This is a genomic window from Pseudomonas sp. c313 (assembly GCF_055407145.1).
Genome location: NZ_JBUZRD010000003.1, coordinates 680,834 through 864,518, shown reverse-complemented (window position 1 = coordinate 864,518; position 183,685 = coordinate 680,834). Strand labels below are relative to the sequence as shown.

The following is a 183,685-nucleotide window of genomic DNA, read 5'->3' as shown; positions in this document are numbered from 1 at the left end:
CTACAACTGGATACGGCCTCATCAATTTAATGGCGGGCTAACGCCGGCTCAGGCCGAGAAAAAACTTAACGTCGTGTCCGGGATTAGTTGACCACTACAATCCTCTGCTTCGACAAGGATGACCAGCCGATGGGTTACATGCTGCGATAATGATCCTGAGTACCGCGGCGCAGTGCTAGAACAGTCTCCTTAGCAATCAATCCTACATAGGGGGCATACCCAAATGCCGATCAGTTAAGCGAAATCCATGTGGGGGCGAGCTTGCTCACTCCCACAGATTTAGTACTTTTACTGACAGGCATTAGGGAATACCCCCACCTATTGACTTCACTTCAGTGTTTATTTTTGGGCAAAGTACAAATCGTGCTCATGAAGCTTCGCAGACGTGGCTTATGCCAGTTGTCAGCTGCGAACATGGCCGGCAAGACCACTCGGCCGCGTCGGCGTGTCTTGGCGCCCTTTACCTGGACGTCCCGCACCCCCGCCCCGAGCGTCAGCTTTTGCCCTGGGGTCAGCCGTGGTTTTTCAGATACGCCTTCATTCCTTCGTCTGCCTCAGCCCGGTAGGTGGAAACCTTGCTCAAGTCGGCTTCCGCCAACGCCGATTTCAGCGCTTCGACGTCTAGATTCCGACAATAAGCCGGCGTGCCAGGGTGCTGGCGCCAGGAATCGGAAAGATCGCCTGCATCGATCCCGTCAAAACCGATCTGATCGACCAGCTGGATAACGCGGCGCCTCTCATCGATGTCGTCACCCGCGACGGAAAGGGCTATCCGCTCCTCAGCCCCAGCCGCCGCAGTTTCGGCGACCAGACTCGCAGCGACGATGTTGTTGAACGCCTTGACCACGCGATGTCCGATGACGTTCGATACCCATACGCTGTCGGGAACGCCACCTTCGATCTCCACAATCAGGCCGTCGCGCGCCGGGTAATAGTTTCCGGTGTCGATGACGACGGCCTTCGATTTAGATAGGACGTCGATCGGCAGATTGGGGACTGCCGCCTGCGGAACGGTGATCACAACGATATCCTGTGCACCTGCAGCTTCCTCGGCGGTTACTGCCTTCGCACCCGTCTTGGCTGCGATTTCCGCAAGCGAGGAAGGTCCGCGCGAGTTCGCGATGGAGACGCTATGCCCGCGCGAGACGAAGTGGCGAGCCAAGGCGCTGCCGATGTTACCAGTTCCAATGATGCCAATTTTCATGAATTAAGCCTCACTAATCCTATGTCTTGCACCGATTCTAGAGCGCTGATGTGATAATAGTAAGTACCCACCAAAAGGTGGGTAACACACTATTGAGAAAGAAATGGAACGGGACTGGAATTGCGGTGATCCGCAAAGTCGTCGGGGTTGGGCTGAGGCAACGACCGAGACTCTTCGCGTGCTGGAGGGGAAGTGGAAGATCATCATCCTGTGCCAGCTTTTCGCCGCGAAGGGAGCGCTTAGGTTTTCGGATATAGAGAAGCTGATCGAAGGGCTCAATCAGAAGATGCTGATTCAACAGCTCAAGCAGCTAGAGAAGGACGGCATCGTGCTGCGGACGGTGTACCCGCAAGTGCCCCCTAAAGTGGAGTACCAGCTCACGGATATCGGCCACGCACTCGGGCCATCAATACAGGCTTTGATAGAATGGACCGAAATGAGACGCGACCACGCCTGAGCGCAACCGTGCTTCGGAGCACTCACACGCCTAAGCATCCGGCGCTCTCGACTGTCGAGGCGTGATCGCCGGACGCTTACGGTGCCCTACCCAGCAGTAGGATGCATTAGACAGAAGACCAGCTTCAGCATTTCCCAAGAAAGCCTTTACATCCAATCCACTCACAAGGCCAGTCCCGACAACAGCAATCAGCGCTTGCTCCAGTGCAACTTCGCGATCACTAATCATTACATTACCTTGATCCAGCTCCATCCCAAGCTATGCACTAATACGTCTCTCACACACAATGAGCAATTACCCCCCTGTCGCATTCGATCACCTACGGCGCAGCAAACACAATGTCGACTCTTCACAGAGTCAACGCGCAGACACTCTGGAGCGAACAGATCGACGGCATTGATCTCGGGGATGCGCTCCAGGCTCGGTCCGGCAAACTGGCGCAGGATGGTGGTCTCGTATAGAGACTATTCCATCGCTGGATCGCTGTAACCGAACCAGTTCTGCATCAGATGAACGCGCAGCATCGCCATCAGCGGATACGCCGGACGACCACCATCACCCTTCAGGTAACCCGCGCCACTTGCGCAGGAGGATCCACCATGAAAAACAGCGTGATTGGAATGGACATTACGAAGCTGGTGTTCCAACTGCACACCGTTAATCGGAGCAGCGGAGCCATCAAGCGCATCAAACTACGGCGTGCGGAAGTCCTGCCGTTCTTTGCGAACTATCCGACCAGCTTGGTGGCCATAGAAGCCTGCGGCAGTTAGACCATGAGGTGCGCTTACTGGCCCCGCGCTCGGTTCGGCCCTTTGTGCTCCGAAACAAGACCGATGCGGCTGACGCCCAAGCCATCTGGACAGCCGTGCAGCAGCCTGGTGCATGCACGGCCGCGATCAAGCATCCTGATCAACAGGCGATCCTCTCGTTGCATCGTCTTCGCGCCCAACTGCTGAATTTTCTCATCATGCAAAGCAATGCGTTGCGCGGTTTGTTCTATGAGTTCGGCATAGTTTTGCCAGAGGGTTACGCCACGCTGGTCAAGGATATGCCGGATGCTTTTGTGCAAGCCGAGAACCAGGTGCCCGAGCTGCTGCTAGAGAGTCTGCGTGAGCAGTGGCAACGCGTGCTCAGGCTGCCCTACACCAGCGCCCATCTGGAGGGCGCCCAGTCAGAAAAGATCATCCCTTCGTGGCACAGCGTCCAGGAAACACCAGAGGCAATCCTCGAGATTCGCCGCATTCTCCATCAACATCTACTCGAGAAGAACGCACCATGAAGCGCTCGCATCCAATACTGCGGCTGGCGGCGAGACTGATACTCTGCCCGGCCTTCCTACTAGTCACTGCCTGGGGAGCTCTCGCCCTGCTCTTCCGGCTGGACTTGCCAGCCCCTATGGGTAATGCCCTGATCGTATTCTGGTGCGTACTCGGCTGCGGCCTACTGGCTCTATTGTGGCTACGCCCGCCGTTGTGGGCGCTAACCGGTCAGGTGCTAGCATTCGCCACCCTACTGAGCTGGTGGCATACCCTACAACCTTCCAACTTGCGCACCTGGGCCGACGACGTTGCACACATGACCCAAGGCCAAGTGATCGACGAACGCTTGCAGCTGGATAATGTGCGTAATTTCCGCTGGCGCAGCGACCAGGACTATGACATCAGTTGGGAACGTCGGGACTATGACTTGCGCCATCTTCAATCCGTCGACCTGCTGACCTCTTATTGGGGTATGCCGGCCATTGCCCACATCCTAGTCTCCTTCGGATTTGAGGATGGTCGGCAACTAGTCTTCACAGTGGAGACCCGCAAGGAAAAAGGCGAGACATACTCAATGCTTGGTGGCTTCTTCAAGGAATACGAGCTCAGCATCGTGGCTGCCGACGAGCTGGATGCTGTACGGGTACGGACCAACGTGCGTGACGAAGACATCTACCTGTACCGCATCGACATGCCTCAGCCAGTCATGCGTGAGCTCTTGCTGACCTACGTGAAACAGGCTAATACCCTGGTAGAGCGACCACGCTTCTACAACACTCTGACTGCCAACTGCACGACCATCGTATTCGACATGGCCCAAAGCATCATTGGCGGACTACCCGTCGATCAGCGCCTACTATTAACGGGTTACCTACCAGGCTATGTGCATGATGTCGGCGGCCTACAGAAAGGGTATAGCCTGGGCGAATTGCGCAACCGAGGACGTATCACCGAACGTGCTAAACAGGCGGATGACGCACCTGACTTCTCCCTGAGGATCCGTCAGGGTGTGCCGGTTGGATAATAGCAACCAAGACCCATAACAATTGATGACTGAAAACCCAGCCAGCCGGACCACAACCTGACCCACAAGCTTAAGGAGGCACTGGAACCGGCTCGGAGTGCTTGCGCTGGGGCACATCGTAGTTAATCGTCCGGGCCAGCCTAACGCTGACAGAACAGGGCTAATGGTCTTTCAAAACGTCGCCTTGACCTGTAACCCTACCGCCAACGCATTACCCCTTTTCGTGCCAAAGAACGCACCAGGCTCAATGTAGTACTGCAGGTCGGGACGCAGCAGCAGCCAGGGTGTGACTTGAGCGCCATAGTTGAGCTCCAGCATCTGCTCTGCATTGTCCAGGCCCGCGACCATGTTGTATTCGCCCGGGTTGCTTGCAGCCGCTTCCTGCACCTCTCGCGTGCGCGAGTTAAGCACTGCACGGCCATAGCCAAACGAGATGGAGTCTTTCGGGCGACTCGCAAAAGGCTTTTGCTTGACCAGTCCTACCGAATACCAGCGGCGCATCGGCGAGGTTGCTGCATTGCTGGTGGCCGCCTGACCAAAGAGGCGCAGCACGCTTTCAGGGTCTTGCTCATCTTTCCAGATTGCCTGGTCCATTAGCACATAGGCGCCTGTGCGGTTGCTGCTTTTTTCCGTGCTGCCAATTTTGGGAGCATCGGAGGTGTCGTAGTACCAACCCACCTTGTACTGGCCATCAAGAAAATCGTCGCTATTGAAGATCGCCTCCAGGGGCAAAATTGCACCGGTGGTGCCGTTGCTGGGCATGGAGAAGGCTTTGGAGGAGCGCATGTTGTACTCCGGGTTGACCTGGAATACAGCCGTTTGCAGCGTCAATGATGGGTTGACGTTGTAGCGCAACTCACCCCCCCAATGTGCCGTCGGATAGTTGCCCCAGCCACTGCCGCTGCCCATGGTCAATGGATGCGCACAGAAGCCGGCGCTGACAAAGTTGGCCAGGATTGGCATGCCGCCAAAGTCGGTGCCCATTACCATAAAGCCGACCTTGGTCGACAGGTCTGGCGAGAACAGATTGCGTTGATAGCTGAACTCGGTCAGGCGGGTGTACTGGCCACCGTAGTTCTCCTGCGCTGAAAGGCGATTGCCGAGCAAGTCTTCCGTGGCGCTGTGACCGCGACGATCATTGACGATGATCTGCATTACCCCCGCATCAGGCGTGTCCAGCAGTTTGCTCAGATCTAACTGGGCGCCGATGCGAATTTGTTGGGCGTAGCGAGTGCCGCGTTTGATCCCACCGTGCAGGTTGGAAATGGTTTCAGAACTGTAGTCCCCCGTGAGCTTGACCCCCGCGTCGGCCAGTTTCTGGCGTTCGCCCCCCCAGTCGCCGGTGAGTGTCGAACGACTCATCAGATCGGAGGCGTCAGCCTGTGCTGAGGACAGAGGCAAGATGCATAGCGACAGACCGCTGCACAGGCTGCTGGTCAGCAGTGCGCGGAAAGAAAAAGACATCCCAGATGTGCTCCGTTTCAAAGATGTGGGTGCTGCAAAAATAATCCCCGTAAACGGAGATTATTTTTCAACAACGTCAGCCGAGGAGTTACTTGCTAACGCTGTCGGGCAGCGCGTAGGCGATGATGTAGTCGCCCACATCCGGCGAATGGCTCATGCCACCGGCGGAGATGACCACGTACTGTTTGCCTGTGGCGGGTGACTTATAGATCAACGGAGCCGCCACTGCGCCAACCGGCAGGCGCGCTTTCCACACCTCTTTACCTGTTGCCGAATCGAGCGCCCGCAGGTAGTAGTCCTGGGTACCGGCGAAGAACACCAGGCCGGACGCGGTTGAGGTTGGGCCGCCGAGTGTCGGCATACCCAGAGGGATCGGCATCTTCGTCTTGATACCCAGAGGCCCGGTGTCCTGGACGGTTCCCAGTGGAACCTGCCAGACCAACTTCTGCGTGTTCAGATCGATAGCGCTCATGCTGCCGAAAGGCGGGTTGTTGCATGGCACGCCCAGCGGCGACTGCAGAATGTCGATTCTGATCCCACCATAGATACCGGCAACTTGCGGACGAATTGTGCCCATGAAGCCTGGCACTTCATCAGTCGAAACTTTGAATTTCTTGGTGTTCTCCTTGGTAACCAAGGACATTCGCAGCGGCACACGCATGTCATTGACGAACATCATGCCGGTGTTTTCGTCGATGGAAATGCCGCCCCAGTTCATGCCACCCAACAAGCCAGGCCATTCGATGTATGGCTTTTCAGTTGGCGGCGTGAAGGGTCCAACGTAGACCGAGTCCTTGAACATGATTCGGCAATAGAGTTGGTCGAAGGTACTCACACCCCACATGGACTTTTCAGTCAGGGGCTCGGCACCAATGACCGGCATGCCAACCGAGTACGGCTGCGTAGGCGAGAGGTGCTCGCCTTCTGCCGCCGGCGAGGTGGGTACCGGGCGCTCCTGAACTTCGGTAACCGGCTTGCCGGTACGCCGGTCCAGCACAAAGATATGACCCGTTTTGGTGGTCTGGATCAGGACCGGGGTTTTCTCGCCCTGGGCGTTCTTCATGTCATAAAGAACAGGCTGCGAAGGCAGATCATAGTCCCACACATCGTGGTGAACGATCTGGTAAACCCATTTGGCCTTACCTGTCGAAGCGTCGACGGCGACGACTGCCGAGCCGTACTTTTCCTTGGCCTGGTTACGATCACCACCCCAATAGTCGGGTGGACCGTTGCCGGTAGGCAGATAGACCAGGTTCAACGCTTTATCGTAGGTAGGAATCGTCCATACGTTCGGCGTTTCGAGCGAGAACTGATGATCGGCGGCGGCAGCATCCGTGTGCTCAGGCGCGCCTACATCCCAGGCCCACACCAACGCACCTGTGAGCACGTCGAAGGCCCGGACAGCACCAGAAGGCTCGTTTGCGACAATATCGCGTACCCAGCCACCCACGACAGTCAGGTGGCCCATGACCACCGGCAGCGAGGTTGGGTGATAGCGCTTGCTGTTCTCTGTCGGGCCCATGCCTCTCTTGAGGTCGACATAACCGTTGTCACCAAAGCTTGGACACAGTTCGCCGGTATGGGCATCGAGCGCTAACAAACGAGCATCCACCGACGACACCAGAATGCGCTGACGGCATTGCTGGTCATTGCTGTACGAGGCTTTGACCTCGGCCGTGAGACTGTCGTCCTTGTCGATATCGTAGTAACCGACGCCGCGACAGGTCACGTGCTCTTCACTTTTGGCATGCGGATCGAACTTCCAGATCGGCTTGCCTGTATCACCATCGAGCGCAGTAATCAGGTTTTCCGGGGTGCAGGAGTACAGAACACTGCCAATTTGCAGTGGGGTGTTTTCGTCCACACCCGCGCCCGCGCCAGTGGTTCTGCGACCTGTTCTGTAAGTCCAGGCAACCTGCAGCTCATTGACGTTTGCCGGAGTGATTTGCGTGTAGGGTGCAAACCGGGTGCCCGACGCATTACGGCCAAAGAACTCCCAGTTTTCCGGGGCCGATTGGGACGCCTTGGAAGCAGGCGCAGCCGTCGTTGCCACTGGGTTGGAGATGGCACCATGCGGAAAAAACGCCGCAACAAATGTCGCGATCAGTCCCAGGAACACGGCAAAACCAAAACGATTAGCCAAACGCTGCGTGCGCAAGGAAGTACCAGCAAGCGCTGCACTTACCCACAGACTAAGCGTGAGGATAACGGCCGGAACGACCAGGCGCGGAAGCAGTTGCCAATAACTGAACTGGCGCACTTCGTAAAAAGCCCAGACACACGTTGCCAGGAATATAACCACAGAAAGTGCAAGGCCAAGTCGCTTGCGAAGTAGATAAAGTGCAGCCAACAGCAAATAAGCCAGGCCTGCTATCAAGTAATAACTTGATCCGCCCAAGGCAAGCAATTTGATCCCGCCGTAGATCAATGCAAGCGCCACGATAAAAGCCAGCAAGGAAAACAGCACCCTTGCGACGTCACTGATTGAGCGTCTTCCCGTGTGGGAAAGATTGTCGTCCGTCATATGTAAATATGCCTATTGGTGAATAAAGAACGGCTCCCAAAGAAGGTGAGCAAATCGGCCGAATGATTGGACCGCCCTGTATTTGGCTACGCGTGGTTAGTTCAAAGTCCCTATGCACTACCCTGCCGAAGCAAGTAAGCACGGAAGATCAGTGGTGCCGAGTGTCGCCAATACGTTTTTGGTCCGCAGGTACTGCCGTTTTTAGCCGCAACCCGGCAGTTTGAAAGCGAAGCGCCACCGAGTTCATTGTGCAATGATAGCGCCAGCGAAACCTGTATCAGTTAGTGCTGTGCAGAAGCGGCAGAATGCTGGGGGGTAGTTTATCGCGATGTTTTTTTCGGATATGCCCAAAAGTTTGTAAAACAACTTTGACAAAACAGTAACAATCGAAAGCTATTTTCAACCACCAAATGCACGATCGATATTTTTGCAGAATTGATACTCGGGCTTGCACCTCACTTGGGCATCAGTCTGGCCGATCTTTACATCGTTCGAGGACGATCTCGAAGAACGTATTGAGGATACGTTGTAAGCGCTACGCGCGCAGGCAGACGAAGGTTTCAGTGAAGCGGACTTCACAACGGCTGATTGGCAACGCCCGTACTGAGAGATCAAAACTAAGCTCCGTAGCCGACTCCACACCTAAATCAATCTCGAAGGCAACCGTCTCACGCGCCGCTTCGCGCCCTTCCACTTCGGTTACTTTGCGAATACACAGACCAGTTCGCGCCGCCTGCTCCAGGGTCTAGCGGGTGACCAGACCCTGTTCACGCAGTACCAAGTGTATATCTGCCAGATCGCTAAGACGTATCAACCCACATCCGCTCCTTGGCTTTATTGCTGCAGGACGGTGTCTTCATACTCAGCGCAGCAGCTACGTGGCTCAAATCAGTTGCTTGATGGTTTCTATCTGCTGAACCGATTGCATTACTTCCCCAGCTTTGGGAACCAGTGGAGATACGTCAGTGAGCGGGATGCCGGTTGTAAACCGTCGATGCCAGCTGAGTCTGACAGTAACTACTAGACGGCGCCGTGGGTGCGCTGGTCATTTCGAACACGCTGAGACAGCCTGTCAATGTATCGAGCGTGCCCGACAGAGCGATCACTTGGGACCCTGCGGTAGCGGCGACCAAGGTAACGGACTGCAGGGGGAGGTCGGCAGATGAAGCATGTAAATCCGTGAACCCGGTGATTTCATGAGTACCGGATTGCGCAACAATGCTGCCGAAAACTAAGCCAAGCCGACTGTCGCGAACCGCATCCACCCGCAACGTGAGACTGCTGCCAGCAGCCAACCACCGACCCACGAGGGCATTTTCCGCTGTTTCGTGGTGGCGATTGAGCAACTGATCGAACGCTGGGGCTGGCACTCGTTTATACGTCAGTTTATCGAGGTAGGTTCCCACCCCTGCCACGCTGGGAAAATCGCTTGAGGCCACCAGAGCGTGCGCCAACACCATGACTTCCTCTCCATTTTGATAGCTGATCTGGCCGCACAAGGCAGAACCCCAATGCCAGCTTGGGTCTGGGAGTGCATCATCGATGGCGTGCCAGCAAATAGACAAGGCCAGCGGTTGGCCTAGCGAGGGTGTCGCGGCACATCCGACCTGTATGCCGAGCACTTCATAAGTACCTGTTGAGCCAGTCGACGACTGATAGGTGCCCCTTAGCCGGTCATCCTCATTCACTAACGTCATGATCGAGCCGTATTCGTTTACCCAGGTGCCTGCAGCAGACATGCATTTCTCCTTGAATGTGGGAGGGTCGCTACCGCTGGCAGCGACCCGGAAAGATTGCCCTGAGCACAATCAATGCAGCGGTTTACCCTCGGTCTCAGGGATCAACAGCGCCAGTAAGACACTTGCCAGCATGAAGCCGTTTATCAGCGTGGTAGTCATGTTGAAGGAGGTGCCGAGGGCCACCATCACCCCGATCAGGCTTGGCGCCAGGATGTTGGCCAGCCGCTGAGAGAACACCGCCCAGCTGTAGCCCAGCAGTCGCAGGCGGGTGGGATACAGCTCTCCGATCCAGGTGTCCCACACCCCCCAGGCGCCCATGCTGAAAAACGCCAGCGCAAAATTGCTGATATAGAGCATTTCCAGCGTCTGGGCATTGGCGAAGCCATACCCCGCCAGCACCGCAGCACCGATGAAAGACACCACGACCTTTTTGCGACCTAGGCGGCTGGTGAGAAAGGACGCCACCATGTAGCCGGGGATCATGCACAGCGCCGAGAACGCAATGAATCCATAGCTTTGCGGCAAGCTCAACCCGCGCTGCTGGAGCAACGTCGGCAACCAGGTCTGCAGCCCCCAGTAACCCCAGGCAAAGGTGAAGTTGACCGCGATTTGCAGCAGGCTGACTTTGCCCATGCCCCCAGCGAATATTTCTCGGTGCGTGCCCCGCAACGTTTTTTCGACCGCCAGCTCGTATCCCTTGGGCAACTGGATCGCCCCTCGACTGAGCCTGGCGATGACCGCGCGCGCCTCGGCCTGGCGGCCCACCGAAGCCAGCCAGTAAGGCGACTCTGGCACCCAGTAGGCGACTGCAATGGCCCACAAGCTGCCCAATGAACTGACGGCAATGATGGTGCGCCAACCCAGCGGCATCAGCCACACCGTTGCGCCCAAGGCCAGTAGCACACCAATCGGCCAACCTGAGGCCAGGTACACCGTACAGGCGCCGCGTACTTTGACAGGCAATAGCTCTTCGAAATGCGCAAAGGTCACCACCAGCATCCCGACGGCGGCCACCCCACTGAGTAACCGCAGCAGATAGAACACCGCATAATTGGGGGCAAAGGCGCTGATCAGGGAAATGACTCCATACGCCAGCATGCTCAAGATAATCGAACGCTTGCGCCCCAGTCGCTCGGAGAGCTTGCCCCATACCAGCGAGCCAACCAGCATGCCGACAAAAATGGCGCCGATGAGGTTTCCGATCGCCAGTGAGTCAAGTTGAAAATCCTTGCCGATCAAAGGCGCTGTGTAGACGATGATCATCATCTCCCAGGCTTCAATGGCGAACACAAAGAACAATCCCAGGCAGCTTTTCAGGTGCTCCCGGGTCAGCGGGAAATTCTCGAACACCTGGCCGACGGTCAATCCCCGTTGAGGGTTTACCTCGTTAGTGGTCGTGGAGTCTGTAGCAGTAGCTGACGATAGTTGGCTCATGAACGGTCATCCTAGAAAGCGGCAGAGCCGGCAGTTGGCCAAGCTCTGCTCGCGGTAGTGGATCAGGCCTTGACGCGATTGCCGATGGGCACTGGGCCCTGGAACAAACCGAACGCTTTGATCTCGGCTTCCGGCGGCGGCTCGCAGCTGCCCACCCGACTCGGTGTCCAGCCAAATCGACGCTTCATCCCCGCCAGCGACTCAGCCACCTTGAACGCGGCTACCACTGGATCGATGACCGGGACGCCGATCTCGGCTTGCACCTGTTCGAAAAAGCCAAACTCGATAGTGCAACCCAGAATGATGGCTTCTGCGCCGTCTTCTTCCACCGCACGCCTGGCCTGCTCGATGATGCGTCGTCGGGTCAGCGCGTGATCACGCTGAAACTCATCAACTCCCATCCCTAGCGCACGCATCGACGCCAGCCGGTCACCGGCACCACAGGCCCGAACACGCGCGCTCATCTGCTCGATCCACTTGTTGCGACCGACGATGATCGAATAACGATTGGCCAGGTTAGCTGCCACCTGCAGGCTCGCTTGGCAGGGGCCAACCACAACGGTTTGTCCGGAGATTTCGCGGGCGTCATCCAGGACCGGATCGTAGAAACAACCCAGTACCAAGGCATCAATGTTTTGCTCGGCACAGTCGCGCGCGATACGCACGCTGCGTTCATAGATCAAGGCTTCGTAGCTGCGGTACTCCAGGTGCGTGGGACTTGGGTGCATATCGAGGGAGATCACCTCGACCTGGGTCGAGGGTTGCTTGATCGAGCGCAGCAATTGCGCGATAGGTTCATCGAACGCGGCGCTGCCGATAGGGTTCAGCCAGCGTACGGAAACCGCTACGTCCTGCGGCTCGGCAGAGGTCAAGAAGTTGCTCATATCTTCGATTCCTTCAGGGGCTAGAAGCTCTTGACCAATGCCATGGTCAACGAGTTGGAGTACGGCAGGTTGTCGGTGTGGTAGTAGTCAAAGTTCAGGTTGGCGGAGACAAACACCCCCTGCTTGGACCAGCCGGTGTACGTCATGGAAGGGCCGATCTTGCCCTCTCGCGACTCCTCAAAATCTGAGGCCGTGCGATTGTTGATGTTGTAGACGTGGTGCACGCCAAGCCATAGCTTGTCGGTCACCAGATAGCCCGCGGCGATATCCCCCAGCCACACGCTCACACCGCCGCGCAGGTGCTTGGGATCACCCTCCCCCATGTCGGTGGTGTTGCGATTTTTCTCGGCGTAGTAGATGCCGACCGGGGTGAAGGTCACGCCGAATTTTCCGATCTGCAGATAGTTGGCAATGCTGAAGCTATAGGCATAACGGTTGTAGCCGGCGCCGTATCCCTGGGTGTCATGATTGCCGTTAGGGAACTCGATCATCAGAGTGGGGCTGGTCCAGAACGTCACATAATCCGGCGATCCCCAAGGTGCGGTGGGCTCTACGATGTTGTAGTAGTACTCGATGCCGATGTTGGGCGCGGCAATGTCCCAGCCACTCTTGCCGCCGCCCGCGTCGGTGTCGGTGTAGCCGGGTATGGCGCCCACCCAGAACTCCCACTGGTCCCTTTGAGTGCCGGTCAGCCCGGTCTCGGTAAAGTAAGCCAGCACGGTGTTGGAGGAGACGCGAACATCGCCTTCGGCGGTGCGGTTAACCACCGGGAAGGATTCAAGCGCCCAGGAGCCGGGGACGCCTGGTTGGGCGAAACCGATGAACTGATCGGCCTGCACGGATGTGACCAGCCCCAACGTCAGGCCGAGCGGAACCAGCGCGCTTGAGCACGACAAATTGCGAAGTTTCATCACTTTTCCTCTTGTTGTAGTTCTAGTAATGGGGCGGCCGCGAGGGCCGCCTTCACTCACGACATGGCGGTTTCGATATCGTCCGCCTGCTTGGGCGTTTGCGGTCCAAGTACCCTGGCCGAGCTTGCACCGACCGTCACCACGTCTTCGACGCGCATGCCGCCAAAATTGCTATAGGCCTTGAAGCGTTCAAAACAGATGAGCCCTGCGTGGCGCTTTTCTGCTTGCCATTGCTCGATCAGGCCCGGGATAAAGTAAATCCCGGGCTCCACCGTCAGGACCATGCCCGCTTGCAAGCGCTTGCCCATGCGCAGGTTGCCCAGACCGAAAAGAGGGCTACGCGTTATCTCCCTGTCGTAACCCACGCGGTCTTCGCCCAATGCTTCCATGTCATGGACATCCAGGCCCAGTTGATGCCCCAACCCATGGGGGAAACACAGGGCGTAGGCGCCGGACTCGACAACCTGCGCTGCATCGCCTTGGAAGAATCCCAACTCGGTCATGCCCTCGACCATGCGCAGTGCTGCAAGCCGATGCACCTCTGCAAATGCCAGCCCCGGTCGTATCGCCGCAATGGCTTCTTCCTGAACCTGTACCAGCAGCGTGTACAACTCGCGCTGGTGTGCGAGAAACCGTCCACCCACCGGCAGCGTGCGGGTCACGTCGCTGGCGTAGCCCTGCACACTGGATGCCCCGGCATCGTTGACCACCAGGTCGCCGACTTCCAGGCGGTTGCCATACTCAAGGTTGTGCAGAATCTCCCCACGCCGACTGAACACTGGCTGGTAGGCTTCCTGCAATCCATGACGCCCCAGCACACCACGCATTGCCGCGACGACATCTCGCTCCAGCACACCCGGACGGGTCGCTTTCATTGCCGCCAGATGCATTTCATTGGCGACCACCAGGGCTTGCTCGATCTGCTCGATCTCGCCGGCATCCTTGATCTCGCGTAGCGCCACCGCCGCCGCGATCAATGCTGGGGATGCGTTGTCAATGACGTTTTCGGCCGGTAGCTCAAGCAGCCGTGCTAGCAACAGGGTGGTGTCAGCACGGTAAGGCGGCAGGTAATGAACCTTGCGTCCTTGCTTGAGTGCCTTGGCGATCACCGCCTGCAACTGCGCTGCGGGCTGCAAGGTGGTGCAACCCGCCGCTGCACATTGCTGCGCAAGGGGGATGCGATTGCCGACCCAGATGCTGTCGTCAAGGCTGATCTCGTCGGCAAATACGCTTTCACCGCCGTCATCAAGGTCAATTAGTGCATTGAGCCCCGGACTGCTGACGCCAAAAAAGTAAGAAAAGCTGCTGTCCTGGCGAAACGGATAGACGTTATGAGCGAAGTTGATCGGCGCATCGAGGTTGCCGGGCAGCAGTACAAGGCCGCCCGCCAACCGCTCGCGTAATGCTTGCCGACGCTCAATGTAGGTTTTGTTCGAGAACATGGTTCAGGTCTCCTGGCGCACGCCTGTTCAAACCCGCACGCCGTAAACGGCATTGGCAGTCTCGGCGCTGAGGTAACCGTTCTTCAGATCCTCGATAACTGCCTCGCGGCAACGCAATGCAGGATCACCATAGCCCCCGCCTGCCCCGGTGCGGACGCGCACGATGTCACCGGCGTTCAACATCACCCCGCTGGCCATTGCGTGACGCTCGCTGCCGCCGTCTTTACGGATCACTTCGATATAGTTTGGCGAGCCGTCGGCGCCCCCCTCGAGTCCCCAAGGGGTGACGACGGAACGGGTGTAACCACAGGTGAGGAAAGTCCCGTTTGAACGTACCCTGTAATCGATGCGTATACCCTGGCCGCCACGGTATTGACCGTAGCCTCCTGGTTCGTCGTTGAGCGCCATGCACTCGACATACAAGCCATAGCGCGCTTCGCAGACTTCGACTGGACAGTTATAGGTTTCGCCGTGCAGGCCCGAATAGACCGCGTTGTTGCCATCACGCCCCTGCTCTGCGCCCCAGCCGCCGATCTCGGGTTCGACCAGGGTGAACATGCGTCCGGTGTCGGGGTGTACGCCGCCAATGATGGTTGCGCAGACCGAAGCGAAATTGCCCGCCGGCAACCGATCAGGCATCTGCTGGGCCAGGCAGCGCAAGATCAAATCATGCACCCGGATCAGGTTCTCGAAGTAGAAACCTTCGGCCGCGGGGGCCTGGGCATCGAACAGTGTGCCTGCTAGGGTCAACACCTGCAGAGGGCGGAATGTACCGCCGTTCGTCACGCCCTGCGGTGCCGTCACCGCCTTGAAGGCCATCTGCGCCGCAACTACGGTGCCGTCGCGACTCAGGTTGGTAGGGCCAAGCGCCTGTGCCGGATTGTCACGCAGGTCGACGATCATCTGCGTCTGAGTAATCTCTACCACCACCTTGAATACCTGGCCGTCGTCCTGGATTTCTTCCATGCTGAAGCGACCACGTGGTGCGTCCTGCAACGCCCTGAGCGAGACCTTTTCGCCCAGCGTCATGAAGTCTTCGACCGCAGAGATGAACAACTGCGCGCCGTACTTTTTGCTCAACTCGACAATCCGCGCGGCACCACCACGGGCTGCGGCGATGGCCGCCCACAAGTCACCTTCCATAAAGTCCGGCATGCGCGTGTTGGCTCGCAGAATCTGCAGGACCGATCGGATAGGCTTGCCTTTTCCAATCAGTTTGACCGACGCGAGGCGCAAGCCCTCCTGGAAAATGTCCGTCGCCTCGGTGGACAGCGACCCCGGCACCATGCCGCCGACATCGTTCCAGTGCGCGATGTTCGCAGTCCAGGCGATGATTTGGCCGTCGATGAATACCGGCATTGCCAGGACCACATCGTTCAGGTGCGTCACCCCACCGCTATGTGGATCGTTGGTGATAAATATGTCTCCGTCCTCGATATCACCTGGTTGAGCGTGTTCTACGAGGATTTGCCGCACCGCCTTGTCGAGCACCCCGACGAAAGCCGGAATGCCAGCGCCGGAACTGGCGATATTGCCATGGGCGTCGGTGATGCCGGTGCCCATGTCGAGCACTTCATAGATCACCGGGCTCATGGCGGCCTTGCGCATTGCCGCAAACATCTCATCGGCAATCGCCTGGAGCGAGTTCTGGATGATTTCCAAGGTAAAAATATCAACGCTGCTCATCGCCCTGCTCCTTTACTGGCCAATTGTGATGTGGATGTTGCCGAGCTGATCTACGCGCACACGGTTACGTGGGTGCACGACAATCGTGGTCCCCGCATCCTCGATCACTGCCGGTCCGTCAAAGGTCATGCCCGGCTCCAATTTGGCGTTGTCATAGATGCACGCTTCGTGGCGGCCTTCCAATGCGTAATCCACCAGGCGTCGGCCTTTGAGGGCGGCTGTCAGCGTTGCCCCGGTTACCGGCATTTCACCCAGGTCGAGCTTGCCGATCTGAGCCACGGCGACGACATGAAAGCCGACAATTTCCAACGGCGCATCGAGGCGGTAGCTGTAGTGCTGCTCGTACAACGCATGGAATCGCCCGGAAATTGCTTCCCAGTGATCTACAACACATTCGTTAGCCAGCAGCGGCACTTCGACCGAATGCTCCTGATTCTGGTAACGCAGTTTGCAGTGAGCCGTGAGCTCGACTTGATGCGAATCAACCGCTGGGTCTTCAAATTCTTCACGCGCAGTCAACAGCAACTGGTCAAGGAAGCCTTGGGCTTCGGCCAGCGCACCTTCGCGGTCACAGTCAAAGAAGCGATTGACGAACATGTCCCGGCGCAAATCCGACATGGTCATGCCCCAAGCAGAGAAAACCGGAGCACCTCGCGGGATGATTACCTTCTTCACACCCAGTTCCTGGCCAAGCGCCACAGCGTGCATGGCACCTCCGCCACCAAATGCGATCAGGGTGAATTCGCGTGGGTCATAGCCGCGGTTGAGGGAAACCAGTTTCAGGGCATTGACCATGTTGTCGTTGGCGATACGTACGATGCCACGGGCGATCTCGACGCTCGATAAACCCAGCTCTGCGCCCAGTAAACCGAGCGCACGCTCCACCGCTGGCATATCGGCTTGCAGCTCACCACCACAGAAGTAGTCCTTGTTGATCCGGCCCAGCACCAGGTTGGCGTCGGTGGTGGTAGCGCATGTGCCGCCATTGCCATAAGCGGCCGGACCGGGCTGCGCGCCCGCCGATTGCGGGCCGACGTGCAGCTTGTCGAATTCGTCGACCCAGGCGATCGAACCACCGCCGTTGCCGATTTCCACCAGGTCCACCACTGGCACCATGATCGGATAACCGGCGCTGATTCGATCGCGCTCGATCCAATAGTCGGTTTTGATGGTTACCTGGCCATCGCGGATCAGCGAGCACTTGGCCGTTGTGCCGCCGATGTCCAAGGCGAGCAAGTTGGGTTCATCAATCAACCGGCCCAATTCGGCGGCGGCCCAAAAACCACTGGCAGGACCGGACTCGACCATGGTGATCGGTGTTTCACGGGCGTGCGCTACCGTGTCGACGCCGCAGTTCGATTGCATGACGTAGAGCGGAGCCTTGTAGCCCCCTGCTCGCAGCCCACGTTCAAGGTCACTCAAGTAGCGCGCGGCAATGGGCTGCACGTAGGCCGACAACACCGTTGTGCTGGTGCGCTCATACTCTCGCCATTCGCGGGTAATCTGGTGCGAAGCCACGACCGAAACTTCGGGCCACAGGCGCTGCACTTCAGCCAGGACCGCCAGTTCATGGGCAGGGTTGGCATAAGAATGCAGAAGACACACCGCGATCGCCTCAACTTCTTCTCGGCGCAAGTCTTCGAGCAGCAGGGCAAGCCCGCTCAAATCCAGTGGCTCACGTTCCTGCCCATCACAATGCATGCGACCGGCAATTTCGCGACGCAGGTGACGCGGGACAAAAGGCTGGGGTTTTACCCATTTGAGATTGAAAAAATCCGGGCGGTTGGCGCGGGCGATCTCGAGGATGTCGCGAAAGCCTTGGGTGGTGATCAAGGCGGTGCGAACACCGCGACGCTCGGTCAAGGCGTTGATGACGACGGTGGTGCCATGGGCAAGGAAGTCCACCTCATCCAGGCGAACATCCGCCTTGTCCAGCACATTGAGAATGCCCTGTTCGAAATTGGGCGGCGTTGTGTCTGATTTTACCGTGCGGATCGTTTGCCGGCCACTGACCGAATCTGTCTCGAAATAGACCAGGTCGGTAAAGGTTCCCCCGACGTCGGTCGCTACGCGCACGGTCTTGCCGTTCATACCCACAGTACATCTCCTAGCATGATTGTTTATATTGGCAACAGGAGTCTGAAATCCCTTGCCGTTCAGGCAATGAATCGCTGTTGCAATCGATGCTAAGAACCCGTTGGGCAGACTTCAACGCTGCCGGTGGGTAGGCACGAGACGGGTAGCGAGGTTACCTACCCAAATGGGTAGGACGGTCACGCGCGGGGGTCGAGCAGTCCTTCACGCAGGGCGGTGCTGATGGCCGCGGAACGGTTCTCGACCTCAAGTTTGCGAAAAATCTGCTTGAGGTGAAACTTCACGGTGTTTTCAGAAATGTCCAATGCCAACGCGATGGCCTTGTTTGACTGACCGCCAGCCAACAACGTCAACAGCTGCATCTCCTTGGCGCTGATATGAGCTCGTGGACGTACAGGATGCGCCCGCCAACCGCGTAACCGGGTGATCACCGAGGACATGCCGGGGAATACGTCGGGTAACACATCGAGCATAGGCAGCAACGCCGGTCCCACCTCCAGCAGCAGTCCCATCAAGCCTTGGCCTACAACCGGTAAAAGCGTGCCGCTCACCTCTTCGGCGTCCAGCTCGCCACGGACTTTGTAACGGGCCAGCATCGCCATAATGCGTAAACGCCAAACCGGCAAAATCAGGCCCTTTTGCAGCAACGCTTCAATGTCACGCTCCAGGCGAGCAAGGGCAGCCGCCGAGGCACCGCTGGCCAACAATAGCCGTGCGAGGGCCAAACCGACTGCCTCGCGATTACGCCAGTCCAATTCGTCGGCAGGCAGGGTGTCGAATCGATGAAGCTGCAGTTCCTGGCGGGCCTGGGAAACCAGGCCCGATTGCGCCAACAAGTCGATCCGCCATGCATGAACCAGGCGTGTTAGCCGATCAAGCTGCCTGTCATTAGCGATTCGGGCGATTTTCTCCAGTTCGGCCAGTGCCGGTTGTACACCCAGTGCGCGCAAGGCTGTACGCCAGGAGACTTCCGCGGTAGCGGCAAACACGTCGAGCCAGCCATCGGTATGCTCGAGCGAGTCCCAGCCTTCGCGGATCAAAGGTTGCACCTCAGCCCATGCACCTTGCCAATAGAGGTGTTGAGCCTTGAAACAGCCCACCACAGCCTTGAGCGAGCTTTCGCTGCCAAAGTTCTCCTGCGCCATGCACAAGGCTTCGTCGATCAGCACCCCGGCGCCTGATACCTCCCCTGTCAGCGATAAGGCTTGCGCTTCATGAATAAGGCAATAGTTCTCACCCAGGGGACTTGCCACCATCCGCATCTGCAACCTCGCCGCACGGGCCACACGCAAGGCTTCGGGCAGGTTGGGATACGCCAGGCAACTCATCGCCCGCACACATTGCAAGGTCGCCAGGGCCAAAGCACTTCCGGCCCAGTCTGCGCCGCTCAGCGCCCCCTGTTCATTATCGAACTGATCGAAATAGGCCTGGGTCAACCCCTGGATCACGGCGAAATCACGTTCCAGACGCTCATCACCGCGCACTGCAACCTTGGCCAGACGCAACAGCTCGGTCGACAGTGCCCGGTTACCCAACTTGGCGTGAAGATATGCCTGCATCAACAACAGATCCGGCTCGCTGCTACGCGCTTGCTCGTCGAACTGTTGCAACAGGCTTTGCGCGTAACTGATGCCTTTGCGCAACACCAGCTCCCAGCCCCCGGCGCGCACCACCAGGTTTACCGCCAACACGGTATCTTTAGCACGCAACGCATGGGAGACCGCCAGTACCCAGTCGGTTTGCACTGCCAGCCAATGCGCAGCGGCCTGGTGAATGCGCTGGGACCGTGGAATATCCAGACGAGGACGCAGGAAGTCGGCCAGCAGCATGTGATATCGGAACCAACTGCGATGGGAATCCAATGGCACCAGCAACGCGTCGAATGCCGATAGTTGCGCCAGCAACTGTGCACTGTCCTCGCGCCCCCGCACTACATCGGCCAGTTCAGCGTTGAAGCGCTCCAGCAAGGACGTTTCCAGCAGAAAGGCGCGACATTCTTCAGATAGGTTCTCGAAGATTTGCTCCGTCAAATACTCTGCGACGTCAGCAACACGACCGGAGAACGACTGCAGGCCAAACAGCGAGCCATTGGTACCCGCAAGCCAATGGTGCGCCAACTGCACAGCTACCGCCCAGCCTTCAGTCTTCTCGTGCAGACTTGCCAATGCTGGTTCGCCAAGATGCACGCCAAAAATCTGTGCCGCCTCAGCGGGTGACAGCATGAGATCACTGGCCCCAAGTTCATGAACCAGACCTTGCGACTTGAGTCGGGCCAAGGGCCAGGCGGGGCGCATACGGCTCGCGACAACAAGATGCAGCCATTGACTGCCCCGTTCGAGCAACGTCAACACCACCTCATCGACCGCACTGTTGGACGCGCGATGATAATCATCCATCATCAGCGTCACTCGGCGTCCATCGCTCGCAAGTAGTTGCAATAACGCCGTCACCGTACGCTGCGGCCGAACATCTAGCGTCTGAGATTGCGCCAGCGCTGCCAGGCCACCGACATCCAGCCCTGCCGCTTGCAGCGCGCAGATTAGATAAGCAAGAAAACGGTTTACCTCGGCATCGGCTTCGTCGAACGACAACCACGCCGTCGGCGAGGCAGCGTGCTCTTGCAGCAGGCGAACCCGCCATTGCGCTAACAAGGTCGTCTTGCCGAAGCCCGCAGCAGAGACGACAAGCGTTAAAGGTTTGTGCTGGTTGCGCTGTAACGCAGCCAGTAATTCCTTACGAGGCACCGCCTCCAGCTGGGCTTGGGGCGGCGCAACCTTACCCATCCACATCCAGGCACTGGGGAACTCTGAATCGTCCATACTGCAAAAGCCGAGTCGAATATGACTGTGAAGATGTTGAATGCCCCAAACAAAGTCAAGAGACACCAAGACTTTGTTACGCCTCTGCCCGTTGTTGTTTGCGCAGACTGTGCACACGATAATCGCGCGACAGCCAGCCGTAGAAGTGGGGGAACACGAACAAGGTACCGACCAGAATTCAACAGCCGTTCTCCTGCTTTATTGCTGAATTCAACGGCGTAAAAAAGGCCATCTACACCGATGACGATCGGTTGCTCTGCTCACGTAATTACAAGGTTCTTTAACACTCGGAATCCAGGAACTGATGTTCAGACAACTTCACCCTCGACGAGGACGCTTCAGTTGTCCCATCCGTAGGCATCGAGCTCCTTCGGGCCTCAAGCGCAAGTGCTGGACATCTTTCACACGATACTTCACCATCTTGTGAATATGGCGCCGAATGGCTCGATCACTTCTCAGTGATACGACCGATACCGCACGCATCACGGTATCGCTCCTTGTCGTGGTTGCAACTGTGCATGTAGCCTTGGCCGTGCGTGATCTCACTCCACAACTTGCCTACCTAAATGGCCTTGTAGACATCTCCGCGTACCTCATTACCGTTGAAGAAGAACGCCGCATAGATGTGGTATGCCACGATCATCGCCCTGCTCCACCGCATAGATAACCAAGGAGGTGATCAAACATAGGGTTACGCTCATGCTGAGCAGTCAACCGGTCAAGATCATCGAAGACTTGTTCAACTCGCAGCCTGACCTGAACCGTTGGGTAGTAATACAGATCGAGCGATTATCCTCTGCTGGTATCGAAGCCCCGCAGGCGATCCCCATAAGACTTCGTAGCCGCCTTACAGAGGTAGCTAGCGCGATGGAACAACGCAGGTAATTCGTCCTCATCACCAGGACGGGCATACCGGTCTATTCGGTATTCAGGATTCTCCGGGATATGGACCAGCCCCCTTACGTGATCCACTGACAGACCCAGAGCACTCGCCCACGCTTCCTCCATGCGACTGATATTGTTGGCCCTCTCAGAGCGTAGGCGTCCCACCGTGTAGTAGGCATCCCGGTTGAGCAGAATAAGCAGGTGGTAGTGCGGCCTCCCTCCCTGACCGACCTCCCTAGCCCAAACATAGCGAACCTTGCAGTCACGGGCGTAATGATTCCGCTCACGTGCCTTGTCTCGGTTGTGCTCGATCTTGGCGTTGAAGGAGGCGGTGAACCTACTGATGACCTGATTCGTACAAGCATGGATAGGGAGATCAATACCCTCGGGCAGCCTAAGATCCACCCTGAAGGCCAGCATCCGCGGGTACTGAGCTAGTGCCATGCCTATGGTACGTTTTAACCGGGAAAGGTACTCCCTAACGAAAGGTCCCTTATCGCCCATCACGGGCTGACCTTCAAAGGTGTCGCTGTAGTGCAGGTGGAGGTTGGTGTTGCCGGGATGACGAAGAGGGTAGTGGCGGGGGGTGCTAGGATTGCTATTCATGTTATGACGCCTCAGTTGGTGAGTTCCATAACCTGAGCCTGTTGTTTATTTTTTTACCGTTACTTCGTACCTGCCCCCTACCCTCTTCAGGATGTGCTTGTCGATGCTGCAATGAATCTGCCCACGAACCCTATGGGTAGTAAGTATCAGTAAAAGCATACTACCCGCACCGCGAATGGCTCTCTCGGCCACACCGGGATTGTGGGAGGAGTTTTCAAAGTTACACCGTGAATTTCTTCAGGGCGTCTACTCTGGAGATAAACCATCGATCTGCGCCCTTGATAGCCATCAACCCGAATTCCGACCTCCCAACGATCCGAGCAATAAGGAGAAACATTACTCGGTCTGCTGGGGACGTCCGATGAGGGGTTCTGCCCTATCCAGCATAAGCGCCATGACCGGCTTCCAACCGGTCATGGCGCACAGGGTCGTTTTTAGCTGGCCATGCTCAAGCGGGCAGACCGAACTGAAACGGTCTCAGCTAAATCCCGCTCCTCGATCCGTGCCAAGATCCAATCGTCTATTTCGCTCTCAACCCAGCCGACGCAGCGTTCGCCGAGTGAGACCGGTTGAGGGAAGGTACCTTCTGCGATGTATTTGTAGATGGTCGACCGGGCAAGACCTGTCGAATCGATGACTTGTTTCAGGCGGATGATTCGCATGAGTGGGCTCCTCTGCTTGGCTCAGAGGAATGGCGGGGTTAGTAAAAAATGACTTACCCCTTCACCAGCCGTCTCGCGGGAGACGAGGCCAGCCCACAGAATTGTCGATTCTGCAGCGACATCTCTGCCTCGGTTTCCCAGGCTTGAGGCTCAACCACGCGATGCCTTGCTTCCCGAAGGACCATGCACTCAGGAGCGCCCAGCGGGGGCGGCTGCAGCACCAGTGTAATGACTTGATAACCCGCGTTCGCCGATGCCGGCAGGATGCTCAGGCATCCTGGTTCAAACCCGAGCCAAGTCACCTGATCAAACCTCACCTTGAACTCCCGGGCTATATCAAACACCAGACGGCAAAAATGCTCTACCACCGCCCCCAACTCGGAGTTCGTTTGCCCTTCTTCGAGTGCCGATGGTTTGCGCAGCGCCGCAGCGATATTTGCCAACAGCCAGCCAGCGTCAATTGGGTGAACACGATCAAGGTCAAGCCAATGCCGAGAAAGCAGATCAGAGGCATGGCGCAACAGCATGTGCTGAAGCAGCTCGAAAACTTCGATTTTTTGCCCTGCTAGAAATCGAATTACCGCGCCGGGTGTTTCAGACTGAGTTTCACCGTGTCTACTTCCGTGGGCCTGCATATCCCGCCGAAGAATTTCCCCGTGATCAATGCGCTTGCCATCCCAGTCCCTGGTCACATGCACCATTACCGCAGTACTGCTTTTCACAGCGAACATCGAATGATTCAGATTGAGGTAATACGTACTGCTGATCTTCCCACCGCTAAACACCGAACTGGATAATCCCGGCACCCACCGACGGACCAAACCCAAGGCGACTAATCGCTGAAGTCGATATCTTAGGCTGTCGGGATCGAGCCCGGTGGTACGGCGTAAAGCGACGTTACCAACCCCTAGTACCATGCCAAAGCGGTCCGCATGCGCCAGCAAAACACCCAGCAACAAACGATTGCAGGCACTCAATTGACCGCGAGCACCACGGGGCGCAGGCTTACCCAGCCTAGTAAGGGCCGCCCTCTCCTTCCGCCCCTCCTGAGGTTCTCCTAACCTCTCCGTCACCATTGCGACTCCAGAGAAGAGCCGCTGCAGGTGTTGGGAGTGGAGCCCGTATGGGCATTGATTGGCCCTCAGCGCAGCGATCGTTCCCGCTGCAAGCAGGTAACTAATTGTCGGCCGGCCACGTCCGGCCACTTGCGACAACCGACACACTAGACCGACTGACACGAGTTCAGCGAGAGCGGCACTGACCAGCGTTTCAGAAAGCTGAAGCTGTTTAGCTAGCACCTTGCCGCTGTAGACAGTGTGCTCGTTGGAATCCTGAAGAACAGCGTATGCCATCGCCTCCAGGAGAAAACGCGCCTCCGCACCACAGGTGGCCAACGCCTCGATCATTCCCTGGATATGCAGAGCCAAACCGAAATCTCCCTTAATTAAATATCTGTTTCTACACCTGTAAAATAACTTAATCAAATACTTCATACAAACGCATAACGTTACGGTAACGCCATGCATCGCTATTGAAAAGGTCTTTAAGTCACAGTACAAAAGACATTTAGGAGGAGAGAAAACCAATGGAAAAAGCAGCTAAGAATGACCTTAAGTGGCTGCACCGGGATGAATGGGCATGGGCCGAACGCTACCTCCAGGAACGCGCTAACAGTCTTGGTTCCAGCGCAGCGTTCATACCTCGACGCAGAAATCCGGAATATAGCGGAACAGTCGAGCTCATCCGTTTTTTTGAGCAGCATGCCGCCGGGCTCAAGCTAGTCGAACGCATGAAAAATGCCCTACGACAGCGCAGGTACCGGTCACCGAGCAATGGCAAACAGGCCTGTACCTTTTCCTTACCCAACTCCACCGTTAAGAAGCTCCGTCTTCTGGCTGCCGCTCCCGGCCAGACAGAAACATCAATCGTGACCGAACTCATTGATGACCTGCACAGCTTCACCCAGGAACAGCAGAGGAAAGCTAAACAACTGAAGGAAGCCGCACAAAGTGAGCAGAAAGCGGCCAAGCAAACGAACGCCATGCTCAAACGCCAACTGGACGAGGCGATAAAGCACCTAGAACGCCATGTGGAGCTGCTAGTGATGTGGGAATCGTCGATGGAAACCAATCACCCCCCTTTCAATGGCGACGAGGCTGATGCACGTCGAGAGGTCGAAAAGCGGATGAAGGGGGTGAAGAGATCGCTCAACTTCATTGCGTTTGAGCATGACGTTGTTAGCGAAAGGTTGATTTGAGCGCAAGCAGAGACGCGTGACGAAAAACTACCTGCCAATTGAACCACGGAAGAAAATCCCACACGTCGCAATAATGGGTGACGCCTACGGCGGAAAGCAGGACAGAGTTCACAGAGCGAAAATCACCGAAATCCAGATGGGGGAACAAATGTGGGAACAAAATACAGCGAGCACAAAAAAGCCCCGTAAAACGGGGCCTTTAGGTTTAAATTTGGCGGTGAAGGAGAGATTCGAACTCTCGATACAATTTCTTGTATACACACTTTCCAGGCGTGCTCCTTAAGCCACTCGGACACTTCACCGTATCTCGTCAAACTCATTCAGTCTGTCGAGGCGCGCTAATGTAGTCGAAAGCTTTTCTGATGGCAAAGGTTTTTTTCAGAATTTTCATGCGCTTAGACGGTTATACCGTTCCAGGCGTATTAGGCACCGTACTCACCAAGGCGATTGTGCCATTCTCAGGCACAGACAACGCTGCCTAGAGTCGCTGCTGCGCCCTGCCGAAGGCTGCTCGCGGGCGGGCATGGGGGAAAACGCTGACTGGCCAGTCAGTCACAGCGCTTTACCAGGGCGAGCGCGGTGAGTAACGTCTGCTGCCTGCACTTCTATTACATGTATTACAAAGGAATCGCGTCATGAGTGAGTTGATTGCCTACCACCTCGAAGACGGTATCGCGACCCTGACCTTGAGCAACGGCAAGGTCAATGCCATTTCACCTGCAGTGGTCAGTGCCTTTAATGAAGCGCTGGATCAGGCCGAGAAAGATCGGGCAGTGGTGATCATCACGGGCCAGCCGGGAATTCTGTCGGGTGGTTACGATTTAAAAGTGATGACTGCCGGCCCCAAGGAGGCGGTCAGCCTGGTGACGTCGGGCTCGACCCTGGCTCGTCGCCTGTTGTCGCACCCTTTCCCGGTGATTATCGCTTGCCCTGGGCACGCGGTGGCCAAGGGCGCATTTCTGTTGTTGTCGGCGGATTATCGGATTGGTGTGGAAGGGCCGTTCAGCATTGGCCTGAATGAAGTGATGATCGGCATGACCATGCACCATGCCGGGATCGAGTTGGCGCGCGATCGCCTGCGCAAATCGGCGTTTCATCGCTCGGTGATCAATGCCGAGATGTTCAACCCGCAAGACGCTTTGAGTGCCGGCTTCCTCGACAAGGTGGTGGCGCCCGAAGAACTGCAGGCGGCGGCGTTGGAAGCGGCGCGTCAGTTGAAAAAAATCAATATGAACGCCCACAAGCACACCAAGCTGAAAGTGCGCAAGGCGCTGCTGGAAGCGCTGGATAGCGCGATTATTCAAGATCAGGAGCACTTGGGTTAAGTCGACAACCCATGCATTACTAGAAGCCCGACCTTGAGTCGGGCTTTTTCTTACACTCGACTCTGAAAAGAGCCGCAACCGCTCTAAACAGTGTCTGTCACCGAATGTTGAAACATGCGCTTAAACATCGCCCATCTCCTACCTCTACAGGGGTAATTGCCGAATACAGTGCACGTCCGTACACTGCGCCACCTTTTGTCCCAATGGGCCGTGTCGATGCTTTACTTTGTACGCATGTTATTGATGAGCCTGCATTTTATCGTTGCGGGCGTGCTGGGCGTGCTGCTGGGAATTTGCCGGCCGTTCAACCCGGACAATAGCCGTCTTTGTGCACGCCTTTATGCGTTGCCTGCGATGTGGATTTTGCGCTTGCGGGTCAAGGCCCAGGTTGACTCGCTGCGGGACAAACCCAACAGCTGCGTGATCATCGCCAACCATCAGTCCAACTATGATTTGTTCGTGTTCGGTAACGTGGTGCCCTACCGCACCGTGTGTATCGGCAAGAAGAGCTTGAAATGGGTGCCGCTGTTCGGGCAGTTGTTCTGGCTGGCGGGCAATGTGTTGATTGATCGGAGCAATGCCCTCAAGGCGCGGCGTTCGATGCTCACCACCACCCATACGTTGCAGCACGAAGACACCTCGATATGGGTGTTCCCGGAAGGTACGCGCAACCTCGGCGAAACCCTGCTGGCGTTCAAGAAAGGTGCGTTCCAGATGGCGATTGCCGCTGGCGTGCCCATTGTGCCGGTGTGCGTCAGTACCTATGTGAAGCAGATGAAGCTCAATCGCTGGGACAGTGGTGATGTGCTGATTCGTTCATTGCCGCCCATTCCTACGGCCGGACTGACGATAGATGACATGCCCCGGCTGATGGAGGAATGTCGGGCGCAGATGGTGGTGTGTATTGCAGCAATGGATCAACAGCTGCAAACAACCTGACCCCGCTGGCGTCCCGTTCAAGCTAAGCTGCCCGCAGCCATCCAAATAAAGAAGCGATCAGCACTATGGGTAGAGTTGTTGCCGCCGCCGTCTACAGCGCCGGGAAGAAAGTCACTAACATCACCCTCGACGAAGGCGCTGCCTGGGCCGCCAAGCCTGACCATTTTGTCTGGATTGGCCTCGAAGAGCCCAACGCCCAGGAGTTGGCCAATCTGCAACGCCAGTTCAACCTGCATGAACTGGCCATCGAAGATGCCCTGGAAAAACACAGCCGGCCCAAGCTGGAAACCTTCGGCGATGCGCTGTTTATCGTGACCTACTCGCCAGTTCGCCATGAAGGCAAGCTGGAGTTTATCGAAACCCATATCTTTGCCGGCAACGGGTACATCATCACTGCCCGCAATGGCCACTCGGCGTCCTACGGTTACGTGCGCCAACGCTGTGAGGCGCGTCCATTGTTGCTGGAGCACGGGGAAGACTTCGTACTCTACGCGCTGCTGGATTTTGTCACCGAGAACTACCAGCCAGTCAGCGAAGCAATTCATGCCGAAATTGATGAACTGGAGCGCAACGTGCTGTGCAATTCCCTGAGTGAGCGGGATGTCCAGCATCTCCACGGGCTGCGCCGCGATGTGCTGCGACTACGCCGCTATGTGGCGCCGATGGTGGAGATCAGTGAGGAACTGCAGAAGCTGAGCTTTCCGTTTATCGACAAGAACATGCGCCCGTATTTTCGCGATGTGCAAATTCACGTCACGCGGCAGATGGAAGACCTGGCAACCCTGCGGGATATCGCCAGCCAGACCATTGAGATCGGGGTATTGCTGGAAGCCTCACGCCAGAGCGTGGTGCAGCGCAAGTTTGCCGCCTGGGCGGCGATCCTGGCGTTCCCCACGGCGGTGGCCGGGATCTATGGGATGAACTTCCAGAACATGCCGGAACTGCAATGGCACTACGGTTATTTTGGCGTGTTGGGGTTTATCGCGACGGGTTGCATCGGGTTGTGGGTAAGCTTCAAGCGTTCGGGGTGGTTGTAAGTCACCCCGCAGACTTATTGATCAGGCAACCTGCGGTTTGTGCGCAACAAACCGCATCATCCACTCCGCCACGGTCACGCCGTGGTGGTCATGCTCCAGGCTGGCCATACCTTTCTGATAGACCTGTTCGCCCAAGTGTAGCTGGCGGATATCCAACAGTGCCCGCGAGTAATCGTGGATAAACTCAGGATGGCCCTGGAAGCACAACACCTGGTCATTGATGTGATAGGCGGCAAACGGACAGAAATCACTGGACGCGATTACCGTGGCGTTTTCCGGTAGCGCCGTGACCTGATCCTGGTGGCTGATCAACAGTGTCAGTTCTTCCACCACCGGACTCATCCACGGAGCCTTGGCAGCCAGTTTGTAGTTGTGAATACCCACGCCCCAACCCTGGGTCGCCCGCTCGCTCTTGCCGCCCAGCAGCAGCGCCAGCAGTTGATGCCCGAAGCAGATACCCAGCAATTTGTCGCCACGTTCATAGCGCTTCAGCAGGTACGTCCTGAGGGTTTCGATCCACGGATCGGTGGCAAAAGAGTCGGCCTTGCTGCCCGTCACCAGGTACGCATCGAATACCTGATCATCGGCCGGATAATCGCCCTGCATTACGTTGTAGACGGTGAACTCAGCGGCAATCGGCTGCTGGGAGAACAGGCGCTGAAACATCTGCCCGTAACCTTGATATTGATCGACCAGTTCCGGACGCAGGATATCGGTTTCCAGAATGCAGACGCGTAGCGACATAAAAAATACCTGACACGGTGATGGGAATAATGCACACGCAAGAAGCCTGCCTTGAAATACCCCAGCAAGGCAAGCCCTAGCCTATGTCACTTTACCTCGCTGCAGTCAGAACGTCGCACCCTGCGCCGCTTTTTCCAGCAACAAGGCCGGCGGCGAAAACCGCTCGCCATATTGCTCGGCCAGGTAACGCGCCCGCGCAACAAAGTCGTTCAGGCCATATTGATTAATGAACTGTAATGCCCCGCCACTCCAGGCCGCAAAACCAATACCAAAAATCGAACCGACGTTGGCATCGGCAGTGGACATCAACACGCCCTCCTCCACACACCGCACTGTTTCGATGGCCTGGATAAACAGCAGTCGGTCCCGTACATCCTGGGGCGAAATCTGCTGGCTGGGTTTCTCAAAACGACTTTTCAGCTCCGGCCACAAATGTTTTTGCCCTCCGCTGGGGTATTCGTAGAAACCGCCGCCGGCTGCCTTGCCAGGCCGTTTGTATTCATTGAGCAACAGATCAATCACGGCGAACGCCGGATGCTGCGGCATTGCTTTACCTTCGGCCTGCAGGTCCTTGGCCGTCTGCTGACGGATATGGCTCATCAGGCTGAGGGAAACTTCGTCGGAGATCGCCAGCGGGCCAACGGGCATGCCGGCCTTGCGCGCCTCAGTCTCGATCATCGGCGCGGCCACGCCTTCACCGAGCATGGTGATGCCTTCGTTAGTGAAGGTGCCAAACACACGCGAGGTAAAGAAGCCGCGACTGTCGTTGACCACGATCGGGGTTTTCTTGATCTGCAGTACGAAATCGAAACCTCGGGCCAGGGTTTCGTCGCTGGTATTGGCGCCCTTGATGATCTCCACCAGGGGCATTTTTTCCACCGGGCTGAAGAAGTGCAAACCGATGAACTTGCTCTGGTCCGGCACCGCTTTGGCCAAGCCACCGATGGGCAAGGTAGACGTATTTGAGGCGATCACCGCGTCGGCACCGACAACGCGTTGCGCGGCGGCCGAGACCTTGGCCTTGAGGTCTCGGTCTTCAAATACCGCTTCAATGACCAGGTCGCAGCCGGCAAGGTCGGCATCGAGCTCTGCAGGATGAATCCGCGCCAGCGTGCTTTCTCGCTGCTCGGCCGTCAGTTGCCCACGGCTGACCTTCTTGTCCAGCAGTGCTGCAGAATGAGCCTTGCCCTTCTCTGCTGCAGCCAGGGTGACGTCTTTAAGCACCACCTCGATCCCGGCACAAGCACTGGCGTAGGCGATCCCCGCGCCCATCATCCCGGCGCCGAGTATGCCGACCTTGCGTGTGACGTATGGAGCGAAGCCTTGTGGTCGCGAACCGCCAGCGTTGATTTCATTGAGCTGGAACCAGAAGGTGCCGATCATGTTTTTCGCCACCTGGCCAGTGGTCAGCTCCGTGAAGTAGCGGGTCTCGATCAACTGCGCGGTGTCGAAATCAACCTGGGCGCCTTCCACGGCGGCGCAGAGAATTTTCTCCGGAGCCGGGAAACAACCATTGGTTTTGCTGCGCAGAATCGACGGGGCGATGGCGAGCATTTGCGCGACTTTCGGGTTAGATGGCGTACCGCCGGGGATCTGGTAGCCGCTGACATCCCAACGCTGTTTGGCCGTCGGGTTGGCGAGTATCCAGGCCCGGGACTTGGCCAGCAACTCGTCGAGATCCGTCGCCAGCTCGTCGATCAATCCAGCTTGCAAGGCCTGTTGCGGCGTGACTTTTTTGCCCTCCAGCAAGTAGGGCAAAGCTTTCTCCAAGCCCAGCATCCGCACCATCCGCACCACTGCGCCACCGCCCGGCAGCAGGCCGAGGGTGACTTCCGGCAAGCCGATCTGCACCGACTTGTGGTCCAGCGCTACGCGGTGCTGGCACGCCAGGCAAATCTCCCAGCCACCGCCAAGGGCCGCGCCGTTAATGGCCGCCACCACCGGTTTACCAAGGGTTTCCAGGGTGCGCAGTTGCGCCTTCAATCCCAGGACCATGTCGTAGAAGGCCTTGGCGTGGGACTTTTCGACCTTGATCAACTCATTGAGGTCGCCGCCGGCGAAAAAGGTCTTTTTTGCCGAGGTGATGATCACTCCGGCAATCGAATCCTTTTCCGCTTCCAGGCGCGCGACGGTGGCGGCCATGGCGTCGCGGTACACCGCATTCATGGTGTTGGCACTCTGGCCCGGCATGTCCATGGTCAGCACCACAATCTGGTCCTGGCCTTTTTCGTAACGAATGGCATCGGTCATGACAAATTCCTTAGGCTCAGAGGCGTTCGATAATGGTGGCGATACCCATGCCGCCGCCCACGCACAGGGTGGCCAGACCATAACGCTGCTGGCGCACCTCCAGTTCGTCGAGCAGGGTGCCGAGGATCGCGCAACCCGTCGCGCCCAGAGGATGGCCCATGGCGATGGAGCCGCCGTTAACGTTGACCCGCGCGGCGTCGATGCCCATGTCTTTGATGAACTTGAGCACCACCGAGGCAAAGGCTTCGTTGACCTCAAAGAGGTCGATGTCTTCAACCCGCAAGCCGGCCTTGGCCAGGGCTTTGCGGGTGGCAGGCGCTGGGCCGGTGAGCATGATGGTCGGATCGGTGCTGGTCACCGCCGTGGCGACGATTCGCGCTCGTGGTTGTAGACCCAATTCGCGACCCTTGGCTTCGGAACCGATTAGCATCAACGCAGCACCGTCAACGATTCCGGAGCTGTTGCCCGGTGTGTGCACATGGTTGATGCGTTCCACATGGCTGTAGACCCGCAACGCGGTGGCGTCGAAACCCATCTGGCCCATCATTTCGAAACTGGGCTTGAGCTTGCCCAGGCCCTCCAGGGTGGAGTCGGCGCGGATGAACTCGTCCTGATCCAGCAGCACGATGCCGTTTTGGTCCTGCACCGCGATCAGCGATTTTTTGAATGACCCGTCCGAACGCGCCCTCGCCGCTTTCTGCTGGGAGTGCAAGGCAAAGCCGTCGACATCCTCACGGCTGAAGCCTTCCAGGGTCGCTATCAGATCAGCACCGATGCCTTGAGGCGTGAAGTGGCTGTGCAAGTTGGTTTGCGGGTCCAGCACCCAGGCGCCACCGTCGCTGCCCATGGGCACACGAGACATGGACTCAACGCCGCCGACCACCACCAGGTCTTCAAAACCGGAGCGCACTTTCATCGCCCCGAGGTTGACCGCTTCCAGTCCGGACGCACAAAAACGGTTGATCTGCACACCTGCGACGCTGACGTCCCAGTCAGCCACCAGCGCGGCGGTCTTGGCGATGTCCGCGCCCTGGTCCCCCACCGGAGTGACGCAGCCGAGGACGATGTCATCCACCTGCCGAGTGTCGAGGCCTGTGCGCTGCTGCAGCGCCGCCAGCAGCCCGGCCACCAGGTTCACCGGTTTGACGCTGTGTAAGGCGCCATCGGCCTTGCCTTTGCCCCGGGGCGTGCGTATCGCATCAAAGATCAAAGCTTGGGTCATGACGTCCTCGAACCGCTGTGCAATGAAGCTCTCAAAGACGAGAGCCGACCGTGCTCTTACCTTAGGCGCAGAAGCGCTGTATTCAATGACCGAAGCGCTCATTGACCTTGACGCGCATGCTCAGACGAACGGTAGGAGGCTAATGGAAACCCCTGATTAATCGTTTTAGCTGTCTAGCCAAGGGGCTGCCGCCGAGCTGGCAATATGCCTCATGCATTTTTAGAGGATTTTCATATCGATTGATATTAAAGGGATCTAAGCCACGGACAACGAGGGCTCTAAGGTTGAATTTGTAGGAGCTTTAAGAGGTGGCTGCCGGGTTTTGCTGGGGCACCTGTAAAAAAAGCGACATGTTCGACCTTCATAGTGAAATGTACCGGCACGCATTTGACGCTCAGGAATAACAACAAAAGGCAGTCAGCCATGTTCAAACAATCGAAAGTACGTCAGGCGGGACTCATTCTTTTCGCCACCACTCTGATTCTGATTTTGCCCAATCTGACCAAGATTATTGGGTGACTGATTCATTCTCCACCTGTGCCAATACAGCACCAGGCATGCAGCCTTTGGCAGCACCTACCGGGAAATTGCGTACAGCTGTCCCGTCGTAGGGGCTGTCTTTTTGCGTACTGATTGTTTGTGGTTTTCCGGTATCGTTAGCCACGGTTTCGGCCTTGATAAGTCAGGCCGGTTAACAGTGAGCTATCGCGGGCCAGCCCTTGAAATACATCATCGCCTTCTTGACCCTGCTGCTGGCCTTGCCTGCCTCTGCTGCGCAGTTGACCATCGAGTTGGATCACACCAGCAAAACCTGGCAAACCGCTGATTTGCTCAAACACCCGGCTGCGCAAACGGTACAGATCGCCGATGACGTTTCCTACAAGCGCGCCATGACCTATCGTGCGGTTCCGCTGGCAGTTTTGCTTGCAGGTGTACAACCTGAAAACCATCTGCAGGCAGTGGCCCTCGACGGCTTTGCCGCGGAGCTGACGGCGGCTCCCCTGCTTGAAAAAACCGGCAGCCGGGCCTGGCTGGCGGTGGAAGATCCAGCTCACCCGTGGCCGCCGCTAGCAGCTGACAAACCTGGCGCCGGACCGTTTTATCTGGTCTGGACTAACCCGCAAGCGGGCCATATCAGCCCCGAGCAATGGCCGTTTCAGATCTCTGGAATCAAACAGCTGAAGACGGTTGCCGAACGTTTCCCGGCGTTGTTGCCAGATCCCAAGCTGGCGGCGGATGACCCGATCAACCGGGGGTTTGCGCTATTTCAAAAAAACTGCCTGGCCTGCCATCGGCTCAATGGTGCCGGGGATGCCCATGTCGGGCCAGACCTGAATATCCCCTACAGCCCGACCGAGTACTTCAGCGGTAATTTCCTTAAGCGCTACATTCGTGATCCACAGAGCATGAGGCATTGGCCCCAGGCGAAGATGCCGGCGTTTGCGGCCAGTGTGTTGCCAGACAGCGAGCTGGATTTGCTGGTGGGGTATTTGAAGCATATGGCAGGCCGTAAGCAGCAGCCTTGAGGTGACTGGAAAGACCTTATCGCAGGAACCGCCGTAGCAGTTGCCAAGCTTTAGCGAGGCTACGTCGGCCGCACCACCGCCACCAGATCAGCCCCCAACACCAGGTCGCTCCCGACGCTGCCTCGCTAAAGCTCGACAGCTTCTACGAAAAATAGCGGGGCTGCGCGATGTGTAAATACCTAGGCTCATTGCAAACAAACCTGCGATAGCGGGCTAAATCCTACTGCTGCTGCACCGAAACCATCGGCATTGGCGCCACAAACACCTTGGCATGCATCTGTTCATGGCCTCCGCCGCGCCGCATGCCGCGTACCGGGCAGGCATCCAGGTAATCCAACCCCACCGCCAGCTTCAAATGCCGCTCCGGCCGAGCCAATTGGTTGGTCACGTCGAAGCTGTACCAGGCGTCATCCAGCCAGGCTTCGGCCCAGGCGTGACTGGCCAGGTGTTCGCTGTCTTCGCTGTACAAATATCCCGACACATACCGCGCAGGAACCCCCAGGCTGCGAGCGCAGGCCAGGAAGGCGTGGGTGTGGTCCTGGCAAACTCCCGCACGACCGGCGAAGGCCTGGGCGGCACAGGTGTCGACTTCAGTGGCGCCCGGCGAGTAGGTCATGTACTGGTTGAGAGCATGCATCAGGTCGATCAAAGCACTGCGATCCCGACGCTTTTGGCACTGCTTTTCGGCAAAGCTGCGCAGCGCTTCGTCAGGTTCCGTCAAGCGGGTGCAACGCAGGAACGGAAATGCCGACTGGCTCTCATGCTCGGCCTCGCGTAACTCGTCGATATCCACCTGGCCACGGGCGCCGATGATGATGGCTTCGTGGGGCTCATCCAGGGTCAGTACATGCAGGATATTGCCGAACGGGTCCAATTGCGCCCGCACCGGGCGCGGCAGGTCCAGTTGCCAGCTGAGTACATGCTGGCGCTCGCTGTCGTGGGGCGTCAGGCGCAGGTACTGGATGCTGGCGCGTACCTGGTCTTCGTAGTGGTAGGTAGTTTCGTGGCTGATGGAGAGTCTCATGCCGCCTCCAGGTAGGAACTGTGAATAGCGTTACCCAACTGGCGCACCAGCGGGATGAAGTCGGTCAGCCAGGCGTGCAGGCCTTCCTCCAGGATTTCGTCGATCGCAGTAAAGCGCAGGCGTGCGTCCATCTCGGCGGCCAAGCGCTGGGCCGGACGACCGTTGATACCCGGCAGGCTGGCGAGGACCTGATCGATCTCCTCGCTGCAAGCCCGTAGCGAACGCGGAACGTCGGCCCGCAACAGCAGCAACTCAGCCACCTGCCGGGCACCCGGCGCATCGCGGTAAATCTCGGTGTAGGCCTCGAACGACGACAAGGCCCGCAGCAGCGCGCTCCACTGGTAGTAGGCGTGGGCGGTGCCATCGATGACGACTTCGGCCTGATCGCCGGCCATTTCATAACGGGCGTCCAGCAAGCGCAGGGTGTTGTCAGCCCGTTCGATAAAGGTGCCCAGGCGAATAAAACGAAAAGCGTCGTTACGCATGATGGTGCCGTAGGTGGCACCGCGAAACAGGTGGGAACGCTCCTTGACCCACTCGCAGAAACGGCTCATGCCATAGCGGCTCAAGCCCTGCTGGGCAATACCGCGAATCTCCAGCCAGGTGGCGTTAATGTTTTCCCACATGTCAGCGGTGATTCGCCCACGCACGGCATGGGCGCTGGCCCGGGCGGCACCGAGACAGCTGTAGATACTCGCCGGGTTCGCGGCATCCAGGGCAAAAAAGTGCAGCAGGCGCTCGGCATGCAGTTCGCCGTGACGCTCGCGATAATCGTCCAGGGTGCCGGTGATCAACAGCGGCATCGCCAGTTCGTGCAAGCCATCGCCGCGCCCATCCTGGGGCATCAGCGACAGCGAATAACTGACATCAAGCATCCGCGCGAGGTTTTCCGCGCGCTCCAGATAGCGTGACATCCAATACAAATCCGAGGCAGTTCGACTCAACATGGCATCAATCCTCAACCACCCAGGTGTCTTTGGTGCCGCCGCCCTGGGACGAGTTGACTACCAGCGAGCCTTCACGCAGCGCCACACGGGTTAGGCCGCCAGGTACCACGCGGGTTTCCTTGCCAGACAGCACGAACGGACGCAGGTCGATATGCCGGGGCGCAATGCCGTTTTCGACAAAGGTCGGGCAGGTGGACAGGCACAAGGTCGGCTGGGCGATATAAGCGTGGGGTTTAGCCTTGATCCGCGCGCGGAAGGCTTCGATCTCTGCAGCGCTGGAGGTCGGGCCTACCAGCATGCCGTAGCCGCCGGAGCCTTGGGTTTCCTTGACTACCAGCTCAGGCAGGTTGGCCAGCACGTAGGACAATTCATCAGGTTTACGGCACTGGAAGGTCGGAACATTCTTCAGGATCGGCTCTTCATCCAAATAGAAACGGATCATGTCGGTAACAAAGGGGTACACCGACTTGTCATCCGCCACCCCAGTACCAATGGCGTTGGCCAGCACCACATTGCCCGAGCGGTAGGCCGCCAGCAGGCCCGGTACGCCGAGCATGGAGTCAGGGTTGAAAGCCAGGGGGTCGAGAAAGGCGTCGTCGAGACGGCGATAGATCACGTCCACGGCTTTCGGCCCGTCGGTGGTGCGCATGAAAACACGGTCATCACGCACAAACAGATCGGCGCCTTCCACCAACTCGACGCCCATTTCCCGTGCCAGGAATGCATGTTCGAAGAACGCACTATTGAAGCGTCCCGGTGTGAGCACCACAACACTGGGGTTATCCAGCGGGCTGGAGCTTTTAAGGGTGTCGAGCAACAGGTTTGGATAATGATCTATCGGGGCAATACGCTGGGCGGCGAACAGTTCAGGGAACAGGCGCATCATCATCTTGCGGTCTTCGAGCATGTAGCTGACGCCGCTGGGGGTGCGCAGGTTGTCTTCGAGAACGTAGTAGGTGCCGTCGCCATCCCGTACCAGGTCGACCCCGGAGATGTGGGAATAGATATCGCGGTGCAGGTCCAGGCCTTGCATCGCCAACTGATATTGCTCGTTGGCCAGCACTTGTTCGGCGGGAATAATCCCGGCCTTGATGATCCGTTGTTCGTGGTACAGGTCGGCGAGAAACATGTTCAGCGCCTTGACCCGCTGGATGCAGCCGCGCTCGACAATCCGCCATTCACTGGCAGGAATGCTGCGGGGAATGGTATCGAAGGGAATCAGGCGCTCGGTGCCCTGCTCGTCACCGTACAGGGTGAAGGTGATTCCGGCGCGGTGAAACAGCAGATCGGCTTCGCGCCGGCGCTGGGCCAGCAGCTCCGTCGGGGTTTCGGCCAACCAGCGGGCGAATTCGCGGTAATGGGGGCGAACCAGCCCTGCCCCGTCGTACATCTCATCATAATAAGTGCGGATCATGCCGAACTCCTTGTCACCCGGACGCAAGGGACCATAGCAAGACCCGTACCAGCGGCATAAACACTTAAATATCAATCAGTTGGGTATGGATATTAGTCACGCCGCACCGTTCCGGTGCAGCAAATGATCCAGCGTCGCCCGCCGTGCCTCATTGCGAAGCGAGCTTTGCCTATCACCAGCATAGCCAGAGTTGATTTCACTGCCTGATAAACACTGGGGATAATCGCCCCCACACGCTGAACAGGACACGTCCTACAGCTTCACCCATTGCCTCGCCGGTAACTTGGTACCTCATGTACCGACCGGTTCCCCTTCATGTCCGGTCTTCCCTTTTGGCCACCCTGCCCGGGTGGCCTTTTTTTGTGCAGGATATTTCCGAGAATGGCTCGAGGGTTTTCCGGGAGCCGAAACAAAATCGGCCGACCCAAAGGTCAGCCGATACGCTGTGTTGTTCATAAGCTACATGGGCAACCCACGGACCTCCTGTTTCACGCCCCATCCTTCGATGATCCCGCCCAAGGGCTCGACCACCGCCTCAAAGTCTTGCTCAAAGTCTCCTATGCCGTCGTAGGTCGCGAACATTACTTTGCTCAGTTCCAGGTACCCGGCACCGTCATCCCGCACGCTGACCTGGGCATTGAGGGATTCCCCACGAAATCGACCCGCAGCCCTGCGCGCATGTTCCTCATCCGGGAAAATGGCGTAGAACTCGATGGGGTGGAAACGTGAAAAATCAAAGCCGCCCTCTTTCATGCGGCGCAACACGTTGGTGCTGATGTCTTCTTGATAAGCTGTGCTCATGAAACGTCCTCCTCAAACCGATGGATAGACTTTCCGTGCTTCCCACAACCCGCACTCGAACGGCGCGGGTGATACGGCAATGGTTTCACCGCTGGGAGATAAGCATGTAGCTGACAAGACCAGACCTTAGCGATTCATTCGCTGATCTCCCTTGCAGAGTAGCGCGAAGCTATCACCTCCACCAGAGGGTCGTGTGTGATGTACAGGGAATGTTCAGGCAGCAGGGGTAATGCTGAGGATTTGAATACTGTTCTGGGTTTTCAGGCTTTTGACCGTTGGCTCGTTGGTGCGGCCTTCCAGGTCATTGAGATCCAGTTCAGCAGCCACCGGCAGCAATTTGGCACGGATCATCCGTGCAGCCTCTTCGGTACTGGGTTTCTGTTCGCAGTCGAACAGTTCCACGGATTGATCGCCATGATCATCAACGAAGGTAATTTGCCACTTTTGCATCAGTGCCTCCTCGATAAAACCCATGGATGGGTTTACAGACATCTGGACCTTGAGGGTTTGGCAATCGTTCCACTCAAGCAGGAGGCACCTGATCGGCCGCGCTTACTTTTCGGCGCTGTCTTTGAGGGCTTTCAAGGTGTTGAACGGCGCGTCCACCACGAACTTGTTGGCCAGCCACGACGGCACGCTGCCGCCTGGCTCGGTGTGGACCTGGTAGGTTACTTCGGTCTGGTCGGCGCCTTTAGGCACCAGCTTCCAGAAGCCTTCGACCTGGGCCACACGCACATAACCCTTCTCTTCCGGGAGGTAGGTAGGCACTTCCAGCAGCTTGCGGGTCACGCTACCGTCTGCCTCCTGGGTGGTGGTGATCTGCAAGATCGAGTCACGGTCAGTTACCGGGAACGGTGCCTTGAACTGCGTGTAGGTCCAGCTCTTGTCGCCTTCCTGCTTGAGCAGTTTTTGCGACTTGCATTCGTGGATCCACTTACAGGCCCCTACCGCGTCTTCCTGCAAGGCCTGCACCTTGGCCAATGGCGCCTTGATCACGGTCACACCACGATAAGCCTTGTACTTGGACCCGGCCACCTCACTCAAGGACACCTTGATACCGTCTTCATCCTTGGCAGTCTGCCAATCTTCGGCCTGGGCAGTGGCAGCAAACAAAACAGTAAAACCGCACAACACAGCCAGTCGTTTCAGCGAACCCATTGTTGTATTCCTTATTGTTTAAGTTGCGACATTGAAATGCCCACTAAGCCGCCGTCATCTGCTCCCACCAGCCAATCAGTCTGATTGCATCTTCCTGGCTGCTGCCACAGACCTCCAGATCCGCCTGAAACGCACTGCACACCGCAGGCCGCTCTGGCTGGCCGAACAATTGGCACAACTGTTCGACAGACAGATGCAGGCAGCGTTCGCCCGCAGGTTTGCCGTGGGGCATCCCCGGTAACGGTGAGCTGATGGAGGGGGCAATGCAGCAAGCGCCACAGCCTTCACGGCATTTCATGACAAGCGGTCCTCGACGGCAAAGTGTTGATGGCCGGGCTAGAGTACGCCCTTAAACAGCCGTTTTAAAATGGTCCAACAGGGGTTTTTCGCACAAAACAAAAGTGACTGACCAGTCTGCGACAGAAGATCAGCGATTCGCGTCACCTTGGCGGGAATAGTTTATTGCTTGAACTCGAAGTCCAGCGCCGCACCTTCCACGTCCCGGCGCTCTTCGTTACGCAGCTGTAGCATCATTTCATTGCTCAGCAGGCGGCCGTTGATCTGGAACGCGCTGTTGTCGACAGGTTTCTCACCAAACATCGGCGGGAGCAGCGGCACGCTTTTCGGCTGTGGCAAGGTGCCAAGGGGCTGCAGGCGCCTGACCATGTCCTGCGGCAAGCGCAAGTCCAGATGGGCTGGCGGCAGTTTAGTCTGGGCCACTTCGTGGGCCGACTTGGATTTGCTGGCGACCGGTGCACGTTTCTTCACGGCAGCAGCTTTTTTGGGCTGGACTGTTTTTTTCGCGGGCACAGGCTTTGGTTCGGCATTCGCTGCCACAACAGGCTCACTGACGGGAGCAGCCAGCACCGGCGCGGCGTTACACAGACTCAGCAGGCAGATCAACAACGCGGCAGGAAAAGTAGGATTCATATCGCCAACAGCTTTAACGGCAGAGGGCCATATGCTCGCTTGTTGAGTGCAGCATGACAAGCGTGGTGATTAGCCTGGGGCCCTTTGCGCGGTTCAAAAACCGCTCGCCGCCTCCTGGCACAGCTGGTTCGCCAGCATTCCCAGGGTCATCAATGCCCGTTCAGCCTCGCGATTCCACGGCGTACCGCAATTGAGGCGGATACAGTGGTTGAACTGTTCCGTATTACTGAAAATAAGCCCCGGTGCAATGCTGATGCCCTGTTGCAGCGCACGCACGTGCAGTTCCTGAGTATTGACCCGCCCAGGCAAACTGACCCACAGGATAAATCCGCCGCTCGGACGACTCATCTGCGTACCCTCGGGGAAATACTGCTGCACCGCCAGTTGAAAGGCACTGAGGTTCTTGCGGTATTCCTGACGAATGTAGCGCAGATGACGGTCGTAACCGCCGTTCTCCAGGTACGCCGCCGCGCCCATCTGGGTGACGCTGCACGCCGAATGGGTGCTGAACATTTGCAACCGTTGGATTTCCTGCTGGTACTTGCCGGCGATCATCCAGCCGATGCGTATGCCGGGGGACAGGGTCTTGGAGAAACTGGAACAGTAGATCACTCGGTCCAGGCGATCGTAGGCTTTCAGGGCCTTGGTGCGGCCCAGCTCAAACATCAACTCGCCATAGATATCGTCTTCGACAACCTGGATATCGAAGTCCGAGGCCAGGCGCAGCAACTGCTTCTGCCGCTCTTCCGGCATGGTACCGCCCAAGGGATTGCTCAGGCGCGTGGTCAGCACCAAGGCCTTGATCGACCATTGGTTGGCCGCCAGTTGCAGAGCTTCCAGGCTCATGCCGGTGGCCGGGTCGCTAGGGATCTCGATGACCTTGAGCCCCAGCAAGTCCGCCAGTTGCAGCAAGCCGTAATAGGTCGGCGACTCGGTGGCAATCAGGTCACCGGGCCGCGTCAGCACCCGCAGGGACATCTGCAGGGCATCAACGCAGCCGTGGGTGATCACCACCTCGGAAGGATCGACCACTACGCCGGCATCACGCATACGGATCGCCACTTGTCGGCGCAACGGTTCAAAACCAGGGCTGAACATGTAGCTGAAGGCCCGCGGGCTCTGAAAGCGTGTGACCTTAGCCAGTTGCTGGTGCAGCGCCCGTACTGGCAGGTAATCGACACTTGGCACGGCCGCGCCCAACGGGAACACGCCTTCGCGACGTGACTCCACCAGCACTTGCTGGATGATGCTGCTACGGGTGACTAACCCAGGACGCTCAACCCGAGCGATGTCCGGCGTTGGCGCAGTGAGGGCCGGGGTCTGGTGCACGTAATACCCGGATTGCGGCCGTGCACGGATCAAGCCCTGGTCTTCCAGGTTGGCGTAGGCCTGCAACACGGTGGCATGGCTGACGTTGAGCTGGGAGCTCATCTTGCGTACCGACGGCACGCGCTCACCCGGTTGATAGACACCACGTCGGATATCCTCAGCAAGTTGCTGAGCGATACGTTGGTAAAGCAGGAGGTTGGTCATGACGCAGCACTCAATTTCACGGGTATTTTATTTTTGTGTGAAACATACCGGCACAGTTTAGAAGTGTACGGGGACAGTTGCGAGAATAGTCGAGCGCAGGCGCCAGTGATAGAAAAAACTGTATGGGTTGCGAACTGAATCTCAGGCATGAAAAGCCCGATCAGGGATCGGGTTTCAAGTTGCCCATCAAAACTGTAGGAGCGAGCTCGCGCCTACAACGGATCTTCAACTACGGGCAGCGCCGAGTTGGCCTTTTTCATCGGAGAAGACGATTTCAACGCGACGGTTCTGCGCACGGCCACGCTCCGAGGCGTTCACTTCGACCGGATACTGGTCGCCATAGCCTTCCACCTGGACCCGTTTTTCATCGACCCCCAGGTCTACCAGCACATCGGCCACCGCCTGGGCACGATCCCGGGACAGCTTGAGGTTTTCATGCTCGCCACCGGTACTGTCGGTGTAGCCCTCGATCCGCACCACGCGCTTGGGATTGAGTTGCAGGAACTGGACGATTTTCAGCACGGTGCGGTTCGCCGAGTTTTTCAGTTCCGCTTCACCGGTGTCGAACAGCACATCACCGAGGGTCATCACCAGCCCGCGATCGGTCTGGGTGGTGGCCAGGCTGACGATCTGCTCCTCCAGCCACTTGCCCTGCTGCTGCACGCTGAGCAGCTTGGCCTCGCGCAAGGCCAGTTGCAGGCGCTGGCGCTCCAGTTCGAGCTTGGCACCACGCTCTTCGTTGAGTACCTGCTCGGTATGTTCCCGGGCAATCGCGCTGTAGCGCTGGCTCAGGTAAGCGTAATGCACCACGTCGGCACCGCTGCCCCAATAGGTGGACAAACGGTCAGCACGGGCCAGAGACTCACCGGCACGAATCACGTCCTTGGGGGCGATGCGCAGCACGTTGGTGTCCTCCTTGACCTTCTGAAAGTCATTACCGGCCTGTTGCAGGACAACCTCACTGCTGGGATGGCTGGCACACCCGCCCAGCGCCGCGCTGCCCAGCAGCAGCACACAGCAACCACGAATCATCAGGTTCATTGGGCGTCTCCCAGCTGTTTGCGCAGGCGGGTGATGCGCGTGTTGAGCACATCCAACTCCTCCTGGCTCTTCTGGGTCAGCACCTGCGCTTCTGCCAGACGGGCGTCCAACTCGGCCTGTTCAGCCTGCATACGGGCATCCTTGAAGGATTCATCAGCCATTTCGGCCTTCGCCTGGGCGAACTTGCCCTCGGCCAGTTTCAACTCAGGCACGTCATCGGCGACGGCACCTACGGCAGTGGCTTGTTCCAGGGCTTGCTGGGTCAGACGCATTTGTTCATTCGGCGCAGGATCTGCGGCACATCCCGCCAGGGCTACAACGGCGAGGGCCGCGAAAAGAGGTCGAATATTCACTAAAAATCCCTACTTTGTTGGGGTTCCGACGGGTTGCCGCAATTGCGCCTTCCAGCGCTCAAGATTGCGCTGCAGAGCGGCCTCCGTCAGACCGGACGCGGGCAATTCTGTCATCTTTTTGGCGAGCTGTCCGCGTAACCACGGATCATTGCAGGCCGAGTTGTGGGAAATGGCGAGGAACAGACCGGGCTGATCGATGGGCGGTTCCCAGGCAACCAGGTCTTTGCTCATGCCCAGAGTCTGGGCCATGGCCATGCCGGAGTAGCGCCCCGCGATCACGTAGTCGACCTCTCCCAGCAGCAGTTTCTGAAAGGCCGGGGTCAGGGTTGGCGTGCGCTGCAGGGTCAATTGTTCACCGGCGAAGTTTTCAAAGTCGCGAGTCAGTCGCGCCTTTTCCGAGACCGCTCCCTTGTGGCCGTGCAGGTCCGTCGCCTGGTTGTAGGCCTGGGGCGAACCCGCGCGAGTCCAGACCAGATAGTCGGTTTGCGCCAGCGCCGGGTGGATGTAGTCCAGGCTTTCCAGCTCGCTGACGGTCAACGACGCATCGGCAAGGATATCCATACGCCCGCTGCGCACTTCATCCAGCGCCGCAGAGCGCTTGCCGCCATACAGCAGGTCGATTTTCACGCCCAGGTCCTTGGCCACTTGCTGCAGCACGTCGGCGGTAGCGCCGATCAAGTGCGTAGGGTCCTGGGGGTCACGCCACAGGTAGGGCGGCGCATCCGGGCTGCCGGTTACCACCAGGCGATCGCATTTGCCGGCGGCAAGGGACAGGGTCGGCACCAGCGACAGGCCCAGCAGTACAGTCCAGCGACGCAGTTCCATGGCATGGTTCTCCGATCAAAAAATCGCGCTCATAAAAAAACCCGGTCAAAAGACCGGGCTCTTTATAAGTGAAGCAGCTGGATTAGACCAGCTTCGAAAGCTCTGGTACGGCTTCGAACAAATCCGCCACCAGGCCGTAATCAGCCACCTGGAAGATCGGTGCTTCTTCGTCCTTGTTGATCGCGACGATCACTTTGGAGTCCTTCATACCGGCCAGGTGCTGGATCGCGCCGGAGATACCGACGGCAATGTACAGCTGTGGCGCAACGATCTTGCCGGTCTGGCCGACCTGCATATCGTTGGGTACGAAGCCTGCATCGACGGCAGCGCGGGAAGCGCCGACCGCAGCGCCCAGCTTGTCGGCCAGGGCGTACAGGTGCTTGAAGTTGTCACCGTTCTGCATGCCGCGACCGCCGGAAACGACGATCTTGGCAGCGGTCAGTTCCGGACGATCCGACTTGGCCAGCTCTTCGCCAACGAAGCTGGAAGTGCCAGCATCGTGGACAGCAGCAACAGCTTCAATCGCAGCCGAACCACCTTCGCCAGCAACCGGATCAAAACCGGTGGCACGCACAGTGATGACTTTTACCGATGCAGTGGACTGCACGGTGGCAATGGCGCTACCGGCATAGATCGGACGCTTGAAGGTGTCGGCGCTTTCAACCGAAATGATCTCGGAGATCTGGTCAACGTCCAGCTGCGCAGCAACACGCGGCAGGATGTTTTTGCCGTTGGAAGTAGCTGCCGCGAGAATGTGGCTGTAGCCAGTCCCCAGCTCTGCTACCAGCGGCGCAACGTTTTCCGACAGTTGGTGAGCGTAGGCAGCGTTGTCAGCTACCAGCACTTTGCTCACACCCGCGATTTTTGCAGCGGCTTCAGCGACGGCACCGACGTTCTGGCCAGCGACCAGCACGTGGATATCACCACCGATTTTCGCAGCGGCAGCCACGGTGTTCAGCGTGGCCGGAGCCAGTACTTTGCTGTCGTGTTCAGCGATTACCAAGATAGTCATTTTTAGATTACCTTCGCTTCGTTTTTCAGTTTCTCGACCAGTTCAGCCACCGACTTGACCTTGATACCCGCGCTGCGTGCAGCCGGCGCTTCGACTTTCACGGTCTTGTAGGTGGAGGCGGTGGAAACGCCCAAAGCGTCCGGAGTCAGCACTTCGAGAGGCTTCTTCTTGGCTTTCATGATGTTTGGCAGGGACGCGTAGCGCGGCTCGTTCAAACGCAGGTCAGTGGTGATGATGGCCGGCAGTTTCAGGGAAACTGTCTGCGCGCCGCCGTCGACTTCGCGAGTCACGGCAACGCTGTCGCCGCTGACTTCGACTTTCGAGGCGAAGGTGCCCTGGCCGTAACCGGTCAGTGCAGCCAGCATCTGGCCAGTCTGGTTGTTGTCGCTGTCGATGGCCTGTTTGCCAAGGATCACCAGCTGTGGCTGTTCCTTGTCGACAACGGCTTTCAACAACTTGGCAACGGCCAGGGAGGTCAGCTCTTCAGCAGACTCAACGAGGATGGCACGATCGGCACCCAGCGCGAGGGCGGTACGCAACTGCTCTTGAGCAGTGGTCGGACCGATGGAGACGACGACGATTTCAGTCACAACACCTTTCTCTTTCAGGCGTATGGCTTCTTCAACTGCAATTTCGCAGAAAGGGTTCATCGACATCTTGACGTTAGCGAGGTCGACGCCGGAGTTGTCCGCTTTGACGCGAACCTTGACGTTGTAGTCGACCACTCGTTTGACAGCTACAAGAACCTTCATGGTTTCCTCGTTACTCTCCGGTGAAAAGAAAGCCGCCCGGACAAACCTGGCGGTAGATGCTCAACGGCGCACAAGGGCACCTCTAAAAACGTAGACCGTCATGACAGGTAACGTTGCACGTTGGCAATAATAAAGACCGTTCGTCAGGGGTGACCGGCAAGTCATTCATTGTCACTGCGTGTAAACTGCGCGCCGTCAGATACCTGCGCGTCACCTTGCATGGCCTTCGCCCTATTTTTGGAGGTGGCCTTGAAACCTGCGGTCCGCCTACGGGAAGCGCAAAACCGACCGTATATTGACCGGAACGCCTATTCCGGTCAATACGGCAAAATGGTCAGTTATAAGCCGCGCTTCTTTGATTTATGTGGGTTGCGGACGATTCAAACAAACGTTTGTATTGGACGCTGGAGGTGGTGTAGATATAATGCGCCGCTTAGAGAGAGCGGTGTGTGATCCATTGTTACCTTTGCGCCGAAGATCACGAAATATGGGCCCCGGAAAACGATGGATGGGACACCCAACCTCCACATTAGAAAAAAAACTGTAGAGCCTTGAGTAGGAGATAGCCTGTGGAACGCGAATACATGGAATTCGACGTGGTCATTGTCGGCGCTGGCCCGGCAGGCCTGTCTGCCGCCTGCCGTCTGAAGCAGAAGGCCGCCGAAGCCGGTAAGGAAATCAGCGTCTGCGTGGTCGAAAAAGGCTCCGAAGTCGGCGCTCACATCCTGTCCGGTGCCGTGTTTGAACCACGGGCGCTGAACGAATTGTTCCCGGACTGGAAAGAATTGGGCGCCCCGCTCAATACCCCGGTGGTGCGCGATGACATTTATGTCCTGCGCTCCAGCGAAACCGCTACCAAGGTCCCTGACTTCTTTGTGCCCAAGACCATGCACAACGAAGGCAACTACATTATTTCCCTGGGCAACCTGTGCCGCTGGCTGGCTCAGCAAGCCGAAAACCTGGGCGTGGAAATCTACCCAGGCTTCGCCGCCCAGGAAGCGCTGTTCGACGAGAATGGCGTGGTGCGCGGGATCATCACCGGCGACCTGGGTGTCGACCGCGAAGGCAACCCGAAAGAAGGCCTCTATACCCCAGGTATGGAACTGCGTGGCAAGTACACGCTGTTCGCCGAAGGCTGCCGCGGGCATATTGGCAAGCAACTGATCCAGCGCTTCAACCTGGACAGTGACGCCGACGCCCAGCACTACGGCATCGGCCTGAAGGAAATCTGGGAAATCGACCCGGCCAAACATCAGCCAGGCCTGGTGGTACACACCGCCGGCTGGCCGCTGGACATCATGAGCAATGAGAACACCGGTGGCTCATTCCTCTATCACCTGGAAAACAACCAGGTGGTCGTCGGCCTGATCGTCGATCTTTCCTACAGCAACACCTTCCTGTCGCCGTTCGACGAGTTCCAGCGCCTCAAGCATCACCCGGTGCTCAAGCAGTACCTGGAAGGCGGCAAGCGCATCAGTTACGGCGCTCGGGCCTTGTCCAAGGGTGGCATCAATTCGTTGCCGAAGATGGTGTTCAAGGGTGGTGCGCTGATCGGCTGTGACCTGGGCACCATGAACGTGGCCAAGATCAAGGGCAGCCACACCGCCATGAAGTCCGGCATGCTCGCGGCGGATGCCGTGGCAGAGCAACTGCTTGTAGGTTCCGAAGGTGCGGACGAGCTGATCGGTTACGTCGACAGCTTCAAGAAAAGCTGGCTCTTTGATGAACTGTTCGCCACCCGTAACTTCGGCCCGGCGATGCACAAGTTCGGCCCGATCATCGGCGCCGGCTTCAACTGGTTCGACCAGAACATTCTCGGTGGCAAAATACCGTTCACCCTGCACGACACCAAGCCGGACTACGCCTGCCTCAAGCTGGCCAAAGACAGCAAACAGATCGACTACCCGAAACCCGACGGCAAGCTGAGCTTCGACAAACTCAGCTCGGTATTCATCTCCGGTACCAACCACGAAGAAGAACAGCCGTGCCACTTGAAGTTGAAAGACCCAAGCATCCCGATCGGCACCAACCTGCCGCTCTATGATGAACCGGCCCAGCGTTACTGCCCGGCGGGCGTGTATGAAGTGATCACCCAAGAAGACGGCGAGAAGCGCTTCCAGATCAACGCTCAGAACTGCGTGCACTGCAAGACCTGTGACATCAAGGACCCTTCGCAGAACATCACCTGGGTCACGCCGGAAGGTGCTGGCGGGCCGACTTACCCGAATATGTAAGCCTGCTGCTTGAACATCAAGGCTCCCGAAATGGGGGCCTTTTTTGTGGCCTCATTGTTCGTAGCGGTCTAGGTTTATGCCGCCCGCTCGTCCCCTGGGCTGCGCTCGAAGTAGCGCTTATATTCCCGGCTGAACTGCGACGTACTCTGATACCCCACGCTATGGGCGGCCTGCGCCACGCCCATGCCCTCCACCAACAGCAATTGCTGGGCCTTGAGCAAGCGCAGGCGCTTGAGGTACTGCACCGGCGACAACAGCGTGCAGCGCTTGAAATGTTCGTGAAACGTCGACGCGCTCATATGCGCATAACCGGCCAGGGTCTCGATATTGAGCGGCTCGGCGTAATGGGCATGCAGGTGATTCAGCGAGGTCGCCACCCGGGCAAACTGCCCCTGTTGTTCTACCAGCGCTCGCAGCACATCGGCCTGGGGCCCGCGCAAGGCTGTGAACAACAATTCACGCACCCGTGCCGGCCCCATGATCCGGCTCTCCAGCGGATCGTGCAGGCACTGCAACAGCCGCTCGACGCAGCCACGCATGGCGTCATCGAGCACCACCGAACTCATCGACTCAAGTGTCTGCGCTGCTGCTGGCGGCCCAGGCCTGATGCCCATGGCCATCACTAACTCCCCCAGCACCACTCGGTCAATGCCGACGGTCACCCCCAACAACGGCGCATTGGGCAGGGCAAAGGTCTCGCACTCGAAAGGCACCGGCATCGCCTGGATCAGGTAATGCCCGGCGCCATACTCCAGGGTGCGCGGGCCCAGGTACGCGACTTTGCTGCCCTGGGCGACAATCATCAGGCTCGGCTCATAAATCTGCGGCCCTCGCGCCACGTCGCAACTGGCGCGCAATACCTGCACACCCGGCAAGTTCGTGGGGCAGAAACCGTCGCGGGGGGTCAGGGGCTCAATCAGGGCAACCAGCGCGGCATTGGCGTCGAGGTGAAGGGTCAGCATAAAAGCAGTTCTCGGAAGTTCATGGACCTGTGCAGGGCTACAAACTGCAAGTGGCAAGAGAGCGCGCAGTTTATCGCTTGCAGCTTGTAACTTGCTGCTTTTAGCTGCTCCTCCGGAGCTTTAGGCATGAGACTCGGAGCAATCGCCATGGCCGTCCCAAGGCCCGGCGCGGAAAATGGGCCACCTCACTTGTCACTGTTTTTGCGAGGTTTCTCCATGTACACCGCCATCGGTTACGCCGCCCAGTCAGCCACCACTCCCCTCGCCCCGATGCCCTTCGAACGCCGCAGCCCACGCGCCGATGACGTGGCCATCAAAATCCTCTACTGCGGCGTCTGCCACTCAGACATCCACCAGGCGCGCAACGAATGGGGCATCGCCGTGTACCCGCTGATGCCGGGCCACGAGATCGTCGGCAAGGTTACCGCCGTCGGCGCCAGCGTCACCGCTCATAAAGTCGGCGACCTGGTGGGCGTTGGCTGCATGGTTGACTCGTGCCGCCATTGCGACGCCTGCAAATCGGACCTGGAGCAATACTGCCTCGAAGGCCCGACCATGACCTACGCCACCCCGGACCGCGTGGATGGCAGCAACACCATGGGCGGCTACTCCGACAGCATCGTGGTCAGCGAGCATTTTGTGGTGAAGATCCCTGCCAAGCTTGACCTGGCCAGCGCCGCGCCAATCCTCTGCGCCGGCATCACCACCTACTCGCCGCTCAAGCACTATGGCGTGAAGGCCGGTGACAAGGTCGGGATTCTCGGCATGGGCGGCCTGGGTCATATGGGCATCAAGTTCGCCAAGGCCATGGGCGCCGAAGTGACGCTGTTCACCCGCTCCGCCAGCAAGGCGGCAGAAGGCCGTCGCCAGGGCGCCGATCACGTGATCGTGTCCACCGATGCCGAACAAATGAAAGCTGCGGCCGGGCATTTCGATTTCCTGTTGGACACCATTCCAGTGCAACACGACCTCAACCCCTACCTCGATACTTTGCGCTTTGACGGCGTGCATATTCTGGTGGGACTGATCGAACCGGTAGAGCCGCCAGTCCACGCAGCCAAACTGGTGTTGGGCCGTAAGGTCCTGGCCGGCTCGTTGATCGGTGGCATTGCCGAAACCCAGGAAGTCCTGGATTTCTGCGCCGAGCACGGCATCACTTGCGACATCGAAATGCTCGACATCCGCCAGATCAACGAAGCCTACACCCGCATGATCGCCGGTGATGTGAAGTACCGCTTCGTCATCGACATGGCGACCTTGAAGGCCTGATCAGGCCTTCGCGCCCAACTCCGCGGACAGCCGAGCTGCAACCTGTTTCACCACGGGGATCAGCTCGGCCATTTTTTCCAGCGGCATGTAGGGCACGGTACTGGCGATGCTGATGCCGGCGACAATTCGCCGGCTGGCATCGCGCACTGGTGCCGCGACGCAACGGATCGACGGTTCGTTGTCTTCCAGATCGAACGCATAATCGCCCACCACGTATTCCTGCATACGCTGCTCAAACTGCGCCCATGACTGTTCCGGGTGCTGCGGCCACTGCATATTCTTCCCACCCACTGGCAAGCTGACCTGATACAGGCGCTGCCACTCTTCCACACTGTCGTCCAGCAGCAAGGCCTTGCCGATCCCGGTGCGCGCCAGCGGCATGCGATGGCCAACCCGCGAGCGCATTTCCGGACCGTTGCGGCCGGGATTCTTGTGCAGGTAGAGCACGTCGTCAAATTCGCGGATCGCCAGGTGGATGGTGTCGCCGGTCAACGCCGACAACTCGTCCAGGTAGGGAACTGCCAGGGTTACCAAAGGCAGTTCTTCACGGGCCTGGAAACCCAGCTCGATCAGTTTCGGACCAAGCAGGTAGCCGACTTGCGGCACTACGCGCAGGTAGCGCTCTTCCACCAGGCAGCTGGCCAGGCGGTGGGTGGTGCTGCGGGTGGTGCCGATGCGCCGGGCGATTTCCTTGAGATCCCGCGCGCCAGCCGCCACCGCTTGCACCACGCCCAGGCCACGCAGCAGGGTCTGGGTGCCGGTGGGGGCAGCGTCTTTGACGGGAATATGGGCGTTTTCCTGCATATCGGGCCTATTGGGAAGTACGAAAACGGCGAACATTATGGGCGGTCACTATTAGTGTGGCGAGGGGGCTTGCCCACTCGCCACAAAAAGCGCTTTTGCCACAGTCTTAATCAACGCTGCTTCATCCGATCACGCCCTGGATATCACCGATAACCAGACGCGCCTGCTGAGCCTGGAAGCAGGCAACAATGGCCTCGCCAATACCTTGCGCGGCACCGGTGATCACCACCATTTTGTTCTTCAGCCGATTGCCGTAGATTGGCTCCGGCACCGTAGGTAACGACAACGGTTGTGCCTGCATCGCTTCACCTGTTTTATTTTTGGTAGTGAGTGCTGATGCAGGGGACTATAAACCCAGAACTTAAAATATCTCAATATATAAATTAACATCCCATATATTGACGAAAAATGTAAAAAACCGGCATCGATAGCCGGTTTTTTAACGACTCAGCCGTGGGCAAACTCGCGCAGTGAGTCCCCCTCCATGCGGTAACGCACCCACTCCTCCTGAGGTTGGGCGCCGATGGATTTGTAGAACTGGATGGCCGGTTCGTTCCAGTCCAGCACGCTCCATTCGAAACGTCCGCAACCGTTGTCACAAGCGATCTTGGCCAGATGGCGCAACAACTTCTTGCCCGCACCACCGCCGCGCTGCTCCGGGTTGATGTACAAGTCTTCCAGGTACAGGCAGTTGCTGCCCAGCCAGGTCGAGTAGCTGAAAAAGAACACGGCAAAACCAATTGGCAACCCGTCCCGCAGACAGATCAGGCCATGGGCGGTGGCGCCTTCGCTGAACAGGCTGCGTTCGATATCCACCACGCTGGCGATCACTTCGTGCCGGGCCTTTTCGTAGTCGGCAAGCTCCGTGATAAAGGCCAGTATCTGTGCGGCATCACTGGGCACGGCGGGGCGAATCTCGATGGTCATGGACAGGCCTTGTGAATGAAGAAAGAACACATACTAAGGCTGTTTTATGAAGGGTTGCAGTGCAATTTCATTCACGACTAACCTTGTATGGCAACGCATAGCCCACAATAGGAAACCCGATGCCCTTCACGCCATTGTCCGACCTCGCCGCCACCCTGCTGCCCCACGCCTTGGAACCGTCGGAAGATGGCGCCCACGACCTGTCGCATTTGCAGCGGGTGTGGCACAACGCGCGGTCGATCCAGGCCGAGGAAGGCGGCGACCTCGAAGTGCTGCTGGCGGCCGTGTTGCTGCACGACTGTGTGGCCGTGGAAAAGAACTCGCCGCTGCGCTCCAAGGCGTCGGCGCTGGCGGCGACCAAGGCTGGGGGAATCCTGCAAAACCTCGGCTGGCAGCCTGCGCGCATCGCTGCCGTGACCCATGCCATCGAGACCCACAGCTTTTCGGCGGGGTTAACGCCTGAGTCCCTGGAAGCCAAAATCGTCCAGGACGCCGACCGCCTCGATTCCCTCGGCATGATCGGCGTCGCCCGCACGTTCTATACCGCCGGGCGCATGGGCAGCGGGCTGTATGACCCAGCTGACCCGACTGCACGCCACCGCGAGTATGACGACAAGCGCTTTTGCCTCGATCACTTCCAGACCAAGCTGCTGCACTTGGCCGATGGTTTTCAAACCGCCACGGGACAACGCTTGGCGCAGCTTCGTCATGCCCGGTTAAAAGGGTTTATGCAGTCGTTTATTGAGGAGATTGGCGAACAATAGGCACACAAATTCTTACAAGCAACGGAGCACCGTTCGTCGCTGCCAAGGCACCAATGGCAACCGGGGGCTGACCAATATCAGGTAAGGACTTTAATGATATGGAGGCTCCACATGAATACTTCCAAATTGACTGCCCTCGCTCTCACTGGCTTGCTGTCTGCCGTTTCCCTCAGCAGCTTTGCCGCATCAAACAACTCCACCGGCCCGACAGACCCTATCGGCAACCCTCCAAGCCCGGCAACCCAAGAGTCCAAGGACTCCATGGGCACCGGCCTTGATACCAACGGTGGCGCCATTAACAACCAGGGCAACGACCCGCGCGCCCAAGGCAACGATGGCAACCGCCAAGGCCTGGGGACCGACGTGGAGAACGGCAAAATGGGGCCGGGCAAAAATGCCACCCCACACGGCGACGACTCCAACCTTCCCGGCGCCCCCAAGCAGCCCTGAGCCATAAGCAGACGAACACTACCCAACCACTCACCCTGAAGAGGTATGCATGAACGTCGATAAAAACCTTGAGAAAGAAGTCCTCACCCGCCTGCTGCACGCCCACCCCAGCGGCCTGGGCAAAGAAGTACTGGACAACTACCGAGGTGAAAAAGTGGTGGCCAGCGCCTTGGCCGCCCTTCAGGACCGTGGGTTGATCAAGGAAGGTCATGTGACCTGTAACGACGCCGGTGAACACGCGTTGAACCTGCCGATCAAGCTCACAGCGTCCGGCGTGGAGGCAGCTCGCAAGCTGGAAGGCGAAGTAAATCAGTAACCCACGTTGTCTGGCCTGGCCCTTCCTCAAGGGCCAGAGGCGTATCGCAATGCCTCGTGCAAGCAAAGCCAAATACACCGCCGAACAGCAGCCCAAGGCCGGTTGAATCTGATCGACTAACACCACAAAACGAACGTGCTTACCCGCGACTCTTTCCTGATAAAGTCATTTTTCAGCTTTGACGACCTCATAGTCCCGCAGTTTATTGGCAATAGTGGTATGGGAAACCCCCAACCGCTTCCCCAACTGCCGGCTACTGGGATGCTCGGAATACAACCGTTCCAACACCGCCTTTTCAAACCGCCCGACAATCTCTTCCAACCCGCCTTCCAGGGAAAAATCCCCCAGCGGCTGGCGCACGCCGTAGTCTGGCAGGCGGATATGTTCGGCCTTGACCGTCCCGCCGTCGCACAGCGAGACCGCCTGGAACAGCACGTTCTCCAACTGCCGCACATTGCCCGGCCAGTGGTAATGGCTGAGCCGATCCATGGCCGCTGGTGCCAGCTTGGGCAGCGGGCAACCAATTTGCCGGCTGGCCTGATCGAGGAAGTGCTCAACCAGCGGCGGCAAACCATCGAGGCATTCACGCAGCGGCGGGATATGCAGCGACAACACATTCAAGCGGTGGTAGAGGTCCTGGCGAAATTCGCCACGGGCACAGAGTTCCGACAAATCCACCTGGGTTGCGCAGATCACCCGCACATCCAGGTACACCTCTTCATCACTGCCTACCCGGCGAAAGCAGCCGTCCTGCAGGAAGCGCAGCAACTTGACCTGCAGCCGCGCGCTCATTTCCCCGACACCATCGAGAAACAACGTGCCGCCCACCGTCAGTTCCAGCAACCCCAGTTTGCCCTCGGCCCGCGCGCCTTCGAACGCGCCGGGGCCGTAGCCAAACAGTTCGGTCTCAGCCATGGACTCCGGCAAGCCGGCGCAGTTGAGGGCCATCAGCGGTGACTGCCCGCGCGGGCTGGCCAGATGGCAGGCACGCGCCAACAGTTCCTTGCCGGTGCCGGTTTCGCCTTCTATTAATAGAGGGGCGTCCAGAGGGGCCATGCGCCGGGCCTCGCGGACCACGGCGGCCATGACTTTCGAGCTTTGGAAAATGCTGTCAAAGCCCCGCAGTTCCTGCTTGCGCACGTTGTAGATACGCTCACCGACCCGGTCGGCGCGGTGCAGGGTCAGCACAGCGCCGGCCATGGCTTCGCTGTCATCGTGTTCCGAGGATTGCAGCGGAGCGATATCGGCGAGGAACACATCGCCCTTGACCTTGACCCGCAAGCCATTGATCCGCGATTTGCTGGAACGCACCAGTTCGGGCAAGTCGAAGTCTTCGGCATAGCGCGACAGCGCAATGCCCGGTACTTCGTCCACCCGCACCCCGAGCAACTGCGCTGCCGCCCGGTTGGCCGCAACGATGGCGCCGCCCATGTCGATGGACAGCACAGGAAATTCCAGCGCCCCCAGCAAGGCATTGAGCTCCATATGCCGACGTTCGCTGGGCATCAGCCCTACCCGCTTGACGCCAAATACCCCGGCAATCGCTTCAAACTGCGGGCGCAGTGCCTGGAACTGCATGTTCACCAAATTTGGGCAATACAGGTAAATGGCATTGCCGTGTTCGCCGCCGACCTCGCCCTTGGCGACGTTGACGCCGTACTCCACCAGCAGGTTGAGGATGTCCCGCAGGATGCCGATACGGTTCTGGCAATGCACTTTGATACGCATGAAAAGGCCCGAATTATTGTTGAAGGGCTGATTGAACTGCGTCTTTTTGCCGCTGGGCGCAGATAGTCGTCAAGATTATGTGACAGCTAGCGACCTTTTCAAACCGTAAAATCGCAATACACAGTGCTCAACGGCAAGACCGTAACGAATACTTTACGAATATCAGTATATTTTCTTACACGCTGCAACGGATGACGGATGGATTCCTGACCCAGGCGGAGTATCAATAGGTTTATCGCAGGACATAACAAGAACGAATGCCTAGCAGGAGAGCCGTATGAAGCAGACGCAGTACGTGGCCCGCGAGCCCGACGCGCAAGGTTTTATCCAGTACCCGCCCGAAGAACATGCGGTGTGGAACACCCTGATCACTCGCCAACTGAAAGTGATCGAAGGCCGTGCCTGCCAGGAATACCTGGACGGCATCGACAAGCTCGGCCTGCCCCACGACCGCATTCCGCAACTGGCGGACATCAACAAGGTGCTGGGGGAAACCACCGGCTGGCAAGTCGCCCGCGTGCCGGCACTGATCCCCTTCCAGACGTTCTTCGAATTGCTCGCCAACAAGCAGTTTCCGGTGGCGACTTTTATTCGTACCCGTGAAGAACTGGATTACCTGCAAGAACCGGATATTTTCCACGAGATCTTCGGACACTGCCCACTGCTGACCAACCCTTGGTTCGCCGAATTTACCCACACCTACGGCAAGCTTGGCCTGGCTGCCACCAAGGAACAGCGGGTGTACCTGGCGCGCCTGTACTGGATGACCATCGAGTTTGGCATGGTGGACACGCCTGAAGGCCGGCGCATCTACGGCGGCGGCATCCTGTCCTCGCCGAAAGAAAGCGTTTACTGCCTGTCGGATGAACCCGAGCATCAAGCCTTCGACCCGCTGGAAGCCATGCGCACGCCCTATCGCATCGACATCCTGCAGCCGCTGTACTTCGTATTGCCCAACCTCAAGCGCCTGTTTGAAGTGGCGCAGGAAGACATCATGGGCATGGTCGAGCGCGGTATGCAGTTGGGCCTACATGCGCCCCTGTTCCCTCCAAAACCGGTCCAACCCAAGCACAAGGCGGCGTGACACGTGCCTTTTGCGGCCAGGTGAGTCTGTTCCCTGGCCCCGCGTTGCTTTAGGGTGACGCCACTGACGACCGTTTTCCAAACACTCGATTTCAGGAATCCCCACATGAACACGTTGAACCAAGCCCACTGCGAAGCCTGCCGCGCCGATGCCCCGCAAGTCAGCGACGAAGAACTGCCGGTACTGATCAAGCAGATCCCCGACTGGAACATCGAAGTACGCGACGGCGTGATGCAGCTGGAAAAGGTCTTCCTGTTCAAGAATTTCAAATTCGCCCTGGCCTTCACCAACGCCGTGGGCGTCATCTCCGAGGCCGAAGGTCACCACCCCGGCCTACTCACTGAATGGGGCAAAGTCACCGTGACCTGGTGGAGCCACTCCATCAAGGGCCTGCACCGCAACGACTTCATCATGGCCGCGCGCACTGACGAAGTGGCCAAGGATGCCGAGGGCCGCAAGTAATGCACTTCACTGCCATTGGCCGAGTGCCTGGGGACCCGATCCTCGGGTTGATGGAGTCCTATGCCAAGGACCCCAGCCCGCAAAAGTTCGACCTGGGCGTGGGCGTCTACAAGGATGCTCAGGGGCTGACGCCGATTCTGCGTTCAGTGAAGCTGGCCGAACAGCGCCTGGTGGACCAGCAAACCACCAAGACCTACATCGGCGGCCATGGCGATGCAGCGTTCGGCAAGCTGATCAATAAGTTGGTGCTGGGCGCCGACTCGCCGCTGCTGCGCGAACGCCGTGCCGGCGCGACCCAGACCCCAGGCGGCACCGGCGCGCTGCGCCTGAGCGCCGACTTTATCGCCCACAGCCTGCCCGGTCGCGGCGTGTGGCTGAGCAACCCGACCTGGCCGATCCACGAAACCATCTTCGCCAAGGCCGGGCTCAAGGTCAGCCACTACCCGTACGTGGGCAGTGACAACCGCCTGGATGTTGCGGCGATGTTGGCTACCTTGGCCAGCGTGCCCAAGGGCGACGTGGTGCTGTTGCACGCCTGCTGTCACAACCCCACCGGTTTCGACCTGTCCCAGGACGACTGGCGCCAGGTGCTGGAGATCGTCCGCGAGCGCGAGCTGCTGCCGCTGATCGACTTTGCCTACCAGGGGTTTGGTGATGGCCTGGAGCAAGACGCGTGGGCCGTGCGCTTGTTCGCTGCCGAGTTACCTGAGCTGCTGATCACCAGTTCCTGCTCAAAGAATTTCGGTTTGTACAGCGACCGTGTCGGCTCGCTGATTGTCTGCGCAGGCGATGCTGAAAAGCTGCTGGATGTGCGCAGCCAACTGGCATTTATTGCCCGCAACCTGTGGTCGACGCCGCCGGATCATGGTGCAGCCGTAGTCGCCACAATCCTGGGTGATGCCGAGCTGAAAGCGCTGTGGAGCGAGGAAGTCGAAGCCATGCGCCTGCGGATCGCGCAATTGCGCTCCGGGCTGGTGGAGGCCTTGGCGCCTCATGGGCTGTCAGAGCGTTTTGCCCATATCGGCGTGCAACGCGGGATGTTTTCCTATACCGGCTTGAGCGCCGATCAGGTGAAAGAACTGCGCGAGAAGCACAGCGTGTATATGGTCAATTCGGGGCGGGCGAACGTTGCCGGAATTGATGAAACGCGCCTGACACTGTTGGCTGACGCGATTGCGGATGTGTGCCACTCCTGAGAGCGGCTCGATTTAGTGTGGCGGGCTGTGTGGCGAGCAGCCAAGCCCACATCTGTTTGCGTCCGGCCATAAAACTGTGATCTACCCCGCCACCATCTCCGCCTTGAGCTGCGCCTCTTTGGCCTGGGCATCGGCCAACCGATACAGCTCGATATGCCCATCCCAGTGCTCGATCAACGCCGTGCAAGACTCCACCCAATCCCCGCAGTTGAGGTAGTCCACCTCCCCTACCTTGCGGATCTCCGCGTGGTGGATATGCCCGCACACCACACCGTGCAACTCGCGCTTGGTCACTTCATGGGCGATGGCTTCTTCGAAGTCGCTGATAAAGCTGACAGCAGTTTTCACCTTGTGCTTGAGGTAGGCCGACAGCGACCAGTAGCCATAACCGTAGCGCGCCCGCCAGTGGTTCAGCCAGCGATTGAGGGTCAGGGTGAATTCGTAGGCGGAGTCACCAAGGAACGCCAGCCAACGGTGGTAACGGGTGATCACGTCAAACTGATCGCCATGGATCACCAGCAAGTGACGACCATCGGCGGTGACGTGCACCGCCTCGTCCACCAACTGGATATTGCCCAGGATCAGCTTGGAATAACGCCGCAGGAATTCATCATGGTTGCCCGTGACGTAGATCACCTCGGTACCGCGCTTGCTCATGGTCAGCAAGCGGCGGATCACGTTGGTATGGGCCTGGGGCCAATACATGCCGCCACGTAGTTTCCAGCCGTCGATGATGTCGCCAACCAGGTACACCCGGTCGGCGTGGTAGCCCTTGAGAAACTGCGACAGGTGCTCGGCCTGGCAATCCCGAGTGCCCAGGTGCACGTCGGAAATCCACAGGGTACGGACCCGTTGCTTACGGCTGGGTTTGGCGAGCTCGGCGCTGGTCATGGGCATACCTCAACGGTGTTTTCGCGAGCTTGCTCCCTGGCGATTAATAGCCCATGACAGTCGTGCGTCAGTCTGATGACAGCGCTCATTGGGCACCCGGCCATGTAAACTGCCTGCCTGCCCAGGAGACTGCGATGAGACCGACACTCACGCTACGCCACTACACCCACGACCTGATTGCCCATAGCCACGACCATGCGCAACTGGTGTTCGCCCTGGCCGGCCGCCTGGATTTCGACGTGGAAGGTGTAAGTGGCGAGATCCGCCCGCAAGGGGTCATGGTCCTGCCATTCTCGGCCCATCACGCCTGCGGCAGTCCCCAAGGCAGTCATTGCCTGGTGCTCGATGTGCCCGACGAACAATGGCTGGTGCAGTCCCTTGGCGATCATGCCGACGCCAGTCGGCGCCTGCTGGACCAGCCGTCACGGGTGGCGCTGGATGCCCGGCAAGGCCAGTTGGTGCAGTGGCTGGCGAGCAGCCCGCTGGATGATCCGCTGATCGCCCAGCAAGGCGCCGTCTTGTTGCTGGCCAGCCTCAATGGCCAGGCGCCAAGCGACAGCCGGCGGCTGCCTTATGCGGCGTTCAATGCCCATATCGACCAACACGCGGCACACCCGCTGCAAGTCGCCGACCTGGCGCGGATGGCCAATCTATCCGTCGCACGGCTGCATGCACGCTTTGTCACCGAGTGCGGGCAAACGCCCATGGACTACATCCGCAGCCGGCGCTTGCAGATGGCCCGTGGACTGTTGCGCGACAGTCACCTACCCATCGGCGAGATTGCCGCGCAGGTCGGCTATGGTTCACAAAGCGCCTTTTCGGCAGCGGTGTTGCGTGAGTTCGGTGAATCCCCCGGCGCCTTGCGACGCCGCTAGTCCTGCGACAAAACCTGCGAGTCCGACGACAGACGCCAAACGCTGTAACCCTCTAGACTGGCCGCCTGTCCGCTCACTGACCAAGGATCACAATGACTCCGCGCACTGCCCTCGGCGCCCTGCATATCGGCGCATTGATGTTTGGCCTCACCGGCGTCTTCGGCAAACTCGCCGCGGCCTCCCCGGCCATTATCGTGTTTGGCCGCGCCGCGTTCGCCGTGATCGCCCTGACAGTGTTCGCCCGTTTTGCCAGCAACACTCCCTGGCAGAAGCTGAAAACCGGCGATTTGCGGCGCCTGCTGCTCAGCGGCTTGTTGCTGGCCGGCCATTGGGTAAGCTTCTTTATTGCCGTGAAAGTGGCTGGTGTGGCGATTGCGACGCTGGGATTTGCCACCTTCCCGGCATTCACGGTGATCCTCGAAGGGCTGATCTTTCGCGAGCGAATCCGCGCCAATGAAATCGTTCTGGTGGTGTTGGTCAGCGTCGGCCTGGTGCTGGTCACGCCGGATTTCGATCTCGCCAGCCAAGCCACCAACGGCTTGATCTGGGCCGTCGGTTCCGGCTTGCTGTTCTCGCTGCTGTCGCTGAACAACCGCGCCAGTGGCCGCATCCCGCCGGTGCAGGCAGCCTTGTGCCAGAACGTCGTCGTGGCGCTGTGCCTATTGCCGGCGGCCGCCCCAGGCCTGACCGAAGTACGTGCCCTGGATTGGTTGTGGATTGGTCTGTTGGGGGTGTTCTGCACCGGCCTGGCCCACAGCCTGTTTGTCGCCAGCCTCGCGGTGCTCAAGGCGCGCACAGCGGCAGTGGTATTCGCCATGGAACCGGTGTACGGCATCACCATGGCCTGGCTGCTGTTTGGTGAAAACCCAACCCTGCGCATGCTGATGGGCGGCGCGCTGATCATCCTTGCCATCGTCGTCTCAGGCCTGATGAGTCGCCCCGAAAAGGCCAAACAGCCCGCTGCGCCGGCCTGATCTATACTTTTCCTATCCGTAACAGTCTGTCGTCGTTCACGGATACAGACTCCTCGACGACAGCCATGGTTCTTTGAAGTTGCTGCATGCGAGTGGTCACTCCATCAACGCTATGCAGGAGTTTCACCATGGACATGTTCATCAGCCTGATGATCCAAATCATCAGCGGCGCCGTCGGCGGCAATCTGGCCGGTTTGAGCAAGCAAGGCCTGGGCACCACGCTCAATACGGTTGTCGGCGGTGTCGGCGGCCTGGTACTGGGTCAGATACTCGCCGCGGTCACGGGAGATCCCGCTGCAGCACCCGGCGGTGCACTGGATATTGCAGCAGTCGGCAGCAACATTGTCGGCGGTGGTGTGGGCGGTTTGATCCTGACGTTTGTGGTCGGTTGGATCAAAAACAAGATGGCGACCAAATAGCCACCTATCGATACAGGCCACTGCCCGCCCATCAGTGACAGTGGCTTCTATTGAGTACGGTCGTTGTGCCCAAGATCCCGTTGCGGATCGATCTGGTCACGCACTCGCTGCTTAAGCACCTTGGCTTCCGGGAAGCCGCCGTCCGCCTTGCGCTCCCAGATTTGCACGCCGTCGCAGGTGATGCGAAACGCGCCACCGGTGGCCGGTTCCAGCGCCACTTTGCCCAGGTCATCGGCAAAGGTACTCAACAGTTCTTGAGCCAGCCACGCCGCGCGCAGCAGCCACTGACATTGCGTGCAATAGGTGATGACAATCTCGGGTTTGGGCGCGGACATGAAATGACTGGCTCCTGAGGTAATGGGATCGGCGGATCGGGTGGCTATAATACCGACCTTTATCGTCCAGCCCCGAGATTGATGATGCGCCGCCTGTTGTCCTGCCTGTTGCTGTGCCTGCTCCCCGTCCTTGTGCAAGCTGTTGAGACACCGCGCCCGAAGATCGGCCTGGTGCTTTCCGGTGGCGCCGCCCGTGGCCTGGCCCACATTGGCGTGCTCAAGGCTCTGGAAGAACAAGGCATCCACATTGATGCCATTGCCGGCACCAGCATGGGCGCGGTGATTGGCGGGCTATATGCCTCAGGCTACAAGATCGACGAGTTGGAAAAGCTGGCGCTGAACATCGACTGGAAGCTGGCACTCTCCGATGCACCACCTCGGGAGGACGTACCGTTCCGGCGCAAGCAGGATGATCGGGATTTCTTGGTCAAACAAAAACTCAGCTTTCGCGACGACGGCAGCCTCGGCCTGCCATTGGGTGTAATCCAGGGCCAGAACCTGGCGCTGCTACTGGAAAGCATGTTCGCCCACAGCAGCAACACTCGGGACTTCGACAAGCTGCCAATTCCGTTTCGGGCGGTCGCGACCGATATCACCAGCGGCGAAAAAGTGGTGTTTCGTAAAGGCCACCTGCCGCAAGTGATCCGCGCCAGCATGTCGATCCCCGCCGTGTTCGCCCCGGTGGAACTGGACGGCCGACTGCTGGTGGACGGCGGCATGACCGACAACATCCCGTTGGATGTGGCGCGGGAGATGGGCGTCGACATCGCCATTGTGGTGGACATCGGCACGCCGCTGCGCACCCGCAAGCAACTGGCGACGGTGGTGGATGTGCTCAACCAGTCCATCACCCTGATGACCCGGCGCAACTCCGAAGAACAACTCAAGGCCCTGCATCCGCGCGATGTGTTGATCCAACCGTCGCTGGCCGCTTATGGCGTGACGGATTTCGGTCGAGCCAAGGACATGATCGACGCCGGCTACCGCGCCACCCGCGCCCTCGACGCACGCCTGTCGAGGCTGCGGCCCGCCGAGTCGGTCGACGCCGAGTTGGTGGCCGCACGCACACCTGGCCAGCGCAACCCAGTGATCACCGCGATCAAGGTGGAGAATGACTCGAAAGTCGGCGACGACGTCATCCGCTACTACATCCGCCAACCCATCGGCGAACGCCTGGACCTGGGCCGCCTGCAAGCGGACATGGGCACCTTGTACGGCCTGGACTACTTCGAGCAGGTGCAATATCGCGTCGTGAAAAAGGGCAAGGAGAATACCTTGGTGATCAGCGCGCGCGGTAAACGCAGCGGCACCGATTACCTGCGCCTGGGCCTCAACCTTTCCGATGACATGCGCGGCGACAGCGCCTTCAACCTCGGCGCCAGCTACCGGATCAACGGCATCAACCGCCTCGGCGCCGAATGGCTGACACGCGTGCAGATTGGTGATCGGCAGGAGTTGTACAGCGAGTTCTATCAGCCGATGGACACCGGCTCGCGCTACTTCGTCGCACCCTATATCAGCGCCGAAGCGCAGAACGTCGAGCTGATTGAAGATAACAATCCGATCTCGGAGTACCGCCTGGAACGTTATGGTTTTGGCCTCAACGTCGGCCGGCAGATCGGCAACAGCGGCGAGATCCGCTTCGGTGTCGGCGAAGCCTGGGGAAAGGCCGATGTGCGCATTGGTGATCGCGACTTGCCGAGCGTCAGCTTCAGTGAGGGCTTCTATGAACTGAAGTACTCCTTCGACTCTCTGGACAACGTCTACTTCCCCCACACGGGCGAAGACATCGGCCTGGCCTTCCGTGAATTCGAACCAGGCCTGGGTTCCGACCAGAGCTATCGCCAGTGGGAGTTCAAGCTGGACAAGGCCATGAGCCACGGGCCAGACACACTGGTTCTAGGCGGTCGTTATGGGCGCACTCTGGACAACTCGGACGTGGTGATTTCCAGCTTCCTGCTGGGCGGTGCGCGGCAGCTGTCGGGCTTTCGCCAGGACGCGATTGCCGGGCAGAACATCAGCCTGATGCGGGCGGTCTATTATCGCCGCCTGACGCCACGTTCGTACCTGCCGCTGGACTTCCCGCTGTACCTGGGCGCGTCCCTGGAACGGGGGCGCGCGTGGAACAACGACAATGAATTCGACAGCGGCTACATCAATGCCGCGAGTATTTTCCTCGGGTTTGATACGCCGCTGGGGCCGTTGAACTTCAGCTATGGATTTAACGATGACAATCAGAAGGCGCTGTATCTGAATCTGGGGCAGACGTTCTGACTTTCTGTGGCGAGAGGCTCGCCACTGGGCTCAGGGTTTTTCCAGATTCGCCAGGATGTGCCCGTGAACTCGCATGCACACCCGCAAATCATCTTCGTCGACACCAGCAAACAGTTCATGACGCAGGGCTGTGGCGATGGTTTCGATTTGCTCAATCAAAGGGCGGGCGGTATCACACAGCACGATGCGTTTGGCCCGACGGTCTTCGAGTACCGCCTGGCGTTGTACCAGGCCCTGGTTTTCCAGGCTGTCGAGCAAGCGAGCCAGGGTCGGCCCTTCAACCCCGACGCTTTGCGCCAGCTCGCGCTGGGTAGGTGCGTCTTCGAAACGGGCCAGGTGCAGCAGCACCAGCCAGCGCGCCTGGGACAGACCTAGGCCAGCCAGACGGCGATCCAGCTCGGCACGCCAACCTCGGGACATCTGCGCCAGCTGCATGCCAAAACGGTGTTGATCAGTTAACGGCATAAAAAACTCATGGATTAGACTAAAAAAAAAGTATTGCTAATTATTAGTCAGCTAAGCATGACCCATGACAGTAGGCAAGGCTTGGTATGTACTGACTCCTTACAATGTCGCAATTGACACATTAAATCTCGAATTCCGACTGCAAAGCGGCCCTGACGCAGTACAAAACACCCTCGGGAACCCGCCCGGTAAACAGCGGTGATATCTCGGAAACGGGTGGCAACTCGCCTTCTCCGTCGAGGAAGGCGTCCTGGATTTCGCCGAGCAAATCTTCCGGCAAATCAAGGGCCTGCTCCAGGGACAGTTGCTGCTTGCCGATGGACTCAGCGAGCAGTGTGTAGACGTTTTTTTCCGAGCATTGCAACTGCCCAGCGATCTGGATCGGGGTCATGCCGGCGCGAGCCAGACTGATCAACTCATGACGAATATCGGCGATTTCTTTCGGCGCTTCGACCTGGCCGCCGAGGACTTCGAGGAACGCCTGGCCATAACGCTCCAGCTTGCGCGCGCCGACGCCACTGACCCTGGCCATTTCCGCTAGGGTGGTGGGTTGTTCGCGGAGCATTTCCAGCAAGGTGGAGTCGGGAAAGATAACGTAAGGCGGCACGCTGTGCTCCTGGGCCAGCTTGCGCCGCAAGGTACGCAGGGCTTCCCACTGCTCGCGCTCCTCGCCACGCACCAATTGGCTGGCCTGGCTGGTGCTGGTTTTCGCGGTGGTTTGTGGCTTGAGGTCGCGGCGCAGCTCCAGGCTGACTTCACCCTTGAGCAGCGGCCGGCAACTGTCGTTCAGACGCAAACCGCCGTAGCCTTCCAGGTCGATATCCACCAGGCCACGGGCGACCATCTGCCGGAACAGCGAGCGCCATTCGCCTTCGGCCCGCGCCTTGCCCACGCCGTACACCGACAGGTGCTGATGGCCAAAACTGCGGACCTTTTCGTTGTCCTTGCCCAGCAACACGTCCACCAGATGGCCGACGCCGTAACGCTGGCCGGTGCGGTAGATGGCCGACAACCCCTGGCGCGCAGGCTCGGTGGCATCCCAGGTCTGCACGCCGTCCACGCAGTTGTCACAGTGACCACAAGGCTTGGGCATGTCTTCGTCGAAATAGGCGAGTACGGTCTGACGGCGGCAGCGGGTTTCTTCGCACAGCGACAACATTGCGTCGAGTTTGTGCTGTTCCAGGCGCTTGTGGCGTTCATCGCCTTCGGAGTTCTGCAGCATCTGCTTGAGCATCACCACGTCTTGCAGGCCATAGACCATCCAGGCATCGGCCGGCAGACCATCACGGCCGGCGCGACCGGTTTCCTGGTAGTACGCCTCAAGGGACTTGGGCAAATCCATATGGGCGACGAAACGCACGTTGGATTTGTCGATACCCATGCCGAAAGCGATGGTGGCGACCATGATCAGGCCTTCCTCGTTGAGGAAGCGCTTCTGGTGGTAGGCGCGCAACTCATTGGGCAAGCCGGCGTGGTACGGCAGCGCGGGGTAACCCTGTTCACAGAGGAACGCGGCCACTTCGTCGACTTTCTTGCGCGACAGGCAATAGACGATGCCTGCGTCGCTACGTCGCTCCGAGAGAAAGGCCAGCAACTGCTTGCGCGGCTGTTCCTTGGGCACAATGCGATAAAAGATGTTGGGCCGGTCGAAGCTGGAAAGGAAACGCTCGGCATCCTGCAAATGCAGGCGCTCGACGATTTCTTCACGGGTGCGCTTGTCGGCGGTGGCGGTCAGGGCGATGCGCGGGACGTTGGGAAACAGTTCCGCCAACTGCCCCAATTGCAGGTATTCGCGACGGAAATCGTGGCCCCATTGAGATACACAGTGGGCTTCGTCGATGGCGAACAGGGCGATTTCCAGGCTCTGCAAGAACGCCAGCATTCGCGGTTGGACCAGGCGTTCGGGGGCCAGGTAAAGCATCTTCACTTCGCCACGCTTGATGCGCACGGCAAGATCACGCTGCTGTTCGGCGCTCAATGTGGAATTCAATGCCGCAGCGGCAACGCCAAGTTCTTCAAGGGTCGCCACCTGATCGTCCATCAAGGCGATCAACGGCGACACCACCACGGCGAGCCCATCGCGCAGCAACGCTGGCACCTGGAAACACAAGGACTTGCCGCCGCCGGTAGGCATCAATACCAGAGCATCACCGCCATTGGCCACGCGCTCAATGATTGCACCCTGGCGGCCACGAAAACTGTCGTAGCCGAAGATGTCCTTGAGGACGCGTTGAGCCTGTTCAAGCATGAAAAACTCCAAATATCGCCGAAATCCCTCTGTACAGGCTGGCCGAAAAAGCGCGTCTCGACGGGAAATAATCCGTAAGCGAACTTTTCCCGCTGCGCCGCTTGGCCTGCAGGGGCATCACAAAACGCGGCAGTATACCCGAGCACCACCCGGCAAAGGGCGACGCTGACGAATAGCGACCCGATTGAAAACCTGGCAAATATGCACAGCGACTGGCCTGGGCGCTCAAGAAGGCCTAGAATTCAGCATCGTTTATTCCCAAGGTAACCCGTCAATGTCCTTCGCTGAGCAACTAACCCGCCTGCAAGCCTTCCTCGATGCCGACGAGCTGCATGACGAGGCGCTGGACTACGTCGCCGCCCACGGCTACCTGACCGCCCTGTCGATCTGCTCCGAAGTGGTTCCCGAACGTGAATGGATCGACGCGCTGTTCTCCGAAGAGCCTCATTACCGTGACGACGCCGAGCGCGCAGAAATCGAAGCCACCCTGCTGGCCCTCAAGGCCCACATCGGCCGTCAACTGGCTTCCGATGAGGAATTCGAGCTGCCATGCGACCTGGACCTGGGCGAAGAACCGGATGATTCCGATCTGCGCGGCTGGTGCATTGGCTTTATGGAAGGTGTGTTCCTGCGCGAAGCCGCCTGGTTCGAAACCGCCGAGGAAGAAGTCAGCGAAATGCTGCTGCCGATCATGGTCGGTTCCGGCCTGTTCGACGATCAGCCTGAGTTCGCTGACATCGCCACCGACGCCAATTTGATGGACGACATGGTCGTTCAAATCCCGGAAGCGCTGACCGCCCTGTACCTGCTGTGCAACGCACCTGACGAAAAACCGGCGATCCTCAAACCTCGCCACCACTGAGTCCGTTGCCCGTGGCCCCCATGGGCAACCGTTCCCTGCTCGTGCGTTACGTTCTGCTGGCCATCGGCTGGCTGAGCGTAGTGCTCGGGGTCATCGGGATTTTCCTGCCGGTCTTGCCGACCACCCCCTTTCTACTGCTGGCTGCCGCCTGCTTCGCCCGAAGTTCACCGCGCTTCTACCAATGGCTGGTGGAGCACCCGCGGCTGGGCCCGTGGGTTCGTGATTACCTGGATGGCAACGGCATTCCGCTCAAGGGCAAGGTATATGCCATTGGGGTGATGTGGCTGAGCATCGGGTTTTCCTGCTATCTGGTGCCACTGCCTTGGGCCCGCGGGTTCATGTTGACCAGTGCGGTGCTGGTGACTCTCTATATCCTGCGACAGAAAACCCTGCCCCGACGCTGATACTCAATTGACAAAGCTTGCACACGACCTTGGTCGACACTGACTAACCCCAGGCATCATGCGAGACTGTCCGTCCTGGGCCTGGAATGCCCGGGTGTTCTTATGTCCGGAGTTCTCATGACGCTGTCCAGCGGGCTGATCGCCGCCGTTGCCCTGGCCTATATGGCCATTATGTTTGCCATTGCCTTCTATGGTGACCGCCGCCGCACGCCGCTGCCACCGCGGGTGCGTGCCTGGGTGTATAGCCTGTCGCTGGCCGTCTATTGCACCAGTTGGACCTTCTTCGGCGCGGTCGGCCAGGCGGCCGAACAGTTGTGGGCGTTTTTACCGATTTACCTGGGTCCGGTGCTGTTGCTGGTGTTGGCACCCTGGGTGCTGCAAAAGATGATATTGATCAGCAAGCAGGAGAACATCACCTCCATCGCCGACTTTATCGCCGCCCGCTATGGCAAGTCCCAGTCCCTGGCGGTGGTGGTGGCACTGATCTGCCTGGTGGGCGTGCTGCCGTACATTGCCCTGCAACTCAAAGGCATCGTGCTGGGAGTGAACCTGCTGATCGGTGCCGGCGCCGATGCCACCGGCACCCGGGCCCAGGACACCGCGCTGATCGTGTCGCTGGTGCTGGCGCTGTTCACCATTGTCTTCGGTACTCGCAACCTCGATGCCACGGAACACCACCGCGGCATGGTGCTGGCGATTGCCTTTGAATCCCTGGTCAAACTGTTCGCGTTCCTCGCTGTTGGCGCCTTTGTTACCTATGGCCTGTATGACGGTTTTGATGATTTGTTCAGCCAGGCAATGCTTGCGCCACGGCTAGAGGAGTACTGGAAAGAGACCATCAACTGGCCGTCGATGGTGGTCCAGACCGGCGTGGCAATGATGGCGATCATCTGCCTGCCCCGACAGTTCCACGTCACCGTGGTGGAAAATATCGACCCTCAGGATTTGCGCCTGGCCAAGTGGGTGTTCCCCGCGTATCTGGTGCTGGCCGCGCTGTTCGTGGTGCCGATTGCCCTGGGTGGGAAAATGCTGCTGCCGGGTTCGGTACTGCCCGACTCCTATGTGATCAGCCTGCCCCTGGCCGAAGCCCATCCGGCCCTGGCGCTGCTGGCCTTTATCGGGGGGGCTTCGGCGGCGACCGGCATGGTGATCGTGGCCAGTGTCGCGCTGTCGACCATGGTCTCCAACGATATGCTGCTGCCATGGTTGCTGCGCCGTACCAACGCCGAACGCCCATTCGAAGCGTTCCGCCACTGGATGCTCTCGGTGCGCCGGGTCAGTATCGTCATCATTCTCCTGCTGGCGTACGTCAGCTACCGCCTGCTGGGCTCCACCGCAAGCCTGGCGACCATCGGCCAGATTGCCTTTGCCGCTGTCACCCAACTGGCGCCAGCGATGCTTGGTGCGCTGTATTGGAAACAGGCCAACCGCCGTGGGGTGTTTGCCGGATTGGCGGCAGGAACATTCCTGTGGTTCTACACCTTAGTACTGCCGATTGCGGCCCACAGCCTGGGTTGGTCACTGAGTATCTTCCCTGGCCTGAGCTGGCTGCATGGCAACCCGCTGGGACTGCCGATCACGCCACTGACCCAAGGCGTGGTGCTGTCCCTGGCCGGTAACTTCACGCTCTTTGCCTGGGTTTCTGTGTTGTCGCGCACACGGGTCTCCGAACACTGGCAGGCAGGCCGATTTATCGGCCAGGAAACCAGTCAGCGCGCCAGTACGCGCTCCATGCTCTCGGTGCAGATCAACGACCTGCTCAGCCTGGCCGCCCGCTTCGTCGGTGAAGAACGGGCGCAACAGAGCTTTATCCGCTTCGCCTATCGCCAAGGCAAAGGCTTCAACCCTAACCAGAACGCTGACAACGACTGGATCGCCCACACCGAGCGGCTGCTGGCCGGTGTGCTGGGCGCCTCCTCGACCCGAGCGGTGGTGAAAGCGGCCATTGAAGGCCGGGAAATGCAGCTTGAAGACGTCGTACGAATCGCCGACGAAGCCTCAGAAGTGCTGCAGTTCAACCGGGCGCTGTTGCAGGGCGCCATTGAAAACATCACCCAAGGCATCAGCGTGGTCGACCAGTCCCTCAAGCTGGTGGCCTGGAACCGTCGTTATCTGGAACTGTTCAATTACCCGGACGGACTGATCAGCGTCGGCCGGCCAATTGCCGACATTATTCGCTACAACGCCGAGCGCGGCCTGTGCGGTCCAGGGGAAGCCGAGGTGCATGTCGCCCGGCGCCTGCATTGGATGCGCCAAGGCCGCGCCCATACCTCGGAGCGTCTGTTCCCCAATGGCCGGGTGATCGAGCTGATTGGCAACCCGATGCCCGGCGGCGGTTTTGTCATGAGTTTCACCGACATCACCGCATTCCGCGAGGCCGAGCAAGCCTTGACCGAGGCCAACGAAGGCCTGGAGCAGCGCGTCACTGAACGCACCCATGAACTGTCGCAACTGAATGTCGCCCTGACCGATGCCAAAGGCGTCGCCGAATCGGCCAACCAGTCGAAAACAAGGTTCCTGGCGGCGGTCAGCCACGACCTGATGCAACCGCTGAACGCGGCACGGTTGTTCTCCGCCGCCCTCTCCCATCAGAACGACGGATTGTCGGGGGAAACCCGGCAACTGGTGCAGCATCTGGACAGCTCGCTGCGCTCGGCCGAAGACCTGATCAGCGACCTGCTGGACATCTCGCGCCTGGAAAACGGCAAGATCAATCCTCAGCGCCACCCCTTTGCCCTCAACGAGCTGTTTGACGCCTTGGGCGCCGAGTTCAAGGCATTGGCCCAGGAACAAAGCCTGGACTTCCGCGTGCGGGGCAGCCGCTTACGCGTCGACAGCGACATCAAGTTGCTGCGACGGGTTTTGCAGAATTTCCTGACCAACGCCTTCCGTTATGCCGATGGCCCGGTGCTGCTGGGGGTGCGGCGGCGCCGGGGAGAACTGTGCCTGGAGGTCTGGGACCGGGGGCCCGGCATCCCGCCAGACAAACAGAAAGTGATCTTCGAAGAGTTCAAGCGCCTGGACAGCCACCAGACCCGTGCCGAAAAGGGCCTGGGCCTTGGGCTGGCGATCGCCGACGGCTTGTGCCGGGTACTTGGCCACCGCTTGCGTGTGCGCTCATGGCCGGGCAAGGGCAGCGTATTCAGCGTCAGTGTGCCCCTGGCCCGGACGCAAACCAGCACACCGGTCCAGGCCGTACTGGAAAATGGCCAACCCATGAGTGGCGCCCAGGTGCTGTGCGTGGATAACGAAGACAGCATCCTCATCGGCATGCGCAGCTTGCTGACTCGCTGGGGTTGCCAGGTCTGGACCGCCCGTGACCAGGCGCAGTGCGTGGCGTTGCTGGCAGAAGGGATGCGACCGCAATTGGCCCTGGTGGATTACCACCTGGACCACGGCGAAACCGGTACTGAGTTGATGGGTTGGCTGCGAGCAGAGCTGGCGGCACCAATACCAGGCGTGGTGATCAGCGCCGATGGGCGCCCAGAGATGGTGGCTGAGGTGCATGCCGCGGGATTGGATTATTTGGCCAAACCGGTCAAGCCTGCGGCGCTTAGGGCGCTACTGAGTCGGCATTTGCCGCTTTAGCCAGGACACGCTGCCACACAAGCCACATATATTGACGGCGCTCTACTCCGGTAACTGCGCCACACCGTCTTCATCGGTCATCGCACGCTCCAGCAGATCGGCCGGCAGGCTTTTACTGGCGCGAGCACCGAGCAGTTTCAGTTGCTCGGTACGACTGACCAGATTCCCGCGCCCATCCGTCAGCTTATTGCGCGCCGCGCTGTAAGCCTTGTCCAACTGCTGCAGGCGATTGCCCACCTCGTCCAGATCCTGGATAAACAACACGAATTTGTCATACAGCCAGCCAGCACGTTCGGCGATTTCCCGGGCGTTCTGGCTTTGCCGTTCCTGTTTCCACAGGCTGTCGATCACCCGCAGGGTCGCCAGTAACGTCGTCGGGCTGACGATGACGATGTTGCGGTCGAAAGCCTCCTGAAACAGGTTCGGCTCAGCCTGCAATGCAGCGGAAAACGCGGCTTCGATGGGCACGAACAGCAGGACAAAGTCCAAGCTGTGCAAGCCCTCCAGACGCTTATAGTCCTTGCCGGCGAGGCCTTTGACGTGGGTGCGCAAGGACAAGACATGCTGCTTGAGAGCGGCCTGGCCAATCACTTCATCGTCAGCGACAACGTACTGCTGATAGGCGGTCAGGCTGACCTTGGAGTCCACCACCACCTGCTTGTCGCCCGGCAACATGATCAGCACATCCGGCTGGAAGCGCTCGCCATCCGGGCCCTTGAGGTTGACCTGGGTCTGGTACTCGCGGCCTTTCTCCAGGCCTGCATGCTCAAGCACCCTTTCAAGAATCAACTCACCCCAGTTGCCCTGGGTTTTCTGGCCCTTGAGAGCGCGGGTCAGGTTGGTCGCTTCATCCGACAGGCGCAGGTTCAACTGCTGCAGGCGCTCAAGTTCCTTGGCCAGGGAAAAGCGTTCCCGTGCCTCGCTCTGATAGCTTTCTTCCACGCGTTTTTCGAAGGACTGAATGCGCTCCTTGAGGGGATCGAGCAGTTGTCCCAGGCGCTGCTGGCTGGTTTCGGCGAACCGCTGCTCGCGCTCGTCGAAGATTTTTCCGGCAAGCTCCGCGAACTGCGCCCGCAGTTCATCCCGCGAACCTTGCAGGTCGCTGAGGCGTTGCTGATGGCTTTCCTGTTGTTCCCGAAGTTCGGCGCGCAGGGCGGCCGACAAGGCATCAAGGCGCCGCAGCTCGACTTCCTTGGCAGAGCGCTCGATATTCCAGGCATGGGCGGCGTCGCGTGCGTTGTCGCGATCAATCTGCAACAACTCGACTTCCCGGCGCACAGCAGCAAGATCCGCCTGCTTGGCGGCATTGGCCTGGCTCAGGTCGCTGATTTCATCGCGACTGGCGTCCAATTGCGCCGCCAACCCTTCCTGGGCTAGTTGCGCGGTGGACAGGCGCTCTTCGAGCAATTCCCAGCCGGCCATTCGCGCACTCAGGCGTCGCTGAATCTGCCAGCACAGCACCAATAAAGGTAACGCAGCAGCAGCGAGACCCAGCGCCACACTGGTCCAGTCAAAAGCCATAGCCACTCCTGCCATCACCATAAAAGAAGAAGGTTAACCAAGCAGGCGCGCCGTGGACAGCTCAGTCTTCGATCTGGCCCAGTTCGCGCTGGGCACGGAGGTCGCCGGCACGAGCGGCCTGACGCAACAGATCGTGACCGATGCGCCGGTCCCGGGCGCTGCCACATTCGCGGCACATCAATTGGCCTAATCGACTTTGCGCGGCAACCACACCTTCACGGGCGGGCTGCTTGAGCAAGCGACCAGCGAAATGCTTGACGTTGGGGCTGTCAGCCAGGCGCGGGTTGTCCAGCAGCCACAAAGCGACCCTCAAGGAAAAACGCTTGGGTGCGGTAACAACAAGAGGGCTGTCGGTAACAGGAGGTGATACTGAGCGAAACTTCATAAAGCACTGTAGGGCAGAACGGAAGGCGCGCCACTCTACTCCTTTTTTCATACGGGTAAAGCTGAAAAAAACCTGCACGCCCGTCCTAGAGCAAGCGCTTGGGACAATCCACAGAAGCTGTGGATAACTCAGTGGACAACCCTCCTTTAATTCCCGCAAAGGCCCATGGAACGGGGGCCGCAGTCAAACTGACGATTTTTTCACCAATAAAAAAAAGCCAGATTTTTCATTGACTTAAATTTTCGTTGCAGGCATTCGAGGGTATTGCCAACCTTATGACTGTGAGGTGACACGCTGCGCAACCAATGTGCACAACTGCCCACCTGATGGTTATATCGCCGCCGCTTTTTAGCCACCCCTCCCCAAAAAACGTTACTGACGTCACACCACCGCCACTTTTCAAACGCTCTTGAGCTCGCCACACTGTTCGGCCTACATGAAAGGCATTCGGCTGGCAGCGACGACGACCGCGCTGATTTATCGAGGGCTTCTAGGGGCTGACTGAAGTATTTTCTCTAACGCGCTTCCTTTTCAGGATTCAATCCGTTATTATCCCCGGCGTTAGTACCAAGCTGAAAGTCAATTCTGGTCGAACAAATCCCCCCGCGACATAACTTTCCTAAAGAAGAGTGACTGTCCATATCGATGGGATCGACCACCTCGATGGTTTCCAGGTATCACTTGTGACGACACTGCCTTTGAATAATGCAAAGGGTGTCGCGAAGTCTCAATACTCTGACCGAACCAACCTGCAGATTGATCAGGATCTTCACCCTGGGCCCAGAACCTTTGCCCCTGTTGTGTTGCCTGCCCTCCTAAGTACCTACCTGCCAGCCCAAGCGCGCCAAACTAATTAGCGCTTCAAACTGGCTGCTTTGTTCCAGTCGGGCTCTTCGTTCGATCAATGGTGATCAACGTCACTGGAACGTTTTAATGTTGCACGGTTTTTAACCGTGTTATTTGTAGGAACACCAATAATATGTCCACTCAAATCCATACTCAGGATGCCATTCGCACCCTCACCAATGCTTTTGCACCAATGAATTGCCTGATCATGGCCGCTCGTAAAGGCTGCTTCAGCTTCACCCTGGTCAACGAACACGGCATCGCTCGTCACAGCGAACGCCTGTACCCCGATCAATACTCCAGCGCAGAACCGCTGCAGGCCGTGATCGAGCGTACCCGTCAGGCACTCATTGCCTGATCGACCCCCGACACTGAAAAACCCGAAACCCTGCCTGCAAAGCAGGGTTTTTTATTGCCTGAAATCCGAGCAATTGAACTTTCGATTAAGTTCAAACAGATATAACGGTTATAACCGAATGATAAAAATATTTTAAAAACAGTCTTTTACGTCGTAAATATGACACTACACTTCAACTCAAGCGGCATGATCCGCTTCCGGCGAGCCTGAGATCCGATTCACCGCTGCCAAGCGCCCCCCTTCTCAGGCCTCGTCGACCACTTCCACGCTTCGAGGGCTTTATGGGTATCGCCGCCAGCGAATTGTGTCGTTATGTGATCCGGCCCACCTTGATTTACCTGGGCCGCCACAGCCAAGCTGCGGAATCCCTGCTGCTGGGCATCGCTGCCAGCCAATCAGCCTTGGGTACCGCCCTGCATGACCGTCGCGGCCATGGCCTGTATCGCATCACCGAACTGCGCCACCGGGCCCTGTGGGACGAATACCTGGCCCTCGACCCAGAACGCGCCAGCCTGGTACGAGGTCTCGCCAGCCAACACGCATTCCTTAGCGGGCCCCAGCTTGAGTTGACGGTCAACCTGCGTTACGCCACTGCCATTGCCTGGCTGCTGGTGGAAAAACATCACCCCGCCCTACCCCCTCCCGACGACGTGCAGGCCATGGCGCGAATCTGGCGAGAAATCTTCCAACCCCAGGGCCGGCTGCGGGATTTTACCCGCGCCTGGCACACCTGTGTTTCACCGCTGAATCAGGTCGCCTGCTGATCGGGCAATTTGCATGATTCGACAAATGTCGCTTATTTTGGTCTGATTGTCCTACAAAACCGCTCTATCTCCTGCGTTTCAGCCTATAGCGCTAACTTGAAAATATTGTTACTTTCCGCAGCGGTGATCACCTCGGAGTTCTAATAATGAAAAAAGTAATGCTCAAGACCACACTTAGCCTCGCCGTTGCCATGGCCTCCTCCCAACTGTTCGCAAGCGGCTTTGCCCTTAACGAACAAAGCGTCAGCGGGATGGGTACCGGTTTTGCGGGTCGCTCTTCATCTGCCGATGATGCAAGCACTGTTTTTGGCAACCCTGCCGGTATGGCTCGCCTTGAAGGCCAGCAAGTCACGGGCGGTGTTGCAGTAATTGATGCCTCTAGCGACATCAGCGATACCAGCGGTCGCTCGCGCGGTAGCAACAAAGGCGACATGGTCCCGTTCACTGCAGTACCGTTCGGTTTCTACACCAATAAACTCAACGATCAGTGGGCTGTCGGTTTCGGTGTCTATGCACCATTTGGCCTGATTACTGACTACGAACGCGGCTTCCAGGGCAAAGCCTTCGGCAGCAAGAGCGAAGTTCAGGTCATCACGTTCCAGCCGACCATCAGCTACGCCTTCAATGACAAGGTTTCCATAGGTTTCGGTCCTACGATCAACCGCATTGCCGGCACCCTGGAATCGGAGCCAAGCCTGCAGGCCTTGGTCCCAGGCAGCGGCGACAACAAAGTCAAGGTCAAGGGCGACGACACCGCTCTGGGCTTCAACGCCGGCGTCCTGGTGCAAGCCACCGACACGACCCGCGTGGGCCTGACCTATCACTCGAAAGTGAAGTACAAGCTCGAAGGCCACACCGATGTGACCCCAGGTGCCGGCGTTCCAGCTACCGTCCTGGCCAACCGCCGCTACGACGCCTCGTTGAAGGTCGACACCCCTGAGTCCTGGGACCTGTCGGTCACCCAAGACCTCAGCGACGTCTGGAAACTCTACGCAGGTGCCACCTGGACCCGCTGGAGCCGCCTGAAAGACATCACCGTAGAGAACGAAGGCGTCACTCGCGCTGGCGGTATCGCTGCCCCCGGCATGGTCGGCACCATCAAGGAAGATCAGAACTGGCACGATACCTGGGCTTACGCCGTGGGTACTTCCTACAAGGTTCACCCTCAGTGGACACTGCGTACCGGCCTGACCTTCGACCAGTCGCCCACCAACAACACTGACCGTTCGCCACGCATCCCTACCGGTGACCGTGTGATTTTCAGCGTGGGCGCTGGCTACGATGTCATGCCGAACATGACCATCGACGTGGCCTACTCCTACCTGAAGGAAGAAAGCGTCAAGGTTGCTCGCAACAACGCCTTGGGCCAGTCCTACAACGCCAAGTATGAAAACAGTGCCAACGGCTTCGGCCTGGGCATGACCTACCGCTTCTGATTCACCGCGGTATGAAAAAGCCCCGCTCTCCTGCAAAGGAGGCGGGGCTTTTTAATGGGCGGCGATCAGGGCTTGGAAGCCAACGCCTGCTCCACCGCCTTGATCAGATCCGGGCTGTCGGGCTTGGTCAGGCTGGAGAAATTGGCAATCACCTTACCCTGGCGATCTACCACGTACTTGTAGAAGTTCCACTTGGGCGCGCTGCTTTGTTGCGCGAGGTTCTTGAACAGGTGCACAGCGTCTGGCCCCTTGACCTTCTGCGGCTCGGTCATGGTGAAGGTCACACCGTAATTGACGTAGCAGACCTTGGCCGTTTCCTCGCCGGTCTTGGCTTCCTGCTTGAAATCATCGGAAGGTACACCAATCACTTCCAGCCCATCGTCCTTATAGCGCTGGTACAACGCCTCAAGGCCTTTGAACTGGGGAGCGAACCCGCAGAAGCTGGCAGTGTTGACGATCACCAGCGGCTTACCGGCAAAGCGCTGGCACAGGTCGATGGACTCCTTGGCGCGCAACTTGGGCAATTGGCCTTCAAGCAACGCCGGGCAATCGGCAGCCATGGCGACACCGCCAAAAGCCGCCATCAGGGCAGGTACTGCAAACCAGCGCATCAGCATGTGGAATGTCCTTGAATAGGTTCAGACACAGAACTTAACAGATCGCCATGCCCAACTGCATCAACGCCAGGCCGCCCTGCTGCCACCCCCACCATGCCAGTAACAGCAGCAGGCCTGCTCCACCTGCCACGAACCAATGCCCTATCGAACTCATGCTGCCTCCATCTGCGCCTGCAATCGGGCCACCGGGCGCTCACGCACCGGCCAGTTCAAGGCAGCGGCGAGCACGCTCAAGACAATCGCCACTTGCCAGATCAAATCGTAGTTGCCGGTTCGATCATAGACCACGCCGCCCAGCCAGCCACCGAGGAACGAACCCAGTTGGTGGAACAGGAACACGATCCCACCCAGCATGGAAAGGTTTCTGACACCGAACAGGGTTGCTACCGTGCCATTAGTCAGCGGTACAGTGGACAGCCACAAGAAGCCCATGGCCATGCCGAACAGGTAGGCACTCATTTCAGTCACCGGCGCCCACAGGAACAGCACGATCACCACAGCCCGCAACAGGTACAAGCCGGTCAACAGCCGCGGCTTGGACATCCGCCCGCCGAGCCAACCGGCCGTGTAGGTGCCGAAGATATTGAACAAGCCAATCAACGCCAACACCGTCGTACCCACGGTGGCCGGCAGATGCTGGTCCACCAGATACGCTGGCAAATGCACACCAATAAATACCACCTGGAAACCGCAGACGAAAAAGCCAAAAGCCAGCAACCAGAAACCGGAATGGGAACAGGCTTCGTGCAGCGCTTCACGTAGTGTCTGCTGGCCTGCCAACACCGGCAGCGGGCGATCCTTGAGCATGGTCACCAGCGGCACAATCAACGCCACCAGAAGGCCCAGCACCAGCAACGCGGCAGACCAGCCGAGCCAACCGATCAAGCCGAGGGTGCCTGGCAACATGGCGAACTGGCCGAAAGAGCCGGCCGCACTGGCAATACCCATGGCCATGCTGCGTTTCTCCGCTGGCACGGCGCGCCCCACCACGCCAAGAATCACCGAGAACGAAGTACCGGAAAGGCCAATCCCGATCAATAAACCGGCACTCAGCGACAGCGACCATGCCGAGTCCGACAAGCCCATGAACACCAGACCCAGGGCATAAAGTACGCCGCCAATCATCACCACTTTTGCCGCACCGAAGCGGTCGGCCACGGCGCCGGTGAAAGGTTGGGCCAGGCCCCAGATCAGATTTTGCAAGGCGATGGCAAAGGCAAAGGTTTCGCGCCCCCAGCCAAATTCTGCACTCATGGGCGCCAGGAATAGGCCAAAGCCATGCCGCACACCCAGGGACAGAGCCAGGATCAGCGCACTCCCGACAAGAATCCAGCCACTGGTACGCCACATCGAGGTCATTTCTTATTCTCCGCTAACGGGTATATACCCGCTTATGATCGAACAAGCTTGCGTTTAAGCAAGTTCGTCCAGCAAGGCCAACAGGGTTTCGCGCTTTTCTGCTCCCAACCGATCAATCAGCTTCTGCTGCGCCGCTTCCCAGGCGGGCAAGGCCGCGGCAAGCCGCTCATTGCCTGCCTCGGTGAGCAACACCAGGCGATTGCGCAGATCATCTCCCTCGACCAATTGCACCAGGCCTTCGCCCTCCAGCACCCGCAGATTGCGCCCCAGGGTGCTGCGATCCAGGCCCATGGCATCGGCCAGGCTGGAAATACTCGGTTGATCAAGACGCTGCAGGTTGCATAGCAAAGAATACTGGGCGACGTTGATCCCGAAGCCGTCGAGAGCGCCGTCGTAATGCCTGCTGACGCCACGAGCGGCGCGACGCAGGTTGGTACATAAACATTGGGAGGCAAGCATGGAGCGTGTATATACCCGCGATTAAGGAAATGCAAGAAACTGTTACAAAGCCAGACCGATCAACACCGCCACTTCCAGCAGTTCCAGCAGGGCACCGGCGGTGTCGCCGGTGGTGCCGCCCAGTCGATTGACCATCAGTTGGCGCAAGCCAATGAAGCAGATGGCCGCCAGTAACACCGCTATCCCACCGCTGAAGCCGCCGATCAAGATACACGCCAGACCACTGAGGATCAGCACCTGTTGGCCGACGATCCGCGGTAAATGATCCGATAACGCCTGGCCCAGTCCTCCGGCCCGCACATAGCGAGTGGTAAGAAAAAGCGCCAACATCGAGCTGCGACCAATCAACGGTGCCAGGAGCAGCGCTGCGCCGTTGTGCTGTTCGATCAGGGCCACCAGCGCAGTAAATTTAAGCAGCAACACCAGGCCCAGGGTAACCACGGCAATCGGCCCGCTGCGAGGGTCTTTCATGATGGTCAGGGTACGCTCGCGGTCACCAAAACCGCCCAGCCAGGCATCAGCGCTGTCGGCCAGGCCGTCCAGGTGCAAGCCGCCGCTGAGCAACACCCACGCCGTCAGCAACAACGCCGCATGTAACAGCAACGGCGCGCCCATCAGTACCGTGTTCAAGCCCCACAGCAACAGCCCGAACAACAGCCCCACCAGCGGATAGAACAGCAGTGAACGCCCCAGTTCCTGCGGCTGCGGCATACCCGGCAAGCGGATCGGTAAGCTGCTGAGAAACTGCAGGGCAATCCAGAATGGCAACATGATCAGGCGCCTTCCCTTAATACACCATCGGCCTCGACCTGCAGGCTGAACAAGCCGCCGTGGCCGACTTCAACATTCAATAGCTGCTCACGGGGCAAGCCTCGGGCCTGGGCCAGCAGCAAGCGCATGACCCCGCCGTGACTGATCAACAGCACTCGTTGGCCGGTATAAGCCTGATGCAAACGCGAGACGGCGCCGCGCACACGGTTGGAAAACTGCTCCACCGGTTCGCCATTGGGCGGGGTGAAACGATAGGGATCAGCCCAGAACAAGCCCAGCGCCTCGGCATCGGTTTCCATCAACGTCACAGCGCTCTGCCCTTCCCAGGCGCCGAAATGCAGCTCTTGCAAATCCTTTTCCAGGGTCACCGGCAGGTTCAGGCGCACACCCAACTCGTCGGCAAAGCGCGCGCAACGTTGCAGCGGCGAGCTGACCAAACGGTCCCACGGCCCCCGCTCGATCACAGCAGCACGCATCTGCTCCCAGCCCTTGGCCGTCAACGCATCGTCCAGGCTGCCGCGCAAGCCGCCGCCCAGTTCGGTTTCACCGTGACGCAGCAAGTCCAGGTGCAAGGTCATGCCGGACGATCCGCTACAGCGGCTTCGGCAAAGGTCGCCATCTGACCGTGCAGCGCGCAAGCCAGGCGCAGCAACGGCACCGCCAACGCAGCGCCACTGCCTTCGCCCAGGCGCAGACCCAGTTCCAGCAGCGGTTCAGCGTTAAGACTTTCCAGCACATGACGATGGCCCGGCTCGGCACCGCGATGGCCGAATAGCAGCCACTCGCGGCACACCGGGTTCAAGCGTGTGGCTACCAGGGCCGCGACGGTGCAGATAAAACCGTCCACCAACACCACGACACCCTCTTGGGCGCAGGCCAGATAAGCACCGACCAACGCGGCAATCTCGAAACCACCCAGGTTGAACAGGGTTTGCAGCGCATCGCCGCGCTGAGCCGCATGCAAGACCAAGGCACGCTCGATCACGGCCACCTTATGGCTGATGCCCTGGGCGTTCAAGCCAGTACCTGGCCCGGTCAAGTCACTCACTCGGCAGCCCAGCAACGCACACGCCAGCGCACTGGCTGCCGTGGTGTTGCCGATACCCATCTCGCCGCCAATGAACAATTGAGCGCCGCCCGCGACAGCCCGGCGCACGCTGTCGCGCCCCGCTTCCAGGGCCAGGCGGCCTTGGGCCTCGGTCATCGCCGGGCCGTTGACGAAGTTGGCGGTGCCCGCGCCGATATTCAGGTGACGCACACCCGGCAGGTTCAACGACGGCGTGACGGTGCCCAGGTCGATTACTTCCAGTTGCGCATCCAACTGACGGGCCAACACGCTGATGGCAGCGCCGCCAGTGACGAAGTTGTGCAGCATCTGCCCGGTGACTTCCTGGGGAAATGCGGAGACTCCTTCGGCAACCACGCCGTGATCGCCGGCAAAGATTGCGACCCACAGGTGGTCGAGGCTCGGTTTGACTTGCCCTTGCAAGCCGGCCAGTTGCACTGCCACTGTTTCCAACTGGCCGAGGGAGCCGGCGGGTTTGGTCAGCTGTTGTTGACGGGCCAGGGCTTGGTCGTGCGCTTGGGCGTCAATAGCCTTACAAGGGTTGAGCCACCAGGTGTCAGTCATAACGCAGTACCTTTCAAAGTCAGGGGCAGGCCGGCGACGGTCAGGACAACACGCTGACAACGCTCGGCCAGGGCTTGATGCAGCCAACCGGCTTCATCGACATAGCGGCGAGTCAATTCGCCCAGCGGCACGACACCCAGTCCGGTCTCGTTGCTGACAAAGATGATTTCACCTGGCAGGAAGGCCAGGATTTGCAGCAGGGCGTCGCGCTCTGAGGCAAGACGTGCGGGGTCTTCGAGCATGAGCAGGTTGGTTAGCCATAGGGTCAGGCAGTCGACCAGCAGGCAGCGGTCGGGGCCGGCGGCTTCCCGTAGGACGCGGGCCAGTTCGATGGGTTCTTCGATCAGGCTCCATTCAGCTGGGCGGCGCTGGCGATGCAGGGTGACGCGCTCGTTCATTTCGCCGTCCAGGGGTTGGCTGGTGGCTATGTAGGTGACCGGGAGCGCGCTATTCGCGGCGAGTTTTTCGGCGAGGCGGCTTTTGCCGGAGCGGGCGCCGCCCAGGATTAGTTGGAGCATGGGGTGGGGCCTCTTTTTTTGATTGTGTGTGTGTATCCGTTGCTGCGGTAACGGCGGCTTGGGGTTTCGCTCTTACAGCGACTCACTTTTGAAAGAGCCCAAAAGTAAGCAAAAGGCTCTTGCCCCACCACTTGGTGCCTCGCTGTGGCTCGGCATGCCTTCACTCCGGCATTGCTCCGTGGGCCGCCGCGATGGGCCATCCTTGGCCCAGCGCGGCTAAACCGGCGTCCTGCCGGTTTACCCACGGAGCAATACCTGCGTTCAGCCATCGTGGTTAACGGGGCACCTAAGATCAAAAGCAAAAGCACGGCGGCCTGGTAGCCGACCTGAGTGGTGAGAAGCAAGAGCGGATCCACTGCCCACTGTAGGAGCAAGCTTGCTCGCGATGGTCGTTAACGATGACACGGGCTTCCTGGATGAATGCGGTGCCTGTGAGCCCATCGCAGGCGAGCCAGCTCGCTCCAGAAAGCGGATTGGCGGGCACTGGCTTTTGATCTGGTTCTTGATCTGCCTGCCCATAAAACCAGAGGCCGAACGCAGGCATTGCTCCGTGGGTAAACCCGGCTCCCACACTGGATCGGTGTACACCCTCAAACCCCACACAACGAACGCAACAATCCTGTATCCAAATGCTGCTCCACCAAATCCGCCAACCGCTCAATATCCCGCTCGCGAAGGGCGTGGTAATCCACCTCCTGCACATCCTCCAACCCCGCCCAGCGCAACAACGCACTGCAAGCGGCCGGAGTCTCAAACAACCCATGCAGATAAGTACCAAGAATCTGCCCGTCGGCACTTTGCGCACCATCCTTACGACCGTCATCCAAAACCACCGCCGGTCGCGACAAGGCACTGCCACTGGTCACACCCGCATGAATCTCATAACCACTGACCTCAGCGTCTTCCAACAGCAACCGCCCGCGAACATTGCGCAGTTGCTTCTCTTCTTCCAGCGTCGTGCTAAACACCAAAAGCCCCAGCCCCTCACTGGAACCGCAGGGCCCTTCCAGCCCCAACGGGTCATGCACCTGCTCGCCAAGCATCTGCAACCCACCGCAAATCCCCAACACCTTGCCGCCATAGCGCAAGTGCCGGCCCAGCGCCACGTCCCAACCATTGGCCCGCAAATAGGCCAAGTCGCTACGTACGCTTTTCGACCCCGGCAAGATAATCAGGTCAGCCGCAGGAATCGCCTGCCCCGGCCCGACAAACTGCAAATCCACCTGGGGATGCAGCCGCAGCGGATCAAAATCCGTGTGGTTGCTGATACGCGGCAATACCGGCACCACTACCTTGAGCACCTGCGCCGCCTTGTCGATCTGACGCTGGTCGATGCCGTCTTCGGCCTCCAGGTGCAAATCCATCACGTAAGGCAGAACACCCACCACCGGCTTGCCGGTGCGTTCTTCCAGCCAGTCCAGTCCCGGTTGCAGCAGCGCGATATCGCCACGAAAACGGTTGATGATGAAACCCTTGACCCGCGCCTGCTCCGAAGGCGACAGCAATTCCAGCGTCCCTACCAAATGAGCAAACACCCCGCCGCGATTGATGTCGGCGATCAACAGCACTGGGCAATCCACCGCTTCGGCAAAGCCCATGTTGGCGATGTCGTTGGCTCGCAGATTGATCTCGGCGGGTGATCCGGCACCTTCCACCATCACCACCGGATACGCCGCGCTCAAGCAGGCATGGGACGCCAACACCGCTTGCATGGCGATGGCCTTGTAATCGTGATAAGCCACCGCATTCATGGTGGTGACGGCCCGGCCATGGATGATGACCTGCGAACCGGTGTCGCTATTGGGTTTGAGCAGCACCGGATTCATATCGGTGTGAGGCGCCAGCTTCGCCGCCTGGGCCTGGACCGCCTGGGCCCGGCCAATCTCGCCGCCCTCGGCAGTCACCGCGCTGTTGAGCGCCATGTTCTGCGGTTTGAACGGCACCACCGCCACGCCCTGGCGCACCAGCCAGCGGCACAAGGCGGTGACCAAGGTACTTTTGCCGGCATCGGACGTGGTGCCCTGCACCATCAAGGTACTCATGATGCTTCCTTGTACGCGGTGAGCGCTTGTTCCAGGCGCAGCCAGTCAGCGTCGGTACCCGGCAGGCCAAAGCGCAGGCTGCTGTCGTGGACAAACAGGCGCAGCAGAATGCCGCGCTGGGCCATGAATTCGTGCAGGTGCTCGGCGCAGTCGGTAATCAACCACTGGAACAGCGCGCAGCCGCCTTGCGGTCGCAGGCCATGACGCTCCAGCAGTTCAAACAGTCGCTGGCTGGCTTCTTCGCAGCGCAGGCGCTGGCGCGTATGGCCGGCGACATCCTTAAGGCACACCTGGCCCAACACCCGCGTCGGCCCGCTGACCGCCCATGGCCCGACTTGTTCAGCAAGCAACTTGAGCAACTTGCGCTCGGCCAGGACAAAGCCCAGTCGAACCCCGGCCAGGCCAAAAAACTTACCGAACGAGCGCAATACGATCAAGCCCACCTGATGGGTCTGGCTCGCCAGGCTTAACTGTGGGGTGTTGTCCATAAAGGCCTCATCCACCACCAGCCAGCCGCCGCGTTGGGCCAGGCGTGCGTGCCAGTCCAGCAGGCGTTGCGGCGTGAGGCTCAGGCCGGTGGGGTTGTTGGGGTTGACCACCACCAGCACGTCAAGGCTGTCGAGGAAGAAGTCCACTTCCTGCTCCAATACTTCACGCACGATATAACCGGCGCGGCGCCAGGCTTCGGCGTGCTCGGCATAGCACGGCGACAGCACGCCGACCTTGCCCGAACGACGCAGACGCGGCAGCAATTGGATTGCGGCCTGGGAGCCGGGCACCGGCAGCACCTGGGCGGCGCCGTAGTACTCGCAGGCGGCCGCCTCCAGGCCATCATCGGTTTCCGGCAGGCGCGCCCAGGCCCGCAGCGGGACCTCGGGGATCGGCCAGGGCCAGGGCGCCAGGCCGCTGGACAGGTCCAGCCAGTCGGCCTCGCTGATGCCGTATTGCATTGCTGCCTTGCGCAGCCGACCACCGTGCTCAAGCATAAAATTCAGCCCCCACACACAGAATCAACAACCATAGCCACACGCCGCGCTGCACCAGTTGCCAGCCCTGGTCGATGGAATCGGCACTCGCCGGCACACCTTCGCCCAATTGCGGACGCTGATGCAGTTCGCCGTGATAAATCGCTGCCCCGCCCAACTCGACACCCAGGGCACCTGCGCCCGCAGCCATCACCGGACCGGCGTTGGGGCTGTCCCAAGTTGGGCCTTGAGTGCGCCAGCACTTGAGCGCCAGCCGAGTTTTGCCCAGTAGCGCGTAGGTCAACGCCACCAACCTTGCAGGAATATAGTTGAGCAGATCGTCGATCTTCGCCGCAGCCCAGCCAAAACGTTCAAAACGTTGGTTGCGATAACCCCACATGGCATCCAGGGTATTGCTCAAGCGATAGAGCACCACGCCGGGCACGCCGGCGATGACAAACCAGAACAGCGCGGCGAACACCGCATCGCTGCCGTTTTCCAATACCGATTCGGTGGCGGCGCGTGCAACTTCGGTGTGGTCCAGCTCGCTGGTTTGGCGGCTGACCAGATAACCGACGCGCTTGCGCGCCTCGTCCAGGTCATCACTGCGCAGGGCCTGGGCCACGGGCGCCACGTGTTCGCCAAGGCTGCGCATACCGAGGGCGCAATACAACGCGAGGATCTCGATCACCCAACCCACATACGGCGCCCACGACAAGGCCGTGGCCAGCAGGGTCAGCGGCACCACCGCGATCACCCAGGCGGTCACGCCATGGCTGCGCCAGCCACGGCCACCCGAGTTGAAACGCTGCTCGATACGCCCGGCGAAATTACCGAATGCCACCAGCGGATGCCAGCGCCTGGGTTCGCCCAGCAGCGCATCCAGCGCCACGGCAGCGACACTCAGCAAGGCCACACTCATTGACTCACTCCCCAATAATTCTCATACAGCATGTCACTCAATGGACGCGGTTCGGTCCAGCCTTCCAGCTGCAACATCGGTGCCGGGTAGAACTCGGTCACCGGGCCCAGGCACAGCACCGCCAGGGGCTTGGCACCCGCCGGCAAACCCAGCAGATCGGCCAGGGCCTGGGGCTCGAACAACGACACCCAGCCCATGCCCAGCCCTTCGACCCGGGACGCCAGCCATAGATTCTGGATCGCGCAGGACAAGGACGCCATGTCCATTTCCGGCAAGGTGCGACGGCCGAAGATATGCCGTTCGCGGTCATCCATCAGCGCGGCCACCAGCACCTCAGCGCACTCGTTGATGCCTTCGACCTTGAGCTTCATAAACTGGTCGGAACGCTCGCCGAGGGCTTCGGCGGTGCGAATACGCTCTTCTTCCACCAGTTGCTGAATCTTGCCCCGCAGGTCGCGGTCGCTGATGCGGATGAAACGCCACGGCTGCATCAGGCCGACGCTGGGCGCCTGGTGGGCGGCTTGCAGCAAACGGTGAAGCAGCTCGGGAGCGACAGTGCCGCCGCTGAAGTGGCGCATGTCGCGGCGTTCGGCGATGGCCCGGTAGACGGCTTCGCGGTCGGCCTGGGGGAAGGTGTTGTCGGTCATGGCCTCATTGCGGGCAAGCCCGCTCCCACATTGGCTTGGGTGTCTGGCACAAATAACGCTGCAATCGCTGTCGGGTTGGACGGGAAATAAAAGTGCACATAAGAGGCGGTCATCCGGCCCTGCCGATAAACCGCCTCGGCGCCGCGTCCGCCGTTGGGGCTCAGGCCCCGGGCAATCGGCTGCCATTGGGTACTGGTCAGGGAATGATGGTAGGTGTGGCCGCGCAGAACGCCTTCGGGCAAATCGACACTTTGCAGCGCCAGGGCGGCCAGGCGCTTTTGCATCACAGCATCGCCCTGAAGCAGTCCGAGTAACTCGGCGCGGGTGCCATCGACATCGGTGAGCGAGTCCAGCAAATACAGCATGCCGCCGCATTCGGCCAACAAGGGCTTGCCGGCGCCATGGTGGGCGCGGATGGCGGTCAGCATCGAAGTGTTTTGCGACAACGCCAGGTGATGCAGTTCCGGATAACCACCGGGCAGGTACAGGCTGTCAGCTTCTGGCAGTTCACAATCATGAATCGGCGAGAAGAAGCGCAACTCGGCGCCCATCGCTCGCAACAAGTCGAGGCTGGCGCCGTAGGTAAAGGCAAAGGCTTCGTCACGGGCAACGGCAATCCGTACACCGGCCAGCAACGGTTCGGCCTCTATCGGCTCAGGCGCGGCGAACTCTACCGGCGGCGGCAGCGCTACCTCGCAACTGCTACCCAACGCTTGCGCGGCGGCATCCAGGCGCAGATCCAGGTCATTCAATTCGCTGGCTTGCACCAGCCCAAGATGACGACTCGGCAGCTCGATACCGGTCTCCCGCGACAATGCGCCGTACCAGCGCAGGCCTTCGGTAAGGCTACCCTCCAGCAACTGCGCATGACGCAGGGTGCCGACGCGATTGGCCAGCACCCCGGCGAACGGCAGATCAGGCTGGTAACGGGCGAGCCCCAAGGCCAAAGCGCCAAAAGTCTGGGCCATCGCCGTGCCGTCGATTACCGCCAGCACCGGCACGCCAAAATGCCGCGCCAGGTCAGCGCTGGACGGCGTGCCGTCGAACAGGCCCATGACGCCTTCGATCAAAATCAGGTCGGCCTCCCCCGCCGCGTCCCACAACAGCCGCCGACTTTCCTGCTCGCCGACCATCCACATGTCCAATTGATAGACCGGCGCACCGCTGGCGCGCTCGTGGATCATCGGGTCGAGAAAGTCCGGGCCGCACTTGAACACGCGGACCTTGCGCCCGAGATTGCGGTGCAAGCGGGCCAGTGCGGCGGTGACGGTGGTTTTGCCCTGGCCTGACGCCGGCGCGGCGATCAAGACTGCAGGGCAGTGACGGGACTGCTTCAAAGTTCAATGCCCTTCTGTGCCTTGATACCGGCCTGGAACGCGTGTTTGAGCACGCCCATTTCAGTAACGGTGTCGGCCATTTCAATCAGTTCCGGCTTGGCGCCGCGGCCGGTGACCAGTACATGCTGCATCGGCGGGCGGGCTTGCAGGTCGCTGAGGACCTGGTCCAGGTCGAGGTAGCCGTGCTTGAGGGCGATGTTCAACTCATCCAGCACCACCAGACCGATGGACGGATCGCGCAGCATTTCCTGGGACACCACCCAGGCGGCTTCGGCCGCGGCGATGTCGCGCTGGCGGTCCTGGGTTTCCCAGGTAAAGCCTTCGCCCATCACATGGAAACGCACTTGCTCGGGGAAGCGGCGGAAAAACAGCTCTTCACCGGTGCTGTTGCGGCCCTTGATAAACTGCACCACACCACACTGCATGCCGTGGCCCATGGCCCGGGCCAGCATGCCAAAGGCTGAACTGCTCTTGCCTTTGCCATTGCCGGTGAGCACCAGCAGCAATCCGCATTCGTTCGGTGAATTGGCAATGCGCTCATCGATCACCGCTTTTTTGCGCAGCATGCGCGCCAGGTGGCGTTCGTCACGATCGGGGGATTCAGTCATGGCAGCTCTCCGTTGGGGCTGGACAAAAACGGCGGGCAGGAAAAGAGAAAGCAAACAGCCAAGCATCGCCCACCGTGATGCTGTTGGATGAATCAGGCCGGTCTCCGGGCTCATGAGTGGCGTTGCGCGCCGAGGGTGCGCCTTCCCATATCGCGGGGCGATACAGTGGCGAAAGCACCGTCTTGACTCATTTACCGTTGCGGGGGCAGCGCCGGGATCGTGGCTTCACTGTGTACAAGTGCGCTCACTCACCGGTTTCCCTGTTTCACTCTGTTGACGCACACGCCACAGAGCACCTGAAACAAGCGGCGAAGGTTAGTGGGTTGGGGGTGGAGCGTCAATTAAAGCTGGCGGCGCACTTGAACCATCGCAGCGCGTCGTGCCTCTATGACTACAGGTATTGAGGAGAAAAATATGCATAAGACCCGACTCGCCTTACTCATCATCGTCGCTGGCACCCTGGCCGCTTGCGGTGATAGTTCCACCTTGCAAGTGTCCGACGGCACCGGCCCCTCGCCCAAGCTGCCGGAGCCGAACAAAACCCTGATCCCCACCGTGAATATCGCCCCGGCGATTGGTTGGCCGGACGGCGTCAAGCCCACTGCGGCGGCCGGCACCCAGGTGGCAGCGTTCGCCGAAGGCCTGGATCACCCGCGCTGGCTGTACGTACTGCCCAATGGTGATGTGCTGGTGGCGGAAACCAACGCACCGCCCAAGCCGGACGATTCCAGGGGCATTCGCGGCTGGGTGATGGGCAAGGTCATGGGCCGAGCCGGCGCTGGCGTGCCGAGCCCGAACCGCATCACCCTGCTGCGGGACGCCGACCACGATGGCGTCGCTGAAACCCGCACGGTGTTCCTGGAAAACCTCAACTCGCCGTTCGGCATGACCCTGGTGGGCAACGACCTGTACGTCGCTGACTCGGACAAGCTGTTGCGCTTCCCCTATCAGTCAGGCGAAACCTCCATCAAGGAGGCTGGCACCAAGGTCGTCGACCTGCCGGGTGGCCCTCTGAACCATCACTGGACCAAAAACGTGGTGGCCAGCAAAGATGGCAACAAGCTGTACGTCAGCGTCGGCTCCAACAGCAACGTCGCGGAAAACGGCCTGGAAGCGGAGCAAGGTCGGGCGGCGATTTGGGAAGTAGACCGCGCCACCGGCCAGCACCGCATCTTCGCATCTGGCCTGCGCAACCCCAACGGCATGGCCTGGGAGCCGCAAAGCGGCAAACTGTGGACGGCGGTCAACGAACGGGATGAAATCGGTAGCGACCTGGTGCCGGACTACATCACCTCGGTCAAGGATGGCGGCTTCTATGGCTGGCCGTTCAGCTACTACGGCCAGCACGTCGATGTGCGCGTGACCCCACAAGACCCAGACCTGGTGGCCAAGGCCATTGCACCGGACTATGCGGTCGGCCCGCACACTGCATCACTGGGCCTGACCTTTGCCGAGGGCAGCAAGTTGCCAGCACCGTTCAGTAACGGCGCGTTTATCGGCCAGCATGGCTCGTGGAATCGCAAGCCTCACAGTGGTTACAAAGTGATCTTTGTACCGTTTGAAGCGGGCAAGCCGAAAGGGCAACCGGTGGATGTACTGACCGGGTTCCTCAACAGCGATGAGAAAGCCATGGGCCGGCCAGTGGGCGTGGTGATCGATCAGCAGGGGGATTTGCTGGTGGCCGATGATGTGGGGAATAAAGTGTGGCGGGTGTCAGCGACTAAATAACCTGCTAACAAGCCTCAAGCTGCAAGTGGCCGTTAGGCGCCTTCTTGCAGCTTATAGCTTGAAGCTTGTAGCTGCTTCTTAGGGATTACGCGCCAGATGTTCCGGCGGCAATACGCGCTTGGCGCTCAGGTAGGCATTCTGCCAATACGCCTTGGATAGCGTGTCCAGCTTCACCGTACCGCCCGTTTGCGGGGCATGCACAAAGCGCCCTTCGCCCACATAGATTCCCGCGTGGCTGACCTGCGAGCCACCATTGGTGGCAAAAAAGAGTAGGTCGCCGGTTTGCAGGGCATCTTCACTCACATCCTGGGCACGCATCACGATCAGTTCGCGGGTGGTGCGTGGCAAGGAGATACCGGCAGCGTCACGGTAGACAAAACCAATCAGGCCGCTGCAATCAAACCCCGAGTCCGGCGTATTGCCGCCCCAGCGATAAGGCGTGCCGACCAGACCCAACGCACGAAAAAGCACGTCTTCGGCAGCCGGAGAAAAGGTTTGGGTGGAATAGTTGAACACCGGCTTGGGCTTGACGGCCACGGGAGGTGGACGACTTGCGCAGGCGCTGAGCAGCGCGGCGCAAATGACAAGAATTAGGCGGGCCGAGGTCGACATGGGCAGAACGATCCTGATCTGGATGCGGCTTTCGTTACCGAAGGCTGAAAACCAGACCGCGCAAGCAAAGCTCGCGCGATCAGTTCACAACAATATCCAAGGATTCTAGCGCTTACACGTCAAACTTCAAGTATCACTTTAACTTTACTTGCGGGAGGTAACGGTAGTCGGGGCCATGGCCAGGGCGCGCTTGGCTTCGATAAAGGTCTTGCTCCAGTAACTATCGCCCAACTTATCGACCCGAACGCCACCGCTACGACGGCTGCTGGAGTGGATAAATTGGTCATCGCCCAGGTAAATACCGGCGTGACTGACGCGACCACGACCATTGGTACTAAAGAAAAGCAGATCACCAGGCTTGAGGTTGTTGCGAGCGACCAACGGTGCATCAACGTTGATCATTTCACGAGTGGAACGCGGCAGCTTCATGCCGGCCTCTTCGCGAAACAGGTAACCGATGAAACCGCTGCAATCGAAACCGGCTTCAGAGGTACCGCCGAAACGGTAACGGGTGCCGACCAAGGACAGACCGCGCTCGAGGATGCTGTCGGCCAGAACTGGAAGCTGATAAGGCTTGCTGTCGGAAAACTCAGCCAGTTCTTTTTCTGTCGCTACTTCTTCTGAATAGACAGCTTCCTGATAAGCAGTGGAAGACTGCGCAGCGACAAATTTTTGTTGATTGTGTTGTTGAGGCTTTTGCTGCTCAGCCACCTGTTGAGGGTGGGTGGCGCAACCAAACAACAGGGTAACGAGTGCGAGAGGCACGAGGGGTGCGAAGCGATTTAGCATGGGCACGACCGTGGCTGGATGTGTAAAGAAGCCGAGACTATGCCTTCTATCATATCGATTTGCAAATTCAATCGTGATCCATGTGACTTCTTGTTTGGGCCATGACATCTAAGCCCTTAAACCCCTACAAGACCCTTTTGCGTGGCCAAACAGGCTAAAACGCAGGATTTCTGGCGCCTGCAAAATGCCAAGAGCCCCTATTTTAAAGGGCTGGCTACCAGCCGAGGGTTTCTTTCAGGAAAGGAATAGTCAGCTTGCGCTGGGCCTGCAAAGAGGCTTGATCGAGGCGTTCGAGCAATTCGAACAGAGCACTCATGCTGCGGGTGCCACGGGTGAGGATAAAGTGCCCGACTTCATCGGTAAGGTGCAGGCCCCGACGGGACGCACGCAATTGCAGGGCGCGCAGCTTGTCTTCATCAGACAGTGGGCGCATCTGGAAAATCAGTGCCAGGGTCAGGCGAGACTTGAGATCCGCCAGCTTCACCGGCAACTCCCGAGGCGAGGTGGACGCAGCAATCAGCAAGCGCCGCCCGCTGTCACGCAAGCGGTTGAACAGATGAAACAGCGCCTCTTCCCAATCCGCCCGCCCCGCAACTGCTTGCAGGTCATCCAGGCAAACCAGTTCGTATTGTTCAAGGTTGTCGAGGATTTCGGTGCCCCGATCTAGTAACTCGGCCAAAGGCAGGTACACCGCCGGTTCGCCCATCTGCTCAAAACGCAGGCAAGCGGCCTGCAACAAGTGGGTACGTCCCACGCCGTCCTTGCCCCAGAGGTAAATCAGGCTTTCGGTCCACCCGGCGTCGGCTTCGCAAAGCCGCTCGACATAGCCGAGTGCAGCGGCATTGGCGCCTGGGTAGTAATTGATAAAGGTAGCGTCGTCACGCAGACGCACACCTAGGGGCAGCTGAATCGGTTTCATGCTGACTGAACGGTTCCAATCGGACCGTTAGTGGCCTCTGTGAAAAGTGTGCAAAGTTTATACCCGTGACGCCGGGTGCACAATGCAGCAGACCACAAGCAAAATCAAAGGTTTGCGTTAACGTGCTGGATTTCATAGAGATTATTTGACGCCACGGCCACTGGCCTGGGGAGCAACTACGACAAACCCGGCACTGAGCCGGGTTTGTGAGGGCGCGCTGAACCTCGACCTTATAGATTGGGCTCGTCGACACCGGTGTAGACATCTGAATCCTTGTACAGGTCGTGCACATGGCGCACCAGTACCATGATCACTGCCGCCACTGGCAATGCCAGCAGGATGCCGGTAAAGCCAAACAGTTCACCGCCCGCCAGGATCGCAAAGATCACCGCCACCGGGTGTAGACCGATCCGATCCCCCACCAGCAATGGCGTCAGCACCATGCCTTCCAGCGCCTGGCCCACCATGAATACCGCGACAATCCCCAGCATCGGGTAGAAGTCACCGCCAAACTGGAACAGCCCGGCCACCAGCGCCGCACCAATGCCAATGACAAACCCCATGTACGGCACAATCGCCGCGAGGCCAGCAATCAGGCCGATCAACAGGCCCAGTTCCAGACCGATTGCCATCAGCCCCGCCGCATAGATAATCCCCAGGGCCAACATCACCAGCAACTGACCACGAACGAACGCGCCGAGCACTTCATGGCACTCTCCTGCCAGGGAGACGATGCGCTCCTCACGGCTACGCGGCAACAGGCTGCGGATCTTCGCCATCATCAGGTCCCAGTCCCGCAGCAGGTAGAACGCCACCACCGGGATCAACACCAGATTGGTCAACCAGCCGATCAGCGCCAGGCTGGAAGCCGTCGCCTGACTGAGGACAATCCCGACAATATCGGTGGTCTGCCCCATGTGCTCGCTGATGGCGGCCTTGACCTTGTCGAATTTCCAGAAGCCATCGGCCAGGCCAAGCTTGGCCTGAGCCCAAGGCATGGCAGTGTGTTGCAGCCAATCGAGCATTTGCGGCGCCAACTCATAGAGGCGAAACAATTGCTTGGCCAACATCGGTACCAGCACCAGCAGCAGCGCCATGACAATCAGGGTGAACAGCGCAAACACCGCCACCACACCCCAGGTGCGCGACAACCCAACCTTTTCCAGGCGATCCACTAAGGGATCGAACAGATAGGCCAGCAGCAGCGCAACCAGGAACGGCGTCAATATCGAATGCAGCAAGAATACAAAAACGCACAGCACGACGATCCCGCCAAGCCACACCCAACGACGCGAATCCGCCATAAACCACTCCATCTGTTAGTTGCTTCTATATAAGGAAGAACAGTTACCAACGAAAACGCAGTTGCGGCGTCGGCTCGACCTGCGGCGCGGGCGCCGGTTGCGCACCTTCGGCCGTCGGCTGCTGGACGGGCGCAGGTGCAGGCACCTCACCGGCCGGCACCTCCTGCAACTTCGCCAGACTCAACTGGGTGCGCAACTGGTCGGCGCTGCCATTGACCCGATAGATGATACGACCGCCATCAACCCGTTGCAGTTGCGCGCCAAACGGCTCCAGCAAGTGCCCCAAGGCAGCGTAGCGCTCCAGGGTCATGCCCTGCACCTCAAGCAGTTGCTCGCTGGTTGCCCCCGCCTTGACTGCAAAGCGCGGCGCCAGGCGCTCACTCACGGCCAACAGCACCGCGTCGGCCAGGGCCGCGGTATCTGCGCCTTGGACGGTGCCCTGCTCGGCTTTATCGCCCAGCCACAAACGCCATTTGGCTTGCCATTGCCCGCCCTCTTCACGGGCATGCACCGCCAGCATGGCATCGGCACCGTAACGTTCCGACGCCGAGCGCAGTGGCGCGGGGTCAGCGCTTTCAAGATTAGGTGCGGTGGCGACGATCTGCTCATCGAGATCGCCCAATGGCAGGCGCAACGGCAAACCTCGATGCTGGGCCGCGCGACGCAATGGCTGTGCAGCGGCCTGGCCGTCACCGACCAGGCTGCTGCCTTCGGTGGAATCACTCAGCCACCAACCAAGGATCGATGGCCGATTGCTGCCCCACAGCGCCAGGCCTGCTTCGCGCAAGGCGCGATCGGTGCTGACCGGGTCGAAATCTACCTGCAGGCTTTCAGGCGGGCCGGCATCGTAGCCGTACTGGCTGATGATTTGTTGCGGGTCCTTGCGGATTGCCGCCAGGCCGGGGCCTTTGGCTGCCTTGGCGTCGCCGGTCAAGCGAATCACCAGGGTTTCCAAGGCACGCTGGGTCGCCTGGGCGCGCTCATCCGGCGTCTGGCTGCTGACAGGTTCGAGTACTTGATAGAGGCCATTGAGGGTTTCGGCATGACTCGCCAGGCTGACCAATGACAAACAGCCTACAAAAAAGAATTTACACAAACGCATGGAAGATTCCCGAACGACAAAAAAGCGGCTGGAATAGACCGCGTGAGCACTGTTAAGCAAGGCTGTGACCACAGCGACCAGCAAAACATTCACAAGATCCTGGTAAGTTTTTGTACCGTCATAACGATAGCCGGTTAAAGGCTATACCTTATATACGGTCAGAAGCCGCATCGATTAGCGTTTTTTTAACCCCATATGCCCCTGCCCGTCGGCCCGAGGATGGCCGCTGCCCCTCAAGCCTGATAAAATCGCGCGCCTTCGCAGACCGTCCATGGCAAGGCATTCTGAAACCATCCGTTTCAGCATTCCCGCCGCATTCGGTCGTTACCCCTGAATCCCCCCTAAAGGCCTGGATCATGAGCAAGCAACCCTCCCTGAGCTACAAGGACGCCGGTGTAGACATCGACGCCGGTGAAGCATTGGTCGAACGCATCAAGAGCGTCGCCAAGCGCACTGCGCGCCCTGAAGTCATGGGTGGCCTGGGCGGTTTTGGCGCCCTCTGCGAAATCCCGGCCGGTTACAAGCAGCCTGTTCTGGTCTCCGGCACCGACGGCGTCGGCACCAAGCTGCGCCTGGCGCTGAACCTGAACAAGCACGACACCATCGGCATCGACCTGGTGGCCATGTGCGTCAACGACCTGGTGGTCTGCGGTGCCGAACCGTTGTTCTTCCTCGACTACTACGCCACCGGCAAGCTCAATGTCGAGACCGCGACCCAAGTCGTGACCGGCATCGGCGCGGGCTGTGAACTGTCCGGTTGCTCACTGGTAGGCGGTGAAACCGCTGAAATGCCGGGCATGTACGAAGGCGAAGACTATGACCTGGCTGGCTTCTGCGTCGGCGTCGTGGAAAAAGCCGAGATCATCGACGGCTCCAAGGTTGCCGCCGGTGACGCCCTGCTGGCCCTGCCATCGTCCGGCCCGCACTCCAACGGCTACTCGCTGATCCGCAAGATCATCGAAGTGTCCGGTGCCGACATCGAAAACATCCAGCTCGACGGCAAACCACTGACCGACCTGCTGATGGCCCCGACCCGCATCTACGTCAAGCCGTTGCTCAAGCTGATCAAGGACACTGGCGCCGTCAAGGCCATGGCCCACATCACCGGTGGCGGCCTGCTGGACAACATCCCGCGCGTACTGCCTAAAGGCGCCCAGGCCATTGTCGACGTGGCCAGCTGGCAACGTCCGGCAGTATTTGACTGGCTGCAAGAGAAAGGCAACGTCAACGAAACCGAAATGCACCGCGTGCTGAACTGCGGCGTCGGCATGGTCATCTGCGTAGCTCAAGAGCACGTTGAAACCGCGCTGAACGTCCTGCGTGAAGCCGGCGAGCAGCCATGGGTCATCGGCCAGATCGCCACGGCTGCCGAAGGCGCAGCCCAGGTGGAACTGAAGAACCTCAAGGCGCACTGATGTCAGCAACCTGTAACGTCGTGGTGCTGCTCTCCGGCACCGGCAGTAACTTGCAGGCTCTGATCGATAGCACGCGCACGGGCGACAGCCCGGCGCGCATCGCTGCGGTGATTTCCAACCGCAGCGACGCCTACGGCCTGCAACGTGCCAGGGACGCAGGGATCGACACCCGCGCCCTGGATCACAAGGCTTTCGAGGGCCGCGAGGCCTTCGATGCGGCCCTGATCGAACTGATCGACACCTTCAACCCCAAGCTTGTGGTACTGGCCGGCTTCATGCGCATTCTCAGCGCTGGTTTCGTGCGGCACTACCAGGGGCGCCTGCTCAATATCCACCCTTCGCTGCTGCCCAAGTACAAAGGCCTGCATACCCACCAGCGCGCCCTCGAAGCCGGCGATACGGAGCATGGTTGCAGCGTGCACTTCGTCACCGAGGAACTCGATGGCGGGCCTCTGGTCGTACAGGCAGTGGTTCCGGTAGAGTCTGCGGACTCTGCGCAGTCACTTGCGCAACGGGTTCACACCCAGGAACACAAGATTTACCCGCTGGCTGTTCGCTGGTTCGCTGAGGGGCGGTTGATTCTTGGTGAACAGGGTGCATTATTGGACGGCCAGTTACTTGCGGCCAGCGGCCACTTGATTCGAACCTAGGAGATTTTATGCGTCGCGCCCTGCTCTTTGCTTTTGCGCTGCTCACCCTGCCTTTGGCGCAGGCGGCAGACCTTCAGCCGTTCTCCGCCAGCTACACCGCCGACTGGAAGCAGTTGCCCATGAGCGGCACCGCTTCGCGAAGCCTGGAGAAAACCGCCAACGGCGCCTGGAAGCTGAGCTTCAAAGCCTCGATGATGATCGCCAGCCTGACCGAAGAAAGCACCTTGACCCTGGACAAGGACACCTTGCTGCCACAGTCCTACCACTTCGAACGTGGTGGCCTGGGCAAAGCCAAGAAAGCCGACCTGGATTTCGACTGGACCACCAAGATGGTCACCGGCACTGACCGCGGCGACGCGGTGAAGATCCCGCTGAACCGTGGCATGGTCGACAAATCCACTTACCAGTTGGCTCTGCAACATGACGTCGCCGCTGGCAAGAAGACCATGAGTTACCAAGTGGTCGATGACGGCGAAGTCGAGACCTATGACTTCCGTGTACTGGGTGAAGAGAAAGTCGAGACCAAGGCCGGCCAGATCGACGCCATCAAGGTCGAGCGCGTGCGTGACCCGACTCAAAGCAAACGCACCACCGTGATGTGGTTTGCCAAGAGCTGGGACTACCTGCTGGTTCGCCTGCAACAGGTTGAAACCGACGGCAAGGAATACAACATCATGTTGTTGGAAGGTACGGTCAACGGCAAGGCTGTGAAAGGCAGCTGATCCACGATCGATTAAAAGAGCCTCGCGAAATGCGGGGCTTTTTTTCGTCTGCAGGATATCGGCAACTCGGCGACCTGACTGCAACATGAAACTTTTGTCATAAAACTCAGCCACCTGCGACGCAATGTCGCGGTTTTCGGGGCCTCGGCGACTGTTCCTATTTCTGTAAAGGTTTGTTGCAAATCCTGGTTATTTACTTAGCAAGCTAACAAAACATATAACAAAGGCCTGCGACGACTTGCCGCAGACCAACCAGCGATTGGAGCAAGCATATGACTGTAAAAGTAACTGAACGCGACGATGCACATATGTCCCACGAAGGTGTAGCCAACGGCATACGTATCTGGGATGTCCATCAGCAAGACTTGCTGGTGGGAATGTTTCACTCCGAGACCGACGCCCATAACTATAAAAGCGAGCTCGAAACTCTGGAGATGAGACACCAGCCGCAAAGCGCCTGAAACTCTGAAATCCGGCGGGCACCCCGGCCCACGCAGCCGCAGTACCCGCAAACACAAACCCCGCCATTAAGCGGGGTTTGTTGTTTTCGGGCCTTATTGGGGCTGCTGCGCAGCCCAACGGGGGCCAAGCCCCCTCGCCACAGTGTTGTTTTTACAGCCTTACCACATCAGATCATCAGGGATCTGGTAGGCGGCGTATGGATCATCCTCATCCGGCACCTGGGTCTCGGTGAGGATGTTGAGCTGAACGATACGCTCCGCAGCCCGCTCCTGGATCTTCAGCGCCGCCTCGCGAGGGATCACTTCGTAACCGCCGCCATGGTGGACAATTGCCAGTGAGCCGTTGCTCAGCTTGTTGCGCATCAAGGTGTTGACCGACAGGCGCTTGACCTTCTTGTCATCGACGAAGTTGTAGTAGTCCTCGGTGGTCAGCTTGGGTAAACGCGAGGTTTCGATCAATTGCTTGACCTGAGCCGTACGGGCCTTGGCCTCGACCTTTTCCTGCTGCTGGCGGTTGAGTTCCTGGTCGCGCTTGACCTTCTCGGCCTGTGCTTCCTGGGCCAGACGCACCTGAGTGTCGTCCGCCTCGGCCTGGCCTTTATGAACCAGACGTTGCTGCTTCTGCTTGTCTTTGCCGACCTGCTTGGCCTGCTTTTGGTTGACCAGCCCTGCTTTGAGCAACTGGTCGCGAAGGGAAATGCTCATGGTGCTTACTCACTTAGGCAACTGCTCAACCGCAGCTGGACACGTTCTTTTCCTGGCGTTTGGCTTCGCCCCATAGGGCGTCCAACTCTTCGAGGGTGCAATCTTCCATGGGACGACGGGTGTCGCGCAATGCCTGTTCGATAAATCGGAAGCGCCTTTCGAATTTGGCGTTGGCAAGCCGCAGGGCGGTTTCCGGGTCGACCTTGAGGTGCCGCGCCAGGTTGACCACCGTGAACAGCAGGTCACCGACCTCGTCGCTAATGGCCGCCGAGTCGTTATCGGCCATGGCTTCCAGCACTTCATCCAGCTCTTCGCGGACCTTATCCACCACCGGCAACGCCTCAGGCCAGTCGAAACCGACCTGCCCGGCGCGCTTCTGCAATTTGGCCGCGCGGGACAACGCCGGCAAGGTTGTTGGCACGTCGTCGAGCAGGGATAACTGCTCCGGGGCGTCAGATTTTTCTGCGCGCTCCTCGGCCTTGATCTCTTCCCAGCGCTGCTTGACCTGCTCTTCGCTCAGTTGCGGGATATCCAGCGGCGCATACAGATCACCCGTCGGGAACACGTGCGGGTGACGACGAATCAGCTTGCGGGTGATGCTGTCGATCACCCCGGCAAATTCGAAGCGCCCTTCTTCCCGTGCCAACTGGCTGTAATACACCACCTGGAACAACAGATCGCCCAGCTCGCCTTGCAAGTGATCAAAGTCGCCGCGCTCAATGGCGTCGGCGACTTCGTAAGCTTCTTCAAGGGTGTGGGGGACGATGGTGGCGTAGGTTTGCTTGATGTCCCACGGGCAACCGTACTGCGGGTCGCGCAGACGGCTCATCAGGTGCAGCAGGTCTTCAAGTGAATACATCGATCAATCTCTGTCCGCTCATGGCGTCCGGTTGCGCCGGGTCTCAATAATGTTCGGCAACTGGGAGATTCGCCCCAGCAACCGCCCCAACGCGTCCATCCCCGGAATCTCGATGGTGAGGGACATCAACGCCGTGTTGTCCTCCTTGTTCGAGCGCGTGTTGACCGCCAGCACGTTGATCCGCTCATTAAGCAGCACTTGCGACACGTCCCTCAGCAGGCCGGAGCGGTCGTAGGCGCGAATGATGATGTCCACCGGGTAGGTCAACACCGGCACCGGGCCCCAACTGACCTGAATGATCCGTTCTGGCTCGCGTCCGCCCAGTTGCAACACCGAGGCGCAGTCCTGACGGTGAATGCTCACCCCGCGGCCCTGGGTGATGTAGCCAACGATGGCATCACCCGGCAACGGCTGGCAGCAGCCGGCCATTTGCGTCAGCAAGTTGCCGACACCCTGGATCTGAATGTCGCCGCGCTTGCCTGGCTTGTAGCCGGTGGCCTTGCGCGGGATCAGTTCCAGCTGTTCGTTGCCACGTTCCGGCTCCACCAGTTGCTGGGCCAGGTTGACCAGTTGCGCCAAGCGCAAATCGCCGGCGCCGAGGGCGGCGAACATATCTTCGGCGAGCTTCATGTTGGCCTTTTCGGCCAGCTTGTCGAAGTCCACCTGGGGCAGGCCCAGGCGACCTAGTTCCCGTTCCAGCAAGGTTTTGCCGGCGGCGACGTTCTGGTCGCGCGCCTGCAACTTGAACCAGTGGACAATCTTCGCCCGCGCCCTGGACGTGGTGATGTAGCCCAGGTTCGGGTTCAGCCAGTCGCGGCTCGGCGTGCCGTGCTTGCTGGTGATGATCTCGACCTGTTCACCGGTCTGCAGGCTGTAGTTGAGCGGCACGATGCGGCCGTTGATCTTGGCGCCACGGCAGTTGTGGCCGATCTCGGTGTGCACGCGGTAGGCGAAGTCCAAGGGCGTGGCGCCCTTGGGCAGGTCGATGGCGTGGCCGTCGGGAGTGAAGATGTAGACCCGGTCGGGCTCGATATCCACCCGCAACTGTTCGACCAGGCCGCCGATATCGCCCAGCTCTTCGTGCCATTCCAGCACTTGGCGCAGCCAGGAGATTTTCTCTTCGTACTGATTGGACCCGGCCTTGACGTCGGTGCCCTTGTAGCGCCAGTGAGCACACACACCCAGCTCTGCCTCTTCGTGCATGGCATGGGTACGAATCTGCACTTCCAACACCTTGCCCTCGGGGCCGATTACCGCCGTATGTAACGAGCGGTAGCCGTTTTCCTTGGGGTTGGCGATGTAGTCGTCGAATTCCTTGGGGATGTGTCGCCACAGGGTGTGGACGATTCCCAGCGCGGTGTAGCAATCGCGCATTTCAGGCACCAGCACCCGCACGGCACGCACGTCATAGATCTGGCTGAACTCCAGACCCTTGCGCTGCATTTTGCGCCAGATGGAATAGATGTGCTTGGCCCGACCGCTGATGTCGGCTTCGACCCCAGTGGCCTGCAATTCCGTGCGCAACTGGCCCATCACATCGGAGATGAAGCGCTCACGGTCGAGCCGCCGCTCATGGAGCAGCGTGGCAATCTGTTTGTATTGATCGGGTTCCAGGTAGCGGAAGGACAAGTCCTCCAGCTCCCATTTGATATGGCCGATGCCCAGGCGGTGAGCCAGGGGCGCGTAGATGTCGAAGACTTCCCGGGCGACGCGGTTGCGTTTTTCGTCATCGGCGGTTTTCACCGCCCGAATCGCGCAGGTACGTTCGGCCAGCTTGATCAGGGCGACACGCACGTCGTCGACCATCGCCACCAGCATCTTGCGCAGGTTTTCCACCTGGCCCTGGGTGCCCAGCACCATGGACTGGCGCGGGCTCAGGCTGGCGCTGATGGCGGCCATGCGCAGCACGCCGTCGATCAGCTTGGCCACGACGGCGCCAAAACGCTGGCTGACCAGCGGCAACTGAATATGCCCTTCGCGTACGCCGCGATAGAGCACCGCAGCGATCAGCGAGTCTTGATCGAGCTTGAGGTCGGCGAGGATCTCGGCGATTTCAAGCCCGGTACGAAAACTTGACGTACCTTCGGACCACAAATTCTTGGCCGCATTGTCTTGCTGTTCAGACTCACGAGCGAACTCGCAGGCTGCTTTCAAGGCTTCACGGTCCAGTGCCGGGTCGACACTGACGGCATGATCCAGCCATGCCTCGAGATTGATACTGCCGTCGGTGTTGATCGGCTGGTGTGCTCTCACCTGTACCATCTTGCTTACCTTCCCTACGACGCGCCTTCAGCGCGTCAAAATCGCTGACCTTTGTAACGCATGCTCCCTGGCAGGTCACGGCCCTGGAGAACGCAGGCCAGTCGGACTAAGCGAGCATCCTAGCTCGCTTCAAATAACGCCATCGCCTCGACATGTGCCGTTTGCGGAAACATATCGAGGATCCCGGCACGTTTTAGCCGGTAGCCTTGCTTGACCAACTCGACCGTGTCCCGCGCCAGCGTGGCTGGATTGCAGGACACATACACCAGGCGATCGGCCCCAAGAGCGGCGAGCTTGCGCACAACCTCCAGGGCACCATCGCGGGGTGGGTCCAAGAGTACCGCAGAAAAGCCTACATTGGCCCATTCTGCGTTAGCCAAGGGCTGGGACAAATCGGCCTGAAAAAACCGCACATTATGCAAATTGTTGCTCACAGCATTGGCAGCAGCGCGCTCAACCATAGCCTGCACGCCCTCCACCGCCACCACTTCCCGAACCTCACGGGCCAGGGGCAAGGCGAAGTTACCCAGGCCGCAAAACAGGTCCAGCACCCGTTCATCGGGCTTTGGCGCCAGCCAATCCAGGGCCTGGGCGACCATCGCCTCGTTAACCCCGGCGTTGACCTGGATAAAGTCCCCCGGCCGGTAAGCCAGTTCCAGATCCCATCGATCCAGGCGATAGCCCAGGGTTTGATCGGGCTCGAACGGTTGTGGCTCACCTTCGCCATGCAGCCACAGTTGCGCTTCATGGAACGTGCAAAACTCTTTCAGTACCACCAGGTCGGCATCCGACAGCGGCGCCATGTGCCGCAACAACACCGCGATGGACGAGCCACTGAACAGCTCAACATGCCCAAGAGCCTGCGGCCTGCTCAAACGCCGAAGCATGTTCGGCAAGCGTTGCATGATCGGCTGCAAGGCCTGTACCAGCACCGGGCAATCGTCGATACCGACGATGTCCTGGCTGGCGGCGGCGCGGAAACCCACTTCAAGTTTTTTGGCCTTGACGTCCCAGCGCACAGCCACCCGCGCACGACGTCGGTAGGCGAATTCCGGCCCGCTCAAAGGGGCGGCCCACTCCTGAGGTTCGACACCGGCCACACGGGACAGTTGCTCAGCGAGCATGCGCTGTTTCAGGGCAAGCTGTTCGTTGTGGGGCAAATGTTGCAGGCTGCAACCGCCGCAACGGCCGGCGTGTACACAAGGGGCTGGCCGACGCAGTTCGCTGGCGGTGAATACCCGCTCGGTGCGGGCCTCGACCACTTTGCCGTGGGCACCCAAGACCCGAGCCTCGACTTCTTCGCCGGCCAAGGCACCGGTCACAAACCAGGTACGGCCTTCAAAGAACACGATGCCACGGCCGTCATTGGCCAGGCGCTCGATGGTCAGGCGTTGCTTTTTGCCCACTGGAATTTGTGGGGCCCGGCTGCCGCCCGTCGGCTGGAAGCGCAGGCCTCTCTCGTGCTTAGCCATCAGTTAGGCACGTCAAAAATTCCGGTCGACAGGTAACGGTCGCCTCGGTCACAGATGATGGCGACGATCACCGCGTTTTCAAGTTCCTGGGACAAGCGCAACATCCCGGCCACGGCACCGCCGGAGGACACGCCGCAGAAGATGCCTTCTTCACGGGCCAGACGACGGGTGGTGTCTTCGGCTTCGCGCTGGGCCATGTCGATGATGCGGTCAACACGGTCGGCGTTGTAGATCTTCGGCAGGTACTCTTCGGGCCAGCGACGAATCCCCGGGATCGCCGCGCCTTCCATCGGTTGCAGGCCAACGATCTGGATCTCGGGATTCTGCTCCTTGAGGTAGCGCGAGGTGCCCATGATGGTACCGGTGGTGCCCATCGAGCTGACGAAGTGAGTGATGCTGCCCTGGGTCTGGCGCCAGATTTCCGGACCCGTGCTGGTGTAGTGCGCTTCAGGATTATCACCGTTGGCGAACTGGTCCAGCACCTGGCCACGGCCTTCGGCCGCCATGCGTTCGGCAAGATCGCGCGCGCCTTCCATGCCTTCTTCCTGAGTCACCAGAATCAACTCGGCACCATAGGCAGTCATCGCTGCCTTGCGCTCGGCGCTGGAGTTGTCGGGCATGATCAGGATCATCTTGTAACCCTTGATTGCCGCGGCCATGGCCAGGGCAATCCCGGTGTTACCGGAGGTGGCTTCGATCAGGGTATCACCGGGCGTGATCTGCCCACGTAACTCGGCGCGGGTAATCATCGACAACGCCGGACGGTCCTTGACCGAACCCGCCGGGTTATTACCCTCAAGCTTGAGCAACAGGGTATTGCTGGTGACGCCCGGCAGACGCTGCAAGCGGACCAGCGGGGTGTTGCCGACGCAATCGGCGATAGTTGGGTACTGCAAGGTCATGACGTATTCGCAATCCAGACTGCGGGGCGCCCATCATACCGGCAAACGCTGGCGGGCCATATCACGCAAAGTGCGGTTGATATAGCTGCAAGCTATAAGCCACAAGCGGCAAGTTGGGATCTTGCCGCTTGAGGCTTGCAGCTGTCGCTAGACCGTATCCACCTTCAACGAATGATCATTCAACATCCCATTGATAATAGTCGCCGTATCCGCCCCGCCCGCAATCACCCCGCCCGCCCCCGGCGTCACACCGTAATGGGTCGCCAGGTTGACCCCGGCCAGGTCGATGGTCTGGCTTGGTGGCGCACCCGCCACAGCACTTATATCGAGGGTGGTCATGCCCCCCACGACCTTGAAGTGCAGGTAGTCATCCAGCGAAGCCGTCGTCGCGTTTTCCCCTTGCAACAATTGCGACAGATCCAGCTTGTCGATACCCAGCACGAAGTCCGTGATGACGTCATGCCCAGTGTTGCCGATGGTGTACTGAAAGGTGTCAGCCCCAGTGCCGCCGGTCAGCGTGTTGTTGCCCGGCCCGCCAATCAGGATGTCATCGCCACCGCCACCGCTGAGGGTGTCGTTGCCCAGCCCGCCAGAGAGCAGGTTGTTACTGCCGTTGCCGATCAGGGTGTCGTTGAAATTGGAACCGATGAGGTTTTCCACCGCCATCAGGGTATCGGTCCCGGCGCCAACAGTGTTTTGCGCCACCAGCAGACCGAGGTCCACGGTCACACCGCCTGTGGCGTGAGCATAGCTGGCCGTGTCAATGCCTGCCCCGCCGTCGAGCAGGTCATTGCCCACTCCGCTGAACAGCAGGTCGTTGCCATTACCACCATGCAGTTGGTTATTGCCGCTGCCTGCGGTCAGCACATCATTGCCGTCACCACCGTTGAGGATATTGTTCCCCGGACCGGCCATCAGAATATCGTCCCCGGCGGTACCGTTGAGGGTATTGCCGTTCTGATAACTGATGCTCACGGCACCGCTGTCGCTGCCGCCGTGGCTGTCGTTGACCGTGTAGTTACCATGGAAGTCCGGCGAGAAGTCCTGGGCGCCGGCGTAGTTGAGTTTCATGGTCAACAGGTAATTCTGCGAACCGTCGACGTTGCTGCCGCTGGTGTTGATGATGTTGGTGATATGGATCTGATAGACGCCATTGGCCGCTGCGGTGATGGTGCCTCCGTCGGCGATGGGGATATAACCACCGCCATTGAGGGAGTACTCCATGGTGATACGACCGCCCGCCACATTGTGGTCCAGGTTGAGGGTTTCACCCTGCTTGAGGCTGACGGTAATCCGGTCTTCGTCATTGGCGTTGGCCGTGGTGACGCTGCCCAGATAGCCGCTGATCGCCAGCGTCGCGATGAGTGTCGCGCTATTGCCAGCGAATGACGACCGCACATCAGGCAGAATCTGGTTGGCGGGAACATTGTTGTGGACGGCAAATGCCTTGCTGCCCGTGCCGGTGAAGTCGGCACCCTTGGCCGCCCAACCGGTGGTGAAGCTGGTGGGCGTGGCCGTCAGCCGGTCATAGTTGGGGTCACTGTCGTTGAGCAGCAGCAACTCGCCGGGCACCACAATGGTGCTGGAGAAAATGTTGGTGATGACATGGTCATCGCCGGCAACCGGCGCCGCATTCGGGTTGACCTTGACCACCAGGCTGGAGTTGACCAGGTCGCCGTCATTGTCGCTCACCACCACTCCGAAGTTTTCAGTGATGCCCGTGTCCGTCAGCTTCGGCGGCGTGTAGCGGAACTCGCCACTGTCCATGTCCACCACCAACGTGCCGCCCTGGCTGGTGGTGATGGTGATGCTGTTGCTCAAGGTGTCGAACGTGCCATGACCGCCTGGCAGGTTGGCGCTCATTGAGCCCTGATTGCCCAGGCCTGCGGGGTCGTAGGTGTAGGTGATGCCATCCACCATGAGGGATTTGATAAAGCCGCCGTCGGCGCCAAAGGTGCCAGCGGTCATCAGGCTGCCGGTGACCGGCGCCCCTTGCACGGTGCCGGCCAATACCGCATCCAGGCCGGCGAGGTTAGTGACCACCACCGAGTTGGTATTGGTATGGGTACTGCCGTCATAGGCCACCGGGTCCAGGTAAATGCCGTTGACACCAGCGCCCAGGCCAATGGCGTAGGACTTGATGCCGTTGGCGTCGAGGAAGGCTTTCCACAGCACCTCTTCGCTCGCGTTGATACCGTCGCCAAACTCCGGATTGACCTGATCGCCAGGGTTGTTCGGGTTGTTGGTATTGGACAGCGTGGGGTTGCCGTCGGAGAAGAAGTACGACAGGTTCTGCGCCCCTGTCAGCTTGCCTCCAGAGGTGAAGGCCGTTTGTGCAGTGCCCAGGGCCGAGTCGTAGTTGGTACCGCCGGTGGCGCTGAGGCCGGTGACGATGCTCTTCGCGGTCGCCACATCCACCCACTGGCTGGTCAACTGCGTAGAGCCGGTGCTGAAGGTGACGATCTGCACCTTCACATCGCCCATCTCGTCGTATTTGGTCAATAGCTCGTTGATCGCCGCCTTGGCCAGGCTCAAACGCGTGCCGCCCGCGCCCGATGCATCATTCATGCTACCGGACACGTCGATGATCAGCAGCAGGTTGGAATCCACCTCGGTGGCCGTGACCGAGCGTTCGCTGGCCACCACCTTGGGTACGTCATCGACGATGCTCACCACGATGTTGCTGGTGACGGTATTGCCCTGGGCGTCGGTGGCCTTGTAGGCGAAGGTGTCGGTCAGCACATTCGGCCCATCGTTGGCGCCGGGCGACGTCTTCGGTGCCGAGGTCAGGGTGTAGGTGTAGGTGCCGTTTGGGTTGAGCAGGATTTGCCCGTAATTGCCCGTGGCGCTGCCCACCAAACTGAAACTCAGCGGGGTGCCGCCGCCAGTCACCGAGTCCACCAAGGTGCCAGTGGCGGTTTCAGCCGTTGAAGTCGGATCGCTGCCGATCACCGTGCCGGGCGCCAGGTCCTGACCGTCCTGATTCAGGTCCAGAGCCTTTTCATAAACAGTGACATCGTGGTCGGGAACTGCCTGCAGGCCGCTGTCGGTCACCTTGATGGTGATGGTGGTGGTGCTTTCATCGCCATCGGCATCGCGCACCGTATAGACGAAGGTGTCGGTGGCACCGAGCGGGCTGACCGAGTTCGGATAGCTGTGGTATACGCCGTTGCCGGCGGCATTCAGGGTCAGGTAACCATAGGCGCCAATGATGTTGGTACCCAGGCCGCCAATGGCCGAGGTAGTGATGTCGCCGCCGGCTCGCACGCCGACTACCGCGCCGGTCAGGGCCATACCATCGGCGCCACCGACATCGTTCAACAGCACATTGCTGGTCACCACGCCTCCCTCGATGACGGTGGCGGTATCGGCGTGAGCGATAGGCAGGTCGTCGACGATATTGACGTCGATGACACCCGATGCGGTGTTGGTATCAGTGTCGGTGGCCGTCACTGTGATCTGTTCGGTGATGCTGTTGGCGCCACTGGCATTGGGATGGGATTCATTGTCGAGCAAGGTGTAGCTGTAGCTGACAACACCGGTGATGGCGTTATAGCCGGTGATGGTCAGGGTGTTGCCATAACCGGTCGGGATCGACTGTGGGAATGTAGCCGCGACGCCGCCACTGACGACGTTGATCCCTCCCACATTCAGGGTTTGCAAACCATCGAGCGCGGTGACAGTAAACGTACCGCTTTGGGTCAACGCCGGAGTATTGGGATTGGTGCCGTCAATGAGGTTTTTTTCGTAGACCGTCAACTCGCCGCCGGTGACATCCAGGCCGGTGATGATGACGGGGTCGTTGTTGTTATGCACCTGCAAGACGAGGTTGGCGGTACTGGTGTCGCCGTCGGCGTCGGTCAGGGTGTAGGCAAAGGTTTCGGTGCCATTGCCGCCGCCGTGCAGGGCAATGAAGTCGGTGTCGGCGGTATCCAGTGTGTAGGTGTAAGTACCGTCGGCGGCCAGTACCAGCGAGCCGTAAGTCCCGGCAAAAGTCCCCGCTGTAACAGGACCGGTGGCGACACGATCAGCACCTTGCACATCGTTGCCGAGCACCGTACCGCTGAGGGTTTGCAAGCTTTCAGACGCAGTGTTGAGGTTGCTGTCATCCACCGCCTTGGGCACATCATCGACGATGGTGACGTCCAGCGAACCAGTGGCGGTGTTGGTATCAGAGTCGGCAGCGGTGACGACGAAGGACTCGCTGATGCTGTTAGCGCCAGCGCCGGTCGGATGGCTGTCGGTACCGTTGAGGGTGTAGCTGTAGCTGATCACGCCCGTGGTCGCGTTGTAGCCCGTGATGGTCAGAGTGTTGCCATAACCGGTCGGGATCGACTGTGGAAAACCAGCCGCTACCCCGCCGCTAACGACGCTGATGCCGCCCACGGTCAAGGTTTGCAAACCGTCCAGCGCGGTGACGGTGAAGGTGCCGCTTTGGGTCAAGGCGGGAGTGTCTGTAGCGCTGCCCAACGGCAGGTTTTTTTCGTAGACGGTGAGTTCGCCGCCGTTCACTTCCAGGCCAGTGAGCACAACCGGATCGTTGTTGTTATGCACTTGCAAGACCAGGTTGGCGGTGCTGGTATCGCCGTCGGCATCGGTCAGGGTGTAGGCAAAGGTTTCGGTGCCGTTGCCGCCGCCGTGCAGGGCAATGAAGTCGGTGTCGGCGGTATCCAGTGTGTAGGTGTAGGTACCGTCGGCGGCCAGTACCAGCGAGCCGTAAGTCCCGGCAAAGGTTCCCGGCGTGACGGGGCCAGAGGCAACTCGATCAGCGCCTTGTACATCGTTGCCGAGTACCGTGCCGCTGAGGGTTTGCAAGCTTTCAGACGCAGTGCTGAGGTTGCTGTCATCGACCGCCTTGGGCACATCATCGACGATGTTAACGTCCAGCGAACCAGTGGCGGTGTTGGTATCAGAGTCGGCAGCGGTGACGACAAAGGACTCGCTGATGCTGTTAGCGCCAGCACCGGTCGGATGGCTGTCGGTACCGTTGAGGGTGTAGCTGTAGCTGATTACGCCCGTGGTCGCGTTGTAGCCCGTGATGGTCAGAGTGTTGCCATAACCGGTCGGGATCGACTGTGGAAATCCAGCCGCCACCCCGCCGCTAACGACGCTGATGCCGCCCACGGTCAGGGTTTGCAAACCGTCCAACGCAGTGACGGTGAAGGTGCCGCTTTGGGTCAAGGCGGGAGTGTCTGTAGCGCTACCCAACGGCAGGTTTTTTTCGTAGACGGTGAGTTCGCCGCCGTTCACTTCCAGGCCAGTGAGCACAACGGGATCGTTGTTGTTATGCACTTGCAAGACCAGGTTGGCGGTGCTGGTATCGCCGTCGGCATCGGTCAGGGTGTAGGCAAAGGTTTCGGTGCCATTGCCGCCGCCATGCAGGGCGATGAAGTCGGTGTCGGCGGTATCCAGTGTGTAGGTGTAAGTACCGTCGGCGGCCAGTACCAGCGAGCCGTAAGTCCCGGCAAAAGTCCCCGGCGTGACGGGGCCAGAGGCAACTCGATCAGCACCTTGCACATCGTTGCCGAGCACCGTACCGCTGAGGGTTTGCAAGCTTTCAGACGCAGTGTTGAGGTTGCTGTCATCCACCGCCTTGGGCACATCATCGACGATGGTGACGTCCAGCGAACCAGTGGCGGTGTTGGTATCAGAGTCGGCAGCGGTGACGACGAAGGACTCGCTGATGCTGTTAGCGCCAGCGCCGGTCGGATGGCTGTCGGTACCGTTTAGGGTGTAGCTGTAGCTGATTACGCCCGTGGTCGCGTTGTAGCCCGTGATGGTCAGAGTGTTGCCATAACCGGTCGGGATCGACTGTGGAAATCCAGCCGCCACCCCGCCGCTAACGACGCTGATGCCGCCCACGGTCAGGGTTTGCAAACCGTCCAGCGCGGTGACGGTGAAGGTGCCGCTTTGGGTCAAGGCGGGAGTGTCTGTAGCGCTGCCCAACGGCAGGTTTTTTTCGTAGACGGTGAGTTCGCCGCCGTTCACTTCCAGGCCAGTGAGCACGACCGGGTCGTTGTTGTTATGCACTTGCAAGACCAGGTTGGCGGTACTGGTATCGCCGTCGGCGTCGGTCAGTGTGTAGGCGAAAGTCTCCGTGCCGTTGCCGCCGCCGTGCAGGGCAATGAAGTCGGTGTCGGCGGTATCCAGTGTGTAGGTGTAAGTACCGTCAGCGGCCAGTACCAGCGAGCCGTAAGTCCCGGCAAAAGTTCCCGGCGTGACGGGGCCAGAGGCAACTCGATCAGCACCTTGCACATCGTTGCCGAGCACCGTACCGCTGAGGGTTTGCAAGCTTTCAGACGCAGTGTTGAGGTTGCTGTCATCCACCGCCTTGGGCACATCATCGACGATGGTGACGTCCAGCGAACCAGTGGCGGTGTTGGTATCAGAGTCGGCAGCGGTGACGACGAAGGACTCGCTGATGCTGTTAGCGCCAGCGCCGGTCGGATGGCTGTCGGTACCGTTGAGGGTGTAGCTGTAGCTGATCACGCCCGTGGTCGCGTTGTAGCCCGTGATGGTCAGAGTGTTGCCATAACCGGTCGGGATCGACTGTGGAAATCCAGCCGCCACCCCGCCGCTAACGACGCTGATGCCGCCCACGGTCAGGGTTTGCAAACCGTCCAGCGCAGTGACGGTGAAGGTGCCGCTTTGGGTCAAGGCGGGAGTGTCTGTAGCGCTACCCAACGGCAGGTTTTTTTCGTAGACGGTGAGTTCGCCGCCGTTCACTTCCAGGCCAGTGAGCACGACCGGATCGTTGTTGTTATGCACTTGCAAGACCAGGTTGGCAGTGCTGGTATCGCCGTCGGCGTCGGTCAGTGTGTAGGCGAAAGTCTCCGTGCCGTTGCCGCCGCCGTGCAGGGCGATGAAATCGGTGTCGGCGGTATCCAGTGTGTAGGTGTAGGTACCGTCGGCGGCCAGTACCAGCGAGCCGTAAGTCCCGGCAAAAGTCCCCGCCGTAACAGGCCCGGCGGCGACACGATCAGCACCTTGCACATCGTTGCCGAGCACGGTGCCGCTCAACGTCAGAAGACTTTCAGATGATGTATTGAGATTGCTGTCATCAACTGCCTGTGGCACATCATCAACCACGCTGATATGCAACGCGCCCGTGGCCGAACTGTCGTTAGTATCCGTGGCGACGACGCTGAAGCTCTCGGCCAGGCTGTTGGTCCCGTCCGCGTTAGGGTGCGCTTCATTGCCGGTCAAGGTGTAGCTGTAGGTGACGACCCCAGTGGCCGCGTTATAGCCGGTAATGGTCAGGGTGTTGCCCAACCCGGTAACGATCGATTGCGGGAAGCCTGCGCTTACGCCGCCAGCGACCACGTTGATGCCACCCACATTGAGACTCTGCAGGCCATCCACCGCCGACACTGTCAGGCCGCCGGTACGGGTCAGTGCCGTGGCGTCAGGGCTGCTGCCATCGGTCAGGTTTTTTTCGTAGAGGGTCAGGTCAGCACCGTTGACGTTGATACCGCCGATCACCACTGGATCATCGTTGTTGTGCACTTGCAGCACCAGGTTGGCGGTGCTGGTATCGCCGTCGGCGTCGGTCAGGGTGTAGGCGAAAGTCTCCGTGCCATTGCCGCCGCCATGCAGGGCAATGAAGTCCGCGTCGCCCGTGTTCAACGTGTAGATGTAGCTGCCGTCAGCCTGCAGGACCAGGGTGCCGTATTCCCCGGCAAACGTACCGCCGACGATCGGGCCGCTGGCGACACGGTCGGCGCCTTGCACGTCGTTGCCCAACACATTGCCAGTGAGGATCAATTGGCTTTCCGAAGCACTGCCTTCGGGGGTGTCGTTGATGGCTCTGGGCACGTCATCGATAACCGTGACATCCAGCAAACCTGTGGCCGAGTCGCCATCGCTGTCGGTGGCGACCACGCTGAACTGTTCGTCCAGGCTGTTGGTACCACCGCCCGCCGAATGGGCCTCATTGCCAGTCAAGGTATAGCTGTAGCTGATCACCCCTGTGGCTGAGTTATACCCGGTGATGCTCAAGGTGTTGCCCAGCCCGGTGGTGATGCTTTGCGGAAAGCCGCTGGCCACGCCGCCGCTGACGACACTGATCCCGCCCACCGTCAGGCTCTGCAAACCATCGGGTGCCGAGACACTGAAGGTGCCGGTTTGCACCAGCGCCGCCGGATTGCTCGCTGAACCCAAGGCCAGGTTGGCCTCGTTGACGGTCACTTCACCGCCTTCGACCGTCAACCCGCTCAATGTCACCGGGTTATCGGGTGGCAGGACCGGTGGCGGCGCAACCACGGAGGTGTCGTTGCCGGTATCGGGCTCTCCCGCGACCTGGAATAGCGGAAACTCGGGAATCCCACCAAAGCCTGCCGTCGGAAAGCCTATGACCGGTTCCACGCGCCCAGCCACCTCCGTCAGCAGCACAAAGGAATGCCCGCCACCCAAGGCGCCAGAAGCGTTGGTACCGGTGGGGCCGGCAGCGGTGGCTTCGCCGGTTTGGGTCGGGTCGGCGCCGGCGGCAATAGCTTTTTGCAGCTGCTGGACATCGGTCAGCATCGCCTCGGTGGGCGTCACGCTGTCGGGCGTGTTGACCTGGGGCGCCTGGCTTGCCAGCAATTGCGGTGACAGGCTCATGCTGCTGTCGCGCCCAAGGGTCAGTTCATGGCCGTTTTGCAAGTGCACCGCCACCGCGCCAGCAGCACCGGTCTGCAGTTGCTCGCCAGCGAACAGGCGGTCGCCTTCGGTCAGGGCACGGCGGCTGCCATCCCCCGCGACGGCAAAGACTTCCCCAACGATCTTGCTGACAACACCGATTAACTTAGCCATGTGCTCTTCTCCATGTCCGACCCAGGTCGGCACATCGGTTACGTGCACAAATGCAGCGGAGTCATGAATCACCAGGCCGGCGACTGGAGGGCTCTCGGCATACCGTAAGCAGTGGCACAAAACTGAATCAAATCAAGCTCAGCCAACACCTGCACATCTGCTAAAAGAACCACCCTAAAAGGCAAGTGACAAAAAACCGTCACTATGAAATTCCTTTTTTTCCTCTCAACCTTCACCCGATTGCATTTGCGATTGAACTTTCCTTGAGCCCGAAAACGCGCCCTAGCGCTTAAAATTCAAGGCCTATGGTTTGAACAATGTATTGCTTCAGGCCGAACGCATAAGTTTTTTTGTGCATAATCATTATGAGAAATTCTTCTTAGCTTGCCCCGCAAATGTTCTTAGCTGTGTTGTTACAAGCCTGAGACGGTTTGACCATTAAAATTCGTCAAATAAATGACGACAAGCTAGCAACACTGACAGCGGGAGATGTACCCCATGCGCGTTTTGACCCCACTCTGCAGCGCGATTCTGATCGCCATGGCCTGCGCCAATACCCAAGCCATGTCGCTGACCCAAGCGATCCAAAGCACTCTGGACAGCCATCCGGAACTGAACGCCAGCCGCAACAACCGGCTCTCGGCCGATGAGGATGTGAAAGTCGCCCGGGGCGGTTTCTACCCCAGCCTCGACCTCAACGCCGCCTATGGCCGCGGCTATAGCGACAACAGCACCACACGGGCGCGAGGGAACAACCACAATACGCAGACCGACAACTACACCCAGTCGGAACTGCGCTTGCGGCAAATGCTCTTTGACGGTTTCAACACCTCCAACGAAGTGCAGCGCACGGGCGCAGTGGTCAATTCCAGAGCCTATTACACCCGTGGCACCGCCGAGAGCCTGGCCTTGCGTACCACCGAGGTGTACCTGGAAGTGCTGAAACGGCGGGAGTTGCTGACCCTGGCAAAAAACAACCTGCAGGCGCACCTGCGGGTCAATGACCAGATCGGCCTGCGCACTCAGCGCGGCATCGGCAGCACCGCCGACAGCGATCAATCCACTGCCCGTCGGGCCCTGGCGGAAAACAACTACCAGACGGCGATGGTCGACCTGCAGGACGCCGAGTCGAATTTCTTCAGCGTTGTCGGTCGTCTGCCCGATGAGCTGGAAGGCCCGGCCTCGATCAAGGGAGAACTGCCCGCTGACATGCTCGGCGCAAGGCAAAGCATGCTAGAAAACAACCCCTACCTGAAATCCGCCCAGGCCGATGTGATGGCTGCCGAAAGTCAGTACGAAGTGGCCAAATCGCCGTTCTACCCGCGCTTCGATGCCGAAGCGGCGGTGGGCGCCAACAACAATGTGCAGGGTGATCTCGGCCACGACAATGAATGGCGGGTCGGCGTGGTGATGAACTACAACCTGTTCCGTGGCGGCAGCGACAAGGCCCGCCTGGCGTCGGACTCCCACAAGATCAACCAGGCCATGGACATCCGCAACAACGCCCTGCGCATGCTCAACGAAAACCTCTCGCTGGCCTGGCATGCGATGGACAACGCGCGCGTGCAGACCCCCACCGCGCGGGAATACGCCGAAACCACCCAACGGGTGCGAGCGGCCTACCAGGATCAGTTCGGCCTTGGCCAACGCACCCTGCTCGACCTGCTGGACAGTGAAAACGAGCTGTACAACGCCAACCGCCGCTACACCGAAGTGCGCTACACCGAAGAGTTCTCCATGTACCGCGTGCTGGCCAACATAGGCGAGTTGCTGAACAAGGAACGCGTGGTGGTGCCGGCCGAAGCCATTGCCCAGTCGGAAGTCAGAAGCGATGCCCACTTGCCTGAAATGAAGTAGCCCTAAGCCGTGGAGCACACCGCCGTGACCCAAATGGAACCGTTGAACACCGGCAGCGACCCGCGCCAGAGCTTTGATGACCCGCTGCTCGACGGTCTGCTGATCCTCTGCAAACTGCACGGCTGCACCGTCAGCCGTTCCAGCCTGAGTGCCGGTTTGCCGTTGGCGCAACAGCGCCTGAGCCTGGAGTTGTTGCCACGGGCTGCGGCGCGGGCCAGTTTGCAAGCGCGGTTACTGCGTCGCGAGTTGGGAGCGATTTCAGCGTTGAACCTGCCGGTCTTGCTGATACTCAAGGACGGCCGCTGCGCCGTCCTCAGACGCTGGAGCGAAGATGACCAGGCGCTGATTTTGCCCAGCGAGGCCGAAGGTGGCGAGCAATGGGTCAGCCGCGAAGAGCTGGCCGAGGCCTACAGCGGCCAGGCCTTGTTCGCCCGCCCCCGTCACGAAATCGAAGACCTGCGCGCGCCCCTGGTGCCTCGGGTTGAAGCCTGGTTTCGCGACACCCTGAAACTGTCCCGCTGGCTCTACAGCGATGCGATTCTCGCCAGTTTTCTGATCAACCTGCTGGGGCTGATGGTGCCGCTGTTCGTCATGCAAACCTACGACCGCGTGGTACCCAACCAGGCGGTCTCGACCTTGTGGGTGCTGGCCATCGGGTTGTTGATCGGCACCGGTTTTGAGTTGGTGCTGCGGGTGGTACGCGCCCATTTACTGGACACTGCCGGCAAGAAGACCGATGTAATTCTTTCCGCTACCTTGTTCGAACGCATCACCGGCATGTCGATGAAGGCCCGACCCGCGACCATCGGCGGCTTCGCCCAGAGCATCCATGACTTCCAGGGCCTGCGGGAATTCCTCACCGCCGTGACCCTCACCAGCCTGATCGACCTGCCCTTCGCCGTGCTGATGCTGGTGGTGATCGGCCTGTTGGGCGGCTGGCTGGTGATCATCCCACTGTGTGCGTTTCCGCTGACCATCCTCTTTGCCCTGATCATCCAGACTCGCCTGCGCGATACCGTGCAAAAAAGCCTGGCCCTGGGGGCTGAACGCCAGGCCCTGTTGATCGAAACCCTCGGTGGCCTGGAAACCCTCAAGGCCTGCAGCGCCGAAAGCGAACGCCAGCACCAGTGGGAAAGTACCCACGGCGCGCTCACCCGCCTCGACAGCCACGCGCGCAATCTGTCGGCGCTGGCAACCAACGGCACGCTATTTATCCAGCAGTTTTCCGGGATGGCGACCATCGTCGCCGGGGTCTACAGCATCATTGCCGGCAACCTCAGCGTCGGTGCGCTGGTGGCGACTTACATGCTCGGCAGCCGGGTATTGGCGCCGCTGGGGCAGATCGCCGGGTTGATCACCCGCTACCAACAGGCACAACTGACCATGCGCAGCACTGACGCGCTGATGTCCTTGCCCCAGGAGCGCGACCCGCACCAGCGCCCGCTGGAGCGCACACAATTGACCGGAGCGCTGGAAGTCAACCAAGTGACCTTCCGCTACGCCGGGCAAAACGCCCCGGCCCTGGCCACTATCAGTTTCAGCCTCAAGGCCGGCGAACGCGTCGGCATCATCGGCCGTAGCGGCTCGGGCAAAAGCACACTCGGGCGACTGGTGATGGGTTTTTATGCGCCCGATGAAGGCCAACTGCTGCTGGACGGCCTCGACCTGCGGCAACTGGATGTGGCCGACCTGCGTCAGCAAGTGGGTTACGTCGCCCATGACCTGCCACTGCTGGCCGGTAGCTTGCGCGATAACCTGACCCTCGGCGCCCGCTACATCAGCGACGCGCGGATGCTCGAAGTCGCCGAATTGACCGGTGTCAGCGAACTGGCCCGCCAACACCCGCAGGGCTTCGACCGCCCGGTGGGCGAGCGCGGCCAGCTGCTTTCCGGCGGCCAGCGCCAGGCAGTGCTGCTGGCGCGGTCGCTGCTGCTCGACCCGCCGATCCTGCTGCTGGACGAGCCCACAAGCGCCATGGACAACAGCAGCGAAGACCTCCTGCGCCAGCGCCTGGAACACTGGATCAAGGGCAAAACCTTGCTACTGGTGACCCACCGCACCTCGATGCTCAGCCTGGTGGATCGTCTGATCGTTCTGGACAACGGCCGGATCGTTGCCGATGGCCCGAAAGAAAGCGTCATCGATGCACTGCGCAAGGGCCGTGTCGGCTCGGCGGCGGTCTAGGAGCCCGACCATGTCAGCGACTACCGATTCACGGGGCTATTTCTCAAGCTTTGGCAAAAGCGCCGAAAGCGAATTCTTGCCCGAAGTGGCCGGCGCCTCGCTGCAGGATTCGCCACGAGGCTCGCGCATCACCGTGTGGCTCACCGCCGCCCTGATTATCAGCGCCCTGGTCTGGGCCAATTTCGCCGTGCTCGATGAAGTAACCATGGGCGAAGGCAAGGCCATCCCATCGAGCAAGGTGCAAGTGATCCAGAATCTGGAGGGCGGTATCGTCACGCAGATTTTCGTGCGCGAAGGACAAATGGTCGACAAGGGCGACACCTTGCTGCAACTGGACGACACGCGTTTTCGTTCCAACAAGGGCGAAAGCGAGGTCGACCGTTTTGCCCTGATCGCCCAGGTCGAACGGCTGTCCGCTGAGGCTGAAGGCCGGGCGTTCAAGCTGTCAGACGAAGTGATCGCCAAGGCGCCGCAAGTGGCCGAGGACGAGCGCTCTTTATATGAACAACGTCAGCGACGCCTGAGCAGCGAACAACGGACGTTGACCGAACAACTGCGGCAGAAAACCCAGGAACTGGCAGAGTTTCGCTCCAAGCAGAGCCAGTTCAGTTCCAGCCTGGCGTTGCTGCAGCAAGAGATGAACATGTCGGCGCCGCTGGTGGGCACCGGCGCGGTGTCGCCGGTGGAAATCCTGCGGCTCAAACGCAGCGCTGTGGAGATTCGTGGCTCATTGAACGCGACCACCCTGGCGATCCCTAGGGCAGAGTCGGCGATCAATGAGATCAAGAGCAAGATCGACGAATCGGTGCAGGGCTTTCGTTCGGACGCGGCCAAGGAACTCAATGAAAAACGCACCGACCTGTCAAAAATCACCGCCACGAGCATCGCCATCGACGACCGAGTCAGCCGCACCACCGTGGTCTCGCCAGTGCATGGGGTGATCAAGCAATTGAAGGTCAACACCATCGGTGGCGTGGTCCAGCCGGGCAGCGACATGGTGGAAATCGTGCCCCTGGAAGACAACCTGCTGATCGAGGCCAAAGTTCGGCCGCAGGATGTGGCGTTCCTGCATCCGGGACAGAAGGCGATGGTCAAGTTCAGTGCCTACGACTACACCATCTACGGTGGGCTGGCGGCGAAGCTGGAGTTGATCAGCGCCGATACGATTACCGATGACAAGGGCAACAGCTTCTATCTGATCCAGGTACGCACCGATAAAAATCATCTGGGCGGGGATGCCAAACCGCTGTTGATCATTCCGGGGATGGTGGCGACGGTGGACATTATTACCGGGGAGAAGAGTGTGCTGGATTACTTGCTCAAGCCAGTGTTGAAGGCCCGGACGGAGGCAATGCGCGAACGGTAGATGTACACCTGACGGAATGCATACCCCCTCGTTCTACTCGCCAACGGGAAGTCCATTGCCGTGGTTCTTACGGAAGACTTCTTCGCCCATCGCCGCAATCTGTCCTTCGATCAACGCTTCAAACGGCTTCAACAACAGCTCAAATGAGGCCGGAGCTTCCAGAACCTGCAACGCCTGCACAATCGCCTCTACCGTCGACAATGCCCCAGGACCCGGCGCCTTGCGCAGCCGATAGCGGGAAACAGCGCCTTCGGCCAACGTCACCCTAGGCAGTGCCGCCAGCAGTGGATTGAGGTGCAGCAACTTGCGCGCCTTGCGCCAGGTGCCGTCGGGGACCACCAGCAACATCGGTTCGTCGGACGCCGTGTAAGACTGCAATGGCTGCGCATCCTCAGCGGGAAACAACAACCGCGCCTGATACCCCGGCGGGTTCAACAGCGCTGGTAAATCGTCAAACACCTCCCCCACCACCAACTGCGCATTCTCCAACCCCAACGCCGCCAGCCGCGCCGTATTCAAGGCATGGTTGACCTCACTGGGATGCTGCAACAGCAACACGCGAGTACGGCTGTCGAGGCTGGGGATCAGCGCGCATAAGCAATGGCTGGCGGGACGCATACAGCGTGGGCATTGGGGTCTGGGCATGGGGATCAGGCCTGGTTGAGCTGGGCTTTAAGCAAATCTCGGAAGGTCTGGATCAGCGGCTCGCGGCTGCGGCCCCGACGCATGATCATCGAGAACGGCGCCTGATAACCGAAGGTCGCCGGCAGTAATACCCGCAAGTCGCCCTTGTCGGCCCAGGCCTGGGCATAGTGTTCCGGCAGGTAGCCGATGTAAGCGCCGGACAGCACCAGAATTAACTGTGCCTCCATACTTTCCACAGTGGCGGCGCTGTGCTTGAAGCCGTGGCGCGCCAGTTCCGCCTGGCTCCAGTAACCACGGCCGACCATGCGCTGCTGGGTGATGACCTGTTCGGGAATGCGCCGCTCGTTGAACAACGGATGGCGGGAGCTGCAATACAGCCAGTGCTGTTCGCGATACAACGGCATATAAATCAACCCGCTCATGCGCGTGGAAAAGGCACCGATGGCCAGGTCCAGGCGATTGTCCTGTACGCCCAACTGCAATTCGTAGGGGCTCATCACCGACAGATGCAAATGCACCGCCGGATGCTCAAGGCTGTAGGCGCCGATCACTTCGGCAAACGGCAGCGCCTTGTCGCTGACGGTGGAATCCAGCACGCCCAGCTTGAGGGTGCCGCGCAGTTCGCCTTTGAGTGCGGCAGCGTATTGTTCGAAGCCTTCCAGCTCGCCCAACAGGCGCAGGGTTTCCTGGTGGAACAACTCGCCCTTGCTGGTCAGGCTGAAACCGCCTCGGCCACGGTGGCACAGCACCAAACCCAACGCGCCTTCCAGTTGGCTCATGTAAGTGCTGATGGCCGACGTCGACAGGTTGAGTTCGTGCTGGGCGCTGGCAAACCCCTGGTGCCGCACGACGCTGACGAAGATGCGCAAGAGTTTTAGGTCGGGCAAGGCGCTGGCCATGAGTTCTCCGCTTAAGAGCGTCCAGGGCGGCATTCCCACGTGGAGCGTGGGAATGATCACTGCGCAGTCTACCTCAGGCTTTAGTTTAGAAAAATATGAACTAAGTATTTGCCCACAGCGATTCTTTCCACCCTCGGCATTTCGCAGAATCGGCCTCTAATAAACAAAATAACGATGAGGCAATCCCGTGGACAAGATTTTCCACCAACCACTGGGCGGCAACGAAATGCCGCGCTTCGCCGGCATCGCCACCATGATGCGTCTTCCCCATCTGCAATCGGCCGAAGGCCTGGACGCTGCCTTTATCGGCGTGCCCCTGGACATCGGCACCTCGCTGCGCCCCGGCACCCGCTTCGGCCCCCGGGAAATTCGCGCCGAGTCGGTGATGATCCGCCCTTACAATATGGCCACCGGTGCCGCGCCGTTCGACTCACTGTCGGTTGCCGACATCGGCGACGTCGCCATTAACACCTTCAACCTGCTGGACGCCGTGCGCATCATCGAAGAAGCCTACGATGAGATCCTTGAGCACAAGGTCATCCCCCTGACCCTGGGCGGCGACCACACCATCACCCTGCCGATCCTGCGGGCGATCCACAAAAAACACGGCAAGGTTGGCTTGGTGCACATCGATGCCCACGCTGACGTCAACGATCATATGTTTGGCGAGAAAATCGCCCACGGCACTACCTTCCGTCGCGCCGTGGAAGAAGGCCTGCTCGATTGCGACCGTGTGGTACAGATCGGCCTGCGGGCCCAGGGCTACACCGCCGAAGACTTCAACTGGAGCCGTAAACAGGGCTTTCGCGTGATCCAGGCCGAGGAATGCTGGCATCACTCCCTCGCGCCCTTGATGGCCGAAGTGCGGGAAAAAATCGGCGGCGGCCCGGTGTACCTCAGCTTTGATATCGACGGCATCGACCCGGCTTGGGCACCTGGCACCGGTACGCCAGAAATTGGCGGGCTGACCACTATCCAGGCCATTGAAATCATCCGTGGCTGCCAGGGCCTCGACCTGGTTGGTTGCGATCTGGTAGAGGTTTCGCCGCCCTACGACACCACCGGCAACACCTCGCTGCTGGGCGCTAACTTGCTGTACGAGATGCTCTGCGTACTGCCCGGCGTGGTCCATCGCTGAGGATCGGCCTGGTGGTAGGTCTGTGTTTATGGGCCGAAAGATCCTCGCAACAAGCGCATGGATGCGCTCGATAAACCGGCGATGCGTCAAGCCGCCTGATAGCCCATAAAAAAGATAATCGGAGACTCTCATCATGGCTTTGGATTTATTCGTCGTACTCATCTACGCCGCCGGAATGCTCGTGCTCGGCTACTACGGCATGCGTCGGGCCAAAACTCACGAAGACTACCTGGTCGCCGGCCGCAACCTCGGCCCGACGCTCTACATGGGCACCATGGCCGCCACCGTGCTGGGTGGCGCGTCCACAGTGGGCACCGTGCGCCTGGGTTATGTCCACGGGATTTCCGGGTTCTGGCTGTGCGCCGCGCTGGGTATGGGGATCATCGCGCTGAACCTGTTCCTGGCCAAACCGTTGCTGAAGCTGAAGATCTTTACCGTCACCCAGGTGCTGGAAAAACGCTATAACCCGATGGCCCGCCAGGCCAGCGCGGTGATCATGCTGGCCTACGCGCTAATGATCGGCGTGACCTCGATCCTGGCCATCGGCACCGTGCTGCAAGTGCTATTCGACCTGCCGTTCTGGATCTCGGTGTTGGTGGGCGGTGGCGTGGTGGTGGTTTATTCGACCATCGGCGGCATGTGGTCGCTAACCCTGACCGACATCGTGCAGTTCGTGATCAAGACCGTCGGTCTGATGTTTATCCTGCTGCCGATCTGCCTGTACCGCGTCGGCGGCTGGGATGAACTGGTGGCCAAGCTGCCGGCATCGAGCTTCAGCTTCACCAGCATCGGCTGGGACACCATCATCACCTACTTCATGATCTACTTCTTCGGCATCCTGATCGGCCAGGACATCTGGCAACGGGTGTTCACTGCTCGTGACGAAAAAGTCGCCAAGTACGCCGGCACCTTCGCTGGCTTCTACTGCATTTTCTACGGCTTGGCCTGTGCGCTGATCGGCATGGCCGCCCATGTGTTGATCCCGGACCTGGACAACGTCAACAACGCCTTTGCCGCGATCGTCAAAGTGTCGTTGCCCGAGGGTATTCGTGGCCTGGTGATCGCCGCCGCATTGGCCGCGATGATGTCCACTGCCAGCGCCGGCTTGCTCGCCGCGTCCACCGTACTGACCGAAGACCTGCTGCCGCGTCTGCGCGGTGGCAAACAGTCGAGCCTGAAGATCAACCGCCTGTTCACAGCGCTGACCGGCATCGCCGTATTGGGTATTGCCCTGGTGGTGAACGACGTGATCAGCGCTCTGACCCTGGCCTACAACCTGTTGGTAGGCGGTATGTTGATTCCGTTGATTGGTGCAATCTACTGGAAGCGGGCGACCACCTCGGGGGCCATTACGTCCATGACGCTAGGCTTTGTCACCGCGTTGGTGTTCATGATCAAGGATGGGTTGGATGCCAATACGCCGATCTATTACAGCCTGGGGGTTGGCCTGGTGAGCTTTGTGTTGGTGAGCTTGCTGTCCCGTCGGCCGGAGGCCGTGGCCGAGGCGGCCTGAGTGCTGCCTTTGCCTTGAGGGGAAAGCCGTATGGGGATTTAAAATAACGAAAAAGCTGACGCTTAACACGATGGGAAATATCCGACCAGGAAATCTCCATAATCAGACGAATACACCGTGGGAGGGAATTTAGGAAGGATTTAGCCCGCGAGCGTGACCTTTAGGGACAGGGAATGCCCCCAAATAACTCACCCGGCAGCGCTCGCCCGATACCAGCAACAATCGTTCGAGCGCTTTTCAGGACTTACCTGCGACGTGGGCGACGCTGCTCATCATCGGTGCGAATTGGCACCGGTTGCAGCGGTGGCTCGATCAAGCCGAGTGCGACGCCGAGGTCGTGCAGCCAGTTTTGCAGTTTCTCTTTCATGGTGCCCCCTTTGAGGGTAGTGCCGAGCGGCTGGAATTCTGTAACCGCTTCCTACAGATAGTAGCCCTAAGTCCTACGTAATGCTCGCCTGAAACCACAACGAACTATTACTGAATTGATCACGATTTTGACTGATCGTTCAAGCAATCGCTCGTGTGCCCTGCAGCGGTACCGTCCTGCTCTCTTATTGCAGGTCAATCCACGCATTGAGATTAGCCCCGAGCATGGCTTTGCGCCACATCAACCACGCACTCGTGGGAAAACCAGGCGGGCCAGCCGCGCCCGATAGGAACAGCTGCGTCGGAAGGTGAACACCAAGCGGCCAGCCACGTCCTGCTGCCCGCGCACTCTCGGATGGTCAGCTCAGCTCAATACGATCCGCGTGAATCACAATGTGCCCTTGCTTGTAGAGCGCCCCAATGGCCTTCTTGAAGTTGCCCTTGCTGACACCGAACAAGCTGCTGATCACCGCCGGGTCGCTTTTGTCGCTAACTGGCAAGGTGCCGTTGTTGTCACGCAACTTGGCAAGGATCTTCGAGTTCAGGCTCGAAGCGGCTTCTTCGCCCACCGGCTGCAGGCTCAGGCTGATGTTACCGTCGGCACGAATCTCCTTGATAAAACCTTTCTCTTCCTTGCCCGGACGCAGGAACTTGAACACTTCGTTCTTGTGAATCAAACCCCAGTGTTTGTTGTTGATGATGGCCTTGAAGCCCATATCGGTCGCTTCGGCTACCAGCAAGTCAACTTCCTGACCGACCTGGTAGTTGGCCGGGGTCTTGTCCAGATAGCGATCAAGACGCGCGGTGGCGGTGATGCGCTTGGTGTGTTTGTCGAGATAGACATGCACGACGCAATATTCACCCGCCGTCATCTGGCGTTTTTCTTCGGAGTACGGCAGCAGCAAGTCTTTGGGTAGGCCCCAATCCAGGAAGACGCCGATACTATTCACTTCAACAACTTTCAGACTGGCAAACTCGCCCACCTGAACTTTCGGTTTTTCCGTGGTGGCGATGAGCTTGTCATCGCTGTCCAGATAAATAAAAACGTTAAGCCAGTCTTCATCTTCACTGGGAATATCTTTGGGGATATACCGATTGGGCAAGAGGATCTCTCCCTCTTGATCACCGTCCAGGTACAAACCAAAGTTAGTGTGTTTAACCACTTGCAAGCTGTTGTAGCGCCCGACTAAAGCCATTTCCAATACCCTCATTGCGTGGGCGGCATTCTACCCGAGTTTAGCGGCGGCGGTGCCGCGTCCAGGCGCGCAACCCCGAAAAATCATGTCCTGAGTGCGGGCGGTCCCGCTCGTCTGATCAACACCCTCGATTTCACCGATGATCCAGGCACGCTTCCTCGAGGGTTCGTAGTTAAAACAGCGAGTTAGGTATTTTTTCAAACGTCAACTTAGCTACTTTCCAACAGCACCGCTTATTTCAGGAGGATATTTGCCAAGCAATTGTCAAGCTTTTCATGTATGATGTTTGACCAAGTTAATTTTCTACAGGTTAGTGGCCGCCATGCGCGTAAAAGCATCCAACAGCAAAGCAAAGCCAGCTCCGGCCGTTGAAACCAGCGAATCGATCAACAACCAAATTGCTGCCTTCCTCAAATCCGGTGGCGAGATCCAGCAGATTGCCAAAGGCGTGAGCGGTCAGACTTTCGGTCCGTCCAAGCAGATTACGCTGGGCAAGAAGTAAGCTTAAAAAAAGCAGCTTGCGCATCACACCTGGTCCCTATGCGCTTTGCCTTCCAAGGCGCTAGGACTAGAGCACGCAACACCCATCTTGATACACCCCTTGCTTAGCTAATCGACGAACGGGCCTCATCGCCAGGCTTTCGCCGGTATGCTTGCACACGTCTAGATCAGGCATTTTCCTGATATTTCCGGTTACTGCTCCTCGCTTTTTACGGAGTGAAGCGTGCTCAAAATATGCATACTCCTGGTCAGCGCCCTGTTGGCTTGCCCCGTTGCCCAAGCGCAGGTCTTCCAGCGTGAATTGGGCGATTTCGACCTCAAGTTAGGCACCAGCCCCAGCCGCAGCATGGCCCAGGGCCTGGTCAAACCCACGTCTGCTGGCAGCGACTCCTTCCATGGCGGACTGGACCTGACCCACGACAGCGGCCTGTACTTCGGCCAATTCTCACCCAGCATGGGCATTTCGCCGACCAGCAACCTGGAAGTCGATTCCTATATGGGTTTCAAGCGCCCTTTCGACCAGACCCTGGGCTATGAATTGGGGATGATTCATTACAGCTACCCCAAGCTAAGCCCCCTCGATAGCCAGGAACTCTACGGAGGTCTCAACTTGCTGGGCAATCGCTTCGGCGCGTCTTTCAGCAACGACCCAGACCGCCGTGACAGCACCTTGTTTGCCGACCTGGGAGGCACTCAGCCCTTCGGCATCGGCGTCAGCATGAAGTACACCACTCACCAGTTGGGCGCCCCGGTTTCATTGGCCGAGGGCGGCTCCATCAGTAACTTCAGCGACTGGTCGGTGAAGCTCTCTCGCCCCTGGATGGGCATTGACCTTGATCTAATCTACAGCGACTCCAGCCTCCGCGGCAGCGATTGCTCGGCCTACTCTGGGCGCAATTCGCAATGTGATGGCCTGTTGACCTTGAAGGCCGAACGATCGTTTTATTGATGGGCTGAACTGTCGCGCCCATGGCGAGTTCAGATGCACTACTCTCGTCTGCGCAAGGACTCGCCCATGCTGCGTCGGTTAAAACTCCTGGTGGTATTGCTGACCCTGAGCCTGGTGCTTGCAGGCTGCAACCGCGTCGGCCTGGCCTACCGCAACCTAGACGTGATCATCCCCTGGACCCTCAACGACTACCTGGACATGAACGCCGGGCAAAAGAGTTGGTTCAACGACAAACTCAAGGAACACTTGGCCTGGCATTGCACCACGCAACTGCCGGGCTACCTGGGCTGGCTGGACCGTTTGCAACAAATGGTCGACAGCAATCAGGTGACCGACGCCGCTCTGCAAACCCGTACCACTGAAGCCAAACAGGCCATTGCCGAGGTCGCGCGCGAAGTCACCCCATCGGCCATCGAGTTGCTGCAAGGATTGGACGACCAGCAGGTCGAGGAAATGAACGAGGCGCTGGCCAAGGACCTGCGCAAGCGCCAGGACGAATACCTGAACCCGTCCCTGGAACAGCAGATCAAGGAGCGCGGCGAGCGCATGAGCAAACGCCTGGATGCATGGCTGGGACCATTAAGCACCAGCCAGCAGAATCGAGTGACGGCCTGGTCGATCGCATTGGGCGAGCAGAACAAACAATGGATCGGCAACCGGGCTCACTGGCAGGCGCAGTTCATCGCAGCCGTGGGGCAACGCGCCAGCAGCGATTTCCCGCAAAAAATGGAACAGCTACTGGTGGACCGGGAAAGCCTGTGGACCCCGGACTATCGACAAGCCTACGCCCAGACCGAAGCTGCGGCCCGCAGCCTGATCGTCGACCTGATGGCCGAAAGCACCGTGCAGCAACGGCAGAAACTGGCGCTGAAGATCGACAAGGTGCGCAGTGATTTCAAGGCATTAAAATGCCTGAAGTCCGCCCCTTTGTAGAGCGAGCTTGCTCGCGATGAGTTCAAGAACCGCGCGCTTATCCAAAAAGCACGCGTTAACGTACACGACCATCGTCAGATCGCCGCCCGGAGCAAGCTCGCTCAACATTTAATCAGGCAATCTGCGCCTTGGACGCTACCTCATCAAACGTCGCCGTATCCAGCGCATCCGCCTGCTCATCCAGCACCTCGCGCGGGTGATCGTTGCCGGGGATCGAGCTGTCGATCAGGCTCAACAACTGTGAGCCGCGAGGGGTCAGGATGAAGTTTTCGCCATTGCCACCTTCATCTTCAGGACGCGACTCGATAAAGCCACGGTCCAGCAAGAGCTTTTCGTACTCGGTGGCAGTCACTTTCAGCTCATCCAGGTTACCCGTCGGCTCACCGTCCGCCGCCTTGGCTGCCGCTTCCTGTTCGGCGTAGGGGCGTGGTGTAAAGCTGTGACCGGCGCTGTTCTGCACTTCATGAAGCAGACGCTCGATCAAATCCCAATTGTAAGTCGTCATCCTGATTCCTCCTGCAGGCACACGGAAAAGATGCCCTTCAAAGGTTGTGACATGCGACATCACTGGCCGTTCAGCCTAGTGGACAGGCGTCATTGCACTGAACTTTTCACCCGCCTGGGCCCTCAACCAAATATCACCGCCATGGAGGTCTGAACAATGAAAACCCTACTGAATATGGCCATCGCGGCTACGTTGCTGACCGCCCTGCCCGTCTGGGCCTGCACCCCGGAAGAAGCCACGGCCAAGCGTGAGCAACTGGCCCTGGAAGTGACAAGGCTCACCGAACAGAATCCAACAAAAGCCAAGGAAATCAACGATGAGCTGCAGAAAATGGACCTGGATACCGAAAGTTCAAAGTTCCCGGACAAGTGCCAATTGATCGACGCTCGACTCAAGGAGTTGAAAGAAGCGGCGGCCAAAGCCGATAGTTGAGGCCAAAAAAAACCGGACATCGTCCGGTTTTTTTTACGCCAACACTTTATTCAGCGGCTGGCGCTTCTGGCTTGCGGCGCTTGAGTGGCGCCATGCCGTCCTTGCTGACCAGCGACAGTGCGTCGGTCTTCGGTCGGTTGGCTATCTTGCGTTTGGTCGGCGACTTGGCGCCGGTTTTCTTCTTCTCGCCCTTGGCGTCGACCTTTTTCTTTTTCACGCCAACAGCCTTGCCCGACGCCTTGACCTTCTTCGGCCCGCCGTAGGTGCCTTTGACTTCCTTGATGGTGCGGCGCTCGAACGACTGCTTCAAGTAGCGCTCGACGCTCGACATCAGGTTCCAGTCGCCATGACAGATCAGCGAGATGGCCAGGCCATCGTTGCCGGCGCGACCGGTACGACCGATACGGTGTACGTATTCGTCGCCACTGCGGGGCATATCGAAGTTGATCACCATGTCCAGGCCGTCGACGTCCAGGCCGCGTGCGGCGACGTCGGTGGCCACCAGGATCTTCACGCCGCCCTGTTTCAGGCGGTCAATGGCCAGCTTGCGATCCTTCTGGTCCTTCTCACCGTGCAAGACAAACGCCTTGTACTCCTGCGCCACCAGACGACCGTAAATGCGGTCGGCCATGGCCCGGGTGTTGGTGAAGACGATGGCCTTCTGGTAGGTCTCGTTGGCCAGCAACCAGTTGAGGATCTGCTCTTTATGCACGTTGTGGTCAGCGGTGATGACTTGCTGACGAGTGGTCGAGTTCAGTTGGCTGACGGCGTTGAGTTGCAGGTGCTCGGGGTTGTTCAGGACTTTGGCGACCATGTCGCGCAGGGTCGAACCACCGGTGGTGGCAGAGAACAGCATGGTCTGCTGGCGGTTGGTGCACTCTTCCACCAGGCGCTGCACATCGTCGGAGAAACCCATGTCAAGCATGCGGTCGGCTTCGTCGAGGACCAGCACTTCGACTTCCTTGAGGTCCAGGTTACCGGCGTTCAGTTGCTCGATCATCCGGCCCGGCGTACCGATCAGGATGTCAGGCACCTTGCGCAGCATGGCGGCCTGGACCTTGAAGTCTTCGCCACCGGTGATCAGGCCAGACTTGATGAAAGTGAACTGCGCAAAGCGCTCGACTTCCTTCAGGGTCTGCTGGGCCAGCTCGCGAGTCGGCAGCAGGATCAGGGTCTTGATGCTGACCCGGACTTTCGCCGGGCCGATCAGACGGTTGAGGATCGGCAGAACGAAAGCAGCGGTTTTGCCGCTCCCGGTTTGAGCTGTCACCCGCAGGTCACGCCCTTCGAGCGCGAGCGGGATGGCCGCTGCTTGCACAGGCGTTGGCTCGACAAATTTAAGCTCGGCCACGGCTTTGAGCAGGCGTTCGTGCAGGGCGAATTGGGAAAACACGGGTGTTACCTCGAAGAAATACAAAAAAACAGCTGCATAGGGTAACGGTTTCGGGCGCCGAGGCCGAGTTTCTTTACGCGAACAACGCTAATCAGGTGCTTTTTTGTCAGGGGGTTTGTCCGCAACGATAACTTTGAAGCACTTAAATGCTCTAATTGCCCCATCACGTCCTACAGAAGAATCGCGTTTACCCATGGATATCAAACAGCTCTGGCTCAACGTCCAAGACGTTTGGGGCGCCCTCGATCAACATCCGCTGCTGCATTCAAGCCTGGCCCTGGTGATCTTGCTGGTGGTAGCCCTTCTTCTCGGACGGGTGGCACGCTACCTGATCCTTCATGCCGTCAAATTGCTGGGCCGCCAGCCAGCGCTGCACTTGCTCAATGACCTGCGGCACAACAAAGTATTCCACCGCTTGGCGCAAATGACGCCATCACTGGTGATCCAGTTCGGCCTGCACCTGGTGCCGGAACTGAGCAAGAGCAGCACGGTGTTTATCGGCAATGTCGCCCTGGCATTCACCATTTTGTTCCAGGTCCTGGCCATGAGCGCCCTGCTCAACGCCTTGCTGGACATCTACGCCCGTACCGAACACGCCCGCACCCGCTCCATCAAGGGCTACGTGCAATTGGCAAAAATGGTGCTGTTCGTGTTTGGCGCGATCATCATTGTTGCCACCCTGATCGACCGCTCGCCACTGTTGCTGCTCTCCGGTCTTGGTGCCATGTCGGCGGTGATCCTGTTGGTCTACAAGGACACCATGCTGTCATTCGTCGCCAGCGTACAACTGACCAGCAACGACATGCTGCGGGTCGGCGACTGGATCGAGATGCCTCAGGTCGGCGCCGATGGCGATGTGGTGGACATCACCCTGCACACGGTCAAGGTGCAGAACTTCGACAAGACCATCGTCTCCATCCCCACCTGGCGCCTGATGTCCGAATCCTTCAAGAACTGGCGCGGCATGCAGGCCTCGGGCGGGCGACGGATCAAGCGCAGCCTGTTTATCGACGCCAGCGGCGTGCGATTCCTGCGCGATGATGAAGAAGTGCGCATGACCCAGGTCCACCTGCTGACCGACTACATCGGCCGCAAACAGGCGGAATTGAAGGCCTGGAACGAAGCCCAGGAAAACAGCGCGCAGCTGTCGGCCAACCGCCGGCGGATGACCAACCTGGGCACCTTCCGGGCCTACGCCCTGGCCTACCTGAAAAGCCACCCGGAAATCCAGCCGAACATGACCTGCATGGTCCGCCAGATGCAGACCACCGCCCAGGGCGTGCCGCTGGAAATCTACTGCTTCACCCGCACCACGGCGTGGGTCGATTACGAGCGTATCCAGGGGGACATCTTCGATTACCTGCTGGCGTTGCTGCCGGAATTCGGCTTGAGCCTGTATCAGCAGCCCAGTGGCAACGACTTGCGGGCGGGGATGTTGCCAGCGGTGCTCGGCGCCAGCCACCTGCCCGAAAAGAGCGCCTCGCTATAGCTGCTACGCCAGCGCCTACAGGGCGCTGGCGGTGCGCTTGATGCCCAATCGGCTGATCCACACCGCCCCCAGAATCACCAGACCACCCAGAAACAACCGCCCTAACGGCTCATGCTGATTCCAGATCAACAGGTTCAGCAGCAACCCCACTGGCACATGCAGGTTATTCATCACTGCCAGCGTGCCGCCGTTGACCTGGCAAGCGCCCTTGTTCCACCAGTACAAGCCCAGTGCAGTGCTGACCAGGCCAAGGAACACCAGCACGCCCCATTGCAACGGCGCTTCCGGCAGGAAATTGGCCTTGCCGAACAGCAGGAACGCCGGCAAAACCACCGCCAACGCACCGAGATAGAAATAACCGAAACGCCGATAGTGCGGCAGATCGCTGGGGTGACGGGCCACCAGGCGCCTGTAAAGCACCTGCCCGGCCGCGTAGGTGAAGTTGGCCAGTTGCAGCAGCAAAAAGCCCATGAAGAAGTCGGGGTTAATCTGATCAAAACGAATCACCGCCGCACCCGCTACCGCCACCAGCGCGGCGATCAGCGCCCACGGATTGAAGCGCCGGTTCAGGGCATCCTCGATCAAGGTCACATGCAAGGGTGTGAGGATGGTGAACAGCAATACCTCCGGCACCGTCAGCACCCGGAAGCTCAAGTACAGACAAACGTAAGTCACGCCAAATTGCAGGGCGCCGATCAGCAACATGCCGCGCATGAAGGCTGGCTCCACTGAACGCCAGCGGGTCAGCGGGATAAACACCAGCCCGGCCAGCAATACCCGCACCAGCACAGCGAAGTAGCTGTCGACGTGACCGGCAAGGTATTCGCCGATCAGGCTGAAGGAAAACGCCTGAATCAGGGTGACAACCAGTAGATAGCCCATGCTCGCCTCGTATCGAATGGCGGCGACCTTAGCGGTTTTCCAGCACTTGCGAAACTCAAGGCAAAAAAAACCCGATCTCGCTAAAGCGTCAATCGGGTCGGAGCACTCAGGAGCAACAAGTGCAAAGGGAGGTTCAGTACGCATACTTGAAGGGTTTGCGTGGAGCTATTCAAACATCAGGCGATTATCTGGCGATTAAAGGATCAGGCAACCTGCGCCAATAACGCCTTGGCTTGATTCAAGCCTTTCTCCTGGAAATCTCCACCCAGGTTCACCCCTTCGGCATGAATGAAGGTGACGTCATGGATGCCGATAAAGCCCATGACCTGGCGCAGGTAGGGTTCCTGATGATCGCTGGTAGCGCCGGCATGGATGCCGCCGCGAGCGGTCAGGACGAAAGCACGCTTTTCATTGAGCAGCCCTTGAGGCCCGGTGGCGGTGTACTTGAAGGTCACGCCGGCGCGCAGCACATGGTCGAGCCAGGCCTTGAGGGTGCTGGGAATGGCGAAGTTGTACATCGGCGCGGCCATCACCAGGACGTCGGCGGCCAGCAGTTCGTCGGTCAGCTCGTTGGAGCGCTCCAGAGCTACCTGCTCGATGGCGTTGCGTTGCTCGGCGGGCTTCATCCAGCCGCCCAGCAGGTTGGCGTCCAAGTGAGGCACCGGGTTGATGGCCAAGTCACGCACAGTGATCTGATCAGCCGGATGGGAAATCTGCCATTGCCTGATGAACTGTTGAGTCAGTTGGCGGGAGATTGAATCCTGCTGGCGGGCGCTGCTTTCAATGATCAGAACGCGTGACATGGCTCGGTAGCCTCCATCGGTGAATGCTGTAAGTCGATGGAGTGAAGGCTAAACAGAACCGATTCGATAAAAAAGCGTAAAAAACTGCTATAACCCATCTATAAATTTGTTTATAAGCGCAGTATCGCTGTGGGCACGCGCAGCTTTGCCTTATTTCGCGGCGCAGGTCAGCTGGATGCGCATCTTGATAATCGAGCGCGTGAACTTGGCGGTTGCATGGGTGCTTTTACCGGCAGGCACCGTAACCGTCCGCAGACGCGGCGTTTCCGGACCATTGCGAAAGGCTACCTTGCACACCGCGTCGTTCGTCCCGTAATTGTTTAGCTGGATCGAACTAATGTCGGCATCAGTGTCATCGGCGGTGTAATCAATACTGACCCCGGTGATGCTTTTCTCCACATCGATCGGATAGGCAAACGCGCTCAAAGGCAGCAGCGCCAGCAGCACACAACAGAATTTTCTCATTCGGCAGTCTCCAATAAGGACCGCCAGCTTAGGACAAGAGGAACCCATTTTGAAAGCGCCCCGCGTTACCCTTGATCAATGGCGCACGCTGCAGGCCGTGGTCGACCATGGTGGCTTCGCCCAGGCGGCTGAAGCGCTACACCGTTCGCAATCCTCCGTGAGTTACACCGTTGCACGCATGCAAGACCAACTGGGCGTGCCGCTGCTGCGCATCGACGGGCGCAAGGCGGTCCTGACCGACGCCGGCGAAGTGCTGCTGCGCCGCTCCCGGCAACTGGTGAAAAGCGCCAGCCAATTGGAAGACCTCGCCCACCATATGGAGCAGGGCTGGGAAGCCGAAGTGCGACTGGTGGTCGATGCGGCCTATCCCAATGCCCGCCTGGTGCGTGCCCTCACCGCCTTTATGCCACAAAGCCGGGGCTGCCGGGTACGCCTGCGCGAAGAAGTGCTCTCCGGCGTCGAAGAGTTGCTGATGGACGGCGTGGCCGACCTGGCCATCAGCGGCTTCAGCATTGCGGGTTACCTGGGCACCGAGATGAGCGACGTGGAATTTGTCGCCGTTGCCCATCCCGAGCATCCGTTGCACCGACTGAACCGCGAACTGAGCTTCCAGGACCTGGAAAGCCAAATGCAAGTGGTGATCCGCGACTCCGGTCGCCAGCAACCGCGGGATGTCGGCTGGCTCGGCGCCGAGCAGCGCTGGACCGTCGGCAGCCTGGCCACCGCCGCCGCCTTCGTCGGCAGCGGCCTGGGGTTTGCCTGGCTGCCCCGGCACATGATCGAACGCGAACTCAAGGAAGGCGTGCTCAAGCAGCTACCCTTGGAACAGGGCGGCAGTCGCCATCCGACGTTTTTCCTGTACGCCAACAAAGACAAACCCTTGGGTCCGGCCACGCAGATTCTCGTCGAACTGCTGCGCACCTTTGACACCGCGCCGCTGGATGCGCCCTTTGCAGCACCACAGCAAGCCTGAAACGGAGTTCACCGATGGCCTATTTCGAACATGAAGGTTGCACCCTGCATTACGAGGAATATGGCCACGGCGCGCCGCTGATCCTAATCCACGGCCTAGGCTCCAGCAGCCTGGATTGGGAGTTTCAGGTGCCTGTGCTGTCCAAGCACTACCGGTTGATCGTGGTGGATGTACGCGGTCACGGCCGCTCCGACAAACCCCGTGAACGCTACAGCATCGCCGGGTTTACCGCCGATTTGGTGGCGCTGATCGAACATCTGCAACTGACACCGGCTCACGTGGTCGGTTTGTCCATGGGCGGTATGATCGCCTTTCAATTGGCGGTGGATCAGCCCCATTTGCTCAAGAGCCTGTGCATCGTCAACAGCGCGCCCCAAGTCAAGGTCCGCACCGCCAACGATTATTGGCAATGGGCCAAGCGCTGGAGCCTGGCGCGAATCCTCAGCTTGAACAGCATCGGCAAGGCCTTGGGCAGCATGCTCTTCCCCAAACCGGAGCAGGCCGAACTGCGGCGCAAAATGACCGAACGCTGGGCAAAAAACGACAAACGTGCTTACCTCGCTAGCTTCGATGCAATCGTCGGCTGGAGCGTTCAGGAACGACTTTCACGAATTTCCTGTCCAACGCTGGTCGTCAGCGCCGACCACGACTACACCCCGGTGGCGCAGAAGGAAATCTATGTAAAACTGCTGCCCGATGCGCGGCTGGTGGTGATCAAGGATTCTCGCCATGCCACGCCCTTGGACCAATCCGAAGTCTTTAATGCCACCTTGCTCGACTTTCTAAAGACAGTCGAAACCACTACCCAGGATCACTGACCCATGCTGAAAAAAATCGCCCTCTTTGCCGGTTCCGTTCTGTTTGCTGCCAACCTGATGGCGGCCACGCCGGCCAAGGCACCCCATGTATTGCTCGTTACCACCAACGGCGAAATCGAAATCGAACTGGACCCGGTAAAGGCGCCAATCAGCACCAAGAACTTCCTTGAGTACGTCGACAAGGGTTTCTACACCAACACCATTTTTCACCGTGTGATCCCTGGGTTCATGGTTCAGGGCGGTGGTTTCACCACGCAGATGCAGCAGAAAGACACCCAGCCACCGATCACTAACGAAGCCAGCAACGGCCTGCATAACGTACGCGGCACCTTGTCGATGGCGCGCACTTCGAATCCAAACTCCGCCACCAGCCAGTTCTTTATCAACGTCGCCGACAATGCCTTCCTCGATCCGGGTCGCGATGCCGGTTACGCCGTATTTGCCAAAGTGGTCAAAGGCATGGACGTGGTTGACGTCATCGTCAACTCGCAGACCGCCACCAAAAGCGGCATGCAAAACGTGCCAATCGATCCTGTCCTGATCAAGTCGGCCAAGCGCATCGACTGAGGTCTACAGGGAGTTTCGCGCGGTGCCCACAAGGCACCGCGCGTATTTGAACAGGAGAGCCCGCCAGGCGGGCGTCAGACCTAATGCTCTATCGTCGTTTTGAACAACTGATCGATATTTTCCGCGAGCCTCCCAGCGCGGCCCCTCCCGATAAAGTCCTGCCCTTCTACCTCTATTACCTGCGCCAGGTATGGCCGTGCTTTGCCGCGCTGCTGGTGGTGGGGCTAATTGGCGCGTTGATCGAAGTGGCGCTGTTCAGCTACCTGAGCCGCATCATCGACCTGGCCCAGGGCACGCCGCCCGCCAACTTCTTCCAGATCCACAGCACCGAGCTGATCTGGATGGCCGTGGTTGCCTTGCTACTGCGCCCGATCTTCGGCGCCCTGCACGATTTTCTGGTGCACCAGACCATCAACCCCGGCATGACCAGCCTGATCCGCTGGCAGAACCACAGCTACGTGCTCAAACAGAGCCTGAACTTCTTCCAGAATGACTTCGCCGGGCGCATTGCCCAGCGCATCATGCAAACCGGCACTTCCCTGCGGGATTCGGCAGTGTCGGCAGTGGATGCCATCTGGCATGTACTGATCTACGCCATCAGCGCCCTGGTGCTGTTCGCCGAGGCTGACTGGCGGCTGATGATCCCGCTGATCAGTTGGATCGTCTGCTACGGCCTGGCCCTTACCTACTTCGTGCCACGGGTCAAACAACGCTCAGTGAACTCCTCCGAAGCGCGCTCCAAGCTCATGGGACGGATCGTCGACGGCTACACCAACATCACCACCTTGAAACTGTTTGCCCATACCAACTTCGAGCAGAACTACGCCAAGGAAGCCATCGTCGAACAAACGCAAAAAAGCCAGTTGGCCGGCCGCGTGGTGACCAGCATGGACATCGCTGTCACCAGCATGAATGGTCTGTTGATCGTCACCACCACGGGCCTTGCCCTGTGGCTGTGGACCCAGTCGCTGATCTCGGTGGGCGCCATCGCACTGGCCACTGGCCTGGTGATTCGCATCGTCAACATGTCCGGCTGGATCATGTGGGTGGTCAACGGCATTTTCGAGAACATCGGCATGGTTCAAGACGGCCTGAAAACCATCGCGCAACCGGTGGCCGTGACCGACCGGGAAAACGCCCCACGCCTGAGCGTGCCCCATGGCGAAGTGCGTTTCGAGCAGGTGGATTTCCACTATGGCAAGAAAAGCGGAATCATCGGCGGCCTGAACCTGGACATCAAGCCGGGTGAAAAAATCGGCCTGATCGGCCCGTCCGGCGCCGGCAAGTCGACGTTGGTCAACCTGCTGCTGCGCCTGTATGACCTGCAAGGCGGGCGCATCCTGATCGACGGCCAGAACATTACCGAAGTGGCCCAGGAAAGCCTGCGCGAGCGCATCGGCATGATCACCCAGGACACCTCGCTGCTGCACCGTTCGATTCGCGACAACTTGCTGTACGGCAAGCCCGACGCCACCGACGACGAACTGTGGGAAGCCGTTCACAAGGCCCGTGCCGACGAGTTCATCCCGCTACTCTCGGACGCCGAAGGCCGCACCAGCCTGGATGCCCACGTCGGTGAACGCGGGGTGAAGCTCTCCGGCGGGCAACGCCAGCGCATCGCCATCGCCCGAGTGCTGCTCAAGGACGCGCCGATCCTGATCATGGATGAAGCCACCTCGGCGCTGGACTCGGAAGTGGAAGCGGCGATCCAGGAAAGCCTGGAAACCCTCATGCAGGGCAAGACGGTGATCGCCATCGCCCACAGGCTTTCCACCATTGCACGGATGGACCGCTTGGTGGTGCTGGAGAAGGGCCAGATTGCCGAGAGTGGCAGCCATGCCGAGTTGTTGGCTCATGGTGGGTTGTATGCGCGGTTGTGGCAGCACCAGACTGGAGGGTTTGTCGGGATCGACTGACATACTTTGCCACTACCCATAGCGCCAGCGCCCGAATCCAAAGGGCCCTGGCGCTTTTTCATGCACTGGATTTGTGCCACATCCGTGCTGTAATCAAGGCCAGGACCCGGAGGGGCCTGTAGTAAATCTGCAGGGAGCATCATTGGTTTACTGATTCGATAGAGTGATCTATCAAGGACGTGTTCATGTCTCTATTCAAACGCTCAGTGACGGAGTGTTTAGGTACGTTTTGGCTGGTGTTGGGTGGCTGCGGGAGTGCGGTGTTGGCCGCAGCGTTCCCCAATGTCGGAATCGGTCTGCTGGGTGTGTCGCTGGCGTTTGGGCTTACCGTGCTGACCATGGCCTTTGCCATCGGCCATATCAGCGGTTGTCATCTCAACCCGGCAGTATCGGTGGGGCTGGTAGTGGGCGGAAGGTTTCCGGCCAGGGAGTTACCGGCGTACATCGTGGCGCAAGTGGCCGGTGGAATCATCGCGGCAGCATTGCTGTATTTCATTGCCAGCGGCAAACCGGGTTTCGAACTGGCCAGCGGGCTTGCGTCCAATGGCTATGGCGAGCATTCACCCGGTGGCTATTCGATGACAGCGGGGTTTGTCTGTGAGCTGGTGATGACGGCGATGTTCGTGCTGATCATTCTCGGCGCCACCGACCGTCGTGCCCCGGCCGGTTTCGCGCCGATTGCCATTGGCCTGACGCTGACGCTGATCCACCTGATCTCGATCCCCGTCACCAACACCTCGGTCAACCCCGCCCGCAGTACCGGGCCGGCGCTGATTGTCGGCGGTTGGGCCATCCAGCAATTGTGGATGTTCTGGCTGGCGCCGATCCTCGGGGCGGTGGTCGGCGGTATAACCTATCGATGGCTGGGCAAGGAAGAGACTGCCTGAGCCAAGCGCGTTCAGCCCTGCCGGTAAGGCAAGGCTGAGCGCGCCTCCTCGGCATAGGCGAGGATTTCACTGCGCTCGCGCTCCAGGAAGTCCGCCACCGCCGCTTTCAATCCGGGATGGCGCAGGTAATGCCAGGAATGGGTAATCACCGGCTCAAACCCGCGAATCAATTTATGCTCCCCTTGAGCGCCGGCGTCGAAACGTTGCAGGCCATGGGTAATCGCGTAATCCATGCCCTGATAGAAACAGGTCTCGAAATGCAGGCGGTCGAATTCCGCCAGGCAGCCCCAGTATCGCCCGTAAAGGCTGTCGCCTCCGATCAAGCTAAAGGCCATCGCCACTGGCCGCGAGCCTTGCTTGGCCAGCACCACCCGAATCGCCTCCGGCATGCGCTCAGCCAATAAGCTGAAAAACGCCCGGGTCAGGTAAGGCGACTGCCGGCGCACGGCGTAGGTATTGGCGTAACAGGCGTAGACAAAATCCCACTGCGCCTCACTCAACTCATGGCCTTGTAACCACTCGAACTCAATGCCCTGCCCCGCTACCTGTTCGCGCTCCTTGCGCATCTGTTTACGCTTGCGCGAACTCAAGGCGTCGAGGAAGTCCTGGAAGTCCCGATAACCGCGGTTCTGCCAATGAAACTGGCAACCCAGGCGCTGCAACCAACCCGGCTGCTGCGCCAGTGCGACGTCGGCCAGTGCGTCGGTAAAGTTGATATGGGCGCTGGAAAGGCCTTCGATCTCCAGATAACCGGGCAGGCTCTTGAGCAACTCGAAACCGTCCTCGGGGCTGGCCGCCAGCAGGCGCGGGCCGCTGACCGGGCTGAAGGGCACGGCGGTGAGCAATTTCGGGTAGTAGTCGATGCCCGCGCGCTCGCAAGCGTCGGCCCAGCCATGGTCAAACACGTATTCGCCGTAAGAGTGCCACTTGCGATAGCTGGGCAGCGCAGCGATCAAGCGCTCGCCTTCATAATGCAGCAAATGCTCGGGCTGCCAGCCGGACTGCGGGCCAAGGCTGGCACTGTCCTCAAGCGCACTAAGGAAGGCATGGCGTAAAAAAGGCTGATCGACGGGGACCAGTGCGTTCCACTCATCAGGTGCAATCGCGCACAAGCTATTCAAACGTTGTAACGGCATCCCATTCCCCGGCGACAACTGCTTTATGTAGGAGCGAGCTTGCTCGCGATGGCTATCAACAATAACGCGCTCATTCTGACAGAACCCGTCTCCCGCTGGTTTTTTCGCGAGCAAGCTCGCTCCTACACAAAGCAGTGAGTTTTCAGAGCAAAAAAAAACCCCGCCAATCGGCGGGGTGAAAAAAGAGAAGCGCTTTAACGGATGAAGAAAGAGCGCGATGAAACGGTGTTACAGGCTGCTTAGAACACGTATTGCACGCGGGCTACGATGGCATCACCGCTGTCATCGCCATTGGCGTTGACGATCTTGTCGGTGCTGACCTTGATGTAGTTGGCCGAGACTCGGACCGCTTCGTTGGCGTACCAGTTGACACCGATAGTGTTCAGGTTGGCCTTGGCATCGCCCACTTCACGGGTAGCGCTGTTGCGGACAACGTTTTTGTCATCAACCTTGATGTTGTCGTATCGGTAGAAAACTTCCCACGCGCCGAACTGCTTGTTTTGGGGCTTGATGGTGTCGAACTTGGCGCCGTCGAGTTTGTAGATGCGCGATTCGCCGGTCAGGGTGTAGGCCAGTTGACCGTAGAAGCCGCTGGACTTGACGTCCTGATAGGAACTGCTGTCAGCCTTCATCTTGCGGCTCAGGTATTCAGCCTGCAGCGACAGCGGGCCGGTAGCGAAGGCGAATTCGCCGCCGAACACGGTGTCGGTGTCGTAAGCGTCGGTGCTGGTCAGGTTGCCGGAGTCCAGGCCCACGCCGCCGCCGAAGGTGCCACGGTTACCATTGGTGCCAGCATCGTTGCCGCCAGAGGTTGACACGCCACGTACGCCGAGGCGAGGACGGATGCGGGAGTCAAAAGCGGTGTCTTTCAGGTCGCGTACCGCGACGTCCAGGCCGACGTGCAAGACGTTGCCGGTTTCATGCAGCGGCGCGAATACGGCACGGCCGTTGAATTGCTTCACGCCTTTGCCGTCCTTATCGTTGATGTCCTTGGACGCAACGCTGGCGGACAGGTAAGCCATGTCGGCAACCACAGAGCTGACCTGGATACCCATGCCGTTTTCGTGGGAGTTGACCCAGTCGGCCATTTCGTACGCCGAGTTACGCTCGATGCCAGTGACCCACTTGGAGCTGGTGGCTTTTTCCAGGCCAAAATCGGCGTCGAAACGGCCGATACGGATGGTGACCGGCTTGAAGCCCACGTAGGACATGGATGCTTCGTCGAAGTAACCGTCGTCGGAGTTGCCCGAGTTGTGGGAGAAGTCATAGCTGAGCTGGTATTTGAAATCCTTATAGACGGTGCCGCCCAGTTCCAGGTAAGCACGGCGGAAGTAAGTGGCGTCGGCCGAGTCACCGTTCTTGGTGTAGAAACCGTCAAATGTGCCGTAATCGGCTTGCAGGCGACCACCCAGCTTGAAGCTGAAGTTCTGGTCGGTAGTAGCAACCTCAAGGCCGCCCTTGGTTTTGACAACGATATCGGCGCCGTCAGTAGTGACAGTACCAGCGAAAGCCTGGGCGGTAACGGCCAGGGCCAGGGCGCTGGCAGCTAAACCGGCGAAGTGCTTACGGATCATCGAAGAATTCCCCTAATTGGTGGTCTTTTGCATTGGAAAACACGCGGGCTCTGGCCCGCTGGTGTTGGGAGGGGATCTTGGCGAGGGGATATTTCAGCCGGGTTGCTGCAACATAAAGATTTTGTTACAGGGGAACTTTCTTACAACCAAAGGAAATAAGCGCAAAGCCACGGCCAGCAAGCGTCTTATTGAAAAAAGTGTCGGAAATGGCAGATAAAAAAGCATGAAAAAAAACTGACAGAAATGAAATATTTTTTCCCGAATGTTTTTGAAGGACGAAAAAAAGCCCGCGACCAGGATCGTCGCAGGCTCGGTGTGACGGTGAACAATGTCAGTATCTAAGGTTTGCCGGAACGCTCGGCAGCCAGGCGCTCGGCCAACTCGTCGATGCCCGCCACCGGTGGCTCGGGCATGATCCGTAGCGTGGCCTGCATCAAGCGCATCTGACGAATAAAGCGCCGGCAATTGGGGCAGAACAGCAAGTGGTGACGTACCAGCAAGCGCTCACGAAAGGTCAACTGCCCATCGAGATAGTCACTGGAGCGCGCCACTTGTTCTTTACAGGTCAACATTCGCCGGTTTCCTCAAAATGCTCCACCGTGGCGAAGACTTTAAGCCGTGCTCGATGCAGCAGCACACGGACATTGGAGAGCGAAATTTCCAGAAGATTACAAATCTCCTCCAACTCCAGGCCCTGACGTTCACGCAACAGCAGCACGCTGCTTTGCAATTGGGAAAGACTCAGCAGCGTGTGCTCAAGGCATTCGCGCAGCTCGTTTTCAGTCAGTAGCGCCTCGGGGGTGTCTTCGTGCCAGGCAAATGGGGCAACCAGCCAGTGGCCGTCACCGGCGGCGAAGCGCTCGTCGCCGACGGTACCGTGGGGCGACGGCAGGTCATCGAGCAGCACCTCCCGACGGTTTTGCTTGTAGCGGCCCTTGGCCGAATTGGCGGTGATGGTCAGCAACCACGTCTTGAGACTCGAACGCCCCTCAAACTTCGCCAGGTTGCGCACCACCGAGAGCCAGGCGTCCTGCACCACCTCATCGGCATGTCGCTGGCCAACGATGGCATAAGCCACAGCGCGCATGGCGCTCTGGTAGGTGCTGACCAATTCCTTGTACGCCCGCTGCTCACCCTTAAGCAAGCGTTCGAGCAGGTGCGAGTCGTCCGCTGCTGCCATTCAAGACCTCGGTACAAAGACATTTCCAGGTAACCATACGGTCAATGTGGGAGCCGGGCTTGTCAGATCGCCGCGATGCGACAAGCCCACTCCCACTGACCGCGTCCGTCCAGTGAATCAGCGCTTGCGCAGGATCACACTACCAATCGAATAACCGGCACCAAAGGAGCTGAGTACCGCCACAGCACCCTTGGGCAAGTCATCCTGGTAAGTATGAAACGCAATCACCGAACCGGCCGAACTGGTGTTGGCATAAGTATCGAGGATTACCGGAGCTTCTTCCTCCGTGGCTTCACGACCCAGCAGCCTCTTGACGATCAGGTGGTTCATGCTCAGGTTGGCCTGATGCAGCCAGAAACGCTTGACATCAGTCACGCTCAACTGGTTTTCAGTCAAGTGTTGGCCAATCAACTCGGCAACCATCGGGCAGACATCCCGGAAGACTTTGCGACCTTCTTGCACGAACAGCTTGTCCGGCGCACCGACGCCTTCTTCCGCAGCGCGGTTGAGGAAGCCGAAGTTGTTGCGGATGTTATTGGAGAACTTGGTCAGCAACTTGGTGCTGACCACATCGAATTGATGCTCGGAGGTAGCCAGGTCAGCCCGCTCAAGAATCACCGCCGTGGCCGCGTCGCCAAAGATGAAGTGGCTGTCACGGTCGCGGAAGTTCAGGTGGCCGGTGCAGATTTCCGGGTTGACCATCAGGATCGCCCGGGCCTGGCCCAGTTGGATGCTGTTGCAGGCGTTCTGGATGCCGAAGGTGGCTGAAGAGCAGGCCACGTTCATGTCAAAACCAAAACCCTGAATCCCCAGGGCTTCCTGGACTTCGATGGCGATGGCCGGGTAAGCCCGTTGCAGGTTGGAACAGGCAACGATCACGCCGTCGATGTCGGCGGCAGTCTTGCCAGCCCGCTGCAAGGCTTGCTCGGCAGCACCAATGGCCATTTGGCAAAGAATCGACCACTCGTCATTGGAGCGCTCGGGCAAGCGTGGCGCCATGCGTTTTGGGTCAAGAATGCCTTCCTTGTCCATGACAAAACGGCTCTTGATACCCGAGGCCTTTTCGATAAAGGCGGCATTGGATTCGGTCAGCGCCTGGACGTCGCCCTGCTCGATGGCGGCGGCATTCTCGGCATTGAACTGTTGGACGTAAGCATTGAAAGACTGCACCAGCTCTTCGTTGGAGATGCTGTTGGCCGGGGTGTACAAGCCTGTGCCGCTGATGACGACGTTATGCACGGTCGTTCCTCTAAATCTGTTCAGGCGGAAGGTATTGGCACCTTCGTACCAAACCGTAAGTCGTTCTAGTCCGCCCCGCGGACATCAAACGGGAATCGCTTTAGTCCATCGCGTCGTGGCTGTAACAACCCATCTAGACGAACCTGGCATTTATAGCGGCGAAGTTTGCCATAAACCGGGGGCTTTGGCGCCTTTTGCGATAGCACCCTGCCCCCGCAATTCAGGTCACGCCTCCACCAGGCTCCACTGTTTACTCAAGCGTTTGTCCGAAATTGGCACCTTTGTTCCCAATTGCTGGGCAAACAACGACACTCGATATTCCTCCAGCCACCATCGGTATAGCTCCAACTGCGGGTCGCGCTTGCCTTCCTGGGTGTGCTTGTTCAGGCGCGTCTGGTACTGGCTCCATAAACCGCTCAGTTCAGAACTCCAGACCCGGTCCTTCTGCACCTGGCTTGGGAGTTTCTCCAGGCGCAACTCGATAGCCTTGAGGAAGCGCGGCAACTCCTTGAACCATTGCGCCGGTGTTTCCCGCACAAAGCCTGGGTACACCAAGTGACTCAACTGTTGCTTGATATCATTGAGCGCCACCGCCTGGGCCAAATCGATCTTGCCCTTGAAGCGTTTTTGCAGAGCGTGCCACAGCTTCAGCACCTCAAGGGTCAAGCGCGCCAGACGCTCGGCGTGCTCGGTCCAACCGCCCCGTTTACGTTCGGCCAGGGCCGCCAAACCGGCGCCATCGCGGGGCGGGTTCGCTTCCCCTTCCAGCACGCAGCTGTCGAGGCTGGCCAGCAGAATGTCTTCCACCAGCGCATCGATACGCCCCAATTCGCGGTACATCAGCCCCAGTTCGGTAAGGCCGGGCAACTTGCCCCGCAGGAATTTCGCCGGTTCGGCCAATTGCTGCATCAGCAAACGCTGCAAAGCGCGGCGATGCTGGAACTCGGCTTCGGCGGCGGTGGAGAAACGTCCTTCCTTGACCGTGCCGTTTTCTTCCACTAGCGCCGGATAGACCGTCATCGACAGCCCAGCGATCTTCGCTTGAGTTTTCTCGGCGACGGCGGCGAACACCTTGGCCTCCACCGGCTGTTGGCTTTTCGCGGTCTGCGGTACCGCCAAGGCGGCCTGGCTGGCCTCGGCAAATCGCGCGGTCAGCTCAGCCAGGTCACGGCCCTCACCAAGGAACTTGCCCTGGCCGTCGACCACCTCCAGGTTCATCTTCAGGTGGTTTTCCACCTGCTGTGCAGCCTCGGCCCAGGCTTCATCGCTGACCCGGGCGCCGGTCATGCGTAACAACTCGCGCCCCAGGGCCTGTGGCAGCGAACCGTTGGCAAATTCGATGCGCTGCAGCGCCGCCTTGACGAAGTCCGGCACCGGCACGAAGTTTTTGCGCAGGGCCTTGGGCAGGTTGCGCACCAGGGCGATGCACTTGGCTTCGATCACGCCGGGCACCAGCCATTCCAGGCGCTCGGCGGGCAAGGCCGGCAGCAGCGGCGCCGGCACGCGCAAGGTCACACCATCCCGGGGATGGTTGGGCTCGAAGTGATAGCTCAAAGCCAGGGCGAGGTCGCCCAGGTGCAGGGTGTCTGGATAATGGGCGGCAGTGACTTCACTGGCTTCGCGGGCCAGCACGTCTTCTTCGCGCATGATCAGCAGTTGCGGGTCTTTCTGGCTGTTGACCTTGTACCAACTGTCGAACGTCGCGGTCTGGTGAATCTCCGCCGGCAAGCGCGCGTCATAAAAGGCAAACAGAGTTTCTTCGTCCGCCAGAATGTCACGGCGACGAGCCTTGGCTTCCAATTCGTCGAGCTGCTCCAGCAGCAGCGTATTGGCGGTCAGGCACTTGGCCCGGGACTGGATCTCACCACGCACCAGGCCGTCGCGGATAAACATCTCGCGGGAAGTGACCGGATCGATCGGTCCGTAATGCACCGGCCGGCGGCCCACCACAATCAGCCCGAACAGGGTGATCTGTTCAAAAGCCACCACCTGTCCGCGCTTCTTCTCCCAATGAGGTTCGAAGTGGTTTTTCTTGATCAGGTGACCGGCCAAAGGCTCGATCCAGTCGGCATCGATCTTGGCCACCATCCGCGCATACAGCTTGGTGGTTTCCACCAGTTCGGCGGCCATCAACCATTGCGGGCGTTTCTTGCCCAGCCCCGAGGACGGATGAATCCAGAAGCGCCGCTGACGGGCGCCGAGGTAGTCGCCGTCTTCGGTCTTCTGGCCGATCTGACTGAGCAGGCCAGACAGCACCGCCTTGTGCAATTTCGGGTAGTCGGCGGGCTCTTTATTGAGGGTCAACTGCATGTCACGGCAGATCAGGCTCAATTGGCGATGGGAGTCGCGCCATTCGCGCAAACGCAGGTAATTCAGGAAATTCTTGCGACACCAGTTGCGCAGTGGGCTGGCGGTCAATGCCTGGCGCTGCTCTTCAAAGCCACGCCACAGATTGACCAGCCCGGCGAAGTCAGAATCGATGTCCTTCCATTGCGCGTGGGCCTGGTCAGCCGCTTGCTGGCGCTCCGGCGGGCGCTCGCGCGGGTCCTGGATCGACATGGCGCTGGCCACGATCAACACCTCCTGCAAGCTGCCAAGCTTGGCCGCCTCCAGCAACATGCGGCCCATGCGCGGGTCCACCGGCAGGCGCGCCAGTTGCCGGCCCATCGGCGTCAGCTGGCTGTTGCGGTCCACCGCCGACAGCTCTTGCAGCAGGTTGAAACCGTCGCTGATGGCCTTGCCATCCGGCGGCTCGATAAACGGGAAATCGGTGATCTCACCCAGGCGCAGGTGCAGCATCTGCAAGATCACCGCCGCCAGGTTAGTACGCAGGATTTCCGGGTCAGTGAACTCCGGGCGCCCGATAAAATCTTCTTCGCTGTACAACCGCACGCAGATGCCCGGCTCGACCCGTCCGCAACGACCTTTACGCTGGTTGGCGCTGGCCTGGGACACGGCTTCGATGGGCAGGCGCTGGACCTTGGCGCGATAGCTGTAGCGGCTAATGCGCGCGGTACCGCTGTCGATCACGTAGCGAATGCCCGGCACCGTCAATGAGGTTTCAGCGACGTTGGTCGCCAGCACCACGCGCCGGCCTGGATGGGACTGGAAAATCCGCTGCTGTTCAGCCGGCGACAGGCGCGCATACAGCGGCAGGATTTCGGTATGTTTGAGCTGGGCCTTGCGCAGCATGTCGGCGGCATCGCGAATCTCTCGCTCGCCGGGCAGGAACACCAGCACATCGCCAGGGCTCTTGCGCTCGCTGCGCTCAAAAGCAGCGATTTCATCGAGGGTGGCCAGAATCGCCTGGTCCACCGTCAAGTCGTCCTCGATACGGTTGCCCTCTTCGTCCTGTTCCAGGGTCAGCGGGCGGTACCAGGTTTCTACCGGGAAGGTGCGGCCAGAGACCTCGACAATCGGCGCATCGTTGAAATGCTTGGAAAAGCGCTCCAGGTCGATGGTGGCCGAGGTGATGATAACTTTCAGGTCCCGGCGACGCGGCAGCAAGATTTTCAGATAGCCCAGCAGGAAGTCGATGTTCAGGCTGCGTTCGTGGGCTTCGTCGACAATGATGGTGTCGTAGCGTTCGAGGTAGCGATCGTTCTGGGTTTCCGCCAGCAGTATGCCGTCGGTCATCAGTTTGATCAGGGTGTTGGAATCGCTTTGGTCCTCGAACCGCACCTGATAGCCGACCAATGAGCCCAACGGAGTAGCCAACTCTTCAGCAACCCGGCTCGCCACGCTACGCGCGGCAATTCGTCGGGGCTGGGTATGACCGATCAAGCCGTATTGGCCACGGCCGATCTCCAGGCAAATCTTCGGCAATTGCGTGGTTTTACCCGAGCCGGTTTCACCGGCAATGATCAGCACTTGATGCTTGAGCAGCGCTTCCTTGATCTCGTCGCGCTTGGCGGCGATGGGCAGGCTGTCGTCATAACGAATCAGCGGCAGGCTCGCGCGCCGCGCCTCTACCTGGGCGCAGGAAGCCTGCATGCGTGTCACCCACTGGGCAAGCTTGTCCTCATCGGGCTTCTTGCGCAGCTCAAGCAACTGCCGACGCAAGCGCTGGCGGTCAGCGAGCATGGCGTGATCAAGGTTTTTCAGCAGTTGGTCGATAGCGGGCGCTTGGTCAGTCATCAGGTACGCAAAGGTCTTTTTAATAAGGCAGGGGGAGCCTGCGGTGACATGATTGGCAAAATTCAGGGGGGCGATTGTCGCAGATTTCGGCGTGCAAGGACGAGTCTGTCGCCAGTGGGAGCCCGCATAACCGAGCAACCCAGGGCAGCAGCTCGCCTGGCGCCCTACTCGTTATCCAAGCCCTTGCGCCGATATGGAAACACATCAATCACCTTCCCGGCTCGAATCGCTTCCTGCAGGCCTTTCCAGTAATCGGCGTTGTATAACTCGCCGTGCAATTCGTCGAACAGCCGGCGTTGGCCGGCATCGGCAAACAGAAACGGTGGAAACTCCTCGGGAAACACGTCCAGCGGCCCGATGGAATACCACGGCTCCGAGGCCATTTCATCTTCCGGAGTACGCGATGCCGGGATATGGCGGAAGTTGGCTTCGGTCAGAAAGCAGATTTCGTCGTAGTCATAAAACACCACGCGACCGTGACGGGTCACGCCAAAGTTCTTCAGCAACATGTCGCCAGGAAAGATATTCGCCGCCGCCAGTTGCTTGATCGCCAGGCCATAGTCTTCCAGGGCTTCGCGCACCTGGGCGGCGTTGGCGTTTTCCAGGTAGAGGTTGAGCGGCGTCATGCGCCGCTCCGTCCAGCAATGGCGGATCAACACTGTGTCGCCTTCAAGCTCGACGGTGCCCGCCGCCACTTCCAGCAGTTCGGCCAGGCACTCGGGCTCGAACTTGCTCAGGGGGAAACGGAAGTCGGCGAACTCCTGGGTATCGGCCATGCGCCCGACCCGATCGACACTCTTCACCAACCGGTACTTCTCGATCACCGTGGCGCGGTTGACGTTTTTTGACGGTGAAAAGCGGTCCTTGATGATCTTGAACACGGTGTTGAAGCCCGGCAGGGTAAACACGCTCATAACCATGCCGCGCACGCCGGGCGCCATGATGAATTGGTCGTCGGTGGTGGCCAGATGGTTGATCAGTGCTCGGTAAAACTCAGACTTGCCGTGTTTGTAGAAGCCGATGGAGGTGTACAACTCGGCGATATGCTTGCCCGGAAGGATGCTCTTGAGGAAGCCGATAAACTCCGCTGGCACCGGCACATCCACCATGAAATAGGAACGGGTGAACGAGAAGATGATCGACACATCGGCTTCATCTGTGATCAGCGCATCGATCTGGATACCGCGCCCCTCTCGGTGCAGCAGCGGAATCACCAGCGGCCATTGCTCGTCGCGGGTGTAGATACGCCCTACCAGGTAAGCGCCTTTGTTGCGGTAGAGCACCGAGGAAAATAGTTCAACGTTGAGGTCCGGGTCCTTGCACACCCAATCCGGCAGGTTTTCGCGCAACTGCCCTTCGAGTCGGCGCAGGTCGGCGGGCAAGTCCGCGTAGGGCTCACTAAAGCTGTAGTCGGCGAAGATCTGCTCCAGAATGCCCGCAAGCTTGCCTTGAGGCTTGTAGGTGCGGGTTTGCGCCGCCCGAGCCCGGCGCAGGCTCGGCCGGGTGGTGTGGATGAACATACAGCCGTCGCTGATCAGGTCATGGCTGAACAGCCCGCAAAAGATCGAGTTGTACCAGGTTTCCGACAGTTCATCGTCAAAGCGCAGGTCGATCAGGCTGATATAGGCGCTTTTCACCAAGGGCCAGGATTTGACGTCGAACAGCGGCTCATCATCGAAGGTGGCCTGCAGCCGTGCGGTCACTTCGCCGACCTTCTCTTCATAGAGGTTGATACGCGCCGCCGACGCCACTTGCGCTTGTTGCCACTGGGCTTTTTCAAAGCGCTGCCGGGCGCCGTCGGTGATCTGGCGAAAATGCTCGCGGTAGTCGTCGAAGCCATCGAGGATCACTGTTGCGATGGAGAGCGCGGTGTCGATGGCTGGCGTTTGCTGCGGCATATCGGAGACCTCTGCGGGCATTCGGAAGACCTGAGCTTAGCCAGTGTAGGGGAGCAGGAGAAGCGCAATCTTGCAGCTCGCCCTGTACACCTTTGTTCATTTCGTACATTAAATAGTTATTAGCGATTGTGTCAGGTAGGTCGGTAGGCAACACTCTCGGCCTTGTTAAAAAGGAGTTGTCCGTGAGACCTGTCGACACCCTGCACCTGCTGGTGCTGGCCGCCATCTGGGGCGCAAGCTTTCTGTTCATGCGGATTATCGCCCCGGAAATCGGCACGATTCCTACGGCATTCTTTCGCGTCTCGATTGCCGCCACCGGCCTGCTGGTGATCCTCGCCATGATGCGGGTGCGCTGGGATTTTCAAGGCAAGTTCAAGACCGTACTGTTGCTGGGAGTGATCAACTCGGGGATTCCCGCAACCATGTATTCAGTGGCCGCCCAGGTATTGCCGGCGGGTTACTCGGCAATTTTCAATGCAACCACGCCATTGATGGGCGTGTTGATTGGCGGGCTGTTTTTCAGCGAGCGGCTGACACCGTCGAAGATTGCCGGGGTGTGCCTGGGTCTGTTTGGCGTCGGCATCCTGACCCGCGCAGGACCGATGGCATTCGACATGGAACTGCTGATGGGCGCCCTCGCCTGCCTGCTGGCGACCACCTGCTATGGGTTCGCAGGGTTTCTCGCCCGGCGCTGGCTGGATCAACAGGGAGGCCTGGACAGTCGCCTTTCCGCCCTGGGCAGCATGCTCGGCGCGACGCTGTTTCTGCTGCCATGGTTTGCCTACAGCGCTATCAGCCAGCCGCCAGCCAGTTGGGGTGGCTGGAACGTATGGCTGTCCTTGCTGGGATTGGGGCTGGTGTGTACGGCCTTTGCCTACATTCTGTACTTCCGTTTGCTGACCTCCATCGGGCCAGTGAAGTCCATGACTGTTACGTTCATGATTCCGCCATTCGGGGTGTTGTGGGGCGCGCTGTTGCTGGATGAACCGTTGTCCATGGCCCATCTGTATGGCGGGGTGTTGATTGCGGGGGCGTTGTGGCTGGTGCTCAGACCGGGGACGTTGGCCAAGACGCTGTAGGGGCGAGATCAGTCGCCCCTTCAGCTACCGATCAGCTTTTACGGAACACAAACACCAACCCAACGATGATCAGCCCCATCCCCAGCAGACTCAACATCGCCAGCCGGTTGCCAAAGATCAGGTAATCCATCACCGCCGTCACCGCCGGCACCAGGTAGAACAGGCTGGTGACATTCACCAGATTGCCCCTGGCGATCAGCCGGTAAAGCAGCAGCGTCGCCAGCAGCGAGACCACCAACCCCATCCACAACACTGGCCCATAAAAACCCACGTTGTGCTCGAAGTGGAAGGGCTGGAACGGCACAAACACCGAGCACAACAACAAACCTGCCAAGTACTGCACCGGCAGCGTACCCAATGGGTTATCGGTGATCCGTTTCTGCATGATGGAACCCAGGGTCATGCTCGCCAGGGCCAACAGGCCAAAGAGCATCCCTGCCAGGGACATGCCGGACAAACCGATGCCCTGGTAGACCACCATGATCAACCCCGCCAACCCCAGCGCCAGGCCGAACATCCGGCTCCAGGAGCGCTGGCGCTCCACCAGCACCACGGTCAGGATCGGCTGCACGCCCATGATAGTCGCCATGACGCCAGGGGTGACTTTCAGATCCAGGGCCAACAGATAGAAAATCTGATAGGCCCCCAACAACACCAGGCCGGTGGCAACCGCAAAACGCATCGCCTTGCCCGACTGTGGCAGCTTGAGCTTGAGAATCGGCACCAGAATCACCAGCCCCAGCAGGGCAATGGCAAAACGAATCAGTAGAAAGGCAAAGGGTGAAGCATGGGCCAGGCCCAGCTTGGAGAAAATCGCCCCACTGCTCCACAGCAGGACAAACAGGCTCGTCGAGGCCGCCGCGGCCACGGATTGTTTCGAAAGAACAGACATGGGTACCACCTGTGATCAGGCAAAAAGCCAACTCAGCAAAGGCTGAAATTCAGTAGTTTTTTCAGGCGGGCGCGGGAGAGCAGCAGGTAGCTGATCAGCCCGAAATGCCAACGCCAGGCGGTGATACGACTGCGTACACCGGCGTGCTACTGACAGGTGGGGGATACTGGCCGATCTGCGCAGGCTGCTGATTCCCGCACGGCACGACCACAGCGTTGACCGCTGAATCGATTACCGCTATGCGCTGGGAAGCTGGCATGGGCTGATCTTTTTTGAAGGGGTGGAGGGTGCTGTGAAACACCGAGTGCCGACTATAACCATCCGGCGACATGCCTTGCAACGACTTCGCCAAAAGGCCAGTAAGGACAATGGGTGAAAGACGTCGCTTCCTCAATGCAACCATGACAGGAAGTATTAAAGAACCCAGCCTATTGGCTGGCAGCCCTGACAAATCAACAGCATAAAAAAACCGCTCATCCGAGCGGTTTTTTATGCCTGAAAAACACTCAACCAAACAACCAATACCCCAACGCCGTCAACACCACCACCGCCAGCACCGGTCGCATGACACGGTAGGCCTTTGGATGGCGACGCTTCCACTGTTTGATCACACCACTGAAGCTGTCGCTGAAACGCTTGCTCCAGGCATAGGCCCGGTTGATCCCTCCAACGCGCTCATCGTCAAGATTCTGCGGAGCAGTGGCGCGACCCAGTTGGGCGCTGACCCAGCGGTTGATGCGCGTCATCAGTCGGCTGCTCAATGGCCGCTCGATGTCGCAGAACAGAATCACCCGGGTTTTCTCGGTTTCGTTCTTCACCCAGTGCACGTAGGTTTCGTCGAACATCACGTCTTCGCCGTCTCGCCAGGCGTAGATCTGGCCATCAACAAAGATGCGGCAATCGTCAGAGTTGGGCGTCGACAAGCCCAGGTGATAACGCAGGGAACCAGCAAACGGGTCCCGGTGCGGGTTGAGGTGGCTACCGCCAGGCAACAGGGCAAACATGGCGCCCTTGACGTTGGGGATGCTACTGACCAGGGCCACAGTTTTCGGGCAAAGCAACTCGGCCGATGGCAGCGGTTTGTCGTACCACTTGAGGTAGAAACGCTTCCAGCCTTTCTTGAAGAACGAGCCAAACCCAGCGTCGTTGTTCTTGTCGGCGGCGCGGATGTAGCCCTCGTCAAACAGGTGCATGGCCTCGTCGCGGATTACTTCCCAGTTGTCCTTGAGCACGTCCAGTTCCGGGAACTTGCTGCGATCCAGGTACGGCTTGGACGGCACACCGGAAAAGATGTACATCAAGGCGTTATACGGGGCGAACAGCGCCGAGTGGTTGACGAACTGACGCAACACCGGCAAACGTGCCTTCCCGCGCAAATGCACATAAAGCGTGCTGCCGATAAACAGCAGCAACACCGACAGCTTGGCGGCCAAAGAAAAGGTCATGCAGCAACTCCTGGAAATAGGCGTCTGGTCCACAGCCTCCCATTGACGGGAAACCAGACATAGCAGACGGCCATGATAAACACTCCAGGCCTTCGGAAAAACCCGCGCAATCCAACAATCAGTATTAAGGGGTGCGCGATAGCGATCAATTATGCATAAGGCACATCAAAACAGGGCTGACGCGGGTCAACCCTACTCATTAGCATCTCAAGCCTGGTTTTCCTGATCGGTAAACAAATCACTGAACAACATGCTCGACAGGTAACGCTCACCGGAGTCCGGCAGTATCACCACGATAGTCTTGCCCTGCATCTCCGGCTTCTCTGCCAGACGCACCGCCACCGCCATCGCCGCGCCACAGGAAATACCGCAAAGAATCCCCTCCTCCTGCATCAAGCGGCGGGCCATAACCTTGGACTCGTCGTCACTGACCAACTCAACCCGGTCCACCATCGACAGATCAAGATTCTTCGGCACGAAACCGGCGCCAATCCCCTGGATCTTGTGGGGGCTGGGTTTGATTTCTTCGCCAGCCAACGCCTGGGTAATCACCGGTGAACTGATCGGCTCCACGGCCACCGAAAGGATCGGTTTGCCCTGGGTCAGCTTGATGTAGCGGGAAATCCCGGTGATTGTGCCGCCGGTACCTACACCCGCCACCAACACATCAACAGCGCCATCGGTGTCGTTCCAGATTTCCGGGCCAGTGGTTTTCTCGTGGATTGCCGGGTTGGCCGGATTTTCAAACTGGGCCGGCATAAAGTATTTGGCCGTGTCGCTGGCAAGGATTTCGCCAGCCTTTTCGATGGCACCTTTCATGCCTTTGGCCGGCTCGGTCAGCACCAGCTCGGCACCGAGGGCCTTGAGTACCTTGCGCCGCTCGATGCTCATGGAGGCCGGCATGGTCAGCAGCAACTTGTAGCCACGGGCAGCGGCGACAAACGCCAGGCCGATCCCGGTATTGCCCGACGTAGGCTCGACGATGGTCATGCCAGGTTTGAGTTTACCGCTGCTTTCGGCGTCCCAGATCATGTTGGCGCCGATCCGGCATTTCACCGAGTACCCAGGGTTACGCCCCTCGATCTTGGCCAGAATCGTCACGCCCCGAGGCGCGAGGCGGTTGATCTGAACCAGGGGCGTATTACCGATGGAGTGCGCGTTGTCTGCAAAAATGCGGCTCATGACGGGGTCCTTAAGGCGGCTTTTAGGAAGGCCCCAAGGGTATGCCTCGTGCTTCAAGGCGTCCAGTCAAGACGAACGTCCAGCGCCAGGCGCAGTCAACCACCTATACCGCTGGAGAACCCTCGATGAAACGTCAATACAGTTGGCCCATCTGGACCGTGGCCGGGCTTGTGCTGCTACTGGTGGCGCTGGATATCGTCCTGCCCTATCTGGTACGCAATTACCTGAATGAAAAAATCGCCAACATGGGCGATTACCGTGGACAGGTGACCGAGGTTGACCTGGCCTTGTGGCGCGGCGCCTACCGCATCAACGGCCTGCAGATCGTCAAGGTCGACGGCAAGGTACCGGTACCGTTCGTCAAGGCGCCGGTAATCGACCTGTCGGTGAGCTGGCATTCGCTGTGGTACGACCACGCGGTGGTGGCTGAGGTACAGTTCATCAAGCCGGAGCTCAACTTTGTCGACGGCGGCGCCAACAAACAGGCTTCCCAGACAGGTCAAGGCACTGACTGGCGGGCGCAACTGGGAAAACTGTTGCCCATCACCCTCAACGAGGTGCGCATCAACGACGGGCAAATTTCCTTCCATAATTTCAATTCCAAGCCGCCGGTCAAAATGGACGCCACCCAAGTCAACGCCAGTTTCTACAACCTGACCAACGTGGTGGACGTCAAAGGCCAACGCGACGCCCGCTTCGACGGCAAGGCCCTGCTGCTGGGGCATGCGCCGCTCGAAGCCACGGCTACCTTCGACCCGCTAAGCAATTTCGAAGACTTCGAATTCCGCCTTCGGGCCCGAGACATCCAACTCAAACGCATGAATGATTTCGCCTCGGCCTATGGCAGATTCGACTTCAGCTCAGGCACCGGCGATGTGGTGATCGAAGCCCAGGCCAAAAAAGGCCAGTTGAGCGGCTATATAAAACCATTGCTGCGGGATGTCGAAGTATTCAACTGGCAACAGGACGTGGAAAACAAAGACAAGGGCTTCTTCCGTTCGATCTGGGAAGCGCTGGTCGGCGTCAGTGAGACAGTGCTGAAAAACCAAGGCAAGAACCAGTTCGCCACCCGCGTTGAGCTAAATGGCAGCGTCCATCAGCAAGATATCAGCGCGTTCCAGGCGTTTTTGCAGATTTTACGCAACGGTTTTATCCAGGCCTTTAACGCTCGCTATGAACAGCCCAAACCCAGCGCGGACTAAGTCAGGATGTGACGCTCCATTCAGAGACTGAATAGCCCGTCTGCGTTCACAGTCGCCGGGGCTGCGCGGTATAGTCGCAGCCATGCTGAATACTTGGCTGGCCGGCCCGGAGCCGCTCGGCGTCACGTTCGAGGATTGATAGATGAAGTTCGAAGGCACCCAGGCCTACGTTGCCACCGATGACCTGAAACTGGCCGTCAACGCCGCCATCACGCTGGAACGTCCCTTGCTGGTCAAGGGCGAACCCGGCACCGGCAAGACCATGCTCGCCGAGCAATTGGCCGAGTCCTTCGGCGCCCGGCTGATCACCTGGCACATCAAATCCACCACCAAGGCCCACCAGGGCCTGTACGAGTACGATGCGGTCAGCCGCCTGCGGGACTCGCAACTGGGTGTGGACAAGGTTCACGACGTACGCAACTACCTGAAAAAGGGCAAGCTCTGGGAAGCGTTCGAGTCCGAGGAGCGGGTAATTCTGCTGATCGATGAAATCGACAAGGCCGACATCGAGTTCCCCAACGACCTACTGCAAGAACTCGACAAGATGGAGTTCTACGTCTACGAGATCGACGAGACCATCAAGGCCAAGAAACGCCCGATCATCATCATTACGTCCAACAACGAGAAAGAGCTGCCGGACGCCTTCCTGCGTCGCTGCTTCTTCCACTACATCGCCTTCCCGGACCGCATCACCCTGCAAAAAATCGTCGACGTGCACTACCCCAACATCAAAAAAGACCTGGTCAGCGAAGCGTTGGACGTGTTCTTCGACGTGCGCAAGGTGCCGGGCCTGAAGAAGAAGCCCTCCACCTCCGAACTGGTGGACTGGCTGAAACTGCTGATGGCCGACAACATCGGCGAAGCGGTACTGCGCGAGCGCGATCCGACCAAGGCCATCCCGCCCCTGGCCGGCGCCCTGGTGAAGAACGAGCAGGACGTGCAACTGCTTGAGCGCCTGGCGTTCATGAGCCGTCGCGGCAATCGCTGATCATCCGAGGCGATCGCCATGTTGCTCAACCTGTTCAATGAAATGCGTGCAGCCAAGGTGCCAGTGTCGGTGCGCGAGCTGCTGGACCTGATCAACGCCCTGAAACAGCGGGTGACCTTCGCCGACATGGACGAGTTTTACTACTTGTCCCGGGCGATCCTGGTGAAGGACGAACGGCATTTCGACAAATTCGACCGGGCTTTCGGTGCCTATTTCAATGGCCTGGAGAAACTCGACGACCACCTGCAGGCGCTGATTCCCGAGGACTGGCTGCGCAAGGAGTTCGAACGCTCTCTGAGCGATGAAGAACGGGCCCAGATCCAGTCCCTGGGAGGCCTGGACAAGCTGATCGAAGAGTTCAAGAAACGCCTGGAAGAACAAAAGGAACGCCATGCCGGCGGCAACAAGTGGATCGGCACCGGTGGCACCAGCCCGTTCGGCTCCGGCGGTTTCAACCCCGAAGGCATTCGCGTCGGCGATGCCGGCAAGCGCCAGGGCAAGGCGGTCAAGGTCTGGGATCAGCGCGAGTACAAGAACCTCGATGACTCGGTGGAACTGGGCACCCGCAACATCAAGATCGCCCTGCGTCGCCTGCGCAAGTTTGCCCGCCAAGGCGCTGCGGAAGAGTTGGATATCGACGGCACCATCGACCACACCGCCCGCGATGCCGGGCTGCTGAATATTCAGATGCGCCCGGAACGGCGCAACACCATCAAGCTGCTGTTGCTGTTCGATATCGGCGGTTCGATGGACGCCCACGTGAAGATCTGCGAAGAGCTGTTCTCGGCCTGCAAGACCGAGTTCAAGCACCTGGAGTATTTCTACTTCCACAACTTCATTTATGAATCGGTGTGGAAGAACAACCTGCGTCGGGGTTCAGAACGCACCTCGACCCAGGATTTGCTGAACAAGTATGGCGCCGACTACAAAGTGATCTTCATCGGCGATGCGTCCATGGCGCCCTATGAAGTTACCCAGGCCGGCGGCAGCGTCGAGCACTGGAACGAGGAGCCGGGGTATGTGTGGATGCAGCGCTTCATGGCGAAGTACAAGAAGCTGATCTGGATTAATCCGTATCCCAAAGACACCTGGGGTTATACGGCTTCGACCAATATCGTTCGGGACTTGATCGAGGACCAGATGTATCCGCTGACCTTGCGCGGGCTGGAAGAAGGGATGCGGTTTTTGTCTAAATGATCGTTCCCACGCATAGCGTGGGAATGATCAATTCCGAGCAAGCCGCTGCAAATACTCGACCTGCTGCCGATGCGCCGTCTCCTGCACCACCGGCGCCAGTCTCACCTTCTCACCCGGTAAACACTGCGCCAGGCGTGCCAGCGCCAACGGCGTCAACGCCCCCAATCGCGGATAGCCACCAATGGTCTGCCGGTCATTGAGCAACACGATCGGCTGGCCGTCTGGCGGTACCTGGATCGCCCCCAGCGGGATGCCCTCCGAGATCAACGACGGGCCTTGGTACTGCAACGGCGTGCCGAGTAAACGCATCCCCATGCGGTCGGCACGGCTATCGAGGGTCCAGTCGGTGTTAAATACATCGAACAGGCTCTGGCCGCTAAACTGGCCGATCTGTGCACCGAGGATCACGTCCAGCGGCGCCATGGATTGAAGGTTCGGCTGCTGGTCGCAGGACAATGACCGCACAGTGCCTCCCGTCCCGGAATAGACGAGGTACGCACCTTCGGCCAAGGCTCGACCAAGGCCATCCAACCCGCCCAGCTCTTCGCGAACCACACTGGCGCAACTGCCCAGCACCTTCGGCGCATCAAATCCGCCCGGTGCCGCCAGGTAAGCTCGCGCCCCACTAAAGGGCTGGGTAAAACGTAATCGCTGGCCCTTCTGCAGAATAAAGCTGCGTCCAGGGCTCACCGGGCGCTCATCTACATAAGCCCCCAGATCCGCACCGGCCAACGCCAACAGGCAGTAATCCTCTGCCAGCACGGTAAACCCGCCCAACGTCACTTCCACCACCGGCGCATCCAATGAGTTGCCCAGCAGCCAGTTGGCCCACGACATCGATACCCAATCCAACGCGCCGCCCTGGGTCACGCCCAAATGCCTGACACCAAAGCGCCCGGCGTCCTGCAACAGGCACAGCGGAGTGCCAGCCTCAATCAACAAGCGGCTCATGCCTGCGCCTCCAACGGCGTGTCATCGCCACCCTGGTTGATGAACTCGGCATGGCTGACGGCCTCGAAACGGACGGTATCCCCCGGCTGCATCAGGCTGTAACCGTCGCGCTCGCGGTCGAACAGTTTGGCCGGGGTGCGGCCGATCAGGTTCCAGCCACCCGGTGAAACCACCGGATAGGCGGCGGTTTGTCGCTCGGCGATACCGACACTGCCAGCCGCCACCCGTTTGCGCGGGGTGTTCAGCCGTGGCGCCGCGAGTATTTCGTCCACCAATCCCATAAAGGCAAAACCGGGGGCAAAGCCCAGGGCGAACACCTGGTACTCATGCTGGCTGTGACGACGAATCACCTCTTCCACCGCCATACCGCTGCGCTGGGCCAGCAACGTCAGTTCCGGGCCAACACTCAGGTCGTACCAGACCGGCAACACATGGCACTGCCCGCTGCCCTTGGGTTCAGGCTGCAAGTCGGTCAATGCGTGGGAGATCAGTTCGCGCGCCTGGGCCGGGGTTAATTCGGTCAGGTCGTAATGCACCATCAACGTCGTGTAGGACGGTACCAGATCCACCAAAGCCGCCCCAAAACCTTCCCGCAAGCGGCGCGTGGCGGCGAGCATCCAGGGCATATTGTCTTCGGCAATCGAGTCAAACAGGCGCACCATCAGGCAGTCGATGGCAACCACTTCAATGCGCAATTTCATCGCGGTTTCAACGCCTCGCGGATGCGCTGGACCGCCGCCACCGAACTGGCGTTATCACCGTGCACACACAGGGTGTTGGCGTGCAGGTGCAAGGCGCTACCGTCGCTGGCTACAAGCGTTTGGCCACGGGCGATGATCAACGCCTGCTCGATGATTTTTTCAGGGTCGTGATGCACCGCCCCCGGCAGTTGGCGCGAGACCAGGTGCCCGGCGTTGTCGTAGGCGCGGTCGGCGAAGGCTTCAAACCAAAGGGTCACGCCATACTCATCGCCCAAGGCCTGGGCCGCGCTGTTGTCACGGGTGGCCATCAGCATCAGCGGCAAGCTCGCGTCGTACGCCGCCACGGCCTGGATCACCGCACGCAGTTGGGCCGGCTTGGCCATCATGTCGTTGTACATCGCGCCATGGGGTTTGACGTAGCTGACCCGACCACCCTGAGCCCGGCAAATACCGTCGAGGGCGCCGATCTGGTAATGCAGCAGGTCCTGGATTTCCTGGGGGGTGTAGGCCATGGAGCGACGACCGAAACCTGCCAGGTCCTGGTACGCCGGGTGCGCGCCGATCTGCACGTCATGCTCAAGCGCCAGGCTGACGGTCTTGCGCATGATGCTCGGGTCCCCGGCGTGAAAGCCGCAGGCAACGTTGGCACAATCGATGAACGGCATGACCTCGGCATCCAGACCCAAGGTCCAGTTGCCAAAGCTTTCGCCGATGTCGCAGTTCAATAGCAGGCGGCTCACGGTGAGGACTCCTGTAGGCTTTATTATTTTGTAGTGTGGGATCTTTTACCAAGATCTCGCAACGCTGTTGTCCTGAGCCCCTACGACGCTTATCGTGAGACGGCTCGATTTTTGGCGTTTGCCCTGCACTGCGTCCAACTAATAAAAACCGATCCATGCATAAGAAAAAGTTGATCCCATGAATTTGAAGTTCCTCGAAACCTTCGTCTGGGTGGCCCGGCTCAAGAGTTTTCGCCTCACCGCCGAGAAGCTCTTCACCACCCAGGCCTCGATTTCCAGCCGCATTGCCGTCCTGGAAAGCGAACTGGGGGTGAAGCTGTTCCTGCGCGATTCACGAGGCGTGAGCCTAACCCCTGAAGGCTTGAAGGTGCTCGATTATGCCGAGCAAATGATGGTCACCATGCAAGGCCTCAAGCAGTCTTTGGAAACCACCAGCAGCAAGGTCGGACGTATCCGCATCGGGGTGATGGACACGGTGATCCACACCTGGCTAAGCCCGCTGATGACGGAGTTGATGGAGCACTTTCCGCGGGTGGAAATCGAGCTGGTGGCCGATACCGCGCTGAACCTCTGCGATCAGCTGCAAAAAGGCTTTCTCGACCTGATCCTGCAAACCGACCTGCTGCGCCAGGAAACCCTGCGCAGCCTGGAGCTGGCCAGCCATCCCATGGGCTGGATCGTCGCCAGTCACTCAATCTACAACCGCGAGTACGCGTCCCTCGCCGAGTTGGCCCAGGAACGGATCATCACCTATTCGAAAAACTCCCATCCCCACCAGGACGTGCTCAGCCTGATGCAGGCCAACGGCGTGGCCGCGCCGCGGATGAACTGCGTGAACTCGGTGTCGGCCATCACCCGCTTACTGCGGGACGGCTTCGGTATTGGCGCCTTGCCACCGGTACTGGTCAGCGAAGAACTGGCGCGAGGGGAATTGGTCATGCTACCGATGGCGCAACGCCCGCCGAACTTGCAGGTGGTGGTGTCATGGCGGGTCGGCGTGGAGCTGGTGGATGAGATGGTTGCGCTGTGCCAGACCGTGGCGGGGCGGTATGCGCAGAAGGTTGGAGAAGAATTGATGGTACTCAGCAAGCCTTCGACCGGCGCATAACCTTTGATCGTTCCCACGCAGAGCGTGGGAGTGATCAGAGATCGAGCGACGTCCGTCTTACAATCCCTTCAAATTTCGCTCTTCAATCGGCCGACTCTGGCGCAGGCGCTTGCCGCCGAGCACCACCCAGTCGATCAGGCGGAACAGGCATTCCAGGCCAAACGACAGCAGCATCGCCCCACCCAGGCCCCAGCCCATGGCTTCGGGGGTCAGGAGGATCTGGTAGCTGTAGCCATCCCAGGTTTCCCGACGAATATCCGGGTCGGCGGCCACCGCCACTTGCAGGACGCGGATGTACCAGGGCCCTTGCATCGCCTGGAACTGCTTGTCCAACGCCAACTGGCGGTCGAGCAAGGTGCCGAGGCTGTTGGCATCGCTGCGAAACACCGGGTCGTCGCTGGCGCGGTAATGGGCCACCAGGGCCTGCAAGTCGCCCTTGAAGAACTGTTGCGCGGTGCTTTCAAAACCGCGCAAGCCCGTCTGGGCCTCGATCAAATGGGCTTCCACCCGCTTGGCGTAGTCGCTGACAAACCCAGGCACTTGCACACCGACCAACAGGCCAATGGCGAACAACACCAGTCGCAGATAGCTGAGCAACATAATCGACGTCCTTACTCGGTTTTACCTTGGCTGACGCATTCTCCGCGCCGCCACAGGCTCCACTGGCCCGGTTCATAGCGGGTCCAGGTCTCGTTTTCGGTCAAGGGTTCGGTGGCAATCACCGTCACCACATCATTGGGGGTAGTTTCGGCCTGAAAATCGACGATCACATCGACATCTTTCAACCGCGCAGGACCAAAGGGCGCGCGACGGGTGATCTGCGCCAGTTTGGTCGAGCAATAGCAAAACAGCCAGTCACCGTCACTGAGCAGGCAGTTGAACACGCCTTTGCTGCGGTATTCGCTGCACGCCGCGATCAAGTCCGGCAGCACCTGTTCGATGTCCACCGGCTCAGGAAAGGCCTCACGTACACGGTTGAGCAAATCGCAAAACGCCGCTTCGCTGTCGGTATCGCCGACCGGACGGTAGAAAGTGGCGCGGGGATTAAAGTCCGCCAGTTGCCCGTTATGGGCGAAGCACCAGTTGCGGCCCCATAGTTCACGGACAAACGGATGGGTATTGGACAGGCACACCTTGCCGACATTGGCCTGACGGATATGGCCAATCACCACTTCACTCTTGATGGGGTAACGCTGCACCAGCAAGGCCACTTCCGACTCGCTGCTGGCGGCGGGGTCCTGGAACAAACGCAGGCCACGGCCTTCGTAGAAGGCGATGCCCCAACCGTCGCGGTGGGGCCCGGTACGCCCGCCCCGCTGCATCAGCCCGGTAAAGCTGAAGACAATATCGGTCGGTACGTTGGCACTCATGCCCAATAATTCACACATGCCAGGATTCTCGATGCAGGGCAGACGACGTTAAAGACGCGGTTCGACCCGCATACCGCTGACCGGGGCAGCCGGACGACCATAACGATCGCCACCGAAAGGCTCATCGTCCTCGGGTTCGGCCGCCACCTGGGCCGCCACAGCAGCCTTCTGCTCACGACGGGCCTTGGCGGCACGCTCGATGGGCCAGCGGATCAGCACAAACACCAGGTACACGGCGAAGGCAATCATCGTGTACATGAACAAATCGGAGATCGCTCGCCAGGCGTTGTTGCCGACCTTGAGCAGCAGGTCCAGGGCGGTGATGGCCACGGCCGGGGCAAACTGCTCCTTGACCGGGTCGACAATGGTCGGGCTTAACAGCAGCACTACCATCAGCAACCGCAACGGTTCGCGCAACCAGCGCCAGATCCAGCGGGTCATGCGAAACCACACCAGCAGGCAGCCCAAAGCGGCGAAGGCGTAGAGGCCCCAAGCGGTCAGATAGTCGTTCTCGGTCATGGTGTCCATGGCAAGGTAGGCAAACAGGCCGGTATGATAACGGCTTTTCAGCGCTGCGGCTGCAACCGCCGTCGGCCAACCGCCTGACAGAGAGTGATCCATGCCCCCATCGACCCACGTCACTGCCGCCCCGATCGCCCGCAAGGCCCCAGGCGCCGACCCGTACGCCTGGTTGCAGGAACGCGACAGCGTCGAGGTGCTCGATTACCTGAAAGCCGAGAATGCCTGGCAACAGGCGCAACTGGCCGATCAGCACGACTTGCGCGAAACCCTGTTTGAAGAGATCAAGGGCCGGATCCTCGAAACCGACCTGTCCCTACCCTCGCCCTGGGGCCCGTACCTGTATTACACACGCACTACGGCCGGCGACGAATACGCCCGCCACTACCGCTGCCCGCGCCCTGCCGATGACAGCCAGAAGGTGGATGAAAGCGCCGAAGAACTGCTGCTCGACCCGAACGTACTGGCCAATGGCGGCTTCTTCTCCCTCGGGGCCTTTAGCATCAGCCCGGATCACCAGCGCCTGGCCTACAGCCTGGATACCAGCGGCGAAGAGATTTACACCCTGTACGTGAAGGAATTGGCCACCGACAAGGTCAGCGAACTGGCGTTCGAAGACTGCGACGGCAGCATGACCTGGGCCAACGACAGCCTGACGCTGTTTTTCGGTGAGCTGGACGACACCCACCGCCCGCACAAGCTGTATCGCTATCGCCTGGACGGCACCGCCGCCGAAGAAGTGTTCCATGAGCCAGACGGACGTTTCTTCATGCACTGCTACCGATCCAGCTCCGAACGGCAACTGCTGCTGTCTTTGGGCAGCAAGACCACCAGCGAAGTCTGGGCCCTGGACGCCAACCAGCCACAGCAGGCTTTTACCTGCCTGGCGCCACGGGTCGAAGGCCATGAGTACGACGTCGACCACGGCAAGCTCGATGGGCAGTGGACCTGGTTTATTCGCAGCAACCGCGACGGCATCAACTTCGCCCTGTTCCAGGCCGCCGACAACGCCAGCGTGCCGACCCAGGACGACTGGCAGAACCTGATCCCCCACAGCGACATGGTGATGATCGACGGTTTGAGCCTCAATGCCAAAGCCATGACCTTGAGCCTGCGCATCGGCGGCCTGCCGATCATCGAAGTACATCCCCAGGGCCTGCCCGCCTACCGCGTGGAACTGCCGGACGCGGCCTACAGCCTGTACGTGCAAAACAGCCTGGAATTTGTCAGCGACAAGATCCGCCTGCGCTATGAGGCGTTAAACCGTCCCGCCCAGGTTCGTCAGTTGGAGTTGGCCACGGGCACGCAGCAGGTGCTCAAGGAAACTCCGGTACTGGGCGCGTTCAATGCCGACGACTACGTCAGCAAACGGCTGTGGGCAACGTCGGCCGATGGCACCCAGGTGCCTATTAGCCTTGTGGTCAAACGCGACCAATTGGGTCAGCCGACGCCACTGTATCTGTACGGCTATGGCGCCTACGGCGAAAGCCTCGACCCGTGGTTCTCCCATGCACGCCTGAGCCTATTGGACCGAGGCGTGGCCTTCGCCATCGCCCACGTACGCGGCGGCGGTGAGTTGGGGGAAGCCTGGTACCGCGCCGGCAAGCAGGAACACAAGCAGAACACCTTCAGCGACTTTATCGCCTGCGCCGAACACCTGATCGCCCAAGGCCTGACCACCTCCAAACAACTGGCCATCAGCGGCGGCAGTGCTGGCGGCCTGTTGATCGGCGCGGTGCTCAATCAGCGCCCGGAGCTGTTCCAGGCGGCGATTGCCGAAGTGCCATTTGTCGATGTGCTTAACACCATGCTCGACCCAGAGCTGCCGTTGACCGTCACCGAATACGACGAATGGGGTAATCCTCAGGAGCCCGAGGTGTACGAACGCATCAAGGCCTACGCGCCTTACGAAAACGTCAGCGCCCAGGCGTACCCGGCGACCCTGGTGATCGCCGGCTACAACGACAGCCGCGTGCAGTACTGGGAAGCCGCCAAATGGGTGGCCAAGCTGCGCGCCACCAAGACCGACGACAACCTGCTGTTGCTCAAGACCGAACTGGGCGCCGGCCACGGCGGCATGAGCGGTCGTTACCAGGGATTACGTGACGTAGCACTCGAATATGGATTTGTTTTCAAGGTGCTGGGGCTGGTTTAAGGAACGCCAACCGGCGGTCGTGCCTGAACACATGACCGCCAGGCGCGAACGTCCTGCGTATAGCCGACGGGCAACTGTTGCCGCAACAGCTCTAGCCGCCGGGCGTCTTGGGTTTGCTGTCGTTCTGCTGCAAGCCTGGGAGCGCCTGATCCTTGGGCGGCGTAGGCAATATGATCGGTACCAAGGGCGGCGCACCGGTGCCGACAGCTTTTGGCGTGGTCGGCGGGGTGACTTGCGGATAAGGTGTGGGCGTTGCAGTGCCCGGCGAACCCGTGGTGGACGCGGGGGTGTTCGGCACGGCTTGCAACTCCTGAGCATGGGCGGTACTGCCAAGGGCGAGCGCGCTCCCTACAATGACCGTTAGAATGCTGCACTTCATCGATGGCTCCATGGCCTGACGGTAATGCCGTAAGGCTACTCCCAACCGCGCAAGAATGCCCTTCCCAATGAGATTTCCATGAAACGTTTCGTTCTGCTGGACACCACCCCGATTCCCGATAATGGCGGTGCCTTGTGCCTGTTCGAATATGGCGAGGATTTTGTCATCAAGATCCAGGGCGGTGACGGCGGACAACTGATGAACACCCGCATGCACGGCTCCGAAGATGCCCTGGCGGAGATTCCCTGCCGCAAGGTCGCCGGTCGTCCCGATTCGCGGGTATTGATTGGCGGCCTGGGCATGGGCTTTACCCTGGCCTCGGCGCTCAAGCATTTGGGCAAGACCGCCGAAGTAGTGGTCGCTGAATTGGTGCCAGGCGTGGTTGAGTGGAATCGTGGGCCGTTGGGAGAAAAGTCCGGACGACCGCTGCTGGACCCGCGCACGGTGATCCGCATGGAAGACGTGGCCAAGGTGCTGCAGGCCGAGCCCCTGGGCTTCGACGCGATCATGCTGGATGTCGACAACGGCCCCGAAGGCCTGACGCAAAAAGCCAACAGCTGGCTGTATTCGACTGGCGGCCTCAGCGCCTGCGCCAAGGCCCTGCGCCCCAAGGGCGTGCTGGCCGTATGGTCAGCCAGCGCCGATAAGCAGTTCAGCGAGAAACTGCGCAAGGCCGGCTTCAAGGCAGAGGAAGTTCAAGTGTTTGCCCATGGCAACAAGGGCACCCGGCATACCATCTGGATTGCCGAAAAGCTCAAGGGCTGAAACAGCCCCTGAATTCACTGCGCGGGTCGTGGGTCAAATCGACCGGCGCAATCGATTCAAATGCCTCAAGCCTTCCAGCACCAACACCAACACCGCCAGCCAGATTGGCAGATAGGTCATCCATTGGCCCGGCTTGAGGCTGTCCCCCAGCATCAACGACACCGCCACCAACAGCACAGGCTCAGCGTAACTGAGCAAACCGAACAGGCTGAACGGCAACAGGCGACTGGCCATGATGTAGGAATAACCCGCCGCCGCGCTGACCAATCCCATAAGCGGTACCAGCCAATAGAGCGCTGGGCGCTGCGCCAAGATCTCGCTGATTGACCCAGCGCCAAGGACGAACCATAGCGCCACAGGAATCATCAGCATCATGTCCAGCCATAATCCACCCAGGTTATCGGTGCCACAGCGCCGGCGCAGTACGAAATACAGCGGATAGCCGACGCACACCACCAGCGTCGTCCAGGAGAACCCACCCGTGCGGTACAACTCATTGGCCACACCCACCGCGGCTAACGCGGCGGCAACCTTTTGCAAGTAGGAAAGGCGTTCGCCGTAAACGATACGACCCGTGATGACCATAGTCAGCGGTAACAGAAAATAACCCAGCGAAACATCCAGACCATGGCCATTGAGCGGCGCCCACATGAAAATCCATAACTGGACACCGACCAACGCACTGGTCAGCACGACGCAAGGCAGCAAGGCAGGCCTATCGCGCAAGCGCTTGTAGATCAGCGGGACCCACTTCCAGTCTCCAGAGAGACAGAGCAGCAGTGTCATGAAGGGCAACGAAATAAGCATTCGCCAGCCAAATATTTGCTGGCCATTCAATGGTTCAAGAAGGGAGGTAAAAAAATACAGCACGCCAAACAGGAAGGAGGCGGAAACCGCCAAAACAACACCTTTAGACACAACAGCCTCGACAAACAAGCACAGTTATTTAATTGAAGCAGGAAGCTGCACTCACACAGTGTGAATGTTAGTGGGATGAACATCAGGTATTTATTAACAGGCATCCATAGTTTTATAACGAACACACAGGATTAACCCTGAACTGTTCAGCAATAAGAATTGGGTGCCTCGTCTGTTTTTTATTGTTTGCACGACGATCATCAGACACTTCAACTAGCCCGACTTCGGTCATTGGAAGCAGTGCACTCTGGACGAGCACCTCTGATTTGAAACGCCACAGCCTCACCCTCATAGGGTTGACGCTGGGATGGGAAACCCGATTCCACGGGGAACAGCCTGTTACAGGTCGGGGTGAACAGTCTTCAGGGGAGCCCTGATACGTTCACCGGCCACTCGTGTTCTTCATGACCTTGTCAGGTCATATTCTCCGAGAGACCCGTCTCGGAACGAATGAACGTTTTAACACCTGACGTCACCACAGACCAAACTAACGGCAGTGGGCCAGAAGGCGCCACACTAAAGACTTCGAGTAAGTTAGTCCAATAATTTCTGGTATTTAATTTGTCCCACGCAAAGTGAAATACCCAAGTGTATTTAATTCGATATCTGCTCAACCATTACTGTATATTTAGCCGCTATACGCCCAGCCGATAGTCGCAAAAGTTACTCTTTACCGTCGCCCTGCAGGAGCGACCCCAGGCCGTTCCTGCACAACTCGCCGATTACCGACTCAGCGCAGTGAGTTTCGACGACCAATAATGTAGGGCACTTTTTTGTCGAGGGTCTTGTTCAGTTCCTTGCGGTCCAGTGCCGTAAAGCCTCCCAACTGCCGGGCAGTGAAGCCGCTGTCGCCCACCGGCGCATCAGGCGCCAGGGTCACCATCAAGGTGGCGACTGCTTCAATGGCGTCTTTATAACCACCCTTCTTGTTCAAGTTGAAGGCCTTCAGGTCAACCTGCGGCCGCAGCCAGTTACCCCAATAAAACTCCAGAAACTCCGGGGCCACGACGTCCATGTCCGGTTTGCCGTAGGCGGCCTTGCGGGTGAAATACACCAGGCTGCGGAAGGTATCATCCTGCAGGTTTTTAAAACCTAGGTGCGCGGGTAACTGCGCAGGGCTTATCGCCCTGCCCTGGCTATCCTTGAGCCATACTTTGCGCCCCTGCTCCATACGCTGCCAGAACGTGGCCAGGTCTGGGCTGTCGCTGAAATCGTCCGTCACCCGCACCCACATTTTCAACTGAGGACCCGCGCCCGGTTGTTCCCACAAGGTGCTGAAACTGTGATGACCATCCGTGAGGTACAACTGGCCGCCGGGGCCGACCACTACGGCTTTCATCTCGCGGGGATGGGTGCCCACCGGGCTCTGGCAGGTGAAGCTGTCGGGCTTAAGCAGATCGGCATGTTGAGGCACATTGTCAGCTTCGCCCTGGCCGTTGGTTTCGCAGTATTCGTCGAACGCCTTGGCCGGCGACTCAGCGTACAGCCCCAGGTTGTAATAAATCTGATCGAACCCCACAACGGCCTGGGTCGGATGCAGTTGTTCCAGGGAAACTTCGATCACCTGTCCGGGCTTGGGCGTCGAGAACGCCTGAGCTTGAACAGTGATGGCGCATAACAACAGCGCCAACAACCATGAATGCAGACGCATGAGCGCGAATCCTTATGAGTTCAGTATTGCCGATACTACAAACAATTCTCTCCGCCAGCCTGTACCTCAGCTAAAAAAAGCCAGGGGCTTATTACCCCATGAGCGGCTAGAATCAACGCTATCCGTGATCCACTAAAAGACAGGAGCCATGATGAGCTCGACCAACCCGCCCTCCCACACCGCCAAGCTGGACCGCATCCTTGCCGATGCCCAGCGCGACCGGGAAATGGGCTACCGCGACAAAGCCTTGAAGATGTACCCCCACGTGTGCGGCCGCTGCGCCCGTGAATTCGCCGGCAAGCGCCTGAGCGAACTGACCGTGCACCACCGCAACCACAACCATGACGACAACCCCCAGGACGGCTCCAACTGGGAGTTGCTGTGCCTGTACTGCCATGACAATGAACACTCGCGTTATACCGACCAGCAGTATTTCAGCGAAGGCTCAACCAGCAGCCCGACCATTGCCAAGGCGACGCACAACCCGTTTGCGGCGTTGGCGGGGTTGATGAAGAAGGACAGCTAAAAACCGCAAGCTTCAAGCTGCAAGTTCAAACCGTGCTCTTGAAGCTTGAAGCTTGCCGCTATACTGCTGTCTTTTTTCGAAGGCACCTCTCCCGTGGCCAACAAACGCTACAGCTGCATCGGTCTGTACAACCCCAAGTCACCCGAGAACGTCGGTTCGGTGATGCGCGCCGCCGGCTGTTATGGCGTGGCGTCGGTGTTCTACACCGGCAAGCGTTACGAACGGGCCAGGGACTTCATTACCGACACCAAGAAGGTCCACCAGGATATTCCGCTGATCGGTATCGACGACCTGAAAAAAATCTTGCCCCTGGGCTGCATCCCGGTCGCCGTTGAACTGGTGGACGGTGCCCGCCCCCTCCCCGAATACACTCACCCCGACCGCGCGCTGTATATCTTCGGCCCGGAAGAGGGCTCCCTGGACAAGGACATCCGCGACTGGTGTGAAGACGTGATCTACATCCCGACCACCGGTTGCATGAACCTCGCCGCCACGGTCAACGTGGTGCTCTACGACCGTCTGGCCAAGGGCAACAACACCCGCTCGGGGCCTAAATACTGATTTTTTGGGAACATCTTCGGTCTGCGTGCAGTCAGCTGCATATCAATGACCCCTTGTTGGAGACAGACCATGAGCGACAGCAAAACCCTGCGACCTATCATCGAATCCACACCATTCCAGACCCAGCCCACGCAAAACGTCCAGGGCTGGGAGCGGATTGGCTCACTGGCTGGCGGTGTGGTGCTGATGGGCAAAGGCCTTCGCCGTGGCGGCTTTTTTGGTTTGATTCAAGTGGCGATTGGCGGCGTAGCGCTGGCCCGCGGGATCAGCGGTCATAGTTCGGCCAAAGCGCTGCTGGAGAAGAGTCGTCAGGAGATGAACACCGTGCGCACGAAGATCGAACGAGCCGGTGAAGAACTGAAAAACCTCAAGACCCAGGCTGAAATTGCTGCCAGCAAAGACACAAAAACCACGTAGCCGTTGTCGAGCCCCAGCGAGGCTACGTTGGCCGCACCACTGCCATCAAGCCTGACATCAGCACCGAGTCGCTTCTGACGCAGCCTCGCTAAAGCTCGACAGCTGCTACGAGGTAACGGGGTCGACTCAACGCAACAACTTGCTATCGAGCACCGTCGACGACTGGCCAATGATGCTCTCGGCCAACTGCACAAACTCCTTGGAGCTGATGCTGTTCAAGCGCATCACTGCTTGTGTCAGGTCATCCAATGAGCGCTTGTTGTGGGTTTTCAGGCGAATCTCCCGATCCAGTTCCTGCAACACCACCACCGCACGCGCCACGGTTGCGCCGCTGACATGCTCACCGCGCAAGGTCGTCACGCCCTTGCCTTCCTTGCTCAGGCGAGTCTGTATCGCCGCATAACGCTCGTCACTGATGCCACCCGCGCGGCGTACCAGCTCGATGGCGTAATACTCCGCCAGGCCTTCGCTGATCCAGTCACTGCCTTGGTGATCGTTAAAACGACCGATAGCCTGCACCACTTCACGGATCAACGGGCTGCTACCATTTTCGCTGACCAGTGGCGTGCGGCTATTCAGGTAGATCGAGTCGCGCCCAGAGAACACACCACGGCGCATCGGGTCACTGGCGCCGACCACCAACAACTTGGCCGGATGACGCGGGAACGCTGCTTGCACCTGGGGCCAGACAAAGGTCAGCAGTGTCAGCACGTCCATGCGGCGCATGGCCTGGCCCTTGGGCGAGGCCACGGTGATTTCGGTCTCTCCCAGGCGCACGCGTCGGCTGCCCAGGCTGCCGGCAAGCATCCAGCCGGTGGGCCGGTCAAACAGGCGGGAGACGTTGTCGATGCGAAATTTGTTCTTGCCGATGCGTGGCCAGGCAGTCTCGACACTTTTCCAGCCCGCTGGCAGTTCGAAGACCAGCCGCGACACCAACTCGATGCCGTCTTGCTGGTCGAGATGGGCCTTGGGTACCAGGTCTTCACCGCTAAACAGTGCCCAATTCGGCGTCATCCGCGTTTCATAGATACCCGCCTTGCGGGCATGGCTGAGGCGCACGCGGTAGGTCAGGCTGGCCTTATCGGCGCTGGGTTGCCACAGGCCACGGCTGGCTCCGGCGCTAGTGCCGGGCACAACTTGCCACTGTCCATCGGCCTTGAAGTCGCTGTAGTCGCCGTCGCGGCCAAGGTCGAAGTTCAGGCTGCGCACCGCCGAGCCCTGGGACAGGCTCAGGCGCACTTCAGCCTGATCGCTCTGGGGCAACAACTTGACGTGATAATCGAGATCGACCTTCTTCGCGGCCCACGCCGACGTGCTCAACGCCAGCAACACCAGGCTGACCGCCAGCTTGCCTGCAACCGTCATAGACACTCCTTTCAGCCTGCGCGAAAAATCAGGTAATCCTCCCAATCGTCCTCAGACACGCTGCCTTCGCTGACCATGCGCCCGGACTGGGAAATGCGTGCGTGATGCACGGCATCGCGATCGCCACAGACCAAGTGATGCCAGAGCGGCAAATCCTTGCGCTCGCTGACCAGCCGATAACCGCAGGTCGGCGGCAACCATTTGAACTGATCGGCCTGGCCCGGCGTGAGCTGGATGCAATCAGGCACCGAGTCCCGGCGGTTAGGGTAGTCGGTGCACTGGCAGGTTTTCAGGTCCAGCAGTTTGCAGGCGATACGTGTGTAATAGACGCTGTTGTCGTCTTCATCTTCGAGCTTTTGCAGGCAGCACAGGCCGCAACCATCGCACAGCGACTCCCACTCCTCCTGATCGAGGTGTTCGAGGGTTTTGCGTATCCAGAAAGGTTCGACTTTGGCGGCCATGGCTCTACATCAGTATCGGTGCGGTTAAAAGGTCGCCAGTCTAGTGCCCAAGGCGCCAAGGGCCAAGCGCTTACGACTGCCGGTATAACAAGACTTGTCAGCTTTCGCTGGGCGAAGTAGCTTTGGGGGCCGCAAAAGCCCTGCGCCAAGTGCCATAAATGCTCAACCGCATTGCCCCAGGCGCGCAACACGGCCCTGAAAAACCCATCGCCGAGCTCATCGGTGCACCCAGTTTTTTGATCTGCGCTCTGCCTCATAAATGTAGCAACGTAGCCCATACCCGTCATCAGGAACTGTTCATGAGCACAAACCCACGCGTCGCCGATTACCCCATTCATGCCCAATTCACCGAGCGCTGGTCGCCACGCGCCTTTACCGACGAGAGCATCCCGGTCGAGACCTTGCTGAGCTTCTTCGAAGCGGCCCGCTGGGCGCCATCAGCCTACAACTCACAGCCTTGGCGATTTCTCTATGCGCGCCGTGGGACGCCGAACTGGGAGCGTTTCCTCGGCCTGTTGAACGAATTCAACCGTGGCTGGGCGCAGCATGCCTCGGCCCTGGTGATCGTGGTGTCGAAAACCGACTTCGCCGTGCCCGGCGCTACCGAAGAAACCCCAGCCCTGTGGCACACCTTCGACACCGGTTCGGCCTGGGGGCACCTGGCGCTGCAAGCCAGCATCAGCGGCTGGCATACCCACGGCATGGCCGGTTTCGACCAGGAACTGACACGCAAGGAGCTGAAGATCCCCGAAGGCTATGCGCTGCATGCAGCGGTGGCGATTGGCAAGCTGGGGGATAAGTCGACACTGGCCGAGTACCTGCAAGCCCGGGAAACCCCGAGCCCGCGCCGACCGTTGAGTGAGTTGGTTTCAGAAGGTGATTTTGATCTCTGAAGAGGCTGGGCTGGGTACATATCCGTTAGTTCGGTCAGGGCGGATTAGGGTTACGCCCTTACGGCGTGTCACTTTTGGAAAAGAGCCCCAAAAGTAACCAAAAGGGCTTTTGCCCCACCACTTGGTGCCTCGCTTAGGCTCGGCATGCCTTCACTCCGGCATTGCTCCGTGGGCCGCCGCGATGGGCCATCCTTGGCCCAGCGCGGCTAAACCGGCGTCCTGCCGGTTTACCCACGGATCAATGCCTGCGTTCAGCCATCGTGGTTAACGGGGCGCCTTAGATCAAGATCAAAAGCAAAAGCACGGCGGCCTGGTAGCCGACCTGAGTGGTGAAAAGCAAAAGCGGATCCCATGCCCCTTGTAGGAGCGAGCTTGCTCGCGATGGTCGTTAACGATGACACGGGCTTCCTGGATGAATGCGGTGCCTGTGAGCCCATCGCAGGCGAGCCAGCTCCCACAGAAAAGCGGATTGGCACTGGCTTTGCTCTGCTTTTGATCTAGCTCTTGATCTGCCTGCCCATAAAACCAGAGGCCGAACGCAGGTGTTGCACAGTGGGTAAACCGGCAAGGATGCCGGTTTAGCCGCGCTGGGCCAGGGATGGCCCATCGCGGCGACCCACGGAGCAATGCCGGAGTGAGGGCACGCCGAGCCACAGCGAGGCGCCGATAGGTAGGGCAGGAGCGCTTTGGTTACTTTCGTCTGAGCCGGCATTCCGGCTTTTCGAAAGTGAGTCGCTGTAAGAGCGAAACCGCCAGCAGCCGTTACCGCAGCAACGGATATGTACACGGCAAGCCCGCCCCCCACATGGGTCCATGTGGTGTGTTTAGTAACCGCGCTCGAAGCTCACTTCCCCACGCAACACTTCTTGAGCCTGATACTTGCGCAGGTTCTCGACAAACAACTCCACCATCATCTTCGGCGAAGTCGGCGCCGAGCTGTGGCCGGTCAACAACAAGCCCCAGGCGGTCCAGAACGGATGGCGCTGGGGCAGCGGCTCTTGACGGCAAACGTCGATCACCGCACCAGCCAAATGCCCTTCTTTCAGGGCTTCCACCAGATCGGCATCCACCACGGCAACACCACGGCCGACGTTGATAAATACCCCGGTAGGCTTGAACTGCTTGAACAGCGCCGCGTCGTACAGGTCGTGAGTGTTCGCGGTGTTAGGCAGCAGGTTGACCACATAGTCCACCTCCCCCACCAGCCGGTTTAGTTGATCCAGCCCGGCCACTTCGACAAACGGCGCCTGCTCCCGTGCTTCGCTGGCGATGCCATACAGCTCCACGCCAAACGGCAAGAGAAACTGCGCCACGCTGCGGCCGATATCGCCGGTGCCGACAATTAGCACCTTGCGCCCCGCCAGGCTCTGACCCATGCGGTTGTCCCATTTGCGCTCGACCTGGCTAACCAGCCGTGCCAGCACTTCGCGCTCGTGCCCCAACATGTAAGTCAGCACGTACTCGGCCATCACCTGGCCAAAAATCCCTACGGCGCGGGTCAAGCGATAGTCCCGTGGCAGGCCTTCGGCCAGCAGCGGCGTGACGCCGGCCCAGGTCGATTGCAGCCATGCAGGATGATGGCCCTGGCGCAGCAGGGTCGCCAGCAGGTCCGGCTGGCCGAGCCATACCGGGCAATCGGCGGCCAGGCTCGACAGTTCGGCCGAGTCGCCGCTGGTCATCACTTCCAGGTCCGGCGCCGCTTCGCGCAACAGTCGGGCGTACAGCGGGTGATCGTGTTCAGCAATCAGAACGCGCATGGTTCAAACCTTTCAAAAACAGTGCAGGCGGGGCCACAGGCGCAGTTCACTGCATTCCTCGGGACCACCGCCAGATAATTCGATTCCATTTATGAACGTGCCCCGGACTGGGCACTTACCCATCACAGCGGGTCATTGCGGCGCAGCAGTTCTTCGGGCAAGTGTTCGATGTACTCGTCCTCGGCCGGTGGCATTTGCAGGTGGTAGCCCTGCTTGTCGAGGTTTTCCAGGACCGCGACGATGTCCTCGCGAGACAGCTTGCGCTCGGGGCTCAGCACCAGGTCAAAGGCGTGATGGGGCTTACCGAACGCCGCCAGCAGGCTTTCCGGGACACGCTCCAGGGCATCGCTTTTCAGCACATAGAGGTACATTTCGTTGCGTTTGAGGCTGCGATAGATGGAGCAAATACGTTTCAAGGCTGTTCTCCGGCAGTGGCCAGGCTGTCCAGCAGCGCCTGGCCCATCAGCTCGCGGCGCCAGCCACGCAGCGAGTCAGGCAATTGGTAAGGGCCCTCGGGGTAGCCACTCTTGACCAGCGCTTCGAGGGTTTTCTTGCGCAGCATCAGTTCCGGCGCCATGTCCAGGCGTTCGGCGAACGTCTGGCCGAGGGCACGCAGTTGCTTGATCAACACAGCGGCGTCAACCGGCAACGGCTCGGCAACGGCCGGTGGCCATTGGTCCATGGATACGCTACCGGCGCACTTGATCAGGTCCAGCAAAAACTCGCCGTCATGGCGCACGGTACGCGGGTGCATATCTTCGATTTTGCCCAGGGCGCTGAGATTATCCGGCTGGGATTTGGCCAGGGGCCATAACGAGTGTTCGCGAATGATGCGGTTACGCGGCAGGTCACGGGCGCGGGCTTGCTGCTCACGCCAGGCGCACAGTTCACGCAACACAACGAGCTGGGCGCGGGAAAGCTTCCAGGCCAGCTTGGCGTCGCGGTACACCTCGAACGGGTCGACTTCACGGCGCAGGTTGGCGACCAGTTCGGCGCCATCGTCCACAACCCAGGCGTATTTCTCGTCAGACAGCCGCGGGCGCAGGCGTATGTAGACCTGCGCCAGGTGCACGGCGTCTTCGGCGGCGTAGCTGATTTGTGTCTCGGACAGTGGCCGCTGCAACCAGTCGGAGCGGGTCTCACCCTTGGGCAGGTCGATATCGAGCACGGCTTGCACCAGACGCGAGTAACCCATGGAAAAGCCAAGGTTCAGGTAGGCGGCTGCCAGTTGGGTGTCGAACAATGGCGTCGGCAGGCTGCCGGTCAAACGCAGCAGCACTTCCAGGTCTTCGCTGCAGGCATGCACCACCTTGATCACCGCTGGGTTCTCCAGCAAGGCGGCCAAGGGTTGCCAGTTATCGATGGTCAGGGGGTCGATCAGATAAGCGCGTACGCCATCACCAATCTGGATCAGCCCGGCGATGGGATAAAAAGTGTCGACCCGCATGAATTCGGTGTCGAGGGCGACGAATGGCAACTGCTGCCATTCGGCGCAATGCTGGCCGAGGCTATCGTTGTCGCAGATCCAGTGAATATCGATGGCCACACGGCTCTCCCTTGAAGAATGGCGCGCAGTATATATCGCTAAAGGGATTTGCGAGCATCCGCAGTGTACCCGCCGCCATGAAAACTCTGACAGGTGCCGAAGAATAGTCCGACAGCTAAGGGTTATCCTCTTTTACGCAGCACGTAAACCCGCCACAGGGCTGAGCCGGGCATGAACTCCTGATGGTTGAGGATATTGAAACCGGCCTGTTTGAACTCGGCTTCCACCTCGGCCCGATGGATGGCCGGCGGTTGCCCGACCTCCTGCGATAGCCCTGGTGATGGCCCCTGCGTGGCACTGCGCTGCTGCGCTGCACGGTGGCGGCTATCGCTGTTGACCGAGACGATCACCGTGTCGCGACTGACCCGGTGAAATTCGCGCAACAGCGCCAGCCTGGCCTCAGCACCGGGCACATGGCGAAACAACTCCAGGCAAAAAATGCAGTCCACGGCGTTGGCCGACAGACCGATATTGAACGCTGAACCCTGGAAGGTCTTCACCCGCCGCAAAAGTACCGCACCATGGTGGGTCTGGGCGTGGTCGAGCATGGCCTGGGAGTTGTCTGATGCGAGAATCACCCGGTTGCCGTGTTCGGCCAACACCGGCCAGAAACGCCCCGAGCCGCAGGCCAGGTCCAGCACCAGGCCCGGCTCCCCCGCTACTTTCAAGGCCTGGCGCACCAGGCGCTCATCACGCCACAACCACAAACGCCGCAGCAGACCCGGCGGGCGCGTGTCGCCACAAACCTGGGCATGCTCGCGGCCGCAACGCTCGGCGAATTCAGTCTCGATGGACGACGGGGTGTGCGACGACATCAGCGGGCTCTTGTGGATGAATCGGTGTCAAACGACCTTGGACTCACAGCTTAACCAGCGCCGCGTGAAAAAAAGGTCGAAGGATTCACCGCCCATCACTGACTCAATCAGGCTTGATGCAGGTACCAGCGCCAGTCCTGCTCGCCCACCTCGCCCATAAACTGTCGATATTCGGCACGTTTGACGGCCAGGTACACGCCCAGAAACTCGCTGCCAAAGGCTTCCCGAGCCCAGGCTGAACCTTCAAGGGCGCGCAAGGTGGTCAGCCAGTCGGTGGGCAGTAACTCCTTGGCCTGGGCATAGCCGTTGCCTTCTACCGGAGCGCCGGGATCGAGCTGCTCGCGGATACCGCGATGAATGCCAGCCAGGATGGCCGCTGCCGCCAGGTACGGGTTGGCGTCGGCGCCGCAGATCCGGTGTTCGATATGCCGGGAAAACGCCGGGCCGCCGGGCACCCGCAGGCTTACGGTGCGGTTGTCGACGCCCCAGGTCGCCGCCAGCGGGGCGTAGCTGTTGGTCTGGAAGCGCCGATAGGAGTTGGCGTTGGGGCAGAACATCAGTAATGAATCGAGCAAGGTGCTGAGCATGCCGCCTACCGCTTGGCGCAGCAGCGGCGTGCCATCGGGCGCTTCGCTGGCGAACAGATTGTTGCCCTGCGCGTCCGCCAGGCTGACGTGCATGTGCATGCCGGTACCTGCCAGATCATCGAAGGGTTTGGCCATGAAGCAAGCCGTCATCCCGTGTTTGTGAGCCACACCCTTGACCAGGCGCTTGTAGCGCACAGCCTCGTCCATGGCCTGCAAGGCATCGCTGCGGTGCTCCAGGGTAATTTCCACCTGGCCCGGCGCATATTCGGAAATCGCCGTGCGCGCCGGAATCCCCTGCAGTTTGCAGGCGCTGTACAAGTCGGCAAGAAACGGTTCGATCTGCTCCAACTCACGCAAACCGTAAACCTGGGTCGAACGCGGGCGGCCGCCGTCGACATCCCGCGCCGGTTGCGGGCGACCGTTGCTGTCGGGCTTCTGGTCGAGCAAATAAAACTCCAGTTCCGCCGCCATCACCGGGTAATAACCGTCAGCCTTGAGCCCATCAATGACCTTGGCCAGCAAGTGCCGCGGATCGGCCACGGTGGCCGGCATGCCTTCCTCGGGGTGCATGCTGACCTGCACCGCCGCCGTCGGAATCAACCGCCATGGCATGCGCTGCAAACTGCCGCTGACCGGGTAGGCGCGGCAATCGATATCCCCCACTTCCCAGACCAGCCCGGAGTTTTCCACATCGTCGCCATTGATGGTCAGGCCGAGGATGGTGCTGGGCAGCGGGCGACCGCTTTGATAGACCGCCAGCAACTCATCGCGGTGCAGCAACTTGCCACGCGGTACACCGTTGTTGTCGAGGATGAACAGTTCGAACATCTCGATATCCGGGTTCAGTTCCAGGAAGGATTGGGCTTCGTGCAGGGAGGCAAAGGCGGTAGGGGCAACACTCATGGAATTTCTCATAGGTTAGCGTCAGGCAGGCGCACACGCGCTGCCGGTCAGATGCGCACTGTCTCGCGGCATCCATGGGAGCAATCAACGCAGGGGAGAAATATCCGGTGGGCGCGCATGGCGGCAGTGCCATAGCGCCCAGAAGGCCAGTTCAGAAGGAAGTGCATCGGCGGTAACTCCCCGACGGGCCGAGCAACTTGACACGGTTGCGCCAGGCGAAGTCTCGGGGTGAGTGTCGGGCGAACCATCCATATGAGGATCACAGTAAAGAGATACCCAGCAGCGTCACACGGCGGGTCAGGTGGTTAAATTCAGTCTTGACGGAGTTTAGTTGCAGCTTTACTAAACATTCAGGACGCCTTGCCAGCCACCCCGGCAGGTGGAAATAATAGCCGCCCCTGATCATGCCCCCAAGGACTCGACTGCATGAAAGCCCTTCCAGCACTGTGCATCATGGCGAGCCTGGCGACACCTGCCTTGGCCGACACCCAACCGTCGTCGCGCCTGGACGAGGTTATCCAGCGCGGCCAACTGACCGTCTGCACCACCGGTGACTACAAGCCCTACACCTATTTGCGCCAGGACGGCAGCTACGAAGGCATCGACATCGCCATGGCGCAGTCACTGGCCAAGAGCCTCAACGTGCAGATCAAGTGGGTGCCGACCACCTGGAAAACCCTGATCCCGGACTTCCTGGCCCAGCGCTGCGACATCGCCGTCGGCGGTATTTCCGTGTCCCTGGAGCGGCAGAAAAAAGCCTTTTTCAGCCAGCCACTGGGGGTCGACGGCAAGATCCCGCTGGTGCGCTGCGCCGATGTGCAGCGTTACCAGACCGTCGAGCAGATCAACCAGGCGCAGGTGCGGGTGATCGAGCCGGCGGGCGGCACCAACGAAGTCTTCGCCCGCGCCCATCTGGGCAAGGCGCAACTGACGCTATTCCCGGACAACGTAACGATTTTCGAAGAACTGCTGGCCAACAAGGCCGACGTCATGATCACTGACGCCAGCGAGGCGCGGTTCCAGCAAAAGCTCAAGCCGGGACTGTGTGCGGTCAACCCCGAACGCTACATGCAATACAGCGAGAAAGCCTTTCTGCTGCCTCGCGACGATGTGGCCTGGAAGAGCTACGTGGACCAGTGGCTGCACCTGAGCACCGTCACTGGCGTCTACGAAGGCATCGTCAATCAATGGCTGGCGGCGCCTTGATCAACTCAACGAAGGCCAAGCACGCGGCGCTGCGATAGGCGCCCTTGCGGCTGAGCAAGGCGGCCGTGCGCTGGGGCAATGGCGGGCGAATCTGAACGGCGTGCAAGCCCGCCTGAGCACGGGTAACCGCACTGGGCAGAATGGTCGCCAGTTGAGTGCTGCGCACAATTTCGATGATGGCGCTGATGGAGTTGGCTTCCATGGTGATCTGCGGTTTTACGTCCAGCCCTCGGCAATAGTCGTCAATGTAACGGCGGGTGGCGAAGTCTGAGTTCAGTAGCACCAGCGGCTGCTGTTTGAAGTCAGCAAGCTTGAGCCACTGTTTTCGACTCAAGGTCGGATGGGCGGCACTGGCCACGAGGCTCAACTCTTCGACAAATAGCCCCTGGCACTCGATATCCGGTAAGTGCTCGCCGGTAAACCCGATGCCAATATCCAACAAATCCTGCGCCAATGCCGCCTCGATACGGTCCTGAGTCATCTCCTCGATCGTCAAGGTAATCGCTGGATACAGGCTGTTAAACCGCGCCAGCAGTGGGCCCGTCAGGTAAGCGGTAAAGGTCGGGGTCATTGCCAGGCGCAAGCTGCCTCGGCTCAAGTCCTGCACGTCATGCATCGCCCGCGTACCCGCCTGCAAGTCCTGCAACGCCAGCCTGGCAAAGCGCACGTAAGCCTCCCCGGCATCGGTCAGCCGCACGCTGCGACCGGAGCGATCCAGCAACGGCGCGCCCAAGGTGTCTTCCAGTTGTTTGATCTGCTGGGACAAGGTCGGCTGCGACACATGCAAGGCTTCGGCGGCGCGGGTGAAGTTGCGGTGGTCGGCGACCGCCAGCAGGTAGCGGATATGGCGTAATAGCATGGGCACTCAACTATAGGCATGACTTATGGAAAGCATAATAAGCCGGTCTTGGACGCTATAGCCGAAAACTTCCATCCTTGCCCCATCAGCGACGCAAGGAGAACCACCATGCAGCAACTCATCGACGGCTTTCGCAAGTTCCAGGGTGAAGCCTTCACCCAGCGCAGCGACCTGTTCAAGCAACTGGCAACCACGCAAAACCCCGGCACGCTGTTTGTGTCCTGTTCCGACAGTCGCGTAGTACCGGAACTGCTGACCCAGCAGGAACCCGGCGATCTGTTTGTCATCCGCAACGCCGGCAACATCGTCCCGTCCTACGGGCCGGAACCGGGCGGAGTGTCAGCTACCGTCGAATATGCAGTGGCCGTGCTGGGCGTGAGCGACATCGTCATTTGCGGTCATTCCGACTGCGGCGCGATGACCGCCATTTCTACCTGCAAATGCCTGGACCACCTGCCCGCCGTGGCCAATTGGTTGCGTCACGCCGAGTCGGCCAAGGTCATCAATGCCTCCCGTACCCATGCCACGGACGCGGCGCGGCTGGATTCGCTGGTACGGGAAAACGTGGTCGCACAACTGGCCAATCTCAAGACTCACCCTTCGGTGGCCCTGGCGCTGGAACAGGGCCGACTGAACCTGCACGGCTGGGTCTATGACATCGAAAGCGGCAGCATCGACGCCCTGGATGGCGCTACCAACCGCTTTATTTCCCTGATCGACCACCCGCAGACCCGCGCAGTCTCAACCACTGCGCAGCACGCTGCCTGAACCCTATTTTCACCCACGAGGAAATCATCATGCTGCAATCCCAATTTGCTCAAGCTCCACGCCTGGCCCTGGCCGACACCGTCATCGATATCAAGGCCCGCAAAAACCTGTCCTGGCAGGACCTTACCGAAGGCACCAGCCTGAGCCTGGCCTTCGTCACTGCCGCCCTGCTCGGCCAGCACCCGCTGCCCAAAGACGCCGCTGACGTAGTTTGCGAAAAACTCGGCCTGGACCAGGACGCCAGCCGCCTGCTGCAAAGCGTACCCTTACGCGGCAGCATCCCCGGTGGCATTCCCAGCGACCCGACGGTGTACCGCTTTTATGAAATGCTTCAGGTCTATGGCTCGACCCTCAAGGCCCTGGTTCACGAGCAGTTTGGCGACGGCATCATCAGCGCCATCAACTTCAAGCTGGACATCAAGAAGGTCGACGATCCGGACGGTGGCTCCCGTGCGGTGATTACGCTGGATGGCAAGTACTTGCCGACCAAGCCGTTCTGATCCCATTACCTGTTCTGCGCAGGAGCCGGCTTGCCGGCTCTTGCATGGTTGTGTGTGCCCTGTGAATGTTCCTGCATTGGCTGCAGCCGTCTAAGCTTGCAGCACCAACAAGAACGAGGGATGGGCAATGAAGGGAGTATTGAGCATTACTTGGCTGCTGTTGTTGTGTTTCAGCCAGGCCCACGCCGCGACCACCCAGGAGCAGGACGCCCAGGCGGCCAAGGCCCTGCTGGAAAAAGCCCTGGCGTACTACCACGACAATGGAGATAAAGCGTTCGCAGCCTTCAGTCGGCAGGGCGAGTTTATCGATAAGGACCGTTACGTGTTCGTGGTCGACACCAAGGGCGTGCTGCTGGCCAGTGGCGGCCCGTCGTCTGCACTAATCGGCCGCGATGTCTCCGAAGTGCTGGGGCCAGACCTGCGTGAGTCCTTCAAGAACGCGCTGAAGGTGCCCGAAGGCAATGGCATCCAGCAAGCCGATTATCGTTGGCAGAACTGGAACGACGGCAAGGTCGAACGCAAACATGTGTTCTACCAGCGCATCGGCCAACGCATCCTGGCAGTAGGTTATTACCTGCCACGGGCCTCGCCCGAGCAAGCCAAGGCTCTGCGGGACAAGGCGGTGAGGGACCTGGGCAAGGATGAAAAGGGCACACTAAAAGCCATCAACGCACTGCAGGGCGGATTTCTGCAGGATGACCTGTATGTGTTTGTGGTTGACCTCAACACCGGCCGCTACGTGGCCCACGGCACCAACCTGCGCTTGATCAACACCGACTTTGCCAAGATCAAGGACCCGGACGGCAAGCCGGTGGGCGAGCCAATCCTCAAGTTGATGGCCGAACAGGGCCAGGGTGAATACCAGTACCGCTGGAAAAACCCAGTGACTGGCAAGGTTGAGAACAAGCACGCCTACCTGCGCAAGACCGGGAATTTCCTGGTGGCGGTGGGTTACTACAGTCCTTGAGGGCCTAGCTGGCCTTGTCTTCCCGCCCGCGCAACAAGCGATTGGGCATGGCAATCGCCGCCGCCAACCCCAGCAGCGACACCGCCGCGCTGACCATCAGCAAATGCCGGAATGTCTTCAACAACTCCCCGCGCAGGGCATCCTGCGCCGGGCCGGGTGCAGCGTTGAGGCCGTCGAGTAAAACATTCCCGGAGCTGCCTTCAGCCATCAGCGCACCGCTGGCCAAGTGGACGAAACTGGAGTCCTGCAACAGCGCGAGCAGCAACGCCGACATGCACGCCACCCCTACTGCGCCGCCCAGTGAGCGAAACAGGTTAGTGGTGCTGGTGGCGACGCCGATGTCCTGTTGCTCCACCGAGTTTTGCGTGCCCACCAGGGACGTCGGGAACTGCATGCCGGAGGCGATCCCACTGAGCAACATGAACAGGCTGCTCAACACCAGCGCCTGGGGCGCGCTGAAGGCCATGCCGAGGATCGCAATGGGCGTCAGCAGCGCACCGCCAAGGATCATCGGTTTATAGCGGCCGGTCACCGAGGTCATCCGCCCGGCAAAATAGGCGCCCATCGGCAGCCCTATGGCCAGCGGCAGCAGGTGCAACGCGGCGCTGTCGGCACCGGCGCCGGTGACCGTCTGATAGCGCAGGGGCATCAGCACGATCAGCGAGATTGCCTGGAAGCTGGTGAAGAAAATCGTGCACCAGCACAACACCGCGCTACGGTTGGCGAACAGGTGCATCGGCAGCAGCGGCTCCCGCGCCCGGCGTTCGTGCCAGACAAACACCGTCAATGCCACCAGCGCGAAAACCAGCAGGCCCAGGACTTCATCATCGCGCCAGTGATGGCCCTGGCCGATTTCGGTGATACCCAGCAGCAACG

The 183,685-nt window shown here is 59.3% G+C and carries 162 protein-coding genes, 1 tRNA gene, 3 pseudogenes and 1 riboswitch (1 of these 167 only partly in view); of the genes and pseudogenes, 61 read left to right on the top strand and 105 right to left on the bottom strand.

What is annotated here, in order from left to right; genetic code table 11:
• Window positions 1-511 precede the first annotated feature (511 nt).
• Window positions 512-1,204 carry an NADPH-dependent F420 reductase gene (locus ACZRKZ_RS13540; RefSeq protein WP_463981818.1) on the bottom strand — a complete coding sequence of 231 codons (693 nt, stop codon included), beginning with the start codon at window positions 1,202-1,204 and terminating at the stop codon, window positions 512-514.
• 103 nt (window positions 1,205-1,307) lie between these two features.
• Here ACZRKZ_RS13540 and ACZRKZ_RS13535 point away from each other — a divergent pair, with 103 nt between their 5' ends.
• Entirely contained in the window at window positions 1,308-1,661 is a 354-nt protein-coding gene (locus tag ACZRKZ_RS13535) for a winged helix-turn-helix transcriptional regulator (protein WP_463981817.1), read from the top strand.
• 401 nt (window positions 1,662-2,062) lie between these two features.
• On the opposite strand, the pseudogene ACZRKZ_RS13530 reads toward ACZRKZ_RS13535, so the two are convergent.
• Window positions 2,063-2,230, bottom strand: a pseudogene (locus ACZRKZ_RS13530) (transposase); the annotation flags it as partial.
• 30 nt (window positions 2,231-2,260) lie between these two features.
• Between ACZRKZ_RS13530 and ACZRKZ_RS13525 the strand changes: the two are divergent.
• Together ACZRKZ_RS13525 and ACZRKZ_RS13520 are read left to right on the top strand one after the other, a co-directional pair.
• Window positions 2,261-2,799 (top strand): annotated as a pseudogene (locus ACZRKZ_RS13525) (transposase); the annotation flags it as partial.
• 257 nt (window positions 2,800-3,056) lie between these two features.
• Window positions 3,057-3,944, top strand: a complete 888-nt coding sequence (locus ACZRKZ_RS13520; RefSeq protein WP_463981816.1) for an Lnb N-terminal periplasmic domain-containing protein — start codon at window positions 3,057-3,059, stop codon at window positions 3,942-3,944.
• 171 nt (window positions 3,945-4,115) lie between these two features.
• Here ACZRKZ_RS13520 and ACZRKZ_RS13515 read toward each other — a convergent pair whose 3' ends face one another.
• The 13 genes from ACZRKZ_RS13515 to ACZRKZ_RS13455 form a co-directional block, all read right to left on the bottom strand.
• The gene (locus tag ACZRKZ_RS13515) at window positions 4,116-5,408 is read right to left on the bottom strand and encodes a carbohydrate porin (protein WP_193077810.1); all 1,293 of its coding nucleotides are present in this window, start codon (window positions 5,406-5,408) and stop codon (window positions 4,116-4,118) included.
• Window positions 5,409-5,496: 88 nt separating this feature from the next.
• Window positions 5,497-7,932, bottom strand: a complete 2,436-nt coding sequence (locus ACZRKZ_RS13510) for a membrane-bound PQQ-dependent dehydrogenase, glucose/quinate/shikimate family (protein WP_426208772.1) — start codon at window positions 7,930-7,932, stop codon at window positions 5,497-5,499.
• Window positions 7,933-8,894: 962 nt separating this feature from the next.
• Entirely contained in the window at window positions 8,895-9,671 is a 777-nt protein-coding gene (locus ACZRKZ_RS13505) for an avidin/streptavidin family protein (protein WP_193077812.1), read from the bottom strand.
• Between the two features lie 69 nt (window positions 9,672-9,740).
• Window positions 9,741-11,105 (bottom strand): MFS transporter, encoded by a 1,365-nt coding sequence (locus tag ACZRKZ_RS13500; RefSeq protein ID WP_193077813.1) that lies wholly within the window; start codon window positions 11,103-11,105, stop codon window positions 9,741-9,743.
• A gap of 62 nt (window positions 11,106-11,167) precedes the next feature.
• Window positions 11,168-11,989, bottom strand: coding sequence for an aspartate/glutamate racemase family protein (locus ACZRKZ_RS13495; protein ID WP_193077814.1), 822 nt, complete (start codon window positions 11,987-11,989; stop codon window positions 11,168-11,170).
• A 20-nt stretch (window positions 11,990-12,009) separates the two neighbouring features.
• Window positions 12,010-12,900, bottom strand: a complete 891-nt coding sequence (locus ACZRKZ_RS13490) for a hypothetical protein (protein ID WP_193077815.1) — start codon at window positions 12,898-12,900, stop codon at window positions 12,010-12,012.
• Window positions 12,901-12,956: 56 nt separating this feature from the next.
• A complete protein-coding gene (locus ACZRKZ_RS13485) occupies window positions 12,957-14,342 on the bottom strand; it encodes an aminopeptidase P family protein (protein ID WP_463981815.1) in 1,386 nt (461 codons plus the stop codon).
• A 27-nt stretch (window positions 14,343-14,369) separates the two neighbouring features.
• The gene (locus tag ACZRKZ_RS13480) at window positions 14,370-16,028 is read right to left on the bottom strand and encodes a hydantoinase B/oxoprolinase family protein (protein WP_426208765.1); all 1,659 of its coding nucleotides are present in this window, start codon (window positions 16,026-16,028) and stop codon (window positions 14,370-14,372) included.
• A 12-nt stretch (window positions 16,029-16,040) separates the two neighbouring features.
• Window positions 16,041-18,119: a hydantoinase/oxoprolinase family protein gene (locus ACZRKZ_RS13475; RefSeq protein ID WP_193077818.1), complete on the bottom strand. Its 2,079-nt coding sequence runs from the start codon at window positions 18,117-18,119 to the stop codon at window positions 16,041-16,043.
• A gap of 182 nt (window positions 18,120-18,301) precedes the next feature.
• Entirely contained in the window at window positions 18,302-20,941 is a 2,640-nt protein-coding gene (locus tag ACZRKZ_RS13470; protein WP_463981814.1) for a LuxR C-terminal-related transcriptional regulator, read from the bottom strand.
• Window positions 20,942-21,730: 789 nt separating this feature from the next.
• Complete coding sequence (locus ACZRKZ_RS13465; RefSeq protein WP_193077820.1) at window positions 21,731-22,432, bottom strand: inovirus Gp2 family protein; 702 nt, start codon at window positions 22,430-22,432, stop codon at window positions 21,731-21,733.
• Between the two features lie 434 nt (window positions 22,433-22,866).
• Window positions 22,867-23,094 (bottom strand): helix-turn-helix transcriptional regulator, encoded by a 228-nt coding sequence (locus tag ACZRKZ_RS13460; RefSeq protein WP_426208759.1) that lies wholly within the window; start codon window positions 23,092-23,094, stop codon window positions 22,867-22,869.
• 53 nt (window positions 23,095-23,147) lie between these two features.
• Entirely contained in the window at window positions 23,148-24,521 is a 1,374-nt protein-coding gene (locus ACZRKZ_RS13455; RefSeq protein ID WP_463981813.1) for a helix-turn-helix domain-containing protein, read from the bottom strand.
• Between the two features lie 158 nt (window positions 24,522-24,679).
• Here ACZRKZ_RS13455 and ACZRKZ_RS13450 point away from each other — a divergent pair, with 158 nt between their 5' ends.
• Window positions 24,680-25,351: a hypothetical protein gene (locus ACZRKZ_RS13450; protein ID WP_193077905.1), complete on the top strand. Its 672-nt coding sequence runs from the start codon at window positions 24,680-24,682 to the stop codon at window positions 25,349-25,351.
• 212 nt (window positions 25,352-25,563) lie between these two features.
• Here ACZRKZ_RS13450 and ACZRKZ_RS13445 read toward each other — a convergent pair.
• Window positions 25,564-25,653 (bottom strand) — tRNA-Ser (locus ACZRKZ_RS13445).
• Between the two features lie 333 nt (window positions 25,654-25,986).
• Between ACZRKZ_RS13445 and ACZRKZ_RS13440 the strand changes: the two genes are divergently transcribed.
• From ACZRKZ_RS13440 to ACZRKZ_RS13430, 3 genes are all read left to right on the top strand, one after another.
• Complete coding sequence (locus ACZRKZ_RS13440) at window positions 25,987-26,676, top strand: crotonase/enoyl-CoA hydratase family protein (RefSeq protein ID WP_463981812.1); 690 nt, start codon at window positions 25,987-25,989, stop codon at window positions 26,674-26,676.
• Window positions 26,677-26,892: 216 nt separating this feature from the next.
• Window positions 26,893-27,615, top strand: a complete 723-nt coding sequence (locus ACZRKZ_RS13435; RefSeq protein ID WP_463969866.1) for a 1-acylglycerol-3-phosphate O-acyltransferase — start codon at window positions 26,893-26,895, stop codon at window positions 27,613-27,615.
• A gap of 65 nt (window positions 27,616-27,680) precedes the next feature.
• Window positions 27,681-28,652, top strand: a complete 972-nt coding sequence (locus ACZRKZ_RS13430; RefSeq protein ID WP_463969865.1) for a magnesium and cobalt transport protein CorA — start codon at window positions 27,681-27,683, stop codon at window positions 28,650-28,652.
• 21 nt (window positions 28,653-28,673) lie between these two features.
• Here the strand turns inward: ACZRKZ_RS13430 and ACZRKZ_RS13425 are convergent, their stop codons facing one another.
• The 3 genes from ACZRKZ_RS13425 to ACZRKZ_RS13415 form a co-directional block, all read right to left on the bottom strand.
• On the bottom strand, window positions 28,674-29,396 hold the full coding sequence (locus ACZRKZ_RS13425; RefSeq protein ID WP_350614470.1) for an amidotransferase: 723 nt from the start codon (window positions 29,394-29,396) through the stop codon (window positions 28,674-28,676).
• A gap of 105 nt (window positions 29,397-29,501) precedes the next feature.
• Window positions 29,502-31,646, bottom strand: a complete 2,145-nt coding sequence (locus tag ACZRKZ_RS13420; RefSeq protein ID WP_463981811.1) for a 3-hydroxyacyl-CoA dehydrogenase NAD-binding domain-containing protein — start codon at window positions 31,644-31,646, stop codon at window positions 29,502-29,504.
• A 16-nt stretch (window positions 31,647-31,662) separates the two neighbouring features.
• Window positions 31,663-32,868, bottom strand: a complete 1,206-nt coding sequence (locus tag ACZRKZ_RS13415) for an acetyl-CoA C-acetyltransferase (RefSeq protein WP_149412076.1) — start codon at window positions 32,866-32,868, stop codon at window positions 31,663-31,665.
• Between the two features lie 719 nt (window positions 32,869-33,587).
• Here ACZRKZ_RS13415 and ACZRKZ_RS13410 point away from each other — a divergent pair.
• Entirely contained in the window at window positions 33,588-34,394 is an 807-nt protein-coding gene (locus ACZRKZ_RS13410; protein ID WP_463981810.1) for a c-type cytochrome, read from the top strand.
• Window positions 34,395-34,614: 220 nt separating this feature from the next.
• On the opposite strand, the gene ACZRKZ_RS13405 is transcribed toward ACZRKZ_RS13410, so the two are convergent.
• The 14 genes from ACZRKZ_RS13405 to ACZRKZ_RS13340 form a co-directional block, all read right to left on the bottom strand.
• The gene (locus ACZRKZ_RS13405) at window positions 34,615-35,418 is read right to left on the bottom strand and encodes a transglutaminase family protein (protein WP_463981809.1); all 804 of its coding nucleotides are present in this window, start codon (window positions 35,416-35,418) and stop codon (window positions 34,615-34,617) included.
• Window positions 35,415-36,365: an alpha-E domain-containing protein gene (locus ACZRKZ_RS13400; protein WP_463969861.1), complete on the bottom strand. Its 951-nt coding sequence runs from the start codon at window positions 36,363-36,365 to the stop codon at window positions 35,415-35,417. Before ACZRKZ_RS13400 ends, ACZRKZ_RS13405 begins: the two co-directional genes overlap by 4 nt.
• A gap of 4 nt (window positions 36,366-36,369) precedes the next feature.
• Entirely contained in the window at window positions 36,370-37,779 is a 1,410-nt protein-coding gene (locus ACZRKZ_RS13395; protein WP_149412080.1) for a circularly permuted type 2 ATP-grasp protein, read from the bottom strand.
• 459 nt (window positions 37,780-38,238) lie between these two features.
• Window positions 38,239-38,580: a ribonuclease E inhibitor RraB gene (locus ACZRKZ_RS13390; RefSeq protein WP_133101733.1), complete on the bottom strand. Its 342-nt coding sequence runs from the start codon at window positions 38,578-38,580 to the stop codon at window positions 38,239-38,241.
• 213 nt (window positions 38,581-38,793) lie between these two features.
• The gene (locus ACZRKZ_RS13385; RefSeq protein WP_463981838.1) at window positions 38,794-39,054 is read right to left on the bottom strand and encodes a hypothetical protein; all 261 of its coding nucleotides are present in this window, start codon (window positions 39,052-39,054) and stop codon (window positions 38,794-38,796) included.
• A 78-nt stretch (window positions 39,055-39,132) separates the two neighbouring features.
• Window positions 39,133-39,738, bottom strand: coding sequence for an START domain-containing protein (locus ACZRKZ_RS13380; protein WP_463981808.1), 606 nt, complete (start codon window positions 39,736-39,738; stop codon window positions 39,133-39,135).
• 43 nt (window positions 39,739-39,781) lie between these two features.
• Window positions 39,782-40,036, bottom strand: coding sequence for a YkgJ family cysteine cluster protein (locus tag ACZRKZ_RS13375; RefSeq protein WP_133101735.1), 255 nt, complete (start codon window positions 40,034-40,036; stop codon window positions 39,782-39,784).
• A 161-nt stretch (window positions 40,037-40,197) separates the two neighbouring features.
• Complete coding sequence (locus ACZRKZ_RS13370) at window positions 40,198-40,668, bottom strand: translation initiation factor 2 (RefSeq protein WP_463969859.1); 471 nt, start codon at window positions 40,666-40,668, stop codon at window positions 40,198-40,200.
• Between the two features lie 93 nt (window positions 40,669-40,761).
• Window positions 40,762-42,201: an aminotransferase-like domain-containing protein gene (locus tag ACZRKZ_RS13365; RefSeq protein WP_133101737.1), complete on the bottom strand. Its 1,440-nt coding sequence runs from the start codon at window positions 42,199-42,201 to the stop codon at window positions 40,762-40,764.
• 225 nt (window positions 42,202-42,426) lie between these two features.
• Window positions 42,427-43,242: an OmpA family protein gene (locus tag ACZRKZ_RS13360; protein WP_463981807.1), complete on the bottom strand. Its 816-nt coding sequence runs from the start codon at window positions 43,240-43,242 to the stop codon at window positions 42,427-42,429.
• Complete coding sequence (locus ACZRKZ_RS13355) at window positions 43,239-43,595, bottom strand: DUF4398 domain-containing protein (protein WP_463969857.1); 357 nt, start codon at window positions 43,593-43,595, stop codon at window positions 43,239-43,241. Before ACZRKZ_RS13355 ends, ACZRKZ_RS13360 begins: the two co-directional genes overlap by 4 nt.
• Before the next feature lie 9 nt (window positions 43,596-43,604).
• On the bottom strand, window positions 43,605-44,420 hold the full coding sequence (locus ACZRKZ_RS13350) for a substrate-binding periplasmic protein (protein ID WP_463981806.1): 816 nt from the start codon (window positions 44,418-44,420) through the stop codon (window positions 43,605-43,607).
• An 82-nt stretch (window positions 44,421-44,502) separates the two neighbouring features.
• Entirely contained in the window at window positions 44,503-45,432 is a 930-nt protein-coding gene (locus ACZRKZ_RS13345; RefSeq protein WP_463969855.1) for an electron transfer flavoprotein subunit alpha/FixB family protein, read from the bottom strand.
• Between the two features lie 2 nt (window positions 45,433-45,434).
• The gene (locus ACZRKZ_RS13340) at window positions 45,435-46,184 is read right to left on the bottom strand and encodes an electron transfer flavoprotein subunit beta/FixA family protein (protein ID WP_133101742.1); all 750 of its coding nucleotides are present in this window, start codon (window positions 46,182-46,184) and stop codon (window positions 45,435-45,437) included.
• Window positions 46,185-46,753: 569 nt separating this feature from the next.
• Here ACZRKZ_RS13340 and ACZRKZ_RS13335 point away from each other — a divergent pair.
• Window positions 46,754-48,418 (top strand): electron transfer flavoprotein-ubiquinone oxidoreductase, encoded by a 1,665-nt coding sequence (locus ACZRKZ_RS13335; protein WP_463981805.1) that lies wholly within the window; start codon window positions 46,754-46,756, stop codon window positions 48,416-48,418.
• Window positions 48,419-48,492: 74 nt separating this feature from the next.
• On the opposite strand, the gene ACZRKZ_RS13330 is transcribed toward ACZRKZ_RS13335, so the two are convergent.
• Window positions 48,493-49,380: an AraC family transcriptional regulator gene (locus ACZRKZ_RS13330; RefSeq protein WP_133101744.1), complete on the bottom strand. Its 888-nt coding sequence runs from the start codon at window positions 49,378-49,380 to the stop codon at window positions 48,493-48,495.
• Between the two features lie 216 nt (window positions 49,381-49,596).
• Here ACZRKZ_RS13330 and ACZRKZ_RS13325 point away from each other — a divergent pair, with 216 nt between their 5' ends.
• Entirely contained in the window at window positions 49,597-50,649 is a 1,053-nt protein-coding gene (locus tag ACZRKZ_RS13325; protein ID WP_463981837.1) for an NAD(P)-dependent alcohol dehydrogenase, read from the top strand.
• Here the strand turns inward: ACZRKZ_RS13325 and ACZRKZ_RS13320 are convergent, their stop codons facing one another.
• From ACZRKZ_RS13320 to ACZRKZ_RS13310, 3 genes and pseudogenes are all read right to left on the bottom strand, one after another.
• Window positions 50,650-51,453: an IclR family transcriptional regulator gene (locus tag ACZRKZ_RS13320; protein WP_463981836.1), complete on the bottom strand. Its 804-nt coding sequence runs from the start codon at window positions 51,451-51,453 to the stop codon at window positions 50,650-50,652.
• A 136-nt stretch (window positions 51,454-51,589) separates the two neighbouring features.
• Window positions 51,590-51,754, bottom strand: a pseudogene (locus ACZRKZ_RS13315) (SDR family oxidoreductase); the annotation flags it as partial.
• 146 nt (window positions 51,755-51,900) lie between these two features.
• Entirely contained in the window at window positions 51,901-52,380 is a 480-nt protein-coding gene (locus ACZRKZ_RS13310; RefSeq protein WP_133101750.1) for a GNAT family N-acetyltransferase, read from the bottom strand.
• Window positions 52,381-52,499: 119 nt separating this feature from the next.
• On the opposite strand from ACZRKZ_RS13310, the gene ACZRKZ_RS13305 reads away from it, so the two are divergent.
• The 3 genes from ACZRKZ_RS13305 to ACZRKZ_RS13295 all read left to right on the top strand — a co-directional run bounded on the left by ACZRKZ_RS13305 (window position 52,500) and on the right by ACZRKZ_RS13295 (window position 53,910).
• A complete protein-coding gene (locus ACZRKZ_RS13305; protein ID WP_463981804.1) occupies window positions 52,500-53,144 on the top strand; it encodes an HD domain-containing protein in 645 nt (214 codons plus the stop codon).
• A 111-nt stretch (window positions 53,145-53,255) separates the two neighbouring features.
• Window positions 53,256-53,594 carry a hypothetical protein gene (locus tag ACZRKZ_RS13300; RefSeq protein ID WP_463981803.1) on the top strand — a complete coding sequence of 113 codons (339 nt, stop codon included), beginning with the start codon at window positions 53,256-53,258 and terminating at the stop codon, window positions 53,592-53,594.
• Between the two features lie 49 nt (window positions 53,595-53,643).
• Window positions 53,644-53,910, top strand: a complete 267-nt coding sequence (locus tag ACZRKZ_RS13295; RefSeq protein WP_149412094.1) for a hypothetical protein — start codon at window positions 53,644-53,646, stop codon at window positions 53,908-53,910.
• Between the two features lie 165 nt (window positions 53,911-54,075).
• Here the strand turns inward: ACZRKZ_RS13295 and ACZRKZ_RS13290 are convergent, their stop codons facing one another.
• Complete coding sequence (locus tag ACZRKZ_RS13290; RefSeq protein ID WP_463981802.1) at window positions 54,076-55,638, bottom strand: sigma-54-dependent transcriptional regulator; 1,563 nt, start codon at window positions 55,636-55,638, stop codon at window positions 54,076-54,078.
• A gap of 277 nt (window positions 55,639-55,915) precedes the next feature.
• Here ACZRKZ_RS13290 and phhA point away from each other — a divergent pair, with 277 nt between their 5' ends.
• The 3 genes from phhA (at window position 55,916) to ACZRKZ_RS13275 (ending at window position 58,380) form a co-directional block, all read left to right on the top strand.
• Complete coding sequence (phhA, locus tag ACZRKZ_RS13285) at window positions 55,916-56,722, top strand: phenylalanine 4-monooxygenase (RefSeq protein ID WP_463969848.1); 807 nt, start codon at window positions 55,916-55,918, stop codon at window positions 56,720-56,722.
• A gap of 105 nt (window positions 56,723-56,827) precedes the next feature.
• On the top strand, window positions 56,828-57,184 hold the full coding sequence (locus tag ACZRKZ_RS13280; RefSeq protein ID WP_463969847.1) for a 4a-hydroxytetrahydrobiopterin dehydratase: 357 nt from the start codon (window positions 56,828-56,830) through the stop codon (window positions 57,182-57,184).
• A complete protein-coding gene (locus ACZRKZ_RS13275; protein WP_463981801.1) occupies window positions 57,184-58,380 on the top strand; it encodes an amino acid aminotransferase in 1,197 nt (398 codons plus the stop codon). Before ACZRKZ_RS13280 ends, ACZRKZ_RS13275 begins: the two co-directional genes overlap by 1 nt.
• 81 nt (window positions 58,381-58,461) lie before the next feature.
• Here the strand turns inward: ACZRKZ_RS13275 and ACZRKZ_RS13270 are convergent, their stop codons facing one another.
• Window positions 58,462-59,271 carry a UDP-2,3-diacylglucosamine diphosphatase gene (locus ACZRKZ_RS13270; RefSeq protein ID WP_149412099.1) on the bottom strand — a complete coding sequence of 270 codons (810 nt, stop codon included), beginning with the start codon at window positions 59,269-59,271 and terminating at the stop codon, window positions 58,462-58,464.
• 134 nt (window positions 59,272-59,405) lie between these two features.
• Between ACZRKZ_RS13270 and ACZRKZ_RS13265 the strand changes: the two genes are divergently transcribed.
• The 3 genes from ACZRKZ_RS13265 to ACZRKZ_RS13255 all read left to right on the top strand — a co-directional run bounded on the left by ACZRKZ_RS13265 (window position 59,406) and on the right by ACZRKZ_RS13255 (window position 61,539).
• Window positions 59,406-60,146, top strand: coding sequence for a helix-turn-helix transcriptional regulator (locus ACZRKZ_RS13265; RefSeq protein ID WP_463981800.1), 741 nt, complete (start codon window positions 59,406-59,408; stop codon window positions 60,144-60,146).
• Between the two features lie 92 nt (window positions 60,147-60,238).
• Window positions 60,239-61,120: a DMT family transporter gene (locus ACZRKZ_RS13260; RefSeq protein ID WP_463981799.1), complete on the top strand. Its 882-nt coding sequence runs from the start codon at window positions 60,239-60,241 to the stop codon at window positions 61,118-61,120.
• A gap of 128 nt (window positions 61,121-61,248) precedes the next feature.
• Window positions 61,249-61,539: a hypothetical protein gene (locus ACZRKZ_RS13255; RefSeq protein ID WP_463969843.1), complete on the top strand. Its 291-nt coding sequence runs from the start codon at window positions 61,249-61,251 to the stop codon at window positions 61,537-61,539.
• Between the two features lie 47 nt (window positions 61,540-61,586).
• On the opposite strand, the gene ACZRKZ_RS13250 is transcribed toward ACZRKZ_RS13255, so the two are convergent.
• Window positions 61,587-61,874, bottom strand: coding sequence for an Rdx family protein (locus ACZRKZ_RS13250; protein WP_149412102.1), 288 nt, complete (start codon window positions 61,872-61,874; stop codon window positions 61,587-61,589).
• Between the two features lie 84 nt (window positions 61,875-61,958).
• Here ACZRKZ_RS13250 and ACZRKZ_RS13245 point away from each other — a divergent pair, with 84 nt between their 5' ends.
• Window positions 61,959-64,148, top strand: a complete 2,190-nt coding sequence (locus ACZRKZ_RS13245; protein WP_463981798.1) for a patatin-like phospholipase family protein — start codon at window positions 61,959-61,961, stop codon at window positions 64,146-64,148.
• Between the two features lie 30 nt (window positions 64,149-64,178).
• On the opposite strand, the gene ACZRKZ_RS13240 is transcribed toward ACZRKZ_RS13245, so the two are convergent.
• Together ACZRKZ_RS13240 and recQ are read right to left on the bottom strand one after the other, a co-directional pair.
• On the bottom strand, window positions 64,179-64,613 hold the full coding sequence (locus ACZRKZ_RS13240) for a MarR family transcriptional regulator (protein ID WP_463981797.1): 435 nt from the start codon (window positions 64,611-64,613) through the stop codon (window positions 64,179-64,181).
• Window positions 64,614-64,734: 121 nt separating this feature from the next.
• On the bottom strand, window positions 64,735-66,861 hold the full coding sequence (gene recQ, locus ACZRKZ_RS13235) for a DNA helicase RecQ (protein WP_463969840.1): 2,127 nt from the start codon (window positions 66,859-66,861) through the stop codon (window positions 64,735-64,737).
• Window positions 66,862-67,135: 274 nt separating this feature from the next.
• Here recQ and ACZRKZ_RS13230 point away from each other — a divergent pair, with 274 nt between their 5' ends.
• From ACZRKZ_RS13230 to ACZRKZ_RS13220, 3 genes are all read left to right on the top strand, one after another.
• Complete coding sequence (locus tag ACZRKZ_RS13230; protein WP_463969839.1) at window positions 67,136-67,723, top strand: UPF0149 family protein; 588 nt, start codon at window positions 67,136-67,138, stop codon at window positions 67,721-67,723.
• A gap of 20 nt (window positions 67,724-67,743) precedes the next feature.
• A complete protein-coding gene (locus ACZRKZ_RS13225; protein WP_463981796.1) occupies window positions 67,744-68,127 on the top strand; it encodes a YbaN family protein in 384 nt (127 codons plus the stop codon).
• 117 nt (window positions 68,128-68,244) lie between these two features.
• The gene (locus tag ACZRKZ_RS13220; protein ID WP_463981795.1) at window positions 68,245-71,715 is read left to right on the top strand and encodes a hybrid sensor histidine kinase/response regulator; all 3,471 of its coding nucleotides are present in this window, start codon (window positions 68,245-68,247) and stop codon (window positions 71,713-71,715) included.
• A 42-nt stretch (window positions 71,716-71,757) separates the two neighbouring features.
• Here the strand turns inward: ACZRKZ_RS13220 and ACZRKZ_RS13215 are convergent, their stop codons facing one another.
• Together ACZRKZ_RS13215 and ACZRKZ_RS13210 are read right to left on the bottom strand one after the other, a co-directional pair.
• Window positions 71,758-73,122 (bottom strand): DNA recombination protein RmuC, encoded by a 1,365-nt coding sequence (locus tag ACZRKZ_RS13215; RefSeq protein WP_463969980.1) that lies wholly within the window; start codon window positions 73,120-73,122, stop codon window positions 71,758-71,760.
• 175 nt (window positions 73,123-73,297) lie between these two features.
• A complete protein-coding gene (locus ACZRKZ_RS13210) occupies window positions 73,298-73,621 on the bottom strand; it encodes a sel1 repeat family protein (RefSeq protein ID WP_463981794.1) in 324 nt (107 codons plus the stop codon).
• A gap of 979 nt (window positions 73,622-74,600) precedes the next feature.
• Between ACZRKZ_RS13210 and ACZRKZ_RS13205 the strand changes: the two genes are divergently transcribed.
• From ACZRKZ_RS13205 to ACZRKZ_RS13195, 3 genes are all read left to right on the top strand, one after another.
• On the top strand, window positions 74,601-74,825 hold the full coding sequence (locus ACZRKZ_RS13205; protein ID WP_019407963.1) for a hypothetical protein: 225 nt from the start codon (window positions 74,601-74,603) through the stop codon (window positions 74,823-74,825).
• A gap of 281 nt (window positions 74,826-75,106) precedes the next feature.
• Entirely contained in the window at window positions 75,107-75,589 is a 483-nt protein-coding gene (locus tag ACZRKZ_RS13200; RefSeq protein ID WP_463969836.1) for a hypothetical protein, read from the top strand.
• A 146-nt stretch (window positions 75,590-75,735) separates the two neighbouring features.
• Complete coding sequence (locus ACZRKZ_RS13195) at window positions 75,736-77,025, top strand: OmpP1/FadL family transporter (protein ID WP_463981793.1); 1,290 nt, start codon at window positions 75,736-75,738, stop codon at window positions 77,023-77,025.
• A gap of 65 nt (window positions 77,026-77,090) precedes the next feature.
• On the opposite strand, the gene ACZRKZ_RS13190 is transcribed toward ACZRKZ_RS13195, so the two are convergent.
• The 13 genes from ACZRKZ_RS13190 to cobO all read right to left on the bottom strand — a co-directional run bounded on the left by ACZRKZ_RS13190 (window position 77,091) and on the right by cobO (window position 88,900).
• Window positions 77,091-77,642 carry a glutathione peroxidase gene (locus ACZRKZ_RS13190; RefSeq protein ID WP_463981792.1) on the bottom strand — a complete coding sequence of 184 codons (552 nt, stop codon included), beginning with the start codon at window positions 77,640-77,642 and terminating at the stop codon, window positions 77,091-77,093.
• A gap of 150 nt (window positions 77,643-77,792) precedes the next feature.
• A complete protein-coding gene (locus ACZRKZ_RS13185) occupies window positions 77,793-78,992 on the bottom strand; it encodes an MFS transporter (protein WP_463981835.1) in 1,200 nt (399 codons plus the stop codon).
• Window positions 78,993-79,055: 63 nt separating this feature from the next.
• Window positions 79,056-79,460: a MarR family winged helix-turn-helix transcriptional regulator gene (locus ACZRKZ_RS13180; protein ID WP_149412115.1), complete on the bottom strand. Its 405-nt coding sequence runs from the start codon at window positions 79,458-79,460 to the stop codon at window positions 79,056-79,058.
• Between the two features lie 42 nt (window positions 79,461-79,502).
• On the bottom strand, window positions 79,503-80,231 hold the full coding sequence (locus ACZRKZ_RS13175) for an adenosylcobinamide-GDP ribazoletransferase (RefSeq protein ID WP_463981791.1): 729 nt from the start codon (window positions 80,229-80,231) through the stop codon (window positions 79,503-79,505).
• A gap of 2 nt (window positions 80,232-80,233) precedes the next feature.
• On the bottom strand, window positions 80,234-80,809 hold the full coding sequence (gene cobC / locus ACZRKZ_RS13170) for an alpha-ribazole phosphatase family protein (protein WP_463969832.1): 576 nt from the start codon (window positions 80,807-80,809) through the stop codon (window positions 80,234-80,236).
• A complete protein-coding gene (gene cobT / locus ACZRKZ_RS13165) occupies window positions 80,806-81,861 on the bottom strand; it encodes a nicotinate-nucleotide--dimethylbenzimidazole phosphoribosyltransferase (RefSeq protein WP_463981790.1) in 1,056 nt (351 codons plus the stop codon). The genes cobC and cobT overlap by 4 nt, the downstream gene beginning before the upstream one ends.
• On the bottom strand, window positions 81,858-82,379 hold the full coding sequence (gene cobU, locus ACZRKZ_RS13160; protein ID WP_463969830.1) for a bifunctional adenosylcobinamide kinase/adenosylcobinamide-phosphate guanylyltransferase: 522 nt from the start codon (window positions 82,377-82,379) through the stop codon (window positions 81,858-81,860). Before cobU ends, cobT begins: the two co-directional genes overlap by 4 nt.
• A 590-nt stretch (window positions 82,380-82,969) precedes the next feature.
• Entirely contained in the window at window positions 82,970-84,421 is a 1,452-nt protein-coding gene (locus ACZRKZ_RS13155; protein WP_463981789.1) for a cobyric acid synthase, read from the bottom strand.
• Window positions 84,418-85,407: a threonine-phosphate decarboxylase CobD gene (gene cobD / locus ACZRKZ_RS13150; protein ID WP_463981788.1), complete on the bottom strand. Its 990-nt coding sequence runs from the start codon at window positions 85,405-85,407 to the stop codon at window positions 84,418-84,420. Before cobD ends, ACZRKZ_RS13155 begins: the two co-directional genes overlap by 4 nt.
• Window positions 85,400-86,308 (bottom strand): adenosylcobinamide-phosphate synthase CbiB, encoded by a 909-nt coding sequence (gene cbiB / locus ACZRKZ_RS13145; protein WP_463969827.1) that lies wholly within the window; start codon window positions 86,306-86,308, stop codon window positions 85,400-85,402. The genes cobD and cbiB overlap by 8 nt, the downstream gene beginning before the upstream one ends.
• Entirely contained in the window at window positions 86,305-86,955 is a 651-nt protein-coding gene (gene bluB, locus ACZRKZ_RS13140) for a 5,6-dimethylbenzimidazole synthase (RefSeq protein WP_463981787.1), read from the bottom strand. Before bluB ends, cbiB begins: the two co-directional genes overlap by 4 nt.
• Window positions 86,952-88,292, bottom strand: a complete 1,341-nt coding sequence (locus tag ACZRKZ_RS13135) for a cobyrinate a,c-diamide synthase (RefSeq protein WP_463981786.1) — start codon at window positions 88,290-88,292, stop codon at window positions 86,952-86,954. The genes bluB and ACZRKZ_RS13135 overlap by 4 nt, the downstream gene beginning before the upstream one ends.
• Complete coding sequence (cobO, locus tag ACZRKZ_RS13130; protein WP_463969824.1) at window positions 88,289-88,900, bottom strand: cob(I)yrinic acid a,c-diamide adenosyltransferase; 612 nt, start codon at window positions 88,898-88,900, stop codon at window positions 88,289-88,291. The genes ACZRKZ_RS13135 and cobO overlap by 4 nt, the downstream gene beginning before the upstream one ends.
• A 78-nt stretch (window positions 88,901-88,978) precedes the next feature.
• Window positions 88,979-89,215, bottom strand: a riboswitch (cobalamin riboswitch).
• Between the two features lie 99 nt (window positions 89,216-89,314).
• Here cobO and ACZRKZ_RS13125 point away from each other — a divergent pair.
• Window positions 89,315-90,628 (top strand): PQQ-dependent sugar dehydrogenase, encoded by a 1,314-nt coding sequence (locus ACZRKZ_RS13125; RefSeq protein WP_463981785.1) that lies wholly within the window; start codon window positions 89,315-89,317, stop codon window positions 90,626-90,628.
• Window positions 90,629-90,706: 78 nt separating this feature from the next.
• On the opposite strand, the gene ACZRKZ_RS13120 is transcribed toward ACZRKZ_RS13125, so the two are convergent.
• From ACZRKZ_RS13120 to ACZRKZ_RS13100, 5 genes are all read right to left on the bottom strand, one after another.
• On the bottom strand, window positions 90,707-91,240 hold the full coding sequence (locus ACZRKZ_RS13120; protein ID WP_463969822.1) for a C40 family peptidase: 534 nt from the start codon (window positions 91,238-91,240) through the stop codon (window positions 90,707-90,709).
• A 144-nt stretch (window positions 91,241-91,384) separates the two neighbouring features.
• Window positions 91,385-92,029 (bottom strand): C40 family peptidase, encoded by a 645-nt coding sequence (locus ACZRKZ_RS13115; protein ID WP_463969821.1) that lies wholly within the window; start codon window positions 92,027-92,029, stop codon window positions 91,385-91,387.
• A gap of 214 nt (window positions 92,030-92,243) precedes the next feature.
• Entirely contained in the window at window positions 92,244-92,948 is a 705-nt protein-coding gene (hda, locus tag ACZRKZ_RS13110) for a DnaA regulatory inactivator Hda (protein WP_463969820.1), read from the bottom strand.
• A gap of 230 nt (window positions 92,949-93,178) precedes the next feature.
• Window positions 93,179-94,252: an AI-2E family transporter gene (locus tag ACZRKZ_RS13105; RefSeq protein ID WP_463969819.1), complete on the bottom strand. Its 1,074-nt coding sequence runs from the start codon at window positions 94,250-94,252 to the stop codon at window positions 93,179-93,181.
• A gap of 43 nt (window positions 94,253-94,295) precedes the next feature.
• A complete protein-coding gene (locus ACZRKZ_RS13100; protein WP_463969818.1) occupies window positions 94,296-95,354 on the bottom strand; it encodes a DUF2066 domain-containing protein in 1,059 nt (352 codons plus the stop codon).
• Between the two features lie 356 nt (window positions 95,355-95,710).
• Between ACZRKZ_RS13100 and purM the strand changes: the two genes are divergently transcribed.
• The 4 genes from purM (at window position 95,711) to ACZRKZ_RS13080 (ending at window position 98,602) form a co-directional block, all read left to right on the top strand.
• Window positions 95,711-96,769 (top strand): phosphoribosylformylglycinamidine cyclo-ligase, encoded by a 1,059-nt coding sequence (purM, locus tag ACZRKZ_RS13095; RefSeq protein ID WP_463969817.1) that lies wholly within the window; start codon window positions 95,711-95,713, stop codon window positions 96,767-96,769.
• Entirely contained in the window at window positions 96,769-97,419 is a 651-nt protein-coding gene (purN, locus tag ACZRKZ_RS13090) for a phosphoribosylglycinamide formyltransferase (protein ID WP_463969816.1), read from the top strand. Before purM ends, purN begins: the two co-directional genes overlap by 1 nt.
• Window positions 97,420-97,427: 8 nt before the next feature.
• Complete coding sequence (locus ACZRKZ_RS13085) at window positions 97,428-98,141, top strand: DUF3108 domain-containing protein (RefSeq protein ID WP_133101792.1); 714 nt, start codon at window positions 97,428-97,430, stop codon at window positions 98,139-98,141.
• 272 nt (window positions 98,142-98,413) lie between these two features.
• Complete coding sequence (locus tag ACZRKZ_RS13080; RefSeq protein WP_463969815.1) at window positions 98,414-98,602, top strand: hypothetical protein; 189 nt, start codon at window positions 98,414-98,416, stop codon at window positions 98,600-98,602.
• A gap of 159 nt (window positions 98,603-98,761) precedes the next feature.
• Here the strand turns inward: ACZRKZ_RS13080 and ACZRKZ_RS13075 are convergent, their stop codons facing one another.
• The 6 genes from ACZRKZ_RS13075 to ACZRKZ_RS13050 all read right to left on the bottom strand — a co-directional run bounded on the left by ACZRKZ_RS13075 (window position 98,762) and on the right by ACZRKZ_RS13050 (window position 113,595).
• On the bottom strand, window positions 98,762-99,307 hold the full coding sequence (locus tag ACZRKZ_RS13075) for a DUF2058 domain-containing protein (protein ID WP_149412132.1): 546 nt from the start codon (window positions 99,305-99,307) through the stop codon (window positions 98,762-98,764).
• Between the two features lie 25 nt (window positions 99,308-99,332).
• The gene (mazG, locus tag ACZRKZ_RS13070; RefSeq protein WP_463969814.1) at window positions 99,333-100,166 is read right to left on the bottom strand and encodes a nucleoside triphosphate pyrophosphohydrolase; all 834 of its coding nucleotides are present in this window, start codon (window positions 100,164-100,166) and stop codon (window positions 99,333-99,335) included.
• Between the two features lie 18 nt (window positions 100,167-100,184).
• The gene (gene relA / locus ACZRKZ_RS13065) at window positions 100,185-102,428 is read right to left on the bottom strand and encodes a GTP diphosphokinase (RefSeq protein ID WP_133101796.1); all 2,244 of its coding nucleotides are present in this window, start codon (window positions 102,426-102,428) and stop codon (window positions 100,185-100,187) included.
• Window positions 102,429-102,547: 119 nt separating this feature from the next.
• Entirely contained in the window at window positions 102,548-103,900 is a 1,353-nt protein-coding gene (gene rlmD / locus ACZRKZ_RS13060) for a 23S rRNA (uracil(1939)-C(5))-methyltransferase RlmD (protein WP_463981784.1), read from the bottom strand.
• A complete protein-coding gene (gene cysM, locus ACZRKZ_RS13055; protein WP_133101798.1) occupies window positions 103,900-104,802 on the bottom strand; it encodes a cysteine synthase CysM in 903 nt (300 codons plus the stop codon). The genes rlmD and cysM overlap by 1 nt, the downstream gene beginning before the upstream one ends.
• 147 nt (window positions 104,803-104,949) lie before the next feature.
• On the bottom strand, window positions 104,950-113,595 hold the full coding sequence (locus ACZRKZ_RS13050; protein WP_463981783.1) for a retention module-containing protein: 8,646 nt from the start codon (window positions 113,593-113,595) through the stop codon (window positions 104,950-104,952).
• Between the two features lie 498 nt (window positions 113,596-114,093).
• Here ACZRKZ_RS13050 and ACZRKZ_RS13045 point away from each other — a divergent pair, with 498 nt between their 5' ends.
• From ACZRKZ_RS13045 to ACZRKZ_RS13035, 3 genes are read left to right on the top strand one after another with little or no spacing between them, the layout of a single operon-like run.
• A complete protein-coding gene (locus tag ACZRKZ_RS13045; RefSeq protein ID WP_463981782.1) occupies window positions 114,094-115,452 on the top strand; it encodes a TolC family outer membrane protein in 1,359 nt (452 codons plus the stop codon).
• 24 nt (window positions 115,453-115,476) lie between these two features.
• A complete protein-coding gene (locus tag ACZRKZ_RS13040) occupies window positions 115,477-117,636 on the top strand; it encodes a type I secretion system permease/ATPase (RefSeq protein ID WP_463981781.1) in 2,160 nt (719 codons plus the stop codon).
• 10 nt (window positions 117,637-117,646) lie between these two features.
• Entirely contained in the window at window positions 117,647-119,002 is a 1,356-nt protein-coding gene (locus tag ACZRKZ_RS13035) for an HlyD family type I secretion periplasmic adaptor subunit (RefSeq protein ID WP_463981780.1), read from the top strand.
• 33 nt (window positions 119,003-119,035) lie between these two features.
• Here the strand turns inward: ACZRKZ_RS13035 and ACZRKZ_RS13030 are convergent, their stop codons facing one another.
• Both ACZRKZ_RS13030 and ACZRKZ_RS13025 read right to left on the bottom strand, forming a co-directional pair.
• Entirely contained in the window at window positions 119,036-119,647 is a 612-nt protein-coding gene (locus ACZRKZ_RS13030; protein ID WP_463981779.1) for a tRNA-uridine aminocarboxypropyltransferase, read from the bottom strand.
• 5 nt (window positions 119,648-119,652) lie between these two features.
• Window positions 119,653-120,546 carry a LysR substrate-binding domain-containing protein gene (locus ACZRKZ_RS13025; RefSeq protein WP_133101804.1) on the bottom strand — a complete coding sequence of 298 codons (894 nt, stop codon included), beginning with the start codon at window positions 120,544-120,546 and terminating at the stop codon, window positions 119,653-119,655.
• A 187-nt stretch (window positions 120,547-120,733) separates the two neighbouring features.
• Between ACZRKZ_RS13025 and speB the strand changes: the two genes are divergently transcribed.
• Both speB and ACZRKZ_RS13015 read left to right on the top strand, forming a co-directional pair.
• A complete protein-coding gene (gene speB / locus ACZRKZ_RS13020; protein WP_463981778.1) occupies window positions 120,734-121,684 on the top strand; it encodes an agmatinase in 951 nt (316 codons plus the stop codon).
• A gap of 133 nt (window positions 121,685-121,817) precedes the next feature.
• Window positions 121,818-123,197, top strand: coding sequence for a sodium:solute symporter family protein (locus ACZRKZ_RS13015; RefSeq protein ID WP_463981777.1), 1,380 nt, complete (start codon window positions 121,818-121,820; stop codon window positions 123,195-123,197).
• Between the two features lie 244 nt (window positions 123,198-123,441).
• Here ACZRKZ_RS13015 and ACZRKZ_RS13010 read toward each other — a convergent pair whose 3' ends face one another.
• Together ACZRKZ_RS13010 and ACZRKZ_RS13005 are read right to left on the bottom strand one after the other, a co-directional pair.
• The gene (locus tag ACZRKZ_RS13010) at window positions 123,442-123,564 is read right to left on the bottom strand and encodes a PA1414 family protein (protein ID WP_003210728.1); all 123 of its coding nucleotides are present in this window, start codon (window positions 123,562-123,564) and stop codon (window positions 123,442-123,444) included.
• A 358-nt stretch (window positions 123,565-123,922) separates the two neighbouring features.
• A complete protein-coding gene (locus ACZRKZ_RS13005) occupies window positions 123,923-124,759 on the bottom strand; it encodes a S1-like domain-containing RNA-binding protein (protein ID WP_133101807.1) in 837 nt (278 codons plus the stop codon).
• 322 nt (window positions 124,760-125,081) lie between these two features.
• Between ACZRKZ_RS13005 and ACZRKZ_RS13000 the strand changes: the two genes are divergently transcribed.
• The 3 genes from ACZRKZ_RS13000 to ACZRKZ_RS12990 all read left to right on the top strand — a co-directional run bounded on the left by ACZRKZ_RS13000 (window position 125,082) and on the right by ACZRKZ_RS12990 (window position 127,142).
• Window positions 125,082-125,261, top strand: a complete 180-nt coding sequence (locus ACZRKZ_RS13000) for a hypothetical protein (protein WP_007946007.1) — start codon at window positions 125,082-125,084, stop codon at window positions 125,259-125,261.
• A gap of 222 nt (window positions 125,262-125,483) precedes the next feature.
• The gene (locus ACZRKZ_RS12995; RefSeq protein WP_463981776.1) at window positions 125,484-126,209 is read left to right on the top strand and encodes a TorF family putative porin; all 726 of its coding nucleotides are present in this window, start codon (window positions 125,484-125,486) and stop codon (window positions 126,207-126,209) included.
• A 66-nt stretch (window positions 126,210-126,275) separates the two neighbouring features.
• Window positions 126,276-127,142, top strand: coding sequence for a DUF6279 family lipoprotein (locus ACZRKZ_RS12990; protein ID WP_463981834.1), 867 nt, complete (start codon window positions 126,276-126,278; stop codon window positions 127,140-127,142).
• 112 nt (window positions 127,143-127,254) lie between these two features.
• On the opposite strand, the gene ACZRKZ_RS12985 is transcribed toward ACZRKZ_RS12990, so the two are convergent.
• Window positions 127,255-127,647 (bottom strand): transcriptional regulator, encoded by a 393-nt coding sequence (locus ACZRKZ_RS12985; protein ID WP_463970313.1) that lies wholly within the window; start codon window positions 127,645-127,647, stop codon window positions 127,255-127,257.
• 156 nt (window positions 127,648-127,803) lie between these two features.
• Here ACZRKZ_RS12985 and ACZRKZ_RS12980 point away from each other — a divergent pair, with 156 nt between their 5' ends.
• Window positions 127,804-128,079 (top strand): hypothetical protein, encoded by a 276-nt coding sequence (locus ACZRKZ_RS12980; RefSeq protein ID WP_463981775.1) that lies wholly within the window; start codon window positions 127,804-127,806, stop codon window positions 128,077-128,079.
• Window positions 128,080-128,125: 46 nt separating this feature from the next.
• Here ACZRKZ_RS12980 and ACZRKZ_RS12975 read toward each other — a convergent pair whose 3' ends face one another.
• Complete coding sequence (locus ACZRKZ_RS12975; RefSeq protein WP_133101811.1) at window positions 128,126-129,472, bottom strand: DEAD/DEAH box helicase; 1,347 nt, start codon at window positions 129,470-129,472, stop codon at window positions 128,126-128,128.
• Between the two features lie 193 nt (window positions 129,473-129,665).
• On the opposite strand from ACZRKZ_RS12975, the gene ACZRKZ_RS12970 reads away from it, so the two are divergent.
• Window positions 129,666-130,961, top strand: a complete 1,296-nt coding sequence (locus ACZRKZ_RS12970) for a mechanosensitive ion channel family protein (protein ID WP_463981774.1) — start codon at window positions 129,666-129,668, stop codon at window positions 130,959-130,961.
• Between the two features lie 15 nt (window positions 130,962-130,976).
• On the opposite strand, the gene ACZRKZ_RS12965 is transcribed toward ACZRKZ_RS12970, so the two are convergent.
• The 3 genes from ACZRKZ_RS12965 to ACZRKZ_RS12955 all read right to left on the bottom strand — a co-directional run bounded on the left by ACZRKZ_RS12965 (window position 130,977) and on the right by ACZRKZ_RS12955 (window position 133,111).
• Window positions 130,977-131,843: a carboxylate/amino acid/amine transporter gene (locus tag ACZRKZ_RS12965; RefSeq protein WP_463981773.1), complete on the bottom strand. Its 867-nt coding sequence runs from the start codon at window positions 131,841-131,843 to the stop codon at window positions 130,977-130,979.
• Window positions 131,844-132,046: 203 nt separating this feature from the next.
• Complete coding sequence (locus ACZRKZ_RS12960; protein WP_463981772.1) at window positions 132,047-132,646, bottom strand: FMN-dependent NADH-azoreductase; 600 nt, start codon at window positions 132,644-132,646, stop codon at window positions 132,047-132,049.
• A 150-nt stretch (window positions 132,647-132,796) separates the two neighbouring features.
• Window positions 132,797-133,111: a 3-phosphoglycerate kinase gene (locus ACZRKZ_RS12955; RefSeq protein ID WP_463981771.1), complete on the bottom strand. Its 315-nt coding sequence runs from the start codon at window positions 133,109-133,111 to the stop codon at window positions 132,797-132,799.
• Window positions 133,112-133,160: 49 nt separating this feature from the next.
• On the opposite strand from ACZRKZ_RS12955, the gene ACZRKZ_RS12950 reads away from it, so the two are divergent.
• The 5 genes from ACZRKZ_RS12950 (at window position 133,161) to aqpZ (ending at window position 138,272) form a co-directional block, all read left to right on the top strand.
• Entirely contained in the window at window positions 133,161-134,084 is a 924-nt protein-coding gene (locus ACZRKZ_RS12950; RefSeq protein ID WP_463981770.1) for a LysR family transcriptional regulator, read from the top strand.
• Between the two features lie 14 nt (window positions 134,085-134,098).
• Complete coding sequence (locus tag ACZRKZ_RS12945; RefSeq protein ID WP_463981769.1) at window positions 134,099-134,902, top strand: alpha/beta fold hydrolase; 804 nt, start codon at window positions 134,099-134,101, stop codon at window positions 134,900-134,902.
• 3 nt (window positions 134,903-134,905) lie between these two features.
• Window positions 134,906-135,469 (top strand): peptidylprolyl isomerase, encoded by a 564-nt coding sequence (locus ACZRKZ_RS12940; protein WP_133101818.1) that lies wholly within the window; start codon window positions 134,906-134,908, stop codon window positions 135,467-135,469.
• Window positions 135,470-135,552: 83 nt separating this feature from the next.
• Window positions 135,553-137,385 carry an ABC transporter ATP-binding protein gene (locus ACZRKZ_RS12935; protein ID WP_463981768.1) on the top strand — a complete coding sequence of 611 codons (1,833 nt, stop codon included), beginning with the start codon at window positions 135,553-135,555 and terminating at the stop codon, window positions 137,383-137,385.
• Window positions 137,386-137,570: 185 nt separating this feature from the next.
• A complete protein-coding gene (gene aqpZ, locus ACZRKZ_RS12930; RefSeq protein WP_133101820.1) occupies window positions 137,571-138,272 on the top strand; it encodes an aquaporin Z in 702 nt (233 codons plus the stop codon).
• Between the two features lie 11 nt (window positions 138,273-138,283).
• Here the strand turns inward: aqpZ and ACZRKZ_RS12925 are convergent, their stop codons facing one another.
• The 7 genes from ACZRKZ_RS12925 to aceK form a co-directional block, all read right to left on the bottom strand.
• On the bottom strand, window positions 138,284-139,408 hold the full coding sequence (locus tag ACZRKZ_RS12925; protein ID WP_463981767.1) for a GNAT family N-acetyltransferase: 1,125 nt from the start codon (window positions 139,406-139,408) through the stop codon (window positions 138,284-138,286).
• A 239-nt stretch (window positions 139,409-139,647) separates the two neighbouring features.
• Entirely contained in the window at window positions 139,648-140,982 is a 1,335-nt protein-coding gene (locus ACZRKZ_RS12920) for an OprO/OprP family phosphate-selective porin (protein WP_463970324.1), read from the bottom strand.
• A gap of 338 nt (window positions 140,983-141,320) precedes the next feature.
• On the bottom strand, window positions 141,321-141,554 hold the full coding sequence (locus ACZRKZ_RS12915; protein ID WP_463970325.1) for an anti-sigma factor family protein: 234 nt from the start codon (window positions 141,552-141,554) through the stop codon (window positions 141,321-141,323).
• Window positions 141,548-142,162 carry a sigma-70 family RNA polymerase sigma factor gene (locus tag ACZRKZ_RS12910; RefSeq protein ID WP_133101824.1) on the bottom strand — a complete coding sequence of 205 codons (615 nt, stop codon included), beginning with the start codon at window positions 142,160-142,162 and terminating at the stop codon, window positions 141,548-141,550. Before ACZRKZ_RS12910 ends, ACZRKZ_RS12915 begins: the two co-directional genes overlap by 7 nt.
• 117 nt (window positions 142,163-142,279) lie before the next feature.
• Complete coding sequence (locus tag ACZRKZ_RS12905; protein WP_463981766.1) at window positions 142,280-143,401, bottom strand: beta-ketoacyl-ACP synthase III; 1,122 nt, start codon at window positions 143,399-143,401, stop codon at window positions 142,280-142,282.
• Window positions 143,402-143,626: 225 nt separating this feature from the next.
• The gene (gene hrpA, locus ACZRKZ_RS12900; protein WP_463981765.1) at window positions 143,627-147,538 is read right to left on the bottom strand and encodes an ATP-dependent RNA helicase HrpA; all 3,912 of its coding nucleotides are present in this window, start codon (window positions 147,536-147,538) and stop codon (window positions 143,627-143,629) included.
• Window positions 147,539-147,702: 164 nt separating this feature from the next.
• Window positions 147,703-149,436 (bottom strand): bifunctional isocitrate dehydrogenase kinase/phosphatase, encoded by a 1,734-nt coding sequence (gene aceK, locus ACZRKZ_RS12895; protein WP_463981833.1) that lies wholly within the window; start codon window positions 149,434-149,436, stop codon window positions 147,703-147,705.
• 182 nt (window positions 149,437-149,618) lie between these two features.
• Between aceK and ACZRKZ_RS12890 the strand changes: the two genes are divergently transcribed.
• Window positions 149,619-150,515: a DMT family transporter gene (locus ACZRKZ_RS12890; RefSeq protein ID WP_463981764.1), complete on the top strand. Its 897-nt coding sequence runs from the start codon at window positions 149,619-149,621 to the stop codon at window positions 150,513-150,515.
• 31 nt (window positions 150,516-150,546) lie between these two features.
• On the opposite strand, the gene ACZRKZ_RS12885 is transcribed toward ACZRKZ_RS12890, so the two are convergent.
• The 3 genes from ACZRKZ_RS12885 to cysK all read right to left on the bottom strand — a co-directional run bounded on the left by ACZRKZ_RS12885 (window position 150,547) and on the right by cysK (window position 154,034).
• Window positions 150,547-151,407, bottom strand: a complete 861-nt coding sequence (locus tag ACZRKZ_RS12885; protein WP_463970328.1) for a DMT family transporter — start codon at window positions 151,405-151,407, stop codon at window positions 150,547-150,549.
• Window positions 151,408-151,913: 506 nt separating this feature from the next.
• A complete protein-coding gene (locus tag ACZRKZ_RS12880; protein WP_463970329.1) occupies window positions 151,914-152,852 on the bottom strand; it encodes an aspartyl/asparaginyl beta-hydroxylase domain-containing protein in 939 nt (312 codons plus the stop codon).
• A gap of 207 nt (window positions 152,853-153,059) precedes the next feature.
• Window positions 153,060-154,034, bottom strand: coding sequence for a cysteine synthase A (cysK, locus tag ACZRKZ_RS12875; protein WP_463981763.1), 975 nt, complete (start codon window positions 154,032-154,034; stop codon window positions 153,060-153,062).
• Between the two features lie 125 nt (window positions 154,035-154,159).
• Here cysK and ACZRKZ_RS12870 point away from each other — a divergent pair, with 125 nt between their 5' ends.
• The 3 genes from ACZRKZ_RS12870 to ACZRKZ_RS12860 all read left to right on the top strand — a co-directional run bounded on the left by ACZRKZ_RS12870 (window position 154,160) and on the right by ACZRKZ_RS12860 (window position 157,421).
• Window positions 154,160-155,236, top strand: a complete 1,077-nt coding sequence (locus tag ACZRKZ_RS12870; RefSeq protein WP_463981762.1) for a DUF748 domain-containing protein — start codon at window positions 154,160-154,162, stop codon at window positions 155,234-155,236.
• 142 nt (window positions 155,237-155,378) lie between these two features.
• Window positions 155,379-156,224 (top strand): AAA family ATPase, encoded by an 846-nt coding sequence (locus tag ACZRKZ_RS12865; protein WP_133101832.1) that lies wholly within the window; start codon window positions 155,379-155,381, stop codon window positions 156,222-156,224.
• Window positions 156,225-156,242: 18 nt separating this feature from the next.
• Entirely contained in the window at window positions 156,243-157,421 is a 1,179-nt protein-coding gene (locus ACZRKZ_RS12860; protein ID WP_463970332.1) for a vWA domain-containing protein, read from the top strand.
• Between the two features lie 27 nt (window positions 157,422-157,448).
• Here the strand turns inward: ACZRKZ_RS12860 and ACZRKZ_RS12855 are convergent, their stop codons facing one another.
• Genes ACZRKZ_RS12855 through ACZRKZ_RS12845 form a run of 3 tightly spaced genes read right to left on the bottom strand, consistent with a single transcriptional unit; the run spans window position 157,449 to window position 159,813 of the window.
• The gene (locus ACZRKZ_RS12855; protein ID WP_463981761.1) at window positions 157,449-158,372 is read right to left on the bottom strand and encodes a 5-oxoprolinase subunit C family protein; all 924 of its coding nucleotides are present in this window, start codon (window positions 158,370-158,372) and stop codon (window positions 157,449-157,451) included.
• Window positions 158,369-159,073: a 5-oxoprolinase subunit PxpB gene (gene pxpB / locus ACZRKZ_RS12850; RefSeq protein ID WP_463981760.1), complete on the bottom strand. Its 705-nt coding sequence runs from the start codon at window positions 159,071-159,073 to the stop codon at window positions 158,369-158,371. Before pxpB ends, ACZRKZ_RS12855 begins: the two co-directional genes overlap by 4 nt.
• The gene (locus tag ACZRKZ_RS12845; RefSeq protein WP_463981759.1) at window positions 159,070-159,813 is read right to left on the bottom strand and encodes a 5-oxoprolinase subunit PxpA; all 744 of its coding nucleotides are present in this window, start codon (window positions 159,811-159,813) and stop codon (window positions 159,070-159,072) included. Before ACZRKZ_RS12845 ends, pxpB begins: the two co-directional genes overlap by 4 nt.
• Window positions 159,814-159,991: 178 nt before the next feature.
• On the opposite strand from ACZRKZ_RS12845, the gene ACZRKZ_RS12840 reads away from it, so the two are divergent.
• Window positions 159,992-160,921: a LysR family transcriptional regulator gene (locus ACZRKZ_RS12840; RefSeq protein WP_463981758.1), complete on the top strand. Its 930-nt coding sequence runs from the start codon at window positions 159,992-159,994 to the stop codon at window positions 160,919-160,921.
• Window positions 160,922-160,978: 57 nt separating this feature from the next.
• Here the strand turns inward: ACZRKZ_RS12840 and ACZRKZ_RS12835 are convergent, their stop codons facing one another.
• From ACZRKZ_RS12835 to ACZRKZ_RS12825, 3 genes are read right to left on the bottom strand one after another with little or no spacing between them, the layout of a single operon-like run.
• Complete coding sequence (locus tag ACZRKZ_RS12835) at window positions 160,979-161,521, bottom strand: DUF2937 family protein (RefSeq protein WP_133101838.1); 543 nt, start codon at window positions 161,519-161,521, stop codon at window positions 160,979-160,981.
• Window positions 161,522-161,532: 11 nt separating this feature from the next.
• A complete protein-coding gene (locus ACZRKZ_RS12830) occupies window positions 161,533-162,309 on the bottom strand; it encodes a class II glutamine amidotransferase (RefSeq protein WP_003210683.1) in 777 nt (258 codons plus the stop codon).
• Window positions 162,310-162,339: 30 nt separating this feature from the next.
• Window positions 162,340-162,819: an MFS transporter gene (locus tag ACZRKZ_RS12825; protein WP_463981832.1), complete on the bottom strand. Its 480-nt coding sequence runs from the start codon at window positions 162,817-162,819 to the stop codon at window positions 162,340-162,342.
• A gap of 91 nt (window positions 162,820-162,910) precedes the next feature.
• Here ACZRKZ_RS12825 and ACZRKZ_RS12820 point away from each other — a divergent pair, with 91 nt between their 5' ends.
• Window positions 162,911-164,965, top strand: a complete 2,055-nt coding sequence (locus tag ACZRKZ_RS12820; protein WP_463981757.1) for a S9 family peptidase — start codon at window positions 162,911-162,913, stop codon at window positions 164,963-164,965.
• 91 nt (window positions 164,966-165,056) lie between these two features.
• On the opposite strand, the gene ACZRKZ_RS12815 is transcribed toward ACZRKZ_RS12820, so the two are convergent.
• Window positions 165,057-165,344, bottom strand: coding sequence for a hypothetical protein (locus ACZRKZ_RS12815; RefSeq protein WP_463970337.1), 288 nt, complete (start codon window positions 165,342-165,344; stop codon window positions 165,057-165,059).
• 78 nt (window positions 165,345-165,422) lie between these two features.
• Between ACZRKZ_RS12815 and ACZRKZ_RS12810 the strand changes: the two genes are divergently transcribed.
• Window positions 165,423-166,109 (top strand): spermidine synthase, encoded by a 687-nt coding sequence (locus tag ACZRKZ_RS12810; RefSeq protein ID WP_463981756.1) that lies wholly within the window; start codon window positions 165,423-165,425, stop codon window positions 166,107-166,109.
• Between the two features lie 33 nt (window positions 166,110-166,142).
• On the opposite strand, the gene rarD is transcribed toward ACZRKZ_RS12810, so the two are convergent.
• Both rarD and ACZRKZ_RS12800 read right to left on the bottom strand, forming a co-directional pair.
• A complete protein-coding gene (gene rarD / locus ACZRKZ_RS12805) occupies window positions 166,143-167,027 on the bottom strand; it encodes an EamA family transporter RarD (protein ID WP_463970339.1) in 885 nt (294 codons plus the stop codon).
• A 730-nt stretch (window positions 167,028-167,757) separates the two neighbouring features.
• A complete protein-coding gene (locus tag ACZRKZ_RS12800; RefSeq protein WP_463981755.1) occupies window positions 167,758-168,678 on the bottom strand; it encodes a ParB/Srx family N-terminal domain-containing protein in 921 nt (306 codons plus the stop codon).
• A gap of 151 nt (window positions 168,679-168,829) precedes the next feature.
• On the opposite strand from ACZRKZ_RS12800, the gene ACZRKZ_RS12795 reads away from it, so the two are divergent.
• The 3 genes from ACZRKZ_RS12795 to ACZRKZ_RS12785 all read left to right on the top strand — a co-directional run bounded on the left by ACZRKZ_RS12795 (window position 168,830) and on the right by ACZRKZ_RS12785 (window position 170,182).
• Window positions 168,830-169,204, top strand: coding sequence for a YajD family HNH nuclease (locus ACZRKZ_RS12795; RefSeq protein WP_133101846.1), 375 nt, complete (start codon window positions 168,830-168,832; stop codon window positions 169,202-169,204).
• A 93-nt stretch (window positions 169,205-169,297) separates the two neighbouring features.
• Window positions 169,298-169,765, top strand: coding sequence for an RNA methyltransferase (locus ACZRKZ_RS12790; protein ID WP_463981754.1), 468 nt, complete (start codon window positions 169,298-169,300; stop codon window positions 169,763-169,765).
• 69 nt (window positions 169,766-169,834) lie between these two features.
• The gene (locus ACZRKZ_RS12785) at window positions 169,835-170,182 is read left to right on the top strand and encodes a YgaP family membrane protein (RefSeq protein ID WP_463981753.1); all 348 of its coding nucleotides are present in this window, start codon (window positions 169,835-169,837) and stop codon (window positions 170,180-170,182) included.
• Between the two features lie 126 nt (window positions 170,183-170,308).
• Here ACZRKZ_RS12785 and ACZRKZ_RS12780 read toward each other — a convergent pair whose 3' ends face one another.
• Both ACZRKZ_RS12780 and ACZRKZ_RS12775 read right to left on the bottom strand, forming a co-directional pair.
• Window positions 170,309-171,547: a hypothetical protein gene (locus ACZRKZ_RS12780; RefSeq protein WP_463981752.1), complete on the bottom strand. Its 1,239-nt coding sequence runs from the start codon at window positions 171,545-171,547 to the stop codon at window positions 170,309-170,311.
• Between the two features lie 11 nt (window positions 171,548-171,558).
• Complete coding sequence (locus tag ACZRKZ_RS12775; protein ID WP_133101850.1) at window positions 171,559-172,008, bottom strand: YcgN family cysteine cluster protein; 450 nt, start codon at window positions 172,006-172,008, stop codon at window positions 171,559-171,561.
• Between the two features lie 299 nt (window positions 172,009-172,307).
• On the opposite strand from ACZRKZ_RS12775, the gene ACZRKZ_RS12770 reads away from it, so the two are divergent.
• Window positions 172,308-172,901 (top strand): nitroreductase family protein, encoded by a 594-nt coding sequence (locus ACZRKZ_RS12770; protein ID WP_463981751.1) that lies wholly within the window; start codon window positions 172,308-172,310, stop codon window positions 172,899-172,901.
• An 824-nt stretch (window positions 172,902-173,725) separates the two neighbouring features.
• On the opposite strand, the gene ACZRKZ_RS12765 is transcribed toward ACZRKZ_RS12770, so the two are convergent.
• The 5 genes from ACZRKZ_RS12765 to ACZRKZ_RS12745 form a co-directional block, all read right to left on the bottom strand.
• Window positions 173,726-174,658, bottom strand: coding sequence for a D-2-hydroxyacid dehydrogenase (locus ACZRKZ_RS12765; protein WP_463981750.1), 933 nt, complete (start codon window positions 174,656-174,658; stop codon window positions 173,726-173,728).
• 122 nt (window positions 174,659-174,780) lie between these two features.
• On the bottom strand, window positions 174,781-175,074 hold the full coding sequence (locus tag ACZRKZ_RS12760; RefSeq protein ID WP_149414122.1) for a YcgL domain-containing protein: 294 nt from the start codon (window positions 175,072-175,074) through the stop codon (window positions 174,781-174,783).
• The gene (rnd, locus tag ACZRKZ_RS12755) at window positions 175,071-176,204 is read right to left on the bottom strand and encodes a ribonuclease D (RefSeq protein ID WP_463970345.1); all 1,134 of its coding nucleotides are present in this window, start codon (window positions 176,202-176,204) and stop codon (window positions 175,071-175,073) included. Before rnd ends, ACZRKZ_RS12760 begins: the two co-directional genes overlap by 4 nt.
• 122 nt (window positions 176,205-176,326) lie before the next feature.
• Window positions 176,327-177,019 (bottom strand): class I SAM-dependent methyltransferase, encoded by a 693-nt coding sequence (locus tag ACZRKZ_RS12750; RefSeq protein WP_463970346.1) that lies wholly within the window; start codon window positions 177,017-177,019, stop codon window positions 176,327-176,329.
• A 107-nt stretch (window positions 177,020-177,126) separates the two neighbouring features.
• A complete protein-coding gene (locus ACZRKZ_RS12745; protein WP_463981749.1) occupies window positions 177,127-178,509 on the bottom strand; it encodes a glutamine synthetase family protein in 1,383 nt (460 codons plus the stop codon).
• A 426-nt stretch (window positions 178,510-178,935) separates the two neighbouring features.
• On the opposite strand from ACZRKZ_RS12745, the gene ACZRKZ_RS12740 reads away from it, so the two are divergent.
• On the top strand, window positions 178,936-179,715 hold the full coding sequence (locus tag ACZRKZ_RS12740) for a transporter substrate-binding domain-containing protein (RefSeq protein ID WP_463981748.1): 780 nt from the start codon (window positions 178,936-178,938) through the stop codon (window positions 179,713-179,715).
• Here the strand turns inward: ACZRKZ_RS12740 and cynR are convergent.
• Window positions 179,690-180,574, bottom strand: coding sequence for a transcriptional regulator CynR (cynR, locus tag ACZRKZ_RS12735; RefSeq protein WP_463970348.1), 885 nt, complete (start codon window positions 180,572-180,574; stop codon window positions 179,690-179,692). The genes ACZRKZ_RS12740 and cynR overlap by 26 nt on opposite strands.
• A gap of 108 nt (window positions 180,575-180,682) precedes the next feature.
• Here cynR and ACZRKZ_RS12730 point away from each other — a divergent pair, with 108 nt between their 5' ends.
• The 3 genes from ACZRKZ_RS12730 (at window position 180,683) to ACZRKZ_RS12720 (ending at window position 182,809) form a co-directional block, all read left to right on the top strand.
• Window positions 180,683-181,342 carry a carbonic anhydrase gene (locus tag ACZRKZ_RS12730; protein WP_463981747.1) on the top strand — a complete coding sequence of 220 codons (660 nt, stop codon included), beginning with the start codon at window positions 180,683-180,685 and terminating at the stop codon, window positions 181,340-181,342.
• Between the two features lie 29 nt (window positions 181,343-181,371).
• Window positions 181,372-181,842, top strand: a complete 471-nt coding sequence (gene cynS / locus ACZRKZ_RS12725) for a cyanase (RefSeq protein WP_463981746.1) — start codon at window positions 181,372-181,374, stop codon at window positions 181,840-181,842.
• 127 nt (window positions 181,843-181,969) lie between these two features.
• Window positions 181,970-182,809 carry a cache domain-containing protein gene (locus ACZRKZ_RS12720; RefSeq protein ID WP_463981745.1) on the top strand — a complete coding sequence of 280 codons (840 nt, stop codon included), beginning with the start codon at window positions 181,970-181,972 and terminating at the stop codon, window positions 182,807-182,809.
• A gap of 4 nt (window positions 182,810-182,813) precedes the next feature.
• Here the strand turns inward: ACZRKZ_RS12720 and ACZRKZ_RS12715 are convergent, their stop codons facing one another.
• On the bottom strand, window positions 182,814-183,685 hold the 3' portion of the coding sequence (locus ACZRKZ_RS12715) for an MDR family MFS transporter (protein WP_463970352.1). It continues 661 nt past the right edge of the window; only the last 872 of its 1,533 coding nucleotides appear in the window; the start codon falls outside the window, past its right edge; it ends in the stop codon at window positions 182,814-182,816.

What these genes read in the sequence shown, in the direction of transcription:
- ACZRKZ_RS13540 (WP_463981818.1), bottom strand. Translation starts at nt 1,204, where the DNA reads ATGAAAATTGGCATCATTGGAACTGGTAACATCGGCAGCGCCTTGGCT.
- ACZRKZ_RS13535 (WP_463981817.1), top strand. Translation starts at nt 1,308, where the DNA reads ATGGAACGGGACTGGAATTGCGGTGATCCGCAAAGTCGTCGGGGTTGG.
- ACZRKZ_RS13520 (WP_463981816.1), top strand. Translation starts at nt 3,057, where the DNA reads ATGGGTAATGCCCTGATCGTATTCTGGTGCGTACTCGGCTGCGGCCTA.
- ACZRKZ_RS13515 (WP_193077810.1), bottom strand. Translation starts at nt 5,408, where the DNA reads ATGTCTTTTTCTTTCCGCGCACTGCTGACCAGCAGCCTGTGCAGCGGT.
- ACZRKZ_RS13510 (WP_426208772.1), bottom strand. Translation starts at nt 7,932, where the DNA reads ATGACGGACGACAATCTTTCCCACACGGGAAGACGCTCAATCAGTGAC.
- ACZRKZ_RS13505 (WP_193077812.1), bottom strand. Translation starts at nt 9,671, where the DNA reads ATGTCTGCTGCAGGCACCTGGGTAAACGAATACGGCTCGATCATGACG.
- ACZRKZ_RS13500 (WP_193077813.1), bottom strand. Translation starts at nt 11,105, where the DNA reads ATGAGCCAACTATCGTCAGCTACTGCTACAGACTCCACGACCACTAAC.
- ACZRKZ_RS13495 (WP_193077814.1), bottom strand. Translation starts at nt 11,989, where the DNA reads ATGAGCAACTTCTTGACCTCTGCCGAGCCGCAGGACGTAGCGGTTTCC.
- ACZRKZ_RS13490 (WP_193077815.1), bottom strand. Translation starts at nt 12,900, where the DNA reads ATGAAACTTCGCAATTTGTCGTGCTCAAGCGCGCTGGTTCCGCTCGGC.
- ACZRKZ_RS13485 (WP_463981815.1), bottom strand. Translation starts at nt 14,342, where the DNA reads ATGTTCTCGAACAAAACCTACATTGAGCGTCGGCAAGCATTACGCGAG.
- ACZRKZ_RS13480 (WP_426208765.1), bottom strand. Translation starts at nt 16,028, where the DNA reads ATGAGCAGCGTTGATATTTTTACCTTGGAAATCATCCAGAACTCGCTC.
- ACZRKZ_RS13475 (WP_193077818.1), bottom strand. Translation starts at nt 18,119, where the DNA reads ATGAACGGCAAGACCGTGCGCGTAGCGACCGACGTCGGGGGAACCTTT.
- ACZRKZ_RS13470 (WP_463981814.1), bottom strand. Translation starts at nt 20,941, where the DNA reads ATGGACGATTCAGAGTTCCCCAGTGCCTGGATGTGGATGGGTAAGGTT.
- ACZRKZ_RS13465 (WP_193077820.1), bottom strand. Translation starts at nt 22,432, where the DNA reads ATGAATAGCAATCCTAGCACCCCCCGCCACTACCCTCTTCGTCATCCC.
- ACZRKZ_RS13460 (WP_426208759.1), bottom strand. Translation starts at nt 23,094, where the DNA reads ATGCGAATCATCCGCCTGAAACAAGTCATCGATTCGACAGGTCTTGCC.
- ACZRKZ_RS13450 (WP_193077905.1), top strand. Translation starts at nt 24,680, where the DNA reads ATGGAAAAAGCAGCTAAGAATGACCTTAAGTGGCTGCACCGGGATGAA.
- ACZRKZ_RS13440 (WP_463981812.1), top strand. Translation starts at nt 25,987, where the DNA reads ATGAGTGAGTTGATTGCCTACCACCTCGAAGACGGTATCGCGACCCTG.
- ACZRKZ_RS13435 (WP_463969866.1), top strand. Translation starts at nt 26,893, where the DNA reads ATGCTTTACTTTGTACGCATGTTATTGATGAGCCTGCATTTTATCGTT.
- ACZRKZ_RS13430 (WP_463969865.1), top strand. Translation starts at nt 27,681, where the DNA reads ATGGGTAGAGTTGTTGCCGCCGCCGTCTACAGCGCCGGGAAGAAAGTC.
- ACZRKZ_RS13425 (WP_350614470.1), bottom strand. Translation starts at nt 29,396, where the DNA reads ATGTCGCTACGCGTCTGCATTCTGGAAACCGATATCCTGCGTCCGGAA.
- ACZRKZ_RS13420 (WP_463981811.1), bottom strand. Translation starts at nt 31,646, where the DNA reads ATGACCGATGCCATTCGTTACGAAAAAGGCCAGGACCAGATTGTGGTG.
- ACZRKZ_RS13415 (WP_149412076.1), bottom strand. Translation starts at nt 32,868, where the DNA reads ATGACCCAAGCTTTGATCTTTGATGCGATACGCACGCCCCGGGGCAAA.
- ACZRKZ_RS13405 (WP_463981809.1), bottom strand. Translation starts at nt 35,418, where the DNA reads ATGAGACTCTCCATCAGCCACGAAACTACCTACCACTACGAAGACCAG.
- ACZRKZ_RS13400 (WP_463969861.1), bottom strand. Translation starts at nt 36,365, where the DNA reads ATGTTGAGTCGAACTGCCTCGGATTTGTATTGGATGTCACGCTATCTG.
- ACZRKZ_RS13395 (WP_149412080.1), bottom strand. Translation starts at nt 37,779, where the DNA reads ATGATCCGCACTTATTATGATGAGATGTACGACGGGGCAGGGCTGGTT.
- ACZRKZ_RS13390 (WP_133101733.1), bottom strand. Translation starts at nt 38,580, where the DNA reads ATGAGCACAGCTTATCAAGAAGACATCAGCACCAACGTGTTGCGCCGC.
- ACZRKZ_RS13385 (WP_463981838.1), bottom strand. Translation starts at nt 39,054, where the DNA reads ATGGGTTTTATCGAGGAGGCACTGATGCAAAAGTGGCAAATTACCTTC.
- ACZRKZ_RS13380 (WP_463981808.1), bottom strand. Translation starts at nt 39,738, where the DNA reads ATGGGTTCGCTGAAACGACTGGCTGTGTTGTGCGGTTTTACTGTTTTG.
- ACZRKZ_RS13375 (WP_133101735.1), bottom strand. Translation starts at nt 40,036, where the DNA reads ATGAAATGCCGTGAAGGCTGTGGCGCTTGCTGCATTGCCCCCTCCATC.
- ACZRKZ_RS13370 (WP_463969859.1), bottom strand. Translation starts at nt 40,668, where the DNA reads ATGAATCCTACTTTTCCTGCCGCGTTGTTGATCTGCCTGCTGAGTCTG.
- ACZRKZ_RS13365 (WP_133101737.1), bottom strand. Translation starts at nt 42,201, where the DNA reads ATGACCAACCTCCTGCTTTACCAACGTATCGCTCAGCAACTTGCTGAG.
- ACZRKZ_RS13360 (WP_463981807.1), bottom strand. Translation starts at nt 43,242, where the DNA reads ATGAACCTGATGATTCGTGGTTGCTGTGTGCTGCTGCTGGGCAGCGCG.
- ACZRKZ_RS13350 (WP_463981806.1), bottom strand. Translation starts at nt 44,420, where the DNA reads ATGGAACTGCGTCGCTGGACTGTACTGCTGGGCCTGTCGCTGGTGCCG.
- ACZRKZ_RS13345 (WP_463969855.1), bottom strand. Translation starts at nt 45,432, where the DNA reads ATGACTATCTTGGTAATCGCTGAACACGACAGCAAAGTACTGGCTCCG.
- ACZRKZ_RS13340 (WP_133101742.1), bottom strand. Translation starts at nt 46,184, where the DNA reads ATGAAGGTTCTTGTAGCTGTCAAACGAGTGGTCGACTACAACGTCAAG.
- ACZRKZ_RS13330 (WP_133101744.1), bottom strand. Translation starts at nt 49,380, where the DNA reads ATGCTGACCCTTCACCTCGACGCCAATGCCGCGCTGGTTGCCCTGATT.
- ACZRKZ_RS13325 (WP_463981837.1), top strand. Translation starts at nt 49,597, where the DNA reads ATGTACACCGCCATCGGTTACGCCGCCCAGTCAGCCACCACTCCCCTC.
- ACZRKZ_RS13320 (WP_463981836.1), bottom strand. Translation starts at nt 51,453, where the DNA reads ATGCAGGAAAACGCCCATATTCCCGTCAAAGACGCTGCCCCCACCGGC.
- ACZRKZ_RS13310 (WP_133101750.1), bottom strand. Translation starts at nt 52,380, where the DNA reads ATGACCATCGAGATTCGCCCCGCCGTGCCCAGTGATGCCGCACAGATA.
- ACZRKZ_RS13305 (WP_463981804.1), top strand. Translation starts at nt 52,500, where the DNA reads ATGCCCTTCACGCCATTGTCCGACCTCGCCGCCACCCTGCTGCCCCAC.
- ACZRKZ_RS13300 (WP_463981803.1), top strand. Translation starts at nt 53,256, where the DNA reads ATGAATACTTCCAAATTGACTGCCCTCGCTCTCACTGGCTTGCTGTCT.
- ACZRKZ_RS13295 (WP_149412094.1), top strand. Translation starts at nt 53,644, where the DNA reads ATGAACGTCGATAAAAACCTTGAGAAAGAAGTCCTCACCCGCCTGCTG.
- ACZRKZ_RS13290 (WP_463981802.1), bottom strand. Translation starts at nt 55,638, where the DNA reads ATGCGTATCAAAGTGCATTGCCAGAACCGTATCGGCATCCTGCGGGAC.
- phhA (WP_463969848.1), top strand. Translation starts at nt 55,916, where the DNA reads ATGAAGCAGACGCAGTACGTGGCCCGCGAGCCCGACGCGCAAGGTTTT.
- ACZRKZ_RS13280 (WP_463969847.1), top strand. Translation starts at nt 56,828, where the DNA reads ATGAACACGTTGAACCAAGCCCACTGCGAAGCCTGCCGCGCCGATGCC.
- ACZRKZ_RS13275 (WP_463981801.1), top strand. Translation starts at nt 57,184, where the DNA reads ATGCACTTCACTGCCATTGGCCGAGTGCCTGGGGACCCGATCCTCGGG.
- ACZRKZ_RS13270 (WP_149412099.1), bottom strand. Translation starts at nt 59,271, where the DNA reads ATGACCAGCGCCGAGCTCGCCAAACCCAGCCGTAAGCAACGGGTCCGT.
- ACZRKZ_RS13265 (WP_463981800.1), top strand. Translation starts at nt 59,406, where the DNA reads ATGAGACCGACACTCACGCTACGCCACTACACCCACGACCTGATTGCC.
- ACZRKZ_RS13260 (WP_463981799.1), top strand. Translation starts at nt 60,239, where the DNA reads ATGACTCCGCGCACTGCCCTCGGCGCCCTGCATATCGGCGCATTGATG.
- ACZRKZ_RS13255 (WP_463969843.1), top strand. Translation starts at nt 61,249, where the DNA reads ATGGACATGTTCATCAGCCTGATGATCCAAATCATCAGCGGCGCCGTC.
- ACZRKZ_RS13250 (WP_149412102.1), bottom strand. Translation starts at nt 61,874, where the DNA reads ATGTCCGCGCCCAAACCCGAGATTGTCATCACCTATTGCACGCAATGT.
- ACZRKZ_RS13245 (WP_463981798.1), top strand. Translation starts at nt 61,959, where the DNA reads ATGCGCCGCCTGTTGTCCTGCCTGTTGCTGTGCCTGCTCCCCGTCCTT.
- ACZRKZ_RS13240 (WP_463981797.1), bottom strand. Translation starts at nt 64,613, where the DNA reads ATGCCGTTAACTGATCAACACCGTTTTGGCATGCAGCTGGCGCAGATG.
- recQ (WP_463969840.1), bottom strand. Translation starts at nt 66,861, where the DNA reads ATGCTTGAACAGGCTCAACGCGTCCTCAAGGACATCTTCGGCTACGAC.
- ACZRKZ_RS13230 (WP_463969839.1), top strand. Translation starts at nt 67,136, where the DNA reads ATGTCCTTCGCTGAGCAACTAACCCGCCTGCAAGCCTTCCTCGATGCC.
- ACZRKZ_RS13225 (WP_463981796.1), top strand. Translation starts at nt 67,744, where the DNA reads ATGGGCAACCGTTCCCTGCTCGTGCGTTACGTTCTGCTGGCCATCGGC.
- ACZRKZ_RS13220 (WP_463981795.1), top strand. Translation starts at nt 68,245, where the DNA reads ATGACGCTGTCCAGCGGGCTGATCGCCGCCGTTGCCCTGGCCTATATG.
- ACZRKZ_RS13210 (WP_463981794.1), bottom strand. Translation starts at nt 73,621, where the DNA reads ATGAAGTTTCGCTCAGTATCACCTCCTGTTACCGACAGCCCTCTTGTT.
- ACZRKZ_RS13205 (WP_019407963.1), top strand. Translation starts at nt 74,601, where the DNA reads ATGTCCACTCAAATCCATACTCAGGATGCCATTCGCACCCTCACCAAT.
- ACZRKZ_RS13200 (WP_463969836.1), top strand. Translation starts at nt 75,107, where the DNA reads ATGGGTATCGCCGCCAGCGAATTGTGTCGTTATGTGATCCGGCCCACC.
- ACZRKZ_RS13195 (WP_463981793.1), top strand. Translation starts at nt 75,736, where the DNA reads ATGAAAAAAGTAATGCTCAAGACCACACTTAGCCTCGCCGTTGCCATG.
- ACZRKZ_RS13190 (WP_463981792.1), bottom strand. Translation starts at nt 77,642, where the DNA reads ATGCTGATGCGCTGGTTTGCAGTACCTGCCCTGATGGCGGCTTTTGGC.
- ACZRKZ_RS13185 (WP_463981835.1), bottom strand. Translation starts at nt 78,992, where the DNA reads ATGTGGCGTACCAGTGGCTGGATTCTTGTCGGGAGTGCGCTGATCCTG.
- ACZRKZ_RS13180 (WP_149412115.1), bottom strand. Translation starts at nt 79,460, where the DNA reads ATGCTTGCCTCCCAATGTTTATGTACCAACCTGCGTCGCGCCGCTCGT.
- ACZRKZ_RS13175 (WP_463981791.1), bottom strand. Translation starts at nt 80,231, where the DNA reads ATGTTGCCATTCTGGATTGCCCTGCAGTTTCTCAGCAGCTTACCGATC.
- cobC (WP_463969832.1), bottom strand. Translation starts at nt 80,809, where the DNA reads ATGACCTTGCACCTGGACTTGCTGCGTCACGGTGAAACCGAACTGGGC.
- cobT (WP_463981790.1), bottom strand. Translation starts at nt 81,861, where the DNA reads ATGACTGACACCTGGTGGCTCAACCCTTGTAAGGCTATTGACGCCCAA.
- cobU (WP_463969830.1), bottom strand. Translation starts at nt 82,379, where the DNA reads ATGCTCCAACTAATCCTGGGCGGCGCCCGCTCCGGCAAAAGCCGCCTC.
- ACZRKZ_RS13155 (WP_463981789.1), bottom strand. Translation starts at nt 84,421, where the DNA reads ATGAGTACCTTGATGGTGCAGGGCACCACGTCCGATGCCGGCAAAAGT.
- cobD (WP_463981788.1), bottom strand. Translation starts at nt 85,407, where the DNA reads ATGCTTGAGCACGGTGGTCGGCTGCGCAAGGCAGCAATGCAATACGGC.
- cbiB (WP_463969827.1), bottom strand. Translation starts at nt 86,308, where the DNA reads ATGAGTGTGGCCTTGCTGAGTGTCGCTGCCGTGGCGCTGGATGCGCTG.
- bluB (WP_463981787.1), bottom strand. Translation starts at nt 86,955, where the DNA reads ATGACCGACAACACCTTCCCCCAGGCCGACCGCGAAGCCGTCTACCGG.
- cobO (WP_463969824.1), bottom strand. Translation starts at nt 88,900, where the DNA reads ATGACTGAATCCCCCGATCGTGACGAACGCCACCTGGCGCGCATGCTG.
- ACZRKZ_RS13125 (WP_463981785.1), top strand. Translation starts at nt 89,315, where the DNA reads ATGCATAAGACCCGACTCGCCTTACTCATCATCGTCGCTGGCACCCTG.
- ACZRKZ_RS13120 (WP_463969822.1), bottom strand. Translation starts at nt 91,240, where the DNA reads ATGTCGACCTCGGCCCGCCTAATTCTTGTCATTTGCGCCGCGCTGCTC.
- ACZRKZ_RS13115 (WP_463969821.1), bottom strand. Translation starts at nt 92,029, where the DNA reads ATGCTAAATCGCTTCGCACCCCTCGTGCCTCTCGCACTCGTTACCCTG.
- hda (WP_463969820.1), bottom strand. Translation starts at nt 92,948, where the DNA reads ATGAAACCGATTCAGCTGCCCCTAGGTGTGCGTCTGCGTGACGACGCT.
- ACZRKZ_RS13105 (WP_463969819.1), bottom strand. Translation starts at nt 94,252, where the DNA reads ATGGCGGATTCGCGTCGTTGGGTGTGGCTTGGCGGGATCGTCGTGCTG.
- ACZRKZ_RS13100 (WP_463969818.1), bottom strand. Translation starts at nt 95,354, where the DNA reads ATGCGTTTGTGTAAATTCTTTTTTGTAGGCTGTTTGTCATTGGTCAGC.
- purM (WP_463969817.1), top strand. Translation starts at nt 95,711, where the DNA reads ATGAGCAAGCAACCCTCCCTGAGCTACAAGGACGCCGGTGTAGACATC.
- purN (WP_463969816.1), top strand. Translation starts at nt 96,769, where the DNA reads ATGTCAGCAACCTGTAACGTCGTGGTGCTGCTCTCCGGCACCGGCAGT.
- ACZRKZ_RS13085 (WP_133101792.1), top strand. Translation starts at nt 97,428, where the DNA reads ATGCGTCGCGCCCTGCTCTTTGCTTTTGCGCTGCTCACCCTGCCTTTG.
- ACZRKZ_RS13080 (WP_463969815.1), top strand. Translation starts at nt 98,414, where the DNA reads ATGACTGTAAAAGTAACTGAACGCGACGATGCACATATGTCCCACGAA.
- ACZRKZ_RS13075 (WP_149412132.1), bottom strand. Translation starts at nt 99,307, where the DNA reads ATGAGCATTTCCCTTCGCGACCAGTTGCTCAAAGCAGGGCTGGTCAAC.
- mazG (WP_463969814.1), bottom strand. Translation starts at nt 100,166, where the DNA reads ATGTATTCACTTGAAGACCTGCTGCACCTGATGAGCCGTCTGCGCGAC.
- relA (WP_133101796.1), bottom strand. Translation starts at nt 102,428, where the DNA reads ATGGTACAGGTGAGAGCACACCAGCCGATCAACACCGACGGCAGTATC.
- rlmD (WP_463981784.1), bottom strand. Translation starts at nt 103,900, where the DNA reads ATGGCTAAGCACGAGAGAGGCCTGCGCTTCCAGCCGACGGGCGGCAGC.
- cysM (WP_133101798.1), bottom strand. Translation starts at nt 104,802, where the DNA reads ATGACCTTGCAGTACCCAACTATCGCCGATTGCGTCGGCAACACCCCG.
- ACZRKZ_RS13050 (WP_463981783.1), bottom strand. Translation starts at nt 113,595, where the DNA reads ATGGCTAAGTTAATCGGTGTTGTCAGCAAGATCGTTGGGGAAGTCTTT.
- ACZRKZ_RS13045 (WP_463981782.1), top strand. Translation starts at nt 114,094, where the DNA reads ATGCGCGTTTTGACCCCACTCTGCAGCGCGATTCTGATCGCCATGGCC.
- ACZRKZ_RS13035 (WP_463981780.1), top strand. Translation starts at nt 117,647, where the DNA reads ATGTCAGCGACTACCGATTCACGGGGCTATTTCTCAAGCTTTGGCAAA.
- ACZRKZ_RS13030 (WP_463981779.1), bottom strand. Translation starts at nt 119,647, where the DNA reads ATGCCCAGACCCCAATGCCCACGCTGTATGCGTCCCGCCAGCCATTGC.
- ACZRKZ_RS13025 (WP_133101804.1), bottom strand. Translation starts at nt 120,546, where the DNA reads ATGGCCAGCGCCTTGCCCGACCTAAAACTCTTGCGCATCTTCGTCAGC.
- ACZRKZ_RS13015 (WP_463981777.1), top strand. Translation starts at nt 121,818, where the DNA reads ATGGCTTTGGATTTATTCGTCGTACTCATCTACGCCGCCGGAATGCTC.
- ACZRKZ_RS13010 (WP_003210728.1), bottom strand. Translation starts at nt 123,564, where the DNA reads ATGAAAGAGAAACTGCAAAACTGGCTGCACGACCTCGGCGTCGCACTC.
- ACZRKZ_RS13005 (WP_133101807.1), bottom strand. Translation starts at nt 124,759, where the DNA reads ATGGCTTTAGTCGGGCGCTACAACAGCTTGCAAGTGGTTAAACACACT.
- ACZRKZ_RS13000 (WP_007946007.1), top strand. Translation starts at nt 125,082, where the DNA reads ATGCGCGTAAAAGCATCCAACAGCAAAGCAAAGCCAGCTCCGGCCGTT.
- ACZRKZ_RS12990 (WP_463981834.1), top strand. Translation starts at nt 126,276, where the DNA reads ATGCTGCGTCGGTTAAAACTCCTGGTGGTATTGCTGACCCTGAGCCTG.
- ACZRKZ_RS12985 (WP_463970313.1), bottom strand. Translation starts at nt 127,647, where the DNA reads ATGACGACTTACAATTGGGATTTGATCGAGCGTCTGCTTCATGAAGTG.
- ACZRKZ_RS12980 (WP_463981775.1), top strand. Translation starts at nt 127,804, where the DNA reads ATGAAAACCCTACTGAATATGGCCATCGCGGCTACGTTGCTGACCGCC.
- ACZRKZ_RS12970 (WP_463981774.1), top strand. Translation starts at nt 129,666, where the DNA reads ATGGATATCAAACAGCTCTGGCTCAACGTCCAAGACGTTTGGGGCGCC.
- ACZRKZ_RS12965 (WP_463981773.1), bottom strand. Translation starts at nt 131,843, where the DNA reads ATGGGCTATCTACTGGTTGTCACCCTGATTCAGGCGTTTTCCTTCAGC.
- ACZRKZ_RS12960 (WP_463981772.1), bottom strand. Translation starts at nt 132,646, where the DNA reads ATGTCACGCGTTCTGATCATTGAAAGCAGCGCCCGCCAGCAGGATTCA.
- ACZRKZ_RS12955 (WP_463981771.1), bottom strand. Translation starts at nt 133,111, where the DNA reads ATGAGAAAATTCTGTTGTGTGCTGCTGGCGCTGCTGCCTTTGAGCGCG.
- ACZRKZ_RS12945 (WP_463981769.1), top strand. Translation starts at nt 134,099, where the DNA reads ATGGCCTATTTCGAACATGAAGGTTGCACCCTGCATTACGAGGAATAT.
- ACZRKZ_RS12940 (WP_133101818.1), top strand. Translation starts at nt 134,906, where the DNA reads ATGCTGAAAAAAATCGCCCTCTTTGCCGGTTCCGTTCTGTTTGCTGCC.
- ACZRKZ_RS12935 (WP_463981768.1), top strand. Translation starts at nt 135,553, where the DNA reads ATGCTCTATCGTCGTTTTGAACAACTGATCGATATTTTCCGCGAGCCT.
- aqpZ (WP_133101820.1), top strand. Translation starts at nt 137,571, where the DNA reads ATGTCTCTATTCAAACGCTCAGTGACGGAGTGTTTAGGTACGTTTTGG.
- ACZRKZ_RS12925 (WP_463981767.1), bottom strand. Translation starts at nt 139,408, where the DNA reads ATGCCGTTACAACGTTTGAATAGCTTGTGCGCGATTGCACCTGATGAG.
- ACZRKZ_RS12920 (WP_463970324.1), bottom strand. Translation starts at nt 140,982, where the DNA reads ATGATCCGTAAGCACTTCGCCGGTTTAGCTGCCAGCGCCCTGGCCCTG.
- ACZRKZ_RS12915 (WP_463970325.1), bottom strand. Translation starts at nt 141,554, where the DNA reads ATGTTGACCTGTAAAGAACAAGTGGCGCGCTCCAGTGACTATCTCGAT.
- ACZRKZ_RS12910 (WP_133101824.1), bottom strand. Translation starts at nt 142,162, where the DNA reads ATGGCAGCAGCGGACGACTCGCACCTGCTCGAACGCTTGCTTAAGGGT.
- hrpA (WP_463981765.1), bottom strand. Translation starts at nt 147,538, where the DNA reads ATGACTGACCAAGCGCCCGCTATCGACCAACTGCTGAAAAACCTTGAT.
- aceK (WP_463981833.1), bottom strand. Translation starts at nt 149,436, where the DNA reads ATGCCGCAGCAAACGCCAGCCATCGACACCGCGCTCTCCATCGCAACA.
- ACZRKZ_RS12885 (WP_463970328.1), bottom strand. Translation starts at nt 151,407, where the DNA reads ATGTCTGTTCTTTCGAAACAATCCGTGGCCGCGGCGGCCTCGACGAGC.
- ACZRKZ_RS12880 (WP_463970329.1), bottom strand. Translation starts at nt 152,852, where the DNA reads ATGACCTTTTCTTTGGCCGCCAAGCTGTCGGTGTTGCTGCTGTTTATC.
- cysK (WP_463981763.1), bottom strand. Translation starts at nt 154,034, where the DNA reads ATGAGCCGCATTTTTGCAGACAACGCGCACTCCATCGGTAATACGCCC.
- ACZRKZ_RS12870 (WP_463981762.1), top strand. Translation starts at nt 154,160, where the DNA reads ATGAAACGTCAATACAGTTGGCCCATCTGGACCGTGGCCGGGCTTGTG.
- ACZRKZ_RS12865 (WP_133101832.1), top strand. Translation starts at nt 155,379, where the DNA reads ATGAAGTTCGAAGGCACCCAGGCCTACGTTGCCACCGATGACCTGAAA.
- ACZRKZ_RS12860 (WP_463970332.1), top strand. Translation starts at nt 156,243, where the DNA reads ATGTTGCTCAACCTGTTCAATGAAATGCGTGCAGCCAAGGTGCCAGTG.
- ACZRKZ_RS12855 (WP_463981761.1), bottom strand. Translation starts at nt 158,372, where the DNA reads ATGAGCCGCTTGTTGATTGAGGCTGGCACTCCGCTGTGCCTGTTGCAG.
- pxpB (WP_463981760.1), bottom strand. Translation starts at nt 159,073, where the DNA reads ATGAAATTGCGCATTGAAGTGGTTGCCATCGACTGCCTGATGGTGCGC.
- ACZRKZ_RS12840 (WP_463981758.1), top strand. Translation starts at nt 159,992, where the DNA reads ATGAATTTGAAGTTCCTCGAAACCTTCGTCTGGGTGGCCCGGCTCAAG.
- ACZRKZ_RS12835 (WP_133101838.1), bottom strand. Translation starts at nt 161,521, where the DNA reads ATGTTGCTCAGCTATCTGCGACTGGTGTTGTTCGCCATTGGCCTGTTG.
- ACZRKZ_RS12830 (WP_003210683.1), bottom strand. Translation starts at nt 162,309, where the DNA reads ATGTGTGAATTATTGGGCATGAGTGCCAACGTACCGACCGATATTGTC.
- ACZRKZ_RS12825 (WP_463981832.1), bottom strand. Translation starts at nt 162,819, where the DNA reads ATGGACACCATGACCGAGAACGACTATCTGACCGCTTGGGGCCTCTAC.
- ACZRKZ_RS12820 (WP_463981757.1), top strand. Translation starts at nt 162,911, where the DNA reads ATGCCCCCATCGACCCACGTCACTGCCGCCCCGATCGCCCGCAAGGCC.
- ACZRKZ_RS12815 (WP_463970337.1), bottom strand. Translation starts at nt 165,344, where the DNA reads ATGAAGTGCAGCATTCTAACGGTCATTGTAGGGAGCGCGCTCGCCCTT.
- ACZRKZ_RS12810 (WP_463981756.1), top strand. Translation starts at nt 165,423, where the DNA reads ATGAAACGTTTCGTTCTGCTGGACACCACCCCGATTCCCGATAATGGC.
- ACZRKZ_RS12800 (WP_463981755.1), bottom strand. Translation starts at nt 168,678, where the DNA reads ATGCGTCTGCATTCATGGTTGTTGGCGCTGTTGTTATGCGCCATCACT.
- ACZRKZ_RS12795 (WP_133101846.1), top strand. Translation starts at nt 168,830, where the DNA reads ATGAGCTCGACCAACCCGCCCTCCCACACCGCCAAGCTGGACCGCATC.
- ACZRKZ_RS12785 (WP_463981753.1), top strand. Translation starts at nt 169,835, where the DNA reads ATGAGCGACAGCAAAACCCTGCGACCTATCATCGAATCCACACCATTC.
- ACZRKZ_RS12780 (WP_463981752.1), bottom strand. Translation starts at nt 171,547, where the DNA reads ATGACGGTTGCAGGCAAGCTGGCGGTCAGCCTGGTGTTGCTGGCGTTG.
- ACZRKZ_RS12775 (WP_133101850.1), bottom strand. Translation starts at nt 172,008, where the DNA reads ATGGCCGCCAAAGTCGAACCTTTCTGGATACGCAAAACCCTCGAACAC.
- ACZRKZ_RS12770 (WP_463981751.1), top strand. Translation starts at nt 172,308, where the DNA reads ATGAGCACAAACCCACGCGTCGCCGATTACCCCATTCATGCCCAATTC.
- ACZRKZ_RS12765 (WP_463981750.1), bottom strand. Translation starts at nt 174,658, where the DNA reads ATGCGCGTTCTGATTGCTGAACACGATCACCCGCTGTACGCCCGACTG.
- ACZRKZ_RS12750 (WP_463970346.1), bottom strand. Translation starts at nt 177,019, where the DNA reads ATGTCGTCGCACACCCCGTCGTCCATCGAGACTGAATTCGCCGAGCGT.
- ACZRKZ_RS12745 (WP_463981749.1), bottom strand. Translation starts at nt 178,509, where the DNA reads ATGAGTGTTGCCCCTACCGCCTTTGCCTCCCTGCACGAAGCCCAATCC.
- ACZRKZ_RS12740 (WP_463981748.1), top strand. Translation starts at nt 178,936, where the DNA reads ATGAAAGCCCTTCCAGCACTGTGCATCATGGCGAGCCTGGCGACACCT.
- cynR (WP_463970348.1), bottom strand. Translation starts at nt 180,574, where the DNA reads ATGCTATTACGCCATATCCGCTACCTGCTGGCGGTCGCCGACCACCGC.
- ACZRKZ_RS12730 (WP_463981747.1), top strand. Translation starts at nt 180,683, where the DNA reads ATGCAGCAACTCATCGACGGCTTTCGCAAGTTCCAGGGTGAAGCCTTC.
- cynS (WP_463981746.1), top strand. Translation starts at nt 181,372, where the DNA reads ATGCTGCAATCCCAATTTGCTCAAGCTCCACGCCTGGCCCTGGCCGAC.
- ACZRKZ_RS12720 (WP_463981745.1), top strand. Translation starts at nt 181,970, where the DNA reads ATGAAGGGAGTATTGAGCATTACTTGGCTGCTGTTGTTGTGTTTCAGC.